Annotated in this window: 223 protein-coding genes, 1 tRNA gene, 1 pseudogene and 1 riboswitch (2 of these 226 cut by a window edge); of the genes and pseudogenes, 110 read left to right on the plus strand and 115 right to left on the minus strand. The window is 73.1% G+C overall.

Annotation, left to right across the window (positions count from 1 at the left end; genetic code table 11):
* Positions 1-332: the final stretch of an ABC transporter ATP-binding protein gene (locus tag IE326_RS09880; RefSeq protein ID WP_190041316.1), read on the plus strand. 508 nt of this gene lie to the left of the window's left edge; only the last 332 of its 840 coding nucleotides appear in the window; its start codon lies off the left edge, out of view; the stop codon is at positions 330-332.
* 124 nt (positions 333-456) lie between these two features.
* Here IE326_RS09880 and IE326_RS09885 read toward each other — a convergent pair whose 3' ends face one another.
* A complete protein-coding gene (locus IE326_RS09885) occupies positions 457-1,644 on the minus strand; it encodes a hypothetical protein (protein WP_190041317.1) in 1,188 nt (395 codons plus the stop codon).
* A gap of 76 nt (positions 1,645-1,720) precedes the next feature.
* Between IE326_RS09885 and IE326_RS09890 the strand changes: the two genes are divergently transcribed.
* Both IE326_RS09890 and IE326_RS09895 read left to right on the plus strand, forming a co-directional pair.
* A complete protein-coding gene (locus tag IE326_RS09890) occupies positions 1,721-4,360 on the plus strand; it encodes a helicase C-terminal domain-containing protein (protein ID WP_190041318.1) in 2,640 nt (879 codons plus the stop codon).
* Positions 4,361-4,505: 145 nt separating this feature from the next.
* Positions 4,506-6,146, plus strand: a complete 1,641-nt coding sequence (locus IE326_RS09895) for a DNA repair helicase XPB (protein ID WP_150230362.1) — start codon at positions 4,506-4,508, stop codon at positions 6,144-6,146.
* A gap of 29 nt (positions 6,147-6,175) precedes the next feature.
* Here the strand turns inward: IE326_RS09895 and IE326_RS09900 are convergent, their stop codons facing one another.
* Together IE326_RS09900 and IE326_RS09905 are read right to left on the minus strand one after the other, a co-directional pair.
* A complete protein-coding gene (locus IE326_RS09900) occupies positions 6,176-6,472 on the minus strand; it encodes a hypothetical protein (RefSeq protein ID WP_190041319.1) in 297 nt (98 codons plus the stop codon).
* Between the two features lie 70 nt (positions 6,473-6,542).
* A complete protein-coding gene (locus tag IE326_RS09905) occupies positions 6,543-6,734 on the minus strand; it encodes a hypothetical protein (protein ID WP_190041320.1) in 192 nt (63 codons plus the stop codon).
* A 211-nt stretch (positions 6,735-6,945) separates the two neighbouring features.
* Here IE326_RS09905 and IE326_RS09910 point away from each other — a divergent pair, with 211 nt between their 5' ends.
* Both IE326_RS09910 and IE326_RS09915 read left to right on the plus strand, forming a co-directional pair.
* The gene (locus IE326_RS09910) at positions 6,946-9,024 is read left to right on the plus strand and encodes a HelD family protein (protein ID WP_373310174.1); all 2,079 of its coding nucleotides are present in this window, start codon (positions 6,946-6,948) and stop codon (positions 9,022-9,024) included.
* Complete coding sequence (locus IE326_RS09915) at positions 9,021-9,437, plus strand: VOC family protein (protein ID WP_150230357.1); 417 nt, start codon at positions 9,021-9,023, stop codon at positions 9,435-9,437. The genes IE326_RS09910 and IE326_RS09915 overlap by 4 nt, the downstream gene beginning before the upstream one ends.
* 36 nt (positions 9,438-9,473) lie before the next feature.
* Here IE326_RS09915 and IE326_RS09920 read toward each other — a convergent pair whose 3' ends face one another.
* The 3 genes from IE326_RS09920 to IE326_RS09930 form a co-directional block, all read right to left on the minus strand.
* A complete protein-coding gene (locus IE326_RS09920) occupies positions 9,474-9,911 on the minus strand; it encodes a DUF6892 domain-containing protein (RefSeq protein ID WP_150230354.1) in 438 nt (145 codons plus the stop codon).
* A 72-nt stretch (positions 9,912-9,983) separates the two neighbouring features.
* On the minus strand, positions 9,984-11,426 hold the full coding sequence (locus tag IE326_RS09925; RefSeq protein WP_190041321.1) for a hypothetical protein: 1,443 nt from the start codon (positions 11,424-11,426) through the stop codon (positions 9,984-9,986).
* Between the two features lie 152 nt (positions 11,427-11,578).
* Positions 11,579-12,484 (minus strand): aminoglycoside phosphotransferase family protein, encoded by a 906-nt coding sequence (locus IE326_RS09930; protein ID WP_190041322.1) that lies wholly within the window; start codon positions 12,482-12,484, stop codon positions 11,579-11,581.
* A gap of 149 nt (positions 12,485-12,633) precedes the next feature.
* On the opposite strand from IE326_RS09930, the gene IE326_RS09935 reads away from it, so the two are divergent.
* The gene (locus IE326_RS09935) at positions 12,634-14,481 is read left to right on the plus strand and encodes a serine/threonine-protein kinase (RefSeq protein ID WP_190041323.1); all 1,848 of its coding nucleotides are present in this window, start codon (positions 12,634-12,636) and stop codon (positions 14,479-14,481) included.
* Between the two features lie 4 nt (positions 14,482-14,485).
* Here IE326_RS09935 and IE326_RS09940 read toward each other — a convergent pair whose 3' ends face one another.
* Entirely contained in the window at positions 14,486-15,175 is a 690-nt protein-coding gene (locus IE326_RS09940; protein ID WP_150230347.1) for a copper homeostasis protein CutC, read from the minus strand.
* 51 nt (positions 15,176-15,226) lie between these two features.
* Complete coding sequence (locus IE326_RS09945) at positions 15,227-16,225, minus strand: DUF8832 domain-containing protein (protein WP_190041324.1); 999 nt, start codon at positions 16,223-16,225, stop codon at positions 15,227-15,229.
* A 279-nt stretch (positions 16,226-16,504) separates the two neighbouring features.
* Between IE326_RS09945 and IE326_RS09950 the strand changes: the two genes are divergently transcribed.
* The 10 genes from IE326_RS09950 (at position 16,505) to IE326_RS09995 (ending at position 25,755) form a co-directional block, all read left to right on the plus strand.
* The gene (locus IE326_RS09950) at positions 16,505-16,786 is read left to right on the plus strand and encodes a cation transporter (RefSeq protein ID WP_150230342.1); all 282 of its coding nucleotides are present in this window, start codon (positions 16,505-16,507) and stop codon (positions 16,784-16,786) included.
* Positions 16,787-16,878: 92 nt separating this feature from the next.
* Entirely contained in the window at positions 16,879-19,149 is a 2,271-nt protein-coding gene (locus IE326_RS09955) for a heavy metal translocating P-type ATPase (RefSeq protein ID WP_190041325.1), read from the plus strand.
* Positions 19,150-19,187: 38 nt separating this feature from the next.
* Positions 19,188-19,469 (plus strand): metal-sensitive transcriptional regulator, encoded by a 282-nt coding sequence (locus IE326_RS09960; RefSeq protein ID WP_030749685.1) that lies wholly within the window; start codon positions 19,188-19,190, stop codon positions 19,467-19,469.
* A gap of 235 nt (positions 19,470-19,704) precedes the next feature.
* Positions 19,705-20,106: a BlaI/MecI/CopY family transcriptional regulator gene (locus IE326_RS09965; RefSeq protein WP_190042198.1), complete on the plus strand. Its 402-nt coding sequence runs from the start codon at positions 19,705-19,707 to the stop codon at positions 20,104-20,106.
* Positions 20,103-21,014 (plus strand): M56 family metallopeptidase, encoded by a 912-nt coding sequence (locus tag IE326_RS09970; protein ID WP_150230337.1) that lies wholly within the window; start codon positions 20,103-20,105, stop codon positions 21,012-21,014. Before IE326_RS09965 ends, IE326_RS09970 begins: the two co-directional genes overlap by 4 nt.
* 128 nt (positions 21,015-21,142) lie before the next feature.
* A complete protein-coding gene (locus IE326_RS09975) occupies positions 21,143-21,622 on the plus strand; it encodes a GNAT family N-acetyltransferase (RefSeq protein ID WP_150230334.1) in 480 nt (159 codons plus the stop codon).
* Positions 21,623-21,889: 267 nt separating this feature from the next.
* Positions 21,890-22,783 carry an SAM-dependent methyltransferase gene (locus IE326_RS09980; RefSeq protein ID WP_190041326.1) on the plus strand — a complete coding sequence of 298 codons (894 nt, stop codon included), beginning with the start codon at positions 21,890-21,892 and terminating at the stop codon, positions 22,781-22,783.
* A gap of 115 nt (positions 22,784-22,898) precedes the next feature.
* On the plus strand, positions 22,899-23,339 hold the full coding sequence (locus IE326_RS09985; RefSeq protein WP_229915274.1) for a Fur family transcriptional regulator: 441 nt from the start codon (positions 22,899-22,901) through the stop codon (positions 23,337-23,339).
* 127 nt (positions 23,340-23,466) lie between these two features.
* Positions 23,467-24,507, plus strand: a complete 1,041-nt coding sequence (locus tag IE326_RS09990) for a helix-turn-helix domain-containing protein (RefSeq protein ID WP_150230326.1) — start codon at positions 23,467-23,469, stop codon at positions 24,505-24,507.
* A gap of 162 nt (positions 24,508-24,669) precedes the next feature.
* A complete protein-coding gene (locus tag IE326_RS09995; RefSeq protein ID WP_150230324.1) occupies positions 24,670-25,755 on the plus strand; it encodes a helix-turn-helix domain-containing protein in 1,086 nt (361 codons plus the stop codon).
* Positions 25,756-25,919: 164 nt separating this feature from the next.
* Here the strand turns inward: IE326_RS09995 and IE326_RS10000 are convergent, their stop codons facing one another.
* The 6 genes from IE326_RS10000 to asnB form a co-directional block, all read right to left on the minus strand.
* The gene (locus tag IE326_RS10000; protein WP_150230321.1) at positions 25,920-26,153 is read right to left on the minus strand and encodes a hypothetical protein; all 234 of its coding nucleotides are present in this window, start codon (positions 26,151-26,153) and stop codon (positions 25,920-25,922) included.
* Between the two features lie 215 nt (positions 26,154-26,368).
* Positions 26,369-27,658 carry a D-inositol-3-phosphate glycosyltransferase gene (gene mshA, locus IE326_RS10005; RefSeq protein ID WP_190042199.1) on the minus strand — a complete coding sequence of 430 codons (1,290 nt, stop codon included), beginning with the start codon at positions 27,656-27,658 and terminating at the stop codon, positions 26,369-26,371.
* Positions 27,659-27,894: 236 nt separating this feature from the next.
* Positions 27,895-29,460, minus strand: a complete 1,566-nt coding sequence (locus IE326_RS10010; RefSeq protein WP_150230318.1) for a class I tRNA ligase family protein — start codon at positions 29,458-29,460, stop codon at positions 27,895-27,897.
* A 115-nt stretch (positions 29,461-29,575) separates the two neighbouring features.
* Complete coding sequence (locus tag IE326_RS10015; RefSeq protein ID WP_150230316.1) at positions 29,576-30,322, minus strand: SDR family oxidoreductase; 747 nt, start codon at positions 30,320-30,322, stop codon at positions 29,576-29,578.
* A 107-nt stretch (positions 30,323-30,429) separates the two neighbouring features.
* Positions 30,430-31,245, minus strand: coding sequence for a 2-methylaconitate cis-trans isomerase PrpF family protein (locus IE326_RS10020; protein WP_150230314.1), 816 nt, complete (start codon positions 31,243-31,245; stop codon positions 30,430-30,432).
* A gap of 52 nt (positions 31,246-31,297) precedes the next feature.
* On the minus strand, positions 31,298-33,106 hold the full coding sequence (gene asnB, locus IE326_RS10025; RefSeq protein WP_150230312.1) for an asparagine synthase (glutamine-hydrolyzing): 1,809 nt from the start codon (positions 33,104-33,106) through the stop codon (positions 31,298-31,300).
* A 244-nt stretch (positions 33,107-33,350) separates the two neighbouring features.
* Here asnB and IE326_RS10030 point away from each other — a divergent pair, with 244 nt between their 5' ends.
* The gene (locus IE326_RS10030) at positions 33,351-34,091 is read left to right on the plus strand and encodes a PIG-L deacetylase family protein (RefSeq protein ID WP_150230309.1); all 741 of its coding nucleotides are present in this window, start codon (positions 33,351-33,353) and stop codon (positions 34,089-34,091) included.
* 79 nt (positions 34,092-34,170) lie between these two features.
* On the opposite strand, the gene IE326_RS10035 is transcribed toward IE326_RS10030, so the two are convergent.
* Complete coding sequence (locus IE326_RS10035; protein ID WP_190041327.1) at positions 34,171-35,880, minus strand: phytoene desaturase family protein; 1,710 nt, start codon at positions 35,878-35,880, stop codon at positions 34,171-34,173.
* Positions 35,881-36,236: 356 nt separating this feature from the next.
* Here IE326_RS10035 and IE326_RS10040 point away from each other — a divergent pair, with 356 nt between their 5' ends.
* Genes IE326_RS10040 through IE326_RS10050 form a run of 3 tightly spaced genes read left to right on the plus strand, consistent with a single transcriptional unit; the run spans position 36,237 to position 38,023 of the window.
* Entirely contained in the window at positions 36,237-37,496 is a 1,260-nt protein-coding gene (locus tag IE326_RS10040) for a serine hydrolase domain-containing protein (RefSeq protein ID WP_190041328.1), read from the plus strand.
* A 42-nt stretch (positions 37,497-37,538) separates the two neighbouring features.
* Positions 37,539-37,703 carry a hypothetical protein gene (locus tag IE326_RS10045; RefSeq protein ID WP_190041329.1) on the plus strand — a complete coding sequence of 55 codons (165 nt, stop codon included), beginning with the start codon at positions 37,539-37,541 and terminating at the stop codon, positions 37,701-37,703.
* Positions 37,704-37,726: 23 nt separating this feature from the next.
* Positions 37,727-38,023, plus strand: coding sequence for a hypothetical protein (locus tag IE326_RS10050; RefSeq protein ID WP_170313850.1), 297 nt, complete (start codon positions 37,727-37,729; stop codon positions 38,021-38,023).
* A 20-nt stretch (positions 38,024-38,043) separates the two neighbouring features.
* Here IE326_RS10050 and IE326_RS10055 read toward each other — a convergent pair whose 3' ends face one another.
* Positions 38,044-38,847, minus strand: a complete 804-nt coding sequence (locus IE326_RS10055) for an MBL fold metallo-hydrolase (protein WP_229915275.1) — start codon at positions 38,845-38,847, stop codon at positions 38,044-38,046.
* Positions 38,848-39,056: 209 nt separating this feature from the next.
* Between IE326_RS10055 and IE326_RS10060 the strand changes: the two genes are divergently transcribed.
* The 6 genes from IE326_RS10060 (at position 39,057) to IE326_RS10085 (ending at position 45,532) form a co-directional block, all read left to right on the plus strand.
* Positions 39,057-39,743 carry a TetR/AcrR family transcriptional regulator gene (locus IE326_RS10060; RefSeq protein ID WP_190041330.1) on the plus strand — a complete coding sequence of 229 codons (687 nt, stop codon included), beginning with the start codon at positions 39,057-39,059 and terminating at the stop codon, positions 39,741-39,743.
* Positions 39,744-40,021: 278 nt separating this feature from the next.
* The gene (locus IE326_RS10065; RefSeq protein ID WP_190041331.1) at positions 40,022-42,907 is read left to right on the plus strand and encodes a sensor histidine kinase; all 2,886 of its coding nucleotides are present in this window, start codon (positions 40,022-40,024) and stop codon (positions 42,905-42,907) included.
* A complete protein-coding gene (locus IE326_RS10070; RefSeq protein WP_150232971.1) occupies positions 42,904-43,341 on the plus strand; it encodes a roadblock/LC7 domain-containing protein in 438 nt (145 codons plus the stop codon). Before IE326_RS10065 ends, IE326_RS10070 begins: the two co-directional genes overlap by 4 nt.
* Complete coding sequence (locus IE326_RS10075; protein WP_150232969.1) at positions 43,341-43,775, plus strand: DUF742 domain-containing protein; 435 nt, start codon at positions 43,341-43,343, stop codon at positions 43,773-43,775. Before IE326_RS10070 ends, IE326_RS10075 begins: the two co-directional genes overlap by 1 nt.
* Before the next feature lie 5 nt (positions 43,776-43,780).
* The gene (locus tag IE326_RS10080) at positions 43,781-44,347 is read left to right on the plus strand and encodes a GTP-binding protein (RefSeq protein ID WP_030749749.1); all 567 of its coding nucleotides are present in this window, start codon (positions 43,781-43,783) and stop codon (positions 44,345-44,347) included.
* Positions 44,348-44,398: 51 nt separating this feature from the next.
* Positions 44,399-45,532: an FAD-dependent monooxygenase gene (locus IE326_RS10085; protein WP_190041332.1), complete on the plus strand. Its 1,134-nt coding sequence runs from the start codon at positions 44,399-44,401 to the stop codon at positions 45,530-45,532.
* An 18-nt stretch (positions 45,533-45,550) separates the two neighbouring features.
* Here IE326_RS10085 and IE326_RS10090 read toward each other — a convergent pair whose 3' ends face one another.
* From IE326_RS10090 to IE326_RS10175, 18 genes are all read right to left on the minus strand, one after another.
* The gene (locus tag IE326_RS10090; RefSeq protein WP_150230295.1) at positions 45,551-46,162 is read right to left on the minus strand and encodes a LysE family transporter; all 612 of its coding nucleotides are present in this window, start codon (positions 46,160-46,162) and stop codon (positions 45,551-45,553) included.
* Positions 46,159-46,473 carry a DUF2087 domain-containing protein gene (locus tag IE326_RS10095; protein ID WP_150230293.1) on the minus strand — a complete coding sequence of 105 codons (315 nt, stop codon included), beginning with the start codon at positions 46,471-46,473 and terminating at the stop codon, positions 46,159-46,161. Before IE326_RS10095 ends, IE326_RS10090 begins: the two co-directional genes overlap by 4 nt.
* Before the next feature lie 57 nt (positions 46,474-46,530).
* Positions 46,531-46,809, minus strand: coding sequence for a hypothetical protein (locus tag IE326_RS10100; RefSeq protein WP_150230290.1), 279 nt, complete (start codon positions 46,807-46,809; stop codon positions 46,531-46,533).
* Positions 46,810-46,904: 95 nt separating this feature from the next.
* Positions 46,905-47,570, minus strand: a complete 666-nt coding sequence (locus tag IE326_RS10105; protein WP_150230287.1) for a maleylpyruvate isomerase family mycothiol-dependent enzyme — start codon at positions 47,568-47,570, stop codon at positions 46,905-46,907.
* Positions 47,570-48,979 (minus strand): adenosylhomocysteinase, encoded by a 1,410-nt coding sequence (gene ahcY / locus IE326_RS10110; RefSeq protein ID WP_150230285.1) that lies wholly within the window; start codon positions 48,977-48,979, stop codon positions 47,570-47,572. Before ahcY ends, IE326_RS10105 begins: the two co-directional genes overlap by 1 nt.
* Positions 48,972-49,835: a methylenetetrahydrofolate reductase [NAD(P)H] gene (gene metF / locus IE326_RS10115; protein WP_150230283.1), complete on the minus strand. Its 864-nt coding sequence runs from the start codon at positions 49,833-49,835 to the stop codon at positions 48,972-48,974. Before metF ends, ahcY begins: the two co-directional genes overlap by 8 nt.
* Entirely contained in the window at positions 49,832-53,284 is a 3,453-nt protein-coding gene (metH, locus tag IE326_RS10120) for a methionine synthase (protein ID WP_190041333.1), read from the minus strand. Before metH ends, metF begins: the two co-directional genes overlap by 4 nt.
* Positions 53,281-54,264, minus strand: a complete 984-nt coding sequence (locus IE326_RS10125; RefSeq protein WP_150230277.1) for a carbohydrate kinase family protein — start codon at positions 54,262-54,264, stop codon at positions 53,281-53,283. Before IE326_RS10125 ends, metH begins: the two co-directional genes overlap by 4 nt.
* A gap of 5 nt (positions 54,265-54,269) precedes the next feature.
* Complete coding sequence (gene metK / locus IE326_RS10130; RefSeq protein WP_150230274.1) at positions 54,270-55,520, minus strand: methionine adenosyltransferase; 1,251 nt, start codon at positions 55,518-55,520, stop codon at positions 54,270-54,272.
* The gene (locus IE326_RS10135) at positions 55,517-55,786 is read right to left on the minus strand and encodes an acyl carrier protein (RefSeq protein ID WP_150230272.1); all 270 of its coding nucleotides are present in this window, start codon (positions 55,784-55,786) and stop codon (positions 55,517-55,519) included. Before IE326_RS10135 ends, metK begins: the two co-directional genes overlap by 4 nt.
* A gap of 11 nt (positions 55,787-55,797) precedes the next feature.
* Positions 55,798-56,253, minus strand: a complete 456-nt coding sequence (gene acpS / locus IE326_RS10140) for a holo-ACP synthase (protein WP_150230269.1) — start codon at positions 56,251-56,253, stop codon at positions 55,798-55,800.
* Between the two features lies 1 nt (position 56,254).
* Complete coding sequence (locus IE326_RS10145) at positions 56,255-57,109, minus strand: class-II aminoacyl-tRNA synthetase family protein (protein ID WP_150230266.1); 855 nt, start codon at positions 57,107-57,109, stop codon at positions 56,255-56,257.
* Positions 57,110-57,152: 43 nt separating this feature from the next.
* Entirely contained in the window at positions 57,153-58,046 is an 894-nt protein-coding gene (locus IE326_RS10150; protein WP_150230264.1) for a diiron oxygenase, read from the minus strand.
* A 23-nt stretch (positions 58,047-58,069) separates the two neighbouring features.
* The gene (locus IE326_RS10155; RefSeq protein ID WP_190041334.1) at positions 58,070-59,113 is read right to left on the minus strand and encodes a class I SAM-dependent methyltransferase; all 1,044 of its coding nucleotides are present in this window, start codon (positions 59,111-59,113) and stop codon (positions 58,070-58,072) included.
* Complete coding sequence (locus IE326_RS10160) at positions 59,110-59,952, minus strand: class I SAM-dependent methyltransferase (RefSeq protein ID WP_190041335.1); 843 nt, start codon at positions 59,950-59,952, stop codon at positions 59,110-59,112. The genes IE326_RS10155 and IE326_RS10160 overlap by 4 nt, the downstream gene beginning before the upstream one ends.
* A gap of 119 nt (positions 59,953-60,071) precedes the next feature.
* A complete protein-coding gene (locus tag IE326_RS10165) occupies positions 60,072-60,614 on the minus strand; it encodes a MaoC family dehydratase (protein ID WP_150230256.1) in 543 nt (180 codons plus the stop codon).
* 99 nt (positions 60,615-60,713) lie between these two features.
* Positions 60,714-61,946, minus strand: a complete 1,233-nt coding sequence (locus tag IE326_RS10170; protein ID WP_190041336.1) for a trans-sulfuration enzyme family protein — start codon at positions 61,944-61,946, stop codon at positions 60,714-60,716.
* A 133-nt stretch (positions 61,947-62,079) separates the two neighbouring features.
* Complete coding sequence (locus IE326_RS10175) at positions 62,080-63,513, minus strand: MFS transporter (RefSeq protein WP_150230252.1); 1,434 nt, start codon at positions 63,511-63,513, stop codon at positions 62,080-62,082.
* A 164-nt stretch (positions 63,514-63,677) separates the two neighbouring features.
* Between IE326_RS10175 and IE326_RS10180 the strand changes: the two genes are divergently transcribed.
* On the plus strand, positions 63,678-64,430 hold the full coding sequence (locus IE326_RS10180; protein ID WP_229915276.1) for an HD domain-containing protein: 753 nt from the start codon (positions 63,678-63,680) through the stop codon (positions 64,428-64,430).
* Positions 64,431-64,512: 82 nt separating this feature from the next.
* A complete protein-coding gene (locus IE326_RS10185) occupies positions 64,513-65,241 on the plus strand; it encodes a hypothetical protein (protein ID WP_190041337.1) in 729 nt (242 codons plus the stop codon).
* 101 nt (positions 65,242-65,342) lie between these two features.
* On the opposite strand, the gene IE326_RS10190 is transcribed toward IE326_RS10185, so the two are convergent.
* Complete coding sequence (locus IE326_RS10190; RefSeq protein ID WP_229915277.1) at positions 65,343-65,873, minus strand: hypothetical protein; 531 nt, start codon at positions 65,871-65,873, stop codon at positions 65,343-65,345.
* On the minus strand, positions 65,873-72,991 hold the full coding sequence (locus tag IE326_RS10195) for a hypothetical protein (protein ID WP_190041339.1): 7,119 nt from the start codon (positions 72,989-72,991) through the stop codon (positions 65,873-65,875). The genes IE326_RS10190 and IE326_RS10195 overlap by 1 nt, the downstream gene beginning before the upstream one ends.
* Positions 72,992-73,441: 450 nt before the next feature.
* Between IE326_RS10195 and IE326_RS10200 the strand changes: the two genes are divergently transcribed.
* Entirely contained in the window at positions 73,442-74,161 is a 720-nt protein-coding gene (locus IE326_RS10200) for a hypothetical protein (RefSeq protein WP_190041340.1), read from the plus strand.
* Between the two features lie 200 nt (positions 74,162-74,361).
* Positions 74,362-75,576, plus strand: a complete 1,215-nt coding sequence (locus IE326_RS10205; protein ID WP_190042201.1) for a Cmx/CmrA family chloramphenicol efflux MFS transporter — start codon at positions 74,362-74,364, stop codon at positions 75,574-75,576.
* Between the two features lie 8 nt (positions 75,577-75,584).
* On the opposite strand, the gene IE326_RS10210 is transcribed toward IE326_RS10205, so the two are convergent.
* Both IE326_RS10210 and IE326_RS10215 read right to left on the minus strand, forming a co-directional pair.
* Positions 75,585-75,857, minus strand: coding sequence for a DUF4031 domain-containing protein (locus IE326_RS10210; RefSeq protein WP_150230247.1), 273 nt, complete (start codon positions 75,855-75,857; stop codon positions 75,585-75,587).
* A 43-nt stretch (positions 75,858-75,900) separates the two neighbouring features.
* On the minus strand, positions 75,901-76,257 hold the full coding sequence (locus IE326_RS10215; protein WP_150230243.1) for a DUF8819 family protein: 357 nt from the start codon (positions 76,255-76,257) through the stop codon (positions 75,901-75,903).
* A 237-nt stretch (positions 76,258-76,494) separates the two neighbouring features.
* Between IE326_RS10215 and IE326_RS10220 the strand changes: the two genes are divergently transcribed.
* From IE326_RS10220 to IE326_RS10230, 3 genes are all read left to right on the plus strand, one after another.
* Positions 76,495-77,418: a MurR/RpiR family transcriptional regulator gene (locus IE326_RS10220; RefSeq protein WP_150230241.1), complete on the plus strand. Its 924-nt coding sequence runs from the start codon at positions 76,495-76,497 to the stop codon at positions 77,416-77,418.
* 76 nt (positions 77,419-77,494) lie between these two features.
* On the plus strand, positions 77,495-78,421 hold the full coding sequence (gene murQ / locus IE326_RS10225) for an N-acetylmuramic acid 6-phosphate etherase (RefSeq protein ID WP_150230239.1): 927 nt from the start codon (positions 77,495-77,497) through the stop codon (positions 78,419-78,421).
* Positions 78,422-78,621: 200 nt separating this feature from the next.
* The gene (locus tag IE326_RS10230) at positions 78,622-80,133 is read left to right on the plus strand and encodes a PTS transporter subunit EIIC (protein WP_150230236.1); all 1,512 of its coding nucleotides are present in this window, start codon (positions 78,622-78,624) and stop codon (positions 80,131-80,133) included.
* Between the two features lie 87 nt (positions 80,134-80,220).
* Here the strand turns inward: IE326_RS10230 and IE326_RS10235 are convergent, their stop codons facing one another.
* From IE326_RS10235 to IE326_RS10255, 5 genes are all read right to left on the minus strand, one after another.
* On the minus strand, positions 80,221-80,697 hold the full coding sequence (locus IE326_RS10235; RefSeq protein ID WP_190041341.1) for a S26 family signal peptidase: 477 nt from the start codon (positions 80,695-80,697) through the stop codon (positions 80,221-80,223).
* A gap of 1 nt (position 80,698) precedes the next feature.
* A complete protein-coding gene (locus IE326_RS10240; protein WP_190041342.1) occupies positions 80,699-82,672 on the minus strand; it encodes an ABC transporter ATP-binding protein in 1,974 nt (657 codons plus the stop codon).
* Positions 82,672-83,211 (minus strand): TlpA family protein disulfide reductase, encoded by a 540-nt coding sequence (locus IE326_RS40610; RefSeq protein ID WP_229915278.1) that lies wholly within the window; start codon positions 83,209-83,211, stop codon positions 82,672-82,674. The genes IE326_RS10240 and IE326_RS40610 overlap by 1 nt, the downstream gene beginning before the upstream one ends.
* Positions 83,212-83,242: 31 nt before the next feature.
* Entirely contained in the window at positions 83,243-83,869 is a 627-nt protein-coding gene (locus tag IE326_RS10250) for a MauE/DoxX family redox-associated membrane protein (RefSeq protein WP_150230226.1), read from the minus strand.
* Positions 83,870-83,951: 82 nt separating this feature from the next.
* Positions 83,952-84,131 carry a hypothetical protein gene (locus IE326_RS10255; RefSeq protein WP_030750301.1) on the minus strand — a complete coding sequence of 60 codons (180 nt, stop codon included), beginning with the start codon at positions 84,129-84,131 and terminating at the stop codon, positions 83,952-83,954.
* 342 nt (positions 84,132-84,473) lie between these two features.
* Here IE326_RS10255 and IE326_RS10260 point away from each other — a divergent pair, with 342 nt between their 5' ends.
* A complete protein-coding gene (locus IE326_RS10260) occupies positions 84,474-84,851 on the plus strand; it encodes a hypothetical protein (protein WP_229915279.1) in 378 nt (125 codons plus the stop codon).
* Positions 84,852-84,913: 62 nt separating this feature from the next.
* Positions 84,914-85,657 carry a transporter substrate-binding domain-containing protein gene (locus tag IE326_RS10265; protein ID WP_190041343.1) on the plus strand — a complete coding sequence of 248 codons (744 nt, stop codon included), beginning with the start codon at positions 84,914-84,916 and terminating at the stop codon, positions 85,655-85,657.
* A 7-nt stretch (positions 85,658-85,664) separates the two neighbouring features.
* On the opposite strand, the gene IE326_RS10270 is transcribed toward IE326_RS10265, so the two are convergent.
* Both IE326_RS10270 and IE326_RS10275 read right to left on the minus strand, forming a co-directional pair.
* Positions 85,665-86,657, minus strand: a complete 993-nt coding sequence (locus tag IE326_RS10270) for a Rossmann-fold NAD(P)-binding domain-containing protein (protein WP_190041344.1) — start codon at positions 86,655-86,657, stop codon at positions 85,665-85,667.
* A 120-nt stretch (positions 86,658-86,777) separates the two neighbouring features.
* On the minus strand, positions 86,778-87,521 hold the full coding sequence (locus IE326_RS10275; protein ID WP_190041345.1) for an SDR family oxidoreductase: 744 nt from the start codon (positions 87,519-87,521) through the stop codon (positions 86,778-86,780).
* Positions 87,522-87,625: 104 nt separating this feature from the next.
* Between IE326_RS10275 and IE326_RS10280 the strand changes: the two are divergent.
* Positions 87,626-88,475, plus strand: a pseudogene (locus IE326_RS10280) (LysR family transcriptional regulator).
* 103 nt (positions 88,476-88,578) lie between these two features.
* Here the strand turns inward: IE326_RS10280 and IE326_RS10285 are convergent.
* On the minus strand, positions 88,579-89,496 hold the full coding sequence (locus IE326_RS10285) for a hypothetical protein (RefSeq protein WP_190041346.1): 918 nt from the start codon (positions 89,494-89,496) through the stop codon (positions 88,579-88,581).
* A 147-nt stretch (positions 89,497-89,643) separates the two neighbouring features.
* Here IE326_RS10285 and IE326_RS10290 point away from each other — a divergent pair, with 147 nt between their 5' ends.
* Entirely contained in the window at positions 89,644-89,937 is a 294-nt protein-coding gene (locus IE326_RS10290) for a hypothetical protein (protein ID WP_229915280.1), read from the plus strand.
* Between the two features lie 15 nt (positions 89,938-89,952).
* Here IE326_RS10290 and IE326_RS10295 read toward each other — a convergent pair whose 3' ends face one another.
* Positions 89,953-90,939, minus strand: a complete 987-nt coding sequence (locus tag IE326_RS10295; protein WP_190041347.1) for a helix-turn-helix domain-containing protein — start codon at positions 90,937-90,939, stop codon at positions 89,953-89,955.
* Between the two features lie 702 nt (positions 90,940-91,641).
* Here IE326_RS10295 and IE326_RS10300 point away from each other — a divergent pair.
* From IE326_RS10300 to IE326_RS10310, 3 genes are all read left to right on the plus strand, one after another.
* Positions 91,642-92,181 carry an EF-hand domain-containing protein gene (locus tag IE326_RS10300; RefSeq protein ID WP_150230206.1) on the plus strand — a complete coding sequence of 180 codons (540 nt, stop codon included), beginning with the start codon at positions 91,642-91,644 and terminating at the stop codon, positions 92,179-92,181.
* Positions 92,182-92,544: 363 nt separating this feature from the next.
* Complete coding sequence (locus IE326_RS10305; RefSeq protein WP_190041348.1) at positions 92,545-93,420, plus strand: helix-turn-helix domain-containing protein; 876 nt, start codon at positions 92,545-92,547, stop codon at positions 93,418-93,420.
* Entirely contained in the window at positions 93,417-93,689 is a 273-nt protein-coding gene (locus IE326_RS10310; protein ID WP_190041349.1) for a DUF397 domain-containing protein, read from the plus strand. Before IE326_RS10305 ends, IE326_RS10310 begins: the two co-directional genes overlap by 4 nt.
* Positions 93,690-93,756: 67 nt before the next feature.
* Here the strand turns inward: IE326_RS10310 and IE326_RS10315 are convergent, their stop codons facing one another.
* Positions 93,757-94,497: a class I SAM-dependent methyltransferase gene (locus IE326_RS10315; protein WP_190041350.1), complete on the minus strand. Its 741-nt coding sequence runs from the start codon at positions 94,495-94,497 to the stop codon at positions 93,757-93,759.
* A gap of 101 nt (positions 94,498-94,598) precedes the next feature.
* Between IE326_RS10315 and IE326_RS10320 the strand changes: the two genes are divergently transcribed.
* The 3 genes from IE326_RS10320 to IE326_RS10330 all read left to right on the plus strand — a co-directional run bounded on the left by IE326_RS10320 (position 94,599) and on the right by IE326_RS10330 (position 96,655).
* Positions 94,599-94,763, plus strand: a complete 165-nt coding sequence (locus IE326_RS10320) for a hypothetical protein (RefSeq protein WP_190041351.1) — start codon at positions 94,599-94,601, stop codon at positions 94,761-94,763.
* A 374-nt stretch (positions 94,764-95,137) separates the two neighbouring features.
* Positions 95,138-95,881 carry a class I SAM-dependent methyltransferase gene (locus tag IE326_RS10325; protein WP_190041352.1) on the plus strand — a complete coding sequence of 248 codons (744 nt, stop codon included), beginning with the start codon at positions 95,138-95,140 and terminating at the stop codon, positions 95,879-95,881.
* Positions 95,882-96,325: 444 nt separating this feature from the next.
* The gene (locus IE326_RS10330; protein ID WP_190041353.1) at positions 96,326-96,655 is read left to right on the plus strand and encodes a deoxyxylulose-5-phosphate synthase; all 330 of its coding nucleotides are present in this window, start codon (positions 96,326-96,328) and stop codon (positions 96,653-96,655) included.
* A 113-nt stretch (positions 96,656-96,768) separates the two neighbouring features.
* Here the strand turns inward: IE326_RS10330 and groL are convergent, their stop codons facing one another.
* From groL to thrC, 4 genes are all read right to left on the minus strand, one after another.
* Positions 96,769-98,397 carry a chaperonin GroEL gene (gene groL, locus IE326_RS10335; protein WP_150230188.1) on the minus strand — a complete coding sequence of 543 codons (1,629 nt, stop codon included), beginning with the start codon at positions 98,395-98,397 and terminating at the stop codon, positions 96,769-96,771.
* A gap of 393 nt (positions 98,398-98,790) precedes the next feature.
* Positions 98,791-98,994, minus strand: coding sequence for a cold-shock protein (locus tag IE326_RS10340; protein WP_030750332.1), 204 nt, complete (start codon positions 98,992-98,994; stop codon positions 98,791-98,793).
* Positions 98,995-99,417: 423 nt separating this feature from the next.
* Entirely contained in the window at positions 99,418-99,696 is a 279-nt protein-coding gene (locus IE326_RS10345) for a MoaD/ThiS family protein (RefSeq protein ID WP_150230185.1), read from the minus strand.
* Between the two features lie 32 nt (positions 99,697-99,728).
* Positions 99,729-101,063: a threonine synthase gene (thrC, locus tag IE326_RS10350; protein ID WP_150232959.1), complete on the minus strand. Its 1,335-nt coding sequence runs from the start codon at positions 101,061-101,063 to the stop codon at positions 99,729-99,731.
* A riboswitch (SAM riboswitch) is annotated at positions 101,057-101,200 on the minus strand. (Overlaps the previous gene by 7 nt.)
* 121 nt (positions 101,201-101,321) lie before the next feature.
* Between thrC and IE326_RS10355 the strand changes: the two genes are divergently transcribed.
* Positions 101,322-102,263, plus strand: coding sequence for a glucosyl-3-phosphoglycerate synthase (locus tag IE326_RS10355; RefSeq protein ID WP_190042204.1), 942 nt, complete (start codon positions 101,322-101,324; stop codon positions 102,261-102,263).
* Between the two features lie 106 nt (positions 102,264-102,369).
* Complete coding sequence (locus tag IE326_RS10360) at positions 102,370-103,824, plus strand: alpha,alpha-trehalose-phosphate synthase (UDP-forming) (RefSeq protein ID WP_150230182.1); 1,455 nt, start codon at positions 102,370-102,372, stop codon at positions 103,822-103,824.
* Here the strand turns inward: IE326_RS10360 and IE326_RS10365 are convergent.
* Entirely contained in the window at positions 103,821-104,180 is a 360-nt protein-coding gene (locus IE326_RS10365; protein ID WP_190041354.1) for a winged helix-turn-helix transcriptional regulator, read from the minus strand. The two genes, IE326_RS10360 and IE326_RS10365, sit on opposite strands and share 4 nt — an antisense overlap.
* A gap of 97 nt (positions 104,181-104,277) precedes the next feature.
* Here IE326_RS10365 and IE326_RS10370 point away from each other — a divergent pair, with 97 nt between their 5' ends.
* Entirely contained in the window at positions 104,278-105,162 is an 885-nt protein-coding gene (locus IE326_RS10370; RefSeq protein ID WP_190041355.1) for an NAD(P)-dependent oxidoreductase, read from the plus strand.
* A gap of 135 nt (positions 105,163-105,297) precedes the next feature.
* Positions 105,298-107,607 carry an immune inhibitor A domain-containing protein gene (locus IE326_RS10375; protein ID WP_150230172.1) on the plus strand — a complete coding sequence of 770 codons (2,310 nt, stop codon included), beginning with the start codon at positions 105,298-105,300 and terminating at the stop codon, positions 107,605-107,607.
* 34 nt (positions 107,608-107,641) lie between these two features.
* On the opposite strand, the gene otsB is transcribed toward IE326_RS10375, so the two are convergent.
* From otsB to IE326_RS10390, 3 genes are all read right to left on the minus strand, one after another.
* A complete protein-coding gene (otsB, locus tag IE326_RS10380) occupies positions 107,642-108,484 on the minus strand; it encodes a trehalose-phosphatase (protein WP_190041356.1) in 843 nt (280 codons plus the stop codon).
* A 146-nt stretch (positions 108,485-108,630) separates the two neighbouring features.
* Entirely contained in the window at positions 108,631-108,882 is a 252-nt protein-coding gene (locus IE326_RS10385; RefSeq protein ID WP_190041357.1) for a DUF3263 domain-containing protein, read from the minus strand.
* A gap of 122 nt (positions 108,883-109,004) precedes the next feature.
* Complete coding sequence (locus tag IE326_RS10390; RefSeq protein ID WP_190041358.1) at positions 109,005-110,288, minus strand: ABC transporter substrate-binding protein; 1,284 nt, start codon at positions 110,286-110,288, stop codon at positions 109,005-109,007.
* 242 nt (positions 110,289-110,530) lie between these two features.
* On the opposite strand from IE326_RS10390, the gene IE326_RS10395 reads away from it, so the two are divergent.
* From IE326_RS10395 to IE326_RS10410, 4 genes are all read left to right on the plus strand, one after another.
* A complete protein-coding gene (locus tag IE326_RS10395; RefSeq protein ID WP_190041359.1) occupies positions 110,531-111,481 on the plus strand; it encodes an ROK family protein in 951 nt (316 codons plus the stop codon).
* On the plus strand, positions 111,481-112,650 hold the full coding sequence (gene nagA, locus IE326_RS10400; RefSeq protein ID WP_190041360.1) for an N-acetylglucosamine-6-phosphate deacetylase: 1,170 nt from the start codon (positions 111,481-111,483) through the stop codon (positions 112,648-112,650). Before IE326_RS10395 ends, nagA begins: the two co-directional genes overlap by 1 nt.
* 122 nt (positions 112,651-112,772) lie before the next feature.
* Complete coding sequence (locus IE326_RS10405) at positions 112,773-113,702, plus strand: 1-phosphofructokinase family hexose kinase (RefSeq protein ID WP_150230154.1); 930 nt, start codon at positions 112,773-112,775, stop codon at positions 113,700-113,702.
* Between the two features lie 85 nt (positions 113,703-113,787).
* Positions 113,788-114,201 carry a hypothetical protein gene (locus tag IE326_RS10410; protein ID WP_150230151.1) on the plus strand — a complete coding sequence of 138 codons (414 nt, stop codon included), beginning with the start codon at positions 113,788-113,790 and terminating at the stop codon, positions 114,199-114,201.
* A gap of 58 nt (positions 114,202-114,259) precedes the next feature.
* On the opposite strand, the gene IE326_RS10415 is transcribed toward IE326_RS10410, so the two are convergent.
* Together IE326_RS10415 and cdgB are read right to left on the minus strand one after the other, a co-directional pair.
* Entirely contained in the window at positions 114,260-115,228 is a 969-nt protein-coding gene (locus IE326_RS10415; protein WP_190041361.1) for a carbohydrate-binding protein, read from the minus strand.
* Positions 115,229-115,312: 84 nt separating this feature from the next.
* On the minus strand, positions 115,313-117,013 hold the full coding sequence (cdgB, locus tag IE326_RS10420) for a diguanylate cyclase CdgB (RefSeq protein ID WP_150230145.1): 1,701 nt from the start codon (positions 117,011-117,013) through the stop codon (positions 115,313-115,315).
* A gap of 294 nt (positions 117,014-117,307) precedes the next feature.
* On the opposite strand from cdgB, the gene IE326_RS10425 reads away from it, so the two are divergent.
* A complete protein-coding gene (locus IE326_RS10425; RefSeq protein ID WP_229915281.1) occupies positions 117,308-117,886 on the plus strand; it encodes a flavin reductase family protein in 579 nt (192 codons plus the stop codon).
* A gap of 85 nt (positions 117,887-117,971) precedes the next feature.
* Here the strand turns inward: IE326_RS10425 and arfB are convergent, their stop codons facing one another.
* On the minus strand, positions 117,972-118,409 hold the full coding sequence (arfB, locus tag IE326_RS10430; protein WP_150230142.1) for an alternative ribosome rescue aminoacyl-tRNA hydrolase ArfB: 438 nt from the start codon (positions 118,407-118,409) through the stop codon (positions 117,972-117,974).
* 136 nt (positions 118,410-118,545) lie between these two features.
* Here arfB and IE326_RS10435 point away from each other — a divergent pair, with 136 nt between their 5' ends.
* Both IE326_RS10435 and IE326_RS10440 read left to right on the plus strand, forming a co-directional pair.
* The gene (locus IE326_RS10435) at positions 118,546-119,121 is read left to right on the plus strand and encodes a TerD family protein (protein ID WP_150230140.1); all 576 of its coding nucleotides are present in this window, start codon (positions 118,546-118,548) and stop codon (positions 119,119-119,121) included.
* 64 nt (positions 119,122-119,185) lie between these two features.
* Positions 119,186-119,707, plus strand: a complete 522-nt coding sequence (locus IE326_RS10440; RefSeq protein ID WP_150230137.1) for a GNAT family N-acetyltransferase — start codon at positions 119,186-119,188, stop codon at positions 119,705-119,707.
* Here IE326_RS10440 and IE326_RS10445 read toward each other — a convergent pair.
* Positions 119,704-121,119, minus strand: coding sequence for a M1 family metallopeptidase (locus IE326_RS10445; protein ID WP_373310177.1), 1,416 nt, complete (start codon positions 121,117-121,119; stop codon positions 119,704-119,706). The two genes, IE326_RS10440 and IE326_RS10445, sit on opposite strands and share 4 nt — an antisense overlap.
* A 195-nt stretch (positions 121,120-121,314) precedes the next feature.
* The gene (locus tag IE326_RS10450) at positions 121,315-121,857 is read right to left on the minus strand and encodes a GlcG/HbpS family heme-binding protein (RefSeq protein WP_150230134.1); all 543 of its coding nucleotides are present in this window, start codon (positions 121,855-121,857) and stop codon (positions 121,315-121,317) included.
* A 414-nt stretch (positions 121,858-122,271) separates the two neighbouring features.
* Here IE326_RS10450 and IE326_RS10455 point away from each other — a divergent pair, with 414 nt between their 5' ends.
* The 4 genes from IE326_RS10455 to IE326_RS10470 are packed head-to-tail and all read left to right on the plus strand — an operon-like array spanning position 122,272 to position 125,822.
* The gene (locus IE326_RS10455; RefSeq protein WP_150232950.1) at positions 122,272-123,384 is read left to right on the plus strand and encodes a sensor histidine kinase; all 1,113 of its coding nucleotides are present in this window, start codon (positions 122,272-122,274) and stop codon (positions 123,382-123,384) included.
* A gap of 15 nt (positions 123,385-123,399) precedes the next feature.
* Positions 123,400-124,020, plus strand: a complete 621-nt coding sequence (locus IE326_RS10460) for a response regulator (protein WP_150230132.1) — start codon at positions 123,400-123,402, stop codon at positions 124,018-124,020.
* A 58-nt stretch (positions 124,021-124,078) separates the two neighbouring features.
* Positions 124,079-125,293 carry an FAD-dependent monooxygenase gene (locus tag IE326_RS10465; RefSeq protein WP_150232949.1) on the plus strand — a complete coding sequence of 405 codons (1,215 nt, stop codon included), beginning with the start codon at positions 124,079-124,081 and terminating at the stop codon, positions 125,291-125,293.
* A 28-nt stretch (positions 125,294-125,321) separates the two neighbouring features.
* Positions 125,322-125,822, plus strand: a complete 501-nt coding sequence (locus tag IE326_RS10470) for a hypothetical protein (RefSeq protein WP_150230130.1) — start codon at positions 125,322-125,324, stop codon at positions 125,820-125,822.
* 31 nt (positions 125,823-125,853) lie between these two features.
* Here the strand turns inward: IE326_RS10470 and IE326_RS10475 are convergent, their stop codons facing one another.
* Entirely contained in the window at positions 125,854-126,510 is a 657-nt protein-coding gene (locus tag IE326_RS10475; RefSeq protein WP_150230127.1) for a pentapeptide repeat-containing protein, read from the minus strand.
* 188 nt (positions 126,511-126,698) lie between these two features.
* Between IE326_RS10475 and IE326_RS10480 the strand changes: the two genes are divergently transcribed.
* Positions 126,699-127,682, plus strand: a complete 984-nt coding sequence (locus IE326_RS10480) for a zinc-binding dehydrogenase (protein ID WP_190041362.1) — start codon at positions 126,699-126,701, stop codon at positions 127,680-127,682.
* Positions 127,683-127,738: 56 nt separating this feature from the next.
* Here IE326_RS10480 and IE326_RS10485 read toward each other — a convergent pair whose 3' ends face one another.
* The 4 genes from IE326_RS10485 to IE326_RS10500 all read right to left on the minus strand — a co-directional run bounded on the left by IE326_RS10485 (position 127,739) and on the right by IE326_RS10500 (position 130,285).
* Positions 127,739-128,098 carry a hypothetical protein gene (locus IE326_RS10485; protein ID WP_229915282.1) on the minus strand — a complete coding sequence of 120 codons (360 nt, stop codon included), beginning with the start codon at positions 128,096-128,098 and terminating at the stop codon, positions 127,739-127,741.
* 9 nt (positions 128,099-128,107) lie between these two features.
* Positions 128,108-128,590 carry a GNAT family N-acetyltransferase gene (locus IE326_RS10490; RefSeq protein ID WP_150230122.1) on the minus strand — a complete coding sequence of 161 codons (483 nt, stop codon included), beginning with the start codon at positions 128,588-128,590 and terminating at the stop codon, positions 128,108-128,110.
* Positions 128,591-128,594: 4 nt separating this feature from the next.
* Positions 128,595-129,482, minus strand: a complete 888-nt coding sequence (locus IE326_RS10495; RefSeq protein WP_190041363.1) for an aminoglycoside phosphotransferase family protein — start codon at positions 129,480-129,482, stop codon at positions 128,595-128,597.
* Between the two features lie 77 nt (positions 129,483-129,559).
* A complete protein-coding gene (locus tag IE326_RS10500; protein ID WP_150230116.1) occupies positions 129,560-130,285 on the minus strand; it encodes a DsbA family protein in 726 nt (241 codons plus the stop codon).
* Between the two features lie 141 nt (positions 130,286-130,426).
* Here IE326_RS10500 and IE326_RS10505 point away from each other — a divergent pair, with 141 nt between their 5' ends.
* Positions 130,427-131,845, plus strand: coding sequence for an NAD(P)/FAD-dependent oxidoreductase (locus tag IE326_RS10505; protein ID WP_190041364.1), 1,419 nt, complete (start codon positions 130,427-130,429; stop codon positions 131,843-131,845).
* Between the two features lie 89 nt (positions 131,846-131,934).
* Here the strand turns inward: IE326_RS10505 and IE326_RS10510 are convergent.
* Positions 131,935-132,008, minus strand: a tRNA-Thr gene (locus IE326_RS10510).
* 182 nt (positions 132,009-132,190) lie between these two features.
* Here IE326_RS10510 and IE326_RS10515 point away from each other — a divergent pair.
* The 3 genes from IE326_RS10515 (at position 132,191) to IE326_RS10525 (ending at position 134,677) form a co-directional block, all read left to right on the plus strand.
* Complete coding sequence (locus IE326_RS10515; protein ID WP_150230109.1) at positions 132,191-133,288, plus strand: ABC transporter ATP-binding protein; 1,098 nt, start codon at positions 132,191-132,193, stop codon at positions 133,286-133,288.
* Positions 133,289-133,495: 207 nt separating this feature from the next.
* Positions 133,496-133,912: a hypothetical protein gene (locus IE326_RS10520; protein WP_150230106.1), complete on the plus strand. Its 417-nt coding sequence runs from the start codon at positions 133,496-133,498 to the stop codon at positions 133,910-133,912.
* Between the two features lie 45 nt (positions 133,913-133,957).
* Positions 133,958-134,677, plus strand: a complete 720-nt coding sequence (locus IE326_RS10525) for a nucleotidyltransferase family protein (protein ID WP_150230103.1) — start codon at positions 133,958-133,960, stop codon at positions 134,675-134,677.
* Between the two features lie 78 nt (positions 134,678-134,755).
* Here the strand turns inward: IE326_RS10525 and IE326_RS10530 are convergent, their stop codons facing one another.
* From IE326_RS10530 to IE326_RS10555, 6 genes are all read right to left on the minus strand, one after another.
* The gene (locus IE326_RS10530) at positions 134,756-136,342 is read right to left on the minus strand and encodes a DoxX family membrane protein (RefSeq protein ID WP_190041365.1); all 1,587 of its coding nucleotides are present in this window, start codon (positions 136,340-136,342) and stop codon (positions 134,756-134,758) included.
* A 118-nt stretch (positions 136,343-136,460) separates the two neighbouring features.
* Positions 136,461-137,417 carry a 23S rRNA (guanosine(2251)-2'-O)-methyltransferase RlmB gene (rlmB, locus tag IE326_RS10535; RefSeq protein WP_150230097.1) on the minus strand — a complete coding sequence of 319 codons (957 nt, stop codon included), beginning with the start codon at positions 137,415-137,417 and terminating at the stop codon, positions 136,461-136,463.
* A 122-nt stretch (positions 137,418-137,539) separates the two neighbouring features.
* Entirely contained in the window at positions 137,540-138,937 is a 1,398-nt protein-coding gene (gene cysS / locus IE326_RS10540; protein ID WP_150230094.1) for a cysteine--tRNA ligase, read from the minus strand.
* Between the two features lie 95 nt (positions 138,938-139,032).
* Positions 139,033-139,557 (minus strand): 2-C-methyl-D-erythritol 2,4-cyclodiphosphate synthase, encoded by a 525-nt coding sequence (ispF, locus tag IE326_RS10545; RefSeq protein WP_190041366.1) that lies wholly within the window; start codon positions 139,555-139,557, stop codon positions 139,033-139,035.
* Positions 139,547-140,296, minus strand: coding sequence for a 2-C-methyl-D-erythritol 4-phosphate cytidylyltransferase (ispD, locus tag IE326_RS10550; protein ID WP_190041367.1), 750 nt, complete (start codon positions 140,294-140,296; stop codon positions 139,547-139,549). Before ispD ends, ispF begins: the two co-directional genes overlap by 11 nt.
* Before the next feature lie 282 nt (positions 140,297-140,578).
* On the minus strand, positions 140,579-141,061 hold the full coding sequence (locus IE326_RS10555; RefSeq protein WP_003953493.1) for a CarD family transcriptional regulator: 483 nt from the start codon (positions 141,059-141,061) through the stop codon (positions 140,579-140,581).
* 647 nt (positions 141,062-141,708) lie between these two features.
* Here IE326_RS10555 and IE326_RS10560 point away from each other — a divergent pair.
* Entirely contained in the window at positions 141,709-142,338 is a 630-nt protein-coding gene (locus IE326_RS10560) for a copper chaperone PCu(A)C domain-containing protein (protein WP_150230086.1), read from the plus strand.
* Between the two features lie 424 nt (positions 142,339-142,762).
* Here IE326_RS10560 and phoP read toward each other — a convergent pair whose 3' ends face one another.
* Together phoP and phoR are read right to left on the minus strand one after the other, a co-directional pair.
* Entirely contained in the window at positions 142,763-143,443 is a 681-nt protein-coding gene (phoP, locus tag IE326_RS10565; protein ID WP_030750460.1) for a two-component system response regulator PhoP, read from the minus strand.
* On the minus strand, positions 143,440-144,666 hold the full coding sequence (phoR, locus tag IE326_RS10570; RefSeq protein WP_150232945.1) for a two-component system sensor histidine kinase PhoR: 1,227 nt from the start codon (positions 144,664-144,666) through the stop codon (positions 143,440-143,442). Before phoR ends, phoP begins: the two co-directional genes overlap by 4 nt.
* 287 nt (positions 144,667-144,953) lie before the next feature.
* Here phoR and phoU point away from each other — a divergent pair, with 287 nt between their 5' ends.
* Positions 144,954-145,634, plus strand: coding sequence for a phosphate signaling complex protein PhoU (phoU, locus tag IE326_RS10575; protein ID WP_030750464.1), 681 nt, complete (start codon positions 144,954-144,956; stop codon positions 145,632-145,634).
* A 242-nt stretch (positions 145,635-145,876) separates the two neighbouring features.
* A complete protein-coding gene (locus tag IE326_RS10580; protein WP_170313848.1) occupies positions 145,877-146,032 on the plus strand; it encodes a hypothetical protein in 156 nt (51 codons plus the stop codon).
* A 97-nt stretch (positions 146,033-146,129) separates the two neighbouring features.
* Here the strand turns inward: IE326_RS10580 and IE326_RS10585 are convergent, their stop codons facing one another.
* Positions 146,130-146,597, minus strand: a complete 468-nt coding sequence (locus IE326_RS10585; protein WP_190041368.1) for a GNAT family N-acetyltransferase — start codon at positions 146,595-146,597, stop codon at positions 146,130-146,132.
* A 147-nt stretch (positions 146,598-146,744) separates the two neighbouring features.
* Here IE326_RS10585 and IE326_RS10590 point away from each other — a divergent pair, with 147 nt between their 5' ends.
* Both IE326_RS10590 and IE326_RS10595 read left to right on the plus strand, forming a co-directional pair.
* Positions 146,745-147,278, plus strand: coding sequence for a hypothetical protein (locus IE326_RS10590; RefSeq protein WP_190041369.1), 534 nt, complete (start codon positions 146,745-146,747; stop codon positions 147,276-147,278).
* Positions 147,279-148,479: 1,201 nt separating this feature from the next.
* Positions 148,480-148,701, plus strand: coding sequence for a YozE family protein (locus tag IE326_RS10595; protein WP_190041370.1), 222 nt, complete (start codon positions 148,480-148,482; stop codon positions 148,699-148,701).
* Positions 148,702-148,917: 216 nt separating this feature from the next.
* On the opposite strand, the gene IE326_RS10600 is transcribed toward IE326_RS10595, so the two are convergent.
* Both IE326_RS10600 and IE326_RS10605 read right to left on the minus strand, forming a co-directional pair.
* Positions 148,918-149,478, minus strand: a complete 561-nt coding sequence (locus IE326_RS10600; protein ID WP_268982958.1) for a P-loop nucleotide/nucleoside kinase family protein — start codon at positions 149,476-149,478, stop codon at positions 148,918-148,920.
* Positions 149,475-150,233, minus strand: coding sequence for a GntR family transcriptional regulator (locus IE326_RS10605; RefSeq protein ID WP_190042206.1), 759 nt, complete (start codon positions 150,231-150,233; stop codon positions 149,475-149,477). Before IE326_RS10605 ends, IE326_RS10600 begins: the two co-directional genes overlap by 4 nt.
* A 235-nt stretch (positions 150,234-150,468) precedes the next feature.
* On the opposite strand from IE326_RS10605, the gene IE326_RS10610 reads away from it, so the two are divergent.
* The 6 genes from IE326_RS10610 (at position 150,469) to IE326_RS10635 (ending at position 155,676) form a co-directional block, all read left to right on the plus strand.
* Positions 150,469-150,885 (plus strand): XRE family transcriptional regulator, encoded by a 417-nt coding sequence (locus IE326_RS10610; protein ID WP_190041371.1) that lies wholly within the window; start codon positions 150,469-150,471, stop codon positions 150,883-150,885.
* The gene (locus IE326_RS10615; RefSeq protein ID WP_229915283.1) at positions 150,882-151,331 is read left to right on the plus strand and encodes a helix-turn-helix transcriptional regulator; all 450 of its coding nucleotides are present in this window, start codon (positions 150,882-150,884) and stop codon (positions 151,329-151,331) included. Before IE326_RS10610 ends, IE326_RS10615 begins: the two co-directional genes overlap by 4 nt.
* Positions 151,328-151,885, plus strand: coding sequence for an HNH endonuclease (locus tag IE326_RS10620; RefSeq protein WP_190041372.1), 558 nt, complete (start codon positions 151,328-151,330; stop codon positions 151,883-151,885). The genes IE326_RS10615 and IE326_RS10620 overlap by 4 nt, the downstream gene beginning before the upstream one ends.
* Positions 151,882-153,543 carry an AICE element replication initiation protein gene (locus IE326_RS10625; protein ID WP_190041373.1) on the plus strand — a complete coding sequence of 554 codons (1,662 nt, stop codon included), beginning with the start codon at positions 151,882-151,884 and terminating at the stop codon, positions 153,541-153,543. The genes IE326_RS10620 and IE326_RS10625 overlap by 4 nt, the downstream gene beginning before the upstream one ends.
* A gap of 237 nt (positions 153,544-153,780) precedes the next feature.
* The gene (locus IE326_RS10630; RefSeq protein ID WP_190041374.1) at positions 153,781-154,005 is read left to right on the plus strand and encodes a helix-turn-helix transcriptional regulator; all 225 of its coding nucleotides are present in this window, start codon (positions 153,781-153,783) and stop codon (positions 154,003-154,005) included.
* Between the two features lie 432 nt (positions 154,006-154,437).
* Complete coding sequence (locus IE326_RS10635; protein WP_190041375.1) at positions 154,438-155,676, plus strand: tyrosine-type recombinase/integrase; 1,239 nt, start codon at positions 154,438-154,440, stop codon at positions 155,674-155,676.
* Positions 155,677-155,885: 209 nt separating this feature from the next.
* On the opposite strand, the gene IE326_RS10640 is transcribed toward IE326_RS10635, so the two are convergent.
* Together IE326_RS10640 and IE326_RS10645 are read right to left on the minus strand one after the other, a co-directional pair.
* Positions 155,886-156,575, minus strand: coding sequence for a PIN domain-containing protein (locus IE326_RS10640; protein ID WP_190041376.1), 690 nt, complete (start codon positions 156,573-156,575; stop codon positions 155,886-155,888).
* Between the two features lie 345 nt (positions 156,576-156,920).
* Positions 156,921-157,682 carry a phosphoglyceromutase gene (locus IE326_RS10645; RefSeq protein ID WP_190041377.1) on the minus strand — a complete coding sequence of 254 codons (762 nt, stop codon included), beginning with the start codon at positions 157,680-157,682 and terminating at the stop codon, positions 156,921-156,923.
* Positions 157,683-157,808: 126 nt separating this feature from the next.
* On the opposite strand from IE326_RS10645, the gene IE326_RS10650 reads away from it, so the two are divergent.
* The gene (locus IE326_RS10650) at positions 157,809-159,224 is read left to right on the plus strand and encodes an MDR family MFS transporter (protein ID WP_190041378.1); all 1,416 of its coding nucleotides are present in this window, start codon (positions 157,809-157,811) and stop codon (positions 159,222-159,224) included.
* Here the strand turns inward: IE326_RS10650 and IE326_RS10655 are convergent.
* Positions 159,184-159,702 (minus strand): type III secretion system chaperone family protein, encoded by a 519-nt coding sequence (locus IE326_RS10655; protein ID WP_150230032.1) that lies wholly within the window; start codon positions 159,700-159,702, stop codon positions 159,184-159,186. The genes IE326_RS10650 and IE326_RS10655 overlap by 41 nt on opposite strands.
* The gene (mshA, locus tag IE326_RS10660; RefSeq protein WP_150230030.1) at positions 159,695-161,065 is read right to left on the minus strand and encodes a D-inositol-3-phosphate glycosyltransferase; all 1,371 of its coding nucleotides are present in this window, start codon (positions 161,063-161,065) and stop codon (positions 159,695-159,697) included. Before mshA (IE326_RS10660) ends, IE326_RS10655 begins: the two co-directional genes overlap by 8 nt.
* Before the next feature lie 409 nt (positions 161,066-161,474).
* Between mshA (IE326_RS10660) and IE326_RS10665 the strand changes: the two genes are divergently transcribed.
* From IE326_RS10665 to IE326_RS10675, 3 genes are all read left to right on the plus strand, one after another.
* Positions 161,475-162,278 (plus strand): class I SAM-dependent methyltransferase, encoded by an 804-nt coding sequence (locus IE326_RS10665; RefSeq protein WP_190041379.1) that lies wholly within the window; start codon positions 161,475-161,477, stop codon positions 162,276-162,278.
* Positions 162,279-162,618: 340 nt separating this feature from the next.
* Positions 162,619-163,677, plus strand: a complete 1,059-nt coding sequence (locus IE326_RS10670; protein ID WP_190041380.1) for a C40 family peptidase — start codon at positions 162,619-162,621, stop codon at positions 163,675-163,677.
* Positions 163,678-164,286: 609 nt separating this feature from the next.
* Positions 164,287-165,660 carry a PP2C family protein-serine/threonine phosphatase gene (locus IE326_RS10675; RefSeq protein ID WP_190041381.1) on the plus strand — a complete coding sequence of 458 codons (1,374 nt, stop codon included), beginning with the start codon at positions 164,287-164,289 and terminating at the stop codon, positions 165,658-165,660.
* Positions 165,661-165,692: 32 nt separating this feature from the next.
* Here IE326_RS10675 and IE326_RS10680 read toward each other — a convergent pair whose 3' ends face one another.
* From IE326_RS10680 to IE326_RS10695, 4 genes are all read right to left on the minus strand, one after another.
* Positions 165,693-166,043, minus strand: a complete 351-nt coding sequence (locus tag IE326_RS10680; protein ID WP_150230018.1) for a DUF2516 family protein — start codon at positions 166,041-166,043, stop codon at positions 165,693-165,695.
* Positions 166,044-166,137: 94 nt separating this feature from the next.
* Positions 166,138-166,845 (minus strand): hypothetical protein, encoded by a 708-nt coding sequence (locus tag IE326_RS10685; protein WP_190041382.1) that lies wholly within the window; start codon positions 166,843-166,845, stop codon positions 166,138-166,140.
* Between the two features lie 24 nt (positions 166,846-166,869).
* Positions 166,870-167,283 carry a helix-turn-helix domain-containing protein gene (locus IE326_RS10690; RefSeq protein WP_150230012.1) on the minus strand — a complete coding sequence of 138 codons (414 nt, stop codon included), beginning with the start codon at positions 167,281-167,283 and terminating at the stop codon, positions 166,870-166,872.
* Positions 167,284-167,403: 120 nt separating this feature from the next.
* Complete coding sequence (locus IE326_RS10695; protein WP_190041383.1) at positions 167,404-168,681, minus strand: TniQ family protein; 1,278 nt, start codon at positions 168,679-168,681, stop codon at positions 167,404-167,406.
* Positions 168,682-168,844: 163 nt separating this feature from the next.
* Here IE326_RS10695 and IE326_RS10700 point away from each other — a divergent pair, with 163 nt between their 5' ends.
* From IE326_RS10700 to IE326_RS10710, 3 genes are all read left to right on the plus strand, one after another.
* Positions 168,845-169,492: an RNA polymerase sigma factor gene (locus IE326_RS10700; protein ID WP_150232941.1), complete on the plus strand. Its 648-nt coding sequence runs from the start codon at positions 168,845-168,847 to the stop codon at positions 169,490-169,492.
* Complete coding sequence (locus IE326_RS10705) at positions 169,489-170,508, plus strand: CU044_5270 family protein (RefSeq protein ID WP_229915284.1); 1,020 nt, start codon at positions 169,489-169,491, stop codon at positions 170,506-170,508. The genes IE326_RS10700 and IE326_RS10705 overlap by 4 nt, the downstream gene beginning before the upstream one ends.
* Before the next feature lie 143 nt (positions 170,509-170,651).
* Positions 170,652-171,320 carry a peptidase inhibitor family I36 protein gene (locus IE326_RS10710; RefSeq protein ID WP_170313846.1) on the plus strand — a complete coding sequence of 223 codons (669 nt, stop codon included), beginning with the start codon at positions 170,652-170,654 and terminating at the stop codon, positions 171,318-171,320.
* 200 nt (positions 171,321-171,520) lie between these two features.
* Here the strand turns inward: IE326_RS10710 and IE326_RS10715 are convergent, their stop codons facing one another.
* The 4 genes from IE326_RS10715 to IE326_RS10730 form a co-directional block, all read right to left on the minus strand.
* Entirely contained in the window at positions 171,521-172,780 is a 1,260-nt protein-coding gene (locus IE326_RS10715) for a TniQ family protein (RefSeq protein ID WP_150230002.1), read from the minus strand.
* Positions 172,780-173,808 (minus strand): TniB family NTP-binding protein, encoded by a 1,029-nt coding sequence (locus tag IE326_RS10720; RefSeq protein ID WP_229915285.1) that lies wholly within the window; start codon positions 173,806-173,808, stop codon positions 172,780-172,782. The genes IE326_RS10715 and IE326_RS10720 overlap by 1 nt, the downstream gene beginning before the upstream one ends.
* A 238-nt stretch (positions 173,809-174,046) precedes the next feature.
* Positions 174,047-176,320: a transposase gene (locus tag IE326_RS10725; protein WP_190041385.1), complete on the minus strand. Its 2,274-nt coding sequence runs from the start codon at positions 176,318-176,320 to the stop codon at positions 174,047-174,049.
* A complete protein-coding gene (locus IE326_RS10730; RefSeq protein WP_229915286.1) occupies positions 176,317-176,970 on the minus strand; it encodes a TnsA-like heteromeric transposase endonuclease subunit in 654 nt (217 codons plus the stop codon). Before IE326_RS10730 ends, IE326_RS10725 begins: the two co-directional genes overlap by 4 nt.
* A 429-nt stretch (positions 176,971-177,399) precedes the next feature.
* Here IE326_RS10730 and IE326_RS10735 point away from each other — a divergent pair, with 429 nt between their 5' ends.
* The 4 genes from IE326_RS10735 (at position 177,400) to IE326_RS10750 (ending at position 180,369) form a co-directional block, all read left to right on the plus strand.
* A complete protein-coding gene (locus tag IE326_RS10735; RefSeq protein ID WP_150232936.1) occupies positions 177,400-177,819 on the plus strand; it encodes a helix-turn-helix transcriptional regulator in 420 nt (139 codons plus the stop codon).
* Positions 177,820-177,828: 9 nt separating this feature from the next.
* Positions 177,829-178,236: a VOC family protein gene (locus IE326_RS10740; protein WP_190041387.1), complete on the plus strand. Its 408-nt coding sequence runs from the start codon at positions 177,829-177,831 to the stop codon at positions 178,234-178,236.
* Between the two features lie 77 nt (positions 178,237-178,313).
* Entirely contained in the window at positions 178,314-178,799 is a 486-nt protein-coding gene (locus tag IE326_RS10745; RefSeq protein ID WP_150229993.1) for a MarR family winged helix-turn-helix transcriptional regulator, read from the plus strand.
* A gap of 121 nt (positions 178,800-178,920) precedes the next feature.
* Complete coding sequence (locus IE326_RS10750; protein ID WP_190041388.1) at positions 178,921-180,369, plus strand: MFS transporter; 1,449 nt, start codon at positions 178,921-178,923, stop codon at positions 180,367-180,369.
* 7 nt (positions 180,370-180,376) lie between these two features.
* Here IE326_RS10750 and IE326_RS10755 read toward each other — a convergent pair whose 3' ends face one another.
* Entirely contained in the window at positions 180,377-181,165 is a 789-nt protein-coding gene (locus IE326_RS10755) for a TetR/AcrR family transcriptional regulator (protein ID WP_229915287.1), read from the minus strand.
* Between the two features lie 116 nt (positions 181,166-181,281).
* On the opposite strand from IE326_RS10755, the gene IE326_RS10760 reads away from it, so the two are divergent.
* The gene (locus IE326_RS10760) at positions 181,282-182,226 is read left to right on the plus strand and encodes an ATP-binding cassette domain-containing protein (protein ID WP_190041389.1); all 945 of its coding nucleotides are present in this window, start codon (positions 181,282-181,284) and stop codon (positions 182,224-182,226) included.
* A complete protein-coding gene (locus IE326_RS10765) occupies positions 182,219-182,989 on the plus strand; it encodes an ABC transporter permease (protein WP_190041390.1) in 771 nt (256 codons plus the stop codon). Before IE326_RS10760 ends, IE326_RS10765 begins: the two co-directional genes overlap by 8 nt.
* Before the next feature lie 76 nt (positions 182,990-183,065).
* On the opposite strand, the gene IE326_RS10770 is transcribed toward IE326_RS10765, so the two are convergent.
* Complete coding sequence (locus IE326_RS10770; RefSeq protein WP_190041391.1) at positions 183,066-184,310, minus strand: GNAT family N-acetyltransferase; 1,245 nt, start codon at positions 184,308-184,310, stop codon at positions 183,066-183,068.
* 118 nt (positions 184,311-184,428) lie between these two features.
* Complete coding sequence (locus tag IE326_RS10775) at positions 184,429-185,022, minus strand: RsiG family protein (RefSeq protein ID WP_150229980.1); 594 nt, start codon at positions 185,020-185,022, stop codon at positions 184,429-184,431.
* A 128-nt stretch (positions 185,023-185,150) separates the two neighbouring features.
* On the opposite strand from IE326_RS10775, the gene dtd reads away from it, so the two are divergent.
* Positions 185,151-185,576: a D-aminoacyl-tRNA deacylase gene (gene dtd, locus IE326_RS10780; protein ID WP_150229977.1), complete on the plus strand. Its 426-nt coding sequence runs from the start codon at positions 185,151-185,153 to the stop codon at positions 185,574-185,576.
* A gap of 75 nt (positions 185,577-185,651) precedes the next feature.
* Here the strand turns inward: dtd and ygfZ are convergent, their stop codons facing one another.
* From ygfZ to IE326_RS10810, 6 genes are all read right to left on the minus strand, one after another.
* The gene (gene ygfZ, locus IE326_RS10785) at positions 185,652-186,617 is read right to left on the minus strand and encodes a CAF17-like 4Fe-4S cluster assembly/insertion protein YgfZ (protein WP_150232932.1); all 966 of its coding nucleotides are present in this window, start codon (positions 186,615-186,617) and stop codon (positions 185,652-185,654) included.
* Between the two features lie 21 nt (positions 186,618-186,638).
* Positions 186,639-187,076, minus strand: coding sequence for a Fur family transcriptional regulator (locus IE326_RS10790; protein ID WP_150229975.1), 438 nt, complete (start codon positions 187,074-187,076; stop codon positions 186,639-186,641).
* A 49-nt stretch (positions 187,077-187,125) separates the two neighbouring features.
* Positions 187,126-187,698 carry a heme-binding beta-barrel domain-containing protein gene (locus IE326_RS10795; protein ID WP_150229973.1) on the minus strand — a complete coding sequence of 191 codons (573 nt, stop codon included), beginning with the start codon at positions 187,696-187,698 and terminating at the stop codon, positions 187,126-187,128.
* Positions 187,699-188,041: 343 nt separating this feature from the next.
* A complete protein-coding gene (locus tag IE326_RS10800; RefSeq protein ID WP_190041392.1) occupies positions 188,042-188,953 on the minus strand; it encodes a hypothetical protein in 912 nt (303 codons plus the stop codon).
* The gene (locus IE326_RS10805) at positions 188,950-189,828 is read right to left on the minus strand and encodes a hypothetical protein (protein WP_229915288.1); all 879 of its coding nucleotides are present in this window, start codon (positions 189,826-189,828) and stop codon (positions 188,950-188,952) included. Before IE326_RS10805 ends, IE326_RS10800 begins: the two co-directional genes overlap by 4 nt.
* Positions 189,825-190,502 (minus strand): hypothetical protein, encoded by a 678-nt coding sequence (locus tag IE326_RS10810; protein WP_229915289.1) that lies wholly within the window; start codon positions 190,500-190,502, stop codon positions 189,825-189,827. Before IE326_RS10810 ends, IE326_RS10805 begins: the two co-directional genes overlap by 4 nt.
* A 239-nt stretch (positions 190,503-190,741) precedes the next feature.
* Between IE326_RS10810 and IE326_RS10815 the strand changes: the two genes are divergently transcribed.
* Positions 190,742-191,104 carry a DsrE family protein gene (locus IE326_RS10815; protein ID WP_150229967.1) on the plus strand — a complete coding sequence of 121 codons (363 nt, stop codon included), beginning with the start codon at positions 190,742-190,744 and terminating at the stop codon, positions 191,102-191,104.
* Positions 191,105-191,107: 3 nt separating this feature from the next.
* Here IE326_RS10815 and IE326_RS10820 read toward each other — a convergent pair whose 3' ends face one another.
* The 7 genes from IE326_RS10820 to IE326_RS10850 form a co-directional block, all read right to left on the minus strand.
* Positions 191,108-191,374 (minus strand): DUF3099 domain-containing protein, encoded by a 267-nt coding sequence (locus IE326_RS10820; protein ID WP_150229965.1) that lies wholly within the window; start codon positions 191,372-191,374, stop codon positions 191,108-191,110.
* A gap of 135 nt (positions 191,375-191,509) precedes the next feature.
* Positions 191,510-191,800: a DUF1416 domain-containing protein gene (locus tag IE326_RS10825; RefSeq protein ID WP_030750551.1), complete on the minus strand. Its 291-nt coding sequence runs from the start codon at positions 191,798-191,800 to the stop codon at positions 191,510-191,512.
* 32 nt (positions 191,801-191,832) lie between these two features.
* Entirely contained in the window at positions 191,833-192,678 is an 846-nt protein-coding gene (locus IE326_RS10830) for a sulfurtransferase (protein ID WP_030750554.1), read from the minus strand.
* Between the two features lie 463 nt (positions 192,679-193,141).
* Positions 193,142-193,831 (minus strand): LmeA family phospholipid-binding protein, encoded by a 690-nt coding sequence (locus IE326_RS10835; RefSeq protein WP_150229959.1) that lies wholly within the window; start codon positions 193,829-193,831, stop codon positions 193,142-193,144.
* Positions 193,832-193,944: 113 nt separating this feature from the next.
* A complete protein-coding gene (locus tag IE326_RS10840; protein WP_190041394.1) occupies positions 193,945-195,237 on the minus strand; it encodes a hypothetical protein in 1,293 nt (430 codons plus the stop codon).
* A 10-nt stretch (positions 195,238-195,247) separates the two neighbouring features.
* Positions 195,248-195,502, minus strand: a complete 255-nt coding sequence (locus IE326_RS10845) for a MoaD/ThiS family protein (RefSeq protein WP_150229954.1) — start codon at positions 195,500-195,502, stop codon at positions 195,248-195,250.
* Between the two features lie 45 nt (positions 195,503-195,547).
* Positions 195,548-196,354 carry an alpha/beta hydrolase gene (locus IE326_RS10850; RefSeq protein ID WP_150229952.1) on the minus strand — a complete coding sequence of 269 codons (807 nt, stop codon included), beginning with the start codon at positions 196,352-196,354 and terminating at the stop codon, positions 195,548-195,550.
* Between the two features lie 239 nt (positions 196,355-196,593).
* Here IE326_RS10850 and IE326_RS10855 point away from each other — a divergent pair, with 239 nt between their 5' ends.
* From IE326_RS10855 to IE326_RS10875, 5 genes are all read left to right on the plus strand, one after another.
* Positions 196,594-197,409: a response regulator transcription factor gene (locus IE326_RS10855; protein WP_150229949.1), complete on the plus strand. Its 816-nt coding sequence runs from the start codon at positions 196,594-196,596 to the stop codon at positions 197,407-197,409.
* A gap of 72 nt (positions 197,410-197,481) precedes the next feature.
* Entirely contained in the window at positions 197,482-198,504 is a 1,023-nt protein-coding gene (locus IE326_RS10860) for a LacI family DNA-binding transcriptional regulator (protein ID WP_150229948.1), read from the plus strand.
* 109 nt (positions 198,505-198,613) lie between these two features.
* The gene (locus IE326_RS10865; protein WP_150229945.1) at positions 198,614-199,684 is read left to right on the plus strand and encodes a S1C family serine protease; all 1,071 of its coding nucleotides are present in this window, start codon (positions 198,614-198,616) and stop codon (positions 199,682-199,684) included.
* A gap of 20 nt (positions 199,685-199,704) precedes the next feature.
* On the plus strand, positions 199,705-200,436 hold the full coding sequence (locus IE326_RS10870) for a response regulator transcription factor (RefSeq protein WP_150229941.1): 732 nt from the start codon (positions 199,705-199,707) through the stop codon (positions 200,434-200,436).
* Positions 200,433-201,854, plus strand: coding sequence for a sensor histidine kinase (locus IE326_RS10875; protein ID WP_190041395.1), 1,422 nt, complete (start codon positions 200,433-200,435; stop codon positions 201,852-201,854). The genes IE326_RS10870 and IE326_RS10875 overlap by 4 nt, the downstream gene beginning before the upstream one ends.
* A gap of 24 nt (positions 201,855-201,878) precedes the next feature.
* Here IE326_RS10875 and IE326_RS10880 read toward each other — a convergent pair whose 3' ends face one another.
* The 3 genes from IE326_RS10880 to IE326_RS10890 all read right to left on the minus strand — a co-directional run bounded on the left by IE326_RS10880 (position 201,879) and on the right by IE326_RS10890 (position 205,329).
* Complete coding sequence (locus IE326_RS10880; protein WP_229915290.1) at positions 201,879-202,448, minus strand: DinB family protein; 570 nt, start codon at positions 202,446-202,448, stop codon at positions 201,879-201,881.
* Positions 202,449-202,506: 58 nt separating this feature from the next.
* Positions 202,507-203,367, minus strand: a complete 861-nt coding sequence (locus IE326_RS10885) for a phosphatidylinositol-specific phospholipase C (RefSeq protein ID WP_190041396.1) — start codon at positions 203,365-203,367, stop codon at positions 202,507-202,509.
* Between the two features lie 144 nt (positions 203,368-203,511).
* On the minus strand, positions 203,512-205,329 hold the full coding sequence (locus tag IE326_RS10890) for a bifunctional metallophosphatase/5'-nucleotidase (RefSeq protein ID WP_150229933.1): 1,818 nt from the start codon (positions 205,327-205,329) through the stop codon (positions 203,512-203,514).
* 161 nt (positions 205,330-205,490) lie between these two features.
* On the opposite strand from IE326_RS10890, the gene mshD reads away from it, so the two are divergent.
* The 11 genes from mshD to pstB all read left to right on the plus strand — a co-directional run bounded on the left by mshD (position 205,491) and on the right by pstB (position 216,989).
* Positions 205,491-206,417 (plus strand): mycothiol synthase, encoded by a 927-nt coding sequence (gene mshD / locus IE326_RS10895; RefSeq protein ID WP_190041397.1) that lies wholly within the window; start codon positions 205,491-205,493, stop codon positions 206,415-206,417.
* An 88-nt stretch (positions 206,418-206,505) separates the two neighbouring features.
* Positions 206,506-206,898 carry a GntR family transcriptional regulator gene (locus IE326_RS10900; RefSeq protein WP_150229929.1) on the plus strand — a complete coding sequence of 131 codons (393 nt, stop codon included), beginning with the start codon at positions 206,506-206,508 and terminating at the stop codon, positions 206,896-206,898.
* On the plus strand, positions 206,895-207,737 hold the full coding sequence (locus IE326_RS10905; RefSeq protein WP_229915291.1) for an ATP-binding cassette domain-containing protein: 843 nt from the start codon (positions 206,895-206,897) through the stop codon (positions 207,735-207,737). The genes IE326_RS10900 and IE326_RS10905 overlap by 4 nt, the downstream gene beginning before the upstream one ends.
* Positions 207,734-208,681: an ABC transporter permease gene (locus IE326_RS10910; RefSeq protein ID WP_150229926.1), complete on the plus strand. Its 948-nt coding sequence runs from the start codon at positions 207,734-207,736 to the stop codon at positions 208,679-208,681. Before IE326_RS10905 ends, IE326_RS10910 begins: the two co-directional genes overlap by 4 nt.
* Before the next feature lie 245 nt (positions 208,682-208,926).
* The gene (locus tag IE326_RS10915; protein WP_150229924.1) at positions 208,927-211,170 is read left to right on the plus strand and encodes an RNA degradosome polyphosphate kinase; all 2,244 of its coding nucleotides are present in this window, start codon (positions 208,927-208,929) and stop codon (positions 211,168-211,170) included.
* Positions 211,157-212,158: a CHAD domain-containing protein gene (locus IE326_RS10920; RefSeq protein ID WP_150229922.1), complete on the plus strand. Its 1,002-nt coding sequence runs from the start codon at positions 211,157-211,159 to the stop codon at positions 212,156-212,158. The genes IE326_RS10915 and IE326_RS10920 overlap by 14 nt, the downstream gene beginning before the upstream one ends.
* On the plus strand, positions 212,155-212,601 hold the full coding sequence (locus tag IE326_RS10925; protein WP_190041398.1) for an NUDIX hydrolase: 447 nt from the start codon (positions 212,155-212,157) through the stop codon (positions 212,599-212,601). The genes IE326_RS10920 and IE326_RS10925 overlap by 4 nt, the downstream gene beginning before the upstream one ends.
* Before the next feature lie 289 nt (positions 212,602-212,890).
* Positions 212,891-214,033 carry a phosphate ABC transporter substrate-binding protein PstS gene (gene pstS, locus IE326_RS10930; protein WP_150229918.1) on the plus strand — a complete coding sequence of 381 codons (1,143 nt, stop codon included), beginning with the start codon at positions 212,891-212,893 and terminating at the stop codon, positions 214,031-214,033.
* A gap of 103 nt (positions 214,034-214,136) precedes the next feature.
* On the plus strand, positions 214,137-215,120 hold the full coding sequence (pstC, locus tag IE326_RS10935) for a phosphate ABC transporter permease subunit PstC (RefSeq protein WP_190041399.1): 984 nt from the start codon (positions 214,137-214,139) through the stop codon (positions 215,118-215,120).
* The gene (gene pstA, locus IE326_RS10940; protein ID WP_150229914.1) at positions 215,117-216,190 is read left to right on the plus strand and encodes a phosphate ABC transporter permease PstA; all 1,074 of its coding nucleotides are present in this window, start codon (positions 215,117-215,119) and stop codon (positions 216,188-216,190) included. Before pstC ends, pstA begins: the two co-directional genes overlap by 4 nt.
* A gap of 22 nt (positions 216,191-216,212) precedes the next feature.
* On the plus strand, positions 216,213-216,989 hold the full coding sequence (gene pstB / locus IE326_RS10945) for a phosphate ABC transporter ATP-binding protein PstB (RefSeq protein ID WP_150229912.1): 777 nt from the start codon (positions 216,213-216,215) through the stop codon (positions 216,987-216,989).
* 175 nt (positions 216,990-217,164) lie between these two features.
* Here pstB and IE326_RS10950 read toward each other — a convergent pair whose 3' ends face one another.
* Positions 217,165-218,163 carry an inorganic phosphate transporter gene (locus IE326_RS10950; protein ID WP_150229910.1) on the minus strand — a complete coding sequence of 333 codons (999 nt, stop codon included), beginning with the start codon at positions 218,161-218,163 and terminating at the stop codon, positions 217,165-217,167.
* A 5-nt stretch (positions 218,164-218,168) separates the two neighbouring features.
* Positions 218,169-218,789: a DUF47 domain-containing protein gene (locus tag IE326_RS10955; protein ID WP_030495503.1), complete on the minus strand. Its 621-nt coding sequence runs from the start codon at positions 218,787-218,789 to the stop codon at positions 218,169-218,171.
* 196 nt (positions 218,790-218,985) lie between these two features.
* On the opposite strand from IE326_RS10955, the gene IE326_RS10960 reads away from it, so the two are divergent.
* A complete protein-coding gene (locus tag IE326_RS10960) occupies positions 218,986-219,342 on the plus strand; it encodes a metal-sensitive transcriptional regulator (protein WP_030750623.1) in 357 nt (118 codons plus the stop codon).
* A gap of 25 nt (positions 219,343-219,367) precedes the next feature.
* Here IE326_RS10960 and IE326_RS10965 read toward each other — a convergent pair whose 3' ends face one another.
* The gene (locus tag IE326_RS10965) at positions 219,368-219,529 is read right to left on the minus strand and encodes a hypothetical protein (protein ID WP_170313845.1); all 162 of its coding nucleotides are present in this window, start codon (positions 219,527-219,529) and stop codon (positions 219,368-219,370) included.
* 170 nt (positions 219,530-219,699) lie between these two features.
* Positions 219,700-220,527 (minus strand): SCO4651 family lipoprotein, encoded by an 828-nt coding sequence (locus IE326_RS10970; protein WP_150229908.1) that lies wholly within the window; start codon positions 220,525-220,527, stop codon positions 219,700-219,702.
* A gap of 83 nt (positions 220,528-220,610) precedes the next feature.
* Here IE326_RS10970 and IE326_RS10975 point away from each other — a divergent pair, with 83 nt between their 5' ends.
* Positions 220,611-220,799: a hypothetical protein gene (locus tag IE326_RS10975; protein WP_190041400.1), complete on the plus strand. Its 189-nt coding sequence runs from the start codon at positions 220,611-220,613 to the stop codon at positions 220,797-220,799.
* A 46-nt stretch (positions 220,800-220,845) separates the two neighbouring features.
* On the opposite strand, the gene IE326_RS10980 is transcribed toward IE326_RS10975, so the two are convergent.
* Together IE326_RS10980 and IE326_RS10985 are read right to left on the minus strand one after the other, a co-directional pair.
* Entirely contained in the window at positions 220,846-221,577 is a 732-nt protein-coding gene (locus IE326_RS10980) for a phosphatase PAP2 family protein (protein WP_190041401.1), read from the minus strand.
* Positions 221,578-221,790: 213 nt separating this feature from the next.
* Entirely contained in the window at positions 221,791-222,831 is a 1,041-nt protein-coding gene (locus IE326_RS10985; RefSeq protein ID WP_308440306.1) for a C40 family peptidase, read from the minus strand.
* Between the two features lie 339 nt (positions 222,832-223,170).
* On the opposite strand from IE326_RS10985, the gene IE326_RS10990 reads away from it, so the two are divergent.
* The 3 genes in view from IE326_RS10990 to IE326_RS11000 are tightly spaced (at most 53 nt apart) and all read left to right on the plus strand, a layout consistent with a single transcriptional unit that may run on beyond the window.
* Entirely contained in the window at positions 223,171-223,479 is a 309-nt protein-coding gene (locus IE326_RS10990; protein WP_030495498.1) for a DUF8827 family protein, read from the plus strand.
* Between the two features lie 53 nt (positions 223,480-223,532).
* Positions 223,533-224,351, plus strand: a complete 819-nt coding sequence (locus tag IE326_RS10995) for a hypothetical protein (protein WP_190041402.1) — start codon at positions 223,533-223,535, stop codon at positions 224,349-224,351.
* Positions 224,341-225,097, plus strand: partial view of a hypothetical protein gene (locus IE326_RS11000; protein WP_190041403.1) — the 5' portion only. It continues 629 nt past the right edge of the window; only the first 757 of its 1,386 coding nucleotides appear in the window; it begins with the start codon at positions 224,341-224,343; its stop codon lies off the right edge, out of view. The genes IE326_RS10995 and IE326_RS11000 overlap by 11 nt, the downstream gene beginning before the upstream one ends.

Consider the following 225,097-nt stretch of genomic DNA (forward strand, 5'->3'; position numbering starts at 1 on the left):
ACCTGCTGCTCCTCGACGAGCCGACGACCTACCTGGACATCGCGCACCAGGTGGAGGTCCTGGACCTGGTCCGGCGGCTCAACCGCTCCCGGGGCCGCACGGTCGTCCTCGTCCTGCACGACCTCAACCAGGCCGCGCGCTACGCCGACCACCTCGTCGCCATGAAGGCGGGCCGGGTCGTCGCCGAGGGCCCGCCCGCCGAGGTCGTCACCGAGACCCTCGTCCAGGAGGTCTTCGGCCTGCCGTCCGTCGTGATCCCCGACCCGGTGACCGGCTCGCCGCTGGTGGTGCCGGGCGCGCCCTGGGAGGAGCGGCCGGGCGGGGAGGCGTAGCCGACCGGGAGGAGCAGCCGCTCCGGGAGCAGCGGCCGGTCCGGAGGAGTACGCCGGCCGGGGCGGAGCAGTCGCCCTGGAGGGGCGTGCTCGGCCGGGGAGGGTCAGGCCCGGCCTGGGCGGGTCAGGCGCGGCGGGAGCGGCGCAGGAGGTAGAGGGCGGAGAGCAGGGCGGCGGCCCGCAGGGTCCAGGGCCAGGTGTCGGCGAGGGCCGCGCTCATGCCCTCGCCGCCGGCGGCCACCGCCTCGCCCCAGCGGCCCTCCACCCGGCCCCAGAGCCAGACGGCGCTCCCGGCGGCGGCGACGCCGGGGAGGACGAAGACGGCCGTCCGGACCCCGTCGGGGCCGAGCCTGCGCGAGCCGTACGCGATGACCCAGCCGGCGGCCAGCGCGAGCAGCCAGCCGAACGCGGCGCCCACGACCAGCAGCAGTGCGGCGAGCAGCAGGAAGGGGTGCGCGAAGCCCCGGGCCGGTGCCGCCGCCTCCGGCTCCGGCTCCTGGACGGCCTCCTCCGCCGGGCGGCGCCGGCGCAGCAGCCGGACCGCGCGGCGCATCCGGCCGGGCGGCGCCGGCGCCTCGCCGGGCTCCTCCTCCGCCTCCTCCTCGGGCTCCGGCGGCCGGAACAGCTCCGGTGCCTCCACCCCGCCGAAGAAGCCGGGCACGTGCAGTTCCTCCGCCGCGCCGGAGAACCCCGGCACGCGCACCTCCGCCGCCGCGCCCTCCGAACCCTCCGCCCACCAGCCGGCGGGGCCGTCGCCCGCGCGGGGGCGGGGGACGTCGGGGTCCGGGGCGGAAGCCGGGGAGGGGGTCTTCCGGGGTGCCGGGGGTTCCTGCGCCGCGCCCTCGCGGGCCCCGGAGGACCACCAGGCGGTACGGCCCCGGCGCTCCGGAGCCGTACGGGACGGGGAGCCGGACGGCGGGGCGGGAGCCGTACGGGACGGGGAGCCGGACGGCGGGGCGGGAGCCGTACGGGACGACGGGACCGGGGCCGTACCGGAGCCGGGAGCGGACCCCGTACCGGACCCGGACCCGGACCCCGCACCGGAAGCCGGGCCCGTGCCGGAGGCTCCCTCTCGGGGCTCCGCGCGGGACTCCGCGCGGGTGACGACCTCGTCCGGGGTGCCGAGGTCGCCGAGGATGCCGCGGACGGCGGCGGGGGACTCCTCGCCGCGGGTGGCGCGGCGGCGGTCGATCTCGTCGCGGAGGCCCGAGACGAGGGCCGATCTGTCGCCGGGGGGAAGGTGCCGCTGCTGCGCCAGGTCGCCGACCCGGCTCAGGTAGTCGAAGACCATCCGGTCGCTCTCGATGCCCACGCCGCCCCTCCACCGTCCGGCCGAACGCCGTCCCGGTCCTGACGGTAGCGCCTGTGCAGCGGATAACGTGGGGCGGATGGGGATCGGCGAGCTGGACCGGGAGGCGCACGTGCCCGAGGGACGTCCGAGGGGGACCGCGGGGAGCCCCCGCACGCTCGCGGAGGCGCTGCGGGCGCGCGGCGACGACGGGCTCGCCGCGCTGCTGCGCGCCCGCCCCGACCTGCTCGGCCCGGTGCCGAACGACCTGACCCAGCTGGCCACCCGGGCCGGGACCCGGGCGTCGGTGGTGCGGGCCCTGGAGCGGCTCGACCGCTTCTCGCTCCAGGTGGCGCAGGCGCTGGCGGTGGCGCCGGACCCCGCGCCGTACCCGGTGCTGCTCGGCCTCTTCACCGGCGGCCGGCCCGGCTCCGCCGTCGAGGAGGCGCTGCCCCGCGCGGTGGCGCTGCTGCGCGAACAGGCGCTGGTGTGGGGCGGGGACGACCGGCTGCGGCTCGTGCGGACCGCCCGCGAGCTGCTCTCCCCGTCGCCGCAGCACCCCTCCCCCACCGGGCTCGGGCCGACCGTCGCGGAGGCGACGGCGGGCATGTCGCCGGGGCGGCTCCAGGAGATCGTGGCGGCGGCCGGGCTGCCGTCCACGCACGACCCGGTGTCGGCGGTCGCCGCGCTGACCTCGCTCTTCACCGACCGGGAGCGGATGGCGGCGCTGCTCGACACGGCGCCGCCGGAGGCCCTCGCGGTCCTCGACCGGCTGGTGTGGGGGCCGCCGTACGGCGAGGTGACGGCGAAGCCGGCGCCGCCGGTGGGCTGGCTGCGCGACCGGGGGCTGCTGCTGCCGGTGTCGCCGCGCACGATGGTGCTGCCGCGCGAGGTGGCGCTGCACCTGCGGGGCGGGCGGGCGCACCGGGCGCCGGAGCCGCGCGCGCCGGAACTGTCGGTGGCCCGCGAGTACCGTCCGGCGGTGGCCGACGGGGCGGCGGCCGGGCAGGCGTACGCGGCGCTGGCGACGGTCGAGGAGCTGCTGAAGTCCTGGGAGCACGGCGGGCCGCCGGTGCTGCGGGCGGGCGGCCTCTCGGTGCGGGACCTGAAGCGGACGGCCGCCGCGCTCGACGTGCCGGAGCCGGTGGCGGCGTTCTGGCTGGAGCTGGCGTACGGGGCGGGGCTGCTGGCCTCGGACGGCGAGGCGGACGAGCGGTACGCGCCGACGCCCGCCTACGACGACTGGCTCGACCTGCCGCCGGCCGAACGCTGGGTCCGGCTGGCCGCCGCCTGGCTGGCGGCGACCCGCACGCCGGGGCTGGCCGGCGGGCAGGACGCGAAGGGCCGGACGCTGTCGGTGCTCGGCCCCGACCTGGACCGGGCGGCGGCCCCCGAGGTGCGCCGCCGGGTCCTCGGCCTCCTGGCGGCCCTCCCGCCGGGCGCGGCGCCCGACCCGGAGACCCTCCTGGCCCGGTTGCGCTGGGAGCGCCCGACGCGGGGCGGGTCCGCCGCGGACCGCGCGCCCGCGGCCCCGGGCGCTCCGGCCGCCGCGCCCCCGGAGACGGCGGCGGGCGCCTGGGCGTCGGACTCCCGCCCCGCGCCCGCCTCCTCCCCCGCCCCCTCCTCTCCCGTCGACCTGCGGGAACGCCTCGCCCGCTGGGCGCTCCAGGACGCCGAACTGCTGGGGATCACCGGGCGCGGGGCGCTGTCGACGGCGGCCCGCGCCCTGCTCAACCTGCCGCTCGACGCTCCGGCGGAGCCGTCGGCCGAGGGCGGCGGGGTGGAGCCGGAGGTGGCGGAGGAGCGGGCGGCGGAGCTGCTGGAACCGCTGCTGCCGGAGGCCGTCGACCACGTCCTCCTCCAGGCCGACCTGACGGCGGTCGCGCCGGGCCCGCTGCTGCGGCCGCTGGCCGACGCGCTGGCGGTCCTCGCGGACGTGGAGTCGAAGGGTGGCGCGACGGTCTACCGGTTCACGCCCGGTTCGGTGCGGCGGGCCCTCGACACCGGGCAGGCCGCCTCCGACCTGCACGCCTTCCTCGCCGCGCACTCCCGCACGCCGGTGCCTCAGCCGCTCGCGTACCTGATCGACGACGTGGCGCGCAGACACGGCCACCTGCGGATCGGCGCGGCCTCCGCGTACGTCCGCTGCGACGACGACGCGCTGCTCGGCGAGATCCTGGCCGACCGCCGCTCCGCGCCCCTGCGGCTGCGCCGCCTCGCGCCGACGGTGCTGGCGGCCCAGACCGACCCGTCCTCGCTCCTCGACGGCCTGCGGGCGATGGGCTACGCCCCGGCGGCCGAGTCGGCGGAGGGCGACGTCCTCGTGGCCCGCGCCGCCGCGCACCGCACCCCGGTCCGCACGCCCCCGGCCCCCGTCCCCGACGGCCCGCCGCCGCCCGACGCGACGCTGCTCGCGGCGGCGGTCCGCGCCATCCGCGCGGGCGACCGCGCCGCCACGGCCGTCCGCAAGGAACCCGCCCCCGCCGCCGCCACTCCCGGCGGCCTCCCCCGCACCTCCCCCGCCGAGACCCTGGCCACCGTCCAGGCCGCCGCCATGACCGGCTCCGCCGTCTGGATCGGCTACGTCAACGCCGAGGGCGCCGCCAGCCAGCGCGTCATCGCCCCCGTCCGCGTCGAGGGCGGCTTCGTCACCGGCTACGACCACACCGCCGACGAGGTCCGCACCTACCCGCTGCACCGCATCACGGGAGTGGCGGAACTGGCGGACGACGAGGTCTGAGGGGAGCGCCGGGAAGCGGACGCGGGACGGACGCGGGGCGGCCCGCCGGGAACGCGCGGGCCCGCCCCGCACCCCGCGGCCATGCGGCACACTGGACGTTTGGCCGTCGCGGGGGCGGCCCGCTGCCGGAAGGACCTGATCGCGCGTGAACGGGCCACTCATCGTCCAGAGTGACAAAACGCTCCTGCTGGAGGTCGACCACGAGCTCGCCGAGGCCTGCCGGCGGGCGATCGCGCCCTTCGCGGAGCTGGAGCGGGCGCCCGAGCACATCCACACGTACCGGGTGACGCCGCTCGGGCTGTGGAACGCGCGGGCCGCCGGGCACGACGCCGAGCAGGTCGTGGACGCGCTCGTGGAGTACTCCCGCTATCCGGTGCCGCACGCGCTGCTGGTGGACATCGCCGAGACGATGGGGCGGTACGGGCGGCTGACGCTGTCCAAGCACCCGGCGCACGGGCTGGTGCTGACGACGACGGACCGGCCCGTCCTGGAGGAGATCCTGCGGTCGAAGCGGGTACAGCCGCTGGTGGGGGCGCGGATCGACGCCGACACCGTGGCCGTGCACCCCTCCGAGCGGGGGCAGATCAAGCAGACGCTGCTGAAGCTGGGCTGGCCCGCCGAGGACCTCGCCGGATACGTGGACGGCGAGGCGCACCCGATCGAGCTCGCGGAGGACGGCTGGAGCCTGCGGCCGTACCAGCAGCACGCCGTCGAGGGCTTCTGGCACGGCGGGAGCGGCGTCGTCGTGCTGCCGTGCGGCGCGGGCAAGACGCTGGTGGGCGCCGGGGCGATGGCCCGGGCGAAGGCGACGACGCTGATCCTCGTCACCAACACCGTCTCCGCCCGGCAGTGGAAGAACGAGCTGGTCAGGCGGACCTCGCTGACCGAGGACGAGATCGGCGAGTACAGCGGCACGAAGAAGGAGATCCGGCCGGTCACCATCGCCACCTACCAGGTCCTCACGACCCGGCGGAAGGGCGTCTACCCGCACCTGGAGCTCTTCGACTCCCGCGACTGGGGCCTGATCGTCTACGACGAGGTGCACCTGCTGCCCGCGCCCGTCTTCAAGTTCACCGCCGACCTCCAGGCGCGCCGCCGCCTCGGGCTGACCGCGACCCTCGTCCGCGAGGACGGCAAGGAGGCGGACGTCTTCTCGCTCATCGGGCCGAAGCGGTTCGACGCGCCGTGGAAGGAGATCGAGGCGCAGGGGTACATCGCGCCCGCCGACTGCGTCGAGGTGCGGGTGAACCTCACCGACTCGGAGCGGCTCGCGTACGCGACGGCCGAGGCCGAGGAGAAGTACCGCTTCTGCGCGACGACGGCGACGAAGCGGCGGGTGACGGAGGCGCTGGTGGAGAAGTTCGCCGGGCAGCAGATCCTCGTCATCGGCCAGTACATCGACCAGCTCGACGAGCTCGGCGCCCACCTCGACGCGCCCGTCATCAAGGGCGAGACCTCCAACAAGGAGCGGGAGCGGCTCTTCGACGCCTTCCGCAACGGCGAGATCAACGTCCTCGTCGTGTCGAAGGTCGCCAACTTCTCCATCGACCTGCCCGAGGCCACCGTCGCCATCCAGGTCTCCGGCACCTTCGGCTCCCGCCAGGAGGAGGCCCAGCGCCTCGGCCGCGTCCTGCGGCCCAAGGCCGACGGGCACCAGGCGCACTTCTACTCGGTGGTCGCCCGCGACACCATCGACCAGGACTTCGCCGCCCACCGGCAGCGCTTCCTGGCCGAGCAGGGGTACGCCTACCGGATCGTCGACGCGGACGAGCTGCTGGCGCCGTAGCGGGCGGACGGGCCGGGTCCTCCGGTCCGTCAGTCCATGAGGGCCAGGAGCGGGCCCGCGAGGGCCAGGGCGTACTGGGCGGTGACGAGGGCGCGGCGGGGCACGACGAGGGCCGCCACGCCCGTCACGGCGGCGAGGCCCACGGCCCAGAAGCCGGCCGTGACGAAGCCGCCGCCGGAGCCGTCGCCGGAGATCGCGTCGTCGAGGGTGACCGCCATGGCCGCCACCGTGCAGGCCGCGACGAGCAGCAGGCCGAAGGCCGCGAAGGCGCGGAGCGCGAGCGGGCTCGGGGCGTACGGGTCGGGGGCGGGGCTCGGTGTCGTCATGCCGCCATCCCAGCACCGCGCCGGCACCGCCGGCAGGCGTGCGGGTACTCAGACGGGTCCGGGCCCGTACTCAGCTCCGGTCCCGGTCCCGCAGGTGCGCGGGGCGGGGGTTTCCGACTCCCGCGCCGTCCGGGCCGGGGTCGCCGAGGAGGGCCACGCCCACGGCCGCGCCGCCGAAGGCGCGGACGGCGCGGAGGGCCGTCGCCGCGAAGCGGCGGGGGCGGGGGATGCTGGTCACGAGGGTGAAGGTCGTCGCGCTCATGCCTCCATGATGGAATCCGGACATTAGGAACACATCGGCCTGGGGACGGAACCCGTGTCCCCCTTCCGGCGGATCCCGTCCCCTACGGGAAAACGATTGGCCCGTCCGCCCGGCCCGGCGTTAGAATCACCGGCTTCCCCGCCTCCCGCCGGCCCGAGCCGCCGCGTGGAGCGCGCCGCCGTCCGGTCGGAAACCGGCGGCCACAGCTGTTGTGTCCGTACGTCCCACCGGAGGCTTCACCGTGTCCGCAGCCGTGCCCACCGACGATCCGCTCGTGCGCGAGCGGGCCCACCTGTCCTCCTCCCGCGCCGCCCTGCGCGCGATGCGCGAGGAGGTGGAGGCGCTGGACATCAAGGACGTCACCGCGAACTGGGTCAACTCGATCGTCCTGGAGCGGCAGATCGAGGACCGCATCAAGGCCCTCGCCGACCTCTCCCACACCCCGCTCTTCTTCGGCCGGCTCGACTACCTGCCGCCCACCCAGCACGGGCAGCGCTTCTACATCGGGCGGCGGCACGTCCACGACGCGCAGGGCGACCCGATGGTGATCGACTGGCGCGCGCCGGTCTCGCAGCCGTACTACCAGGCGTCGAAGAAGGACCCGCAGGACGTGGGGCTGCGGCGCCGCTTCGGCTACACGGGCGGCGAGCTCACCGCGTACGAGGACGAGCGCCTCTCCGACCCCGGTGAGCTCGAACGGACCAGCCGGCTGCTCCAGGCGGAGATCGAGCGGCCGCGCGTCGGCCCCATGCGGGACATCGTGGCGACGATCCAGCCCGAGCAGGACGAGATCGTCCGCTCGGACCTGTCGGGCACGCTGTGCGTGCAGGGGGGCCCGGGGACCGGCAAGACCGCCGTCGGCCTGCACCGCGTCGCGTACCTCCTCTACGCGCACCGGGAGCGGCTCGCCCGCACCGGGACCCTCGTCATCGGGCCGAACCGGTCCTTCCTCCAGTACATCGAGCAGGTGCTGCCCGCCCTCGGCGAGCTGGAGGTGAAGCAGGCGACCGTGGACGACCTGGTCGCGCACGTCGAGGTGCGGGGCGCGGACGCGGCGGCGACGGCGGTCGTGAAGGGCGACGCCCGGATGGCGGAGGTCCTGCGGCGGGCGGTGTGGTCGCACGTGTCGCTGCCCACGGAGCCGCTGATGGTGGTGCGCGGTTCGCGCCGCTGGCGGGTTCCCGCGTACGAACTGGAGGAGATCGTAAGGGAGCTGACGGAGCGTGACATCCGTTACGGGGCCGCCCGCGAGGCGCTGCCGCAGCGGATCGCGCACGCGGTGCTCGTGCGGATGGAGCAGGCGGGCGAGGCGCCCGACGACCGGGTGCAGAACGCGGTCGCCCGGAACGCGGCGGTGAAGGCCCTGGTGAAGGAGTGCTGGCCGCCGGTCGACCCGGCCAAGCTGGTGCTGCGGCTGCTGGGCGACGCGGAGTTCCTGGCGGAGCACTCGGCGGGCGTGCTGACCGACGAGGAGCGCAAGCTGCTGCTGTGGGAGAAGCCGGCCCGCAGCGTGCGGACGGCGAGGTGGTCGGCGGCGGACACCGTGCTGATCGACGAGGCCACGGACCTGGTCGAGCGGACCCATTCGCTCGGGCACGTCGTCCTCGACGAGGCGCAGGACCTGTCCCCCATGCAGTACCGGGCGGTCGGGCGGCGCTGCACGACCGGTTCGGCGACGGTCCTCGGCGACCTCGCGCAGGGCACCACCCCCTGGGCGACGCGGAGTTGGGAGGACGCCCTCGGGCACCTCGGCAAGCCGGAGGCCCGGGTGGAGGAGCTGACGGCCGGTTTCCGCGTGCCGAGCGAGGTCATCGCGTACGCCTCCCGGCTGCTGCCGCACATGGCGCCGGGGCTCGCGCCGGTGGAGTCGGTGCGGGAGAACCCGGGGGCGTTCGAGGTGCGGGAGGCGGCGGGCGCGGCGGGGGACTCCGCCGGGGCCGTGGTCGCGGCGTGCGTCGACGCGCTCGCCCACGAGGGCTCCATCGGCCTCATCGCCGCCGACGCGCGGATCGCCCCGCTGGCGGCGGCGCTGGAGGCCGCCGGGATGCCGTACCTCTCCCCCGGCGAGGAGACGACCGCCGAGTCCCGGCTCACCCTCGTCCCGGCGTCGCTCGCGAAGGGCCTGGAGTACGACCACGTCGTCCTGGACGAGCCGGCGGCCGTCGTCGACGGCGAACCGGACGAGCGCACCGGCCTGCGCCGCCTGTACGTGGCGCTGACCCGTGCCGTGTCCGGTCTGACGATCGTCCACGCGGCGCCGCTGCCGGAGCAGTTGGAGCCCCGGGCGTGACGGGCGGGGGTCCGGTCCCGGCTCCCGGGCTGCCGCACCACCTCGAACTGTGGGTGGGCGACCTGGCACGCGCCGAGGAGAGCTTCGGCTGGCTCCTCGGCGCGCTGGGCTACGCGCCGTTCCAGCGCTGGGACGGCGGCCGGAGCTGGGTCCTGGGCTCCTTCTACCTGGTGGTGGAGGAGTCCCCGGCCCGGCGCGGAGACGCCCACGACCGGCACCGGCCGGGCCTCAACCACCTGGCCCTGCACGTCGCCGGCCGGGCCGCCGTGGACGCCCTGGCCGCCGGGGCCCCCGACCACGGCTGGCGCCTCCTCTTCCCGGACCGGCACCCGCACGCGGGCGGCCCGGACCACTACGCGGCCTACCTGGAGAACGCGGACGGCTTCGAGGTGGAACTGGTCGCGGCGGACTGATCCCCGGGGGTCACTCGTCCGTCGCGTCCCCCGGTGTCACTCGTCCGTCGTGATGCCCCGCGCGGCGAAGACCTCCGCCGCGTCGGGCACCGCGAGCACGCCGTCCTCCACGAACGTGACCTCGCGGAGGCCCGGCAGCAGGTCGAGGTCGTCGAGGGAGCGGACGTCGAAGAGGTCGTCCTCGCCGTCCCAGGCGGGGGCGCAGTGGCGGAAGACGTCCGCCCCCGCGTCGAAGCACAGCTCCTCCACCGTGGCCAGCAGCTCCGCCGGGATCTCCAGGGCCTCGAAGTACTCCCGGGACTCCGGCAGCACCTCTCCCACGAGGTCGTTCTCCAGGGCGTAGGACGCGGGGTCGCCGATGCCCCGGGCGGCCAGCGCCTCGCCGAGGTCGTAGACCGGGAGGAGCGTCCCCGCCGAGTACATGAGCTCCTCGATGACGAGCAGCTTGAGGTTGAAGTCGTGGAACCGAGTCATGGGGACAGGAGTACCACGGGGGTACGACGGTCCCCCTCGAGGCGCCGGCGGCGGGGCTTCGGCCGGCGGGCGTCAGCCGGCGGCGGGGCGGAGGAAGTCGGCGCCCACGGAGCGGGCCGTGGCCTCGACCTCCGCGCGGTCCATGTCCCCGGCCGTGAACGCCGCCAGGCCGAAGCTGCCCTTGTCGGCCCACAGGCACACGCTCCTGAGCGTGCCGGAGGACGCCTCGGTGTAGCGGGCGCACTGCATCCAGCCGCCGTACGGACCCGCTCCGGCCTCCCAGACCTCGTTGGTGGCGGTGAGCGGCCCCACCAGCGCCGCCATCGTCTCGGCGTCGCGCACGTGCGCCTCCCGCGTCTCGTGGAAGTCGCCGGCGGCGACGGCCACCAGGTACTCGGCGGGGGCGTCCCGGGCGGCGTCCTCCTCCACGTACACCCGGGCCGCCGACCGCTCCGGCGTGAAGCCCGGCACGCTCCGGAAAGGGTCGTACTCCTCGCGGAGGTCGTACCCGGTCAGGCCCCGGTACTCGTCGTGGGCGACCACGTCGTAGCGCGGGTACGCGACGGAGGAGGCGTACGCCGCGCCGCCGACGAGCAGCAGGAGCACGGCTCCCGCGCCGGCGAAGGCGTACTCGCGGCGGGTGACGCGCGGCACGGGCGGCAGCTCGGGCGCCCCGAAGCCGCCGGCTCCCGCCGGGCTCCCGCCCTCGTCCTCCGGCTCCGGCTCCGGCTCCGCCACGGCCTCCGTCATGCGCAGGGCGGCCCGGTCACGGGCGGCGCGCAGCAGCTTGCGGAGGCTCAGGAAGGGGAGTTGCAGCAGCAGGCCCGCGCCCGCCGCCACGCCGAACGGGATGCCGGGGAGGACGGTGAGGCGCAGGATCACGAGCAGGGCGAGGAGCAGGCCCGCGGTGAAGCGGTATTCGAGGCGCCGCAGCAGCAGGAAGCGGGCCCGGGCATGGCCGGGGGCGGCGAGGGCGGCGGTCGTCTCGGCGAGGACGGCGAGCCGCCGGTCGTGCGGGGCGGCGGCGGCCCACCGGGCGGCCCGGGCGGCGGCGGCCTCGGGCGAGGGCGCGTCGGCGAGGGCGCGGGCCGCGTCGAAGGACTGCATCCGGCGGACCGACGCGCCGTCCTTCTCGTCGGCCGCGACGGAGCTCCCGGCGGACTCGGCGCGAAGCAACTCCGGTGAGTTCGGGGCGATCTCGCGCAGCCGGGCGAGGACCTCCTCGCCGCGCGCGCGGCGGCCGGGGCGCTCGAAGCCGTCGGTGCGGGCGCAGAGTCCGGCGTAGCCGCCGAGCAGTCCGACGTCGTCGGGGAAGGCGTCGAGGCCCTCGCGGAAGACCCGTTCGGCGGCGTCGTCGTGGTCGTCGTCGTCCTCGGCCATGTGGGCTCGGGCGAGCGCGAGGAAGAGCCCGGCGTCGGGCCCGTTCTCGTCGAGCGCTTCCCGCGCGGCGGTCCGCGCCTCGGCCGGGCGGCCGGCGGCGATGAGCGCGTCGGCGCGCGTACGGATGTCGTTCAAAGGTCCCCACCCCTGTGCAGCAGGCCGGACGAGCCCCGGCCGCAGCGCCACCCTCACCCGTACCGGAACCCGTGTCAAGCGTTCAAGAATCCGCCTGACCTGCTCTTTCATCCCACACGGGGACACAAGCGGACGCCCCTTGAGCTCACCTGTCAGGCGAACTCGGGCAGGGCCTCGGTCCAGGACCGCCGGGCGACGGCGGCGAGCACCGGGTTGGGCACGGGGGCGGTGCCGGGGCCGCCCGTCCCCCCGTAGTGGTGGTCGGTGACGAGGCCCCAGCACAGGGCCCAGCCGCGGCCGCGCGCCCAGGTGGCGTCGTCGAGGCCGGAGGCGGCGCGGAAGAGGGGGCGGGTGGCGGGGGTGAGGAGCGCCCAGGCGGGCAGGAGGTCGACGGCGGGGTCGCCGGTGCCGAGGGCGCCGAAGTCGATGACGGCGCCGAGCCGTCCGCCGCGGGTGAGCAGGTTCCCCGGCAGCAGGTCGCCGTGGAGCCACACCGGGTCCCGGTCCCAGCCGGGCAGGGCCAGGACCCGCTCCCAGGCGTCGAGCGCGGCCCGCGCGTCGAGCGTCCCGGCGGCGGCGAGCCCGGCGACGGCGCCCGGCAGGGCGCCCTCCTCCCAGTCGGTGACCGGCCCGCCCCGGGAGGCCCGGGGCCCGCCGGCGGCGTCGGCGGCCCGCAGCGCCACGCCGAAGCGCCCCAGCTCCACGGCCGCGTGCGCGAGGTCGGTGACGGGCGAGGCCCAGGCGTCGTCGCCGTCCAGCCACTCGTACACGCCCCACGCCCGCCCGTACCCCTCGCCGGGCACCCCGGCGCCCACGGGCACCGGCACGGGCAGCGGCAGCGCGTCCGCGAGCCGGGGCAGCCACCGCTGCTCCTTCTCCACCTGCCCGGCCGCCCACTCCGCCTTCGGCATCCGCACCACGAGCCGCCCGCCGAGCCGGAACATCGCGTTGTCCGTCCCGGCCGACACCACCCGCCGCACCTCCAGCCCCGCCCACCGGGGGAACTGCGCGGCCACCAGCCGCCGTACGAGGTCTTCGCCGATGCCGTCGTCCGTCATGCGGGGGACGCTAGCGAGGGGCCGGGGTACGCGCACCGAATTTTTCCGTCCCCATCCCCCCTTTCCTCCCAACCTTCTTGCCGAACAGTGGAGTTCACTTATCGTCAGGAACACCTGACTTCCGATCACCCGTGTTCTACCGTCGTCCCGTGGATGCCTTGGAGCCTGGCGACCCCGAGCGGATCGGGCCGTACAGGATCATCGGCCGCCTCGGGGCCGGAGGAATGGGAAGGGTCTATCTGGCCCGCTCGGAGGGCGGCCGGACAGTGGCCGTGAAGGCCGTCCACGACGGCTTCGCGCAGAACAAGGAATTCCGCCTGCGGTTCGCCCAGGAGGTCGCCGCCGCCCGCAAGATCGGCGGGGCGTGGACCGCCCCGGTCCTGGAGGCGGACACCGACTGCGCCACCCCGTGGGTCGCCACCGGGTACGTCCCCGGGCCCGACCTGCACCACGTGGTGGCCCACCGCCACGGGCCGCTGCCCCACGATTCGGTTCTCGCCCTGGCCAACGGGCTGGCGCACGCGCTGTCCCACATCCACGGTGCGGGTCTGGTCCACCGTGATCTGAAGCCGTCCAATGTCCTGGTCACCGCCGACGGGCCGCGCGTGATCGACTTCGGTATCGCCCGGGCCCTGGAGACCCCGGTCGACGGCTTCCTCACCCGGACCGGCGCGGTGATCGGCTCGCCCGGCTTCATGTCCCCCGAGCAGGTCCGGGGCGAGCGGCTGACCGCCGCGGCGGACGTGTTCAGCCTGGGCACGGTCCTCGCCTTCGCGGCCACCGGTCGCACTCCCTTCGGCGACCTGGGGAGCGGCGCCCACGCGCTGATGTTCCGCATCGCCGAGGAGGAACCGGACCTGTCCGGCCTGCGGGCGCCGCTGGAGGACCTCGTACGGAACTGTCTCCGCAAGGACCCGTCGCGGCGACCCGCCCCCTCTGACGTCCTCGCCCAGACGGGGGCATGGGCAGTGGACGCCGTCCCGGCCTGGCTCCCCGGTCCGCTCCTGGTCTCCCTCGGCTCCCAGGCGGGCCGCCTCCTCGACGCGGACGGTCCGGCCCCGGTCAGGGTTTCGATCCCGGCCCCGGTCTCGCCCCCGATCAGCACCACGCCTCCGGACTCGCCTCCCGACCCGTCACCGAACCCGTCACCGGACCCGCCTTCGCCCAGGAGTCCCCGCTTCGGACTCCGTCCGGACCGCCGCCGCACGACGATCGCCGCGGCCCTCGCGGCGGTCGTCCTCGCGACGGCGGCGGTGGTCGTCCCCTGGCTGGGCGACAAGGAGGCCGGCGGGCCGAGCGGAGAGAGGACGACCCCGCCTCCCTCCGGTCCGCCGCTCGACAACGCCGCTTTCGCGGGGACCTGGGTGGGCGAGGTGAAGGACGACGGAACGGGCGAGGCGCCCCTCCGGGTCACCTTCGTCATCAGTACGGGGACGCCGGAGTTCGGCCACAGTTCTGGCTACGCCCTCCAGTACGCGGACCGGACCTGCCGTGGCAGCGACAGCGCCCTGACCGTGCGCGACGGCCTGGCCTCCGTGGACCACTCGCCCCGCGAACCGCCGGAAGCCGCCACGGACTGCACGCCCCCGCAGCAGACGCTCTCCGCACAGGAGGGCGCCCTGGTATGGCGTTCCGGCGGCGCCTCGGCCCGCCTCCACCGCGAGACGGAAATGGACGCGCGGACGCGGAAGGCCTTCGAGGGCACCTGGATCACGACGGACACCAAACCGTCGATGGAGCTCGCCCTCCCGCGCGCGTACGTAGACGCGGAGGTCGAGATCATCGGTGGCGCCGGCCCCGACTCCTGCGCCGTGGCCGCTGTCGTGGTCACGGCCACCCCGGACCGCGTGGTCCTCGGCGACGTGATCCCCGGCGGCCCCGACATGGGCATCTGCCACGGTCACGGCACCTTCGACGTCCGCCCCGCCGGCAAGGACCGTCTCCGCGTCACCACCGGCCGGGGCGTGCCCTACACCTTCCGCCGCACCGCGCCCTGACGCGTCACGCGTCGACCGCCTCGCGCCAGGTGCGGACCGCTTCGGCGGAGACCGGGGAGGTCCAGCCCTGGGGGCGGGCGGCGCCGCCGATGTGGAAGGCGGTGAGGCCGGCGGCGCGGAGGCGGGGGAGGTGGTCGAGGCGGAGGCCGCCGCCGACGAGGATCTGGGGTTCGTAGCCGGGCTCGCCGGTGCGGGCGGCTTCGGCTTCGAGGACCGGGAGGCCCGTGTCGACGCCGGTGGCGGAGCCCGCGGTGAGGTAGGTGTCGAGGCCGGGGAGGTCGGCGAGGCGCTTGCGGAGGCCGTCGCGGTCGGCGGCGCGGTCGATGGCGCGGTGGAAGGTCCAGCGGGCGCCGTCGAGGACGGCGATGAGCCGTTCGACGGCGACCAGGTCGGGCTCGCCGTCGGCGGTGAGGAAGCCGAGGACGAACTCGTCGGCGCCGGCCGCGCGGAGTTCCGTGGCGCGGCCGGCGAGCGCGTCGACGTCGCCCGCCGCGAAGCCGTCCGTGAGGCGGAGCATCACGCGGAGCGGGATGTCGACGGCGCGGCGGATGGCGGTGAAGCCGGCCGTCGACGGGGTGAGGCCGTCCGCCGCCATGTCGGTGACGAGTTCGAGGCGGTCGGCGCCCCCGGTCTGGGCGGCGACCGCGTCCTGCTCGTCGAGGGCGATCACCTCCAGGACAGCACGGTTGCTCATTGCGCCCATTCCTCCATGAATGACGGCTACAGGTCTAGTCCAATGACCAGCCTAGCCGTGCGCGTGGTCTCCCGCATCGTGCTCGGTCGTCTGCGCCGGGGCCGGGGCGGTGCCCGGAGCGGTGCCGGGGGCGGTGCCCGGGGTGCCCGCCTTCACCGTGAAGGCGGCGGTGCGGACCTTGCCCTCGTGCTGGAAGTCGAGGAAGAGGCGGTACGTGCCGCCGCTCGGCGCGGTGGCGGTGAAGGAGACGTCGGGGCCGGGGCCGCCCTCGTTCGGGTGGACGTGGAGGTAGGCGAGGTCGCCCTGGCGGAGGGCGACCAGGTGCCCGTACGCGCCGAGGTACGGCTCCAGGTCGGTGACGGGCCTGCCGCCCTTGGTGACGGTGAGGCGCAGCTCGCCGGCCCTGCCGGGGTCGAGGGTGCCGCCGAGGCGGACCTGGTAGCCGTCGACGGTGGCGGTGGGGGCGACGGCGGGCAGCGGCTTCGGGGCGTAGGCGCCCGGGACGCCGAGGTCGACGCCGAGGGTGAGGCCCTTCGCGCCCTTCGCGGCGGGCTTGAAGTCGGCGAACGCCTTGTAGCCGCCGGCGGCCGGGAGGTCGGCGGCGACGGTCCAGGTGCCGTCCGGCGCCTTCTCGGGGTGCAGGTGGCGGAAGACCGTCAGGTCGCGCGAGGCGACGATGAAGTGCAGTTCCTTGCCGTGCTCGGTGGTGAAGGCGGTGACCTTCTTCCCGGCGGAGTCCTTGATCGAGAACTTCAGGGTGCTGCGGCCGGCGGGCGGGGCGGGGGTCTCCAGGTCGAGGGTGTAGCCGCCCTCGGAGACCTGGAGGCCGCCGGGCAGTTCCGCGGCGGCCTGCGCGGGGGCCTCCTCGTGGCCCGCGTGGCCGCCGGCGGAGGCGGAGGCGCTGGGCGCGGGTGTGGCGGCGGCGTGCTCGCCGTGCTCCGCCTTCTTCGGCTCGTCGACGGGGCCGACGCCCTTCCCGACGCCGTACGCGGTGCCGAAGGTCGCGGCGAGCGCGGCGGCGAAGGCGGTGATCTTCACTCCGGTGTTCATGGCTGCTCTCCCTGATGCCTGGTGCCCGATGCCGGGCCTCTGATGCCGGGCCTTCGGTGCCCGATGCCCGGTGCCGGGCCCGTGATGCCGGACCTGTGGTGCCCGACGGCTGGTGCGCGGGCGGTGTTTCGTCGTTCCCTGCACTTCACCATACCCCTGGGGGGTATCAAGTCAAGTCGGTTCAGCACTTGCGTCGAATACCACCGGGGGGTATACATGGACTCACGACGCCGATACCCCCCGAGGGTATCCGGTCCACACACCCTCCCGGAGGACGACATGGGTTCCTGCTGCACCCCCGACAACAGCTGCTCGACCGGCACCACCACCGCGGTCGCCGTCGCCGACGCCACCAGCACCGTCTACGCGGTCTCCGGCATGACCTGCGGCCACTGCAAGACCGCGATCACCAACTCCGTCGGCGCGCTGGAGGGCGTCCTCTCCGTGGACGTCGACGTCGCCGGCGGCCTGGTCACCGTCACCACGGACGGCGCCCCGGACGACGCCGCCGTCACCGCGGCGGTCGACGACGCGGGCTACGAGCTGACCGGCCGCGCCTGACCGGCGGCACCTGACCGATCCGGCCGCCGGGGCCCGTCCCGTACCCCCGCCCGGGCCCCGGCCCCCGAGCCCAGCACACGAGAGGCAGTTTCATGACCACGACGACCCCCGGCACAGCCCAGGTCGAGCTCGCCATCGGCGGCATGACCTGCGCCTCGTGCGCGGCCCGGATCGAGAAGAAGCTCAACCGCATGGACGGGGTCGAGGCCACCGTCAACTACGCCACCGAGAAGGCGAAGGTCACCTTCGGCGCGGACGCCGGCGTCTCCGTCGCCGACCTGATCGCCACCGTCGAGGCCACCGGCTACACCGCCGAGGAGCCCGCGCCGCCGAAGGGCGAGACCCCCGGCGGGGACGGCCCCTCCGACGAGGAGAAGGCCGACGAGGAGCTGCGGCCGCTCAAGCAGCGGCTGATCACCGCCGTCGCCCTCGCCGTGCCCGTCATCGCCATGGCGATGGTCCCCGCGCTCCAGATCGAGTACTGGCAGTGGCTGAGCCTCACGCTCGCCGCGCCGGTCGTCGTCTACGCCGCCTGGCCCTTCCACAAGGCCGCCTGGACCAACGCGAAGCACGGCGCGGCCACCATGGACACCCTGATCTCGGTCGGCACGATCGCCGCGTTCCTGTGGTCCCTGTGGGCGCTGTTCTTCGGCACCGCCGGCACGCCGGGCATGACCCACCCCTTCGAGTTCACCATCGCCCGCACCGACGGCGCCGGGAACATCTACCTGGAGGCCGCCGCCGGCGTCACCGCCTTCATCCTGGCGGGCCGCTACTTCGAGGCCCGCTCGAAGCGGAAGGCCGGCGCCGCGCTCAAGGCGCTGATGCAGCTGGGCGCCAAGGAAGTCACCGTCATCAGGAACGGGCGCGAGACCACCGTGCCCACCTCCGAGCTCCAGGTCGGCGACCGCTTCCTGGTCCGCCCCGGCGAGAAGATCGCCACCGACGGCACCGTCGTCGAGGGCTCCTCCGCCGTGGACGCCTCCATGCTCACCGGCGAGTCCGTGCCCGTCGAGGTCTCCGCCGGCGACTCCGTCACCGGCGCCACCCTGAACGCCGGCGGCCGCCTGGTCGTCGAGGCCACCCGCGTCGGCGCCGACACCCAGCTCGCCCGGATGGCCAAGCTCGTCGAGGACGCGCAGAACGGCAAGGCCGCCGCCCAGCGCCTCGCCGACAGGATCTCGGCCGTCTTCGTGCCGATCGTCATCGCGCTCTCGCTCGGCACCCTCGGCTTCTGGCTCGGCACCGGCCAGGGCCTGACCGCCGCCTTCACCGCCGCCGTCGCCGTCCTGATCATCGCCTGCCCCTGCGCCCTGGGCCTGGCCACCCCGACCGCCCTCATGGTCGGCACCGGCCGCGGCGCGCAGCTCGGCATCCTGATCAAGGGACCGGAGGTCCTGGAGACCACCCGCAAGGTCGACACCATCGTCCTGGACAAGACCGGCACCGTCACCACCGGCCGGATGACCCTCATCAAGGTCCACACCGCCGCCGGTACGGACGAGACCGACGTCCTGCGCCTCGCCGGCGCCCTGGAGCACTCCTCCGAGCACCCGATCGCCCAGGCCGTCGCCACCGGCGCCGCCGCGAAGGCCGGCACCCTGCCCACCCCCGAGGACTTCGCCAACATCCCCGGCCTCGGCGTCCAGGGCGTCGTCGAGGGACACGCCGTCCTCGTCGGCCGCGAGAAGCTGCTGGAGGAGTGGGCGATGGAACTGCCCGCGAGCCTCAGGGCCGCGAAGGAAGCGGCGGAGAAGGCCGGCAAGACGGCCATCGCGGTCGCCTGGGACGGGGAGGCCCGCGCGGTCCTGGAGGTCGCCGACGCGGTCAAGGAGACCAGCGCGGAGGCGATCCGCCGGCTCAAGGGCCTCGGGCTCACCCCGATCCTCCTGACCGGCGACAACAAGGCGGTCGCCGAGGCCGTCGCCGCCGAGGTCGGCATCGGCGAGGTCATCGCCGAGGTCATGCCGCAGGACAAGGTCGACGTCGTCAAGCGCCTCCAGGCCGAGGGCCGTTCGGTCGCCATGGTCGGCGACGGCGTCAACGACGCCGCCGCGCTCGCCCAGGCCGACCTCGGCCTGGCCATGGGCACCGGCACCGATGCCGCCATCGAGGCCGGCGACCTCACCCTCGTACGGGGCGACCTGCGGGCCGCGGCGGACGCCATCCGGCTCTCCCGCAGGACGCTCGGCACCATCCGCTCGAACCTCTTCTGGGCCTTCGCCTACAACGTGGCCGCCCTGCCGCTCGCAGCGGCCGGACTGCTCAACCCGATGATCGCGGGCGCCGCGATGGCCTTCTCCTCGGTCTTCGTCGTCGGCAACAGCCTGCGGCTGCGCGGCTTCCAGGCCGCGGATAAGTGACCCCCTCCCCTTCTCCACTGATGTGACGGGAGCCCGCCGTGGCCGGTTACGTACAGCACAAGGAAGACATCATCAGAAGGCTCCGGCGGATCGAGGGACAGGTCCGGGGGGTGCAGCGGATGGTCGACGAGGACGTCTACTGCATCGACGTCCTGACCCAGGTCTCGGCCATCAACGCCGCCCTCCAGTCCACCGCGGTGGCCCTCCTGGACGAGCACCTCAGCTGCTGCGTCACGGAGGCGATCGCCGCCGGCGGGGACCAGGCGAAGGTGAAGGTCGGCGAGGCGTCGAAGGCGATCGCCCGGCTGATCAGGACCTGAGCCGGATCCGTACCGGGCCCGGGCCGGACCCGTTCCGGACCCGTACAGGTTCCGGCACGGACCTGACGGAGTACGCCACCGCCCCCGTGCGGGGGCCCGCGGAAGCGGGTCGCCGCACGGGGGCGGCGGGCTTTTCCGGGAGGGGCGCGAACCCGGCATTTTACCCCTGGGGGGTATACCTCGGGCTGGTGTGCGACCCCTACGATGACAGCGCCCGCAAGGGGAGGGGATGCACGTGCGCCGGCTGGGAGAGCTGGAGGCCGAGATCATGGACCGGCTGTGGGCCTGGCAGCGGCCCGCCACCGTCCGCGAGCTCGTCGACGACATCAACCGCGACCGCCGGGTCGCCTACACCACCGTCATGACGGTGGCCGACATCCTGCACCGCAAGGGCTGGCTCCGCCGCGAGAAGGCGGGCCGGGCCTGGCTGTACGAGCCTGTCCGCAGCCGCGAGGAGTACACCGCCGGCCTGATGCGCGACGCCCTCGGCGACAGCCGCGACCGCCCCGCCGCCCTCCTCCGCTTCGTCGAGGCCATCTCCGACGAGGACGTGGCCGCCCTCGACGCGGCCCTCCGCACCGCCCGCGGCGAACCCGGGGGACCGCGGGAGACGGCCTCCCGGGGAGGCGCGGCATGAACCACCACGCCCTCGTGCCGCTCGGCCTCGGACTGGTCTCCGGGTGCGTGGTGCCGTGGCTGCTGGTCCGGGCCCGGTGGACGCAGCAGGTGCCCCGGCTCGCGCTCGCCGTCTGGGCCGCCTGCGGGGCGGTCTTCGCCGTGGCGAGCGCCCTGCTGCCCGCCCAGCTCGTGCTGCCGAACGAGGCGAGCCACCGGCTCGCCGACATGGTGCTGGCCCTCCGCCTCCCCTCCCCCGGGCAGCTCCTCGCCCTGCGCGGGCGGGAGCTGGCCGCGCTCGCCGTGGCCGCCGCCGTCCTCGCCGTACCGGCCGCCGCCTTCGCCCGCGGACTGCTGCGGGCCCGCCGGGCGCGGCGCGCGCACGGGGCCGTGCTGCGCCTGATCGGGCGGTACGACCCCGAGCTGCGGGCCGTCGTCCTCGACCACGAGCGGCCCGCCGTCTACTGCCTGCCGGGCCGCAGCCGCCGGGTCGTCGTCTCCTCCGGGGCCGTCGACGCCCTCACCCCCGCCCAGCTGGCCGCCGCCCTCGCCCACGAGCGGGCGCACATCGCGGGCCGGCACCATCTGCTCGTCGCCGCCGCCGAGGCGTTCGGCGCGGTCTTCCGGCGGCTGCCGCTCGCCCGGCACGGCTCGGCGGCGGTCCCGCTGCTCCTGGAGATGGCCGCCGACGACCGGGCGCTGCGCCGCTGCACCCGGGACGCGCTCGCCACCGCGCTCTACGCCCTCGCGGCGGGCCGCGCGCCCCGCTCCGCCTTCGCCGCCGGCGGGCCCTCCGCCGCGCTCCGGATGCGCCGGATCCTCACCCCGCACAGCGCCGGACATCCCGTGCTCCGGGGCCTGCTGACGATCGGCGCGGGGGCCGGCGCGATGGCTCCGCTCGTCATCGCCTGTTGTTCCTTCCCGGCCTAATGGGCCGGACCAACACGCCTATTTACTAAGTGAATTCGTAGATTTCGCAACGGTCACGCGGTGCGGGACCGGTCGCTATTGTGGGTACGTTGGGGCTCCGGCTCGACACGGCGAAGGGTACAGATCCGATGCAGCTCGCTGGCGTCCGTACGGCAGCGGCCGGCGACGCGACGACGATATCCCGGCTGCTCGCCGACGTGATCCGCGGCAGCTATGCGGGAATGCTGGAGGAAATCCCGCTGCGCCGGCTGGTGTCCGCACAATGCGCACTGCCCCGGATACGCGCGGAAATTGAAATTCCGGGAGGCGCGCCCGGCTGGCTCGGCTGGCTGGTCGCGGAGGACGGTGCGGGACGGCTCGTCGGCGCCGCCGCCTGCGGGGTCCCGGTGCCGGGCGAGGGCGAGCTGTACGCGCTGGCGGTCGAGGAGGGCGCGCGCCGGCGGGGGGTCGGCACGGCCCTGCTGGCGGCGGCGACGGACCGGAGCCGGGGGTACGAGGCCCGCGAGCAGCGGGTGCAGCTGCCGGTGGAGGCGGACCCGGCGCTGCCGTTCTACCGGGAGCGGGGCTTCACCGCCCTGGGCCCGAAGCGCTGGAGCCGCACGGTCTGACCCGGCCGGCCCCGTGCCCGTACCCGCACGGGCCCCCGCCGCGGGCCCGCACCCGCCCGGTGGCCGTGCCCGCCGTACGGGCTCCCGCACCGCCCCCGTCCTCGTACGCGCGTCCGTGGCAGATCCACGCCATCGCGTGTTCACGCAGCCCGATCCGGTGGATCGGGGCTCGCTCCCCAGGTCAGGATGGTCGCAGCGGCGCGGTCCCGGCGGCACGGGAACCCCGCCCCCGGACGGCATGGACCGCGCGAGCCCCTGGAGGAGCGGATGCACACCCCGAGCGGCACTTCCCTGCCCGCCGTGCCCGCAGCGCTCGCGCCGGTCCTGCCGTCCCGGTACGACCGGGAGCCGCTGCCGGCCCCCGGGGCCGGGGTGCGGATCACCCCCGACGCCCTGCCCGGCCTGGAGTTCGTCTCCGCCGTGGACGAGGGCTCCGTCTGGCTGCACGACGCCCTGCTCGGCCCGCACAGCGCGGACATCGTCCGCTACCTGGGCCTCGCCCGCTCCACCGGCGGACCCGTCCTGGACCTCGGCTCCGGCGCGGGGCGGCTCGCCGTCCCCTTCGCCCGGCACGGCTTCGCCGTGAAGGCCGTCGACCGGGACGCCTCGGCACTGGAGCGCCTCGACGCCTGGGCCCGCCGGATCGGCCCCCACGTGGCCGGTCTGGTCGGCACCCAGCGAGCGGAGCTGGACGACCTGCGGCTGGACGGGAGTTACCGGCTCGCGCTGCTGGCGGGCGCGATGGTCTCGGCCGTCCCGCCCGCCCGGCGCCCCGGGCTGCTGCGGGAGGTCGCGGGCCGCCTGGAGTCGGGCGGCGCGCTGGCCCTGGACTACACCGCGCACCTGCTGCCGGGGCTGATCGCAGAGCCGCGCCGGACCTGGGCCTTCCAGGTGCCGAGGTTCGACGGGATCGACGAGTGGGTGGTGGCCCGGCAGGTCTTCGACCTGGCGTCGATGAGCGAGCGGATCACCTACTGCACGGCGCGGACCGGGAAGGTCTCCTCGGAGCGGGCCGTGCTGACCACCGACAAGTGGATCGTCGACCAGGACCGGCTCGCGGCCGAACTGCACGCGGCGGGGCTGCGCGTGGAGGGCCGGCGGCGGCAGCGGATCGACGACCGCACGGAGTCGGTGCTGCTGGTCTGCCGCCCGGACGACTGAGGGCCGGGGCGCGGGCGGAGGAGGGGCGGACGGCCGACGGACGCCTGACGGCGTGGACGGGCAAGAGGTACGATGGCCACAAACGTTTGAGCCGACCAGGTGGCGGGCGGAGAAGATGGCAGCCGTGGAAGAACTGACCGGCCGCGAGGCGGTGATCCAGCGCCTGCGGGACGTGGGCCTGCGGGTCACCGGGCCGCGCCTGGAGGTCCTTTCGGTGCTCGCCGCCGGCGGCCACCTCGACGTGGAGGCGATCACCGCCGCCGCCCGCGAGCGCCTGGGCACCCTCACCAGCCAGGCCGTCTACGAGATGCTGCGGCACTTCCAGGAGACCGGCCTCGTCGGCAAGTTCGACCGGCCGGGGCTGCCCGCCGTCTTCGAGATCTCCGGCCCCCGCCACCAGCACGCCCTGTGCGTGCGGTGCGGCCGGGTGGAGAACGTGGACGCGCCCGTCCCCGTCCCGCCGCGCGGCAGCCTGCCCGGCTGGCGGACCGGCGACGCCGAACTGGTCTTCAAGGGGCTCTGCCCCGACTGCCGGGAGGCGGACCCCGCCTCCTGAAAGCGGCCCCGCCTCCCGCGAGGGCGCCCGGAAGCACGGGAACCCGTGCGGCGCGTTCGAATCTGTGGCAGGGTCTGGCTGGGCGTTTCAACGGGATCCGCGCGATCCGAGGGGAGTCTGCTGCGTCGTGTCCAAGAACGCCGCCGGAGCGCGTACGGGAAGCGAACAGGCCCTGGCGCTCTACCAGGAGCTGCGCGGCACGCCCGGCGGTTCCTTCGACGACGCGGCCCGCCGCCTGCACCTCACCCCCGCCGAACGGGACGAGTGCCGCGCCGAGTTGACCGCCCTCGGCCTGCTCGAACCCGCCGGGGACCGGACCTCCGCACCGGCCGCGGTCGCCCCCGACGTCGCCCTGCTGCGGCTGCTCCGGCACGAGCGCGAGCGCCTGGAGAACCGGCTCGCCGAGACCAGCCGCGCGCACACCACCCTGGAGACCCTGGCCGGCCCCTTCCTGCGGGCGGGCATGGAACCCGGCTCCGAGGTCGAGGTGGAGATCGTCGAGGACCGGGCCCGGATCCGCCGGGAGCTCGCCGACCTGACGGACACGGTCCGCTCCTCGGTCCACTCGATGCTCACCGGATCGGTGCGCCGCGAGGAGATGCCCCGGGAGCTGGAGCGCGACCGCGAGCGGACCGCCCGCGGCGTCCGCGTCCAGGCCATGTACAGCCACCGGGTGGGCCAGGTGCCGGAGATGGCCCAGCACCTCGCCGAACGGGCCGCGCTCGGCGTGGAGGTGCGGCTGTCCGCCGTCGTCCCCATGAACATGGTCCTCGCCGACGAGAACTTCGCCCTCCTGCCGACCGATCCGCACGACCCCGGCTCGGCCGCGATCCTCGCCCGCGGCCCCGGCCTCGTCCGCTCCTACCGGGCCCTCTACGACTACTGCTGGTACGCCGCCACCCCGTACGGCCACTTTGACCCCGGCGGCCACGGCGGCGACGGCCTGACCGAGCAGCAGCGCGCCGCCCTGCGGATGCTCGCCTCCGGCATCAAGGACGAGCAGGTCGCCCGCAACCTGGGCGTCTCGCTGCGCACCGTCAGCCGGCTCATCTCCGAGCTCATGCAGGAACTCGACGCCGCCAGCCGCTTCGAGGCCGGGGTGAAGGCCGCCCGGCTCGGCCTGCTCGACGGCGAACCCCACGAGCCGCACGAGCCCGCCTCCCCCTAGGCCCCCGGTCTCCCGTTCCCGCCCGGCCCCTCCCCAAGAAGCCCTTCCCGTACGGTCGTTCGCGGAGACCGTACGGCTCTCCGGCAGGGGCGGCATCCGGACGCGCCGCGTAGCCTGACGGTCCCGCACGGTGGTTCCACGACGACGAAGGGGAAACGAGCCATGGCCGCGACCGACGACGCCACGGGCGGAGCGCCCGGCACCGGGCCGAAGGCATTCCCGGCCCCGCCTCCGGACGCCCGGCTCCTCTCCGTCTACCAGGAGTTACGCCGCCGGGGGGTGGCCGGATTCGCCGAGGTGTCGGCCGAACTCGGGCTCGCCGCCGAGGAGTACGAGCGATGTCGCGACGAACTGGTCTCCCTGGGGCTGATCGCCCCCACCACCGCGACCCACGCCGAGCGCGAGGCACTGCGCACCGGCGCCTGGCGGCCCGACCTCGACACGGTCGCCGCCATCGACCCGGAGATCGCGCTGCTGCGGCTCCTGGAGCGCGAGCGGGAACGGCTGCGCGAACACCTGGCGGAGGCGGACCAGGCGTACAGCACGCTGGAGACGCTCGCCGGCACGGTCTTCCGCGCCTCGCCCCTGCGGGCCGGGGCCGACGTGGAGCAGCTGACGGACTACCGCCGCATCCAGCAGGTCCTGGAGGACATCACCGACGTCATCCAGTCCGACCTGGTCTCCATGCACCCGACCTCGCTGGTGCAGGAGGTCGCCGAGCGCGTGCTGAGCCGCGACCGGCGGCAGATCGAGAACGGGGTGCGGGTCCGCGCCGTCTACAGCCGGCACGCGGCGAGCCATCCCGAGGTCGCCGAGATGCTGACGCGCCGCGTGGAAGTGGGCGTGGAGGTGCGCCTGTCGCCGCACGTGCCCATGACGATGATCATCGCCGACCGGCAGTTCGCCATGGTGCCGATCCGCCCGGAGAACGCCGCCGAGGGCGCGATCCTGGTGCGCGGCCCGGCACTGGTCGGCTCCTATCTGGGCCTGTACGAGCACTGCTGGCACATGGCCGCCCCGTTCGGGCACGACGTGGGCGCCGACCGGGGCGGGGACGGGCTCTCGGAGCAGCAGCGGGCGGCGCTGCGGATGCTCGCCGACGGCATGAAGGACGAGAAGATCGCCCGTACCCTCGGCGTCTCGCTGCGGACGGTCAGCCGGATGCTGTCCGAGCTGATGCAGGAGCTGGGCGCGCAGAGCCGGTTCGAGGCGGGGGTGCGGGCGGTCCGGCTGGGCTGGCTGGACTGAGCCGCCCCGCGCGCGGGTGGCACGTGCCACGGGAACGGGCCGGCGGGAATTCCCGGCATGAATTCGCCGGGGGAAAGCGAAGAAGCCCCGTGATTCCGGAGGGAATCGCGGGGCTTCTCGCGGCAGGTTCGGCGCGGGCGGCCGGGGCCCGGGGTGCCGGAGGGCTAGTTGCCGGTGGGGGCGGGCGTCGGGCGGTTCCAGCCGTTGTCCTCGGTCGTGGTCATGGTGGGGGTGGGGAGGGGGTCTCCGGCGACGCCCGCCACCGTGTGGCTGGGGGCCGACGCGGCCTGCGGGGCCACGACCAGGGCCGCGCCGCCGCCCACCGCCAGACAGGCCGTCAGGGCGAGGGCGAACTGGCGGGCGGTGGTGCGCAGGCCGGCGTTGGGGCGGGCGTTCATGATTCCTCCAGGAGTTGACCTTCGAATTCCGTCTCCGGGGCCCGTGCCGCCGGGTTCCCCCTGAAGACATCTCCATTCTGTCGGCGGCTCCTGGGCGAATCCAGGGATTCCCGATGCGTGGACCCGCCATGGCGTGAGTGCGTCAATGCGCCCCGCACGGAACGGAATTCACAGATCCTGGACCCGTCTAACCTTTGGTCGAACCAAAAGAGATGCTAGACTGGTGCGACGGCCCTCTCGTTCCTCCAGGAGGGAGGGGCCGCCGGGGCAGGGGCGTGCCGCCGCCCTTGCCCCACCCGCGCCAGCGCGTCCTCGTAGACCTCGATCGTCCGCGCCGCCGCGACCCGCCAGCTCATCCCCCGGGCGTGGCCGGCCGCCGCCACCCCCATCGACGCCAGCGCCCTCGGGTTCACCACCAGCCACAGCAGCCTGCGGGCGTACTCCGCCGGGTCGTGGCCCCGGACGAGCAGCCCCGTCACCCCCGCCCGCACCGCCGTCGGCAGACCGCCCACCGCCGAGGCCAGCACCGGCGTCCCGCACGCCTGCGCCTCCGCCGCCACCAGGCCGAAGGACTCGCTCCGCGAGGGCACCACCACCACGTCCGCCGCCCGGAACCACTCCGCGAGGCGCTCCTGCGGCACCGGCGGACAGGGCCGCAGCACGTCCGCCACCCCCAGCTCCGCCGCGAGCCGCTCCACCCCTCCCCGCTCCCCCGCCCCCGAGTGCCCGCCGATCACCGGCACCAGGAGCCGGGCGCGCAGCCACGGCGCCGCCCGCAGCAGCTCCGCCACCGCCCGTACGAGCACGTCCGGGCCCTTCAGCGGCTGGATCCGGCCCGCGTACAGCGGCACGAAGGCGTCCGCCGGCAGGCCGAGCCGGGCCCGCGCCGCCGCGCGCCCCGCGTCCGGACCGGGGCCGGGGGCGAAGGTCCGCAGGTCCACCCCCGGCCGCACCACCTCGGTGCGGGCCGGGTCCGCCCCGTACAGGGTGCGCAGGGCGTCCGCCTCGTCCGCCGTGTTGGCGATCAGCCGGTCCGCCTCCGCCGCCAGCTGCCGCTCGCCGTGCACCCGCGCCCACGGCTCGGGGGCGTCGCCCTCGCCCAGGTGGGCGTTCTTCACCAGGGCGAGGGTGTGCGCGGTGTGCACCAGGGGCGTGCCCCAGCCGAAGGCGGCGATCCGGCCGGCCTGCCCGGACAGCCAGTAGTGCGAGTGGACGAGGTCGTACGCCCGCCCCTGCCGGAAGAGGCCGAGGGCGAAGGGCAGCACCAGGTCCGCCGCCGCCTCCTTGGCCACCGGCCGGCGCGGGCCCGCGGCCACCTGCCGGACCCGCACCCCGGGCGCCAGATCGGCGGTCCGGGGCTCGGCGGGGTCCTGGCGGCGGGTGAACAGGTCGACCTCCGCGCCCTGTTCGGCGAGGGCCCGGGAGAGTTCGGCCATGTAGACGTTCATGCCTCCGGCGTCCCCGGTGCCGGGCTGGTGGAGCGGGGAGGTGTGGACGCTGAGCATGGCGACGCGCAGGGACACGAGGGGCTCCTGTGAGGGGTGGGGAGCCGCGTGTCCCCGCGCGGGGCGCGCCGGGCCACGCGGCGGGCGGACGTACCGGAGGAAGCACCGGCGCCTCCCCCGGCGGAAGCACCGGGGAAGTACCGGGGGAAGTGCCGGGGAAGTGCTGGGAAGCGTCGGCGGAAGTAGGCGTCTTCTTAGTGGCTTAGAAGCCCTGGCCGGAAAAGGGCGGGGGCGGGTCAGAAGCCGAAGACCGGGCCCGAGGGCGGGGCGAGGCGGGTGCCCGGCAGCGGGGGGATCAGCGCGTGCCAGTCCACCGGGCGCCCCGGCTCGACCCGCAGCGCCGCCGCCAGCCGGTCCGCGCCCTCCGGCATCACCGGCCGCGCCCACGCCGTCAGCGCCGACGCCACCGCCAACTGAGCCGCCAGCGCGGGCAGATGGCGGCAGGCCGTGGTGGGGCGGCACCGCTCGTGGGCGTTGACGTACCCGAAGTCGGCGGCCGAGCGGACCATCTCGTCCAGGACGGCCACCGCCCGGCGCGGGTCGAACGCCCCGGGGCCGTACGCCTCCCGCAGGTCGTCCACCGCCCGGTGCAGCCGCCGCTCCAGGACCTCCCAGCCGGTGCCGCCGGGCAGCGCCTGCGGGGCGAGCCCGCCGCACTCCTCGCGGACGGCGGCGAAGAGCCGGGACAGCCAGCCGTTCCAGTTCTCGTCCAGCTCGCGGCGGGCCGCCGCGAGCCGGTCCCGCCGGAAGACCGTGCGGCGGCCCAGCGGACGGGCCTGGAGGACGTGCCGGCGCAGGGTGTCGGAGCCGTACTCGGTGAGCAGGTCCAGCGCCCACGCGTTGCCCTCCCGCACCCCCTCCTCGACCACGAAGGACTCGTTGACGTTGAACTCCTGCGGCAGCTTCACGTCCTGCGCGAGCAGCAGCACCGGCAGCAGCACCGCGTGGCAGAAGGAGTGCCCGAACCCGCAGAAGTGGATCGCGCGGGGCGGCAGCGGCCCCTCCGTGTCGTAGCCGAAGAGGTGCATCGCCGCCGCCTCGAAGCAGCCGTCGATGCGGTGCTCGGGGAAGCCCTCCACCGGCACCTCCAGGCCCCAGTCGGCCGGCTGCCCCACCGCGATGTCCGGCAGCCCGTCCTCCACCAGCGACTCGCACAGCGCCGCCAGCCGCGGCGGAAGGCCCGCCGCCGCCCAGTAGTCGGCGAGCACGTCGCGGAACGGCTCCAGGGGGATGTAGAGCCGGCGGCAGCGGCGCGCCACCGCCGGGGTCTCGCAGACCGCGCAGCGCGCCCCGATCAGGTCCCCGCCGTCGTTGGGCCGCGCGCACTCGTGGCACATCCCGCCGCCGCTCGCCGCCCCGCAGTGCGGGCAGGAGCCCGTGGCGTGCGAGCCGTGCAGCCAGCGGCCGCACGGCTCGCAGTACGGCAGGAGGCGGGTGCGCGGGGCGATGACCCCCTGCGCGTACAGCTTCGCGAACAGCTCCCGCACCCAGCGGCCGTACCCCTTGTCGCGGCGGGGCCGGACGATGTGGTCGAACTCCACGCCGGACCGCAGCCAGTCGGCGGCGATCGCGGCCCGGTACCCCTCCGCGACCTCCTCCGGCTTGCGGCCCAGCCGCAGCGCCCGCACCTCGACGGAACTCGCGTGGTCGGCGGTGCCGGTGGTGAAGCGGACCGGCTCGCCCTCGGCCCGCAGGTATCTGGTCAGGACGTCGGCTGCCACGTACGGCCCCGCGAGGTGGCCGATGTGGAGTTCGCCGTGGGTGGCGGGCGGGGTCGCGGTGATCCAGACGGGGGTGCTCACGGAAGCCTCCTGAGCGTCGGCAGGAAAGGGCGGTTCGGCGGGGTGGGTGCGGGGGCGGGTACGAGGAGGGAGCGGGGCGGGTGCCGGGTGGGCACGGGCCGGGTACGGGCCGGGGTCAGCGGGGTTCGAAGTGGAAGGAGCGGATGAAGCAGTCGCGGGGCTGCTCGACCGCGTAGACGATGCACTCGAAGAGGGCCTGCGTCGTCAGCTTCTCGTCCGCCGCGATGCCGCTCGGGTGCGAGCCGTCCCACTCCGCGAAGCGCGGGTCCGAGGTCGAGAAGTCCGGCGGGAAGAGGGAGAAGACCCGCACGCCCGAGGGCCGCAGCCGGCGGGCCAGGATGTCCGCGAAACCGGCCTGCGCGCTCTTCGCCGCCCAGAACGCCTCGTGGGCCGCGCCCGCGGCCGCCGCCGACGCGCCCTCCGCGTCCCGCACCGCCACCATGTTCACGATGTCGGGCCGCAGCGAGCCGCGCAGCAGCGGCAGGAAGTGCTTCACCATGAGGACCGTGCCGCCGGCCGTGGACTCGATCGTCTCCACGATCTCGGCGTCGCTCGCGGACTCCAGGTCCATGCCGTCCAGCCAGCGCGCGCCGTTGTTCACCAACAGGTCCACGCGGTCCGTGCGTTCGCCCACGCGGGCGGCGAACTCCCGGATCTCGGCGGGCCTGCTGAGATCGCAGCCGAAGGCGTGGATGCGGTCGCGTGCCGAACCCATCACCTCGGCCCGGGTCCGCTCCGCCGCCTCCACCGTCCGCGCCGACACATAGACCTCCGCCCCGAGATGGGCGAATCCGACGGCGAGCGCGCGGCCGAAATAGCGGGACGCGCCGGTCACGACGACACGCAGGTTCTCGAATTTCATGTGCGTCTGCTCTCCCCACGAATACGGCCGGACAAGGCATTTGACGACCTGTCCTTTTCAGCGTGGCAGAGGCGGGGAGTCCGGGCCCCGGCGAAAGGGGTGCGCGTTCACGCCTTTGCGTGGATACGCCAGGGCAGTTCCCACGTGCCCGTCACCGTGGCCCGTTTGTGGTGCACGGAGACCCGGTCGGGGCCCGCCGAGACCGTGACGGTGCCGCCGGGGGTGCGCACCGGGCCCCGGACCGGCGGGACGACCGTCCCCTCCAGCGCGCCCGCCGCCGCGAGCGCCGCCGCGCCCGTCAGCGCGAGGCGCGGGTGCCAGCCGCCGACGGTGAGCGCGCGCACCGAGAGCCCGCCGTCCGGCGCCTCCCCCACCGCCGCGATCTTCGGCAGCGCCGAGCCCGGCGGATGGCCCAGCAGCCGGGCCGCCTCCGCGCGGAGCGCCAGCAGGTGCGGACGGGTGCGGGCGTGCCGGGCGTCGACGAAGACGTACGGGTTCCCGTACGAGACGAGGCTCGCCGGCACGCCCAGGAGCCGGTCCCTGGGGCGGCCCGTCGGAAGCGTGCCGGGGGCGTCGGGGGCGCGCAGGAAGTGCAGGGTGTGGGCGCCCCGGCCCGGCTCCGGCTCGCACAGCACCGTGTCCCCCGTGGTGAGCGAGCGGACCGTCACGGGACCGGGGGCGCCGTACGCGACGACGCACGCGAGCAGGGAGTGGCCGCAGCCGGCGCGGAAGTCGAACCCGCCGCCCGGCATCGCCTGCACGAACCGGTACCGCAGCCCGCCGTCCGGCGCCTCCCCGTAGAACGCGATCTTCTCCGGCCCTCCCGCCAGCCGCGCCAGCTCCCCCGCGACCCCCAGCACCCCGTCCCCCAGCCCCTCCGCCCGCACCACGAGCGTGACCCCCGGCGCGTCATGGGCCCGCACGAGCAGCCCGCGCCACGGGGGCGGGGGCGCGGGGCGCGGGGACGGCGGGGGGTCAGGCCGCGGCACAGTCGGTGGGGGTCTTCAGGGTGTGGATCATGTCGGTCCACAGCTCGTGGACGGCGAGGGCCCAGAGCGTCTGGGCGTCCCGGCGGTCGGGGCGGGCGAGCTGCCGGGCCAGGAGGCGGGCGACGCGGTCCGCGCGGAGCTTGCCGCCGAGGACGAGCCGCGCCGGGGAGAGGAGTTCGCGGACGGTGTCGAGGAGCGGCCCGCCGGGGGCGATCATCGCTTCGACGGGGAGGGTGAAGGGCTGTTTGGGGCGGCGCAGGACCGTCCGGGGGAGGAGCTCGGCGCCCGCCTCGTACAGGGCCCGCTTGCCGGTGCGCGCGGCGGCCGGCAGTGCGCGGGCGTGGGTGACGACGGCGGGCTGGCAGAAGGGCGGGCGGGCTTCGACGCCCCACGCCATGGAGAGGTGGTCGACGCGCCGCAGGTGGTACGCGGGCAGCCGCCACCGCGTCTCCAGGGCGGTCGTCGCGGTGACCCGGTCCGCGCCGACGGCCTCGGCGGAGCGCAGTTCCTGCTCGATGCGGTCGGCGGCGGAGCCGGTGTCGGCGATGTGGGCGCGATAGTCGGCGGTGTAGAGGTGTTCGCGCAGGACGCGGGGCGCGGCGGCGAGGGCGTCGGTGTAGGCGGCGGCCCAGTCGGCGCCGGGCGGGGCGGCGAGCGCGGCGGCCATCCGGTCGTACCCGCCGAAGAGTTCGTCGGCGCCGTCGCCGGTGAGGGCGACGGTGAAGCCGCTGTGCCGGACGGCGCGGAAGAGGGCGTAGGTGGAGAGGGTGATGGGGTCGGCGTTGGGCTGGCCGAGGTGGCGGACGGTGCGGGTGAGGAGGGAGGGGAGTTCGGCGGGGTCGAGGGCGATCTCGTGGTGGACGGTGCGGGCCCGGCGGGCGACGGCGCGGGCGTGGGCGGCTTCGGAGCCGGGCCAGTTGCCGCGGTAGGTGAGGTGGAAGGTGTGGAGCGGGGGCGCGTCGGTCTCGCGGGCGTGTTCGGCGGCGAGGGCGGTGACGAGTCCGGAGTCGAGGCCGCCGCTGGTGACGGCGCAGACGGGGACGTCGGCGGCGGCGAGCCGGCGGACCTCGTGGCGGAGCACGTCCTGGGTGTCGCCGACGGGGGCGGCCCGGTGGGGTCCGCGGCGGCGGACGAGGGGCGCGGCGCCGGGCCGGACGACGGCGGTGGCGCCGGGCGGGAGGACGCTGACGCCCTTGAGGGCGGTGGCGGTGGAGAAGGAGGTGCGGGTGGCGAGGACGGTGTCGAGGGAGTCGTCGCGGGGGGTGGCGCGGACGCCGTCGAAGGCGAGGAGGGCGGGGATCTCGGAGGCGAAGCGGGTGGAGCCGTCCTCGGGGTCGTGGTGGAGGTGGAGCGGTTTCATGCCCAGGTCGTCCACGGCGAGGACGAGTCGAGCCCGGCCGGGCCTGAGGTCGAGGACGGCGACGGCGAACATGCCGTCGAGGTGTTCGGCGAAGGCCGGTCCGTGCTCGGCGTAGAGGGCGGGCAGGAGGGTGCCGTCGCAGCGGTCGGGGAAGCGGTGGCCGCGGGCGGCGAGGGCGCGGCGGAGTTCGGCGTGGTTGTAGATCTCGCCGTTGAGGACGGCGAGGACGCCGGGGAGGTGGGGCAGCCGGTAGGGCTGCCGGCCGCCGCGGGGGTCGGTGATGGCGAGCCGGTCGCAGCCGAGGGACCAGCCGGGGCCGCTGAGCACCCGGTGCTCGTCGGGGCCGCCGTGGCGCTGGCGGGCCGACGCCGAGGCGAGGGCGGCCGGGTCGGGGCGGTCCGCCCGGGAGGAGATGGAGCCGAGGATCCTGCACATGCCGGTCGCCTCCGTGTCGTCGTCGTCCGAAGTCCGTGAGCCCGTAAGGCCGTGGGTCCGTAAGGCCGTGGGTCCGTGGGCCTGTGAGTCCGTAGGCCCGCGAGCCCGTCGGCGCGCGTGCCTCTACGGGATCAGCTCAATGATTTGAATCTACCAATTTTTTGAATGGCGCGTAAGTGCCATGTCCTGTTCACGCCACGGCTTGGCCTTGCGACGCCCCTCCGGCCCCCAACAGGCTGGACGCATGGAGGACTTGGCGACCGACCCGACCGTCCGCAGCGCACCGGAATCACTGCTGGTGGTGGCCGCGCACCCGGACGACATCGAGTTCTGCGTGAGCGGCACCGTCATGCAGTGGATCGAGCGCGGCACCCGCGTCACGTACTGCATCGTCACCGACGGCGGCGCCGGAGGTTACGACCCGCTGCTCCCCCGGCAGGCGATGGCGGACCTGCGCCGCGCCGAGCAGGTGCACTCGGCGAAGCTCAGCGGCGTGGCCGACGTCCGTTTCCTCGGCTACCCGGACGGCTTCGTCGAGCCGGGCGTGGAGCTCCGCCGCGACCTGTGCCGGGTCGTCCGCGAGGTCCGCCCGCAGCGGATGGTCGTCCCCTCCCCCGAGATCAACTGGGCGCGGGCGGCCGACCTCCACCCCGACCACCGGGCCGTCGGCGACGCCTGTCTGCGCGCCGTCTACCCCGAGGCCCGCAACCCCTTCGCCCATCCGTCGCTCCTCAAGGAGGAGGGCCTGGAGCCGTGGACCGTCCACGAGCTGTGGCTGATGACGGGCCCCACCCCGAACCAGTACGTCGACGTCACCCGCGTCTTCGACCGCAAGGTCGAGGCCCTGCGCATCCACACCTCGCAGACCGCCCACTTCGACGACCTGGCGGGCCTCCTGCGCACCTGGCTCGCCGAGCACGCCGCGGCCGCCGGGCTGCCGCCGGGCCGCATGGCCGAGGCGTTCCAGATCGTCCGCATCGACTGACCGACCCCCCGGCTCTGCCGCCCGCCCCTGCCGCCCGACCCCCCGGCCCTGCCGCCCGCCCCTGCCGCCCGGCCGCCCCTCAGCCCGCCGCCGGGGCGGGGGGACGGACCCCGTGCCTCAGCAGGTCCGCCCACAACCGGGCCCGGCCGGTGCGGTCGAGGGCTTCGTGGGCGGCGAGCAGTCCGCCGGTGACCGCGCCGAGGAAACCGCCGGCCAGGACGTCCTGGCCGGAGAGGTACAGGCCCTCGAAGCCGGTGCGCGGACGGAGCCAGTCCGCGAGGCCGGGACCGCCGCCGCCGAAGGCGGCGACGTCCTTGGCCAGCCCGTAGAGGCTGCCGCCGGGCCAGCCGGCGAAGTGCTCGGCCGTCAGCGGAGTGCCCAGTTCGTGGTACGCCACCCGCCCCCGGGTGCGCGGCAGTTGGCGGTACAGCTCGTCGAGCAGCCGGTGCGTGAGCTCGGCCTTCAGCGCGAGGTAGGCCGGGTCCCGGTGGCGCCACCGCGAGCCCCGGAAGGGCGCGAACAGGTCCGGGTGGACGTAGGCGAGGACCTCGCCGGTCGACCGGCCGGGGTACCGCGTGCTCCAGGTCGGGTCCTTGGCGCAGGAGAAGGAGAGGAAGAGGCCGCTGGTGCTCCCGCCGCGGCCTTCGAAGAAGGCGTCGCAGTCGCCGTCAGTGACCATCAGGTTGTGCCGGGGCAGCTCCAGTTCCTCCGGATCGCCGTCGAGGCCGAGGAAGAGCAGCACGAAGGGGAACCCGTCGCGCATGCCCGCCAGACGGCCCCCGTCGGCCGGTGACGGGCGGTCGCCGTGGGCCGGTGAGGGAAGGTCCCCTTCTGCCGGTGAGGGAAGGTTCCCTTCTGCCGGTGACGGGCGGCGGAGCAGGGTGCGGTACGTGTGGCGGGCGCCCGCCGCGCTGACCACCACGGGGGCGCGCACCCGGGTGCCGTCCTCCAGCAGCACGCCCGTCGCCCGCGCGCCGTCCAGTTCGATCCGGGCGACCGGCGTCCGGACGAAGACCTCGCCGCCGGCGCCGCGGACCGGTCCGGCCATCGCGCGGGCGATGGCGGCGCTGCCGCCCACCGGATACCAGGCACCGGTCCTGAAGTGCTCGAAGAGCACCGCCAGGAGGAAGAACGGCAGGCGGGCGGTGGAGTCGGCCAGCAGCAGCGCGCTCTGCGTGAGGACCGCCTGCCGCAGCCGCTCGTCGCGCACCAGCCCCTCCACCACCTCCCGGGCCGGCCGCAGGGCCTCGGGCGGAACGGCCGCCGTCTTCAGGAGGCGGGCCAGCCGCCGCGCCACCGGGCCCGTCAGACGGCCGAGCGCGAGCGCGGGCAGCACCGCCCGGCACCGCTCGAACAGCCGGAACAGCGCCTCGATGCCCGCCCGTTCGGCGGGGAAGCGGGCGATCAGACCGGCGCGGTGGGCGTCGAAGCCGAGGGGCGCCCGGTACGTCTCGCCCGCCAGCCGGTACTCGTCGTACGGGTCCCCCAGCGGCGCCCAGCGCAGCGCGCCGCCGGTCAGGTAGTCCGACAGCACCCGGACCGGCTCGCCCCGCCCGAGCTGGCCGACGTAGTGGATGCCGACGTCCCACTCCCAGCCGCGCCGCCGGTAGGCGTGGGTGTAACCGCCCGCGGTGTAGTGCCTCTCGAAGACCGCCACCCTCCGCCCCTGCCGGGCCAGGCAGACCGCCGTCGTCAGCCCGCCGGCCCCGGACCCGACCACCACCGCGTCGTACGCGTCCGCCACCTCGCCCGGCGCGGGCGCCCGTCCCACCAGCACCCCGCGGCTCACCTCCGCCCCCTTCCGCGGGGGGCTCCGGCGGCGGGGGCGGGAACGAGGCGCTCGGGCATGGAGGGCTCCCTGCGGCGGCGGAGGGGTGAGGGGTGCACGTGGTGCAACGTCCCGGCGGGAGCAAGGTTGCGGGCGCGCCACCGACGTCACCTGGACGGAGAGGAGACCGGCCCGGCACCCGCGCGGGACCGTCCCCCGGCCCCCGGTGCCGGCCGGAGGGTCCGGCGGCACGGCCACGACGGCGGCGCCGAACGAGTGGACTCACGTCCCGCCCGCCGGCGGGCGGGGCGTCGGCACGGCCGGAGGTGCTGATCTGGCGGCGTCCGCACCTCCCCCGTCCCCGAGAAGGCCCCTCCATGCTCCCGCGCCGCACCCCCCACCCCGTTCCTTGCCACACCCCCCGCCCCGCCCCTCGCCGCGGACTCCTCGCGACCGCCCTGCTCGCCGCGGCCGCCGTCCTCTCCCCGGCGGCCCTCCCGGCGACCGCCGCACCCGTCCCCGCGCCCGTCCCCGCCCCCGTACGGCACTCCGGCGACTGCCCGGAGGACGGCGGCGGCCTCGGGCCCGCCCTCACCCGGCGCCTCGACGCCACGGTCGAGAAGGTGCGGCGGGCGGCCGGGATCCCGGGCATCGTCGTCGGCGTGTGGCTGCCGGGGAAGGGCTGTTACGTGCGCGCCACCGGCGTCGCGGACGAGCGGACGGGCGCGCCGATGTCCGCCGACACCTACGTCCGGATCGGCAGCGAGACGAAGACCTTCACCGTCACCGCCCTCCTCCAGCTCGTCGACGAGGGCAGGGTCGGACTGGACGACCCGATCGACGACTACGTGCGGGGCGTGCCGAACGGGCACGCCGTCACCCTGCGGCAGCTCGCCGGGATGCGCAGCGGCCTCTTCCCGTACACCTCCGACCCCGCCTTCGTCAGCGACCTGCTGAACGCGCCGGAGCGGCCCTTCGAGCCGTGGGAGGCGCTGTCGTACGGCTACCGGCACGCGAACACCTCCGCACCGGGCACGGCGTTCCAGTACTCCAACTCCAACCTGGTGCTGCTGGGCATGGTGGTGGAGAAGGTCACCGGCCGGCCGCTCGCCGAAGTCCTCCACGACCGCGTGATCCGCCCCGCGGGCCTGCGGCACTCCTTCCTCGCGGAGGACGCCCGCTTCCCCGAGCCGCACGCCCGCGGCTACACCGACCAGACCCCGACCGGCGCCGTCGCCGACGCCACCGACTGGAACCCGAGCTGGGCGTGGGCGGCCGGCGCGATGGTCTCGAACCTGCACGACCTGCGCCGCTGGGCGCCCGTCGTCGCCACCGGGAAGCTGCTCGGTCCGGCGACGCAGGCCCAGCGCATGAAGACCCTCCCCACGGGCTTCCCCGGCACCACGTACGGGCTCGGCATCCTGAAGACCGGCGGCTGGATCGGCCACAACGGCTCGATCCCCGGGTACGAGACGGTCACCGTGTACCTCCCGTCGAAGCGGGCCACCCTGGTCCTGATGCTCAACACCGACTCCCTGAGCGGCGGCCAGGAGCCCTCCACCCTCGTCGCCCGCGCGGTCACCGAGGTCATCACCCCGCAGAACGTGTACGCGGGCTCCGTCACCCCTCGCGGCTGAGGGAACCGGTTCCTCCGCCGCCCCGGCGGGTACGGGCCCCGCATGTCGAAGAGTTGGGGCTGGTGGCTGCTCGCGGGCTTCGCCGTGTGGACGTTCTTCGCGCTGCAATGGGCCGACGTCGGGTGCGACTATCCGGAGGCGTACATGGCGGTCGTCCGCTTCGGCACGCCGGAGGGACTGGAATTCATTCCGGCCTGCGCCGGATAGCCGTCCGTGCCTACGATCGGTCCATGGATCGCCCCATGAGCACCCACGGCTCCCGCTGGTCCCTCTGCTCCCGCGACTCTTTCCTGTCGATCGGGTCGGTCGGCTCGACGCTGTCGATCGGCTCGGTCGGCTCCTTCCTGTCGGTCGGTTCGGTCGGCTCCGCCGCCTCCGTCCTCTCCGTGGGCTCCTGGGCCAGCCTCGGCTCCCTGCTCTCCGCGGAGTCCCGCTGGTCCGTCCTCTCCTGGCGCTCCCGCTGCGGCGCGCTGGCGGCCGGGGCGCTCCTCGCCACGGCGGCGGTCGCCCTGGCCCGCCGGGACTGAGCCCCCGGCCCGGGGGTCCCTCAGACCGTCTCGGCGACGCCCGGGGCGAGGAAGCGCAGACGGGGGGCCGGGGCCTTCGCGAACGCCGCCTCGATGCGGGCGCGGGGTTCGGTGAAGTGGTCCCAGCCCTCGTAGTGGAGGGGGATCACGGTGCGGGCGCCGAGGGTGCGGGCCAGCGCGGCGCCGTCCTCCGCGTTCATCGAGAAGGCGCGGTCCCCGGTGGAGGGGAAGTGGGCGTCGCCGAGGTGCAGGAAGGCGGTGTCGACGGCGAAGCGGCCGGCGACGGCGTCCAGGGCGTCGTGGAGGACGGTGTCGCCGGAGATGTAGAGGGTGCGGTCCCCGTGGGCGAGGACGAAGCCGGTGACCGGGCCCGTGACCGCCTCCGTGCCCTCGGGGCCGTGACGGGCGGGGACGGCCGTGACGGTGAGCGGGCCGCCGGCGGGGGCGGGGAGGGTGCGGGTCTCCCAGGGGGCGAGGCCCTCGGCCCGGCCGCCGAGCCGGGCGGCAGCCTCGGGGGTGGTGAGGACGAGGGGCGCCCCGGCCAGGACCTCGCGGCCGGAGACGTCGAGGTTGTCGGCGTGCTGGTCGTGGGAGAGGAGCACCAGGTCGAGGGGCGGCAGGTCGGCCGGGGCGAGGGCCGGGTCCTGCGTACGGCGGAGGGGGCGGTCGCCCGGGTACTCGGCGGGGGCCGGGTCGAAGGCCGGGTCCGTGAGGACGGCGAGGCCGCCGACGCGGAGGAGGAGGGTGGCCGTGCCGATGTGGGTGGCGGTCACGGCACCGCCGTGAGCCGGGACGGTGGTGGCGGTGGCGTCGGTGGCGGTCACGGAGTTCCCCCCTCGGGATGGCCCGCTCGGAGGAGCGGGCCGGCCGGTGCGGGCCGGTGCGGCCCGGCGAGAATGAAACTAGACCGAACGGTTCAGTTTTGCAACCGATCGGTTCAGTTCACAGACCGTACGGTTCAGTCTTGACAGCGGAAGCCGCCCCCTCCCTAAACTGGAAGCGCCCCCTCCCCCACCTCCGAGGACGTACCGCCATGGCCGCCGAACCCGCCGGGAGCAGCAAGGACGTCCTCGACGCGGACGGGATCCCGGTGCTCCCGGACCCGGCCGACGCGGCCTCGCGCAAGCGGCGGGCGATCATCGACGCGGCGCTGGCGGAGTTCCTCGCGGAGGGGTACTCGGCGGCCTCGATGGAGGCGATCACGTCCCGCTCCGGGGTGTCGAAGGCGACGGTCTACAAGCACTTCGGCAGCAAGGAGCGGCTGTTCCTGGCGGTCGTCGGGGGCGTGCTGCCGACGACGTACGCGGAACTGGAGCCGGTGAACTCCGGGCTCGCCGGCGCCCCCGACCTGCGGACCGCGCTGGTGCGGCTGACGACGGCGTGGGCGCGGATCCTACTGCGGCCGGACATCATGTCGCTGCGGCGGCTGGTGATCGGCGAGATCGACCGCTTCCCGCAGCTCGGCCGGCTCTGGTACCGGCTCGGCCGCGACATGAACGACGGGCCGCTCGTCGCGGCCTTCACCGAGCTGCACGCGCGCGGCGTGCTCGACGTGCCGGACCCTGACCTGGCGGTCCGCCAGCTCGTGGGGGCGACGGTCGGGGTGCCGCAGCTCGCGTGCACCTTCTCCCCGGAGGCGGCCTTCGACGACGCCGAACTGGAGCGCGTGATGGCCTCCGGCGTGGACCTGTTCCTCGCGAGGTACGCCACCGGCGCCTGAGCCTCCGAGCCCGAGCCGGAGCCCCCAGCCGGAGCCGGAGCCCCCCAAGCCGGACCCCCCGAGCCCGAGCCGGAGCTCCCCGAGCGCGGGCCGGCACCTCCGCGCTCACGCCTCCGGCGCTCCCCCGAGCCCCCATCCGGAACCCCCGGCGGACCCCCTTCCGCCGGGGGTTCCGTCTGATCGCACATCAATTGACGTGCAGGAATGGGGCATTCCGCCTACCTCGCGATCGGTTGTGATCGGAAGGTGACTAATATGCACGCGTCGATGCACATGCGGTGTCTGAACGGTCACATCCGTTCCCTGTCGAGGAGCATGCTCTGCGCAAGCGCACATCCGAGCGGGTCCGCAGGACGTCCTCCCTGTCCCTGGGCAGGACCCTGCTGATCATCGCCTTCGTCCCCGCCGTCGCCCTGATCGCGCTCTGGGGCGTCGCCAGCGGCCAGGTCTTCCTCGACTTCCAGCGCCAGGCCGGCCAGGGCCTGCTCGCCGAGAAGGCGGGACAGCCGTCCAACCTCGTCTACTACGCGCTCCAGGAGGAACGGCGCCTGAGCGCCGAGGTCCTGGCCGGGCGGGGCGGCTCCGAAGCCGCGCTCAAGGAGCAGCGGGCGAAGACCGACGAGGCCGTCCGGCAGTTCCAGACCCTCTCGGACGTCTCCGAGGACGGCGCCCCGCAGGAGGTCCTGGACGCCGTGTCCGGCGCCCGCGCCGCCATCGCCCGGCTCGACGCCCAGCGCTCCCTCGTGGACAGCGGCGACCAGGACCAGCAGCAGGCCGTGTACGAGTACTACAGCGACCTGATCGCCGTCGACCTCGACCTCTTCGCCGCCCTCAGCCACGTCGACAACGGGCACATCACCACGCTGTCGCAGCCGCTCGTGGACCTCTTCCGCGTCAAGGAGATGATCTCCCGCTCGGACGCCCTGCTGGCCCGCTCCTGGTCCGGACGCAGCCTCGGCGCCCGCGACTTCGCCGCCTTCCGGCAGTCCGTCTCCGCCCAGGAGTTCACCTACGTCTCCTCCGTCGTGCCCTACCTGTCCGCCGAGGAGCGGACCATGTGGGCGGCGATCGTCGACAGCCCGGAGTGGAAGTCCAAGACGGCCGCCGAGAACACGGTCCTCGCCCCCGGCCGCGCCACCTCCACCGGCGCCGTCCCCCTCACCGTGGACGAGAAGTCCTGGCGCACCTCCCTCGACTCCGTCGACGGCCGCATCGAGGCCCTGCTCCAGCACCGCACCGCCCTCGTCGTCGAGGAGGGCAAGGGCAGCATCATGTCCCTGCTCCTGCGGCTGGCGCTCACCACCCTCATCGGCCTGCTCGCCATCGTCGCCGTCATCACCGTGACCTGGCGCCTGACCCGCACCCTGCGCCACCGCATCGGCCGCCTCCACGAGCAGGCCGAGGCGCTGGAGCGCAGCCTCCCCGAGATCGTGGAGCGGCTCTCCCAGGGCGAGCGCATCGACGTCGAGACCGAGGTGCTGAGCATCCGGCAGGACGAGAACGACCACGCGGACGACGAGCTCACCCGCCTCGCCGAGACCCTGAACCTGGCCCGCGCGAGCGCCCTGGAAGCCGCCGTCCGCCAGTCCGACCAGCACCGCGGCTTCGAGCGGCTGCTCCAGCGCATCGCCCGCCGCACCCAGCAGCTCATCGGCCAGCAGATGAAGAAGCTGGGCGACCTGGAGCACCGGCACGAGGACCCCGCGATCCTGGAGGACCTCTTCGACCTCGACCACCTCACCGCGCGCCTGCGCCGGTACGAGGAGAACCTGGTCATCCTCGCGGGCGGCTCCCCGCACCGGCGCTGGCGCCGGCCCGTCGCGCTGCTCGACGTCATGCGCTCCGCGCAGGGCGAGGTGCAGGACTACCGCCGGGTCGTGCTCGACCTCGACGGCACCCCCTGGATCGCGCCGCGCGCGGTCGGGCCCGTCACCCACGTCCTCGCCGAGCTGATCGAGAACGCCCTCAGCTTCTCCCGGCCGCCGAGCCCCGTCGAGGTCCGCGCCGCCCACGTCAGCCGCGGTCTCGCCATCGAGGTCGAGGACCGGGGCCTGGGCATGGAGGACGACCAGCTCGCCCAGCTCAACGAACTGATGGCCCGGCCGCCCCGGATGGACCTCCTGGCCCGCACCGAGGACGTCCGGCTCGGCCTGCACGTGGTCTCCCGCCTCGCCGCCCAGTACGGCCTCCGGGTCGAGTTCCGCTCCTCCGCCTACGGCGGCACCCGCGCCGTCGTCCTCGTCCCGCACGAGCTCGTCGCCGGCGCCGAGGAGATCGCCGGAACCGCCCCCCAGGGCCAGGGCATCGCTCCCGTCGCCCCGCTGCCGCGCCCTGCGGAGCAGCAGCGGTTCCAGGCCGAACAGCAGCAGTTCCAGGCGGACCAGCAGCAGTTCCCGGCCGAGCAGCAGCAGTTCGAGCCGGAGCCGCAGTTCCAGGCGGACCAGCAGCAGTTCCCGGCCGAGCACCCGGTTCCGGCGGAGCACGCCTTCCCCGCCGAGCAGCCGTTCCCGGCGGAGCCGCGGTTCGAGGCCGGGCAGCCGTTCCCGGCGGACCCCTTCGCGCAGCCCGGTCCGGTCGGCCCGGTCGTCCCCGTGGAGTCCGCCGAGACCGCCGGCGCGGTCGTCCCCGTGGGCACCGTGGGTCCGCTCCCCGTGCCCGCCCCCGCCGCCGGGGAGGACGCGCTGCCGCACCGCGGCCGGGGGCAGGCCCTCGCCGAGGTGACCGGCGGGCACTCCGCCGCGTGGGACGCCGCGCCCGCGCCGTACGGCTCCGCGCCGTACGCCCCGGAGCCGTACGCCCCCGTGCCCGCCGCCCCCTCCGCGCCCGCCGCCCCTCCCGTGCCCCCCGCACGGGACGACCTCCCGGCACTGCCGTACCACGTGCCCCTCACGCCCCTCGCGCCCACCGCGCACCCCGGCGTGCCCCAGCAGCCGCTGCCGCGCCGGGTGCGGCAGGCCAGCCTCGTCGACGAGCTGCGGATCGCGCCGGACGCGCCGCAGACCACGACCGCTCCCCCGCCGGACTGGCGGACCGACCCCCTGCTGCGGCCCGCACCCCGCCGCGCGGGAGCGACGATCGGCGCCTTCCAGCGCCGGTCCCGCGCGGCCCGCACGCAGCCCGACGCCCCCTCCCCCGCCCCCTCCCCGAGAGAAGAATGGTCATGACCCCCCGCACCATCGCCACCCACCAGGAGCTGGACTGGCTGCTCGACGGCCTGGTCGAGTCCGTGGCCGAGACGCGCAGCGCCGTGCTGCTCTCCGACGACGGCCTCGTCGTCAGCCACTCCCGGTCCGTCGACCGCGCCTCCGCCGAGCGGCTCGCCGCGATCTGCACCGGCCAGCAGAGCCTGGCCCGGGGGGTCGGCCAGCTCTTCGACGGCGGCGCCGTGCACCAGGTGATCGTCGAGCTCTCCGAGCTGTGGCTCTTCATCGTCTCCGCGGGCCAGGGCACCCACCTCGCCGTCGTCGCCTCCCAGGAGGTCGACGCGGAGGTCATGTCGCTGGCCATGCACAACCTGGTCCAGCAGGTCGGCCAGAAGCTGGGCGCGCCCGCGCGGTCCGACTTCGACGCCTTCGGCTCCGCGCCCGGCCCCCGCTGATGGCCGGCGGCCGGCCCCCCGGCGACCCGTACGGGGACGGGTACGAGGACGAGGACGGGTACGAGGACGCCGCGGGCACCATGGTCCGCCCCTACACCGTGACCCGGGGCCGGACCGCGCCCGAGCGCGACGACCTCACCCTCATCACGGTGGTCACCACCGTCGAGGAGCCCCTCGACGAGTTCGGCCGGCCGCTCCGCCCCCAGCGGCTCCAGCCCGAGCACCGGCTCATCCTCGACCGGTGCCGGCGCCCCCTGGCCGTCGCGGAGGTCGCCGCCTCCCTCGGCCTGCCCGTATCGGTGACCAAGATCCTGCTGGGCGACCTCGTGGGCCTCGGCCTGCTCGGCGCCCGGGCCCCGCTGTCGATGGCCCGGGCCGCCGGCGACCGCCACGACCTGCTGGCCGCCGTCCGTGACGGAATCCGGAGACTCTGAGACCCATGACCACCCCCGAGGCGGCCCCCGCCGCCGTCAAGATCCTCGTCGCCGGCGGCTTCGGCGTCGGGAAGACCACCCTCGTCGGAGCCGTCAGCGAGGTCACCCCGCTGCGGACCGAGGAGTACCTGACCACCGCCAGCGTCGGCGTCGACGACCTGGCCGGCGTCGGCGCCAAGGACACCACCACCGTCGCCCTGGACTTCGGCCGCATCACCGTCAGCGACGAACTGGTGGTGTACCTCTTCGGCACCCCCGGCCAGGAACGCTTCTGGTTCATGTGGAACGACCTCGTGCAGGGCGCCCTCGGCGGGGTCGTCATCGCCGACACCCGGCGCCTGGAGACGAGCTTCGCCTCCATCGACTTCTTCGAGAGCCGGCGCATCCCCTTCGTCGTCGCCATCAACTGCTTCCACGGCCACAACACCCGCACGGCGGAGGAGATCCGGGCCGCGCTCGACCTCGACCCGCACGTCCCCCTGCTCATCGGGGACGTCCGGCGGCGGGAGTTCGGCAAGGACGCCCTGCTGGCCCTGGTCGACCACCTGATGACCCTCCCGGCCCCGGCCTGACCCTCCCCCGCTTCTCTCTCCCCGTACGAACCTGCCCTGGAGGCACCCGAGATGGCATCACCCCTGCGCGTCCTCATCCACGGCGGCGGCATAGGCGGACTCACCCTCGCCACCCTGCTGGCCCGCCGCGGCCACACCGTGGAGGTCGCCGAGGTCCGCGACGAGCTGGACGCGCTCGGCGTCGGCATCATCCAGCCCTCCAACGCCCTGCACGTCATGCGCGAGGCCGGTCTCCTCGACGCCTGCCTCGCAGCGGGCTTCGAGTGGGAGATCCTCACGATCGCCGACCCCGCGGGCACCCCGCGCGCCGAGATCCCGCAGCCCCGCATGGGCGACGCCCCGCCCGCCAACGGCATCCCCCGGCCCGCGCTCGCCGCGCTCCTCGCCGACGGCGCCCGCGCGGCCGGCGCCGTCATCCGCTTCGGCGCCACCATCGACGCGCTCACCGACGACGGCGACGGCGTCGACGTCACCCTCACCGACGGCTCCGCCGGCCGCTGGGACCTCGTCGTCGGCTTCGACGGCATCGGCTCCCCGCTCCGCACCCGCCTCTACGGCGACCGCCACACCCCCGAGTACACCGGCTTCGCCAACTGGCGGGTCACCGTGCCGCGCCTCCCGCAGGTCGAGGGCGTCGTGATGTGCATGGCCGGGCAGGAGGCGAAGGCCCTCCTCACCCCCATCACCGACGACCTCATGTACCTGGGCGTCGTGTTCGCCGAGGACGAGGACTTCCGCCCCGGCGCCGACACCGCCCACGAGGAACTGGCGAAGCGCCTCTCGATGTTCTCCGGCCCGGTCGCGGAGGCCCTCGCCTCCGTCACCGACCCGGCCTCCGTCGTCTACACCCGCATCTCCCAGGTGACCGTCGAGGACCCCTGGCACGTCGGCCGGGTCGTCCTCGCCGGCGACGCCGCCCACGCCTCCACCCCGCACCTCGCCCAGGGCGCGGCGATGGCCGTCGAGGACGCCCTCGTCCTCGCCGACTCCCTCCGCGACGAGGACACCGTCCCCGCCGCCCTCACCGCCTGGGAGGCCCGCCGCCGCCCCCGCGCCCTGTGGGTCCAGTCCCTCTCCCGCGCCGTCCTCAAGCAGGAGACCGGCCTCCCCACCACCCCCGAGGAGGACGCCCTCCTGAAGATCGGCATCCCGGGCGCGGCCCACGTCCTGGTCCAGCCCTACTAGGCCGGACCGGGCCGGGGTTCACACCAGCACGCCCACCGCGAGGGACGCGATCAGGGTGCTCGACGCGAGGGCCGTGAGGAGGCGGGCGCGCGGGGTGGTGAGGGCGTGGCCGAGGAGGGTGCCGGTGGTGGACAGGAGGAGCTGCCAACTGGCCGATGCGGTGAAGGCGGCGGCCACGAAGACGGCGCCGTCGGCGGGGCCGGCCGCGGCGTGGCCGCCGAGGACCAGGGCCGTGAAGTAGAGGACCGTCATCGGGTTCAGGACCGTGATCCCGAGGAAGGTCCAGAAGGCGCGGTGCGGGGGCGTCGCCGGACGGTCGTCCGGCGGGGCGCCGGCCCGGTGGGCGCGCACGGCGGCGCGGGCCGAGGTCGCCGCGAGGGCCAGGAGGACGAGCGCGGACGCCCAGCGCAGGGGGGTCGCGACCGGGGCCAGGAGCGGGACGAGGGCGGTGCCGCCGGCGACCGCGAGCAGGGCGTACGCCCCGTCCGCCGCCGCGATGCCGAGCGCCGCGCCCGCTCCCGTACGCCACGGGCTGCGGGCCGCGACCGCCACCAGGTGCGCGCCGACCGCGCCGACCGGGATCGCGATGCCGTAGCCGGCCAGCAGGCCGGCCACCGCCGTGCCGGTCACGCGACGGAGGGCGTCGCGCCTCCCGGGAGCGGGGCCGTCCGCTGTCGGTGGTAGGCCGCGCCGTCCTTCGTGCGGGCGAGGAAGCCGCCGACGACCAGGTACCGGCGGAGGGCGGGGTAGTCCTCGTGGACGGTCTTCAGCGCCTCGTTGACCTCGGCCTCGCGGTAGACGCGGCCGGACGCGAAGAGGGTCTCCGCCAGATGGGCGAGGAGCGCCTCGCGGCGGGCCGGGCGGCGCGGGATCGCGACGAGGCGCCCGTCCGCGGCGAAGAGGTCCGCCACGGGGCGGGGCGAGGTGGGATGACTGCTCATGGGGGAAGGGTGGTCGCGCCGGCCGGCCGGCCGCAAAGGGTTTTCGCCGGGGGCCGGTCAGGGGAGGACGACGTTCACCGCGTCCTGGAAGCGCGGGAGGATCGGCGGGAGGCCCGCCTCCTGGAAGACCGGGCGGGCCCGGGCGGCGAAGGCGAGGAAGTCCTCCTCCGTGTCCCAGAAGTCCACCGCCCGCCAGCCGCCGCTTCCGTCGGGGCCCGCCGCGTGGGCGAGGAAGCCCTGCGGGGGCCACCACTCGGCCGCGTCGAGGCGGCGCATCGCGGACTCGTACTGCTCCTGCGTGCCGCCGGGGATCTCGACGGTGACGATGACGGCCATGCTGCTGCTCCCGTGCGTGCGGGGGTGGGGTCCCGACCAGCACACCCCCGCGCCGGGGGCCCCGCACCGCGGCGGGGCCCGAACGGGCGAGGCGTTCAGCGGTAGATCAGCAGTTCCTGTTCGGTCGCGCCGGTGAGGGCGTAGCGGGTGCGGACCAGGGGGCGGCCGGCGTAGATGCGGACGAGGGTGGCCGCGTCGCCGTGGAAGGCGGCCGGCGGGCGGCCCTCGACCTCGTTGCCGAGGGTGACCTCCCCCGGGTGGCCGGCGAGCCGGCCGACCAGGCGGGGGGTCTCCCGGCGGCGGCTGGTGACGGAGAGCAGCGGGAGGGCGAGGGCGAGGGCGGCGCCGCAGTAGGCGCCGGGTTCGCCGAACGCCTCCCGGACGTCCCCCGCGTGCACCCACTCGCCGAGGGCGACCGCGTCGAGCCGCCCGTCCTCGTGCCCGGCGATCACCGGGCCCGCCTCGGTGAGTCCGCGTTCCAGTTCGTCGAGGACCCGGCCGAGCGGCCAGTCCTCGCGTTCGGCCACGTCACGGGCGTTGGCCTCGGGCAGGAAGACCCCCTCTTCGAGGCGGCCCTCCACGATCCGGACCAGCGCCGCCCCGCAGTGCGCGAGGACCTGCCGCGCCGTCCACCCGGGGCAGGCGGTGCGCAGCTCGTACGCCTCCTCGGGGGTGCGGCGCAGCAGCGGCATCAGCAGGTCCCGCTCGGTGCGCAGGAGCCGGTCGGGCAGCCAGGGGTCGCGGGTGTCGTCGGTACACATCAGTAGCGGTAGTGGTCGGGCTTGTACGGGCCCTCGACCGGGACGCCGATGTAGGCGGCCTGCTCCGGACGCAGCGTCGTGAGCTTCACGCCCAGCGCGTCGAGGTGGAGACGGGCGACCTTCTCGTCCAGGTGCTTCGGGAGGGTGTACACGTCGGTCGGGTACTGCTCCGGCTTCGTGAACAGCTCGATCTGGGCCAGGGTCTGGTCCGCGAAGGAGTTCGACATCACGAACGACGGATGACCCGTCGCGTTGCCCAGGTTCAGCAGCCGGCCCTCGGACAGGACGATGACGACCTTGCCGTCCTCGAACGTCCACGTGTGGACCTGCGGCTTCACCTCGTCCTTCACGATCCCCGGGATCCTCGCCAGACCCGCCATGTCGATCTCGTTGTCGAAGTGACCGATGTTGCCCACGATCGCCTGGTGCTTCATCCGGGCGATGTCGGACGCCATGATGATGTCCTTGTTGCCCGTCGTCGTGATGAAGATGTCCGCCGTCTCCACCACGTCGTCCAGCGTCGCGACCTGATAGCCGTCCATCGCCGCCTGCAGCGCGCAGATCGGGTCGATCTCGGTGACGATCACCCGCGCGCCCTGGCCCCGCAGGGACTCCGCGCAGCCCTTGCCGACGTCGCCGTAGCCGAACACGACGGCCGTCTTGCCGCCGATGAGGACGTCGGTGGCACGGTTGATGCCGTCGATCAGGGAGTGGCGGCAGCCGTACTTGTTGTCGAACTTCGACTTCGTCACCGCGTCGTTCACGTTGATCGCCGGGAAGAGGAGGGCACCCTCGCGGTGCATCTCGTACAGTCGGTGGACGCCGGTGGTGGTCTCCTCGGTGACGCCGCGGATGCCGGCCGCGAGCGTCGGCCAGTCGAGCGGGCTGTTCTCCAACAGGGCGCGGACCACGGCCAGTTCCTCGTTCTCGGCCTCGGGGAGCGCGCCGGTCTTCCGGTACTCGACGCCCTTGTGGACGAGGAGGGTGGCGTCGCCGCCGTCGTCGAGGATCATGTTGGGACCTTCGGCGCCGGGCCAGGTGAGGGCCTGCTCGGTGCACCACCAGTACTCCTCCAGGGTCTCGCCCTTCCAGGCGAAGACGGGGATCCCGGCGGCGGCGATCGCGGCGGCGGCGTGGTCCTGGGTGGAGTAGATGTTGCAGGACACCCAGCGGACCTCGGCGCCGAGGGCGACCAGGGTCTCGATGAGGACGGCGGTCTGGACCGTCATGTGGAGGGAGCCGGTGATGCGGGCGCCGGCGAGCGGCCGCGACTCGGCGTACTCGCGGCGGATCGCCATCAGGCCGGGCATCTCGTGCTCGGCGAGGGTGATCTCCTTGCGGCCGAAGGCGGCGAGGGAGAGGTCGGCGACCTTGAAGTCGGTGAACGGGGTGCCGGTGGCGTCAGACATGGGCGGCGATTCTCCTGCTGCTGAGGACGGCCCGGTGGATCTCCAGGGCCGCCGTCGACTTGTTGAGGGTGATGTAGTGCAGGCCGGGCGCCCCCTCGTCGAGGAGGCGCAGGCCCATGTGCGTGGCGTGTTCGACGCCGATGCGGTGGGCGCGCGCCGGATCGTCCTTCGCGGCCTCCAGGCGGTGCGCCAGGTCCTCGGGGAAGGCGGCGTCGGAGAGTTCGGCGAAGCGGCGGATCTGGCGGACGTCGGTGGCGGGCATGATCTCGGGGATGATCGGGGTGTCGCAGCCGGCGGCGGCGACCCGGTCCCGCAGCCGCAGGTAGTCCTCGGGGTCGAAGAACATCTGCGTGACGGCGTAGTCGGCGCCGGCCCGGCACTTGGCGACGAAGTGCGCGAGGTCGCTCTCCGGGCTCTCGGAGCGCGGGTGGCCCTCGGGGAAGGCGGCGACGCCGATCCTGAAGTCGCCGAGCGAGCGCACGAGTTCGACCAGTTCGTAGGCGTGGCGGAAGCCGTCGGGGTGCGGGGTCCAGGGGCCGCGCGGGTCGCCCGGCGGGTCGCCGCGCAGGACGAGGACGTCCTTGACGCCCGCGTCCGCGTAGGCGCCGATGACGGTGCGCAGTTCGGCGACCGAGTGGCCCACGGCGGTGAGGTGGGCGACGGGCCGCAGGGTGGTCTCGGCGGCGATGCGCTGGGTGACCTCGATGGTGCGGTCCCGGGAGGAGCCGCCGGCGCCGTACGTGACGGAGACGAAGTCCGGGGCCAGGGCCTCCACCCGCCGGATCGCGTCCCACAGGGTCCGCTCGCCCTTCTCCGTCTTCGGCGGGAAGAACTCGAAGGAGTAGGTGGGCGTCACCTGCGGCCTCCCGCGTTGAAGTAGGTCGCCTCCGGGTGGTGGACGACGAGGGCGTCGGTGGACTGCTCGGGGTGGAGCTGGTACTCCTCCGAGAGCACGACCCCGATCCGTTCCGGGCGCAGCAGCTCGGCGATCTTGGCGCGGTCCTCCAGGTCGGGGCAGGCCGGGTAGCCGAGGGAGTAGCGGCAGCCCTGGTAGTCGGTGCGGAGCATGCCCGCCAGGCCGTCGGGGTCGCCGCCGGCGATCCCCCACTCGCGGCGCACCCGCGCGTGCCAGTACTCGGCGAGCGCTTCCGCCAGCTGCACGGACAGGCCGTGGAGTTCGAGGTAGTCGCGGTAGGCGTCGGCGGCGAAGAGGCGGGCGGTCTCCTCGCCGATCCGGGAGCCGACGGTGACGACCTGGAGGCCGATGACGTCGACCTCTCCGGCGTCCTCGGCGCGGTGGTAGTCGGCGAGGCAGAGGCGGCGGCCCCGCTGCTGGCGGGGGAAGGTGAAGCGGGTCCGCTCGCCTCCGTCCTCGTCCAGGACGATCAGGTCGTCGCCCTTGGACACGCAGGGGAACCAGCCGTACACGACGGCCGCCTCCACCAGGTCCTCGCGCGCGATCCGGTCCAGGAGGGCGCGCAGCCGGGGCCGGCCCTCCGTCTCGATCGTCCCGGCGTCCTTGAGCCCCCACTGGCCCTTGAAGAGAGCGGTCTCGTCGAGCCAGGGGGCGTACTCGGCGAGCGGGATCCCGGTGACGACCCGGGTGCCGAGGAAGGGGGGCTCGGGCACGGGGTTGTCGGCGGCGACGTCGGAGCGGCCGCCGGGCTCGGGCTCGGGCACCCGGAGCGGCGTCTCCCGCCGCGGCACCCGCCGCTGCTTGAGCGGGGGCAGTACGGCTCCGGGGACGCCCCGCTTCACCGCCATCAGCGCGTCCATGAGGCGCAGGCCCTCGAAGGCGTCGCGGGCGTAGCGGACCTCGCCCTGGTAGATCTCGTGGAGGTCCTGCTCGACGTAGGCCCTGGTCAGGGCGGCGCCGCCGAGGATCACCGGGTACTTCTCCGCCAGTCCCCGGCCGTTCAGCTCCTCCAGGTTCTCCTTCATGATCACGGTGGACTTGACCAGGAGGCCGGACATGCCGATGACGTCGGCGTCGTGTTCCTCGGCGGCTTCGAGGATGGCGGAGACGGGCTGCTTGATGCCGATGTTGACGACGTCGTAGCCGTTGTTGGAGAGGATGATGTCGACGAGGTTCTTGCCGATGTCGTGGACGTCGCCGCGGACGGTGGCGAGCACGATGGTGCCCTTGCCGTCGGCGTCGGACTTCTCCATGTGGGGCTCCAGGTGGGCCACCGCGGTCTTCATGACCTCGGCGGACTGGAGCACGAACGGCAGCTGCATCCGCCCCGAGCCGAAGAGCTCGCCGACCGTCTTCATGCCGTCGAGCAGCACGTCGTTGACGATCTCCAGGGCCGGCCGGCCGGCGAGCGCCTCGGCGAGGTCGGCCTCCAGGCCGTTCTTCTCGCCGTCGACGATCCGGCGCTTGAGGCGCTCCTCCAGGGGCAGCGCGGCCAGCTCCTCGGCCTTGCCCGCCCTGAGGGACTGGGCGGTGGCGCCCTCGAAGAGTTCCAGGAGCCGCTGGAGGGGGTCGTAGCCCTCGCGGCGGCGGTCGTGGATCAGGTCGAGCGCCACTTCGACCTGCTCGGGTTCGAGCCGGGCGATGGGGAGGATCTTCGAGGCGTGGACGATGGCGGAGTCCAGGCCCGCCTTCACGCACTCGTCCAGGAAGACCGAGTTCAGGACGATCCGGGCGGCCGGGTTGAGGCCGAAGGAGATGTTGGAGAGGCCGAGGGTGGTCTGCACCTCGGGGTGGCGGCGCTTCAGCTCGCGGATCGCCTCGATCGTCGCGATGCCGTCCTTCCGCGACTCCTCCTGGCCGGTGCAGATGGTGAAGGTCAGGGTGTCGATGAGGATGTCCGACTCGCGGATCCCCCAGTTCCCCGTCAGGTCCGCGATCAGCCGCTCCGCGATCTCGACCTTCTTCTCCGCCGTCCGGGCCTGGCCCTCCTCGTCGATGGTCAGCGCCATCAGGGCGGCGCCGTGCTCCCGCGCCAGGGCCGCGACCTTGGCGAAGCGGGACTCGGGGCCGTCGCCGTCCTCGTAGTTCACCGAGTTGACGACCGCGCGGCCGCCGAGCTTCTCCAGTCCGGCGCGCAGGACGGGCACCTCGGTGGAGTCGAGGACGATCGGGAGGGTGGAGGCGGTGGCGAAGCGGCCGGCCAGCTCCCGCATGTCGGCGACGCCGTCGCGGCCCACGTAGTCCACGCACAGGTCGAGCATGTGCGCGCCCTCGCGGATCTGGTCCCGCGCCATCTCCACGCAGTCGTCCCAGCGGCCCTCCAGCATGGCCTCGCGGAACTTCTTCGACCCGTTCGCGTTCGTCCGCTCCCCGATCGCCAGGTACGAGGTGTCCTGCCGGAACGGCACGTGGGAGTAGAGGGAGGAGGCGCCCGGTTCGGGGGACGGACGGCGGTCGGGGACGGCCGCGCCCCGTACCCGGTCCACGACCGCCCGCAGGTGCTCCGGGGTCGTGCCGCAGCAGCCGCCGACCAGCGAGGGGCCGTAGGCGCGGACGAACCCCTCCTGGGCGTCGGCCAGTTCCTCCGGGGACAGCGGGTAGTGGGCGCCCTCGGCGGTGAGGACCGGCAGGCCCGCGTTGGGCATCACGGAGAGCGGGATGCGGGCGTGCCGGGCGAGGTGGCGCAGGTGCTCGGTCATCTCCGCCGGCCCGGTGGCGCAGTTGAGGCCGATCATGTCGATGCCGAGGGGTTCGAGGGCGGTGAGCGCGGCGCCGATCTCGGAGCCGAGCAGCATCGTCCCCGTGGTCTCCACCGTGACCTGCACGATGACGGGGAGGTCGAGGCCCACCCGGTCCAGGGCGCGACGGGCGCCGACGACGGCCGCCTTCGTCTGGAGCAGGTCCTGCGAGGTCTCGATCAGGAGGGCGTCCGCGCCGCCCCTGACCAGGCCCTCCGCGTTCTGCTGGAAGGCGTCGCGGAGGGGCCCGTACGCGACGTGTCCGAGGGTCGGCAGTTTGGTGCCGGGGCCCATGGAGCCGAGGACCCAGCGGGGGCGGCCGTCGGCGGCGGTGCGGGCGTCGGCGGCGGTGCGGGCGATCCGCGCGCCGGCCTCGGACAGTTCGTACACCCGGTCCTCGATGCCGTACTCGGCGAGCGCGGCCAGGTTCGCCCCGAAGGTGTTGGTCTCGACGCAGTCCACGCCCACCGCGAAGTAGGCGTCGTGGACGGCGGCGACGACGTCGGGGCGGGTGAGGTTCAGGATCTCGTTGCAGCCTTCGAGGCCGGTGAAGTCGTCGAGCGTCGGGTCGGCGGCCTGGAGCATGGTGCCCATGGCGCCGTCGGCGACGACGACCCGGCGGGCGAACTCCTCGCGCAGCGAAGGCTTCACGCCGGCCCCCTCAGGTGCGGGGCGAGGGCGTCCGCGCCGGCCGGGCCGTAGACGTCCCGGACGCGGTCGAGCAGCGCGTCCCGGCCGATCCGGTACTCCTGGGTGCCGACGTGGCCGAGGACGGTCGCGGCGACGGCGCAGCCGAGCTGGGCGGCGTGGCGCTCGGGGACGCCCCACAGGGTCGCGGCGAGGAAACCGGCCCGGAAGGCGTCGCCGACGCCGGTCGGGTCGGTCACGCGGCCGACGGGCACGGCGGGCACGGCGAGCGGGGCGCGGCCCTCGCCCCGGATCCGTACGCCCGCCTCGCCGTGGGTGGTGATCCAGGCGCCGACCCGGCGCAGCGCCTCCGCCTCCGTCCAGCCGGTCCTCTCCAGGAGGAGGGCGGTCTCGTACTCGTTGGTGAAGAGGTACCGCGCCCCGTCCACGAGCCGGCGCACCTGGTCGCCGTCGAGCCGGGCGAGCTGCTGCGAGGGGTCGGCGGCGAAGGGGACGCCGAGGTCGCGGCAGGCGCGGGTGTGCCGGAGCATGGCCTCGGGGTCGTCCGGGGAGACCAGGACCAGGTCCGGGCGGCCGGTGCGGGCGACGACCTCGCCGAGGTCGATCGCGCGCGCCTCGGCCATCGCCCCGGCGTAGAAGGTGGCGATCTGGTTCTGGTCCCGGTCGGTGGTGCAGACGAACCGGGCGGTGTGCAGGGAGGCGCTGACGCGCACCGCGTCGGTGTCGACGCCGTGCTCCTTGAGCCAGACCCGGTACGGCTCGAAGTCGGCGCCGACCGCGCCCACGAGGACGGGGCGCAGGCCGAGGACGCCGAGCCCGAAGGCGATGTTCGCCGCCACTCCGCCGCGCCTGACCTCCAGGTCGTCGGCGAGGAACGACAGGGAGACCCGGTCCAGCCGGCCGGCGAGCAGCTGCTCGCCGAACCGCCCGGGGAAGGTCATCAGATGGTCGGTCGCGATGGACCCCGTGACAGCGATGCGCATGACCGTCAGCCCTCCGCCGCCGTCTTCGGGCCGTCCACCGCCGCCGTCAGGGCGTCCACCGCCGTCTTCAGGGCGTCCACGCGGTCGGTGCGCTCCCAGGTGAAGTCGGGGAGCTCGCGGCCGAAGTGGCCGTACGCCGCCGTCCGGGCGTACACCGGCCGCTTGAGGTCGAGGTCGCGGATGATCGCGGCGGGGCGGAGGTCGAAGACCGTGGAGACGGCCTCCTGGATGCGGTCGACGGGCACGGCCTCGGTGCCGAAGGTCTCGACGAAGAGGCCGACGGGCTCGGCCTTGCCGATGGCGTAGGCGACCTGGACCTCGCAGCGGCGCGCCAGGCCCGCCGCGACGACGTTCTTCGCGACCCAGCGCATGGCGTACGCGGCGCTGCGGTCGACCTTGGAGGGGTCCTTGCCGGAGAAGGCACCGCCGCCGTGGCGGGCCATGCCGCCGTACGTGTCGATGATGATCTTGCGGCCGGTGAGGCCCGCGTCGCCCATGGGGCCGCCGACCTCGAAGCGGCCGGTCGGGTTCACCAGGAGGCGGTAGCCGTCCGACTCCAGGGCGATGCCCTCCTCGACGAGCTCCTTGAGGACGTGCTCGACGACGTACTCGCGGACGTCGGGGGTGAGCAGGCCCTCGACGGAGATGTCGGCGGCGTGCTGCGAGGAGACGACGACGGTGTCGAGGCGGACCGGGCGGTCGCCGTCGTACTCGATGGTGACCTGCGTCTTGCCGTCCGGGCGCAGGTACGGGACGGTGCCGTCCTTGCGGACCTCGGTGAGGCGGCGGGAGAGCCGGTGCGCGAGCGCGATGGGCAGCGGCATGAGTTCGGCGGTGTCGTCGCAGGCGTAGCCGAACATCAGGCCCTGGTCGCCGGCGCCCTGTGCGGCCGTCTCCCCGTCCGCGCCGTCGACGCGGGACTCGTAGGCGGTGTCGACGCCCTGCGCGATGTCCGGGGACTGGGCGCCGATGGAGACGGACACGCCGCAGGAGGCGCCGTCGAAGCCCTTCGCGGAGGAGTCGTAGCCGATGTCGAGGATGGCGTCGCGGACCAGCTGCGCGATCGGGGCGTAGGCGGTGGTGGTGACCTCGCCGGCGATGTGGACCTGGCCGGTGGTGATCAGCGTCTCGACGGCGACGCGGGCCTGCGGGTCCTGGGCGAGGAGCGCGTCGAGGATCGTGTCGCTGATCCGGTCGGCGATCTTGTCGGGGTGCCCCTCGGTCACGGACTCGGAGGTGAAGAGGCGGCCGCTCATGCCTGCACCGCCTCCGCTCCGGCCGTCGCTCCGGCCGCCGCGAAGAAGTGCGTCTCGATGGCGGCGAGGGTGCGGATGGCGTCGACCTCCAGGGTCTCCATCTGGATGGAGACGCCGGACTCCTGCTCCAGGAGGAAGACGAACTCGACGAAGGAGAGGGAGTCGATGAGCCGGTTCTCGATGAGGTCGAGGTCGGGGGCGATGTCCTGGCGCTCGGGGTGGCGCTCCAGGATCCAGTTCTTCACCTGCTGAAGGCCGTCGGCCATGATGGATCTCCTCAAGTCGTTCGCGTGGTCGGTGTGTTGGCGGGCAGCGGGGCGAGCACGGGGGCGGCGACCGCCACCGCGTAGTCCACGTCGTGGCTGATGGACACGGTGATCTCGGCGATGCCGGAGCCGGACGCCATCTCGGCGGCGGCGCCGCGGAGTTCGACGAGCGGCCAGCCGCCGTCGGAGCGCCGCACCACGATGTCCGGCCAGGGCAGGAACCTGCCCCGGACCCGTAAGGTCTTGAAGGCGGCTTCCTTGGCCGCGATCCGTCCGCACAGGCTGAGCACGTCGAGCCCGGTGGAGGTGCGGCAGTCGGCGAGTTCGCCGGGGGTGAGCATCCGCTCGAAGAAGCGCTCCCCGTACTGGTCGAGGAGCCGGCGGACACGGTTGACGGACACGATGTCCATGCCGAGGTTCGCCCAGCCCAGGCCGCCCGCCGGCGGGGCGACGGGACGGGCCGGCACGTCAGATCACCGGCCCGGCCGCGTCCAGGACCGCCCGGGTCGCCGCCTCCCAGCCGCCGTGGCGGCGGGTCAGCGCGGACAGCCATCGTTCGAGGCCGAAGGCGACGCAGCTGGTGAAGGCCGGTCCTCCGGTCGAGGCGAGCGTGATGTCGCAGCGTTCGCCGAAGAAGTTGCGGTGGGTGTTGACGGAGGCGATCGCCAGGTCCTCGTACAGGAACTCGTACTTCACCGGGGTGAGGCGCTGGAGGAGCGCCTTGGAGCCGCCCTTGTCGAAGAAGGGGTCGCAGGCGGCCTCCTTCCGCAGGGACAGGCCGACGGCCTCGGCGAAGGCGTCGACGCGGGCGGTGAAGGCGGTGAGGTGGTCCTCGGCGTGCCCGCGGGCGCCGATGGCGACGACCTCCCGCATGCGGAAGCCGAGCTGGCGGCGCATGCCCTCGTAGTGGGTCTCCTTGCGGAAGCACCAGGAGCAGACGGTGACGAGGGTGTCGTCGGCGACCTGCCGGCCCTGGTGGTCCAGGTAGACGGCGTAGCAGGAGGCGGAGGGCAGGCCGAGGCCGGCCGGTTCGAGGGCGGCGGGCGCCCAGTGGCCGTGCTCGGCGTCGAAGGGGCTGGTGAGCCGCTTCTCCAGGTCGAGGGGGGCGGCGAGGACGGCCTGGTGGGGGAAGTTGTCGTAGTAGTCGAGCCGGGCCAGGTCGGCGGCGGGCAGGAGCGGCGGCATGGTCATCGGGCGGGCGCCCGCGGCCAGGCCCCAGCCCTCGAAGGTGTCGTCGAGGAGCCGCAGCAGGCGGGTCCCCTCCGGCCCCAGGGAGGGCAGGCCCCTGGTCGCCCCGACGGTCTCGGGGGTGGTGACGGTCATGGTCGGTGCACCTCTCGGGTGTGTTCGCGCGCAGGACCGGTTCTCAGAGGACGGGCAGGGTGTCGTCGGAGAAGATCCCGGTCTTCAGGAAGAAGGCGAGCGGCTTGCGGATCGCCTTGCGCTCGTGGGCGCGGCGGGCCGGGTCGGCGATGAGGGCGTTGCGCAGGGCCAGCGGATCGGCGATGCCGGCGTCCTTGTACACGTGGGGGTTGTAGAGGGAGTTGACGCTGTAGACGACGTACCGCTTGAGGTACGCCTCCACCTCCCGGACGCGCGCGGCGGGCACGGCGTCGCACATCCGCTGGTACAGCAGGGAGACGAGCTCGCGGCCGAAGGCGATGTGGCGGGACTCGTCCTGGTGGTGGATGCGGTTGACCTCGCGGATGGTGTGGCAGAGGGAGGTGTCCTTCGCCATCCGGGAGTTGTAGTGGTCGACCAGCTCCTCGAAGAAGAGGATCCGGGTGAAGACGAGGAAGTTCTCGACCTCGGGCTCCCAGGCGGCGTCGGCGCGCATGGCGGTGGAGCCGTAGATCTTGTTGCCGTAGCGGCGGCAGAACTCGGAGAAGAACCACATGTGTTCGTTCTCCTCACCGATGAAGTGGTGGAAGAAGTCCGAGGGGACCTCGAAGCCCGGCATGTGGATGCGGCCGACGACCTCGATGAGGAGTTCGCGGATGCCGTGCACGTTGAGGCTGTAGAAGTTGACCGACTCCCACTTGGAGAGGCGCTTCAGGGCGTCCTCGCCGAGGCGGTCGTAGTGCTCGGTGCCGAAGACGGTGAGCAGCTCCGGCGTCATCCAGAAACGATTCTCCTCCAGGGTCTCGGGCCACTGGAAGGTCTGGTACGGGTTGTAGTAGTCCTCGACGGAGCGCTCGCTGAGCCGCTCCAGGACCTCCATGAACCGGTCGGTGACGGGCAGGGGGGCGGCGACGCCCATGGTGCGACTCCTTCGCTGGGGGGTTACGGGCGGACTTCGTAGACCGCGTTGACCGGGGTCTCGGCGGCGCGCCGCCAGCGGGTGAAGCCGGCCTCCTCGGCGATGGCGCGGAAGGCCCGCTCGCCGGAGTGGTTGCCGAGCGCGTGCGGGCCGCGCTGGGCGACGGCGACCGGCAGGCACATCACGGCGGACAGGGCCATGAACATGCGGGCGGCGGGCGTCTGCGCGTCGACGTCCTGCGGGGAGACGTTGGACTCGACGAGCATCCAGGTGCCGTCCGCGTCCAGGGACTTGTGGACGTGCTGGGCGGCGGCGACCGGATCGCCCATGTCGTGCAGGGCGTTGAAGAAGCAGACGAGGTCGTAGCCGCTGCCCGGGTAGTCGTCGGCGGAGGCGACCTCGAAGACGACGCGGTCCGAGAGCCCGGCCTCCTCGGCCAGTTCGCGGGCGATCGCGACGGCCTCCTCGGAGTAGTCGAAGCCGTGCACGGTGGCGTTCGGGAACGCCTCCGCGATGAGGAGGGTGGTGTGGCCGACGCCGCAGCCGACGTCGGCGACGGTGCCGCCGGCGGCCAGCTTGTCCGTGACCCCGCGCAGGGCGGGCAGCCAGTCGGGGACGAGCTTGTGCTCGTACGTCGGCTGGAAGAAGGAGCCCATGCCGGTGTCGAGGGCCGCGTCGTGCTCGGCCCAGCCGACGCCGTCGCCCGTGCGGTACGCCTCGACCAGCAGGTCCTCGGTGGCGTACAGCGCCTTCAGGGCGGTGAAGAACCCGGCGGCGTAGGTGACGGCCTTCGGGTCGGCCAGCACCTCGGCGTGGTCGGCGGGCAGCGTGTACGTGAGGGAGCTCGGGTGCCGCTCGACGTACCCGGCGGAGAGCTGCGCGTGCAGCCACTCCTCCACGTACCGCCCGTCCGTGCCGGTCCGCTCCGCGAGCGCGGCGGCGGTGAGCGGGCCGTGGGCGGCGAGCGCCTTGTAGAGGCCGAGGCGTTCGCCGAGGGCGACGGTCAGGCCGCGGACGGCCGCGCCGGCGTCGGTGATGACCCTCTGGTGGAAGTCGTGGGCGCTCACGCGGCCACCTCCTGGCTGGTGGTCGGCAGGTCGCAGGTGAAGAGGAAGGAGCGAGGGACGCCGGGGACGGTGCGGGCCGGGACCGGGTAGGGCCAGCGCTCGAAGTCGGCGCCGTCCTCGCCGGGCTGCCGCACCTCGCGGACGGCCCAGCCGCAGTCGGCGAGCAGGCCCTCGGGGTCCTCGGTGCCGAAGAGCCACGGGTTGCCGTCCTCCTCCAGGGCCTTCATGAAGCCGCGGGCGAGCGGGTTCACGAGGGCGGCCCGGGAGATGACGTCGCCGAGGAGCACGGAGCCGGGGGCGGCGTGCGCGGAGAGCGTCGAGATCAGGGTGCGCACGGCCTGCTCGGGCAGGAAGAACAGCAGTCCCTCGACGACCCAGAGGACGGGCTCGTCGCTCTTCCAGCCGGCCTCCTTCAGGGCGCCGGTCCAGTCCTGGGTGAGGTCGACGGGGACGGCGACGCGGGTGCGCCCGGCGGGCCGCGGCTCGCCCTTCAGCAGTTCGGCCTTGGCCTCCAGGAGGGCCGGGCGGTCCAGCTCGTAGACGGTGACGCCGTCGGGCCAGGGCAGCCGGTGGAAGCGGGTGTCCATGCCGGCGGCGAGGAAGACCACCTGGCGGATGCCCCGCTCCTCGACGGCGGCGGTGATCGCCCGGTCGAGGTAGGTGGTGCGGATGGCGAGGAACGGCACGATGCCGCCGCCGTCGTAGCGCTTCAGCAGCTCGAAGCCGATCTCGTCGGCGACGGTGCGCGCGTAGGGATCGGCGAACAGCCGGTCCTCGCGCTCGGTCTCCAGGGCCCGCGCGGCGGCGGTCCACTGGGCGGTGCGGGATACGGCCTCCACGGGAGGTCCCCCTTCGGGTCGGTGGTCAGGAGAGGTGCGGACGGCCGTGTTCAGGGCCGGGCGGGCACGCGGCACCCGCCGACGGGCATACGGACCCGTCGGGCGGGCGGGCGGACCCGTCAGGCGGTCATGGCCGGGACACAGCTCTCGGCCCGGGCGCCCGTACAGCCGACGGGGTCCTCGGCCGCGGGCATCGACGACGGATGCGCGGCCTCGGCGGCGTCGGGGCGCCGGCGGAAGATGCTGTGCAGGATCATGCTGAACACGGCCGTCCCGTCGGCGGCCACGAGCGTGCACCGCGGCTTGACGGTGCCGGTGGCGGGATTGAACGGCGACGGCGTCGCGCCGAGGACCTCGACGCGCGCGGTCAGGACGTCGCCGGGACGCACGGGGCGCAGGTAGCGGACCTCGTCGATGCCGGGCGAGCCGAGGCAGTCGCTGTAGGCGAGCAGACCGTCGACGTACCGCCGCATGAAGAGCGACTGGGTGTGGAAGCCGCTGGCGATCAGGCCGCCGAACGGCGAGTCCTTCGCCCGCTCGGGGTCCGTGTGGAAGGGCTGCGGGTCGAAGCGCCGGCCGAAGTCCAGCACCTCCTCCGCGGTGACGGTGACGGTGCCCAGTTCGTGGACGTCGCCGGGCCGGAAGTCCTCGAAGTAGCGCATCGCGCGCCCCCTTGACCTAGGAGTTCTACGTTTCCTGGCACCACCCAATCTACGAATCAGCCATTTATTTTGTCAACCCAAAAGAAGGTCCGACTCCCTTCAGGAGAGGGCCCGTTCGGGGCGGGGGAGTGCCGGCTCGGGGCGGGAGAGACCCTGCTCGGGGCGGGAGAGGGCCTGTTCGACGTCGCTCCACAGGTCCTCGACGTCCTCGATGCCGGCCGACATCCGCACGAGCCCGGGAGCGATCCCCGCGGCCCGCAGGGCACCTGCGTCCAGCTCGCGGTGGGAGGTGGACGCCGGGTGCGCGACGAGCGTCTCCACGCCGCCGAGCGAGAGCGCGAGCTTCGCGAGCCGCACCCGCTCGATGAAGGCCCGCCCCGCCTCCCGGCCCCCGGCCAGCTCGAAGGAGAGCAGCCCGCCGCCGCCGGCGAGCACCTTCCGGGCGGTGGCGTACGTGGGGTGGTCCGGGCGCCACGGATGGTGGACGGCCGTCACCTCGGGCCGGGCGGCGAGCCGTTCGGCGAGGGCGGCGGCGTTGGCGCAGTGCTCGCGCATCCGCAGGGGCAGCGTGGGGAGCCCCCGCAGGGTGAGCCAGGCCGCGAACGGATCGGCACAGGACCCGAGTTCGACCGTGCGGGGCCAGACCCGGCGGCGCAGGGCGCCGTCCGCGAAGACGGCCGCACCGCCCAGCACGTCGGAGTGCCCGGAGAGGTACTTGGTGGTGGAGTGCACGACGACGTCGGCGCCGAGCTCCAGCGGGCGGCACAGCACGGGCGAGGCCAGCGAGTTGTCGACCAGGCTCGTCACCCCGAGGGCGCGGGCGGCGGCGAGCAGCCCGGGGAGGTCCGGGACCCGGCCGGTGGGGTTGGCGATCGTCTCCAGGACGAGGAGCCGGGTCGCGGGGTGCACGGCGGCGGCCTCCAGTTCGGCCGGGTCGTCGCCGGAGATCCGGACGACCTCGATGCCGTACCGCTCCGCCAGGTCGGTCAGGACGGCGTGCGTCCCCCCGTACAGGCAGCTCTGGGCGACCACCCGGTCGCCGGGCCGCAGCAGCGCGAGCAGCACGCCGCTGATCGCCCCCATGCCGGAGGCGAAGGCGATCGCCCCCTCGCCGCCCTCCAGGGCCGCGAGGGTCTGCTCCAGGGCGCGGACGGTCGGGTTGCCGCGGCGGCCGTAGACGTACCGGCCGTCGGGCCCCGCCATCGCGTCGGCGAGCTCGGCGGCCGAGTCGAAGGCGAAGGCGGAGGACTGCACGAGCGGCACGGACAGCGGCCAGCTTCCTTCCCCGAAAGGCTCGTTGAAGACGTGCACGGCACGGGTGCCCAGTTCCATGGTCACTCCTTCTGCTGAATGCGGACGGACTGCGGACCGACTGCGGTCCGGATCCGGACCGGCTGCGGAGAAGGGGCCGCCCGGCGTCCGGGACGGACGTCGGGCGGCCCCTCGCGAAGCGGATCCGGGCGGCTCAGGCGGCGACCTTCTCGCCCTGCGGGGCGGCGGCGGCCTCGGTGGCCACGGCCTTGTCGCCCTTCATGACGAGGAGGGTGATCACGCCGCCGACTGCGGCGACGATCGCGGCGCCGACGAAGGCGGCCGAGAAGCCCTCGGTGAGCTTGGGCAGGTTGCCGAGCTGGTCGGCGCCCTGCGACATGGCGACCGCGGTGAGGGCGGCGAGGCCGAGCGCGGAGCCGACGTTGTAGGTGGTGTTGACGATGCCGGAGGCGAGACCGGCCTGCTCCTGCGGGGCGCCGGACATGGCGGCGATCATCGCCGGGATGTAGGCGAGGGACATGCCGAGCGCGGCGACCAGCGAGGCCGGGAGGACGTCGACGAGGAAGGAGCCGGTGGGCTCGACGGCCGCGAGCCAGACCAGGCCGGCGGCGAGGACCAGCAGGCCGCCGCCGATGAGCGGCTTGGCGCCGACCTTCATCATCAGGCGGGAGGTGATGGCCGTCATGAAGATCATGAGGAGCACGGTCATCGGGAGCAGCGCGGCGCCGGAGGCGAAGGCCCCGTAGCCGAGGACCTGCTGGAGGTACAGGTTGAGGAAGTACCACATCGGGATCCACGCGGCGCCGAGCAGCGTCATCGCCAGGTTGGCCGAGCCGAGGCGCGGGACGCGCCAGACGCTGAGCGGCATGAGCGGCTCGCGGACCGACTTCTGGATCACGAAGAACAGGACCAGGAGGGCGGCGGCGCCGGCGAGCTGCAGGATCGTGCCGGTGGAGCCCCAGCCGACCTCGGGGGCGCGGACCACGGCGAAGACGGCGAGCGCGAGGCCGGCGGTGACGGCGGCGGCGCCGAGGACGTCGACGGAGCCGCGGCGGGAACCGACCTCGGGGAGCAGCTTGGTGGCGGCGAGGGTGGCCAGGCCGATCGGGATGTAGATGATGAACACCCACTGCCAGGCGGCCCATTCGGTGAAGACGCCGCCGAGGAACACGCCCGCGGTGCCGCCGGCCGGGGCCGCGGCGCCGTACAGCGCCATCGCCTTGCCGAGCTCCTTCGGGTCGTGCATGAAGAGCATCATCAGGAGGGTCATCGCGGAGGGCGCGATGAGCGCGCCGCCGACGCCCTGCACGGCACGTCCCGCGATCTCGACCCAGGCGGTCTGCGCGGCGGCGGCGAGCACCGAGCCCGCGATCATCACGGCCCAGCCGGTGACGAAGATCTTGCGCGCCCCGACGAGGTCGGAGAGGCGCCCGCCGAGGAGCAGCAGACCGCCGAAGACGATCACGTAGGCGTTGAAGACCCACTGGAGCTCGCCCTGCGTGAAGCCGAGGTCCTTCTGCATCTCGGGGAGCGCCACCCCGATGATCGAGGTGTCCATGATGACCATGAACTGGGCGGTGGCGAGCACGAGAAGTGCCCACCAGCGCCGGGGATTGACGTTTGACATCGCACTGCCCTTCACTCGCGGCCGACCGGTGGCCTGGGCCGTTCGCATACCCCAGGGGGGTACCTACGCGGAGCACCGTAGCATACCCATGGGGGGTATGTAAGGGAGAGATGGGGGCCCCGTCCCGACCGGCTCCGGGGCGCCCCGGCGGGCAGAATGCGCCCATGACCGCAACCGAGGACAGCGCGACCGGGGCCGGCGACCTCCTCCGGCGCTGGAACGCCACCCTGCTCGCCGCCCGCGCCGGCCGCGAGGGCCCCGACCCCGCCCCGTACGGCCACGACCTGCTGGGACGCTGGGCCGAACCCCAGCGCCGCTACCACACCACCGCCCACCTGCGGGCGGTCCTCGACCGGATCGACGAGCTCACCGACCAGGGCGGCGGGGGCGGGGAGCTCGAACTCGTGCGCCTCGCCGCCTGGTTCCACGACGCGGTCTACCGACCCGACCGCTCGGAGAACGAGGAACGCTCCGCCGCGCTCGCCGAACGCGCCCTGCGCGAAGCCGGTCTGACCGAGCACGAGGTGGCGGAGGTGGCCCGCCTGGTCCGCCTCACCGTCACCCACGACCCCGCCGAGGGCGACCTCAACGGCGAGACCCTGTGCGACGCGGACCTGGCGATCCTCGCCACCGCCTCCGATACCTACAGGGGGTATGCCGCAGCCGTCCGCGAAGAGTACGCCTTCGTCCCCGACGACGCCTTCCGCGAAGGCCGCGCCGCCGTCCTCCGCCACCTCCTCGCCCTCCCCCGCCTCTTCCGCACCCCCTACGGCGCGGCGGCCTGGGAGGAACAGGCCCGCGAGAACATGGAGAAGGAACTCGCGGAACTCGAAGGAAATCCGGAGAACGCGAAACCCACGGAGCTGACGGACATGTCCGGAACGGACGGAGCGGACCGTTCCGAAGCCAGCCCGTGACGGGGACCGCCGCCTGCCGCCGATAGGATCCCTTCGATTTGATCTTCATCCGCAGCGGGCGCCAGAAAAGAAGAAGAGAAACATGAGACTGCGCAGGACCCTTCCGATCGCCGTCCTGGTGCCGGCGCTGCTCGCCCTTTCCGCGTGCAGTGGCGAATCGAAGGAATCCGGAGAGGACGGGAAGAATTCGAAGGCGAGCGCGCAGAGCGGGACCGCCGCCGAGGAGAAGGCCGAGGCCGAGGCGGAACGCATCGGCGCGGTCGGTCCCGGGGCCCTGCGGAAGGCCGTCCTCAGCGGGAAGCGGAACGGCTTCGAGGCCAAGACGGTCGGCACTGCCGAAACCCGGGCCGGCAAGGACGTGAAAGCGGACAAGGCCGCCTGCCAGCCGCTCGCCAGCCTCGCCGGCGGCTACACCCACCTCCCCGCCGTGAGCGTCGAACACCGCTCCCTCGACCCCCTGGAGGCCAAGAACGCCACCGTCGGGTCGATGTTGCTCGCCTCCCACTCGGAGGAGGACGCCCGGCGCGTCATGAACGAGCTGCGGACCGCCGTCGAGAAGTGCCCCCAGGGCTTCAGAACCCTCGGCCTGGCCTACACCGGCATCCGGCCCGTCCCGGTGTCCGCGCTCGGCGACGAGGCGATCGGCTACCGCATCACCAGCGTCGTCGGAAAGCAGGACGTACCCATGACCTGCACCGTGGTCCGCAAGGGCGGCGTCATCGCCGCTTTCCACGGCGTCAACATGCTGGCCCCCGACGACAGCGCGATCCCGGAGCCCCTGGTGAAGGCCCAGCTGGACCGGATCGGCTGACGCACGCCGCGGGCACCACGCACGAAGGGCCACCCTGGACGGGGTGGCCCTTCGCCGTTCACGCGGTCCCCCGGAGGGTCATCCCCCCGGGGAACCCGCCGTCACGGCGTCCAGACGAACGGCGTGCCGGGCTCCAGCGCCGTCGGCCGCCCGGCGTTCAGCTCCAGCAGACGGTCGTACGCGCCCTCGCCGCCGATCCGGATCCCCAGGGGGTATCCGGGATCGGCGAAGAGGTACCAGCCGTCCTCGAAGCGGAACTCCAGGCACTCGTACGCCGTGTCCGGCTCACCGGCCCCGGTGGACGAGTCCGCCGGGACCACGCCCCGGATCCGGGTGACGCGCAGCGAGGAATGCGCGTCCGTGAAGACGTCCAGACCTCGCGAGTCCAGTGCGAACTCCTCCTCCTCGTCGAGCAGGGCTTCGGGAATGCACGGCTCGGCGACGAATCGCACCGTCATCCGGCCCTCGTCGGGAACGGTGACGAGTTCCACGAACCCGTCCGCCAGTTCCAGGAAGACCGATGCCGGGAAAGGCCGGAAAACCGGCCGTTTCCCGTCCCTGTCCACATATCCGGGGACGAGAACGTCCTGCACCCTCGCCCGGCCCAGCCGGTCGAACACCGAATCTCTCATCACAGCATCACGATAGACTTGTCCATCGCCAATCCGGACTCCAGCAGGGTCCACCACTCACCGTTGGTCTTCACGACGAGCGTCAGTCCACTGCCCCGGAAGATGTGACCGGCGGGCTGTTCCACCTTGAGCGTGCCCAGTCCCACGTACTTGACCTTGCCGCTGGTGATCAGCTCGAAGAGGTCGGCCAGCATTTCGGCGCCCTCGTCGTCCTTCCACTTCGGATAGGTCTTGCCGAGGAACTTCCCGAGCAGCGCCTTCTTGCTCTGCCAGTGCGCCTTGAAGTTCTTGCCCCCGGTGAGCCCCTTGAAGCACGGGACCTCCGGCTCGTCGGACGCGGCGGCGGCGCTGAACGACGCCCGGGTGAACGAGGTGGACGACATCGTCGCCACGCCCGACTTCACCAGACAGTGCGGCGGCTTGGGACCCTCCTTGCGCACCTTCTCGATGATCTTGCGGAGCTGGTTCAGCGTCCGCTTGCCCCACTCGGCCTTCTCGAAGAACTTCCCGATGCCGGTGACGACGGTGGTGATCGCCTTGCCGACCGCGGGCAGCTTGCCCACGATGGCCACCAGGCTCGCCACGTTCACCAGCGTCCACAGGCAGCTCTCCACGTCGCCCTGACCGAGGCAGCGCTTGAGGTCGTTGACACCGATGAACTCCAGGAGGATCTCGGCGCCATTGGCGATGACCCAGTCGATCACGCCCGCGCCGACGGCCTGGAGGGCGGCCCGGTAGTCATCCACGCACTGCTGCCCGCACTCGGCCAGCAGGATCTGCTCCTCCTCCGCCGTCATCTGCTGCCAGTTCGAGTCGCCGCCCACGACCGGTGTGTCACCGGACTCCATGGCGGCCTTGCGCTCGGCCTCGATCTCCTTGCGCTCCTCCTCCTCGGCATGGGACGCGGCGGTCTCCGCCTCGTCGGCGTACTGCTGGGAGTTGGCGGCGGCCTGCTCGGCGGAGGAGGCGTCCTGCTCGGCCTGGGTGGCCGCGCCGTCCGCCTCCGCGGCGTCCGCGCTCGCGTCGGTCGCCGCCTGCCGGGCGCTCGCCGCGTCCTTCTCCGCCTCCGTGGCCGCATTGCCGGCCGCGGCCGCGTCGGACTCCGCCTCGTTCGCGGCGAACGATGCCTGCATCGCGTCGGTACCGGCCTGCATGGCCCAGCCGTCGGCGCGCTCGGCCGCGGCCTGGGCGGCCTTCGCCGCCTTGGCGGCCTCGGCCGCCGCGATCTGGGCGCGCTTCATGGCCTTCGCCGCGCGTTCCGCGTCCTTGGCCGCCGCCGCTGCCGCCTCGGCGGCCAGCTTGTCGTCGGCCGCCGCCTGCTCGGCGAGGCGCTGGGCCTCGGCGGCCATCTCGGCCGCCTGGGCCTCCTTCGCCGTGGCCGCCGCCGCCTGCTGCTGCGACAGCGTCAGCGCGCTCTGCCCGGTCAGCACGGCGAACGCCGCGGAGGCGTCGGTCTCCTGGTAGGGAGTGCCGAGCGCGATGGCCTCCTTGGCGGGCTTGACGACCTGGAGGGCCGTGTCCCGGGCCGCGCTCGCCGCCTGGGAGGTGGCGTACGCGTACCCCGCGGTCTTCGCCGCCCACTGGGCGGTCTGGACCGCCTCGCTGTGCGCGGCCGCGGCCTCCTTCTTCGCGACGGCCGCCGCGGCGGACGCCTTCTTCGAATCCTCCTCCGCCTTCTTCGCGTTCAGGGCCGCCGCCTCGGAGGCGTCGATCGCCTCGGCCGCCGCCGCGTGCGCCGCCGCCGCGGAGCCGGAGGACTTCAGATACGCGGCCCAGGCCCCGTCGGATGCGGAACGGGCCCGCTCCGCCGCGCCGTTGGCCACGGTGGCCGCGGCACGGGCGTTCTTCGCCGCCGTGGTCGCGGTGTTCGCCGCGGACCACGCGGCCGCGGCCGCGGACACGGCCTGGTCCGCCGCGGCACGCGCCTCGGTCGCCGCCTGGCGGGCCTCGGTCGCCGACGCGGTGCCCTCGGCCGCGGCTGCCGCCGCTTCGAGCGCCGCCGCGCGGGAGAGCGCGGCGTCCTTGTCCCGGTCGGCCTTCACCGCGGTGTTCCGGGCCGTCTCGGCACGGGACTCCGCCTCCAGCGAGTCCTCCAGGTGCCCGAAGGCGCTCTGCCCGGCGGCCACGGCGCTGCTGCGGGCCGTCGCCGCGACGCCCCGCTGCTCCTGGGCGGCCTGTTCGGCCACACCCGCCTTGTCCCGCTCCGTCTCCGCGGTCGCCCGCGCGGCGGCCGCGTTGGCGCGCTCCAGCTCGGCGACGGCACGCTGCTGCTGTGCCGTGCCCGCTGCGGCCTTGGCCTCCTGCTCCTCCCGTTCCGCGGTGGCCTGGGCCGCCTTGGCGATCTTGAGGTTGGCCTCGGCCTCGGTGGCCTGGCGGTCCGCGCTGTCGGCGGCGGCCTTCGCCTGGGCGGCGGCCTCCTGCGCGGCGATGCGGTGGAACTCGGTCTTCAGCGCGTGGGACTCGGTCTGGGCCAGCGCGAGGAGCGTCTGGGAGGTCGAGACCGTGGCCTTCGCCGCGTTGAACGCCGTCTCCGTCGCCTTCGCGGCGGCGGTGGCGGCGGCGCCCGACGCGCGGGCGACCTGCACCGACTGCTGGGCGTACATCAGGCCGCGGCCGCGCGGGACCTCGGCCGCGTCGGCGATCGCCCACGCGTCCTTCTGCGCGGTCACGGCACGGCCCGCGGCGGCGTTCGCCGCCTCGGCCTGCGTCTTCGACGCGGCCACCAGGGCCTGGATCTTCCCCCGCGCGTCGGCGAGGTCCGCGTTGGCCCGGTCGAACATCGCCTTCTTGGGCTTGAAGATGTTGTCCGGGTCGCGTTCCAGCAGGTCGTGCCAGTACTTCTGCCAGCGCAGGACCTGGTCGGCGCGCCACGCCTGCCCGATGGCCTCCACCATGTTGTCGGCGGCGGCGCGGGTCGCGGCGGCGGCGTCGGCCTCCGCGCGCATGATCAGGGCGCGGGGCGCGGCCTGGCCGGCGTACTCGGCCTCCCACTCCGCGGACGCCTGGGAGGCGACCTCGGACAGGGAGTTGCGCGGGTCGATCGGCTCGGCGTGGTCACAGGCGGACCACGCCTGCTTGAGGTTCTCGACCTCGATGCGGAACTCGGGGGTGCCCTCGGCGACCTTCTTGCCGAGGAAGCCGCCGTGCTTGAGGTAGGAGGCGATGTCGGTGGCGGTGGTGCCGCCCGGGAAACGGGTGTTGGTGGGGTCGGCGTCGCGCAGCATGAGGTCGGCCGACCAGTCGTGCCAGGCGTCCTTGCCGCGGTTCTGCTCGGTGATCTCCCGCGCCTTCGCCAGCGATTCGGTGCTGGGGTTGGTGTGGTCGTCCCAGCCGAGCCTGTTGGCCAGCTGCGCCTGGAACGCGGCGGTGAAGCCGAGGATGTCGGCGCCGAACTTCGGTGCGTGCAGGGTGATGCCGTCGTCGAAGGAGCTCATGGCGTACGGCCGGTTGGCGTCCTCCAGGACCGCTTCGCGGGCCGCGATGGAGTCCCAGTAGGCGTTGCCGGCGGCGCCGTCCTTCTCGCTGGCCTGCCCCAGGGGCATGAACCCGATCCAGCCGACGTCGCCGATCACGGCGGCCAGCTGGTCGTTCGTGCCGGTGAGGCCCTCGATGGCCTTGGCCTTCATCTGTGCGCCGCCCGCGTGCAGGGCGACACCGGCGAGGCAGCGGTTGAGGCGCGGGGTGGAGCGGACGTCCTTGATGACGGCCGTCAGCTCGTGCAGCCGGCGCAGGGCGTTGTCGGCGTCGACGAAGATGCGCCGCACGCCGTCGGAGACCTTCTCGATCGCCTGGGAGAGCGCGGGCATGCGGCCCACGATCACGGCGTTCGACGCGATGTCGACGAGGTCCCAGAGGCAGTCCTCGACGTCGGAGGTGGCCAGGCACTGCTTGACCTTCGCGGCGTCGAGCTGTTCGAAGAGGATCGAGCCGCCGTTGTCGGTGGCCCACTTGACGATGTCGACGGAGACGGCGGCGAGGCCGTCGCGGTAGTCGTCGACGCAGGTCTGGCCGCAGGCGTCGAGGAGGATCTTCTCCTCGCGCTCGCCGAGCACCGGCCAGTTGTTCGCGCCGCCCTCGATCGGGGTGACGCCCTCGGCCAGCGCGTCCTTGTGCGCGGCCTCGTTCTTCTCGCGCTGTTCCTGCTCGGCCTTCTTCGCCGCCTCCTCGGCGGCGGTGGAGTCGCCGTTCGCGTCGGACGCCTTCTCCTCGGCGTCCTTGGCGGCCTTCTCGGCCTCGGCGGCCTTGCGCGCGGCCTCGGCGGACGCCTCGGCCGAACGTCCGGCCTTCTGGTTCGCCTCGGCGGCGTGCCGCTCGGCGTCCGTGGCCTCCCGGTCGGCCCCGGCGGCCTCGCCGGCCACCTCGGTCGCGGTGTTACGGGCGCTCAGGGCGTCGTTGCCGGCCTGCTGGGCGTGTTCGCCTGCGGTCTCGGCCGCGGTCTTCGCGGCCTTCTGCGCCTCCGTCGCCTCGGCGGCGGACGCCTGGGCGCGGGTGACGGCCTCGACGGCGCGGACCGAGTCGGCGGCGGCGCGGGCGGCGGCCTCGGCCGCGAGCTTCGCGTCTCCCTGTGCCTGGCCGGCGGCGGCCTGGGCGTCGGTGGCGGCCTGGTTGGCCTCCGCGGCCTTCGCCTCGGCGGCGGCTGCCTGCTGCTCGGCGATCGTCTTCGACGACTGTCCCACCAGCACCGCGAACGCGGCCGAGGAGTCCTTCTCCTGGTACGGCGTGCCGGCCGAGATCGCCTCGGCGGAGGCGGTGACGGCGGCCTTGGCGCTGTCACGGGCGGCGAGCGCGGCCTGCCCGGCGGCGTAGGCGCGGCCGACGACGGTCGCGGCGGACTTCACCGCCTCGTCGGCGCCGGTCTGCGCGGCGGCGGCCTCCTCCTTCGCCTTGGCGGCGAGTTCGGTGGCGTTCTCCGACGCGGTGGCGGCCAGGTCGGCGCGGAGCGCGGCGTCCTGCGACGCGTCCAGCGCGGTCGCGGCGGCGGCGTGCGCGGACGAGGCCGCGCCCAGGGAGGTGTAGTACGCCTCCCACGCCTTGCTCGCGTTCGCCTCGGCCCGCTCGGCGGCGCCCTCGGCGGTGGTCGCGGCGGACCGTGCGCCGACGGCGGCCGCGGTGGCCTCGTCGGCGGCGGCCTGCGCGGCGGTCGCCGCCGCGGCGGCCTGCGTGGCGGCCGTACGGGCGGCCGTGGCGGCGGCCCGCGTCTCGGCGGCGGCCTCCGAACCCTCGGCGGCCGCCGCGGCGGCCTCCAGGGCGGCGGCGCGGGCGGCGGTGGCCAGCTTGCCCTGAAGCGCCGCGAAGGCCTTCTCCCGGGCGGCCCTGGCCGCCGCGGCCTTCTCGTCGGCGGTCTTCCGCTTGGCCTTCGCCTCGGCGGTCGACGTACCGGCGGCCGTCTCCGCGGACTGGGCCGCGGTCTTCTGCGTACCGGCCCTGCCCTCGGCCTCGGCGGCCTTGGCACGCTCGGCGGCGGCCGTGGCACGGGCGGCGACGGCGGTGGCCTTCTCCGTCTGCGCCTTCGCCCGCTCGCTCGCCGCGGTCTCCGCGGCCGACTTCGCCTTGTCCCGCTTCTGCTCGGCCGTCGTACGGGCCGATCCGGCGGTCTCGGCGGCCTGGGCGGCGGCCGTGGCGTTGGCCACGGCGCTGTCGGCGGCGGCCTTCGCCTGCGCGGCGGCCTCCTCCGCGGCGACCCGGCGGAACTCGGTGTTGATCGCGTGCGAGTCGGTCTGCGCCTTCGCCAGCAGGGCGTCCGCGTCGGCGACCGTCGCGTCGGCGGCCGACTTGGCGGTCCGGGTGGCCTTCGCGGCGGCCGAGGCGGCGGCCGCGGAGGCCCGCGTCACCTGCATCGACTGCTGCGCGTACATCAGGCCACGGCCGCGCGGCACCTTCGCGGTGTCGGCGACGGCCCAGGCCTCCTGCTGCGCCGTCGCGGCGCGCTCCACCGCCGCGGCGGCCGCGGCGGCGTGGGCGTCGGCCGAGGTCGCGCGGGCCGCCGCCTCGGTGCGGGCGGCGGCGAGATCGGCCGTCGCCTTGTCGTAGAAGGCCTGGTCGGGCTTCTCGAAGATGGTGTCGGGGTCGTTGGCGAGCACGTCCTGCCAGTGCTTGCGCCAGATGAGGATCTGCTCGGCGATCCACGCCTGCCGGATCGCCTCGATCATGTCCTCGGTGGCGAGCCGGGTCGCCTCCGAGGCGTCGGCCTCCGCCTGGATGATCGTGGCCCGCTGCGCCGCCTGGCCCGCGTACTCCTGCTCCCACTCGACCATCGCGGTGATCACGGGGCCGTTCAGCCGGCGGCGGGGGTCGATCGGGTTCTGGTGGTCGCAGGCGGCCCACGCCTGCTTCAGGTCCTCGACCTCGACCCGGTACTCGGGCGAGTCCTTGACCGGCTCCGCCGCGGCATAGCCGCCGCGCCGCAGGTAGGAGGCGATGTCGCTGGAGGTCGTGCCGCGTGACCATTCCCAGCCGACGTCCTGGAGCATGGAGTCGGCGGCGAAGTCGTCCCAGTCGTCCTTGCCGCGGTTCTCCTCGGTGAGGGCGCGGGCCTTCTCGACGGCCTCCGCGCTGGCCCGGCTCCCGCCGTCCTTGCCGAGCGGCACCGCGAGCTGGACCTTCGACAGGGCGGTGAAGTAGCTGACGTCCGCGCCAAATTCGGGCGCGTGCCAGTCCATGCCCTCGTTGTTCCAGGCGGACTGGACATAGGGCTTGTTCGCCGCGTTGAGTTCCTCGGTGCGCTTGGCGAAGGCGTCGATGTACGCCTGTGCGGTCTCGCCGTCGGCGTCCTTGGCCTGTCCGAGGGGGCCGAAGCCGATCCAGCCGATGCTGCCGACGGCCGTGCGGAGCTCTTCGTCGGTGCCGGTGAGCGCCCCGATCGCCGTGTTCTTCAGCTGCGGACCGCCGACGTGGAGGGCCACGCCGGTGACGCAGCGGTCCAGTCGGCGCTGCTCGCCGATGCTGTTGCGGTAGAGCCCCTGGTCCTCTTCCGGCGGCGTGTCCGCCAGGGCGGGGGCGCCCTGGATGACGCCCGCGAGGACGGCGGTCGCCGTGGCGAGCGCCGTGAAGCCGGTGGCCCTGGTGAGGGCCGCCCTTATGCGACGCCGGCGTCTGCCGACGTCCCTGAGCAAAGACATTCGCGTGCCTGACAATCTTCTCGATCGCTCGGCAGACGAAATTCGCGGGCATGCCAAAGGGGCGGCCCTGTTCGGCCGCACGTAACACGAAAACCGCACCGAAGCGGCCGCCCCACCCCTGGAACTCCGCTGCCGCTTACCCCGCGACGATGTCACGTCGACCCTCCCGCAGGAAGATCAAATAATCTTCGCCTAGCAACACCGAGGGCCCCATAGGGGAGCAAAACCAACCCCCGCTTGATCATTTTGTTACCACCCGTAAGGGGCCTCCGAGCAGGCAGTTCACCTCGGACGGAGGACCTTGCGCCTCACAATCGAGCAAAATATCCCTTGCCGCACATATCACCCCCGCCGACATCCAAACGTGATCCGGCCGCTCCCCCTCCGCCGCTAGGATCATTTCGTTTACGGTCCGCCCGCAAATGAGCATCCCCGGAAAGAACCAAGAAAATGAGACTGCGCAGGGCCCTCCTGATCGCCTCCGCAATACCCGCCCTTTTCCTGACGACCGCGTGCAGCGGCGGGCCGGCGGATTCCGAGGGAAAGAAGCCGGAGCCCTCCCGGAAGAGCACGCAGAGCGCCCAGGAGAAGGAGTCCGCCGAGGCGAAGCGGCTCGGCACGCTCGACACTCCCGCCCTGGAGGAGGTCGTCCTCACCGGCACGGTCGCCGGCATGGAGGCGAAGAAGATCGCCAAGGCGGAGGTCGAGGCCGGCCGGGACATGGACGCCGACCGGAAGGAGTGCCGGCCGCTGGCCAGCATGATCGGCGGCTTCACCCACATCACGCCGGTCGCCACCGCCCACCGCTCCCTGCAGAGCGCGAAGGCCACCGAGGCCACCGTCGGCTCCATGTGGCTCGCCTCCCACTCCGAGCAGAACGCCACCCGCGTCATGGACGAGCTCGGTGCCGCGGTCACCGCCTGCCCCAAGGGCTTCAAGACCCTCGGCCTCACCTACGGCAAGGTCGAGAAGCTGCCCGCGCCCGAGCTCGGCGCCCAGGCCGTCGCGTACCGGATCACCGGCGACATCGGCAAGCAGAAGGTCCCCATGACGTACACCGTCGTCCGCGAAGGCGGCGTCATCGCCGCCTTCTACGGCGTCAACATGCTCGACCCCGAGAACGCGGCGATCCCCGAAGCGGTCGTGAAGGCCCAGCTCGACCGCCTCTGAACCCACCCCGGGACGAAAGGGTTCCCCCGGTGCGCGGAGCACCGGGGCCGCCCGCCGGACAGCGAGGGGCGTCTCGCATCGCGAGAAGGGCCGCCCCCGGCGGAATGACAGGGACGAATCACCCGTTGGGACATGTCATGCCGTCTCCCTCTCCCGAGCCCGTCCCCACGCCCGCCCCCACCCCCGCGTCCTCCCCCCGGATGCCCCTGGCCGTCTACATCCTCGGCCTCTCCGTCTTCGCGCTCGGCACGAGCGAGTTCATGCTCTCCGGCCTCGTGCAGCCCATCGCGGAGGACATGGACGTCACCATCCCGCAGGCGGGACTGCTCATCTCCGCCTTCGCCATCGGGATGGTCGTCGGTGCGCCGCTGCTCGCCGTGGCGACCCTCCGGCTGCCCCGCAAGACGACGCTGATCGCCCTGATCACCGTCTTCGGCCTCGGCCAGGTGGCGGGCGCGCTCGCCCCGAACTACGCGGTCCTCTTCGCGTCCCGCGTGGTCAGCGCGCTCGCCTGCGCGGGCTTCTGGGCGGTCGGCGCGGCCGTCGCCATCGCGATGGTGCCGCAGACCTCCCGGGCCCGCGCCATGGCGGTCATGATCGGCGGGCTCTCCATAGCCAACGTCCTCGGCGTGCCCGCGGGCGCCTTCCTCGGCGAGCACCTCGGCTGGCGCTCGGCGTTCTGGGCGGTCGGCGCGGCCTCCGCGATCGCCCTCGTCGGCGTGGTGACCCGCATCCCGCACATCCCCCGGCCCGAGACGAAGCCCCGGCTCCGCGAGGAGCTGGCGATCTACCGCGACCGCCAGGTGCTCCTGTCGATCGTGGTCACCGCGCTCGCCGCGGGCGGCGTCTTCTGCGCCTTCTCCTACCTGGCGCCGCTCCTCACCGACGTCTCCGGCCTGGACAAGACCTGGGTCTCGGCGGTCCTGGCCCTCTTCGGCATCGGCGCCCTGGTCGGCACGGCGATCGGCGGCCGGGTCGCCGACGCCCACCTCTTCGGCGTCCTCCTCACCGGCATCACGGCCTCGACGGTCTTCCTGGCGGCCCTCGCCCTCCTGGCCTCCTCGCCCGTGGCGACGACCGTCCTGGCCTTCCTCCTCGGCGTCTCCGCCTTCTACACGGCCCCCGCGCTCAACGCCCGCATGTTCAACGTCGCGGGCGCAGCCCCCACCCTCGCGGGCGCCACCACCACCGCCGCCTTCAACCTCGGCAACACCGGCGGCCCCTGGCTCGGCGGCACCGTCATCGACGCCGGCCTCGGCTACGCCTCCCCCGCCTGGGCGGGCGCCGCCATGACCCTCCTGGCCCTCGCCACCGCCGCCGTGGCCCTCCGCCTCACCCGCACCGCCAGGTCCCGCGTCGTGATCGGCGCCCAGGCCGCCCCGGCGGACCGGAAGGCGTACGACCACCAGGGCTGACCCGGGCCCTATCCCTGTGCCGCCCGGCCCTTCGGGCGGCGCAGGCCCGCCTCGGTGAGGCGGCGGAGGAGCTCCTTGGAACCGACCTCGACCGCGCCCGCGTCGACGGCCTTCCCGTACCAGTCGGAGGGGATGTCGTAGTGGTCGCGGTCGAAGCCGCGGGCGGGGGCGCCGAGGGCGGCGGCGAAGGCGTGGAGCTCCTCGAAGGAGACGTCGCTGACCAGGTGGGACCACATGCGGCCGTGCCCCGGCCAGGTCGGGGGGTCGATGTAGAGGGTCACCGGCGGAGCCCCGTACCGCCGGGCGCCCGGCGCCTCCGGGAGCTCACGTCAGGCCGCCGACCGGGGCCACCACCACGCCCTGCTCGCCGCAGACCCAGTGGGGGTCGGGGCCGAGCTCGGGCTCGACGTCGAGGGCGTGCGGGTCGCCGGAGGAGCAGACGGGGCAGAGGGGCCAGCGGCCGTACTGCTCCAGGAGGGCGTCCTGGACGTCCTGGGCGACGAGTCCGGAGACGTACGCCACACCCTCGGGCCACTGCTCCACCCACCAGCGGCGGTGGGCCACCGACTCCTCGACCATCGACACGACCTGGGCGGCGGCCACGTCACGCGCCGCGAGGTCGGCCAGCACCAGTGCGCGAGCGGCGTGGAGCGCCTGCTCCACGGGGTCGATGTCGTCCATGGGGTTCATTGTCCCCCGGCCGGAGGGGAAAGGACGAAGACGTCCTCCCCGGCCGGAGGGGAAAGACGAAGGCGTCCTCCCGGGCCGGGGAGGAACCGCAGACGCCCTGCCCCGGCGAAGGGGAAAGGGGACGGGACGCAGACGCCCTCCGGAGCGGGCGTCGAGGACCAAGGTCCCCTCCCGATCCGGGACGTACGGGCTCTTGTCCGCGCGTCCCTCTGAAAGTATCTTTCAAGCGTGACCAATGACGTGAAGGAAACTTTCAGCGGCGAGGCGCCCCCCGCACCGGCCGCCCTCGCCGCCAAGGTGCGCACCCTCGCCCCCTCCATGACCCGCTCCATGCAGCGGGTCGCCGAGGCCGTCGCCGGGGACCCCGCCGGCTGCGCCGCCCTCACGGTCACCGGCCTCGCCGAACTGACCGGCACCAGCGAGGCCACCGTCGTCCGCACGGCCCGCCTCCTCGGCTACCCCGGCTACCGCGACCTCAGGCTCGCGCTCGCCGGGCTCGCCGCCCAGCAGCAGTCCGGCCGGGCGCCCGCCGTCACCGCCGACATCGCCGTCGACGACCCGGTCGCCGACGTCGTCGCCAAGCTCGCCCACGACGAGCGGCAGACCCTCGCCGACACCGCCGCCGGGCTCGACACCGTGCAGCTCGGCGCCGTCGCCGCGGCCTGCGCGACCGCCCGCCGGATCGACGTGTACGGGGTCGGCGCCTCCGGCCTCGTCGCCCAGGACCTCGTGCAGAAGCTGCTGCGGATCGGGCTCGTCGCCCACGCCCACAGCGACCCGCACCTCGCCGTCACCAACGCCGTCCAGCTCCGCTCCGGCGACGTCGCCCTCGCGATCACCCACTCGGGCTCGACCGGCGACGTCATAGAACCCCTCCGGGTCGCCTTCGAGCACGGCGCGACGACGGTCGCGGTCACCGGCCGCCCGGACGGCCCGGTCAGCCAGTACGCCGACCACGTGCTGACCACCTCCACCGCCCGCGAGAGCGAGCTCAGACCGGCCGCCATGTCGTCCCGCACCAGTCAACTCCTGGTCGTGGACTGCCTGTTCACCTGCGTCACGCAGCGCACGTACGAGACCGCGGCCCCTGCCCTCGCGGCCTCGTACGAAGCCCTGGCGCACCGCCACTCCCCCCGGACCACCAACCGCTGAACCCGGCCCCACCGACCACCGCACCCGACCCCACTGACTCCACCGACCCCGTCGACCAGGAAGAAAGCAGCCCGCCGTGTCCACCACGTACTCCGAACTCCGCGCCCAGCTGGCCACCCTCACCACCGAGGCGTTCCGCCCCGAACTGGCCGAGATCGACCGGCTGTCCACCCTGGAGATCGCCCGCATCATGAACGGCGAGGACCAGTCCGTCCCCGCCGCCGTGGCCCGCGCGCTCCCCGCCATCGCCGCCGCCATCGACGCCACCGCCGAGCGGATGGCCCGCGGCGGGCGCCTGGTCTACCTGGGCGCCGGCACCGCCGGGCGGCTCGGCGTCCTCGACGCCAGCGAGTGCCCGCCCACCTTCAACACCGACCCCTCGCAGGTCGTCGGCCTGATCGCGGGCGGCCCCTCCGCCATGATCCAGGCCGTCGAGGGCGCCGAGGACTCCAAGGAGCTGGCCGCCGCCGACCTGGACGCGCTGGGCGTCGGCCCCGACGACACGGTCGTCGGCGTCTCCGCCTCCGGCCGCACCCCGTACGCCATCGGCGCGGTCGAGCACGCCCGGACCCTCGGCGCGCTCACCATCGGCCTCTCCTGCAACGCGGACAGCGCGCTGGCGGCAGCCGCCGAGCACGGCATCGAGGTCGTCCCCGGGCCCGAACTCCTCACCGGGTCGACCCGGTTGAAGGCGGGCACGGCGCAGAAGCTCGTCCTCAACATGCTCTCGACGATCACCATGATCCGGCTCGGCAAGACCTACGGGAACCTCATGGTCGACGTCCGCGCCTCGAACGAGAAGCTCCGGGCCCGCTCGCGGCGCATCGTCGCGCTCGCGACCGGCGCCCCCGACGAGCAGATCGAGGCCGCCCTCACCGCCGCCGAGGGGGAGGTGAAGAACGCCATCCTGATCATCCTGGCCGACGTCGACGCCGCAACCGCGGCGCAGCGCCTGAAGGACTCCGGCGGCCACCTGCGCGCAGCGCTGCACGCGACCGCCTGAGCCCCCACAGACGCGTCCGCCCGAGCCCCACGCACGCGTCCGCCCGAGCCGCCCCGCGCGCGACCTCCCGAGCCGCCCGCGCGCAACCGTCCGAGCCACCCCGCACGCGACCACCAGGCCCGGCCCGCCCCCGACCCCCGACCCTCCGGCCCGGCCCGCACGCTCCTCCCCCACCCCCGCACCGAAGGCACCACCGCACCATGAGCACAGACGACAAGAACCGCGCCACAGCCGCCGCGATCCTCCCCCTCGTCGGCGGCGCCGGGAACATCACCTCCGTGGCCCACTGCATGACCCGCCTCCGGCTGGGTCTGCGCGACCGCTCACTCGTCCAGGACGAGGCCCTGAAGGCCCTGCCGTCCGTGATGGGCGTGGTGGAGGACGACACGTACCAGATCGTCCTGGGCCCCGGCACGGTCGCCCGCGTCACCCCCGAGTTCGAGGCCCTGGTGGCCGAGGGGGCGGCCGAGCGGCCGCAGCACACGCCGACCGCGGAGGAGCTCGCCGACAAGGGCGCCGCCATCAAGGCCGCGCAGAAGCAGAAGAACGCGACGCCGTTCAAGCTCTTCCTGCGGAAGATCGCGAACATCTTCGTGCCGCTGATCCCCGCCCTCATCGGCTGCGGCATCATCGCCGGCCTCAACGGCCTGCTGATCAACCTCGGCTGGCTGCCCGGCGTCACCCCCGCCCTCGCCGCCATCGCGAGCGGCTTCATGGCCCTCATCGCGGTCTTCGTCGGCTACAACACGGCCAAGGAGTTCGGCGGCACCCCGATCCTCGGCGGCGCGGTCGCCTCCATCATCGTCTTCGCGGGCGTCGCCAAGATCGAGGTCTTCGGCCAGACGCTCTCGCCCGGCCAGGGCGGCGTCCTCGGCGCGCTCGGCGCGGCCGTCCTCGCGGTGTACGTGGAGAAGTGGTGCCGCCGCTGGGTCCCGGAGTCCCTGGACGTGCTGGTCACCCCCACCCTCACCGTCCTCGTCTCCGGCCTCGTCACCGTCTACGGCCTGATGTTCGTCGCGGGCGAGGTCTCGCAGGGCATCGGCGACTTCGCCAACTGGCTCCTGGAGCACGCGGGCGCCGGCGCCGGCTTCCTCCTCGGCGGCCTGTTCCTGCCGCTGGTGATGCTGGGCCTGCACCAGGCGCTCATCCCGATCCACACCACCCTCATCGAGCAGCAGGGCTACACCGTCCTCCTCCCCATCCTGGCGATGGCGGGCGCGGGCCAGGTCGGCGCGGCGATGGCCGTCTACCTGAAGCTGCCCCGCAACGGCTCCATCCGCCGCACGATCAAGTCCGCCCTCCCGGCCGGTTTCCTCGGCGTCGGCGAGCCGCTGATCTACGGCGTCTCCCTCCCGCTGGGCCGCCCCTTCGTCACGGCCTGCGTCGGCGGCGCGTTCGGCGGCGGCTTCGTCGGCCTCTTCTCGATGCTGGGCGACAAGGTCGGCTCCACCGCCATCGGCCCGTCCGGCTGGGCGCTCTTCCCGCTCCTCGACGGCAACAAGGGCCTCGGCACCACGATCGCGATCTACGCGGGCGGCCTGCTCGTCGGCTACCTCGTCGGCTTCGTCGCCACCTACTTCTGGGGCTTCAGCCGCTCGATGATCGAGGAGTTCGACACCGACCCGGAGGCGGCCGCCGCCCCGCCCGCCGCCACCGGCCCCACCCCGCCGACCGGCACCACCACCCCCGACCCGGAACCCGTGAAGGTCTGACCCCCGCCCCGGACGAGAACCTTCCCGTACGGCTCCGAAGGACGAGGCCCCGGCCCCGCGCACCGAGCGCGGACCCGGGGCCCTTCGTCACTCCGGCCGCCCGTCCGGGGAGGGCTTCCCCGGCGGGTGGGCCGTCCCGTCGAGGACGACGCCGACGACGCTCGACACCGGCAGCAGCCCCCAGAAGCGGGAGTCCGTGCTGAAGGCCGGGTTGTCGCCGAGCAGCGCCACGCGCCCCGGGGGGACGAGCGTCCCCGCCGGCACCCCGGCCGCCCCGCACACCTCCGGCGGCACCGGCTCGCCCGCCAGCGCGGCGATCCGCTTCACCACCAGCGGCGGCCGGACGGTCCCGTCCCGGCGGGGCCGCACGAGCCCCTCCGGCGGAGCTACGACGACGATCCGGCCGGTGCGGAGCCGAGCCGCGCCGCGGACGACGAGGACCCGCTGACCGTCCCGCAGCGCGGGCATCATGCTCGGGCCGTCGATCCGCAGCCGGGACAGGAAGTACCGCAGCAGGAGGAGGGCCAGGACGGGCCCGGCGACCGCGCCGAGGAACACGTACACGTCACCACCCCCCTCGCGGGCCGGGGCCCGGGACGGCGGACGCGGGGACGGAGCCGGGCACCGGCACGGCCCCCGCAGCGGGTTCCTCCGGGCGGTAGCCGTCCGCCTGGAGTTCGAACAGTTCGGCGTACCGGCCGCCCCGCTCCATCAGCTCCCGGTGCGTGCCCTCCTCGACGATCCGGCCGTCGCCGAGGACGACGATGCGGCCGGCGTCCCGGACGGCGCCGAGGCGGTGCGAGATCACCACGCCCGTCGCGCCGCGCCGCAGCGTGCGGAGGCTGTCGTGGATCTCCTTCTCGGCCTCCGCGTCGAGCCCGGCGCTGGGCTCGTCGAGGATCATCAGGTCGGCGTCGGAGCGCATGAACGCCCGTGCCACCGCGACCCGTTGCCACTCCCCGCCGGAGAGCGACTGGCCGGCGAACGAGGGGCCTCCGGCGCCGGGGAAGCCGCCCTGCTCGCCCTCCGGGACGAAGATCCGGCTGAGCAGGGTGGAGTAGCCGGCGGGCAGGCGGGAGAGCCGGTCGTGGATGCCGGCCGCCCGGGCCGCCGCGGTGACCGCCTCGGGGTCGGCGGCGCGGTCGAGCCGCCCGAGGCCGACGTTCTCGCTCGCGGTGAGGTCGTAGCGGCCGTAGTCCTGGAAGACGACGCCGATCCGCCGCCGCAGTTCGTCCGGGGCGAAGGCCCGCAGGTCGGTGCCGTCCCACAGGATGCGGCCGACGGTCGGGTCGTACAGCCGGCACAGCAGCTTCACGAGGGTGGTCTTGCCCGCGCCGTTCAGCCCGACGAGCGCGGTCGTCGTGCCGGCGGACAGCGTCAGGTCGACGCCGCGCAGCACCCACGGCGAGGTGTCGTCGTAGCGGAACCAGACGTTCTCGAAGGTGATCGAGGACCGCAGCGGCCGGGGTTCCTCCGCGGGTCCGTCGAGCTGCTTCAGGTCGGGGGCCATGTCGCGCAGCGCCCGGTAGGAGACGAAGGTGAGCAGTGCCTGGTAGGCGTTGCTGCCGGTGCTCGCGAGCTGGCCGACGCCGGTCTGGATGGCGGCGGTCGCGGCGAGGAAGACGGAGACGTCGCCGACGGACAGCGTCCCCTCGCCGACCGCCCGGACGACCCAGACGAGCCCCGCGCCGTACACCGCGACGCCGAGGACGGACGGCGGAACCCCCCTGAGGAGGTTGCGGAGTTCGGTGCGCCGCTCGGTCTCGGACGCGGCGGCCAGCTCGGCCCGCGCCCGGTCCTTGAAGTGGTCCTGGAGGCCGAAGAGCCGGATCTCCTTCACCGCGTCGGTGTCGGTGAGCAGGCTCGCGTAGAAGAGCCGGCGGCGGCTGCTCGCCACGATGTCGCGGATGACGGCGGCCCGTCGGCGGCCGGCGGTGAGCTGGGTGCGGAAGGTCGGCAGCGCCATGACGACGGTGAGCGCGCCGAGCCACGGGTTGAGCACGCACACCGTGATCAGGAAGCCGAGGAAGGTCACCAGCGCCTGCACGCCGCCGACGAAGGAGCCGATCAGCATGCCGGGGGCGGAGGACCCGGCCTCCTGGGCGAGCCGCAGCTCGTCCTGGAAGGCCGGGTCCTCGAAGTGCCGCAGTCCGGGAAGCCGGTTGACCCCCTCGAACAGCTCGTCCTGGACCCGGAGCTGGACCCGGCGGGCGTGCTGCTCGCGGAGGAAGTCGGTGACGGCGGGGACGAGCGCGATGCCGAGGCTCACCGCGACCAGGAGGACGGCGACGCGGACGAGGTCGTCGGTGGGCCGGTGCCGGGTGATCGCGTCGAAGAGCTCGCGGACGAGGAGCGCGGCGGCGGCGGGCAGCAGCCCGGCGACGACGCTCCCCGCCAGGTAGAGCAGGAGCGCGCCCCGCCCGGACCGCCAGGCGAGCCCGGCGGCGGTCCGCCCGGCCCGCACCACGTCGGCGGACGGCCTCAGCGACCTCGGCGGCTTGGCCGGCTTCGGCGGCTTGGCCGGCTTCGGCGGCTTCATCAGGAGGCGGCGGCCGTCGTCGGGACGGGGCCCGCGACCTGGCCGCGGTCGTGCACGCGCCCCTCCGCGTCGACGTCGAGGTAGCTCGGCCAGCGGACGATCCCGAAGGAGGCCGAGGCCCCCTCGGAACCGGCGGCCTCGGTGACGACGCGGGCGACCGGGTCGAGCAGGTCGATCATCCGCTGCCGCTCGGGGCCGCCGCCCTTGAGGAAGACGAGGACATGATCCCGGCCACCGGGGTGATCCTTGGCCATCGCGGCGAATTCCGGCGCCTGCTCGATGCAGGGGCCGCAGGTCGTGGAGAGGAATCCGACGACGGATCCGTTGGCGACGGAATCGCGGTCGATCTCCTCTCCGGAATGCGTGCGCGTCCGGAATTCGGGGACGGGAGAACCGTCCGGGAGTTTGTTCTCCGGCGCGTCCGAGACGTATTCGCCGGAATTACCGGAGGAAGCGGAGGTGCGGCGCGCGAGCGCGAGCAGGAGGAAGAGGTTGAAGACGGAGAGACAGCCGATCAGCACGACGGCGGCGACAAGCATGGAAAGGGCCTCGCTTGGATTCTCGGCGGATTCAGGGGACCCGCCGGCTGGTTCCGCGGGTGGCGTCGCTCCCGCCGGCTCCGGAGAAGACGTCGGCGAGCAGGTCCGTGGAGACGACGAGCGCGCTCACGCAGACCGCGCCGAGGAGACCGACGAGGGCTCCGGCGGGGTCGAGCGGGCCGGGCACCGGCACGGACACCGGCCCGTCCGGCCCGAGGGCGGCGGCGCAGCCCGCGGCGGTCGCCGCCAGGAGGACGGCGTTGCGGACGAGGTGGGCGGGGCCGACCCGGGTGCGGGTGGCGCCGAAGCAGGAGCAGGAGGTGTCGATCTTCCGGCGGAGGACCGACACGAGGGCCGCGGTGAAGACCGCGACCAGACCGAAGGAGAGGACGAAGGCCCAGGCCGTGAGCGCCGGCACCCAGACGGCGGCGGCCAGGGCCGCCTCCAGGAGCGGCACCGCCGCGGTGACCGTGCCCACCGCCCGCCCCGGCACCACCCGCATCTCCACGACGGAGGCGCGGAACTCGCCGGGCGCGCGCAGCTTCCCCAGCGCGGAGGCGGCGAAGACGACGGTCACGACGCACCGCAGGGCCAGCACGAGGGAAGCACCGGCCGCGGGGTCCCAGGACAGCGGTCCCCCCAACAAGGAATCGTTCATTCTCCTACCTCCGCTCCCGGGGAGGGTGCCCCCTCCGGGGCCGCGACGCGGCCCCGGAGGAAGCACCGGCCTGCACTGCGCGTCAGCAGTCGCCCGGGTAGGACTTGGTGACGCAGGACGGCGCCACCGCGCAGTTCCAGGAACAGCAGACGCGGACGTAGAGCGTGGAGCCGGAGCACCAGCTGCTGCCGCCCGCGGGGCAGGCGCAGTACGCCTCGGCGCTCTCCTCGCGGAGAACACGACCGAGAACTCGGTCCGCCATGCCGACAATTGCCTTGACCATTTGATCCCCCACATAAGTGAAGACGGATTTTCGGGTCGTGCAACGTTCACGAGACTCGCGTGCCGCAACCTACCCGGCCCCCGGAATAAATGTCTAGACCAACCGCGATCTTCCTTGCGAACCCCTCCCCGCCCCCAGGAACACCGCATTCCGCATGCACGTGCAGATGGCTGAAAACAAACCCCTGTCGCGTCCGCTCCGGCCCTCTTAAACTCCCCCCGTGGACCACGAGAGGGCGCGCGAGCGCGTGACGACGGGACCCCGCGGCTTCCGTTAGCCCGCCGGGACCTCCCCGGCGGTGACCGACGGACGGAGCCCTCCGTGACCCGCACCGCCCACCACCTCCGCCTCCCCCGCCACGACACGTGGGGCACACCGGGCGGGGGACCTCTGCGCACCGTCGTCCTGTACGACCTCCGGTACAGCGCCCGCGTCCTCGCCGAGGCCGCCGAAGCCGGCCGCCGCCCCCGCCCGCGGCGCGTCCGCCGCCGCGTGGCCGTCCACTGGCTGCCCCGCCACGGCAAGGACACCAACCTGGCCGTGGCGGCCAACCTGGAGGAACGCCGGGCCCGCCAGGCCCTCCGCGCCCGCCTCACCGCCCTGCGCCACGCGCTCGACGCGGCCGGAATCACCGACGCGGCCGACTCCGTCGACATCCCGCCCGCCCGGCACCGCCGGGGCGTGCTCTGGATCTCCTGACACTCCTGGCCCCGCCCCGGCCCGGCCCTCCGCCTCCGCCCCTGTCCCTAGACTCCGCAGACATGACGACCAAGCACAGCACCGGCTCCGACCGTCACGACCTCGCCGCCGTCGCCGCGGACCTCGCCCCCACCGGGGTCCTGCGGGCCTCCGTCAACCTGGGGAACCCGGTCCTGGCGCAGGGCACGCCGGAGGAGCCCGGCGGGGTCACGGTGGACCTGGCGCGGGAGATCGGGCGGCGGCTCGCGCTGCCCGTCGAGACGCTCTGCTTCGACGCGGCCCGCAAGTCGTTCGAGGCGATGGCGGAAGGCCGCGCCGACCTGTGCTTCCTCGCCGTCGACCCGGCGCGCGAGAAGGAGGTCGCCTTCACCGCGCCGTACGTCGTCATCGAGGGCGTGTACGCGGTCCCCCGCGACTCGGCGCTCGTCACCGTCGAGGACGTCGACGCGCCCGGCGTGCGCATCGGGGTCAAGCAGGGCTCGGCGTACGACCTCCACCTCACCCGCACCCTCGCGCACGCCACCGTCGTCCGGGGCGCGGAAGGCGTCGACGTCTTCCGCACCCTGGACCTGGAGGCCGGCGCGGGCATCCGGCAGCCCATGGCCGCCTACGTCGCCGCGCATCCCGAAGTCCGGCTGATCGACGGCCGGTTCATGGAGATCCGCCAGGCGGTGGGCACGACGACGAGCCGGACGCCGGCGACGCTGGCCTACCTGGACGCCCTCCTGACGGAGCTGAAGCGCGAGGGCTTCGTGTCGGAGGCCCTCCGCGCCTCGCACCAGGATCCGGCCCTGGTCGCCCCGTAGGACTCCGCTACCTCTTCCCCCACAGCTCCAGCAGTTCGGCCTCCTTGGCGGCGCCGAGCCCGGCCCGCCGCTCCCGCCCGAGCCCCTGCTCGCGCTCCCACGCGAGCGTGTCGGTGATCAGCTCCTCGCGGGAGCGGTGGCGCAGGCCCGCCGCGAGGGCGGCCTCGCCGGAGCGTGCCTGGAAGCCGCCCCAGCCCTCGGCGACGATCCACAGCGGCAGCGAGTCCTCCCCCATGAACTCCTCCACCCCCTGCTCCAGCAGCCAGGCCGACTCCACCGGCACCACCGCGCCGGTGTGCCCGCCGATCTCCCGCGACAGCCCGATCCACTCCCCGAGCGTCACCTGCGGCCCGACCGCGTCGTAGACGCCCGTCGCCCCCTTCTCCGCGGAGTCGAGGATCCAGTCGACGAGGTCCCGCACGTCGACCACCCGCGTCGGCATCAGCGCCTCGTCCGGCACGAGCAGCGCCCCCCGCGGCTCCCGCGCCGACCGGGCCACCCAGTACCCGCTCCGCCCGCTGGCGTCCCCGGGCCCCCCGATGAGCCCCGCGCGGGCGACCAACAGCCGCTCCCCCACGGCCCGCTGGGAGGCGATCTCGCAGGCGACCTTGGCCTCCCCGTACAACTCCCTTCCCACCTCGCCGAGTTCGGTGGGCTCCAGCAGCGCGGCGGACTCGTCGCCGCCCGTCTCGGCGTGCGAGGCGTACACGTTCCCCGAGGACACGTACGTCCAGTGCCGGGCCTTCCCGCCCAGCGCCTCCAGCGCCCCCTTCACGAAGGCGGGCTGCCACGACACCTCGACGACGGCGTCCCACTCCCGCCCCGCCACACCGTCATAGGCCCCCGGCTCCCGCCGGTCGGCCACCACCAGCTCGGCCCCCTCGGCGCCCCCGCCGCTCTCCCCCCGCGCCAGACACGTCACCGCGTGCCCCCGCGCCAGAGCCCGCCGGGAAACCTCGCGCCCGACCCACGCCGTCCCACCCAGCACCAGAATGTCCATGCGGCCCAGTGGACCACCGCGAACCCCGGAAACGGGCCGGGGTTCGCCGTGGGCGGAGCCCGCGTGAGCGGGCCGGGTCCGGTCAGCCCGGCAGGCCGCACGGCGTGCGCAGGCCGTCGGTCACCAGGGCACCTCTCCCTCGTCGTCGAAGAAGCGACCGGTCGGCCCGTCGCCGTCCACGGTGGCCAGCCGGATCGCGGCGGCCGCGCCCTGCCGGGGAGTGCGCACCCCCCGGAAGCCGTTCAGGTCGGTCGCCGTGTAGCCGGGGCAGACGGCGTTGACCAGGATGTGCGTGCCGGCCAGTTCCTTGGCGTACTGCACGGTGACGGCGTTGAGGAACGTCTTCGACGGGGCGTACCCGACGGCGATGGGGCCCGTCTCGGCGCCGGGCGTGGTCTGGAGGCCGAGGGAGCCCACGCGGCTGGAGACGTTCACGATCCGCGGCGCGGGCGAGCGGCGCAGCAGCGGCAGCAGGGCGTTGGTGACGCGGATGACGCCGATCAAGTTGGTCTCCACGGCCGCCCGTACCCGGTCGACGTCGACCGTGGTGGGCTCCTGCGGTGCGCCGCCGGTGATGCCGGCGTTGTTGACGAGCGCGTCCAGCCGCCCGGTCCGCTCCTCGATCAGCCGGGCCGCCGCCGTCACGCTCGCGTCGTCGGTCACGTCCAGCGGCACGCCGAACACGTCGGCGCCGGCCGCGCGGAGCCCGTCCACGGCGGCCTCGCGCCGTTCCTCGTTCCGCGCGCCTACCCCGACCGTCCAGCCGAGGGCGCCGAGCCCGGCGGCGATCTCGTACCCGATGCCCTTGTTGGCCCCGGTCACCAGCGCGACCTTGGGGTGGTTCACGATGTTCGTCTCAGTCATGGCACCGATGCTTCTCCCCCGCCGGGCGGGGCGTCCAAGACCGGCTGGGTGGGCGGCGATACCGCCCGGGTATCGCTCCTGGTCAGGCCGATTAGGCTGGCGGGGTGGAGACACGTGAGCTGCGGTACTTCGTCGCGGTCGCCGAGGAGCTGCACTTCGGCCGGGCCGCGCAACGGCTCGGCATCGCCCAGCCCCCGCTGTCACGGGCGATCGCCGGGCTCGAACGGCGCCTGGGCGCCCCCCTGCTGGAGCGCGGCAGCCGGGGCGTCGCCCTGACCGGTTCCGGAGCGGTGCTGCTGCGGGAGGCGCGGGCGGTGCTGGACGCCGTCGAGGCCGCGGAACGGCGCACCCGCCGGGCCGCGCTCGCCGCGACGGGCAGCCCCGCCGTGGTCCTGGCCGCGAAGGCCGGCGCCTCCGGCGAACTGCTGGCCGAACTCCTCGACGCCTACGCCGCCGAACCCGGCGCCGTCGCCGTCGACGTCGTGCTGTGCGGGCCGGGCGAACAAGGTTGCGGTGCTGCGCACCGGCCGGGCCGACGTGGCCCTGCTGCACCGGCCCTTCGACGACACGGCCGGCTTCGACACCGAGGACCTGCACTCCGAGGGGCAGATCGCGATCCTTCCTGCGCGCCACCCCCTCGGCACCCGACCCCACCTGCGGCTCGCCGAGGTCACCGCCGTTCCCGACCTGCCCCTGCCCCGCTGGCCCCGTCCCGACGGCACCTTCCCGGACGGACCCGGACCGCAGGTGCGCGACCACACACAGCTCACCCAGCTCATCGCCCTCGGCCGCGCCTGCGCGATCGTCCCCGAGTCGGGCCGCACCGGCCTGCGCGAGGGCCTCACCGCCGTCCCGGTCATTGACGCCCCCCGCGTCACCACGGTCATCGCCTGGCCCCCGCACAGCCGCTCGACGGCGGTCGCGGGACTGGTCCGCGCGGCCACCGCTCTGTGACCGACGGGGTGAACCCCGCTCCACCGCACCGGATTTCGGGACCCGCGCCCGGCCACATGAGCACGGCCGGGCAGGCACCCGATGCCGGGTCGCGGAAGCCCGGCTACTCCTCCGCGTCCGCTTCCCCGGGCTCCACCGTTCCGGTCTCGAAGATCTCCTCGGCGGTGGCGACGGTGACCGCGCGGGCGAGCCAGAGGCGCAGCAGCTCGGGGTCGTCGCAGGAGGTCACGCGGGCACGGACGGCGGCGGGGACGTCGAGGCCGCGCTGTTCGAGGACCAGCAGTATGGCGTCGGCGCGCCCCTCGGCACGGCCCTCGACCCGGCCCTCGTCGCGGAGCTCTTCGGAGAGGTAGGACTTGTAGAAGGAGAGGTCCACGGCCACCAGAGTCCTCCAGATTTCCTGGGCCGGGCGCTTGCTCAGCCCTTGTGCGGTGAATTCGATGATCGGGTCGGCGACGCTCTCGGGAACGTCCCGCAGCGCGGTGGACAGGGCTTTCAGTATCCCACCGATGTCCGGATCACTCGCGTGCGTGATGGCCGAGAGGGCGGTCAGGGCCAGGTCCTCGGCGGCCGTGGCCGGATCGGTGATGAACGGCATGTTGTGGGGGCCCACGACGACCGGCCGGACGCTGAGCGTGGGCATGTAGGCGGGGCCGCTGACCACCGGCCGGGCGGCCCATTCGGCCGTCGCGCGGTCCTGGCAGACGACGAGGAGGGCGGTCGGCAGTCCGTACTTCGTCCACAGGTAGGAGACGTAGTACGCCCAGCTCGCCGGCTTGGCCGGGTCTTTCTTGCCCTGCGCCTCGATGGCGAGGAGGAGGCTGCCCTCCTGGGCGCTGTCGAGGCGCAGGAGCGTGTCCACGCGGCGTTCGACGGGCTTCGTCTCGGTGAGGTCGTTGGGCAGGACGACCGCGTCGACGACGGTCGGGAGGGGCAGTCCCAGGACTCCTTTCAGGCGGCTGAAGAGGTGGAGGTCGTGGCGGAAAATGTGGTGCATCGCCTCGTGGGGCGGATTGACCATGGAGGTTCCTCGGAGGTCGTGGAATCGGATGCGCGTGCCAGTGGAGTGGGTGGAGTGAGGTCCTTCCTTCAGGGGGCCGACTCGCCGTCGTGGGTCGTTCGGGCGGCTGCGGGGCGAGGGCTCGCGGGGTTCGCGGGGGTTCCCGAGGTGGACGGGGTGCTGCGGCGGCTGCTGGTGGACGGGCGCGACACCTTCGTCACGCAGGAGACGGCGGAGGCGCTGCTCGAACGGGGGGACGCGTGCGGGCTGCGGTTGGTGCTGGGGGCGTTCGACGGGGCGGACGACGACACCGCCGATCACCTCGATGACGCGCTGTTCGGGGTCTGCTGCCGGAGCCGGGAGGACGCGGAGCGGTTCGCGGCGCTGTGTGCGGTGCTGGTGGAGGACCCGGACGGAGCGGTACGCGGGGAAGCCCGCCGGCTGCTCGGGCGGTCGGGGTGAGGGCGCTCCCGGTCCTCAGGGGGTGCAGGCGGGGCAGGTGCCCGGTTCCGGGGCGCGGTGCGCGCGGTCGCAGGTGTCGCAGTTCTGGAGGGGGTGGCGGGCGGCCGGGGGGCCGCCGAGGGCCGGCAGGGGCGGGAGGCCGTCCGTCAGGCGGTGGGCGAGGAGGGCGGCGGGGCGGTGGAGGGGCGTGTCGGGGAGCCTGCGGGTGAGGGCGTGGAGGACGTCCTCCGGGGTGCAGTCGCGTTCGAGCCAGGCCGCGACCCCGGGCACGAGGTGTTCCGCCTCCGCCGTCGAGACCAGCAGCCGGCTGTCGTGGCGGCGGAGGCCCGCGACCACCGTGAACGCGATCTCCAGGAGGCCGGGCGCCGGGTACAGCGGCTGCGGCACGGCGGGCAGTGCGGGGCGACGCGGGCCCGTCCTCCCGAGCGGGCTCGCGGGGGCGGCGGGAGGCGCCGGGTCCGTGGCGGCCGCAGGGGCGGCGGGGGCGGTGGTGTCGGCGTCCGGCGTCATGTCCGGGGCCTTCTCCGCGAGCGGGGCCGGGGCGGGGGCCGCCGCGCGTGAGGGCTCGGGGTGGTTGCAGGAGACCGTGATGGTGATGATGTGGCCGCTCGGGTTGCGGGAGGTCGTGCGGCGGAGGTAGCCGTGGGCCTCCAGTTCGTTGAGGGCCCGCGCGATGCACTTGCGGCCTTCGGGGAAGCGCTCGGCGAGGGTGACGATGTCGACCTTGGCGCCGCTGGGGAGGGACTGGATGTGGGTGGCCAGGCCGATGGCGACGAGGGAGAGGTCGGGGTGCTGCGCCAGGTCGTTGCCGATGACCGTGAAGCGGGTGGTGTGGCGGATGTTGTCGTGGATCACGCCGCCACCGCCCCCGCGGCCCGCTCGCCGGGCCGTGCGGGGCTTGCGGGCGGTGCGGGGCTTGCGCGAAGGGCCTCCCGCCGGGCGCGTCTTGGCCGCGCCTCCGGACGGGGCGTGGGGGCGGGCAGTAGTGTCTGTCGTACCCATGACAGGAAGCCTCTTTCTTCCTCGAAGTGGTCAGACCCCCGCCCGGGGTTCCAGCCCGGCGGGGGTCGTCTCATGTTTGGGGGCGGCCATCCCGCGTCTTTCCCCAACGCGGTCTCGCCTCATGGCGAGCCTAGGGCAGGCAACCCACCTGAAAGCCAGCCGAGTTGGCATATTCACCCACCCGAGTGATCACGTCCTGCCACGGGAGGGAAGGTGGGGTTTGGTCCGGTTCTTTCTTCCGCAGGTCGTTCTTTGGGAGATCGGCCGCCGCACCGGCGTCCACTGGAGTGGATGCCGGTGGAGGGCGTTTTCCACAGGTCATCCACAGGGTTATCCACAGGGGGGAGTCTCAAGTTCCCTCCCATTGAGGCTGTTTCGAGGTGATTCGGGGTGTGGACTCGCGCCACGGCCCGTCCGTTTACCCACAGGGGTGGGGACTCCCTTTCGCACACTCCCGCGAGGAATCGATCCTCCCTGCCCGCGTCAACTCGCCGCCTCCCGAAGGGGGTGACACCCCGGAACGGGCCCGCCCCCCGCGCCGCCCCGGATCCGGGCACTCCGGCGCCTGATGAACAACCGCCACACTGACACTGCGCGACCAAGTCGTTACCGTGTGTGGCGATCGGGCCGGGTCGTGCCGCCACGCGGACACCTCCGGCCGTCGACCCCCCTGTGCACCACTCTCACCGGAGGACCTCCACCATGACCACTTCCGTGCAGCTCGACCGGACCCAGAAGCGCTTCGACCTGTGGGACATCAACGGCGACGGCCAGATCGACCGTTCCGACTGGAACGCCGAGGCCGAGCGCATCCTCCAGGCCTTCGGCGAGGCCCCCGGCACCCCCGCCGCCAAGCAGCTCCTCGACGCGTACCTCGGCATGTGGGCCTTCTTCGCCGACAAGGCCGGCATCGACGAGCACACCGGCGCGCTGACCCCCGAGCAGTTCAACCACATCGCCGAGGAGCACATCCTGGAGAACGGCGGCGCCGGCTTCGCCCGCGTCGTGACGCCGACCATCCAGGCCATCGTCGAGCTGGTGGACGTGGACGGCGACGGGCAGGTCAACCCGGCCGAGTTCAAGTCCTGGCTCGACGCCATCGGCGTGCGGGACGTCAACCCGCTGGAGGCGTTCGCCCAGATCGACGCCAACGGTGACGGCCAGCTCTCCGTCGAGGAGCTCGTGCAGGCCGTCCGCGCCTTCCACCTCGGCGAGATCGACGTGCCCCTGCTCGGGCGCTGATCCGTCACGGACGGACCACCGGGGACCCCGTACGGCCCCGGGGCGGGAGCGACACCCCGCCCCGGGGCCGTGGCGCGTCCGGACCTCCCCGCGCCGGCGCCGCGACGACGGGGGATCGGTGACGCCGGGCAGGAAACCGACGCGACCCCTCCCCCTTGCCGCGCCTAAGTGGCGAGAACTAGACAGGAGTTGAGGGTTTCATCCGTTCGTCCCGTCCGCACCGCCGCCCCCTCCTACCGTGAGCCGTGACGGCGTCGGCGCGCACGGCCGCTGTCCGGAGCTTGTCCACTGCTGTCCGGACTGACCCGGCCCCGGGCAGGGGTAGATGCGTCGCGCCACGAAGGGGCGAGGGAAAGGTGCGGCATGTCGGTGGACGACGCGGTGCGGAAGCTCATGACCGAGGCGGACGATCCCGGATGGGATGTCGATCCGGACGACGAGTGGGGCGTCGCCGTCATCGCGACGGTCGGAAGGCAGTTGCGGCTGAGGAGGGAAGCGGCGGGCATGAGGGCCGCCGATTTCGGGGCGATCCTCGGTTACAGCGAGGGCCTCGTCTACAAGATCGAGGGCGGCAAGCGGATCCCCCGGCCGGAGTTCCTCGACAAGTCCGACGAGGTGCTGGGAGCTGACGGGCTGCTGTCCGCGATGAAGGAGGACGTCGCCAAGGTCAGGTACCCGAAGAAGGTACGAACCTTGGCGAAGATGGAGTCCAAGGCGGTCGAGATCAGCGTCTACGAATGCAACCTCATCCCCGGCTTGCTCCAGACGCCGGAGCACGCTCGGGCCGCGATCGAGGCGGCGCAGCCCCCGTACTCGCAGAGCGACGTGGAGCGGATGGTGGCTGGTCGTATGTCCCGGCAGTCCGTCTTCGAGCGGGACCCGGCACCCGCCCTCAGCTTCGTACTGGAGGAAGCGCTTCTACGCCGCCCCCTCGGGGGCACAATGGTGTGGCGAAGGCAGCTCGAACGCCTGCTGGAGATGGGCCGCTTGCGTCACGTCACGTTCCAGGTGATGCCACTACACAGTGAGGTCCACTCCGGACTGGACGGTCGGATCGAGCTGCTGAAGTTCGTCGACGGCACGGCAGTGGGACGATCCGACGGCGCGTTCGCTGGGCGCGCTGTCTCCGATGCGAAGCAACTCCGCATCCTTGAGCTGCGCTATGGCACCATCCGAGCGCAGGCACTTCCGCCGGGGGAGTCGCTTGCCCTCATCGAGCAACTGCTGGGAGAGACATGATCCGCAACACCCCTGCCGGGGCAGCCTCGGAACTGGCCTGGTTCAAGAGCAGCTACAGCGGCGGCAACGACGGCGAGTCCTGCATCGAGGTCGCCTGGCACAAGAGCAGCCACAGCAGCAGCAGCGAAGGCGACTCCTGCGTCGAGGTCGGCTCCTGCGCGACCACCGTCCATGTCCGTGACTCCAAGTGCCTCGACGGCCCCCAGCTCGACCTCGCCCCGGGCGCCTGGACCTCCTTCGTCTCGTACGCCTCGGACGCGCGCGTCTGAACCCAGCCGTTCCCCGTACGACGACGGAGGCCCGGGATCTCGTCCCGGGCCTCCGTCGTCGTCCCGTCTACGGCTTGTGGGTCACCCAGAGCATCTCCGCCGGCCAGTGGTGGGCCCAGTCGGACGGTTCGGTCTCGTTGTAGCCGTTGAGGGCGTCCGGAGCGGGGCGGGGCTCGATGAGGTCGTCGACGACGAGGCCCGCGCGGATCAGGGTCCTGATCCAGTCGCCGTAGGTGAGCTGGTAGGTGGTCGCGCCGTCGCCCTCGGCGATGGTGTCCAGGCCGAAGTAGTCCTTCTGGAGCGTCGTGGTCACGCGGGCGGCGGTCTCGTCGTAACAGACCTCGAACCAGGGGCTGGCGACGTTGAACACCAGGCGCCCGCCCGGGCGCAGGACGCGCGCGGCCTCCGGGACGGCGAGGTGCGGGGGCGCCCAGCTGAGGCCGCCGAAGTCGCAGAAGACCAGGTCGAAGGCGCCCGTGGCGAAGGGGAGGCGTTCGGCCGCGCCCTGCACCAGGGGGTAGCGGTCCGCACCCCTCGCGCGGGCCGCCGCCGCGAGCTGGGCCTCGGACAGGTCGAGGCCGACCACGGCGGCGCCCTCGGCGGCGAGCGCCCGGGACCACTGGCCGGCGCCGCAGCCGAGTTCGAGGACGCGCTTGCCCGTGACGTCGCCCAGGGCGCCCAGGTGGGCGTCGGGGACGGAGTACATGCCCCACAGCCGGGGCTCGGCGCCGATCCTGGGGTCGTGCCGGTGCTGGTAGTCGCTGCTGATCCGGTTCCAGAGGCGCCTGTTGGCGGGGACGCTGTTCACGTACCGACCCCAGCACCGGCCGCCGGGGCCGGTCAACCGGAAAAGGGCGCGGGGCGGGCGGACCCTTGACGGGGCCACGTCCCGGCGCGTCCGATGTCCCCATGAGGCACTGGGGGCTGGGCGTCTTCACCGTCGGCATGATCGCGGTCCTGGCGGGGAGCAAGGGGCGGCGGGGGTGGGACGTCTGGTCCCGGCGGCAGCGCGTCGTCTGCTCGGCCGGCTTCGTGCTGGTGCTCGCCGGGCTCGCCCTCATGGGGCCCGCTTAGGGCCCGTCCCGGGCCCCGCCGGGGGTGCGGCGGCGAGGCGGCCGCCCGTGCGCCGGGAGGCGGGCCGTGCCCCTCCGGCCCGGTGACGGAGCCGCGCGCGGCCGGGGCCGCGAAGCCCCCTCCCAGGGCCGGGGGAAGGCCGTCCGAACGGCCTCGGAAACCCACCCCGGCGGACCGCCGGAAGGCCCCTTCCCGGCCCTGGGAGGGGGCTTCGCCGCTTTCTCGGGTCCGGCGCGGGGAGGCGGGTGGCGGGGCCGTCACGGGGCCGCCCCAGGGGACCCCAGGGGCTTTCACTCGACCCTCAACACCCGCTCTGACCTGGGTATTTGAGGGAATCGGGCCTAGTCTGGAGGTCACGTCGAGGGGAGAACCGCATGGTGGGGACGGATCGCGGCATCCGTACGGTCGAGGACGTCATGGCCCTGTTGGACGGGCTGTTCGCGCCCGGCGCCGACCGGTGGACGGAGGGCGGCGCCGAGTGGTGGGACGGGTTCTACGCGGACCGCGGGCGGCCGGTGCCGTTCTTCGTCCCGAAGCCGGACGAGAACCTGGTCTCGTACGCGGAGAGGGGACTGCTCCCGGACGGCGGGCGCGCCCTCGACCTGGGCTGCGGGCCCGGCCGGAACACGCTGCACCTCGCCTCGCTCGGGTACCGCGCGGACGGCGTCGACCTGTCCGCGAACGCGATCCGCTGGGCCGGGGAGCGCGCGGAGGAGAGCGGCACGGAAGGCGTCCGCTTCACGTGCGGCGACGCCTTCGCCGCCGGGACCGTCGAGGGGCCGTACGACCTCGTCTACGACTCCGGTTGCCTGCACCACCTGCCCCCGCACCGCCGCGTCGGCTACCTGGCCCTGCTCGACCGGGTCCTCGCGCCCGGCGGCGTCTTCGCCCTGACCGCCTTCGCGGCGGGCGAGGGCGGCATGGGCTCGGAACGGCCCGACGCCGACTTCTACCGCGCGGGCGCCCTGGACGGCGGCCTCGCCTACACCGACGACGACCTCCGGACCCTCTTCGCGGACCTGGAGCCGCTGGAGGTCCGCCGGATGCGCGACGAGCCGGAGGACTCGCCGCACTTCGGCAGGGGCTTCCTGTGGACGGCGCTCTTCCGCCGCCCGTAGGGGGCCGGAGCGAAAAGGGAGGGGCCCGGGGGTGCACCCCCGGGCCCCTCCCCCGTCCGCCGGGAGGCCCGCCCGGAACAGGGCCCTTGGAGCCGTTCCAGCCGCCGGCGCCGACCAGCACACGGGCGCCGTACGGACCCGCCCCGGTGGACGCGTACCGCCACAGCTTCCGGCCGTGTCCCGGGCCGGCAGGTCCGCCCTGCCGTCGCCGGACAGGTCACCCACGCCGGCGAGGGCCGAGCAGCCGCCCCGGCCGCCGCCGAGCCGCGCGTACGCGTCGGCGCAGCGGTCGCCGTTCAGGCCGCCCACCGGGACGAGGAGGGCCGTCGCGGGGAACCTCGTCCAGGCGGCACGGGCCTCGCCGTGCGCCGGGGCGGCACCCCGCACGGCCCGCACCGCGTAAACGCCTGGGCCCGTCCCCCTCCCCGCCCCTACCCTGCCCCCATGGGCATCCACCGCAGTTCCTACGTCTGCCTGCCGTGCCGGGGCTCGTACAAGCGGGACCACCGTCCGGGCACGCACCGGTGTCCGCGCTGCGGCGCGGCGATGACCGGCGTCGGGGCCGCTTTCCAGCCACCGAGGCGGAACGACACCGAGGGGTGGCGGGTGCTGTCCGTGCTGCTCCACGCGGGCCTCCGCTTCCACAAGCAGGGCTGCTCCGGCGGCGGCTCCGGCTACCGGCCCCGCACCCTCGCCGAGGTGAAGGCCCGCATGGCCCTCGCCCGCCGCACCGGCGAGCCCTTCGCCGAGGCCCTCGTCCGGCCGGTGGTCTGAGACGTACGGAAAAAGCCCGAGGGCGGCACCCCCTTCGCAGGGAGTGCCGCCCTCGGTTCGCGTTCAGCTCGCGATCGGCTCGCGGGGAGCCGTGAACCGCTGATCCCGGGGGATCAGAAGTCCATGTCACCGCCCGGCATGCCGCCGCCGGCCGGGGCAGCGGCCTTCTCCGGCTTGTCGGCGATGACGGCCTCGGTGGTGAGGAAGAGCGCGGCGATCGACGCGGCGTTCTGGAGCGCGGAGCGCGTCACCTTGGCCGGGTCGATGATGCCCTCGGCGATGAGGTCGACGTACTCGTTGGTCGCGGCGTTGAGGCCGTGGCCGACGGGCAGGTTGCGGACCTTCTCCGCCACGACGCCGCCCTCGAGGCCGGCGTTGACGGCGATCTGCTTCAGCGGGGCCTCCAGGGCCAGCTTCACGATCGCGGCACCCGTGGCCTCGTCGCCCGCGAGGTCGCCCTCGAGCTTCTCGAAGACCGAGGAGGCCTGGAGCAGGGCCACGCCGCCGCCGGCGACGATGCCCTCCTCGACGGCCGCCTTGGCGTTGCGCACGGCGTCCTCGATGCGGTGCTTGCGCTCCTTGAGCTCGACCTCGGTCGCGGCACCGGCCTTGATGACCGCCACGCCGCCGGCGAGCTTCGCGAGGCGCTCCTGGAGCTTCTCGCGGTCGTAGTCGGAGTCGCTGTTCTCGATCTCGGCGCGGATCTGGTTCACGCGGCCCGCGACCTGCTCGCTGTCACCGGCACCGTCGACGATGGTGGTCTCGTCCTTGGTGATGACGACCTTGCGGGCGCGGCCCAGCAGGTCGAGACCGGCCGACTCCAGCTTGAGGCCGACCTCCTCGGAGATGACCGTGCCGCCGGTGAGGATGGCGATGTCCTGGAGCATGGCCTTGCGGCGGTCGCCGAAGCCCGGGGCCTTGACCGCGACGGAGCGGAAGGTGCCGCGGATCTTGTTGACGACCAGCGTCGACAGGGCCTCGCCCTCGACGTCCTCGGCGATGATCAGCAGCGGCTTGCCCGACTGCATGACCTTCTCCAGGAGCGGGAGGAGGTCCTTCACGGAGGAGATCTTGGAGTTGACGATGAGGATGTACGGGTCCTCGAGCGCGGCCTCCATGCGCTCCATGTCGGTCGCGAAGTACGCCGAGATGTAGCCCTTGTCGAAGCGCATGCCCTCGGTGAGCTCCAGCTCCAGACCGAAGGTCTGGGACTCCTCGACCGTGATGACGCCTTCCTTGCCGACCTTGTCCATGGCCTCGGCGATGAGCTCGCCGATCTGGGTGTCGGCGGCGGAGATGGAGGCGGTGGAGGCGATCTGCTCCTTCGTCTCGACCTCCTTCGCCTGCTCCAGCAGGGCGCCGGAGACGGCCTCGACGGCCTTCTCGATGCCGCGCTTGAGGGCCATCGGGTTGGCACCGGCGGCGACGTTGCGGAGGCCCTCGCGGACGAGCGCCTGGGCGAGGACGGTGGCGGTGGTCGTGCCGTCGCCGGCGACGTCGTCCGTCTTCTTGGCGACTTCCTTGACCAGCTCGGCGCCGATCTTCTCGTACGGGTCCTCGAGCTCGATCTCCTTGGCGATGGAGACACCATCGTTGGTGATCGTGGGGGCGCCCCACTTCTTCTCGAGGACGACGTTGCGACCCTTGGGGCCGAGGGTGACCTTGACGGCGTCAGCGAGCTGGTTCATGCCGCGCTCGAGACCGCGCCGGGCCTCCTCGTCGAACGCGATGATCTTGGCCATGTGAAGTGGTCCTCCCGGACATGGGGTGGATAACGCTCCAGGACCGCGCCGACGCCCGCGACGGACGGCCTCCGCGTTCCGTGTGGTTCCTTGCCCCACCCGGGTCGGCGGCCTCGTCTGCTCGGTCCTCGTAGCACTCTCACCTTCCGAGTGCTAACGCCAATGATTAGCACTCGACCCATGCGAGTGCAAGCGACTCTCAAGGATCAGACCCGTCCGCGACGGGCGCCGGGACCGGTCCGCGGCGGACGCCCGGTGCGGACGCCCGGGGTCGCCGGCGGCGGACGCCCGGGCCCTGCGGCGACGGGCGCCCGGGAACGCGTCGAGGGGCCCACATCCCTGGGGATGTGGGCCCCTCGACGGTGTTGGCGTCGGTGGCCGATCGCGTCGCACTCAGGCGGACAGCTTGACCATGTCAGCCTGGGGGCCCTTCTGGCCCTGCGAGATCTCGAACTCGACTCGCTGACCCTCTTCGAGGCTGCGGTACCCATCCATCTGGATCGCGCTGTAGTGGACGAAAACATCCGCACCACCGTCGACCGCGATGAAGCCGTAGCCCTTCTCCGCGTTGAACCACTTGACGGTGCCCTGAGCCATGCCTAACTCCCCTATTGCTTACTGGCCCTTGAGCGGATCCGCACTTCACGGACCCGGGTCAGAACCTGCGCCGGAACGCGTCGACCGCCGCTGAATGTATCTGTCCAACTGCCCTCTGCAACAGGGCAATCGATCGAGAATTCTCGGCGGAACGGAAAGGGGAATCGGGAAGAAATCCTTGAATTGCGGGGCAAGTCGGGCCGGGCGAAAGCCGCATAAGGTGCACAGCGCGTATGCTTTTCGGCCGCTTGTTGGCGCGTTCTTGCCAGGTCCTTGGCCGCTCTCATATGCGTCCGGCATGAGCGGCGGAGGGGGCTTCCCCAACTCTATCGCGCTCAACCATGCAGAATTGCCCCCTCCGCTTCTTCTCGCGGAGGGGGCAATTCAGTACCGACCGGTAAGGCGCCGGGGCGCCCCGGGGCCTCAGCAGCCGCCGGCGACCGCCGGGATGATGGAGACGCCCGCGCCGTCCGGCGTCGCGGTCTCCAGGCCCTGCTCGAAGCGGACGTCGTCGTCGTTCACGTAGACGTTCACGAAGCGGCGCAGCTTGCCCTCGTCGTCCAGGACGCGGGCGGCGATGCCGGTGTGGTTCTTCTCCAGGTCGGCGATGACCTCGGAGAGGGTCGCGCCCTCGGCCGGGACCTCGGCCTGGCCGCCGGTGTAGGTGCGGAGGATGGTGGGGATGCGGACGTTCACGGCCATGTCGGTGCTCTCCGTACGGGTGTCGGCGGGTGTCAGTGGGCCAGGCCCGCGTCGCGGAACGCGTCCAGGCTCGGGCGGATGGTGGCGGTCGCCTGCGAGCTGTCGGCCACGGCGTCCAGCGTCTTGAGGCCGTCACCGGTGTTGAGGACGACGGTCGTCAGCTCCGGGTCGATGAGACCGGCCTCGACGAGCTTGCGCGCCACGCCGACGGTCACGCCGCCCGCCGTCTCGGCGAAGATGCCCTCGGTCCGGGCCAGCAGCTTGATCGCGTCCACGACCTGCTCGTCGTTCACGTCCTCCACGGCGCCGCCGGTGCGGCGGGCGATGTCGAGGACGTACGGGCCGTCCGCCGGGTTGCCGATCGCCAGGGACTTGGCGATGGTGTTCGGCTTCTGCGGGCGGACCACGTCGTGGCCGGCCTTGAAGGCCGTGGAGACCGGGGAGCAGCCCTCGGCCTGCGCGCCGAAGATCTTGTACGGCTTGTCCTCGACGAGACCGAGCTTGACGAGCTCCTGGAAGCCCTTGTCGATCTTGGTGAGCTGGGAGCCGGAGGCGATCGGGATGACGATCTGGTCCGGGAGGACCCAGCCCAGCTGCTCGCAGATCTCGTACGCGAGCGTCTTGGAGCCCTCGCCGTAGTACGGGCGGAGGTTGACGTTCACGAAGCCCCAGCCCTCGCCGAGCGGGTCGCCGATGAGCTCCGAGCAGAAGCGGTTGACGTCGTCGTAGTTGCCCTCGATGGCGACGAGGTCACCGCCGTAGACACCGGCCATGACGACCTTGCCCTGCTCCAGGTCGTGCGGGATGAAGACGCAGGAGCGGAAGCCGGCGCGGGCGGCGGCGGCGCCCACGGCACCGGCCAGGTTGCCCGTGGAGGAGCAGGAGAGGGTGGTGAAGCCGAAGGCGCGGGCGGCCTCGATGGCCTGGGCGACGACCCGGTCCTTGAAGGAGTGGGTCGGGTTGCCCGAGTCGTCCTTGACGAAGAGCTTGCCGGCGGCCACGCCGATCTCGCGGGCCAGGTTGTCGGCCTTGACGAGCGGGGTCCAGCCGGGGTTCAGGTTCGGCTTCTCGGCGACGTCGGCCGGGACGGGCAGCAGGGGCGCGTACCGCCAGATGTTCGCGGGGCCGGCCTCGATCTGCTTGCGGAGCGCCTCGGGGTCGCCGAACGGCAGCTCGTAGGCGACTTCGAGGGGGCCGAAACAGAGCTCGCAGGCGAAGATCGGGCCGAGGGCGAAGACCTGGCCGCATTCGCGACAGGAAAGACCGCTCGCGGGACCGAGATCGACGGTGGGGGCGGTGGTGTCGGCAGCGGCGGTTGCGGGTGCGACGGTGTTTACAGCCATGGAGGCGAGGCCCTTTCTCCTCATCTTTCCCATGACGAATTTTTCGCCATGAGACGGATTTGGCACCTTCCCTAGCCGGTGGCCTCGCTGGAGTACGAGAACCGACTGGAGGGTTGCCGGGGCTTCAACGGGCCGTATCCCTCTGCCCCTCTGGATGAGCGGTATTCGATTGTGAGACGCGGTCGGCACCCCGACATGCACCGGGGATCCGCGTTGTTCAAGACTGTAACCGAAGGCTTCGAAGGTGGAGACGGTCGTCCGATCCGCGAGATGGAGATCACGTTGCTGGAAGAAGTGGAGCGCTGGCTGACCCGGCGGTCCTGGTCCGTGTCCGACCGGCCCCTGGAACGGGTGCTCGCCGCCAAGCGGGGGACGACGGTCAGCGTGGTGCTGCCCGCGCTGAACGAGGAGGCCACCGTCGGCGACATCGTCGGCGTGATCCGGCGCGAGCTGATGACCGGGACCGTGCCGCTGGTGGACGAGCTGGTGGTCGTCGACTCGGGCTCGACCGACCGCACCGCCGAGGTCGCCGCGGCGGCCGGCGCGCGCGTGGTCGCGCGCGACGACATCCTCCCCCGCATCCCGGCCGTCCCCGGCAAGGGCGAGGTCCTGTGGCGGTCACTCATGGTGACGAGCGGGGACGTGGTCTGCTTCGTCGACGCGGACCTGCGCGACTTCTCCGCGGACTTCGTGACGGGGATCGTGGGCCCGCTGCTCACCGACCCGGACGTCGAGTTCGTCAAGGCGATGTACGACCGCCCCTTCGGAGACACCCCAGGTCAGGGCGGTCGCGTGACCGAACTGGTGGCGCGTCCGCTGCTCAACCTGCACTGGCCGCGGCTCGCCGGATTCGTCCAGCCGCTGGGCGGCGAGTACGCGGCCCGCCGCTCCCTGCTCGAACGGCTCCCCTTCCCGGTCGGTTACGGAGTGGAGCTGGGCCTCCTCGTCGACGCGCTGCACACGGTCGGCCTGGACGCCCTGGCACAGGTCGACGTGGGCGTCCGCAAGCACCGTCACCAGGACGGGCAGGCGCTGGGCCGGATGGCGGCGGCGATCTACCGCACGGCACAGCTGCGGCTCTCCCGGGGCCACCTCGTGCGCCCGTGGCTGACCCAGTTCGAGCGCGGCCCGGCGGGCTTCGAGCCGCGGACGTACCCGGTGGACACGGAGGAGCGCCCGCCGATCGCGGAGATCACGGAGTACGCGCGCAGGCACGTGGCGTGAAGTCGCCAGGGCGTGTGACCAGCGCCGGAGCCGCCCGTCCGTGTCCGTCCGACCGCCGACCGTATACGTACGTTTGAGCGTTTACGGGACGGGCTAGGTTCGCCACATGGCTTCCGTACTCGTGGCATCGAACCGGGGACCCGTCTCGTACACGCTCGGTGACGACGGCACCCTCTCCTCCCGCAGGGGCGGCGGCGGGCTCGTCTCCGGGCTGAGCGCCGTGGACTCGCAGGACAGCCTGTGGGTGTGCGCCGCGCTCGGCGACGGCGACCGGGAGGCCGTCCGGCGCGGGGTCGCCGAACCCGGCGTGCGGATGCTCGACATCGATCCGGAGGTGTACTCCGACGCGTACAACGGCATCGCGAACTCGGTGCTGTGGTTCCTCCACCACCACCTCTACGACGTCCCCCGCGAGCCCGTCTTCGACGCGGACTTCCGCCGCCGCTGGGCCTCCTACCGCGCCTACAACCGGGCCTTCGCCGAGACCCTGGCCGCCGAGGCCGCCGAGGGCGCGGCCGTGCTCGTGCAGGACTACCACCTGGCCCTCGTCCCCGGCATGCTGCGCGAGCTGCGCCCCGACCTCAGGATCGGGCACTTCACGCACACCCCGTGGGCCTCCCCGGAGTACCTGCGGATGCTGCCGGACGACATCGCCGAGGAGCTGCTGTGGGGCATGCTCGGGGCGGACGAGCTCGGTTTCCACACCTGGGGATGGGCGTCGTCCTTCATCGGCTGCTTCCAGCAGCGCGAGGACGGCACCGGGTACGCCCAGGGGCTGTGGCCCAGCGGCGACCCCTGGTACGGCGTGGAGTGGCGCCGCCACGACACCGGGAAGGGCCGCACCCGCGTCCAGGTGTACGCGCTCGGCGTCGACGGCGACGACCTGCGGGCCCTCGCCCACCGGCCCGAGGTGGACGCGCGCCTGGCCCGGCTCCGGGAGGAGACCGGCGGGCGGAGGACCGTCGTCCGCGTCGACCGCACCGAGCTGTCCAAGAACATCCTCCGCGGCCTCCTGGCCTACCGGGAGCTGCTCGCCACCCACCCCGAGTGGCACGACCGGGTCGTCCACCTGGCCTCCGCCTACCCGTCCCGGCAGGACCTGGAGTCGTACCGGGCGTACACGGCCTCCGTGGTCGCCCTCGCCGAGGAGATCAACGCCGAGTTCGGCACGGCGGACTGGCAGCCCGTCCTGGTCTCCGTGGAGGACGACTTCACCCGCTCCCTCGCCGCCTACCGCCTCGCCGACGTGGCCCTGGTGAACCCGGTGCGGGACGGCATGAACCTGGTGGCGAAGGAGATACCCGTGGTCTCCGACGAGGGCTGCGCCCTGGTCCTGTCGACCGGCGCGGGCGCCCACGCGGAGCTGGGGGCCGACGCGCTCACCGTGAGCCCCTACGACGTCTCGGCCACCGCCGAGGCCCTCCACCGGGCCCTGACCATGCCCCCCGAGGAGCGGGCCGCCCGCACCGCGCGCCTCGCCGCGGCGGCCACCGCCCTCCCGCCCCAGCGCTGGTTCCTCGACCAGCTCGAAGCCCTCAGGAGCCCGTCGGACCGGCCTTAGGGCGCGCCTTCCGGACCACGCCGCTCCTGGACCTCGCGGCCCCACGCCGCCAGCGGCTCCAGGGCGTCGTTGAGGCGGACGCCGGCCTTGGTGAGGCCGTACTCGACGCGCGGCGGGACCTCGTCGTACGAGACGCGGCGGACGATCCCGTCCGCCTCCATCTCGCGCAGGTGCGAGGCGAGGACCTTCTCCGTGATGCCCGGCACCATCCGGCGCAGCTCCCCGAAGCGGCGCTCCGGTCCCTCGTGGAGCGCCCACAGGATGAGCACCTTCCACTTGCCGCCGATCACCTCCATCGCGGTGTCGATGCCGCAGAGGTGCCCGTCGCCGTCCCCCGGCCGATTCAGCGTCGCCATCCCCACACCCTCCTGGCCTGCTCGCTCACCTCAGGGTAACCACCCACTCGGAAGTGGGTACTTGAGCAGGTCAGAGCCCTGCCACAGCCTTGGGGACATGACAGCGCACACGAACGCGAAGACCCCCGTCACCCTCCTCGGCCTCGGCGCGATGGGCACCGCCCTGGCGCGGGCCTGGCTGGCCGCCGGCCACCCCCTCACCGTCTGGAACCGCACCGCCGCCCGCGCGGAGGCACTGGCCGCCGAGGGCGCGACGGTGGCCCCCGACGCCGCCGCAGCCGTCGCCGCGAACGACCTCGTGATCGTCTGCCTCCTCGACGACGCGTCGGTCGGCGCGGCCCTCGACGGCGTCGACCTCACCGGCAAGGACGTCGTCGACCTGACGACCACGACCCCCGCGCAGGCCCGCGCACGCGCCGCCTCGGTGACCTCCCGGGGCGCCCGCCACCTGGACGGCGGCATCATGGCCGTCCCGCCGATGATCGGCGTCCCCGAGGCCGGCGGCTACGTCTTCTACAGCGGCTCCCCCGAGCTGTTCGAGACGTACCGGCACGTCCTCGCCGTCCCGGCCGGCACCCGCTTCGTCGGCTCCGACCCCGGCCACGCGGCCCTGCACGACGTGGCCCTGCTGAGCGCCATGTACGGCATGTTCGCCGGCGTCGCGCACGCCTTCGCCCTGATCCGGAAGGAGGACGTCGACCCCGTCGCCTTCGCCCCGCTGCTCTCCGAGTGGATCTCCGCCATGGCGGGCCCGCACGTCACCCGGACCGCCGACCAGCTGAAGAGCGGCGACTACACGACGAACGTGGTGAGCAACCTCGGCATGCAGACCGCCGGCACGCCCACCTTCCTCTCCACCGCCCGGGGCCAGGGCGTGAGCCCCGAACTCCTCGCCCCCTACTTCGACCTCATGCGCCGCCGCCTCGCCGAGGGCTCCCCGGAGGAGGACCTGACGGGCGTGGTGGACCTGCTGCTCCGGTGAACGAGTTCCGTTAATCGGAGAAGACCCCTCCTCCTGAGGGGTCTTCTCGTGGCACACTCGCGGCGATCGTTCCCCCAGGCGATCCGTTTTCCCCTCAGTTTCCCCTCAGAGGCAAGCGGAAGGATCGCGAAACACGTGAAGAAGATTGTCGTGGGCATGACCCTCGGGTCGGCGCTCACCGCACTCCTCGCCGCGGGGCTCACCCCCGCCGCCGCGCAGGAGGCCGGGGACCCCGCCCCGTCCGGCACCACCTCCGCCCAGCGGCCGGACAACCGGCCCGGGCCCCTCACCAAGCAGCGCACCGAACTGCGCGAGAAGGCCATCGACCTCGTCGCCAAGGGCAAGGCCAGGGCGAACGCCCGGGGCGTCGTCGAGGTCGCGCCCGGGAAGTTCGCCGAGACCGAGACGACCACCGCCGTACGGCAGGAGAAGATCCTCACGATCCTCTCCGAGTTCGGCGACCAGGGCTCGGGCAAGCTCGGCACCACCCCCGGGCCGCTGCACAACCAGATCGCCCGGCCGGACCGGGCCACGGACAACTCCAACGCCTGGACCGCCGACTTCGACAAGACCTACTACGAGAACCTCTTCAACGGCCCCGGCGAGTCGATGAAGACGTACTACGAGAAGCTGTCGAACGGCGCCTACTCCGTCTCCAACGTCGTCGAGGACTGGGTCAAGGTCCCCGGCAACGCCTCCACCTACGGCGACAACGCCGTCGAGGACAACGGCGGTTCGTGGGCGTTCATCCAGGACACCGGCGACGCCTGGTGGAACGCGCAGATCGCGGCCGGCAAGACCCCGGCCGAGATCGACGCGTACCTCGCCCAGTTCGACGTGTGGGACCGCAACGACTGGGACCACGACGGGAACTTCGACGAGGCCGACGGCTACATCGACCACTTCCAGGCCGTCCACGCCGGCATGGGCGAGGACGCCGGCGGCGGCGCCCAGGGCGAGGACGCCATCTGGTCCCACCGCTGGTACGTCAACGGCGACGACTACGGCCTGACCGGGCCCGACGTCGCCGGCACGCAGAACAAGGCCGGCGGCGCCCGCATCGGCCAGTCCAAGTACTGGCTCGGCGACTACACCACCGAGGGCGAGAACGGCGGACTCGGCGTCTTCTGCCACGAGTTCGGCCACGACCTCGGCCTGCCGGACTACTACGACACCGACGGCGGCGAGAACTCCACCGCCTTCTGGACCCTGATGAGCTCCGGCTCCTGGCTCAGCCACGGCGCCGCCGCGAACGCGGGCATCGGCACCCACCCGGGCCTGATGGGCGCCGAGGAGAAGCTCTTCCTCGGCTGGCTCGACTACGTCGACGCCCCGCTCGGCACCACCGGCAGCCACACCCTGAGCCCCGCCGCCCTCCAGCAGGCCGGCAAGGCGCAGGCCGTCCGCGTCGCGCTCCCGGACAAGTCCGCCGCCACCGCCTACGCCACCCCGACCTCCGGCGCGCACGCCTGGTGGACCGGCTCGGCCGACGGCCTCAACCAGTCGCTCACCCGCTCCGTCCCGGCCGCCCCGCGCGTCACCGTGAAGGCGAGCGCCTGGTACGAGATCGAGGCGGACTACGACTACCTCTTCGCCGAGTACTCCCTCGACGGCGGCACCACCTGGGCCCGCGCCGGCGACGGCGTCAGCGGCTCCTCGGCCGGCAAGTGGACGACGCTGCGGTTCTCGTACGACGCCGCGGGCAAGCCGTCCCTCTTCCGCTTCCGCTACCAGACCGACGGCGGGGTGCACCTGCCCGGAGCCTTCCTCGACGACGTCGCGCTGACCTCCGGCGGCACGACGCTCGTGGCGGACGACGCCGAGCAGGGCGCCAACGGCTGGACCGCGCAGGGCCGCTGGAAGCTCTCCACCGGCACCGAGTCGGCCTCCTACCCGCGCTACTACCTCCTGGAGAACCGCGAGTACGTCGGCGCCGACGCGCTCCTCGCCGAGGGCCCGTACCAGTTCAGCAAGCCGCTGTCCGCCCCCGACTGGGTCGAGTGGTTCCGCTACCAGAACGGCATGCTCGTCTGGTACGTCGACCGGTCCTTCGACGACAACAACGTCAGCAACCACCCCGGCGGCGGCTCGGCCATGGCCGTCGACGCCCGCCCGACGCCGTTCACCTACCCGAACGGCGCCGCGCCCAGCAACCGCCGCCAGCCCTTCGACGCCACCTTCGGCCTGGAGGCCACCGACGCCACCTGCCTCCACACCGAGGTCCTGGCCGGCAAGGGCAAGCAGCAGACCGTCCAGACCCTGGCCGCCTGCGCCCCGTCGGCGCCGGGCATCCCGGTCTTCGACGACACCGACCCGAACGCCTACTACGACACCTCGGCGCCGCAGGCCAGCGTCAAGGTCGCCGGGCACGGCGTGAAGGTCACCGTCACCGGCGACGCCGGCGACGACCTGACGATCACGGTGGCCAACCCGGCCGCGCACTGACCGTCGCACCGCGAGGGGCGGTGCGGGAGGACCCTCAGTCCTTCCGCACCGCCCCCGCCAGTCCCGCGAGGAGGGCGACCACGCCGGAGGGGCCGTCGACCGAGAGGTCGGCGCGGTCGGCGAGCTCCGGGACCTCGGTGGAGCCGGAGCAGACGAGGAGGCCGGGGAGGCCGTCGCCGCGGAGCTTCTCCACGGCGGCGAAGGCGGGCAGGTCGCCCAGGTCGTCCCCGGCGTAGAGGACGGACCCGGCGCCCTTCTCGCGTACGAACTCCGCCAGCGCCACCCCCTTGTCCATGCCGGGGGGCCGCAGCTCCAGGACCAGCCGGCCGGGCTCCAGGACCAGGCCGTGCGCGGCGGCCAGGTCGGCGAGCGGGCCCTTGAGGGAGGCGAAGGCGCCCTCGGGGTCCCGGGCGCGGCGGGTGTGCACGGCGACCGCGCGGCCCTTCTCCTCGATCCAGACGCCGTGCCAGGCGCCGTGGCGGTCGAGGAAGCCGGGGAGCTCGGCGCGGACGGAGGCGACCCCGGGGTGCGGGGCGGCGGCCGTGACCGTGCCGGTGGCGGCGTCCCAGCGCTCGGCGCCGTAGTGGCCGAGGACGGTGAGGTGGCCGAGGCCCGGGACGCCGGCCAGGCCGCCGTGCCGGACCGCGACCCCGGCCGGGCGGCCGGTCACGATCACGACGGCGGCCACGTGCGGCGCGAGGGCCGCGAGCGCGGGAACGGCCTCCGGATGGGCCCTGGCCCGCTCCGGGTCCGGGACGATCTCGGCGAGCGTCCCGTCGAAGTCGAGGGCGACGACGGCCTCGGAGGGCCGCGCGAGCAGCGCGGCCAGGCCGTCGCGGCCGGCGGACGTGGTCGGGTGCGGAAGGCTGCTGACCATGACCCCGACCCTACCGACCCGGGCCCGCCGCGTCAGCGTGGCCGGACTCACCCGGCGGGAATCGCCCGGCGGGGTTTACCCGGCGGGGTTCACCCGAGGGGAATCGTCCGGCGGGGTTCACCCGACGGGGATCGTCCGGCGGGGGTTCAGCGGCGCCGCTCCCGCTCCTCGCGGATCCGCCTCAGGCGGTTGACGGTGACCGGGTCGTGGGCGAGGGCGCGGGGGTCGTCCAGGAGGGCGTTGAGGAGCTGGTAGTAGCGGGTCGGGGAGAGGCCGAGGCGTTCGCGGACGGCGCGCTCCTTGGCGCCGGGGCCGGGCCAGGAGCGGCGTTCGAGGGCGAGGACGGCCCGCTCCCGCTCCCCCAGTCCGCTGCCGTCGCCCGGCGTCTCTTCGGTCATACGACCAACCTATTACCCGGCGGTCCGCTCCGCCGCCCCGCCTCCCGGCCGCCGCCCCGCGTCCCGCCCGGCGGCCCGGCGACCCGCGCTCCGGCCCGGCGGTCCGCCTCCCGCCCCGCGGTCTACTCCGCCGCCTCCGCCGCCGACGCCGTGCGCGCGACGGAGCCGAGGACGGCCTCCGGGCTGCCGGCGGGGGTGACGGCCTTGCCCATCTCCTGCTTCAGGGTCTCGCTGACCTTGGCCCAGGAGGTCTTGCCGACCGGCGGGAGCTGGGCGGTGGGCAGCGCCTTCAGGAACTGGCGCAGCTTGGCGTGCTCGGGGGCGGTCTCCATGCGGGTGGAGGCGGTGACGGTGACCGGCAGCAGGTCGTTGTCGCCGGCGAACTTCAGCACGTTCTCGTCGGTGAAGACGAAGTCGAGGAAGGCCCCGGCCTCCTTGTTGTGGCCGTTCTGCTTGAAGGCCATGATCCAGTCGGCGACGCCCATGGACTTCTTGGCCGGGCCGTCGACGCCGGGCAGCGGGGCCTGGCCGACCTCGATGCCCTGCTTGGCGGCCTCCTGGAGGAGCGAGGGGTGGCCGTTGAGCATGCCGACCTCGCCGCGCGCGAAGGCGGCGAAGGCGGCCTTGCGGTTGAGCTTGCCGGGGGCGATGGGGCCGGTGAGGCCGGGCGCGACGAGCTCGTCCTTGAGCCAGGTGAAGGTGTCGACGTTGGCCTCGGAGTCGATGGCGTACCGGTCGGAGTCGTCGGTCCAGCCGCCGCCGCCCGCGAACAGCCACGTCAGCGACTCGGCCTGGGCCTCCTCGGGCCCGAGGGGCAGCGCGATGGGGGTGCGGACGCCCTCCGCCTTGAGCTTCTTCGCGACGGCGGCCAGCTCGTCCCAGGTGGTGGGGGGCTTCACGCCGGCCTTCTCGAAGAGGTCGGCGTTGTAGAAGAGGGGCCGGGTGGAGGCGACGAAGGGCAGGCCGTACTGGACGTGCTTGTTCTCGCCGGCGTCGGCGAGCGCGGGCAGGAAGTTGGCCTGGACGGGTATGGAGAGGAGTTCGTCGGCGGAGTAGAGCTGGCCGGCGGCGGCGTAGTCGGCGTAGGCGCCGATCTGCGCGAGGTCGGGGGCCTGCCCGGCCTCGACCATCTCGGCGACCTTGCGGTCGACGTCGTCCCAGGACTCGACCTGGACCTGGACCTTGACCCCGGGGTGGGACGCCTGGAAGGCGGCGACGAGGCCGTCCCAGTACTTCTTGGTGGTGTTGCCGCCGGTGAGGTCGTAGTCGGCGGCGACCAGGCGCAGGGTCACCTCGCCGTCGTCCCCGCCGAGGGCGCCGCAGCCGGCGACCGTGGCGGTCATGCCCAGGGCGGCGGCGGCCGCGGTCAGTCCAAGGAATCGTCGCCGCTCCACGGCTTCATCCACCTTTTGCTCGTCGTTGAGCAGCAGTGAGCTGCACGTACACGCCCGCAGGGGCGCGGTCAGGGGCCGAAAGTCTCTCCCATTCCCGGGCAAGAGGTCTACACCACTCGGGTATCACTTCGGCAACCCCGGTGGGACCTTCGCCACAAACCCCCCACACCCTGGGGCCCGAATTTGTATCCGAGCGCAACAATCCTCGGCAGTGGACTAGACCTTTAGGGCGATCTCGCGCGAGACTGTCCCCCGTGAGACACGTCATCGCCCTGGATGTGGGCGGCACCGGCATGAAGGCCGCCCTCGTCGGGGCGGACGGCACCCTCCTCCACGAAGCCCGCCGCGCCACCGAGCGCGACCGCGGCCCGGAGGCCGTCGTCGAGACGATCCTCGCCTTCGCCGAGGACCTCCGCGCCCTCGGCGAGGAGCGGTACGGCGAGCCCGCCGCGGCCGCCGGCGTCGCCGTCCCCGGCATCGTCGACGCCGACCGCGGCATCGCCGTCTACGCCGCCAACCTCGGCTGGCGCGACGTGCCCCTCCGCGCCCTCCTCAGCGAACGCCTCGGCGGCCTCCCCGTCGCCCTCGGCCACGACGTCCGCACCGGCGGCCTCGCCGAAGGCCGCATCGGCGCCGGGAACGGCGCCGACCGCTTCCTCTTCGTGCCCCTCGGCACCGGCATCGCCGGAGCCATCGGCATCGGCGACCACATCGAGGCCGGCGCCCACGGCTACGCCGGCGAGATCGGCCACATCGTCGTCCGCCCCGGCGGCACCGACTGCGGCTGCGGCCAGCGCGGCTGCCTGGAGCGCTACGCCTCCGCCTCCGCCGTCTCCCTCGCCTGGGCCAAGGCGTCCGGCGACCCCGACGCGGACGCCGCCGACTGCGCCAAGGCGGTCGAGTCCGGCGACCCCACCGCCGTACGCGTCTGGCAGGACGCGGTGGACGCCCTCGCCGACGGCCTCGTCACCGCCCTCACCCTGCTGGACCCCCGCACGCTCATCATCGGTGGCGGACTGGCCGAGGCCGGGGAAACCTTGTTCACACCCCTTCGGGCCGCGGTGGAGGAACGAGTGACCTTCCAGAAGCTGCCCGTCATCGTGCCGGCGGCCCTCGGGGACACCGCCGGATGCCTGGGCGCGGGCCTCCTCGCCTGGGACCTGCTCGCCGACCAGCGTTCCACCGACCCGGAGGTTTCCGCCTGATGTCCGATCACAAGGTTCTCGCCGGCGCCCGCGTCGTGCTGCCCACCGGGATCGTCGAGAACGGACGCGTGATCGTCGACGGCGGCCGCATCGCCGGCAGCGCGCCCGAGGACGCCCCCGCCCTGGACCTCAGCGGTCACTGGCTCGTCCCCGGCTTCGTCGACATGCACAACCACGGCGGCGGCGGCGCCTCCTTCACCTCCGGCACCGTCGAGGACGTCCTCAAGGGCGTCCACACCCACCGGCTGCACGGCACCACCACCGTCGTCGCCTCCTTCGTCACCGGCGACATGGACTTCCTCACCGCCCGCGCCGGCCTGCTCTCCGAGCTCGCCGAACAGGGCGAGATCGCCGGCCTCCACTTCGAGGGCCCCTTCATCTCCCCCTGCCGCAAGGGCGCCCACGACGAGACCCTGCTGCGCGACCCGCACCCGGCCGACGTCCTCAAGCTGATCGACGCCGCCCGCGGGCGGGCCAAGATGGTCACCCTCGCCACCGAGCTGCCCGGCGGCCTCGACTCCGTCCGCCTCCTCGCCGAGCACGGCGTCATCGCCGCCATCGGCCACACCGACGCCAGTTACGAGCAGACCGTCGAGGCCATCGACGCCGGCGCCACCGTTGCCACCCACCTCTACAACGCGATGCCCGGCCTCGGCCACCGCGCGCCCGGCCCGATCGCCGCCCTCCTGGAGGACGAGCGGATCACCGTCGAGCTCATCAACGACGGCACCCACCTGCACCCCGCCGCCCTGGAGCTCGCCTTCCACCACGCGGGCCCCGAGCGCGTCGCCTTCATCACCGACGCCATGGACGCCGCAGGCTTCGGCGACGGCCGCTACATGCTCGGCCCGCTGGAGGTCGAGGTGAAGGACAGCGTGGCCCGCCTCGTCGAGGGCGGCTCCATCGCCGGCTCCACCCTCACCCTGGACCGCGCCTTCAAGCGCGCCGTCACCGTCGACGGCCTCCCCGTCGAGTCCGTCGTCCAGGCCATCTCCGCCAACCCGGCCCGCCTCCTCGGCGTCTACGACCGGGTCGGCTCCCTGGAGCCCGGCAAGGACGCCGACCTCGTCGTCCTCGACGACGCCTTCGACGTGAAGGGCGTCATGCGCAGGGGCGAGTGGATCGTCGCCCCCCAGGGCGTCCCCGTCCGGGTGCCGCAGACCGCCTGATCAGCACCGGAGGGAACGGCGAACGGTCCGGGGACTGGGCCGATCGCCGTTCCTTTGGCATGATCGTGGCCCATCACGCAGCTGACGCCACAGGGGCGTACCGGGAGTACGGGGGTGGACAGGTGATCCTCACGGTCACCCTCAACACGGCACTGGACCTCACCTACCGGGTGCCCGCCCTCGTCCCGCACACCAGCCACCGGGTCGACCACAGCGCCGAACGCCCCGGCGGCAAGGGCGTCAACGTCGCCCGGGTGCTCGCCGCGCTCGGCCACGAGACGGTCGTCACCGGCTTCGCCGGCGGCCCCACCGGCGAACGGCTCCGGGAGCTCCTCGCCCCCGTCCCCCGGCTGACCGACGCCCTCGTCACCACCGAGGCGCCCACCCGCCGCACCGTCGCCGTCGTGGACGCCGCCGCCGGCGACACCACCCAGTTCAACGAGGCCGGCGCCCCCGTCACCCCCGCCGAATGGGCCGCCTTCCGCGCCCGCTACACCGACCTCCTGTCCGGCGCCCGGGCCGTCGCCCTCTGCGGCAGCCTCCCGCCGGGCGTCCACGTCGGCGCGTACGCCGAACTGATCCGCACGGCCCGGGGCGCCGGCGTCCCCGTCCTCCTCGACACCAGCGGCGAACCGCTCCGCCGGGGCATCGCCGCCCGCCCCGACGTCGTCAAGCCCAACGCCGACGAACTCGCCGGGCTCACCGGCTCCCGCGACCCGCGCCGCGCCGCCCTCGACGCCCGCCGCCGCGGCGCCCACGCCGTCGTCGCCTCCCTGGGCCCGGACGGCCTGCTGGCCGCCACCCCGGACGGCCTCTGGCGGGCCGCGCCCCCCGCCCCCGTCCACGGCAACCCCACCGGCGCCGGCGACTCCGCCGTCGCCGCCCTCCTCGCCGGCCTCGCCGCCGCCACCCCCTGGCCCGCCCGCCTCACCGAGGCCGCCGCCCTCTCCGCCGCCACCGTCGCCTCCCCCGTCGCCGGCGAATACGACCCGGCCGTCCTCGCCGACCTCCTCCCGAAGGTGACGGTCACCCGCGAGGACGACACCGCCTGACCCGGTGGCGGGTCTCCCGGGGCCCCGGCGGCCGTGCCTGTACACAGGAGGGCGACAGCACCCCGGACCCCGGAGGGACCCTCCCGTGCGCAGCCCCCTCGTCCACGCCGGCGCCCTCGCCGCGGCCCTCGCCCTGACCCTGGCCCCGGCCGGACCCGCACACGCCGAGGTCACCTCGGGCAGCGCCGGGTGCACCACGGAAGGCGCCCGCGGAAGGATGGCCTGGACGAACTACCACGGCCCGGGCGCCACCATCGGCCTCACGTTCACCCTCACCGACACCCTGGACGACCGGAAGCCCGTGCGCGTCCGGCTGCTCTCCAAGGACACCTTCGGACGGATCCACCAGTGGGGGTGGCGGACGAACGCGCGGGGCGAGGGGACGACGGAGACCTGGCGCACCTCGGCCTCGCATCCCAACGGACTCTTCGACATCGCCGTCGAGGTCGCCCGCTTCGACAGCAACGGCGTCCACCGGAACGGCTGCACCACCTGGTGACGCGAACGGCCCCGGACGGCGTCTCGCACCGTCCGGGGCCGTTCGCTTCGCGCCGGGGTCAGCTGCCGACCTTGCCCTCCACCAGGTAGACCTGGTCGATGACGGCCTCGCAGTCGAGGCCCTGCTCGCAGGAGATCTTGAGGGAGTTGCTGCCCTTGTCGAGGGTGGCGTAGCCGTAGGTGGTGGTCCACCCCTTCTCCCAGTCGCCGGCCGCCGCCTGTCCCCAGTTGCTCAGGTTGATCTGGTACGGCGGGCGGTCGTTCACCGTGAGCATGGCCTTGGCGTCCTTGCCGGGCACGCTGTAGGTGATCTTCAGCGTGTAGTCGCCCGCCGACGGCACGTCCACGGTCCAGCTCGCGGAACCGCCGGCGCCGTTGAGCGAGACGTAGGCGCCGCCGGGGCCCTTGCCGCCCTTGATGTCCTTGCCGACCGTCGCCGGGCCGCCGAGCTGGAGGGTCGCCGCGTCCTGCCGGGGCAGCGGGGCCTTCGTGGGTTCCGTGCTGGGCTGATCGGAGGCGGTGGGCTCCTGGCTCGCGGTGGAGGGGGCGGCGGACGACGGGGTGGTGCCGGCCGTCTGCTTGTCCTTGTCGGTGCCCTGGTTGGAGATCACGGCCGCGGCGATGCCCGCGACGACGACCGCGACGACCGCGACCGCGCCGATCAGCAGGCCCTTGGTGTTGGGGCCGCGGCCGCCGCGGGGGGCCTGCGGCGGCGGGGTGTGCCGGGGCGGCTGGCCGTTGCCGTACGTCTCGGGCGCCGCGTACTGCGGGTGCGGCTGGCCGTACGGCGCCTGCTGCTGCGGCGGCACGTACGGCTGGGCCGGCTGCTGCCCGTACTGGCGCTCGCCGACCGTCCTGACCTGGTTGTACGAGGTGCGCGGCACACCCGGCTGGGCGGGCGCCGGGCCTGGGTAGCCGTACCCCCCGCCCTGCGAAGAGCGGCCCGCCGCCGCCTGTCCGTCGGCGTACAGATAGCCGAACGGATCGTCGTCCTCGGGCTTGTTCGCGCCGTCGTTACCGGCAGCCATCCGGGTCATCCTCTCCATGCTCGCCAGCCGTCGCCGACCCGGCGAGCCTACCCCGAACAGTTGTGGCCCCCGCGCGGGCGGCGATCAACCCGCCCTGCGCTGGACCTTCGCGCGGGAGCGCTTCTCCACGTACATGCGCTGGTCGGCGGAGTTCAGGACCTCTTCGACGGTCATGCCGCACTCGGCCCAGCCGATGCCGAAACTGGCGCCGACGCGGACCGCGCGGCCGTCGACGCGGATGGGCGGGATGATCGCGTTGCGCAGGCGGACGGCGAGGTCGGCGGCGTCGGCGGCGCCCAGGCCGTCGGCGAGGACGACGAACTCGTCACCGCCCAGACGGGCGACGGTGTCGCCGTCGCGGACGCCCGTGGTGAGCCGGCGGGCCACCTCGATGAGGACCGCGTCGCCGGTGTGGTGACCGAAGCGGTCGTTGATCGACTTGAAGCCGTCGAGGTCGCAGAAGAGGACGGCGAGCCCCTTGGTGCCGTCGTCGGTGACGCCGCCGGCCGGCGCGACCATGTGCACGTGGTGGTCGTACGCGCCGCCGCCCGCGGGCTCGAAGCCGAAGCCGTGCTCGTGCTCGTGGCCGTACTCGTAGCCCCCCTCGTACCCGCCTTCGTACCCGCTCTCGTAGCCGCCTTCGTACGCGACGGGCAGCGGGTCCGGGCCGTGGCCGAAGTCCGGGTGGGTGCCCTCGTGGGCGGGGCGCTCGCAGAGCCGGGCGGAGAGCCGGGAGCGCAGCTCGGCACTGTTGGGCAGGCCGGTGAGCGCGTCGTGGGAGGCCCGGTGGGCGAGCTGGAGCTCGTGCCGCTTGCGCTCCTCGATGTCCTCGACGTGGGTGAGGAGGAAGCGGGGGCCGTCGGCGGTGTCGGCGACGACCGAGTTGCGGAGGGACACCCACACGTAGGTGCCGTCGCGGCGGCCGAGCCGCAGCTCGGCGCGGCCCCCCTCGGCGGAGGTCCGCAGGAGGGTGCCGATGTCCTCGGGGTGGACGAGGTCCGCGAAGGAGTAGCGGCGCATCACGGAGGAGGGGCGGCCGAGGAGCCGGCAGAGGGCGTCGTTGGTGCGGAGCAGCCGGCCGTGCTGGTCGCCGCCGAGCTCGGCGATCGCCATGCCGGAGGGGGCGTACTCGAAGGCCTGCCGGAAGGATTCCTCGCTGGCCCGCAGCGCCTGCTGCTCGCGCTCCAGGCGTATCAGGGCGCGCTGCATGTTGGAGCGGAGCCGGGCGTTGCTGATCGCGATGGCGGACTGGGAGGCGTACATCTGGAGGGCTTCCTGCCCCCAGGGTCCCGGGTGCCGGCCGTTGCGCGGGCGGTCGACGGATATGACGCCGAGGAGTTCGCGGCCGTTGCCGGAGGCGTACATGGGCGCGTAGAGGCGGTCGTGGGGGTGCCACTCGTCCTCGAAGCGGGGGGCGGGGCCGTCGGTGTGCCACTGGGGGACGTCGTCCTCCATGAGGACCCAGCCCTCGGTGTGCGGGATGAACCGCAGGTCGCCCCAGGGGAGGGCCATGGAGAGGCGGCGCTCCCAGGCGTCGCGGGAGCCGACGCGGCCGGTGATGAGGGCTTCGGCGGCGGGGTCCCCGGCGAAGGCGGCGACGACGAGGTCACCGTCGGGCCGGACGAGGTTGACGGCGGCCAGCTGGTAGTTGAGGCCCGCGACGACGCCGTCGGCGACGGTCTGCAGGGTGTCCGCGAGACTGCGGGCGGTGTTGAGGTCCGCCACGACCTGATGCAGCTGCCGCAGGGTCGAGAGACGGACGTAGGGCTCCGACTCGGTCTCCATCGCTCGCTCTCCCCGAGACCTCGACAGCAACTCCAGGATTCTCATCGGCTTCGTACCGCACTGTCCCTGCCACTGAATCACAGCGAGCTGCGCACCCGGTACACAGGGTCAGCAAATAGTGGCCTCTGTGACTCAAGTCACAGCAGCGTGTGGCCGGATCCGGCGGGTCGCCGGTGACCGGCGGGAGCACCGCGCCCCCGCCGCACGGCCCCCGGGTCCTAGGACCCGGGCCGGGCGCCGGTCTGGTCCCCCGGCCCGATGCGGCCCGCGCGGGGCCGCGGTTAGCGTGCCGGTGTGCTCCAGAAGACCCCGCCCCCGCCGTCCGTCCCCCCGCCGCCCGTCACCGACCTCGCCATCCCTCATGCTGAGGGGGTGAGCGACGACGACTTCCGGGCGGCCATGTCCCGCCTCGCGGCCGGCGTGGTCCTGGTGACCGCGCACGACCCCGACGACGGCCCGCGCGGCGAGGACGTCGGGATGACCGCCACCGCGTTCCTGTCCGTCTCGCTGGATCCGCCGCTGGTCCTGGTGAGCCTGCGCAACGGCTCCCGCATGGACGACCTCCTGGAGGAGGTGCCCGTCTGGGCGGTGTCGGTGCTGGCCGAGAACCAGCGGCACGTCGCCGGCCGCTTCTCCATGAAGGGCCGGGTCTCCGACCGCCTGCTCTTCGCCGACCTGCCGTACGTCCGCGGCACGGTCAGCGGCGCGCCGCTGCTCGACGGGGCGCTCACCACCCTGGAGTGCCGCACGGAGAACCGGGTGGTGGCGGGCGACCACACCCTCGTCATCGGCCGCGTCCTGTCGGTCGGCCCGCCGTCCCCGGACGGCGCCCCCCTCACCTACTTCCGGGGCAGGTACCGGCACCTGGGCTGACGCCGGGCGGGCACGGCCTCCGGGCGGCGAGGGACCTCGGGACGAGGGGCCTCGGGGAGGCTCAAGGGGCCCCGGGGGGCCGGGGTCACCCCCAGTCGCGCCCCTGCCGGCCGCGCTTGGTCTCGGCGCGCTGCTTCTTCTCCCGCAGCCTGCGTTCGTTGATGCCCCGGGGGATCTTCGTGGCCCGGCGGGGCTTCGGCGGCGGGGCGGTCGCCTCGGCGAGGAGCGCGGCGAGGCGGACGGCGGCCGTCTCGCGGTTGCGCCACTGGGAGCGGTGCTCCGAGGCCCGTACGGTCAGCACGCCGTCCACCAGGCGGGAGGCGAGCCGTTCCAGGGCGCGGGCCTTCCACACCTCGGGCAGGGCGTCGGTCGCGGCGAGGTCGAAGAGCAGCTCGACGCGCGAGTCCGAGGTGTTGACGTGCTGGCCGCCGGGACCCGAGGAGCGCGAGAAACGCCACTGGAGCTCGGCCTCGGGCAGCGAGACGGAGCCGCGGATCTGATACGGACCTGACATGCCCTCCATGTTCCCCGCGCGGGGCGCCGGGCGTCACCCCGTTTTCTCCGCCGTCCGAGCGGACGGGAACCATCCGGTGACGTTCCGCGTTTCTCCGGGGGAAGACAGCGTGTGAACCACGACGACCCCGATGAAAGGGACTTCCATGGCTGTGAGCCTCACCAAGGGCGGCAACGTCTCCCTGACCAAGGAGGCGCCGGGACTGACCGCCGTCACCGTGGGCCTCGGCTGGGACGTCCGCACGACGACCGGCACCGACTTCGACCTCGACGCCTCCGCGATCGGCGTCGACGCCGCCGGCAAGGTGGCCTCGGACGCCCACTTCGTCTTCTTCAACAACAAGTCCACCCCGGACCAGACCATCGTCCACACGGGTGACAACCGCACCGGCGAGGGCGGCGGTGACGACGAGCAGATCAACGTCAACCTCGCGGGCCTCCCGGCGACCGTCGACAAGATCGTCTTCCCGGTCTCCATCTACGACGCGGTCTCCCGCTCGCAGAACTTCGGCCAGGTGCGCAACGCCTACATCCGCATCGTGAACCAGGCCGGCGGCGCCGAGATCGCCCGCTACGACCTCTCCGAGGACGCCGCCACCGAGACCGCCATGGTCTTCGGCGAGCTGTACCGCAACGGCGCCGAGTGGAAGTTCCGCGCGGTCGGCCAGGGCTACGCCTCCGGCCTGGAGGGCATCGCCCGCGACTTCGGCGTGAACCTCTGACGGTTCCCCGCACCCCCTGGAGCCCCGGCCGGTCCCCGGACCGCCGGGGCTCTACCCTTGCCCCGTGATCGTCGAGACCCTCGCGCCCAAGGCCCTGGAGGACGGCGCCGCGCTGCCCGGGCCGCTGCTCACCGAACTCACCGCGCTGTACGCGTCGAACCGCGCATTCCAGCAGCTCAGCGGCGACTTCCCGGACCCGGACGACATCCGCCCCGAGCAGGTCGCGGCCGCCCTCGCCGACGAGCTCGCCGAGCCCTCCGCCGAGGTCCTGCTCGCCCGCTCCGAGGGCCGGCTGGTCGCCGTCGCCGTGACGCTCGGCCGCCACCCCGACCCGGCCGACCCGGACCCCTGGCTGGGCCTGCTCATGGTCCACGCGGACGAGCGGCGCGCCGGCTTCGGCCGCCGCCTCGCCCGGCACGTCGAGGACGGCTTCCGCGCCGGAGGGCGTACGGGCCTCAGGCTCGCGGTCCTGGAGAACAACCCGGAGGCCCTCGCCTTCTGGACCGCCCTCGGGTACGAGGAGACCGCCCGCCGCCCGGACCTGGCGCACGGCCGCCCGTGCGTGGTCCTCCGCAAGGCGCTCTAGGGCCGCTCCGGCCGGTCCTTCCCGTACAGCCAGACGTCCCACACCCCGGCCAGGTCCCGGCCCGCCACGGCCTCCGCGTAGGCCGTGAAGTCCTCCGTGGAGGCGTTGCCGTGCCGGTGCCCGGCCGCCCAGCCGCGCAGCAGCCCGTCGAAGACCTCGTCGCCGACGGTCTCGCGGAGCTTGTGCAGGACCATCGCGCCGCGCTGGTAGACGGGCGGGTCGAAGAGGTTCTCCGCGGCGGGCGGGTCGGCGGGCGGGAAGGCCCAGTTGTCCTCGTCGGCGAAGGCCGCCTCGAAGCTCCGCCGCGCCGGGACGGAGCCGTACTCCTCCGCGTACAGCCACTCGGCGTAGGTGGCGAAGCCCTCGTTGAGCCAGATGTCCCGCCAGCTCTCGGGGGTGACCGAGTTCCCGAACCACTGGTGGGCCAGCTCGTGCACGAGCGTCGTGCGGTCGAAGGAGCCCGCGGGGAAGACCGGCCGCGTCTGGGTCTCCAGGGCATAGCCGAGGAGGCCGTCGGTGGTGACCACGGCGCCGGCGGCACCGAAGGGGTACGGGCCGAAACGGTCCTGCTGGCGGGCGAGGACCGTGGGGAGCTCGGCGCGGAGCGGGGCCGTGGAGGCGGCGAGCGCGGGATCGGCGGCGGTGAGCACGGGGACCGTGCCGAGCGCGGTGCCGGTGGTGGTCTCGTACCGGCCGATCATCACCGTGGCCAGGTAGCTCGCCATCGGTTCGGAGGACCTCCAGACCGTGCGGGTGCGGCCGCCGGGGGCGGCGGCGGAGGAGACCCGGACGCCGTTGGAGAGGGCCTGGAGCCCGCTCGGGACGGTCAGCGCGATCTCGTACGTCGCCTTGTCGGAGGGGTGGTGGTTGCCGGGGAACCAGGTCGTGGAGCCGGCCGGTTCGCCGACCGCGACCGCCCCGCCGGAGGTGTTCATCCAGCCCTCGGTCGAGCCGTCGGCGTCGGTGAGCGGTTCGGGCACGCCGGAGTAGTCGACGGTGACGGTGAAGCCGGCGCCCCGGGGCACCTCGTCGCGCGGGCGGAGCGTCAGCTCGTCCCCGGCCCGGTTGACGGCGGCCTCCTCGCCGTCGACGGCCGCCCCCTCCACCGTGAGGCCCGACAGGTCGAGGTTGAGGGCGGAGAGGTCCTGGGTGGCGCGGGCGGTGATCCGCGCGGTGCCGTCGAGGCGGCCGGTGGCCGGGTCGAAGGCCAGGTCGAGGGCGTAGTGGCCGACGTCGTAGCCGCCGTTGCCGAGCTTCGGGAAGTACGGGTCGCGCAGCCCGGACGCGCCGGGCGTGCCCCGCACCCCGCCGTCCTCCGGGGCGCAGGAGGCGAGGAGCCCGCACACGGCGAGGGCCGCCGCCAGGAAGGCGGCGGCCCTGGGGGACCGTCCGGTCCGGCTGCTGAGGATCACGTGAGGATCCTAGACAAGTCGGACAGAAGGTGAAGACGGGGGCGCCCGTCGGGGGGAGTCGGGCGCCCCCGCCCGCTCATGGGGGGGGGGACGGAGCCCGCGGCGCGGGGGCGTGACGCGGAGTCCTCGGCGCGAGGGCGTGACGCGGAGCCGGCGCCGTGAGGGCGTGACGCGGGGTCCGCGCCGCGAGGGGTGTTACTTCGCCAGCTCGGCGACACCGGCCTGGGCGAACTTCTCGTCCAGGTCGCCCGAGGGGGCGCCGGCCACGCCGATGCCCGCGATCGGGGCGCCCTTGGCGGTGACCGGGGCGCCGCCGGCGAGGAAGAGGGTGCCGGGGATGTCCTTCAGGTTCGGGGCCTGGGCCAGACGGCCGGCGAGGACGGAGGTCGGGGCGTTCCAGGAGACGGCCGTGTACGCCTTGCGGATCGCCGACTCGTAGGACTGCGGGCCCGCGCCGTCGCCGCGCAGGGTGACGACGGTGTTGCCGTTGCGGTCCACGACGGCGACCGTGACGCGCTGGTTCTCCTTCTCCGCGGCCTCCAGGGCGGCCTCGGCGGCGTCGGTGGCGGCCTCGATCGTCAGGTGGTTCGACCGGAACAGGTTGCCGTCCGTGGCGTCGGCCTTGGCGACGGCGGCGGGAGCGGCGGCCGGGGCGGACGCGGAGGCCGACACGGCGCCGAAGGTGCCGGCGGTCAGGACGGCGGCGGCGGTGGCACCGAGGACGAGCTTCTTCTTCATGGTGGCTCCCGAGGAGGTCGTGGCGGACCTGATCGGTCCGGGTGGAGGAGGGCGGTTCGTTCGTTCGCTCTGCACTCCATCCTGGGTCCGGCACCGCCGCCCTACGGTCCACGGTCCGGCTGGCCTCCGGGCGCGCACCGGAGGATGCGGGGGTCAGCCGATCGGCTGATGCCCGCGTGGTCCGCGCGGGTCAGCATGGATACGTACACCCAGGTCAGCACGGGCCCGGAGGCGCGGCACCGGCCGGCGCCGCCCGCGAAGGAGGCGAGACGGTTGGAGCCGTACCCCCACTCCTCCCAGGACCCGGCGGGCCCCCGCGGGCGGACCGGCGCACCCGCCCCGGCCGGGCCCCGCCGGCCCGGCGCCCTCCACGGCACCGCGCCCGACCCGGACGCGCACTGGCTCGCGCGCGTCATGCACGTGGCGTTCTTCCTGCTGCTCGGCGCCTCCCTCGCCCGGTTCCTGCTGCGGCACGACTGGGAGGACCGCAGCCCCTGGATCATCGCCCTGTCCGGCGCGCTCGCCGCCCTGTACCTGCTCGGGCCGGTCCTCGGCACCCGCGCCACCCCGCGCCGCACCGCCTGGCTGTGCACGGTCGTCGCCGTGTGGGTGGTGCTCGTCGTCCTCGCGCCCAGCTTCGCCTGGTGCGCCGTCCCGCTCTTCTACACCGGCCTGCGGACCCTGCCGCACAGGGCGTCCCTCGTCCTCGTCGCCCTCCTCACCGCCTTCGTCGTCTTCGCGCAGGTGCAGCTCTCGCACGGCGGCTGGGACCCCAACCTGATCGTCGCCCCGCCCGCCGTCGCCGCCATCGCCACCGGCGTCTTCGTCCACGCCGACCGGCAGGCGGCCCGCCAGCGCGCCCTCATCGACGACCTCATCCGCACCCGCCGCGAACTCGCCGCCATCGAGCGCCGCGAGGGCACCCTCGCCGAGCGGCAGCGGCTCTCCATGGAGATCCACGACACCCTCGCCCAGGGCCTGTCCAGCCAGCAGATGCTCCTCCAGGCCGCCGACCGCACCTGGGACACCGACCCCGGCACCGCCCGCCGGCACGTCCGCACCGCCGAGTCGATCGCCGAGCGGAACCTCGCCGAGGCCCGCCGCTTCGTCCACGACCTCGCCCCCGCCGACCTCGCCGAGGGCGGCGGCCTGGAGCAGGCCCTGCGCGGGCTCGCCGCGCGCGAGTCGGCCGCCTTCCGGGTCGACGGCACGCCCGTCCCGCTGCCCGACCGGGCCCAGTCGGCGCTGCTGCGGATCGCGCAGGGCGCCCTCGCCAACATCCGCGAGCACGCCGCCGCCACCTCCGCCGCGCTCACCCTCACCTACCTCGACGACCAGGTCGTCCTCGACGTCGCCGACGACGGCAGCGGCTTCGACCCCGCGGCCGCCCGCGACGGCGGCGGCGTCCGCGGCCACGGCCTGCCCGCCATGCGGGTCCGCGCCCAGCAGCTCGGCGGCACGCTTACCGTGGAATCCACCCCCGGCGAGGGCACCGTGCTCTCCGCCGCCATCCCGCTCACCCTCTGACGGAAGGCAGGCCCCGTGACCGTGCGCATCCTCCTCTGCGACGACCACGTCGTCGTCCGCGCCGGGCTGCTCGCCCTCCTCGGCTCCACCCCCGACATCGAGGTCGTCGGGGAGGCCGGCAGCGGCGAGGAGGCCGTCGCGATGGCCGCGAAGCTGAAGCCGGACGTCGTCCTGATGGACCTCCAGCTCGGGCCCGGCATCGACGGCGTGGAGGCCACCCGCCGCATCGCGCCCACCGGCGTCCACGTCCTCGTCCTCACCACCTACGACACCGACGCCGACATCACCCGGGCCATCGAGGCGGGCGCCACCGGCTACCTCCTGAAGGCCGAGCGGCCCGAGGAGCTGTTCGCCGCGATCCACTCCGCCGCCCAGGGCCGCACCGCACTCTCCCCGCCGGTCGCCAGCCGCGTCATGGACCGGATGCGCGGCGCCGCCGGGCCCTCCCTCACCGACCGGGAGCGGGACATCCTCGGGCAGCTCGCCCACGGCCTCGGCAACAAGGAGATCGCCCGCGCCCTCTTCATCAGCGAGGCCACCGTCAAGACCCACCTGGGCCGCATCTACGCCAAGCTCGGCGTCGACACGCGCGCCGGCGCCGTGGCGGTCGCGAAGGAACAGCGCCTGCTCCCCTGAGACTGCTACCGTGCGCTGTCGTTCCAGTGCACAGCGTCATGTCTCCGTGGGAGCACGTGTGAAGATCGCCGTCGTCGGTGGCGGGCCCGCCGGCCTGTACCTCTCGATCCTGCTCAAGCGGCAGGACCCCGCCCACGAGATCTCCGTGTACGAACGGAACGCGGCCGGCTCCACCTACGGCTGGGGCGTCACCTACTGGGCCGGACTCCTCGACAAGCTGCGGGCCGGCGACCCCGAGTCCGCCGCCGCCGTCGCCGACGCCTCGGTGACCTGGACCGACGGCCTCGCCATCGTCCGCGACCAGCGGACCGTGCACCGCGGCGACGCCGGCCACGGCATCGGCCGCCGCCGGATGCTCGGCCTGCTCGCCGACCGGGCCGCCGCCCTCGGCGTCGAGCTCGCGTACGAACACCCGGTCGCCGGCCCGGACGCCCCCGAACTCGCCGGCGCCGACCTGGTCGTCGCCGCCGACGGCGTCCACAGCGCCCTGCGCGAGGCGCACGCCGACCACCACGGCGCCTCCTTCGCCACCGGCCGCAACCCCTACATCTGGCTCGGCACCACCAAGGTCTTCGACTCCTTCAGCTTCGCCTTCAAGGAGACCGGCCACGGCTGGATCTGGTGCTACGCCTACGGCTTCAGCGGCGAGCGCTCCACCTGCGTCGTCGAGTGCGCCCCCGGCACCTGGACCGGCCTCGGCCTGGACACCATGCCCGAGGGCGACTGCCTGGCCCTCCTGGAGAAGCTCTTCCACGACCTCCTCGACGGCCACGAGCTGATCGGCCGCGACCGGGGCGCCGAGCCCGCCCGGTGGCTCCGCTTCCGCACCCTCACCACCCGCACCTGGCACCACGGCAGGACCGTCCTCCTCGGCGACGCCGCCCACACCACCCACTACTCGATCGGCGCCGGCACCACCCTCGCCCTGGAGGACGCCCTCGCCCTCGCCGACGCCCTCCGCGGCCGCCGCGGCGACCCCGCCGCCCTGGACGCTGCCCTCACCGCGTACGGGAGGCGGCGCCGCGCCGAACTCGTCCCCGCCCAGAGCGCGGCCCGCCTCAGCGCCCAGTGGTACGAGAACCTGCCCCGCTACATGGACCTGCCGCCGGAGCAGATGTTCGCCCTCCTCGGCCAGCGCCACTCGCCGCTCCTGCCCTACGTGCCGCCGCAGCTCTACTACCGCGTCGACCGCGCCGCCGGACGCCTCGAAGCGCTGCGCCGCCTCAAGCGCTGGCTGGGCCCGCGGGTCGCGAAGGCGGTCCACCGCGCCTGACGCGCCGGGGCCGTGACACCATCGGGGCGTGCTCGACATCGGCTACTCCCTCTCCCGGCGCTTCCCCGACCCCCCGCAGACCGACTACCGGCGGGCGGACGTGCACGCGCTGCGGCACGACCTCTTCTGCGGGGACGTCTACCTCGCGGACACCGAGGAGGACCGGGAGGTGTCCACGGCCTGGGGCTGGGTGCCCGTCCTCGACTTCGCCTGGGCGCTCTGCGACATCGTCGAACGGCTCGACCGGGACCCGGCCGGCAGCCGCGCCTCCCGCCCGCAGCACGCGGAGCTCGACTTCACCGAGTCCTCGGACCTGATGCTCTTCGAGCGCCGCTTCGGCTGGGTCGACGTCGAGGCCGACTGGATGCCCGGCGACGAGCCGCCGCTCACCTTCGGCCACGCCGAACTGCGCCGCGAGGCCCGCGACTTCCTCCACGACCTGATCGCCGACCTCACCGACATGCACGAGGGCCTCGCCGACAACCCGGTCGTCTGGGACCTCCAGGCCCGCTTCCCCCGCGTGAAGTAGCCCCGGGGCGGCCCCCGGAGGCCCGGGGGCGTCAGTCCTCCACGCGCACCCCCAGCCGCGCCGCGAGGACCGGCGCCAGGTCGAGCAGCTGCGCCGAGGAGATCACCGCGCCCGCCAGGGACTCCACCCCGCGGGCGATCTCCAGGCGCCGCACCCCCCGCAGGTCCGCGTCCACCAGCTTCGCCCCGGAGAAGTCCGCCCCGGTCAGCTCGCAGTCCACGAACGCGACCCGCTCCAGGGCCGCCCCGCCGAAGTCCGGCTCCACCAGCACGCAGCCCTCGAAGACCACGTCCCGCAGCCGGGCCGCCCGCAGGTTCGGATAGTCCCACTTGCCGCCCCTGACCAGCACCCGCTCCCACACGGAGCCGTGCAGCTGCGTCCCCCCGAAGCGCGCCTCCACCACCTCCGCGTCCCGCAGCTGCACCTGCGACAGATCGGCGCCCACGCCCCGTACCGCTTCGAGACGCGAGTCCAGGAAGCGGGCGCCCGTCAGCCGCGCCCCGTCCAGCGCGCACTCCCGCAGCAGGCAGTCCAGGAAGCGGGCACCCTCCCCCGAGGCGCCCGCCAGGTCGAGCCCGGCCAGCTCCAGTCCGTCGTAGTCCCCGTCGGGCGCGAGCCCGCCCTCGTACGGCTCCAGGGGCGGCAGCCGCAGCTCCACCCGACGAGGCGCCCTGGTCTTTCGCGTCATCCCCCCATCGTGGCCCACGCCACCGACAATCCCCCCTTGACCTCGAGCAAGGTCGAGGTACGAGTCTGGGGTCACGCCACCGGCGAGCGGGCCGACGACCCACGCGTCACCCCCGCACCCGTCACCGGAGAGCGGGCCGACGAGGCGCGCGTCACCTCCGCACACGCCACCGACGAAGGGGAACCGTCATGCACGCCATCCGCCTCCACGCCTTCGGCCCCGCCGAGAACCTCGTCCACGAGGAGGTCCCCGACCCCGTCCCCGGCCCCGGGCAGGTCCGGATCGCCGTCACCGCCGCCGGCGTCCACCTCCTCGACACCACCCTCCGCGAGGGCCTGCCCGGCCCCTTCCCCGCCCCCGCCGAACTCCCCACCGTCCCCGGCCGCGAGGTCGCCGGCACCGTCGACGCCCTCGGCGAGGGCACCGACCCCTCCTGGCTCGGCAGGCGCGTCGTCGCCCACCTCGGCATGAACCCCGGCGGCTACGCCGAACGCGCCGTCACCGACGCCGCCCGGCTCCACGCCCTCCCCGACCACCTCGGCGACGCCGAGGCCGTCGCCATGATCGGCACCGGCCGCACCACCCTCGGCATCCTCCAGTTCACCGCGCTCGGCCCGGACTCCGTCGCGATCGTGCCCGCCGCCGCCGGCGGCATCGGCACCCTCCTCGTCCAGTACGCCAAGAACGCCGGCGCCACCGTCGTCGGCCTCGCCGGCGGCCCCGCCAAGACCGCCCGCGTCCGCGCGAACGGCGCCGACCTCGCCGTCGACTACACCCGCCCCGACTGGCCCGCCGAGGTCCGCGCCTTCCTCCGCGACCGCACCGCCACCGTCGTCTACGACTCCGTCGGCGGCGACACCGGACGCGCCGCCGTCGACCTCCTCGGCAAGGGCGGACAGCACGTCGTCTTCGGCTGGTCCGGCGGCGAACCCCTCGCCTTCACCGAGGAGGAACTGGCCGCCCGGGGCATCACCTCCGGCTCCGTCCTCGGCCCCGTCATGATCCGGAAGGCCGGCGGCGACGTCCGCACCCTCGAACTCGCCGCCCTCGCCGCCGCCTCCGCCGGCACCCTCCGCCCCGCCGTCCACCGCTTCCCCCTCGCCGAAGCGGCGAAAGCCCACCGCGCCCTGGAGAACCGGGGCACGATGGGCAAGGTGGTCCTGATCCCGTAGCGGACGCGGAGGGCCCCCGACGGACGCGGGGGCCCTCCGGGGGCCCGGCGGGCGCCTCAGACGCCGAGCACGTCCCAGGAGTGCGCCTTGAACTCCTTCAGGAAGTCCTCGTGGTCCTCCCACATCCGGGCGGCGGAGCGGAGCACGTCCCAGTTGTGCTCCAGCGCCTGGTCCACCACCTGGCGCAGCTCCGGCGCCGTCTCCCGCTTCTCCACCAGGCCGGTGACCTGCGAGGCGGCCTGCACGGTGTAGCGCAGCGCCCGCAGGGCCCGGGAGGTGTCGTCCATCCCGAAGCCGTGGTCGCTGCCGTTCGCGGGGTCGAAGAGCGGGGTCAGGCGGGCCTCGATGAAGTCGGTGATCCGCCGGAAGCGGGCCTCGACGCCCATGTCGTCGTGATTGCCGTGGTCGTTGCACATGGGGACTTCCTACACCCCCGCCGGAGCGCCCAGCGCCGCCAGGGCCCCGTCCGTCAGCCGGTAGACCGTCCACTCGTCCTGCGGGCGGGCGCCCAGCGACTCGTAGAAGGCGATCGACGGCGCGTTCCAGTCCAGGACCGACCACTCCAGGCGCTCGTAGCCGCGCTCCACGCAGATCCGGGCCAGCTCGGTCAGCAGGGCCTTGCCGTGGCCGCCGCCGCGCGCCTCCGGACGGACGTACAGGTCTTCCAGGTAGATGCCGTGGACGCCGCGCCAGGTCGAGAAGTTGAGGAACCACAGCGCGAAGCCGACCGGCTCGCCGGCCGCGTCCTCCGCGATGTGGGCGTAGGCGGCGGGCCGCTCGCCGAAGAGCGCCTCGTGGAGCTGCTCCGGAGTCGCGCGGACCTCGTCGAGGGCCTTCTCGTACTCCGCGAGGTCGCGGATCAGGGCGTGGATGACGGGCACGTCGGCCGGGGTGGCGGTACGGATCATGCCCTCAGCCTGCCAGCAGGCTCCGCGCGATGACCACCTGGTCCGCGTCGAGCGCGGGCTCGCCGTCCTCGACGTCCCACAGCCCGTTCTGGAGCACCCGCCCCAGCGTCCACGCCAGCGCCCGCTCCCGGTCGAGCCCGAGCCGCTCGGTGAGCAGGTCGAAGCGCCACCGGATCTCGGCCGGGTCGGGGTTCCACAGGTCGGTGAGGGCCGGCAGCAGCTCGAAGCCGGGGTCCCCGGCGAGCGGCTTCGGGTCGATGACCAGCCACGGCTCGCGCTCCGCGCCCAGCACGTTGTCGTAGTGCAGGTCCCAGTGCAGCAGCCGGTCCCCCGGCTCCCCCGCCACCTCCCGCACGGCAGCCGCGCAGTCCGCCAGCAGCGCCGCGTCCTCCGCGCCGAGCCGGGCCGTCGCGGCCGGCACCCGCGCGAGCATCCGGGCGGCGGCGTCACCGAGCCCCCGCAGTCCGGGCGGCGCCGGGAGCGCCGACAGCCGGGCGAGCAGCCCGGCGAGGATCCGCACGGCCTCCCGCTCGTCCCCGAGCCGCGACAGGTGCCGCGTGTGGTCGGCCCGTTCGAGCAGCATCGTGCCCGTCACGGGATCGTGCTCCAGGAGCCGTACGACCCCGTCCCCGTCCCACGCGCGCAGCGCGACCGGCTCCCCCTCGCTCTCCTCGTCGAGCAGCTGGAGCTTGAGCGCGGCGGGCGTGCCGTCCTCCCGCACCACGGGCAGCACCAGGGACGCCACGCCGTGCATCGAGGCCCCGTCGAGCCGCAGCCCCCACCGGCCGAGGAACTCCTCCGCCCTCCCCGGCAGTTCGGCGATGAACGCCCGCCCCGCCTCACCGTTGTACTTCGCCTGGCTGGCCGCGAGTTCCCCGGGTACGTCGATCACACCCCGACCCTACGACCCACCGCCCCGGGCCCGCACGGCCCCACTCCCCCGCACGCCCCCCCCCGGCCCAATTCACCTCACCCCACCGCCGCGTCCAGCAGCCTCCCGAACTCCGTCGCGTCGTACAGACCGGTCCCGCCGTCCAGCGGCTCGCCGTTCACCAGGACCGACGGGGTGCCGCCGACGCCCGAGTCCTCGAAGGCCCGCTCCGCGTCCGCCACCCACGCCCGGTGGGACCCGTCGCGCACCGCGCGGTCGAAGGCGTCGCCCCGCAGGCCCGGCACCCGGTCGGCGATCCGCAGCAGTTCGGCGGCGGAGTAGGCGTCCGCCGGCTCGCCCTCCGGCTGCGCCGCGAACAGCTCCGCCTGGAACGCGGCGAACTTCCCGGGACCCGCGTCCGCCGCCGCCCGCAGCGCGTTCGCCGCCCGCGCCGACGCCGCGCCGCCGGTCCGCCCGTCGAGGAAGGACGCGACGACGTACTCGACCCTCAACTCGCCCTTCGCCGCCCGCTCCGCCAGCACCGTGCCGCCGCTCGCCTCGAACTTCGCGCAGTACGGGCAGCGGGGGTCCGCGTACACCGTCACCGTGTGCGGGGCGTCCGCGCCGCCGACGACGATCTTCGTGCCCTCCACCGCCGACGGGAGCACGCTCAGCGTCCCCGCGTGCGCCGACGGCACCCCGTCCGCCGTCGCGGCGGCCGCCGGCTCCCCGCCGCCGCCCGGCGAACACCCCACCGCCGCAAGGCCGATGAGACCCGCGGCGACCGAGGCCGCGAGGGCGTGCCGCGTCCTGCGCACCACCATGGAGTTCCCCTTCCGGAGCGACGGAATCCGCACCTTCGAACCTAGGCGCGGCCCCGCCCGCCGCCGAGCGCCGAAGGACCCGTATCCAGGGGACCAACGCCCCGGGTACCCTCCCGCCACGCACCGGGAAGAGGGACAGGGATGAACAGCAGTACGGGCAGCACCCGCGGCACGGACACGGTCAACGGCGGCATCTCCTTCTGGTTCGCGCAGGAGGGCCTGCCCGAACCCCGCGAACCGCTGCCCGGCGACCGCACCGCCGACGTGTGCGTCGTCGGCGGCGGCTACACCGGCCTGTGGACCGCCTACTACCTGAAGAAGGCCGCCCCCTTCCTCGACATCGTCGTCCTCGAATCCCGCTTCTGCGGCTACGGCGCCTCCGGCCGCAACGGCGGCTGGCTCTACAACGGCATCGCCGGCCGCGCCCGCTACGCCGCCCTGCACGGCCACGACGCCGCCGTCCGCCTCCAGCAGGCCATGAACGCCACCGTCACCGAGGTCCTCGACGTCCTCGACGCCGAGAAGATCGACGCCGACCAGCACCGCGGCGGCGTCCTGGAGGTCGCCCTCACCCCCGCCCAGCTGGCCCGCCTCAAGGAGTTCCACGCCGCCGAGCACGCCTTCGGCGAGGCCGACCGGGAGATCTACGGCGCCCGCGAGACCGCCGCCCGCGTCCGCGTGGCCGGCGCCGTCGGCTCCTCCTGGACCCCGCACGGCGCCCGCGTCCACCCGGTGAAGCTGGTCAACGGCCTGCGCGCGGCCGTGGAGGCCCTGGGCGTGACGATCCACGAGTCGACCCCCGTCACGGAGATCAGGCCCCAGCACGCCGTCACCCCGTACGGCACGGTCCGCGCCCCCTACGTGCTCCGCTGCACCGAGGGCTTCACCGCCTCCCTCGCCGGCCAGCGCCGCACCTGGCTCCCCATGAACTCCTCGATGATCGCCACCGAGCCGCTCACCGACGCCCAGTGGGAGTCCGTCGGCTGGGAGGGCCGGGAGACCCTCGGCGACATGGCCCACGCCTACATGTACGCCCAGCGCACCGCCGACGGCCGCATCGCGCTCGGCGGCCGGGGCGTCCCGTACCGCTACGGCTCGAAGACCGACAACGACGGCCGCACCCAGCCGCGGACCGTCGAGGCCCTCCGCGCCGTCCTGACCCGCTTCTTCCCCCAGCTCGCCGGCGTCCGCGTCGACCACGCCTGGTCCGGCGTCCTCGGCGTCCCCCGCGACTGGTGCGCCACCGTCACCCTCGACCGCTCCACCGGCATCGGCTGGGCCGGCGGCTACGTCGGCTCCGGCGTCGCCACCACCAACCTCGCCGCCCGCACCCTCACCGACCTCATCCGGCAGGACTCCGGCCAGTCCGGCCCCACCGACCTCACCACCCTCCCCTGGGTGAACCACAAGGTCCGCAAGTGGGAACCCGAACCCCTCCGCTGGCTCGGCGTCCAGACCATGTACGCCGCCTTCCGCGGCGCCGACCACCGCGAAGCCGCCACCCACACCGCCACCACCGACCGCGTCGCCCACTGGGCCAACAGGATCGCCGGCCGCTGACCGGCCGCACCACCCGGACCACCCGCACCGCCCGCGCACGACGAAGGCCCCGGCACCCCTTCACGGGGGGCCGGGGCCTTCGTCACAAGAGCCGCCTGTCGGAATCGAACCGACGACCTCAAGATTACAAGTCAAGCGCTCTAGCCAACTGAGCTAAGGCGGCAGCGAGTGCAGTCTAACCAACCCGGCCCCGCCCCCGGTCGGAAATCTCACGTCCTTCGAACTGCTGACAGATCGGGCGGCGGCAGGTACCGTCGGCCGGAGTTCACCCAGGTGGACCAGACATCAATCCTTCCTTTACTCGGATCGTCCGGCACGTTCCTGCCGGTGAAGGGACACACCACCATGGCTTCCGTCACTTTCGACAAGGCGACCCGCATCTACCCGGGTGCCACCAAGCCCTCCGTCAACCAGCTCGACATCGAGATCGCGGACGGCGAGTTCCTCGTCCTCGTCGGTCCCTCGGGCTGTGGCAAGTCGACCTCGCTCCGCATGCTCGCGGGCCTGGAGGACGTGAACGCGGGTGCCATCCGCATCGGCGACCGCGACGTCACGCACCTGCCGCCGAAGGACCGGGACATCGCCATGGTGTTCCAGAACTACGCGCTGTACCCGCACATGACCGTCGCCGACAACATGGGCTTCGCGCTCAAGATCGCCGGCGTCAACAAGAGCGAGATCCGCGCCAAGGTCGAAGAGGCCGCGAAGATCCTCGACCTCACCGAGTACCTCGACCGCAAGCCGAAGGCGCTCTCCGGCGGTCAGCGCCAGCGCGTCGCCATGGGCCGCGCGATCGTCCGCGAGCCGCAGGTCTTCCTCATGGACGAGCCGCTGTCGAACCTCGACGCGAAGCTCCGCGTCTCGACCCGTACGCAGATCGCGGGCCTCCAGCGCCGGCTCGGGATCACGACGGTGTACGTGACGCACGACCAGACCGAGGCCCTCACCATGGGCGACCGCGTCGCCGTGCTGAAGGACGGTCTGCTCCAGCAGGTCGACACCCCGCGCAACATGTACGACCGGCCCGCGAACCTCTTCGTCGCCGGCTTCATCGGCTCCCCCGCCATGAACCTGATCGAGGTCCCGATCACCGAGGGCGGCGTCAAGTTCGGCAACAGCATCGTCCCGGTCTCCCGTGACGCGCTCGCCACCGCCGCCGCCAACGGCGACACCACCGTCGTCGTCGGCGTCCGCCCGGAGCACTTCGACGTCTCCGGCGCCACCAGCAAGGACGGCGTCGCCGTGACCGTCAACGTGGTCGAGGAGCTGGGCTCCGACGGCTTCGTCTACGGCTCCACCCGCGTCGGCGGCGAGGACAAGGACATCGTCATCCGCGTCGGCGGCCGCGAGATCCCCGCCAAGGGCTCCACGCTGCACGTCGTCCCGCGCGCCGGCGAGCTGCACGTCTTCTCCAAGTCCACGGAGCAGCGCATCAGCGAGTGACCCGTTCCTGAAGCGGTGGCGAACGGCCCCGTGTCCCTTGCGGATGCGGGGTCGTTCGTTTAAACGGGCTTACCCCGGAAAACCCCGGCATTCGGGGCCCTCCCCACTGCCCCGCGTCAACACGGGATTCGAAAAGGCGCGTCGAACCATCCCTCGCGAGAGTGACTAAATGTCGCCATATCACTACCGGCCGCTACGCTCGCCTGCGTGACGCACTCTGCCCGCCGTATCGGCCGCTCCCTCGCCCTCGTCCTGCCCGTCGTCCTGGTCCTGTCGGGAACGCTCGCGGTGTCCGCCGTGCCGTGGGCCGGCCAGGACTCCGACGGCCGGATGCTGACCGCGTCCTCCGCGGACGTGTCCACCCGTGCCAAGTCCCGCGCCCCGCAGGACGTCCTGCGCGACCGGCTCCTCGCCGAGCTCCAGGAGAAGGACCCGGGCGTCGCCCTCACCCACCTCCAGCGCGAGGTGGAGAACCGCCCCTCGCTCGCCGAGCACTGCGTGTCGATCGCCCGCGCGCTGGGCCGCGCCGCCGTCGAGCACTACGGCCCGGCCCGCGCCCAGTCCTTCTCCCGCCCGGTCTGCGACACCGCGTACGCGACCGGCGTGATGCGCGCGACGGCCTGAGCGCGCCCCCGCGTCCGCGCCCGCGGGGCACCTATCGTTCCCCGTATGCACACCACTCCGACGCAGGCCGTGGTCCTGGCGGGCGGCCAGGGCTCGCGGCTGCGCCCCTACACCGACGACCGCCCCAAGCCGATGGTCGAGATCCCGGGCACCGGGACCCCGATCATCGGCCATCAGCTTTCCTGGCTGGCCGCCGAGGGCGTCACCGACGCCGTCGTGTCCTGCGGGCACCTCGCCGAAGTCCTCCAGGAGTGGCTGGAGTCGGCGGACCTGCCGCTCAAGGTGACCACGGTCGTGGAGACCGAGCCGCTGGGCCGCGGCGGCGGCCTGAAGTACGCCGCCGCGCACCTGCCCGAGCCCGGCCGGCCCTGGTACGCCACCAACGGCGACATCTGGACCCGCTTCTCGCTGCGCGAGATGGCCGCCTTCCACGACGAGCGGGACGCCACCGCCACCCTCGCCCTGGCCCGTCCCCGGATCCCGTGGGGGGCCGTCGAGACGGACACCTTCGGGCACATCACCGACTTCGTGGAGGCACCGCCGTCGCCGTTCCTCATCAACGCCGGCGTGTACGTCTTCTCCCCCGCCTTCACCGAGGCCCTGCCGGACGTCGGCGACCACGAGCGGACCACCTTCCCCCGGCTCGCCCGGGAGCGCCGGCTGGCCGGCTTCCCGCTGCCCCAGGGGGCGTACTGGCGGGCCATCGACACCGCCAAGGACCTCACGGAGGCCTCGAAGGAGCTCGCCGCCCAGGGCCACCACTGACAGGTCCCGGCGCACGGGAAGGGCGGCACCGCCCCTGAGGGGAGGTGCCGCCCTTCTCCTGCGCGTACGGCTCCGGGGTCAGCCCAGGAGGCCGCCGATCGGGTTCTGCGGGGCGCCGCCGCCGTCCCCGCCGCCGGTCGTGGAGCTCTCCGTCGGGGGCTGCTCGGAGGTCGAGCCGGTGGAGCCGTCGGACGAACCGCCCGTGGTGGCCGGGGCGTCGCTGGTGGACGGCGGGGGCGCGGGCTGCGACTGGGACGGCGTACGGCTGCTGCCGCCGCTGGTGGCGCCGCCGGTGGTGCGCGGGGCGGTCGGCCGCTGCTCCTGCGTCGGGGAGGACTCGGCACCGCTGCCGGTCGTCTCGGCCGGCCGGGTCGCCTCCCGCGTCTCCTCCGCGGGCTCCTCGCGCTCCTCGGTGGCCGCCGGGGCGGCCGGCCGCTCGGAGCTCTCGCCGCTGGGCTGCTGCGAGGGGGTGCGGCGGCGCTCGGGCTCGGTCGGGAGGGGCTGGCCGGGGAGGTGGTTGATCGGGTCGTCGTTCGGCCCGGGGACGGTGACCATCTCGGTGGAGCGGACCGCGCCGCCGAGGACGGAGCCGACGAGCAGGGTGAGGCCGACGGCGACGGAGGCGAAGAGGGTCGAGCGGCGCAGCACCCGGCGGCGCAGCTCCCACAGTTCGGCGCGCGGGCCGAGGGTCCGCCATGCCTCGCCGGCGAGGCGGCCGTCGATGGAGTAGACGGGGGCGCCGGCGATGATCAGCGGGGACCAGGCGGCCAGGTAGATGATGTCGGGCGCGTCGTAGACGGGGACGGTCCGCCAGCTGACGGTGAGGATGAGGGCGGCGGAGAGGAGCGCGCCGACGACGGCGGCGACCCGCTGCCAGAGGCCGAGGACGGTGAGGACGCCGACGACGACCTGGAGGAAGGCGACGGTCAGTCCGGCGCCGACCGGGTGCTGGAGGGCGAAGTCCCGCAGGGGTTCGGCGAGCGGCCAGGGGTGGAGCTGGGTGAGCCACTTGACCATGGAGCCGCGCTCGCCGCCGTCGAAGTAGACGGGGTCGCAGAGCTTGCCCATGCCGGCGTAGACGGAGATGAGGCCGAGGAAGACGCGGAGCGGGAGGAGCACCACGCCGAGGTTCATCCGGCGGCCGGGGTAGTAGGCGTGCCGGACCGGGTCGGGGCCCTGGCGGTGCGGGGCGCGGGCCTCGTCGTACGGCTCCTCGGGCCGCAGTTCGTACACCTCGTCGTAGGCGCCCTCGGCCCGCCGCATGGGCGGCAGGATGGGGGCGGCCGCGCCGGCGGGCACGACGGGGGTGGGCATCGTGTCGTCGATGCGCGGGATGGTCTGGGTGGCCGGGTCCAGGGTGGAGACCGCGGCGCCGGGGGCGGCCGAGGAGTCGCGCACGGCCTGGAGGAGTCCGGTCGCGCCCGGCGTGGCCTTCCCGGACCAGACGACGGGGCGGCGGCGCGGCGCCCCCGCACCGCCGGCCGCTCCGGAGAGGGCGCCGGCGCGCGGGTTCGCAGCGAACTTCGGCGAGGGGGCCGGCGCGAGCCGCACACGGAAGCTGGCGTGGTTCACGATCACCTGGGCGGGATCGGAATCCACTTTGACCATGCTCAGGGAGGGCTGATCGTCGAACCCCGGCCGGGGCGTTCTGGTGTCCACACTCATCTAACCGAGTGATGCGCGGTTAGGACACTGCCTTGACGGGCTTCGGATGTCCGAGACCCGTCAAGATCACGGCCGGAGCGCGTCCCCCGTACGGGTCAGCCCGTACGGGGGAGGCGGGTCAGGCCATGCGGCGGCGGGCCGCCTCGTAGAGGACGACGCCGGCGGCGACACCGGCGTTGAGCGACTCGGCGCCGCCGGGCATCGGGATGCGGACGAGGAAGTCGCAGGTCTCGCCGACGAGGCGGGACAGGCCCTTGCCCTCGGAGCCGACGACGATGACGACCGGGCCCTCCAGGGCCTCCAGCTCGTGGACCTCGGCGTCGCCGTCGGCGGCCAGGCCGACGACCGTGATCCCGGCCTTCTGGTACTCCTGGAGGCAGCGGGTGAGGTTGGTGGCGCGGGCCACCGGGGTGCGGGCGGCGGTGCCGGCCGAGGTCTTCCAGGCGCCCGCGGTCATGCCGGCGGCGCGGCGCTCGGGGACGACGACGCCGTGGCCGCCGAAGGCGGAGACGGAGCGGACGACGGCGCCGAGGTTGCGCGGGTCGGTGACGCCGTCGAGGGCGACGATCAGCGGGTCCTCCTGCTCGTCGTAGGCCGACGCGGCGAGGTCCTCGGGGTGCGCGTACTCGTACGGCGGGACCTGAAGGACGAGGCCCTGGTGGTTCAGGCCGTTCGTCATCCGGTCGAGCTCGGGGCGCGGCGCCTCCATGATGTTGATGTTGCCGCGGCCGGTGGCGAGGTTGAGGGCCTCGCGCACGCGCTCGTCGTTGTCGATGAACTGCTGGACGTAGAGGGTGGTGGCGGGCACGCCGTCGCGGAGCGCCTCGAAGACCGGGTTGCGGCCGACGACCATCTCGGACTGGCCCTTGCCGCCGCGGCGGGCGACGGGCTTGCGCTTGGCCGCGTTGCGGGCCATCGCGTTGGAGACGCGGAAGGCCTTGTGGCCCTTGCGGTTCTCGGCCTTGGGCGTGGGGCCCTTGCCCTCCAGGCCCTTGCGCCGCTGGCCACCGCTGCCGACCGTCGCGCCCTTCTTGTTGGACGTACGACGTCCCCTGCGCTGGCTGTTCCCGGCCATGACTGCTACCTGCTTCTTTCGATCTCCGATCTACGCGTGGATGTAGATCGCCTGCGTGCGTGAAGTCTGTCTGCTAACTGAAGTGTGCCGCCCGGGGGTCCGGACGGCACATCATCAGCGATCTATCGGTTGGCGATGGTCCAGCGGGGGCCGTCGGGGCTGTCCTCGATGACCAGGCCGGACTGGGTGAGCTGGTCGCGGATCGCGTCCGCGGTGCCCCAGTCCTTGCGCTCGCGGGCGGCCTCGCGCTGCTGGAGCACGAGGCGGACGAGCGTGTCGACGACGCCGTGGAGCTCGTCGCCGCCGCCGGACCCGTCGGCCCAGTGCGGGTCGAGCGGGTCGAGGCCGAGGACTCCGAGCATGGCGCGGACCTCGGCGAGGCGGGCGATGGCCTCGTCCTTGTCGTCGGCGCCCAGCGCGCTGTTGCCCTGCCGGACGGTGGTGTGGATGATCGCCAGGGCGTGCGGGACGCCCAGGTCGTCGTCCATGGCCTCGGCGAAGGCCGGCGGCACCTCGGCGGCGGGCGGCACGGTCCGGCCGGCCTTCTCGGTGGCGCGCTGGACGAAGCCCTCGATGCGGCCGAAGGCGGCCTCGGCCTCGCGCAGGGACTCCTCGCTGTACTCGATCATCGAGCGGTAGTGCGGGGTGCCCAGGTAGTAGCGCAGGACGATGGGGCGCCAGTTCTTGACCATCTCGGAGACGAGGACGCTGTTGCCCAGCGACTTCGACATCTTCTCGCCGCTCATGGTGACCCAGGCGTTGTGCACCCAGTACCGGGCGAACTCGTCGCCGAAGGCCTTGGCCTGGGCGATCTCGTTCTCGTGGTGGGGGAAGATCAGGTCGAGGCCGCCGCCGTGGATGTCGAAGGCGGAGCCCAGGTACTTGTGGGCCATGGCCGAGCACTCCAGGTGCCAGCCGGGACGGCCGCGGCCCCAGGGGGTCTCCCAGTCGGGCTCACCGGGCTTGGTGGCCTTCCACATGGCGAAGTCGCGGGGGTCCCGCTTGCCGGAGACGCCCTCGTCGGGCTGGCGCAGGTCGTCCAGGTCCTGGTTGGAGAGCTCCAGGTAGCCGGGGAAGGAGCGCACGTCGAAGTAGACGCTGCCGTCCGCCTCGTAGGCGTGGCCGCGCTCGATGAGGCCGCGCATCATCTCGATCATCTCGGGCACGTGGCCGGTGGCGCGGGGCTCGTAGGTGGGCGGGAGGCAGCCGAGGGCCTCGTAGCCCGCGTTGAACGCGCGCTCGTTCTCGTAGCCGATGGACCACCAGGGGCGGTCCTGCTCGGCGCCCTTCCTGATGATCTTGTCGTCGATGTCGGTGACGTTGCGGACGAACGTGACGTCGTAGCCGCGGTGGGCGAACCAGCGGCGCATGATGTCGAAGTTCAGCCCCGACCGGATGTGGCCGATGTGCGGGGCCGCCTGGACGGTGGCACCACACAGGTAGATCGAGACGCAGCCCGGCGTGAGCGGGGTGAAGTCACGGATCTGCCGGGCGCTGGTGTCGTACAGGCGAATGGTCACCCCACCAGGGTAGTGGGCGCACGGTGGTGCCCCGCGACCGATTCCGGGCGACGGGGCACGTTTTTCCGCGGCTCCCGGCCGCGGGGGGCGTTTTTCTACGGCTCCCGGCGCGGCACGGCGTAGACGAGGGCGGTCGCGAGGGCGGCGAGGCCCTCGGCGCGGCCGGTCAGGCCGAGCCCGTCGGTCGTGGTGCCGGAGACGGAGACGGGCGCTCCGGCCGCTTCGCCCAGCGCCTTCTGGGCCTCGTCGCGGCGCTTGCCGACCTTCGGCCGGACGCCGACGACCTGGACGGCGATGTTGCCGATCTCGTACCCCTCGGCGCGGACGATCCGGGCGGCCTCGGCGAGGAGGGTGACGCCGGAGGCGCCGGACCACTCGGGGCGGGAGGTGCCGAAGTGGGCGCCGAGGTCGCCGATTCCGGCGGCGGAGAAGAGCGCGTCGCAGGCGGCGTGGGCGGCGACGTCCCCGTCGGAGTGCCCGGCGAGTCCGTACCCGTCGCTGTCGGCGTCCTCCCAGAGGAGGCCCGCGCACCACAGCTCGCGGCCCTTCTCGAAGGCGTGGACGTCCGTGCCGATGCCGGTGCGGGGGATCACGGGGACGGGGAGCTGCTCAGAAGCCATCGTTGGCCCTCCTGCGGGCGAGTACGGCCTCGGCGAGGACGAGGTCGAGGGGACGGGTCACCTTGAAGGCCTCTTCGTGGCCGGGGACGACGGTGACGGGGGCGCCGAGCCGTTCCACCATGCCGGCGTCGTCGGTGGCGCCCTCGCCGGCGAGGGCGACGGTGGCGTGGGCGTCGACGAGGGTGGCGCGGTCGAAGCCCTGCGGGGTCTGCACGGCGCGGAGGCGGGCGCGGACCGGGGTGGCGACGACCTGCTCGGGGGCGCCGGGCTTCTCGGCCGGCTCGACCTCCTTGACCGTGTCCGTGACGGGCATCGCGGGGACGACGGCGACGGCCCCGTCCCGGACGGCCTCGATGACGGCGTCGACGGTGTCGACGGGCACGAGGGGGCGGGCGGCGTCGTGGACGAGGACGGTGGTGACGTCCTCGGGAACGGCGGCGAGGCCGAGGCGGACGGACTCCTGGCGGGTGTCGCCGCCGGCGACGACCCGGTAGTCGGTGCGCTCGGGGAGGGCGTGGTCGTCGAGGAGGTGCTTGACCTCGGCGACGCCGTCGGCGGGGGCGACCACGACGACGAGCGAGACCGCGCGGGAGGCGGCCATCGCGCGGACGGCGTGGACGAGCATGGGGGTGCCGTTCAGCGCGCGCAGCGCTTTGGGGGCGCCCGGGCCGAGGCGTACGCCCCGTCCGGCCGCCGGGATCACCACGGCGGTACGAGGAGGACGCGCTTCGTCAGACATCGGTTGCACTCCGGCAGGTTTGTTTCCGCGGGCGACGTGGGTATGGCGTCAGCAGGCTGTGGGACGACGCCTCGACCGGGCCCTTTCCGTGACGACGGTCGAGGCGTCGTCGTGCGACGCCCTGACGTTCGTGTGAAGCTCGGGGGACCGGGGAGGGAAAGGGAGACGAACATGCCGCAGTGCCCGGCGACGGCACTGTGGAATCGTGGGATTCACAGTGCGTCAGCGGGCACCGCGGCATTGCTGCTGGGGATCGCTTCCCCGCATGGCGTGAGCCAGGCGTCAGGACGCGAGCACCTCGTCGAGGAGGGCCTCGGCCTTGTCCTCGTTGGTGTTCTCCGCGAGCGCCAGCTCGCTCACCAGGATCTGCCGAGCCTTGGCGAGCATGCGCTTCTCACCTGCGGAGAGACCGCGCTCGCGCTCGCGGCGCCAGAGGTCGCGGACCACTTCGGCGACCTTGATGACATCGCCGGAGGCGAGCTTCTCCAGGTTCGCCTTGTAGCGGCGCGACCAGTTGGTCGGCTCCTCTGCGTACGGCGCGCGCAGCACCTCGAAGACCCGGTCCAGCCCGTCCTGCCCGACCACGTCGCGCACTCCGACGAACTCCGCGTTGTCCGCCGGTACGCGAACCGTCAGGTCGCCCTGCGCGACCTTGAGCACCAAGTAGGTCTTGTCCACGCCTTTGATCTGGCGAGTTTCGATGGCCTCGATCAGCGCGGCCCCGTGATGGGGATAGACCACGGTGTCGCCAACCTTGAACGTCATGTGACAGGTACCCCTTCCGTGGCTATCCAGGGTAACACGGAAACTGCTTCTTCTGAATGGCGTTTCCGCAGGTCAGGGCATATCTCGGGGCTTGACAAGTGCGTCGCCCGCGTGCTGCGGAGGGCTTCCGGAAGGCGGTATTCGCAGGTCGGAGCGGCTGCGTCGACGGAGAGAAACACGCACGTCACACACATCCGGGACCTGCCGGAGAGTGCGGTATGTCCGTGTTCGTCCCGCTCGGAGTGGCCCTCTTCACGTACTCCGTTCGAGGATCGACCACCCGTACGGAGGGATCACGCCGAGAATCCGGAATTGATCAGCGGAGGGCCCGTCCGTGCTTTTCCGTAAGGGAAGGCATGCGGAATGCGACGCGGCCGCCGGAATTGATCACGGCGGTTATGTGAACGTCCGGCCAATGGGATGTGATCCGGCCACCCCGCGCCTCCGCGCACGGGCGTCCGCCGGAGCCGCGCGGACCGCGCCCCGCGCTAAGGGGCGGGTCGGGTGCGGGACGGAGAGTGCGGCTCGGTAACCTAAGCGCGCTGACGCACCTTTAGCTGGGCCTTAGCACCTCTGGTACCCGCTCGTACCCCGCTGGTACCTCTCCTGTCCGTTCCTGTCCGTACGTCCTAGGAGTTGCCGCCGCCGTGAGCCGCAGCCTTCGACGCGGCGCCCTCGCCGCCACCGCCATCGTGTTCTCGATCGCCGCGCTGTCCGCCTGCGGTGCGGGCAACGACGCCCAGACGCTCGGCATCCGGCCGGACAACGCCGCCGTCACGGTGGACGACGTCAAGATCCAGAACGCGCTCGTCATCACCCAGCCGACGCCCGGCGCCAAGGGCCCGGCCGTCGTCTCGGCCACCGTCTTCAACAACGGCCGCGCCCCGCAGACGCTGCAGTCGATCAGCCTGCCCGGCAGCGGTGCCGCGGTCGTCCTCAAGCCCGCGCAGGGCGCCGGCCCGGTCGTCGTCCCCGCCGGCGGCTCCGTCGTCATCGGTGGCGCGGGCAACGCCTCGGCCACCATCGAGAACGGCCACGAGGCCGCGAAGAACGGCGACGCGCAGAAGGTCGTCTTCAAGCTCAGCGAGACCGGCGACGTCGCCATCAACGCGTTCGTCGTCCCCTCGACGAGCTACTTCAAGGACTTCGGCCCCTCCGAGGTCCCCCTCCCGCCCGGCGCCACCCCCACCGCCGAGGCCACGGCCGAGGCCGGCGAGCACGGCACGGAGGGCGGCGAGCACGGCGGCGAGTCCACCGCCACGGGCTCCGGCCACTGAGCCGACAGCGGTACGTACGCGGAAGGGGCGCCCCCTGGTGGGGGCGCCCCTTCCGCGTACCTGCTGCCGGTGCTTTTCACGGCTCGAACTTGTAGCCCAGACCGCGGACCGTCACCAGGCGGCGCGGTGCACCGGGGTCCGGCTCGAACCCACCTCCGCACGCGCCCCTCGCACCGCTCGGCCCCAGGGGCCTCCCGGGCTTCGGGACGCTGCGCCGGACTCCGCCCGGCTCCGGGGACGGACCGGGATCCTACGGCTCGAACTTGTAGCCCAGACCGCGGACCGTCACCAGGTAGCGCGGCGCACCGGGGCCGGGCTCGAACCCACCTCCGCACGCGCCCCTCGCACCGCTCGGCCCCAGGGGCCTCCCGGGCTTCGGGACGCTGCGCCGGACTCCGCCCGGCTCCGGGGACGGACCGGGATCCTACGGCTCGAACTTGTAGCCCAGACCGCGGACCGTCACCAGGTAGCGCGGCGCACCGGGGTCGGGCTCGATCTTGGCGCGGAGGCGCTTGACGTGGACGTCGAGGGTCTTGGTGTCGCCGACGTAGTCGGCGCCCCAGACGCGGTCGATGAGCTGCATGCGGGTGAGGACGCGGCCCGCGTTGCGCAGCAGCATCTCCAGGAGGTCGAACTCCTTCAGGGGGAGGTCGATCTTGGCGCCGCCGACCGTCACCACGTGCCGGTCGACGTCCATGCGGACCGGGCCGGCCTCCAGGGCCGCCGGGGTGACCTCCTCCGGCTCGCCGCGGCGGCGGAGCACCGCGCGGATGCGGGCGACCAGCTCGCGCGAGGAGAAGGGCTTGGTGACGTAGTCGTCGGCTCCTATCTCCAGCCCGACGACCTTGTCGATCTCGCTGTCCTTCGCGGTCACCATGATGACGGGGACGTTGGAGCGCCCCCTCAGCTGCCGGCAGACCTCCGTGCCGGGCAGGCCCGGCAGCATCAGGTCGAGGAGGACGAGGTCCGCCCCGTTGCGCTCGAACTCGTCGAGGCCGTCGGGCCCGGTCGCCGCCACGGCGACCTCGAAGCCCTCCTTGCGGAGCATGTACGACAAGGCGTCGCTGAAGGATTCCTCATCCTCGACGACAAGGACTCGGGTCACGGAAGGACCTCCGGTGCGGGAAGCGGTTCGGTCATGAGATCAGGGGTGAGGGAGGCGGAGGGCCGGCGGTCCCGTACGGAGCCCGCCTCGGGCAGCCGCAGGGTGAAGGTGGAGCCCTGACCCTCGGTGCTCCAGACCGTGACCTCTCCGCCGTGCGAGGCGGCCACGTGCTTGACGATCGCGAGTCCGAGCCCCGTACCGCCGGTGGCGCGCGAGCGTGCCGGGTCGACGCGGTAGAAGCGCTCGAAGATCCGCTCGCGGTCCTTCTCCGGGATGCCGAGGCCCTGGTCGGTCACGGCTATCTCGATGAGGTCCCCGCCGGGGGCCGCGACCCGGCGGGCGGCGATGCCCACGCGGGTCCGGGCCGGCGAGTAGTTGACGGCGTTCTCGACCAGGTTGCCGAGGGCCGCCGCGAGCTGGCCCCGGCTGCCCCAGACGAACAGGTCGGCCGCGCCGCCGGAGGCCATGGTGATCTGCTTGGTGGACGCCGGGTGCCGCGAGCGGTCGATCGCCTCGGCGACCAGCTCGTCCACGGACACCGGCTCGGAGTCCTCCAGCGGGTCGTCGTTCTGCACCCGCGAGAGGTCGATGAGCTCCTGGACCAGGTTGGTCAGCCGGGTCGCCTCGATCTGCATCCGGCCCGCGAAGCGCACGACGGCCTCGGGGTCGTCCGAGGCGTCCATGACGGCCTCGGAGAGCAGGGAGAGCGCCCCGACCGGGGTCTTCAGCTCGTGGCTCACGTTCGCCACGAAGTCCCGGCGCACCGCTTCGATGCGGCGGGCCTCCGTCAGGTCCTCGACCAGCAGCAGCACGAGCCGCGAGCCCAGCGGAGCCACGCGCGCGGAGACCGCGAGGGCCTCGCCGCGTCCGCCGCGCCGGGGCAGGTCCAGCTCGACCTGGCGTATCTCCCCGTCCCTGCGGGTGTCGCGGGCCATGTTGAGCATCGGCTCCACGGCCAGCTTCCCGCCCCGCACCAGCCCGAGGGCGTACGCCGCCGAGCTCGCCTTCACCACGGAGTCGCTCTCGTCGAGCACGACGGCGGAGGAGCGCAGCACGGAGAGCACGGTGTCGACGCCGGGCGGCAGCACGGCGTCGGTGTGCAGGGAGGTACGGGTGGGTCGCGCCTGGTCGCGCTCGCTCCAGCGGAACGCCAGCATGGCGATCACGCCGGTGCACACTCCGGCGATCGCTGCCAATGCGGCGACCGCCGCGTTCACGTCCATGTCGACCAGGTTATGCGTGGTCACGGACACTCTCCCAGCCGTCCGAGTGGCTGCTCGAACACTCGTCGCTCAGAGTTCACCCTGGAGACGGGGCCGGTTCACTTGCTCCGCGAGGGTGCGAGGGGCGTGTCGCCCAGAGTTCACCTGGGGGCAAGAGCCGGTTCACGCGAGGGGATGGAGCCGGACGCACAGGGGGCCGAACGTGGGACCGTGGGGGTCCGGAGCGAGGGCCCCTGCGCAGAACCCTGTGAAGAAGAAGACGAGCACTGCCGGAGAGAGGGACATCCATGCGGGACGCGTACCACGAGGAACTTGATTCGATCGGCGAGGGCCTGGTCGAGATGGCCCGCCTGGTCGGGTCGGCGATCGGGCGCGCCACCACGGCGATGCTCGACGCGGACCTGAAGCTCGCGGAGAGCGTGATCGCCGCGGACCAGAAGGTCGACGACCTCCAGCACGACCTGGAGGCGCGGGCGATAGCGCTGCTCGCGCGCCAGCAGCCGGTGGCGACGGACCTGCGGATCGTGGTCACCTCGCTGCGCATGAGCGCCGACCTGGAGCGCTCCGGCGACCTGGCCCAGCACGTGGCCAAGCTGACCCGGCTGCGCTTCCCCGACCGCGCGGTCCCCAACGACCTGCACGCGACCATCCTCCAGATGGGACAGCTGGCGCAGCGCCTGATGGCGAAGGCCGCCGAGGTCATCATCACCAAGGACGTCGACCTGGCGATGCAGCTGGAGCAGGACGACGACGAGATGGACCTGCTCCACCGGGCGCTCTTCCAGCACCTCATGGACGACCGGTGGAAGCACGGCATCGAGACGGCCGTCGACGTGACCCTCCTCGGCCGCTACTACGAGCGGTTCGCCGACCACGCGGTGTCGGTGGCGAAGCGCGTCGTCTACCTGGTGACGGGCGAGCACGCGGACGAGCTCCAGCCGACGGACACGCCGGTCGAGGGCGCGTAGGCGACTGCGGCACGCCCTCCGGAGACGGAGAACGGAGGCGCGCGTACGGGCGGGGGTGCCGTTTCCGGAACCGGGGGCGTGCCTACGGGCCGGGGCGCCGCTTCCGGAACCGGGCGGCGTGCGCGGCGCATCAACGGCGCACGGAAGCGCGGGGCTTCCGTGCGCCGTTGATGCGCCGGTCCTGGTGGGCATGCAATGGGGGACGCAGGGACGACGCGCGTCCCGCGAGGGAGGGACCCCCCATGGCCGAATCCCCCATCATCACGACCGGCTCCCCGGCGGACGCCCCGCGCGAGCGGACCCGGCTCCCCGTGCTCGGCGCCTGCGGCTGCGGCTCGGGCTGCGGCTGCGGCTGCCAGTCGGGCGCGCCGTGCCAGTGCGGCGGCTGCACGGGCTGACGCGGACCGGTGGGACGGAGGGAGGGGAGGGGTCCGGCCGAACCCCTCCCCCCGCTCCCCTCCCTCTTCCCTTCCCCGCGTCCGCCGCGCGCGGGGGCTACAGAGCGAGGACGCCGACGGTCTGGCCGCCGCTCTCCTCGCCCGTGGCGCGGAAGCCGAGCCGGCGGTAGAAGGCGCCGGGGCCGTCCTCGCCGGGCTCCCAGGTCACGTACATCTCCGTGGCCCCGCGCCCGCGCAGTTCCGCGGCGACGGCGTCGACCGCGAAGCGGCCGTATCCCTCGCCCTGCGCGTCGGCGGAGACGTTCAGGCGCCACAGTCCGCTGCGCCGGTCGCCGGGGTCCTTCTCCTCGTTCCAGAGGATGTCGAGGAAGGCCATGACGAAGCCGACGGTCCGGTCCCCGTCGACTATCAGCCGGGGCCAGGCGGTCTCGCCGTACGCGTACGCCTCGGCCAGCGACTTCGCGACGGGCGCGACGTTCCTCTCCTGATGGGGATGGACGCGCAGGGCCAGGGCGGCGTCCACGGTGGCGGGGGTGACCCGCTCCAGGCGCGGTGATCGTGTCATGCACGGGACGTTAGTGACCGGGGCGGACGCGCGCTCGCGAAAAAGGCTCCCGCTCACCTCCCGCACGCCCCCGATCCCCCGGTCCACCTCGGATTACCCCCGGTCACCCCTGGGCAGCGCCGCCTCCGGGGAGACAGAATTGCCGCCATGCCCTCCGCACGAGCGACCCTCCTGACAGCGGTGGCGGCCGGAGCGGCCGCGCTGCTGCTGACGGGCTGCTCGGCCGCGCCCGCGGGGCTCGCCGGGGTGTCGGTGGCGGAGGACGGCACGCCGCTCGGCGTGCTCCTGATGTGCCACGACCACGTCGACGGGGCGATGCTCTACCCCGACGACGCGCCGGAGGAGTCCCGGGAGGTCACCGGCGACTGGCGGCACGACGGCCCGGTCACCGGCTTCACCTCCTGGCCCCTGATGCAGACCTCGGGCGCGCCGGCCGCGGAGCGGTGGACGCCCCGGACGCAGACGGAGCGACTGGAGAAGGGCCGCGGCTACCGCCTCGCGGGCTGGACCGAGGACGGCTCCTGGCAGGCCGTCCCCGTCCGCTTCACCCCGGAGGACCTGGCCCGCCTGAAGCCGGGTCAGGTGCGCTACACCGTCGACGACGAGATCCGCACGACGTCCCTGGACGACTTCCGCGACCGCGCCTGCGACGAGGCGGCGGGCGGCCGGGACGAGCACTGACCCGCGGCCCCCTGAGGGCCCGGAGTCGCGAAGAGGCCCCCGGCCTGCGGAGAAACCGCGGGTCGGGGGCCCTTTCGTGCGTCAGGGTTACTTCTTGCCCTGGGTCTGCAGGGCCCGTTTTCCGCCCCTGGTCAGAGGGCCGCACACCCCGGTTGACCTGCGTTCGAGCGGTCGTTGTTGGTCACTGCTGGCCGTCGCTGGTCGGCGTCGGAGGGCCCAGAGAGGGCCCAGCTTTGGGCCCGGGAGTCGATTCGCGGCACTCTGGAGTCCGTGTTCAATACCGCGAACTCCACGGTGAACAACATCAGCCCACCGTCACGCTGAGCGAGCAGAGCTGGTTACCGGTTACCGGTTACAGCCCCGGACACCCCCTCGAACCCCCGCTGGAGGGCCCGAACCGGGGTCCTGGGGGTCTGTAACCGGTAACCGGTAACCGACCGCAACCACACAGAGTCACAGAAGGGCAGTGGCTCCGTGAGAGCCAGCCTCCCGGCTGCTGGCCGCGCCGCCAAGTCAAAAACAGAAGTGTCCACCGCCGGCCGCGACGTGGTCTCTTCCAGGACGGCCGGGCCCTGCCATCCCTTCGTATGGCTCTGGGCATCTGGCCGCTGCGTGGTGCGTCGGAAGGGCTTTTCAGAGGGGCGGGGACGGAGGTGTCCACCCTGTCACCCCCTCCTGAAAAGCCTTCTTCTCTTCCTCCTAGAGAGTTGAAGGAGAACAGCGTCCGCAGCGCCCGCGACCGCGCCCACGCTGCCTCTGGCCTGTGGTTTCACTGCGGACGCTAAACAGAATGTGTAGCGTCCATTAGCGTCCGCAGCGTCCGCAGCGCCCCTCTCCTTCCAAGAGCATCGGCCCAGGTCAGAGCGCTCTTAGCGAGGAGAGGCTATTGGGCACTGCGGACCCTGACCTCCCTCACCGCCAAGCTTCACGTACGAACAAGAGGAGCACCCGGCGCGGGGCGTGCTCCTCTTGTTCGTACGTCAGTCACTCACAAGTCCGCCGGCCGTACAGTCTCGACGGCCCGAGCGCTGGAGGCATTCCAAGGGGAGAGGGCGTTAGGGCCACACGTCGCCTCCCTAGTCGAACCCTCAGCGGCGACTTGTCCTCCCCCCTTGGAATGCGCTCTCTGGCCCTCGGGGCCAGTCGCGGATTCTTCCCAACCAGCCACCCGAGGGGCAGTGGGATGCGAGGATCTGTGGCCATGACGCGCTCTCAGAGCTTCACCACGTGGCTGAAGCGCCACGTCAAGGACGACAACGCCATCGGTGATCTGGCCCGGGACGTCGCTGCGGATCCCAACTGGCCGTCGCGGATGCAGCTCAAGGGACAGAGGGAGTACCTGGAGAGCCTGGGCGCGATCCCTGCCGCTGTGGCAACCCTTGAACGCGCGTGGAGTCTCTATCAGGAACGACCGACGGACTGACCCAGCCCGAGCAGGGCGAGCGGCCAGAAATCGGGCGCCCGCAGGCCCCCGTTCTTTCTGCTCCCGTTCGGCGACGATACAGCTCTGACACCGTCCTGACGCCCTGACACCGTCACGGGCCCTGACACCCAATCCCTTAGGCAAACGCGGTGTCACGCGCTTTGACACCCGGCCGTGACGCCACCCTGACACCGGCCGTGACACCAGGCGTAACACCTAGCGCTCGCTGGCCAGTCCTGCTTCTCCCAGGGCCTTCAGCACCGAATCGGGGTCTCCGCCGTAGACGAGATGCGGCTCGTCTGCCTGGGGCGGGACGAACCTGTTCCGGTAGCGGGTCAGGTCGCTCTCGGAGAAGTAGATCGAGTTCGGGTCAGCCGCGTGCTTGGCGTTCCGCTCGCTGACGCGGGCCCAGAGTTCTTCGTGGCTCGCCTCCAAGTAGACGAGCACAACGAGCGCGCCGGCATCTGTGGCGATCTCTCGCCAGCGGGCACGGTCGTCGGGGGTCCAGAATCCGTGGTCGACCACTACGTTGCGGCCCGCCCGAAGGTGGTCGCGCAGTTCTACGGCGATCTCTTCGAGCACCGGGCGTTCCAGGGTCGGGAAGGTGCCCCGGGGGAAGTCCACGCCGTACACGCCATGCCGCCGGAACATCTCCTCGTCCGGGCACAGCCGGACGAACCCCCGCGCCGTGAAAGCACGGGAGAGCGTCGTTTTGCCTGAGCCCGGGAGTCCGGCCATCAGCACGCACAGGGGCCGGCCGGTCGAGTCCTCCGTCACTGTGCGACCTCCGATTCCGTGAGCCACGTCCGGCCGGGGCCGCCGAGGTCTACGCCGTACTCCACGACGTGGTCACCGCTGTCGACGAACTTCGCGGTCATCACGACCACCGGTTCCGAGGGCGGGTTCGCGGGGTCCAGTTCCAGGAGCTCCGCGTCCGCAGGCGTGAGCAGCCGGGCAGACGCCGAGTCGATCCGGCGGGTGATTGGCCGCCCCGTGACCTGCGCGATGAGCTGGAGGGACGTTCCGCCGGCCAGGCGCTCGCTCTCCGCCAACTGGGGGACGAGCCTCCCGTACTGCACCGGGATCCACGACGTGGAGTGCGCGACGATGCCGTGTCGGTCACGGTACACGCGGGACCGTCGGATCACCTCCGCCCCCGGCGCAATGTCCAGCACCTGGGCCACGTCGGCCGGTGCCGGAACGACCGCCGCCGCGTGGGAGTCGGACCGTTCGCCCGCGCCCCAGCTCGAACCACTGCGGCGGCCCCGGTCCTGACGCTGCGCGCCCGAGGACATGGGAGCGGGGCGGTCGATCACCTCGGTGCCGATGCCGTGGATCCCCCGCACGAGTCCGTCGGTGCGGAGCTTCCGGAGCGCCTTCTCAGCGGTCGCGGTGCTGACGCTCCACTCCTGGGAGAGGGTCTTGATGCTGGGCAGAAGCTCGCCCGGCCTGAGCTGGCCGGACGTGATCAGTTCCTCGTAGTGCGCGGCGATCCGTGCGTACGGCGCCCGATGGCCGGCCTGATCCGACACCACGTCAACTCCCTTGCCTCATTGGATGCGTTCCCTAGCGTACCGCTTGACACCCTAGGGTGCCCTAGGGAACCTTAGGGATGTGCCCGCCGATCGAATCTATCGGAACGGGTACCGCTCCCTGCATGGGGGCTGAAGCGCGAAAACGTCCTGGTCAACGGCCTAGGACGAAGCAGGGAGCGGCCACCTACCGCCAAGCAGTCAGCCGCTCCCCGACCCTCGAAGGGGTAACCCCATGATGCCCGAGAACACCGTGGCGCCGGAGGTTATGGCGCCTGAGCAGCCCCACGCCTTACGGTCGGCGGACTCGCCGCTGGGGCGGGCCCGGGTGGCCCGGGGCTGGTCGCAGGAGAAGGCCGTACGAGCCCTGATCCTGATGGCCGACGCCTGGAACTGGCAGATCGCCGCCGAGTCGTCCCTGAAGGTCTACCTGTCCCGCTGGGAGCACGGCCTGACGCGGCCCGGCGAGACGTACCGGACCCTGCTGTGCGCGATCTACCGCACCACGCCGGAGGAGCTGGGCTTCTCCTCGCCCCGCGAGTCCCGGGAGCCCGCGACCGCGAAGAGCCTGCGCGAGCGGATCGCGGAGCTGGAGTCCCTGGTGCAGCGCCTGACCGGTCACGTCGGTATGCCCAAGGGGGTGGCGCTGTGACGATCGCGCCCGAGTCCCCGGTGAACCTGCCCGCCACGGCCCCGGCCGAGCGGAACATGCTCCTCGCGGCCGCCATCGTGGAGGCCGGCCTCTCCTACATCGAACTCGCCGACCAGCTCGGCGTGGACCCCAAGACCGTCGAGCGGTGGGTGAACGAGCCGGGCCGCCGCCCCTACGCCCGCCACGCCCACGCGGTCGCCCGCGTCCTGGGGACGACCGTGTGGGACCTGTGGCCCGCGCTGCGCCCGCAGGAGAAGACGCCGCCCCCCGCCGTGGTGCCGATCCCGCCGGTCCTGCTGGCCGCCGCCCGGGACGCGCTGAGCCGAGTCGAGAACCTCGACCTCGGCAGCGCGAGCCCGACGGCCATGGCCATGCACCTCGGCTCCCTGTCCGCCGCGCTGCGGACAGTGCTCGACGTGGTCGACGTCTCCGGGGTGACCGGGTGAGCCTGCACTCCGTCCCACGGCTCAACTCCGCCCGCCGCCGCGCCCGCAAGGCACAGCTCGCGGCCCGCGACGGCTGGCGGTGCGCCTACTGCCGGATCCGGTTCAAGAACCTGGGCGAGGCGACGATGGACCACATCGTCCCGTACTCGCTCCACCGGACCTGGTCCGCCAACGCGCTCGTCCTCGCCTGCTGGACCTGCAACCACACCAAGGCGGACCGACTGTTCCTGTCGATCGCGCTGCTGCTGGTCTGGTCGACCGACACCGCGTTCACGGGTGTTCAGACGCCTGCCGATCCGGCCGGTCCGGCGGGCGCCGGCGCCGACCGGTCGAGCGGCCCGGAGCTGATCCGGTTCGGGCCGCAGGACGTCGACTGGCTGATGCTCGCTCGACTCGTTCAGGCCCGTTCACGGACCGAGCAGTCGACCCCTGAACAGGCGAAACTCCGGAAGCCGGTCGACCGCCGGGCGCGAGTCGGTCGGATCGAGCACACCCGCCGAAGGCCCCGGATGAACACCTGTGAACAGTCGATCGATCGAGAGGCGCGCGCGTGAACCAGACCACCCACCACGTGAACGGCACCACCCGACCGATCGACCCCGACCGGTCGACCGACCAGGGCGGCGTGAACACCGGACCGGAGCCCGTGAACACCGGCCCCCTGCCCGTGAACACGGCACGTGCGGCCGTGAACAAGCGGCCGTCGGCGGAGGGCGGAGACAAGAAGCCGTCGGCCGCCGTGCGGCTCGTCCAGCTCGCCCGGGAGTGCTACCGGTTCGTCATGTCGGCGGACGGGCGTCCGTACGCGGTCGCCCTCGACGGCCCGAACATCGTGCTCCCGTTCAAGGGGCGCTCCGGGGTGCGCCAGCGCCTCGCCCGCCTGTACGCGGAGACCTACGAGGGGGACGTGGCGTCCCAGTCCGCGCTCGCGGACGCCATGACCGTGCTGGAAGGCATCGCGGAGGACGACGACCCGGTGCCGGTGCACCTGCGGGTCGGCCAGGACGACCTCGGCACGATCGTGGTCGACCTGGGCACCGCCGACGGCCGCGCGGTCACCGTGTCCGCCGGCGGCTGGCACGTCGCAGACCGCTCCCCGCTCCTCTTCCGCCGGTCCGGGGCCATGGCGCCCATGCCCGCCCCGATCCTCGAAGGGGACGGCCTGAGCATGCTCCACAGCATGTTCAACATGGACGAGCCCGCGTTCCGGCAGCTCGTCGCCTGGCTGATCGCCGCGTGGATGCCGAACATCCCCCACCCGATCCTGACCTTCAAGGGCGAGCAGGGGACGGGCAAGTCCAAGAGCGCGCAGATGGTGGTCAACCTGGTCGATCCCTCGCCCGCGGCCAAGCGCTCCGCTCCCCGGGACCTCAAGGCGTGGTCGACGCAGGCGTTCAATTCCTGGGCGCTGTGCCTGGACAACGTCTCCGCCATCCCCGGGTGGCTGTCCGACACCCTGTGCAAGGGCGTCACGGGCGACGGGTTCGTGGACCGGGCCCTGTACAGCGACGACGACGTGGTGGTGGTCTCCTTCCGCCGGGTGCTGGCCATGACCACCATCGACGCCGGCGCGCTCGCCGGGGACCTGGCCGAGCGACTGCTGATGCTCGACCTCCAGCTCATCGACCCCGACCGGCGCCGTACCGAGGAAGAGCTGGACACCGCGTTCGAGGCGGTCCGCCCGGCCGTCCTCGGCTCGCTCTTCGACCTGCTGGCCACCGTGCTCAACGTGCTGCCGAACGTGAAGCTGGAGACCATGCCGCGCATGGCGGACTTCGCCCGCGTCCTGGCCGCCGTCGACCAGGTCATGGGCTGGAACACCCTGGACGACTACCTGGCCGCCTCCGCGAACGTCGCTGGAGACGCCCTGGAGGGCGACCCGTTCGGCTCCGCCGTCGTCGCCCTGGTCGAGGAGTCCGGCACCTGGACAGGCACCGCCGCGATGCTCCTGGAGCACGTCCAGCCGCCCGGCGGCATCCGGCCGCCGTCCTGGCCCAAGGACGCCACCCGCGCCGGCGGAAAGGTCAAACGGATCGCCCCGCTCCTGCGCACGGTCGGGATCACCGTGGACGACACGCAGCGCAGTCAGGACCGGCACCGGAGCAGGCTCCTCATCCTGTCGCGCACCGGCGGCTCCAGCGGGACCACGCCGGCAGCGTCCGACGCCGCCCCGCCCGCCCTGTGGCCCGACACGCCCCCTGAGCAGCGCTGACGATGCCGGACCGGGCCGCACACCAGCGGCCCGGACACGGCAAGAGCTGCGGACGCTGAAGCCGTCCAGCGTCCGCAGCGTCCGCTCAGCGTCCGCCATCCCCACCGCCCCCGACCTGCGGGAACAGCCAGGGTCGGACGCTGGGGCACTGCGGACGCTGAGATACACCAACTCTCCAGGACGGCCACCGGCACCGCTCACCCTCCGCGCACCGGACACGAGGAGCCACGCAACCCCATGGCCAGCAAGCCGATCGAGACCCTTCGCGCCGGACTCCCGGACCGCTACCTCACCCCCGAGGACATCGCCGCGATGTTCTCCGTCCCCATCGAGACCGTCTATCGCTGGCGCAAGCAGCGCACCGGCCCGCCCGGCTTCCGCGTCGGCCGCCACGTCCGCTACGACCCCGCCGCCGTCCGTACCTGGGTCCAGCAGCAGGAAGCCACCGACACCGCCGCCTGACCCGCCGGCCGTGACGGTAGAGCCCACCCCCGCTACCCGTCACAGCGTCACACCCCCGTCACGCTCACCGCCACGCCCTCCGCCTGCACCGCCGAGGTAGAGGGCCCCCTCTACCTCGATAGAGGGGGCGGTAGGGGCCACTGACCTGTGCGGTAAGGCGGGTAAAGGGGGGCCGTCACGGCCGTCGCACTCCGCCGTCACGGCCGTCACGGCGCCTCCCCGGTCCGGGGAGGCAACGGGGAGCCGGAAAGAACTCCCCAACCGGCTCCCCGGCCCGCCTCCCCCCGCGACGACCAGCGAAACACCCTTTCGGGGAGGCGGGGAGGCACCCCGCCAACCGATCCGAAGCCCCGCTCACAACGACTTCCACGGCACCCCCATGCCTCCCTCCCTGAGGGCGGCACAGCACCCACCCGAGAGGACGCAGCCCACATGGCTGGCAGCATCCAGGACCGCTGGTTCAAGACCGCGACCGACGCCGACGGGAAGACCGTCCGCACCAAGACCGCCCGTCACGGCAGCGGCCTGCGCTACCGGGCCCGCTACTTCGCGCCGGACGGCAAGCGCAAGTCCAAGTCCTTCGCCGACGGGCAGAAGCGCCTCGCCGAGCAGTGGCTCAGCAGCATCAGCGCGGACGTGGCCCGGGGCCAGTACATCGACCCGAACGCGGCCCGGACGACCTTCCAGGAGTTCGCGGAGGGGTGGCTGGCAAGCCAGAGCGGAGACCCGAACACCAAGGCGTCGATGACGTCTCAGCTCAAGCTGCACGCCTTCCCGCGGATCGGGACCCGTCCGCTGGGCTCGTTCCAGCCGAGCCACATCCGCGAGTTCGTGACGCAGCTCGAAGCCTCCGGGATGTCCGGCTCGTACGCCCGCGTCATCTTCTCCAACGTTCGCGCCATCCTGAGCGCGGCTGTCGAGGACGGCTGCCTCCCCCGGAATCCCTGCAACTCGCGCACGGTGACGCTCCCGGAGATGGGCGCGCGGCGCGTAGTCCCCTGGTTGCCGGAACGGGTCTTTGCCATGCGCGCCGCCCTGGTCGAGCGGTTCCAGCCCATGGTGGACGTCGGCGCCGGATGCGGTCTCCGGCAGGGGGAGATCCTCGGGCTGTCCGTCGAAGAGCTGGACTTCGACAACGCCACGCTGCACGTCGTACAGCAGCTCAAGCTGAGCCTGAGTCGGCCGGTGTTCGCCCCGCCGAAGGGCGGCAAGCTGCGTGACGTACCCCTGCCCGCCCCCGTGGCGGACGCGCTCAAGGCGCACATGAAGCTCTTCCCGCCGGTAGAGATCACGCTGCCCTGGATGCGCGCCGGCGGTCCGCCCGTGACCAAGCGGCTGCTCTTCACCGGTCCGCTCGGCGGGCACGTCTGGCGCACGTCGCTGAACGAGGACCACTGGAAGCCCGCACTGGCCAAGGCCGGCGTCATCCCCACGGCGAAGAGCCGGGAGCACGCCGCCGCGCGAGAGCACGGCATGCACGCCCTGAGGCACTTCTACGCCTCGGTGCTACTGGACGCCGGCGAGAGCATCAAGGCCGTCTCCGAGTACCTGGGGCACTCGGATCCAGGGCTCACGCTAAAGGTGTACGCACACCTGATGCCAAGCAGTCGAGATCGGGCACGACAGGCTCTCGGTCGAGCGCTCCGACCGCCGCAGAACCCAACGCCCTGAGGCTTTGCAGAGAGTCCCGATCAGCGGACTAACCCCGGCCAGCGCTCACAGCCAAGGCCGGGGACATGATCGTGCTCTCTCCGCCAAGCAGGGGGGGCAACGACACAGTCTCGCCCGGGCGCTGATGCCAGGAACTGCGTCTACAGGGCAATCACCGCTCCTGACGCAGGAGAGTAACCGCTGCCCCTCTGCGGACCCTCATACGGAGATCACTGATAGTCACGCCGGTCAAGCGATGCCTCATAGCAACTGCGGTCGAGGTTCGTGTTCCAGATCCGCCGAGTGCCACTTGGCCTGAGACTGCCGCCCGCGTAGCGGCCCTGCTTGCGGGCCTCCGGGTCGTACCAACTCACCGTCTCGATCCGGGCATACCGCCCAGCGTCACGGCTGCGAAAGTCGTAGAGCTCGTCCAAGACCGGGACCAGATCCGTGTCTCGCGACGCCAGGACGACCAGGTCTACGTCTGGGTCGACCGACTCACGAACGCAGGCAAGCGCGCATAGTACGTCGATCCCCTTCTCCCTAGGACGCCCCTTAGGGATCTTCTTACCGTGCACATCCAGTACTGGACGCCCATCCGCCCCACGCTGGAAGTCGTACTTAAGATCGCGCAGGTCAACAACCGCACCGTCGGCTCGCCACTGGGTTGCCTGGTCACGGCAGCGTCGATTCTGCTCCCAGTCGTAGTCGACATGAGGGAGACCGCGGTATACGAGAACGCGCTCCACCTGCGCCAAGGGATACCCCGGGCGCTGACGACCGTTACGTTCCGTTATAGAACGACGCGCGAAGGCAACCGGGTCGATGAGCGACTCGTGCACATCCCCATCGGGATCAAAGACGTCCCGCGAGGTCATGTGCACGTTTTGGTAGTCGATGATGAAGGTCGTCCGAAGCACGCAGGAGCCCCCAGAGATAGAAAAATCCCCGCCAATCCGGAGACGACGGGGAGCAATACCGAAACTATGCATCGGTTGCATCTCAGCAGTCAAGCTGGCCGGCAGCCAAGTACGTCACGCCGGGTCTCCGCCGTTCAGCCATGCTCGCGAACTTGCCAGCTGTCACCAGCGCAGACACCTCACCGGCCGCACACCTCGGCAGTTCGGCATCAGTCATCGCGGGCGTGACCCCCGGTTGCCCTGGATCACCATCAAGGAAAGCCCTGAGGGCCTAGGGTGGGCCCAGAGCGCGAAAATGCCCCCGATCTGCGCCGTATGCGCAGGTCAGGGGCATGATCATTTTTCTTACTTCTTCTTGCCCTGGTTCTTGACGGCCTCGATGGCGGCCGCGGCGGCGTCCGGGTCGAGGTAGGTGCCGCCGGGGTTGAGGGGCTTGAAGTTCTCGTCCAGCTCGTAGGAGAGCGGGATGCCGGTGGGGATGTTGAGGCCCGCGATGTCGGCGTCGGAGATGCCGTCGAGGTGCTTCACCAGGGCGCGGAGGCTGTTGCCGTGGGCGGCGACCAGGACCGTGCGGCCGGCGAGGAGGTCCGGGACGATGCCGTCGTACCAGTACGGGAGCATGCGCTCGACGACGTCCTTGAGGCACTCGGTCTGCGGGCGCAGCTCCGGCGGGATCGTCGCGTAGCGGGCGTCGCCGGCCTGGGAGTACTCGGCGTCGTCGGCGAGCGGCGGCGGCGGGGTGTCGTACGAGCGGCGCCACAGCATGAACTGCTCCTCGCCGAACTCGGCGAGGGTCTGCGCCTTGTCCTTGCCCTGGAGGGCGCCGTAGTGGCGCTCGTTCAGGCGCCAGGAGCGGTGGACGGGGATCCAGTGGCGGTCCGCGGACTCCAGCGCGAGCTGCGCGGTGCGGATGGCGCGCTTCTGGAGGGAGGTGTGCAGGACGTCGGGGAGCAGACCGGCGTCCTTGAGCAGCTCGCCGCCTCGCGTCGCCTCCTTCTCGCCCTTCGCGGTGAGGTTCACGTCCACCCAGCCGGTGAACAGATTCTTCTCGTTCCACTCGCTCTCGCCGTGGCGGAGGAGGATCAGCTTGTACGGTGCGTCGGCCATGCGTACGAGCCTAATGGACCGCTGACGATTGACGCGCGTCGTCAATTCACTGGCGTCCGCCAGCCGAGATGCGTAAGTTTCGAGAGCCGTTGGAGGGACTTACAGCACGCAGGGGGAGCACCTCACATGTCCATCGATTCGCTCAGACGATCGGCGCGCGCCACCGTCTCGGGCCTTCCGCAGGGCTTCTGGTGGCTCTGGCTGTCGACCTTGGTCAACAGGACCGGGGCCTTCGTCCTCACTTTCCTCTCCCTCTACCTGACGAGCGAGCTCGGGCACTCCGCGTGGTTCGCCGGACTCGTCGTCGCCCTCCACGGTCTCGGTGGCGTGGCCGGTTCCCCGCTGGGCGGTGTCCTCACCGACCGCTGGGGCCGCCGCCCCACGATGATCACGATGCACCTCGGGGCCGCCGCCTGCGCGGGCGCGCTCGCCTTCGTCACCAGCGCCTGGGGCGTCGCCCTCGTCGTGCTGCTGATGGGCGTCGCCATGCAGGCCGTCCGCCCGTCCATCAACGCGACGATCGCCGACATGGTCCCCGCCGACGAGGTCCGCCGGGCCTACGCCCTCAACTACTGGGCGCTGAACCTCGGCTTCGCCGTCGCCTCCATCGCCGGCGGCGCCGCCGCCTTCCTCGGCTACCGCACCCTCTTCCTCGTCGACGCCGTCGCCACCACCCTCTGCGCCGTCATCGTCTTCCTCCGGCTGCCGGAGACCCGGCCCGAGCGGGCGGAGCCGAAGGCGGGCGGGGCCGGCCGGGGCGGGAAGGCCGATCCGGGCGCGGACGCGAAGGTGTCCATGCTCGACGTGCTGCGCGACGCGCCCTTCCGGACGCTCGTCCTGCTCAACCTGCTGGTCTGCCTGGTCTTCACCGCCCCCTGGATCGGCCTGCCGCTGACGATGTCCGCGCAGGGCCTGCCGCCGTCCGCGTACGGCATGGTGATCGCCGTCAACGGCATCGTGATCGTCGCCTTCCAGCTGCTGGTCAACAGGGTGACCGAGCGGCGCTCGCCGGTCGTGCTGCTGACCGTCTCCTCGCTGCTCTTCGCCGTCGGCACGGGCGCCACCGCGCTCGCCGGCTCGTCCTTCGCCTTCGCCGCGACCGTCGTCGTGTGGACGATCGGCGAGATGGTCCACGTGCCGACGAACGCCGCCGCCACCGCCCGGCTCGCCCCCGAGCACGCCCGCGGGCGCTACCAGGGCGTGATGGGCATGTCCTGGGCCGTCGCGGGCTTCGTCGCCCCGGTGCTGGCCGGCGTGATCGTCGACGGGCCCGGCCCGGACGTCCTGTGGGCGGGCACCTTCGCCGTCGGACTCCTCGCCGCCGTCGGGTACACCCTGCGGCTGCGCCGGGCGCTGGCGGAGGAGGAGCCGATGGGGGGCGAACCGGTGGGGACCGAGCCGGTGGGGCCGGAGCTGATCGGGACCGGTCCGGTGGGGACCGGCCCGGTGGGGACCGTCCCCGAGGACGTCGCTCCCGCGGCGGGGAGGACGGCCGGGGGCGTCAGCTCTCCGGCTGCGCCTGAGCCCGCGTCAAGTTCCTGAAGGCGTCGAGGTTGCGCGTCGACTCCCCCCGGGAGACCCGCCAGGCGTACTCCCGGCGGATGGCCGACGCGAAACCGAGTTCGAGCAGCGTGTTGAAGTCGCCGTCCGCCGCTTCCAGGACCGAGCCGAGCAGCCGGTCCAGCTCCTCCGGCGTGACGGCGGCCAGGGGAAGCTTTCCGGCCAGGTAGATGTCGCCGAGCGGGTCGATGGCGTAGCCCACCCCGTACAGCTTCAGGTTCCGTTCGAGGAGCCAGCGGTGGACGCCGGCCTCGTTCTCGTCGGGGTGGCGGACGACGAAGGCGTTGAGCGAGAGGGAGTGCCGGCCCACCCGCAGCGACAGGGTCGTGGACAGCTTGCGGGTGCCGGGGAGCTTGACCACGTACGAGCCCGGTTCGGGGCTCTCCCACTCCAGCCCCGCCTCGTCGAGCGTGTCCTCGACGGTCCGCCGTGCGTCCCGCGCGTCCTGAACGTCAGCCATGGTGCGAGCGTACGCGACGGTGCTGCGCGCGCTGGCGGTGGTCGTGCATGGCGGCCGTGTACACGTCGGCGGTGCCCGAGGCGGCCGTGTCCCAGCCGAAGGACCCGGCGTGCAGCGCCGCCGCGTCGCCCATCCGCGCGACCAGTTCGGGGTCGGCGGCGAAACGGTCCAGCACGCGCGCGTAGTCGGCCGGGTCGTGGCCCTGCACCAGGAAGCCGGTCCGCCCGTCCCGTACGGCGACGGGCAGTCCGCCCACCGCCGCCGCGACGACCGGGGTGCCGGCCGCCTGCGCCTCTATCGCCACGAGCCCGAAGGACTCGCTGTACGAGGGCATGACGAGGACCGACGCGGCCCGGAACCAGTCCGCGAGCCGCTCCTGGCCCACCGGCGGGTGGAAGCGCACCAGATCGGCGATGCCCAGCTTCGCGGCGAGCTTCTGGAGCCCCTCCGGCTTGGCGAGGCCGCTGCCACTGGGGCCGCCGACGACCGGCACCACCATGCGGGAGCGCAGCGAGGGGTCGCGGTCGACCATCAGGGCGGCGGCGCGCAGCAGCACGTCCGGGGCCTTGAGGGGCTGGATGCGGCCGGCGAAGACCGGCACGAAGGCGCCCTGCGGCAGGCCGAGGCGGGCGCGGGCGGCGGCCCGGCCGTCGGCGGGCCGGAAGCGGTCCAGGTTGACCCCGGGGTGGACGACCGCGATCTTGCCGGGGTCCGCGTCGTAGAAGCGGGCCAGCTCGTCGGCCTCCTCGGTGGTGTTGGCGATCAGCCGGTCGGCGGCGGCGACGATCTGCGTCTCGCCGATCACGCGGGCGGCGGGCTCGGGGGCGTCGCCCTCGGCGAGCGCCGCGTTCTTGACCTTGGCCATGGTGTGCATGGCGTGGACGAGCGGGACTCCCCACCGCTCGGCGGCGAGCCAGCCGACGTGCCCGGACAGCCAGTAGTGCGAGTGGACCAGGTCGTAGTGGCCGGGGCGGTGGCCCGCCCACGCCTGCATCACGCCGTGCGTGAAGGCGCAGAGCTGGGCCGGCAGCTCCTCCTTGGCCAGCCCCTCGTACGGGCCCGCGTCGACGTGCCGCACCAGGACGCCGGGGGCCAGCTCGACCACCGGGGGGAGGCCGCCGGTGGTGGCCCGGGTGAAGATCTCGACCTCGATGTCGATGGCGGCGAGCCGCTTGGCGAGCTCGACGATGTAGACGTTCATGCCGCCCGCGTCGCCCGTGCCCGGCTGGTGCAGCGGGGAGGTGTGGACGGAGAGCATGGCGACCCGGCGGGGCGTCCGGGGGCGGCCCGGCAGCCTGAGCCGGGAGGCCGCTGCCGGGTGCCGGTGCCGGGTGCCGGCGAACCGGGACACGTACTGGCTCACGTCGGCGGTCCTTCCGCGAGAGGGCCCGGCGGCTCGCCTGGCGGGGCTTGCCTGCCGGAACTTTTCGGACGGTCTTGTCGGGCGGGCTGTCGGTCGGGCTGATCGGTCTTGTCGAGCTGGTCGGGCGGTCTGGTCGGCCGGGCCGGTGGTTCCCGGCCGGGGACGGCCGCGCCGGCGCGTCCCGGCCCGCCGGACACGCCTGAGGGAGGGCGCAGACGCCCTCCGGCACGGCACAACACCGGAACCGTCCCTTTCATTTCCACGACCGGCTCCTTTTGCCAATTCATTGCACGTTCCCGTCGCGCGGAGCACCCCGCCGCCGGGGCGGGCGGGGGCACGCGCGCGTGGCGGCGGCTTCCCCGTTTCCCTCGCGCCACGCGCGCGCGGGGGCGCCGCGTACCCTCGTCGCATGGCCCCGCGCACCACCCGCCCCGTCGGCACCCCGACCCGCGGGACCACCAACCCGAACCGGCTGCGCCGCATGGACCGCTGGATCGCCGCCGTCCACGGCCCCGCCCTGCGCCGCTCCCCCGAGCCGCCCGTCGCCGTCGACCTCGGGTACGGAGCCGCCCCCTGGACCGCCGTGGAACTGCTCGCCCGGTTGCGCACCGCCGAGCCCCGCACGCTGCTGTACGGGATCGAGATCGAGCCCGCCCGGGTCGAGGCCGCGAAGCCGTACGAGGAGCGGCACGAGGGCCTGCGCTTCGCGCACGGCGGCTTCGAGGTGCCGGTGCCGGGGACGCCCGCGCTGATCCGGGCGGCGAACGTGCTGCGCCAGTACGACGAGGAGCAGGTCGCGGCGGTGTGGCGGCGGCTGTGCGGGCGGCTCGCGCCCGGCGGGCTGCTCGTCGAGGGGACCTGCGACGAGATCGGGCGCCGGCACGTGTGGGTGGCGCTCGACCGGGGCGGGCCGCGCACGGTCACCTTCGCGACCCGGCTCGGCTCCCTCGACCGCCCCTCCGACCTCGCCGAACGCCTCCCGAAGGCGCTCATCCACCGCAACGTGCCGGGCGAACCCGTGCACGCCTTCCTCCGGGACTTCGACCGCGCCTGGGCGGCGGCGGCCCCGTACGCCTCCCTGGGCGCCCGGCAGCGCTGGATCCGCTCCGTCCGCGACCTCGCGGCGGACTGGCCGGTCGTGGACGGCCCGAAGCGCTGGCGCCAGGGCGAGGTGACCCTCCGGTGGGACGCCCTCGCGCCGGGCGGCGGGTGACGGGGCCACGGCAGGGAGGGGGTCCCCCGGGCGTCGGCGGCCGGAGCCGTGAGCGGCCCGGGCCGGCGGGTGGCCGGAGCCGTAAGCGACCCGGGCCGGCGGGTGGCGGGAGCCGCGGGTGGCCGGGAGGTGTCCTGGGGGCCTCCCGGGGACCTCCGGTGCGCCACATCACCCCCCTTCCCCCGTGTCCCGGGAACGTCATCCGGTCGGCGGCCGTCACTCTGGCGGGGTACCTGTCGTTTTCCGGTTCCGCGTGGCACTATCGCCAGGACCACCACAAGTTACTGACGGTAAATCAGAAAGTGGCCGAGGGGGGACCCGGGCCGCGAGGGGGAAACCAGTGAACCGACGACGCCGACGTCCGTACGCCGCCGCCACGGTCACCGTGGCCTGCGCCCTGGCCGTCCTCGCCTCGCCCGCGCTCACCCTCCGGGCCTCGGCGGCCCCGCTGCCGCCGCCCCCGCCGAAGAAGACCCTCAAAGAGGTCCGCACCGAGATCGAGGACCTGTACCGGCAGGCGGCCGCCGCCACCGACGCGTACAACCTCGCCGAGGAGCGCACCGAGCAGCAGTCCGCCGAGATCGTCCGGCTCGCCCGCATGATCGAGGGCGGCCGGAAGCGGATCGACACCCTCAAGGCCCAGGCCGGCGCCACCGCCCGCGCCCAGTACCGCAACGGCGGCATCCCCGACAGCGCCCAGCTCGTCCTCACCGGCGACCCGCAGCTCTTCCTCGACACCGCCGGCCGGCTCCGCGAGGGCGCCAAGGCCACCACCGACCTCATCGCCGAACTCACCCGCGCCCAGGCCGAGCTGGACACCTATGCCAAGGAGGCCGGCGACAACTGGACCAAGCTGGAGGCCGACCGCGTCAAGCAGGCCCAGGCGAAGAAGGACATCAACAGCAAGATCGACGCCGCGAAGAAGCTGGAGGGCGAGCTCGCCGCCGAGGAGCGCGAACGGCTGCGCCGCCTGGAGGAGCTGGCCCGGCAGCGGGCCCAGACGAAGTGGCTCGGCTCCGGCATACTCGGCGAACTCACCGACGCCACCACCCCCGAGGCCCGCAAGGCCATCGAGAACGCCCTCGCGCAGGTCGGCAAGCCGTACGTGTGGGGGGCCGAGGGCCCGGACTCCTTCGACTGCTCCGGCCTGACCCAGTCCGCCTGGGCCGCCGCCGGCACGCCGATCCCGCGCACCTCGCAGGAGCAGTGGCGGCTGCTCCCCCGCGTGCAGCCGAAGGACATGCGCCCCGGCGACCTGATCGTCTACTACAAGGACGCCAGCCACATCGGCATGTACATCGGGAACGGGAAGATGGTCCACGCCCCCCGCCCCGGGCGGAACGTCACGGTCGCGGGCGCCGGCTCGATGGAGATCCTCGGCATCGTCCGCCCGAGCTGACCGGCCGGGCTGACCGGTCGAACCGAACGGCCGGGACGACCGGTCGAGCCGAACGGCCGGGACGGCCCTCCGAGCCGACCCGGCCGGGACGATCGGCCGAGGCGGCCTCGCGGTCGAACCGGATCGGGCCCGCGGTCGAACCGGGTCGGCCCCACTGCCGAATCCGGCCGGCCCCGCGATCGAACCCGGCCGAGCCCCCGCTCCTGCCCCCGCCCCCGCCCCCGCATCCGCCTCCGCGGAACGGTCCGAAGGGGCAGACCCGCCCCGGCCGCGAGGGCAGTGCCGTCCCTCCCGCGAGGGCAGTGCCGCCCCGCCGCGCGGGCGGACCCGCCGGGCCGGAAGGGCACTCCTCCCGACCTGACGGGCTCGTCCCGGCGCGTGCCGGGAGGGGCGGGGCCGGGGAGTGACCTTTCTCATGGGCCGGGGAGCCGGTCCCGGCCGCCGCGGGCGCAACTACCTCCCCTTCCGCGGCATATGCCAAGGCGTTCGGAGCCGCCCGGCCGGTGATCACCATTCCGCTGCGCGCCGCAGTGCCGCTATGGTCCCGGACGGGCGGGACGCCACCCGGCGCCCGGCGCACCCTCGGGGGAGGGAAGGAAACCCGGACCGATGCCCGTATCCGTACCGCACCAGAGAAACGTCTCTGCTGCGGGGCAAGGCGACACCGCCGCCATGGCCGCCACGCCCATGGAGACCCCCGCCGCCACCGACGCAGGAACCGGCACAGGCACAGGAACAGGCACGACGACGCACACCGGAGCAGGCACGGGCGCGGGGACCGACCGCGACCGCACCGACCTCACCCTGCTGGTCGTCGAGGACGACCCGGCGGGTTCCCTCGCCGTGCCCGAGCTGCTCGACGCGGCCGGCAAGGCCGGCACCCGGGTCCGCATCCGCACCGCCCGCAACCTCACCGAGGCCGAGCGGCTCCTCACCGACGACGTGCACTGCGTGCTCGTCGACCTCTCGCTGCCCGTGCCCAGGGGCTCGGGCGACGAGGACCCGCTCGCCCCGCTGCGGCACATCCTGCGCCTCGCGCCCCGGCACGCCGTCCTCGCCCTGGCCCCCTCCTCCGACGCGGAACTCGCCGCAGAGGCGGTACGGGTCGGGGCCCAGGACCACCTCTTCCGCGAGGAGCTGGACGGCCGGCTGCTGAGCCGCGCCATCCGGTACGCCGTCGAGCGCAAGCGCAACGACGCCGCCAAGGTGAAGCTCGCCGAGTCCCGGCTGCGCGCCCAGGAGAACGCCCGCCTGGAGCGCGGCCTGCTGCCCACCCCGCTCCTGGACGGCTCCGACCTGCTCTTCGCCGCCAGCTACCGGCCCGGCCGGTCCCGCGCGCTGCTCGGCGGCGACTTCTACGACGTGGTCCGCACCCCGGACGGCACCGTGCACGCCATGATCGGCGACGTCTGCGGCCACGGCCCGGACGAGGCCGCCCTCGGCGTGGAGCTGCGGATCGCCTGGCGCGCCCTGACCTTCGCCGGGCTGTGCGGGGACGAGCTGCTCTCCACCCTCCAGCGGGTCCTGGAGCACGAGCGGGAGAGCGAGGAGATCTTCGCGACCCTCTGCACCGTCGACATCGCGCCCGACGGCCGCCGCGCCGGGCTGTGCCTCGCCGGGCACCCGGCCCCGCTCGTCGCCCACCGGGGCGGGACGGCGCGCCTCCTGCCGTACGAGGACGGCGGCCCGGCCCTCGGCCTGCTGCCGCGCGCCCGCTGGCCGCGCCGCCAGGTCGAGCTGGGCGGGGCGTGGAGCCTGCTGCTCTACACGGACGGCCTGATCGAGGGCCGCACCGCCGGTCCCGGCTCGCCGCGGCTCGGGCAGGACGGCATGGTCGAGATGATCAACCGGCAGCTGGCCGGGGGCCTGCACGGCGAGGCCCTGCTGGAGGCGGCGATGGCCGAGGCCCGCGCGCTGAACGGCGGCGAGCTGACCGACGACGTGGCGCTGCTGGCCCTGGAACGCGACAGGACCCGGGGGTGAGGCCCCCCCGGGTCCCGCCCGCGTCCCGTCCGTCAACGGCCGCCGTTGTAGGGGCCGTACGGACCGTCGCTGCTGGAGCCGCCGCCGCGCCGGCCGCCGCCCCCGCCGCCCATGACCTGCCGGAGGGCCGGCCGGACGTCCACCATGAAGACGATCGCGGCGATCAGGCCGGCGATCAGGAGGAAGAGGAGGCCGGGGAGGAAGAGGTTCAGGGCGAGGTTGACCCCGAGGAGGATCAGCCAGAACTTCTTCGTCTGCTTGTCCGCGGCCCGGTAGGCGTCCTCGCGGACCATCGCCGCGATGACGAACGAGGCGACGGCGAAGCCGGTGAACACCAGGAACATCAGCAGGTTGAGGGTGTTGTCGAACCGGTCCATCAGCATGCTGAACACCGCCTAGGGGTCATGGGGTACGGGCGCCTCGCGGTCAACGTACCCGTTCCAACGCTCCGCGCCCCAGGAATCGTGCCCGGGTCCGCTATTCGGCCTCGGCGGGGGCCGGGGCGGCCTCGGCCGCGGGGGCCTTCTTCGCGGACGCCTTGCGGGCGGCGGGCTTCCGGGCGGGCGCCTTCCCGGTCACGACCGGCGCCTCCGACTCCTCCGCCACGACCGACTCCCCCGCCACGACGGACGGCTCCGGCTCGACCGGGGCCTCCGCCACGACGGACGGCTCCGATTCGGCCGGGGCCTCCGCCACGGCAGACGCCTCCGGCTCCACCACCGGCTCCGGCCCGGCCGACGGCTCCGGCTCGACCACGACCGTGATCTCGGTGGCCGCCGCCGGGGTCTCGCCGCGCCAGGCCCGGACGGTCTCCTCGCCGTGGGCGGCGACCTCCTCGTACTTCTCGCGCGCCTTCACCGCGTACTCGGCGGCCACGCCGACCCCACGCAGGGCCAGGTCCTGGGCGGTCTCGCCGAGCTTCTTGAGGTCGGGGTCGATCCCGCCGACGGCTCCGACGACCTCGGCGACCTTGGCCTGGACGACGGCCTGGGCCTCCTTGGCCCGGACGGTCACCCGCTCCTGCACGTCCTTGGGGTCGGTGTTCCGCACGGCCTCGATCCGGCCGGGCGCCTCGGCGGCCAGCTGCTCGATCAGGCCGGGGACCCTGCGGGCCTGCCGCACGGCGAGGTCGGCGGTGCCGGCGGCGAAGTAGAGGGGGGTGCGCAGTTCGTCGATGATGGGCATGCGGGTGGTCCTCCCGTGGGGCTCTTACTGGCTGGAAGCTTCCGGCTCCGCCGCGGCCTGCGCCGCCTTCTCCGCCGCGGTCTCCGCCGCGTTCTCCTTGCGGAAGGAGTCGTAGATCTGGAGCAGCACCTGCTTCTGCCGCTCGTTGATCGAGGGGTCGGCCAGGACGACGGCGCGCGTCTCCAGCTCCTCCCGGTCCTTCTCGTCGAGGATCCCGGCCCGCACGTAGAGCGTCTCCGCCGAGATGCGCAGGGCCTTGGCGACCTGCTGGAGCACCTCGGCGCTGGGCTTGCGCAGCCCGCGCTCGATCTGGCTGAGGTACGGGTTCGAGACCCCGGCGGCGTCGGCGAGCTGCCGCAGCGAGAGCTGGGCGGTCCGGCGCTGTTCGCGCAGGTACTCGCCGAGGCTGCCGAGATTGCCGACGTTGAGCGATGCCATGCCCCGTACCCTGCCACCCGTTGCTAACTATTGCAAGCACCCGCTTGCAAAAGTGCTCCTTCACCCGGAGGCGTTCCCGTGTGACTGAGCACGATGGTTGTCACTTGAGCAGGGAAATTGTCACCAGGGCTCGCGTCGGCGATACCCCTCCGAGCGTGCTCCGCTGCCACCGCCCCTGAGGATCGGCCCGCAGGCGATGATGTCGCCCATCGCCATCATGTTCTTGGGACGGTTCATGCTGACGATCCGCAGTGGGAACGAGACCCACGCCTCGCGCCGGAGGTAGATCGACAGGGCTTGATCGACGCGGCTGGCCTGGTGGATGAGCGGCAGCATGAGCTCCCGCGCCTGTTCCTCGTCCGGGGCGCCAAGCAGCCGCTCGGCGATTCCGAGCACCGCGCCCATGAGAAACGGGTCCAGCGGTGGGTCGGTGAAGGGACGCGAGCTGTGCTTCTTCCCGGGCCGGTCGCGAAGGGCCGCTGCTCGGGCAAGGCGCTCCTCGGCTTCCCGATCGAGGGCCTCCGCGAGCGCCGGGGTCGCGGCGAAGGAGCGAGCCGCAGGCCAGGAGAGAAACACGAGGCCGAGCAGCGCTCTCAGATCGGCGAAGTAGTCGGCCGCGGGGATCAGCCAGCCGACGCTCGGGGTCACGACCGGACCGACGGGATCGAGGAGCCTCAGGAGCCGTCGTTGAAGGCCGAGGAGATGCTCCAGCGTCTGCGGGTCGGACACTGTCTCGGGAACAACCCCGACCGACTCCGCGAGTTGTGCACCACAGGCCGGCTGGAGGCGCCCGACAGTGCGCGGTGTGCTCGTGGACCGGCATTGCGTCGGATGAAGGTCCTCGTCCCAGGGGCGGGCGATGATGCTGTTCATCTCGACCGCGTGAACGGGCCGGCGGCAGGCCGGGCAGTCGATCCGCAGGAGGCGACGGTGCCGAGGGCAGGCGAAGACCGGCGGGAGGCGCCAGAAAAGCCGCCAAGCCCCCCCGTGGCGCCGTTGGATCTCGCTCCCGTCCCCGGTAAGACATTGCGGGCAGTACCTCGGCGTTCGAGTCAGCAGCCACGCGTTGTCGTTGATCATCCTCGCTGCACTACTGCGCAGGGTGAACCTGCTGTTCAACGGTCCATACCGCCCGGCGAGCGAGGAAGCCAGCAGTCGGCCGACCTCACCCGGGGAGAGGCGGGTGGTTCGGGCGAAGAGTCTCGCCTGCTCGTACTCCAGGTCGTGCAGCAGCCGCATGGGGATGCGGAACAGCGCGTTCTCCTTACGGCCCCCGGTCAAGCCGGTCCGGATTGCGACCGCCCCTGGCGATGTTCCGAGGAGGTGCGCGAGGCGCAGGACGTAGCCGGTCAGCGCCTCGTCAGGGAGCGGATCGAGACTGCGGGGCAGCGGGCGCATGACCTCATGATGTGGGATGCGTGGCGACCACGATGTCGCGTGCGCCGCCATGAGAACGCTTCCAGCCGGTGTGGATCCGGCGTGGCGAAAGTTCGAAGCCGCAGAGATCCGTCTACCGAAAGCGGGAACCTGTCGCAGACTTTGGACACTTGTCTTTGTGGAGATGCAACTGAACGAACGACTCCGGTCCGGCGACCGGGATGCGTTTGCCGAGATCTTCGATGATCATTCACGGGCCGTCTACGCGTACGCCGTACGCCTCGTGGGCGACTGGGCTACAGCTGAGGACATCGTCTCGCTCACCTTCCTGGAAGCGTGGAAGCAGCGAGGGAAGCTACGGGGTGAGATCGGCAACGTACGCGCATGGCTGTTAGGGGTCGCCACGAACGTGGCGAGGAACACCACCCGAGCAGCCCGACGGCACCGAGCCGCGATGTCGCGTCTCCCCCCCATGGAGCCGTTGCCTGATTTCTCGGATGGGATAGTCCGACAACTCCAGGACACGGAGCGTCTGGCAGCAGTAGCGAGAGCTGTTCGGCGCCTGAAGCAGGCCGATCGCGAGGTGCTGTGCCTCGTCGTCTGGTCAGAGTTGGGCTATGCGGAGACGTCTGCTGCCCTCGGAGTACCTGTGGGGACGGTGCGGTCACGGCTCTCTCGTGCCAGGCGAAAACTGCGTGAGCTAGTCGAGGAGGAACTGAACCTGAACAGGGATGTGCCGTCGCGGGAACCTACGGCTCGTTCCGGACACGTACTAGCGAGGCCGGAGGGCACAAAGCGAACGTTCGACAGCAACAGGAGGAGCGTCTCATGAGGAGTCAGGCCCCATGGGGAAACGACGGTCTTGAAGAGGAACGCGAATCGGTACCCGACTTGCCGGTACCCGAAATGGCAGGAACGCAACACTTCAGGCGTCGGCAACACTTTCTGAGGGAGATCGACCGGATGTCGCACAACAAAGGCTCGTTCGCTTCCAAGATGTTCAGCCCGCGGAGGATCACCGTCGCCCTAGGGGCCGCAGTGGTTGCGGGAGCCGTCATCCTTACCTTGAGCCCTGAACCGACCTTGCCGGCTGCTGTTCCGCCGGCAACGGCGGCGTCTGCAGCTCTGCTGGAGCGAGCCGCACTGGCTGCCGCAGCAGAACCGGTCAGCGCAGTCCGGGGGAACCAGTACTCGTACCTCAAAGTGGCAGGGCACACGACCGTCCTGTCCGAGAATGCCGCAGGAGGCATGGACCGTCGGCAGGAGCGTGAGGATATGGAGCAGTGGACGTCTGTCGATGGCTCCACCCCGACCTTCCAGCGCAAGAACGGCAAAAGCACCTGGGTTCCGGAGACTCCGGGCGAGGGAAGCTTCAACGCACCTACCTATACGTTCGCGACGTCACTGCCGAGCAATCCGGAAGCACTGTTGAAGGCGATCAACGAGGAAGCAACGAAGAACCACGGTCAGGGCACTGACTCCACGACTGGTCCGGATCAGGAGGCGTTCGTCGCCATTGGCGATCTCCTCCGCAGCTCCGTCACGCCTCCGGATATCACGGCGGCGCTCTATCGCGCAGCGGCCCGCATCCCCGGCGTAGTCACCCTTCCCCATGCCGTCGATGCCGCCGGCCGTACGGGCGTGGCCGTTGCCCGCGAGCACAACGGAGAGCGCGCCGAATGGATCTTTGACACGACGACGGCGCACTTTCTCGGCTCGCGCACCGTCCTCACGAAGAGCAACGCCTGGGGAGACGCGGGGACTGCCGTAACCTCCATCGCAGTCATTGGACACGGAATCGCAGATGAGGCCGGACAGGTTCCGCGGACCACAGGGCGATCAAATTGAGCCATAAAATTCGAGCCACACTTACCGCGCCATTCGGACGCGAATAGTCGATAACTCGTCAAGAGTGATCGCGAGCACGGTTTCTCCATCTCGCATGCTGTGAGATCCCTATGACCCACACAAACCTGTCACACAGGAGCAGCATGCGCATCACACGAGTCCTCGCACCCCTCGTCGCGGCGGCCAGCTTGCTGGTAGCGGGGGCACAAACTTCGAGCGCGGCAGACGCCACCCTCGTCCCCGAGACCGGCTTCGCGACACCCGAACAGGAGAAGCGGCTCCAGGAAGAGCTCGCGCAGAGCAAGCCTGTCATCGCCACATACAAGGGAAGGAAGATCAACCTTTCCGACGGTTGGCAGGGGGCCCAGGCGTGCAGCGAACTGCAAGACGGAAGCGTTCAGTGCTACGCCACCACGCAGGAGGCCGACCAGGCTGCCGCGAAGCTCGCCGCGACACAGCAGGGATCGTCCGCGTCTCGGTCTCTGGCGAAGGAAGCCACCATATTCGGCCCCACAGCGGCCACCGACTGCGCCTACGGTTGGGTCTGCTTCTGGGAGCACTCCGACTACACCGGCCGTCGGCTGCAGTGGTCTGCCAAGGGAACGAAGAATTTCGGCGACTGGGGCTTCAGGGACCAGGCCAGCGCAGCCTGCGTGAAGCGCGATATGCAAGGTGTGTTGGCCTATGACGCTCGCACTCTGCAGATGGACCCGTTCATGGCGCTCGGCAACCTGGGCTGCTACAAGTTCCCCAACGCCTCCTATCCTGGTGGTGGAACGTGGAATGACAAGGTCGACTACATAGAGATGTAGCCTGCACCAAGCAGCTTCACGTTCTCGGGCCATCTCACGCCCTCAGGCCTTCGCCAGGCCTGAGGGCTATTCCATGCCTGGGGCATGGAAAGAACCACGCTCTTACGGGGTAAGTTAACAGGGGAATACGGCTTTTGCGGTCGTGGGAGGAATCCTCGTTCCCAGCATGTTCCCACACAGCGGCAAGCTTGAGCCCCGATTCAGCATGCGCGCCGATCGGCTCCGGTGAGACGGCTGAAGCCCTTGCTCTCGATCCGCTGTTCCATCCGTTGGAACGCACCACGGTCCCGGCGCGAGGTCAGGAGGATGGCTTGGAGCGGGTAGGAGGACCCGCTGAAGCTGCGGAACTGGTAACTCATCGAGAAGTTCCGCTCCTTGGCTCTGTCGATGATGGGTGCCATCACCTCGTGGGTCTCGTTCTCGTTAGGGGCCGACAGCAGCTGTGCGGCGATGCCGAGCACCGCGCCGGCGACGGCGGGATCCGCCGCCGGGTCGCTGTAGTGGTGTGATGCTTGGCGCCGCCGTCCAGCCTCAGCCTCGGCCCGGGACTTGGAGAACTCGGCGTGCCGCTTCTCTGCCTCCCTGTCGACCAGCACGGCTAGAGCCTCCGTTTCTGCGAGTTCCCTGGCACAGGGCCAGGCCATGAAGATCAACGCGCTCAGAGCGCGGAGGTCGATGAAGTGCTGGGCCGTAGGAACCTGCCATCCGAAGCTGCCCACCGATTTCGGTCCGTCAGGGTCCAAGAGTCTGTCGAAGTGGTACTGAAGCCTCAGTAACGCAGCGACCGTGGAGGGAGCGTGGGGGCGTCGGTCCGCCTCACCGTCGGCCAGGCTCGCACCGCAGATCGCCCGTGTGCCAGGGATGGTGGCTCTGCACTGAGCAGGGTGGAGGCCCGCCTCGGAGGCTCGGGCGATCAGGCTGCTGGCGCGGGCTGCGTTGATGTCCTGACCGCAGCGGGGGCAGCCATACAGCAGCGGCCGCTGATGGCGTAGACAGGCGAAGACGGGAGGCAGTCTCCAGGACCGGCGCCAACATCCGCCGTGACGCCCTTCGATCTCGGTTCCGTCACCGGAGAGGCATCGCGGGCAGTACCGAGTCGCCCTGGTGAGAATCCAGCGGTTGTTGTGGACCATACTCGTGGACGTACGGAACTCGGCCAGCAGACGAGCGTTCAGCGGACCGTAGCGCTCGCCCAGCGAAGCGGTCAGCAACCCTCGGACCTCGTCATGCGTGAGGCGAGTGACGCGGGCGAACGCATCGAGTCGCTGTTCGTCCAGGTCGTGCAGAAGGCGAACGGGAATGCCGTTTCGACCGCGTCCCTGAACAACGAGCCCTGTCCGGACGGCGATCTCCAAGGGTGCGGCACCGAACAGGTGCGCGAGTCGGAGAAGGTAGCCGTGGATCGACTCGTCCGCCAGCGGATCCAGGCTCCGAGGCAGGGGGCGTAGTCGTCCTGCCATCAGGCATCGGCGGCGGGACGGCCGCCTCGGTCGTCGAAGACGGTGTTCCGGCCGCGCCTGCGCCGCTTGGGAGGGGTGCCTTTCCCTTCGTCCTTGAGCACAGGGACCTCGCCGGATCCTGGGTCCCGCCCGGGGACGTTGCCGAGATTGATGGGGATCTCTTCGAGCAGGTCGATGGTCAGGTTCTCCTGGCCGGTCTCCATGGCCTTGGTGCAGCCGTCCTCGATGAGGCGTTTCAGCAGCCCGACGATCCCCTCAGTGCGGCGGAACAGGTACTCGGGCATCGTGCCGTCGGTGAGCATGCCCGGTGCCGCGTGGAAGAGCCGTAGCTGGTCCTCGATGCAGGCGAGGTGGTTGACCCAGGCGGCGATGCCGTTGGGGGTGTCGTAGTGGAACGGGTCGAGGTTGATCATGTCGAAGCGGCGTTCGGTCTGGGTGGCCGCCTCGTCGTTGTGGCTTCTGCCTCGTCTGACGGGCGACAGCACCGTCTGCCCGGTGCGCGGGTCGTGACGGCCTTCCCGCAGCAGCCCGGAGCCGGGGATGTTGACGCCGATGAGGACGAGCGTGACGTTCAGGCTCATCAGGTCCCGGATGAGGTCGAGGGTGTCCTGGTCGTCTTCCCGGTGCATCTTCAAGCGGGTGATGTCGTCCAGCAGCAGCGCTGTGGTGCAGTGCGCATGCAGGGACTCGCGAACGTTGCGGATCAGCCCGCGCAGGGTCTTGGCGTGCGGAGCTCCGTAGAAGTCCAGGATCGCCTCGCACAGTCCCTTCGGCGTGGCCTTGACCGGCGTCTGGCAGTAGGCCACCGGCAGGAAGAGGTCCCGGGTGTCGGGGATCGCGTTCGGGTTGAGCTGGTGGTGCAGGTCGCGCCAGAAGTCCTCGAACTCGGCGGCGGTCTCACAGGCCGTCTCCGTCTTTCCCTGGTAGCCGCCGCCGTTGATCATCAGTCCGTCGCGGGTGCCGGGTGTCTGCTTCAGCGCGTTGTTCTGGAGTCTGGCCCGCATCAGCGCGGTGACCTGTGCGCTCATCGGGGTTTCCTGCATCCGCAGGTTCACATGGGTCGCCGCCCTGTGCAGGTCGTGAAGCCCGCGCTTGCGGGGGCTCATGGCCCGGTACTGGTCCAGCGTCAGTCTTGGCGCCGGAATGAAGGCTCCTCGTGTTCGCCGCCATTGCTGGTATCCCTCGTGGGTGACCCGGTTCGGCGAGGGACCGATCCGGAGGAACGGGACCACACCGTCCTGCGGTCCACTCTGGCCATCGACCACGTCATTCCCCTCCGGCCGGGAGCGAACTGCCGCCCGGCTCATCCTCGTCGTTCTCGTCCCCGTCGGGCAGGATGAACAAGTTCCTCTTGCGGTAGCTGGCGCCCAGCGGGGGCGGCAGCGCGGGTCGGGCTGGCCCGGCTTCTTCTCTGCGTCGGCGACGCTCGGCGTCCAGGCTCTCCTCGGCCCTGCGTGCCTGCTCCGGCCAGTGCAGGTGGACGACGGTGTCTCCTGCCGCCCGGGCGGCAGGCTCCTGCTCGGCCTGCGGAGCCGGACGATCGGCGGCAGCGGTGTTGGCCTGGATGACGTCGCGGGCGTATTCGGTGCGCTGGGACTTCTTCAGGCGCGTCGGCCAGTGCGCGACAGGTGTGTGCAGGCCGATCATGTCGAGGAGAAGCGGCAGGAGCTCGGCGTCCGTCTTCGGTTTCAGTCCCGCCTTCTGTGCCCGCTGCAAGAGGTCGCGCACCCGCGCGTCGCCGAAGGCCGGCGTCCTGCCCTCCGGCGGGAGTCCTGTCCAGCGCAGCGGGTGCCAAGCGTGGGTGAGCGGGTCCTGGAAGAACACGGTGCGGCGGTCACGGGGCTCGCGGTGGACGATCCACTGCCCTTTACGTCTGCCACCACGGGTGGACCGCTGGTCACGGTAGGGATCCAGAGCCGGGCCGTCGTACCAGAGCCCACGGATCTTCACCCCACGGCGGCCGTGGATCTTCGTCACCGAGTGCTGCGGCAGCAACTGGTAGTAGAGCTCGGGCGAAGGGATCTCCATCGCGAAGCCACCCTGGGCGAACGAGGCCGCGAAGAGCGAGTTCGGGCTGTGGTCACCGCCCGGGTCCCAGCTCGGCGCACACTCGCCCAGGCGACGCTGTTGCCACACCTTCACGATCCACGTCGCGATCACGTGCTCCATCTGCCCGATGGTCCACGTCGCGTCGCCCTCCGGATCGGCCCCACGATCGGCGGAATCGACCCCGGTGTAGCCCAGCAGGTGCTCGAACAGCAGAGACCGGATGCTGCCGAAGGCCCTCTCCACCACCTGCTTGTCCGTGGGACGCAGAACCCTGGAGGGAAGGATGTTGCAGCCGAGCACGCGCTGGACATCGACGAGATGGTGGTTGCGGTAGACCGACCCGTGGTCAGTGGTCACGGTCTCCGGGGCGAAGAACGGCAACCCGGCGACCTCATGCCCGGCGAACTCGGCGACCACGGCGGCAGGCAGCCCCGGATAGGGCCACTCCATCTCCTCGCCCCAGTCCTCCCGCATCGGCAGCGGCAGCATCACGTCCCGCAGCAGCATCGCCACGTCCACCGAGGTGTCGGAGACCAAGGTGAGGCGGAAGGCGCACAGCGAGTGCGTGTAGACGTCCATGGCGAGAGTCAGATGGACCTTCACCGGATCGCCGAACACACCCTCACGGACCATGACGGGCAGCACCGTGCTGTCCAGCGCCACCACCTGCCCGGGGCGGTGGACCACCACATGACCAGCCTTGGTGGGCAGTTGGGCCGAGCGCTCATAGCGCTGACGTGCCCCGCTCGGGCCGAACCACTCCTTCCAGACCCTCAGCAGGGTGTGATAGCCCGGGACCGCGGTGTCCGGACCGAAGGTCTCCCGTACGTACTGGTGGATCATGGCCTCGCGGGTGCGGCCGTCCACCCGGGAGCGGTGCAGCGTCTCCGCCCGCACCGCGAAGATCGCCTCCCGGACCTCCTCGCTGATGCTCGGATGCCCGCCGCTCTCCCGCAGCCATCGGTCGTCCGCGCAGCCGATCAGCCCGAAGCGGCTGCGGTTCTTCTCCCAGCGGATCAGCGTGCGGTAGCCCACCTCCGCGAGGCCCAGTAGCTTCGCCTCCTCACGGTTCAGGGCTTTGAGCTCGGCGACCTTCGCCAGTCGCCGCTCGGTCAGCGTGGTCGTCGCCGGGTCGTATTCGGGCTTCGGTTCCCCCGGACCCGGCCGCAGCGGGTCACCGCTGCGGAACCCCGTCTTCACTTCCAGCAGATGAGCCATGCGCAGCTCGGCCAGCCGGCGCCTGTCCGGCTTCAGGTCCCCCACCGATGCGGGCTGCCGGCCACGGCCCGCCCCCGAGCCCGTCGTGCGGGACGAAGGACGGCAGTGCTGGTGATTGGCCAGGAACCGGAACGTCAAGCGCTGCCGTGAACCGTCGGGTCCCACCAACTGAACCCGCCCGATATGGGGTTCACGTCGTTCGACGATCCATTCGACGTCATCGAGCACCACCCCGGCACCCACGGACAGGTCCAGCGCGCGAGCGGTACTCACGACGACTCCGATCCGAGAACGACCGTGGAACGGTCCCCGAGAGGCCGGCCCAGATCGATGCCGACGCGGCGGTGCCACAGCAGATGCAGCAGATGGGCCCGGGCAACCGGCTCGACCGCGCTTCCCGCCGCGATCTCCCCGAAGGTCATCGCCGCACCGGCTCCGGCGAGCAGGCCCGGCCGGACACCCAGCGGGTCCGTGAGCGGTCGGCGCCTGGCCGACATCGCGTCCACCGCCATCAGGACGTGCGGCTTCCACCGTGCAGCCACCGTGTAGTGCCAGCCGCATGCCAACGCGGCCTCGGCCGCCGCTGCGAAGGACTCCCGGTCCTCGTCACCGATCAGGTCAGCGGGGCGGACGTCGATCAACCAGATGCCCAGGCGGCTTACTACAAGGAAGTCGGGGGTGTGCCTGCGCCATCCGTCGGCTGTACGGAACTTCAGCCGAAGCGGCTGTGAGAGGACCTCGACCACGCCGCCGACAAAATCCAGGACCAGCAGCAGACCGGCTTCCTCCAGGCTCTCGAAGCCATGCAGGCAGCCGGTACTGACCATGTACTCAAGGCCGGGACGATGACGCTGATCGCGCCGCCAGGTGAATCCCCGCATCGGCCCCAGCCTGGTGACCGGAACGGCTGCCAGATCAGCCACCGCGCTTGTGACCTCACCCCCGGCGTACCGCCAGGTAGCCGTCCACCGCCGCGTCCAGCCCTCGTCCAGGTCGAGCGCATGACGCCCCGAGCCGAGGGAGACCGGCACGAGCAGGTCGTCCCACCTGCACGCATGCGACCAAAGGGGCTCGTACGCCGCACCGTCGGCCGTCCGGGCGTGTACCCCGCCAGATCCTTGAACCTCCGCCACGTCTCCAGGGAAGCGAAGCCCGGCGCACGCTGTAGGCGATCTTCGGTACTGGTGACAACAAGACCGCAAACGATCTCAGCGTGACAAGAATCCTGCACTTCCAGTGACAACAATCCCGCTCACGCCGTCGCAGGGGCCGACGTCGGGGCGACTCCCATGTGACAACCACCGTGCTCAGTCACATCCCGGTACGGTGGCGATGTGACCCGTGACACGCCGATACCGCTCGACGACCTCCGGCGCCTGCGCAGGGCCCGGGACCGGATGGACCGGGAGTACGCGCAGCCGCTGGACGTGGCGGCGCTGGCGCAGACCGCCCTGATGTCCGCGGGGCACTTCGCCCGCAGCTTCCGCGCGGCCTTCGGGGAGACGCCGTACGGCTACCTCATGACCCGCCGGATCGAGCGCGCCAAGGCGCTGCTGCGGCGCGGGGACCTGTCGGTGACCGACGTCTGCATGGAGGTGGGGTGTACGTCGCTGGGCTCGTTCAGCTCGCGCTTCACCCAGCTGGTCGGCGAGACGCCGAGCGCCTACCGGGCCCGGGAGCACGGCGCCGACGCGGCCCTCCCCGCCTGCGTCGCCAAGGTCGTCACGCGGCCGGTCAGGAACGGAGAAGCGCGGCCGGGCGGCGCTCCCTAGCGTGGAGCCATGGACATCAACCTGCACCAGTGCTTCCTCGCCGTCGACGACCACGAGGCCGCCCTCGGCTTCTACCGCGACGCGCTCGGCTTCGAGGTCCGCAAGGACGTGGACTTCGGCGGCATGCGCTGGGTGACCCTCGGGTCGCCCGCCCAGCCGGACGTCGAGATCGTCCTCGAACCGCCGCTGGCCGACCCGAACGCCACCGACGAGGACCGCAAGGCCGTCACCGAGCTCCTCGCCAAGGGACTGCTGCGCGGCGTCAACCTCCGCACCGCCGACGTCGACGCCGCCTTCGAGAAGGTCCGCGCGACGGGCGCCGACGTCCTCCAGGAGCCGGTGGACCAGCCGTACGGCGTCCGCGACTGCGCCTTCCGCGACCCGGCCGGCAACATGATCCGGATCGCCCAGGCGTAGGCCCCGACCCGGGCGCCCCCCGCTTCGTCCGCTTCCGGACCGTCCGGAACGGATCGATCCTGGCTACCCTGGGACCCATGACCGCCATGACGCCCCGCCGCAGCGAGCCCGACCTCTCCTATCTCCTCGACCACACCGGTCACGTCCTGCGCACCCGCATGGCGGCGGAACTCGGGGAGATCGGGCTGACCGCCCGGATGCACTGCGTCCTCGTCCACGCCCTGGAGGAGGAGCGCACGCAGGCGCAGCTGGCGGAGATCGGGGACATGGACAAGACGACGATGGTCGTCACCGTCGACGCCCTGGAGAAGGCCGGACTCGCCGAGCGGCGGCCGTCGAGCACGGACCGGCGGGCGCGGATCATCGCCGTCACCGAGGCGGGCGCGCGGGTCGCCGCGGAGAGCCGCCGGATCGTCGACGGCGTCCACGCGGCCGCCCTCGGCTCGCTCCCCGAAGAGGAGCGGGAGGTGCTGGTCAGGGCGCTGGGGCGACTGGCCGACGACCACCTGAAGACCCCCGTCGAGGGCGCGGGGACCGCCCGCCGGGCGCGTCAGAAGAACTGACGCCCCCCTCACCAGGACTGACACCCCTCCCCCACCCCAAACTAAGTTCCGTAAAAAATAGTCTGCAACAAAACCTTCTGCTAGCGTCTCTCCTGTCGCCTCCACCGACAGGAGAGATCCCATGCGTGCCCCCGCCCCCGCCCCCGCCCACTCCCCCTCCCGCTCCCTCGCGCTCGCCGTCCTGGCCGGCGCCATGCTCATGACCGTCCTCGACGGCAGCATCGTCACCGTCGCCATGCCCGCCATGCAGACCTCCCTCGGCTTCACCCCGGCCGGGCTGAGCTGGGTCGTCAACGCCTACCTGATCGCCTTCGGCGCCCTCCTGCTGCTCGCCGGACGGCTCGGGGACCTCATCGGCCGGCGGCGGATGTTCCTCGCCGGGACCGCCGTCTTCACCGGCGCCTCCCTCCTCGCCGCCGTCGCCGCCTCCCCCGGCCTCCTGATCGCCGCCCGCTTCCTCCAGGGCGCCGGCAGCGCGATGTCCTCCGCCGTCGGCCTCGGCATCCTCGTCACGCTCTTCACCGAACCCCGCGAACGGGCCCGCGCCATCGCGGTGTTCAGCTTCACCGGCGCCGCGGGCGCCTCCCTCGGCCAGGTCCTCGGCGGACTGCTCACCGACGCCCTCTCCTGGCACTGGATCTTCTTCATCAATCTGCCGATCGGCGCCGCCACCCTCGCCCTCGCCGTCCGCGCCCTCCCCGCCGACCGGGGCCTCGGACTGCGCGCCGGAGCCGACGCCCTCGGCGCGCTGCTCGTCACCGCGGGCCTGACCACCGGCATCTACGCGGTCGTGCGGATCCAGGAGCACGGTGCGGCCTCCGTCCACACCCTGGGCCTCGGGGCGCTCTCGCTCGCCCTGCTCGCCGGCTTCCTGGTCCGCCAGCGGCGGGCGGCCACGCCCCTGATGCCGCTGCGGATCCTGCGCTCCCGCGCGGTCGCGGGCGCCAACCTCGTCCAACTGCTCATGGTCGCCGCCCTGTTCGCCTTCCAGATCCTGGTCGCCCTCTACCTCCAGCAGGTCCGGGGGTACGACGCCACCGCGACCGGCCTCGCCATGCTGCCCGCCGCCCTGGTCATCGGCGCCGTCTCGCTCGGCGGCGCGGCCCGGCTCATCGCCCGCTTCGGCGAGCGCGCGGTGCTGCTCACCGGGATCACCCTGCTGATCGGGGTGCTCGGCCTGCTGACCCGGCTGCCGGTGCACGCCTCGTACGCCGTCGACCTGCTGCCGGTGATGCTGCTCGCCGCCGGTTTCGGCCTCGCGCTGCCCGCCCTCACCGCGCTCGGCATGTCGGGCGCCGACGAGGCCGACGCGGGGCTGGCCTCCGGGCTCTTCAACACCACGCAGCAGATCGGCATGGCGCTCGGCGTCGCCGTCCTCTCCACCCTGGCCGCCGCCCGCACCGAGGCGCTGGACGCGGCGGGACGGAGCGCCGCCGAGGCGCTGACCGGCGGCTACCGGCTGGCCTTCGCGGCCGGCACGGGGCTCCTCGTCGCCGCCCTCGCGGTCGCGGCGATCGTACTGCGGACCCCGGCGAAGGCCGCGAACACCGAGGTGGCGATCGCGGCCTGACGGAAGATCAGGAAGCGCGGCCCTCCACGAGGGCCGCGACGCCGTCCAGGATCCGGGCCAGGCCGAAGCGGAACTCGTCGGCGGGGTCGTCCGCCCGGTCCAAGACCCCCGAGTCGATCACCCCGGCCACCTGCGGGTAGACGGCGGGGTCGACGAGGCGCCGCAGGGTGCCGCTGTACCGGCGCATGGCCTCCTCGGGGGCGTCGCCGCTCCCGGCCACCGCCTCCCCCAGCTCGACGGCGAGCAGGGCGTCGTTCTTCACGAAGCCGCCCACCAGCATCACGATGCCCAGCCGGGCACCGACGTCCAGGCCGGTGCCGTCGAGGGCGACCAGCGCCTGCTCCCACCAGGCCACCGCGTTCGGCGTGGCGGGCGGGCCCGAGACGGGGATCCGCAGCAGCCACATGTGCCGCAGGTACACCCCGCGCATGGACCAGGCCCAGCGTTCCAGCCCCTCGCGCCAGCCGACCTCGGGGCCGAACGGGTCGGGGGGCGTGCCCGTCGCGGCCTCCTGCATGAGCACGTACAGCTCGTTCTTGGCGGAGACGTAGCGGTAGAGGGACATCGTCGAGACGCCCAGTTCCTTGGCGACCCGCCCCATGGAGACGGCGGCGAGCCCCTCCGCCGAGGCCAGGTCCACGGCCGCGGCGACGATCCGGTCCAGGCTGAGGCCGGGCTTCGGCCCCTTGGAGGGGCGCTCGCGCAGCCCCCAGGCGACCTCGACGGCGGCCGGCAGGAACGAGCCGCCCTCCCCCCGGGCAGCCGTCTCCCGCTTCCGGTCCTTCTCGCCCGCCATCCGCGCCGCCTCCTGAGCTCGCCCGCTTGACGCCCATCCTAGTAATGCGTAACCCTTACGCAATAACGCGTATGGCATACGCAGTACGCCGCCGAGCGCGACCGAAGGGGACACCCATGCCTCCCGCCATCGAGACCACCGGCCTGACCAAGACCTACGGCACCACCCGCGTGCTCGACTCCCTCGACCTCCGCGTCGAGACCGGCACCGTCTTCGCCCTCCTCGGCCCCAACGGCGCCGGGAAGACCACCACCGTCCGCGTCCTCGCCACCCTCGCCGCCCCCGACGCCGGGCACGCCCGCGTGGCCGGGCACGACGTCGTCGCCGAACGCGCCGCCGTCCGCCGCGCCATCAGCCTCACCGGCCAGTACGCCGCCGTCGACGAGACCCTCACCGGCGCCGAGAACCTCCGCCTCACCGCCCGCCTCTCCGGCCTCTCCCGGAAGGCCGCCGCCCGCCGCGCCGACGAACTCCTCGAACGCTTCCGGCTCACCGACGCCCGGAACCGGCAGACGAAGACGTACTCCGGCGGCATGCGCCGCCGCCTCGACCTCGCCGCCGGCCTCGTCCGCGACCCCGGCACCACCCGGGTCGTCTTCCTCGACGAACCCACCACCGGCCTCGACCCGCGCAGCCGGAACGAACTCTGGGACGTCGTCCGCGAGTTGTCCGGACACGGCACCACCGTCTTCCTCACCACCCAGTACCTGGAGGAGGCCGACCGGCTCGCCCACCGCATCGCCGTCCTCGGCAGCGGCCGCACCCTCGCCGAGGGCACCCCGGCCGAACTGAAGACCCGTTACGCCGGGCACCGCCTCGACCTCGTGGCCCGCGACCGGCAGGCGTACCTCCGCCTCGCCCCGCACGCCACCACCCACGACCCCGACGCCCTCGCCCTCGGCGTCCCCACCGACGGCAGCGCCGCCCACGTCCGCGCCCTGCTCGACGAACTCGACCCGCACCGCGCCGACATCGACCGCTTCGCGCTGCACGGCGCGACCCTCGACGACGTCTTCCTCCACCTGACGGGCCCCGCCGCGAAGGAACCGAGCCATGTCTGACCCGACCCCGAGCCCCCTCGCCACCGCCGCCGCCCTCAGCGGGCGCGGCATCCTCCTCGGCCGGCGCAACCCCGACGCCGTCATCAGCGCGCTGGTGATGCCGGTGCTGCTGATGCTGGTCTTCGTCTACCTCTTCGGCGGGGCCATCGACACCGGCGACACCCGCTACGTCACCTACGTCGTCCCCGGCGTCATCGTCCTGTGCGCCGGCTTCGGCGCCGCGGGCACCGCCGTCTCCGTCAGCGAGGACATGCGGCGCGGCACCGTGGACCGCCTCCGCACCCTCGACGTCGGCGCCGTCCCCTTCCTCACCGGACACGTCGTCGCCACCGTCGCCCGGAACCTGCTGGCCACCACACTGGTCTTCGGCGTCGCCTTCCTCATCGGCTTCCGCCCCGCCGCCACCCCCGCCGGCTGGCTCGCCGCGATCGGCCTGCTCCTCGCCTACATCGCCGCCGTCTCCTGGCTGTCCGCGGCGGCCGGACTGCTCGCCCGCACCCCCGAGGCCGCCAACACGGTCACCTTCCTCATGATGTTCCTGCCCTACCCGAGCAGCGCCTTCGTCCCCATCGACACCATGCCGGGCTGGCTGCACGGCTTCGCCGAGCACCAGCCCGTCACCCCGCTCATCGAGTCGATGCGCGGCCTGCTCCTCGACCAGCCGGTCGGCGGCGCGCCCTGGACGGCGCTCGCCTGGTGCGGCGGCCTCCTCGCCCTGGCCGTCGCCGCCTCCGGGGCCTTCTTCCGGCTCCGTACCTGCTGAGGACTCCGCACCCGCTGAGGACTCCGCACCCGCTGAGGGCTCCGTGCCCGCTGAGGGCTCCGTGCCCGCCGAGGGTTCAGAAGATGTCCGGCGAGAACGGGCGCAACGGGGTGCGGAAGAGCAGTTCGGCGCGGGCCGCCGCCCGCGGCACCGCCTCCTCGATCCGCCCCAGCAGCGCCAGCCGGACCGCCGACCCGTCGCCGAGGACCAGCCGGGACAGCTCGGCCACGTCCAGCACGAGATCGGCCGACGCGGTGGTCGGGGTGCAGCGCGCCCCCTTCGGGGAGGCGTCGAGCAGGAACCTTCCGCCCGCCGGGCCGCCGTCGTCCCGCACGTCGAGGACCAGCCCGTCCGTCACCGGATACGTCCGCCCCTCCAGCACCTTCACCACGTCCAGCACCCGCAGCCACATCATGTCCGCGTGGCTCACCGTCCGCGCCGCGCGCGGGTCCGGCAGCAGCATCGGCAGCGCGTCGTCCGGCGGGCGGTGGCCGGAGCGCACGGTCTCCACCCAGTCGATCGAGCAGACGAACCGCCACAGGGCGTGCTCGGCGGCCGGCACCGGCGCGATCAGGTCCGCCACGGTCAGCGTGTTCTCCGGCTGCTTGCCGTCGCTCCACCTGTCGTCGCAGCGGTACGCCACGTACCCCTCGGGCTCGCCCGAGGCGGAGCGGTAGACCGCGTAGTACGGCTCCTTCCAGGGGTCGAGCCGCTCGCCGCCGCCCGTGGCCACGTCCCAGGCGCGCGCGGACCGGTCGGTGACGCCGGCCCGGACGCCGGCCAGCCGGCGGTGCAGCCCCGGCCCGATCCGGCGGATCTCCGCCCCGTCCACCAGCTCGATCCGGCCCCCGTCCTCGGGGGTCCCGGTGCGGCGCGGGTCGAGACCGGCCCGGCGCAGGTCCACGCTCCACTCGGTGACGGAGCTCGCGGGACCGAAGCCGTACCGCCCGTAGATCGGGTACTCGGCGGCGATCAGGGTCGCGACCGCGTCGCCCCGCTCCCCGGCGGCGGCGAGGTCCCGGGCCATCAGCCGGCTCAGCAGCCCGCGCCTGCGGTGCGTCGGCGCCACCGTCACCTGCGTGATCGCGTCGGCCGCGAGACCGCCGCCGCCGACCGCGCTCACCTCCTGCCGGAACGAGCGGAAGGTGGCGACGACGCGGCCGCCGTCCACGGCGGCCAGCGTCCGGTCGAGGTCCACGTGGGCCAGCCGGTCGGCGACCAGCGCGTCCGAGACCACCGGTTCGTGCAGGAAGCCCGTCCGCAGGTTCCGCAGCCAGTCGGGGAACTCGGACCCGGTCACCGCGCGCAGTTCGACAGCCATCCCCCGACCCTACGCACGGCCCCCGGCCCTCGGCGCGGCATTTTCCCCGCGGTCCCGTACGCCCTCCGCGTCCCCGGCGCCGCACGTCCTCCCCGGCGCCGCACGCCCTCCGCGTCCCTCAGGCCAGCAGGTCGTCGACCTGGGCCTCGCCCTCGCGGTAGCGGCGGGCGATCTCCGCGCCGCAGTCGTCGGCGGTCCGCTGGAGGGACTGGCGGCGGCGCGAGACCTCCTGCTCGTACCCGGCGAGCCGCCCCATCGCCGTGTGCAGCTCCTCGTCCGTCCGGGCCGTCAGGTCCGACAGCTCGACCTCCGACAGCATCTCGGCCGCGAGCCGCCGGTACTCCTCCCCGCGCGGCGTGGACAGCGTCACGTGCCGGGCCGAGGTGCGGTGCCGGGACGGCACGTCCGCGAGGATCTCGGAGAGTCGGTCGAGCACCGGCGCCTCCGGATCGCTCCGGCGCGCCAGCTCGGCGCGCAGGATGTCGATCCGCCCCTGGAGCATCCGCCGCACGTAGCTGAGGTCGGCCTCGTCGCTCTGCGCCTCCCGGCGCAGCGTCCGCAGCTCGGAGAGGCGCAGCCGCCCGAGCTCGTGCCCGGCGGGCTCGGCGGTCCGCTGCGCGGGCGGCCGGGCGACCGGCCCGCCGGCCGCACCGGCGGGGCGGATCAGCGGTACGGGACCGGACGGCGTGGGCCCGGTGCTGGATGCACTCATGAGAATCGTCCCCTCGACCGGTGCGGAGCCGCACCGCCTCCTGGCATGGTGCCACCCCGGCACGCGCGCGTGCAGGCGCTCTGCACCCGTTCGGCCCCCAGAAATCCCCGATCGGTAGGTTGGGGCCCATGCGAGCTGTGGTGCAGAGGGTGGACGGCGCGAAGGTCGTCGTCGCAGGGGAGACGGTCGGCGAGATCACCGGCGAGGGGCTGTGCGTCCTCGTCGGGGTCACCCATGACGACACTCCGGAAAAGGCCGCCCAATTGGCCAGAAAACTCTGGTCCGTCCGGGTATTGGAGGAGGAGAGGTCCTGCTCCGACGTGAACGCCCCGCTGCTGGTGATCTCCCAGTTCACGCTCTACGGCGACGCCCGCAAGGGCCGCCGCCCCACCTGGAACGCCGCCGCCCCCGGCCCCGTCGCCGAACCCCTCGTCGACGAGGTCGTCGCACAGCTGCGGAAGCTGGGCGCCCACGTGGAGACGGGCCGCTTCGGGGCCGACATGCGCGTCAGCCTCACGAACCACGGCCCGTTCACGGTCCTGCTGGACGTCTGACGCCCACGGCGGGCGGTCAGGCACCCACGGCGAGAGGTCGGGCACCCACGGCGGGAAGGGCCGGGCGCCTGACGCCTACGGCTCGACGACGGTCTCCTGCGCGGCGGCCGTCGTGCCCGCGATCAGCGGCGCGTCCACCGGCACGTTCCGCTTCACCAGGCCCAGGGCGATCGGCCCCAGCTCGTGGTGGCGGACGGCCGTCGTCACGAAGCCGAGCTGACGCCCCTCCGGCCCGTCGGCCGCGAGCCGCAGCGGGGTGCCGTGACCCGGCAGGCTCACCTCGCTGCCGTCCAGGTGCAGGAAGACCAGCCGGCGCGGCGGCTTGCCCAGGTTCTGCACCCGCGCGACCGTCTCCTGCCCCCGGTAGCAGCCCTTCTGGAGGTGCACGGCGGTGCCGATGAGGCCGACCTCGTGCGGGATCGTCCGGTGGTCCGTCTCGAAGCCGAGCCGCGGCCGGTGGCCCTCCACCCGCAGCGCCTCGTACGCGAGGACGCCGGCGGCCGGCCCGTGCGCGGCGGCGAAGGACTCCAGCTCCGCGCGCGGCAGGAACAGGTCGCGCCCGTACGCCGTCTCCCGTACGACCGTGCCCTCCGGCGCGTCCGCGGTCGACCCGGCCGGCAGGTGCACGACGGCGAACTCCTCCGTCCGGTCGGCGACCTCGACCCGGTAGAAGAACTTCATCGACTCCAGGTAGGCGATCAGCTCGCCCCGCGTCCCCGGCTCGACGTGCGCCCACACCGTCTCGCCGTCGTCGACGAGGGAGAGGGCGTGCTCGATGTGCCCGTTCGCGGACAGGATCAGCGCCTCCGTGGCCTGCCCGGCCGGCAGGTCGCTGACGTGCTGGGTGAGCAGCAGGTGCAGCCAGCTCAGCCGGTCGTCGCCGGTGACGGTGACGACCCCGCGGTGCGAGAGGTCGACGAACCCCGACCCGTCGGCGAGGGAGCGCTGCTCGCGGAACAGATCGCCGTAGTGCGCGGCGACGCCTTCGTCACGGCCCTCGGCGGGAACGGCGCCGGGCAGGGACAGCAAAGGGCTCTTCAGAGGGCTCTTCATGGGAAAAGCCTACGACTCCTCGGCGCGGGCCTTCCGGGAGCAGTCCCCGCACCGGCCGAAGATCGCGAAGTGCTTCATGTCGGTCTCGAAGCCGAAGGTCTCCCGGAGCTTCCCGGTGAACTCGGCCGCCACCTCCACGTCCGCCTCGATCACCCCGGAGCAGTCCCGGCACACCAGGTGCAGGTGGTGGTGCCGGTCGGCCAGGTGGTACGTCGGGGCGCCGTGCCCCAGGTGCGCGTGGCTCACCAGCCCGAGCTCCTCCAGGAGCTCCAGGGTCCGGTACACGGTGGAGATGTTCACCCCGGAGGCGGTCTTCCGCACCTCGACGAGGATGTCGTCCGGCGTGGCGTGCTCCAGCACGTCCACCGCCTCCAGGACAAGCTGGCGCTGGGGCGTCAGCCGGTAGCCGCGCTGCCGCAGGTCGCTCTTCCAGTCGGTGCTCACCACGCCCCCAGTGTAGGAGGGCGCGGCGCGCGACCGGAGGCCCCGCGGGGTCCTACTTGAAGAAGGCGATGCCGTCGTCGGGCATGTCGGGGAGGTTGCGCGCCATCTCGGCGACCTCCTCGGGGGTGACGACCTTCTTCAGGTGCGCCGACATGTAGGGGCGCAGGGGCACCTCGGGGGTGGCCTTCTCGCCGACCCACATGAGGTCGCTCTTCACGTAGCCGTAGAGGCGCTTGCCGCCGGAGTACGGGCCCGAGGCGGCGGTCCGGGCGACGGCGTCGGTCGCCAGGTCGATCTGCGGCTTCTGGTCGGCGAGCTCGCCGTACCAGACCTCGACGACGCCGTCGTCGCGGACCATGACGACCTCGACCTTGCGGTCCGCGTCGATCCGCCAGAAGCCGCTCTCGCTCTCCAGCGGACGGACCTTGTTGCCGTCCTGGTCGAGGACCCAGGAGTGCGAGTGGTACTCCAGGAAGTCCCGGCCGTCGTGGCTGAAGGTCACGGACTGGCCGAAGTTGCACTTCTCGGAGCCGGGGAAGTCGGACACGCCGGCGCCCTCCCAGGTCCCGAGGAGGAACGCGAGCGGGACGAGGGCCGGATTGAGGTCGGACGGGATCTGGATCATGAGCGGCTCAGACGATCTGTGAAGGGGAACCGGTGAGGGGAGATCGGTGAAGGAGCGACCGGGAGGTCAGCGCTGGCCCTGGTACAGCTTCTTCACGGTCAGACCGGCGAAGGCGAGCACGCCGACGGCGACCAGGACCAGCAGAGTCTCGAAGAAAACGATCACGGGGTGCTCCTCGGCTGAGGGTGAAGGCGGAACGGGCCGGACCCCAGCTTAGTGGGCGGGGGCCCGGCCCACTCGGTGAGGTGGGTCTCCTGTGGACAACCTGGTGGACGGCCCGGTGGACGGCCCGGTGGACGGGCCTGTGGACGGGCCCGCGCGCGAACGCCCGGAGAGGGCCGGCTCAGCCGAGCAGCTGGTTCTGGAGGGTCACCGTCTGCTGGAACGGGACGGCGAGCGCCTCGCCCGCGCGGACCTGGCTCACCACCGCCACGATGTCGCCCGTCTGGAGGTACGCCCAGCGGGTCTGCTCGGGGCCGTACGGCTTCTTCTCCCGGAAGGCGTACAGCGTGGTGCCGGGGACGTCGACGACCGAGGCGTAGTCCTCCGGCACCACCGCCTCGACGCCCCGGGGCAGCACCCCGGGCGCGGCGGCCACGCCCGCGTCCAGGGCCTCGTCCTTGAACGCCTCCGCGTACGCCACCGAACCGAACCGGAGCAGGTGGACGGTGGTGCGGGTGCCGTCCGGCATGCTCCAGGCGCGGGCCGCGACGTGCCGGAGCGTGGAGTCGGCGAGCGCCGTCCGCAGCTCGGCCCGGTCCTCCTCCCCGTACAGGGAGAGGAAGGACTCGGTCGTCACCCAGGCACCGTCGGCCTTCGGGTCGACCTTCGCGCCGGCCGGGGCGGGCAGCACGAGCCGGCGCGCGTCCGCGTGGTGGACCTCGCCGTCGTTGCCGTCGGTGAAGGGCCGCGGACGGCCCTCCGGCAGCGCCGGGAGGCCGAGCCGCGGGTACTCCCACCGGCCGTCGCCCTCCGTCGCGAGCCCCGGCACCTCGTGGCGGTCCAGGGAGGTGATCCAGGCGGCGGTGCCCGCGCCCGCCCCGGCGAAGACCACGACGGCCGCGGTCCACCGCGCGACGGCCGCGAGCACCCGGCGCGCCTTGCGGGGCGTGGGAGGCGCGTCGGCGGAGGACGCGTCCGCGGGGGGCACGTCCGCGGAAGGCGCGTCCACGGGGACCGCGTCCGCCGGGGCCGGAGCGGCCGGGGGCGGGGACGGCTGTTCGTCGGCCGCGGGGCTCGACTCGGTCACGCTCATACGTACTCCCCCGGGGACTTGATGTGGTCGAGCTGCTTCTTCACGAGGTCCGCGACCTCGGACTTCTCGAAGGGGACCGCGCCGAACGCCGTGACGGAGACCAGGAGTTCGGAGTCGTACGCGGAGCAGGACATGCCCCGCAGCGCGTTCTCCCGCTCCTCCCGCTCCTCCTCGCTCTCGCCCTCGGTCCGGTCCTGCGGGTCCTCCAGGAGGAAGCAGGAGGAGTTGCGGTGGTCCTTGATCCTCGGGCCCTCGGGGAGCTCCAGGAACTCGGTGATCTCCCGCTTCCCCTGGTACAGGTCGTGGATGCCGCGCTTGTCCTTCATGCGCACGATCTGGACCTCGACGACGAGGCCGCCGTCGTACGAGGTGAAGGAGCGCAGGCCGATGCCCTGGACGCCCAGCTTCTCGATGCGCTTCTCGTAGGCCCGGCGCTTCTTGCCGGAGAGGCCGCGGGCCTCGCCCTTCAGCAGGGCGGTGGCCTCCTGGCCGGTCAGCTCGGCGTCGTTGCCGTACGCCTCGATGTCGGGGCCCAGGCGGTAGCCCTCGGGGACGGGCAGCAGCAGCTTGCTCATGGGGGTGTCGGCGCGGCCCCGGGTGACGGTGGTCTCCGCCGGGTCCTCTCCGGCCGCCTCCGGGCCGACCGGCGCCCAGCCGACGGTCTCGGCGGTGCGGTCGGCGTTCGCCACGGTGACGGCGGTGTACGCGATGCCGCCGCCGGCCGCGCCCAGGACGAGGACGGCGGGCAGGACGACGCCCAGCAGCACCCGCCCGGCCTTCCTCCGGGGACGGGCCCCCTCCACGGGCACCACGGACTCCACCGATCCCACGGACTCCACCGATTCCACGGCCCCGGGGTTCTCGTGCTCGCTCACAGGCGCTCCAGCTGCTTCTCGGCCAGCGTGCGGATGTCCTTCTTGCTGATCTTCTCGGTGTCGAAGATGTCGATCTCGGCCATCACGTCGCCGCGCTGGAAGACCGCCCGGGCCCGGTACAGGTCGAGGTAGCCGGCCTCCCGGCGCGCCGGGTAGAGGTAGTAGCGGCCGTTGCCGCTGCCCTCGATCGCGTCGCCCACGTCGTCCGCGTGCTCCTCCGCGTCCATGTAGGAGAGCTGGTCCCGGGCGTGCTCCAGGGCCCCGACCACGTCGCTGGGGCCGAACTGGACGAGCCGGACGATCGTGGTGCGGTTCTCGCCCGACTCCCAGCTGCGGTGGGCGATCCGCCGCAGGTGGTTCTCGCCGAGGAAGGTGAGCATCCAGCTCTCGTCGCTGAACTCCCCCGCGTAGGAGGCGACGTCGTACCAGCCGTCGCGCGGCCCGGCCGGGTTCTCGCGGGCCCCGGCGGGACGCGGGACGAGCAGCTTGCGCAGGTCGCCCTCGGTCTTCGCCCCCGCGTCCTCGGAGGCCGGCAGCGGGCCGGGCTCCTCGCCCTTCGGGAGCGGCTTCGCGGGATACGCCAGGTCCGGCTGGTTGAGGGCGGGCAGCGGCGTCGGCGGGCGCTCCGCCTGGACGCCGTAGCCGACGGCCGTGCCGCCGATGACGCCGAGCACGGCGGCGACCGCGATCAGCGCGAGCGTACGACCGGTCCTGCGGCGCGAAACCGACCGCGTGACAGGTTCCGGAACGGCTTCCGGCGCCGGAGCCGGTCCGTTCTGAGCGGATTCGACCGCTTCCGAGGCTTCCAAGACAGTCCCCCCACGAGACTAGAAGGGCGGATTCCGTTCATCCGCGCCTCCATGACCCGTGAGGCGTGCGGGGAGTTGCCCGGCCTCGCATTACAGTTCGGTATATGGCGAAGAAGCTCGTGATCAAGGTGACCGCCGGGGCCGACGCCCCCGAGCGCTGCTCCCAGGCCTTCACCGTGGCCGCCGTCGCCGTGGCCAGCGGCGTCGAGGTGTCGCTCTGGCTGACGGGCGAGTCCGCGTGGTTCGCCCTCCCGGGCCGGGCCGCCGAGTTCGACCTCCCGCACGCGGCCCCGCTGCCCGACCTGATCGACTCGATCCTGGCGGCCGGCCGGCTCACCCTGTGCACCCAGTGCGCGGCCCGCCGCGACATCACCGAACAGGACGTCCTGGAAGGCGTCCGCATCGCCGGCGCCCAGGTCTTCGTCCAGGAAGCCCTGGCCGACGACACCCAGGCCCTCGTCTACTGACCCTCACGGCTCCCGGCGGCGCTTCTTCCCGTCGAGCTCGTCCCACCACTCGTCCGACGTCGGGTCCCCCGAAGGATCGTCCCACCAGCGGTCCTCGGGCCCCCGCCGGTTCGCGACCATCGCGGCGACCGGCGGGATCACCATGGCCACGACGCACATCCCCACGGCCACCGGCACGGAGAACAGGCGCACCACCGCCCAGGCGCCCACGAAGAGGACCAGGCAGGCGCCCATCATCCAGAAGTAGACACGTCGCCGCCGTGCGTACACACCTCCAGCGTACGACCCCGCCCCGGCCGCGCGAAGAAGCCGGAGGGCCGTGCCCCGAGTCCTGGTGATGGCGTCCAACCCCCCAGGAGGCACGGCCCTCCGGCCGTTCAGGTGCCGCTCGTGCGGCGGTGCGGGTCAGACCGCGATGGCGACGTCCGTCAGGCTGCCCGTCTCGGTGACGACGACCTTGCGGTCGGCCTGGGCGCCGGGGACGAGGGCGCGGAGGGTCCACTCGCCGGTGGCCGCGTAGAAGCGGAACTGGCCGGTGGCGGAGGTGGGGACCTCGGCCGTGAACTCGCCGGAGGCGTCCAGCAGGCGCACGTAACCGGTGACGGGCTCGCCGTCCTTGGTCACCTGGCCCTGGATGGCCGTCTCACCGGGCTTGAGGGTGCTGACGTCGGGGCCGCCGACCTGTGCTCCACACATGTTGTTACGTCCTGTCCTGTCGCGGGGGAGTCTTACTTGTTGGCGCCGAGCTCGATCGGCACGCCGACGAGGGAGCCGTACTCGGTCCAGGAGCCGTCGTAGTTCTTGACGTTCGGGACCTCGAGGAGCTCGTGCAGGACGAACCAGGTGAGGGCGGAGCGCTCGCCGATGCGGCAGTAGGCGACGGTGTCCTTCGCCAGGTCGACCTGCTCGGCCTCGTAGAGGGCCTTCAGGTCCTCGTCCGACTTGAAGGTGCCGTCGTCGTTGGCGTTCTTCGACCACGGGATGTTGCGGGCGGACGGGACGTGGCCCGGACGCTGCGACTGCTCCTGCGGGAGGTGCGCCGGGGCGAGCAGCTTGCCGGAGAACTCGTCGGGCGAGCGGACGTCGACCAGGTTCTGGGTGCCGATCGCGGCCACGACGTCGTCGCGGAAGGCGCGGATCGAGAGGTCCTGGGCCTGGGCCTTGTACTCGGTGGCCGGGCGGGCCGGGACCTCGGAGCCGTCGACCAGGTCGCGGGAGTCGAGCTCCCACTTCTTGCGGCCGCCGTCGAGGAGCTTGACGTCCTGGTGGCCGTAGAGCTTGAAGTACCAGTAGGCGTACGAGGCGAACCAGTTGTTGTTGCCGCCGTAGAGGACGACCGTGGTGTCGTTGGCGATGCCCTTGGCCGAGAGGAGCTTCTCGAAGCCCTCCTGGTCGATGAAGTCGCGGCGGACCGGGTCCTGGAGGTCCTTCGTCCAGTCGATCCGGATCGCGTTCTTGATGTGGTTCTTGTCGTAGGCGGCGGTGTCCTCGTCGACCTCGACGATCGCGACGGCCGGGTTGTCGAGGTTGGCCTCGACCCAGTCCGCGTCGACCAGTACGTCGCTGCGAGCCATGTCTGTTCTCCTCCGGGGCAGTGTGCGGCGGTGTGGTGCGGGGGTGGTGCTGCATGTGCGGGTGCGCGTCGGGAGGGTGCGCCCGACGGCGTCGTGCTGCGCGGTGCGGCCCGGACCTCGGGGGCCGGCGGGCCGGGGAATACGGGCGCGGAGCGCGTCCCGCTCAGACGGAGCGACAGAGCATGGCGGCGATGCGGCACAGGTCTACTGCCCGCCGCTTCGTGAGTTCCGCCTGTCGCTTCATGCGGTCGATCGTAGGGACGGACAGGCGACCGTGTCACCGGTGTGTCGTATCGTGAGACGAGATGGACCGAGGAGTGAGATGGAAAAGGGGTCCGCGCAGTTCGCGGACCCCTGCCGACCGGCCGTCCGGGCCCCTGCTTCTGCGGATCGGACGAGGTCGTCTCAGTATGTGAAAAGAGTGGGCGGAAAGGGAGGGCGGGCCGGCTGACGGAGGGGCCGGTCAGCCCGCGACGGCGACGTCCTGGCCGGTCACCGTGACGACCAGGCCCTCCGGACGGGGCTCCACCTTCGAGACCCCCATCCCGGCGACGCGGCCGAGGGGCCGCTCGAAGTCGGTGCGCTCGCGGATCATGTCCTCCACGAGCGGGAGGCCCTCGCCGGGGACCTCGTCGGCGCGGACCTTGACGGTGCCGCCGTCGACCAGCGTGACCGAGGAGACGACGGTACGGGTCACGGTCCGGCCCAGGACGGTGACGCTGCCCGTCACCTTCACCTTGCCGGGCCCGCCGTACTCCATGGCGGTGGCCCCCCGGTCGGAGGCCGCGACGAGGTCCGCGTACGAGATGACCGCCGTGCCCGTCGCCCTCCCGGCGCGGACGCCGTCCCAGTCGCCGGTCACCGTCACGTCCCGCAGGTCGACGGTGAGTTCGCCGATCCGGACGGGCTTGCCGCCGGCCTGGGTGCGGACGCCCTTCGCGACGACCTCGACCTCCCCGAAGTGCTTGTCGGCGGCCTGCGTGAGGAAGGGGAAGCCCTTGATGTCGACCTCGACGGAGTCGGGACGACCGCCCGCGAGCGAGGTCCGGCCCGCCACCTCCGACTCGGCCCAGGTGACGGCCAGCCGGTCGAGGCCGACCAGGATCCCGCCCAGCACGACGGCCACGACCAGCAGGATCCGCAGTGCTCGCATGACTGAAATCTCCCCCATCACCTGAAGACGTGTGCCGGCCCCCCGGCACGAAGATCGACGTGCAGGGGGGCCGGACGGTTCCCGGAGCCCCGGGCGGGCGCGGCGGCCGCCGCTCAGACCAGGGCGCGGCCGAGAAGGTACACGGCGGGCGCGGCGGCCGTCAGCGGCAGGGCCACCCCGGCCGTCATGTGGACGAAGCGGGACGGGTAGTCGTAGCTGGCCGTCCGCAGGCCGACGAGGGCGCAGACGCCGACGGCGAGGCCGAGGAGCGCCCCGGAGGCGCCCATGCCGGTCGGGCCGCCCGCCGCGACGCCCGCGCCGGCGCCCGCGAGCAGCGAGGCGACGAGCGAGACGGGGCCGGGCAGCGGGACCGCGCGGGCGAGGACGGTCGCGGCCACGGCGACCGCCCCGACCACCACCGCGTCCGGTTCGGCGCCGAGGTGTCCGGCGGCGAGGACGGCGAGCGCCGCCGACGCGACGGTGGCCATCAGGCCGTACATCCGCTCGTCGGGGTCGGCGTGGCTGCGCAGCTGGAGGACGAGGGTGAGCAGCACCCAGACGCCGAGGGTGCCGAGGATCGCGGCGGCGGCGTGCTCGCGGCCGGCGGCCAGCAGGGCGGCGTCGGCGACGAGCCCGCCGAGGAAGGCGAGCGCGATGCCCTGCCGGGCGGGCCACATGCCGTTGAGCCGGAACCAGCCGGCGGCGGTCAGGCCCTGGAGCGCGACCAGCGGCAGGAGGAGCCCGTACGGGCCGAGCGCGGCGCCGCCGGCGAGCAGCAGTCCGAGGACGGCCGTCACGGCGGCGGGGCGCATCCCGGGCTCGATGATCGGCGACCGGCCCTCGGCCCGCGCGCGCTGGGCGTCGGTCAGCCGGACGGCCCCGGAGGTCGTCGGCGAGGAGTACGCCGGACCGGACGCCCCGGCGGAGGGCTCCGCGGGGGCCCCGGGCCGGGACTCCCCGGACTGCGACACGGGCACGGGCTGCGGCTGCGGCACGGGCTGCCGGTCCACCGGCTGGAACTGCGCCGGCTGCGGCTGCGCGTACGCCTGGGGTCCGCCGTACTCCTGGGGCGTGTCGTACTCCTGCGCCCGCGGGTACTCACGTGCCTGCGGGTACGCCTCGGGGGCGTACCCCTCCTGGGGGTGTCCCGGGGCGTACGCCTGCTGCTGCGGGTACGGACCCTCCGGCGCGTACGCCTGCGGGTGCGGGGTCTCCTGGCCGTACGCGTACGGCTGCGGGGCCGGAGGCTGCTGCTGCTGGGCGGCGCGGTACCCGTGGACGTCCTCGGGCCGGAGCCGTGGCTGGTAGGACGTGTCCCAGGTCTGGCCCTCCCAGGTCTGGGTGACCGAGGGGTCGTACGCCTGCGGGTCGTACGGCTGCCCGCCGTACTGCTGGTCGTTGCTCATGCTCTGGGGTTCACCCTCCTGCGAACGGGGGGAGCACCTCGACCGTGCCGCCCTCGGCAAGCCGTACCGTCTCATGGCTCCGGGTCCCCACCGGGTCGCCGTCGACCAGGAACGAGCAGCGCCGGAGGACCCGGACGAGCTCGCCCGGGTGGTCCGCGCGGGCGGCGTCCAGGGCCTCGGCGAGGGTCTCTGCGGTGTACGGCTCCTCGGCGACCCCGGCGGCGGCCTTGGCCGCGGCCCAGTAGCGGATGGTTCCCGCTGCCATAGCGGCGCTCCCTTCGTTCGTGTGCGCGCCGCCCTCCATCATGGGCTATCGGCGGGCGAGCCAGGCGCCGAGCCGGTCGAGCAGCTCCTCGTCGGCGGCGTTCTCCGCGTGGCCCATGCCGGGCTCCAGCCACAGTTCCGCGTCGCCCGCGGCGGCCAGCGCGCGCGGGTGGTCGAGGGGGAAGTAGGCGTCGCGGTCGCCGTGGACGACGAGCAGCGGGACCGGGGCGATGAGGGGGACGGCCGCGACGGGCGGCAGCGGCTCCGGGTCCCAGGGGCGGGCGTCGATGCGGGTGCGGAGCCCGTACCGGCCGACGAGCCGGCCCACCGGGCGGGTGACGACCCAGTGGAGGCGGCGCATCGGGGCCGTGCCCCGGTAGTACCAGCGGGCGGGGGCGGAGACGGCGGCGACCGCGTCGGGCCCGGCGTCCGTGCCGCGGTCGAGCGCGGCCTGCCGCAGGACCACCGAGCCGCCCATGGAGAAGCCGACCGTCGCCACGCGCGCGTGCCCGAGCCCGCGGGCCCAGCGGACGGCGGCGGCGAGGTCCAGGACCTCGCGGTCGCCGAGGGTGGAGCGGCCTCCGGAGCCGCCGTGGCCTCGGAAGGAGAAGGTGACGACGGCCGGTGCGTGCCGGCCCAGGGCGCCGGCCGCGCGGCGCACGGCGGGGCGGTCGACCGAGCCGGTGAAGCCGTGCGCGACGACGATCGCGGGGGCGTCCGCGGGACCGGGTGAGGGTTCGTACACCGCTTCGACACGCACGCCGTCCGCCGTCCGGAGCATTGCGCGGCGGGGGCGGGAAGTGAGCGAGGAAACATCCATCATGTGAAATCGGGACTCTGCCTCGGAACTCATGTGGGCTATTCTCCTAGGCAGGGATCCGGGCGATGCAGCCATCGGGTCCTTTTGCGTTTTCCGGCCGTTGTTACGGACGGATGAACAAAAGCTCTCGGGGCGCGGGAGCAGCACGTGAGATCGCAGTACAGACGTCCTCGCAGGGACCGAGGAGGAACCGACGTCATGGACGAGCGTACGAAGCACGACCGAACGATGAAGCCGATGAAGCCGACGATCCAGGCAGGTGGAGTGTCGCGATGAGTTCACTGCTGCTTCTGACCAACGCCCTCCAGCCGTCGACCGAGGTGCTCCCCGCCCTCGGTCTGCTGCTGCACAACGTGCGGGTGGCCCCGGCGGAGGGCCCCGCCCTGGTGGACACCCCCGGCGCGGACGTGATCCTCGTCGACGGCCGGCGCGACCTGCCGCAGGTCCGCTCGCTCTGCCAGCTGCTGCGCTCCACCGGCCCCGGCTGTCCGCTGGTCCTGGTGGTCACGGAGGGCGGTCTGGCCGCCGTCACCGCGGACTGGGGCATCGACGACGTGCTCCTGGACACCGCGGGTCCGGCCGAGGTCGAGGCCCGGCTGCGGCTCGCGCTGGGCCGTCAGCAGATCGTCGCGGACGACTCCCCGATGGAGATCCGCAACGGCGACCTGTCGGTGGACGAGGCCACCTACAGCGCCAAGCTGAAGGGCCGGGTCCTGGACCTGACCTTCAAGGAGTTCGAGCTCCTGAAGTACCTCGCCCAGCACCCGGGCCGGGTCTTCACCCGGGCGCAGCTCCTCCAGGAGGTGTGGGGGTACGACTACTTCGGCGGCACCCGCACGGTCGACGTCCACGTGCGGCGGCTGCGCGCGAAGCTCGGGCCCGAGCACGAGTCGCTGATCGGCACCGTCCGCAATGTGGGATACCGCTTCGTCACCCCCGAGAAGGTGGAGCGGGCCGCCGAGGAGGCCCGCGCGAAGGAGACGAAGCAGCCGGCCGAGGCAAAGGGGGGCGAAGCGGGGCAGGACGCCCGGGAAGAGGCCCGCGCGGGCACCGGAGTCAAGGGCGCCACGGCCGACACCACCCGTTAGGGGGAAGGTAACGTGGCGTACGCCACAGTCCGACCTGCCGGTAGGTAGGTCACCCCGCGTAGACTTCCGCGCGTGGCCAAGGTGACGCGGGATGACGTAGCGCGACTGGCGGGTACTTCGACGGCGGTCGTGAGTTACGTCATCAACAACGGACCCCGGCCGGTCGCCCCGGCCACGCGCGAGCGTGTCCTCGCCGCCATCAAGGAGCTGGGCTACCGCCCCGACCGGGTGGCCCAGGCGATGGCGTCCCGCCGCACCGACCTCATAGGCATGATCGTCCCGGACGCGCGCCAGCCCTTCTTCGCGGAGATGGCGCACGCCGTCGAGCAGGCCGCCGCCGAGCGCGGGAAGATGGTCCTCGTCGGCAACTCCGACTACCGCACCGAGCGCGAGATCCACTACCTGCGCGCCTTCCTCGGCATGCGGGTCTCCGGTCTGATCCTGGTCAGCCAGGGCATGAGCGAGCAGGCCGCGAGCGAGATCGAGGCGTGGGACGCCCGCGTGGTGCTGCTGCACGAGCGGCCGGAGGCGATCGACGACGTCGCCGTCGTCACCGACGACATCGGCGGCGCCCAGCTCGCCACCCGGCACCTCCTGGAGCACGGCCACCCCTACGTGGCGTGCCTCGGCGGCGTCCCCAACACCCCGGCCGTCGGCGACCCGGTCGCCGACCACGTCGAGGGCTGGCGGCGCGCCATGCAGGAGGCCGGCCGGCCCACCGAGGGCCGGCTCTTCGAGGCCCCGTACAACCGCTACGACGCCTACCAGGTGGCCCTGAAGCTCCTCGCGGGCCCGGACAGGCCGCCGGCCATCTTCTGCTCCACCGACGACCAGGCCTTCGGCGTGCTGCGGGCCGCCCGCGAGCTGCGCATCGACGTGCCGACCGAGCTGGCGGTGGCGGGCTTCGACGACGTGAAGGAGGCCGCGCTCACCGATCCGCCGCTGACCACGGTCTTCTCCGACCGCCCCGCGATGGCCCGGGCCGCGGTCGACCTCGTCCTCGACGACTCGATCCGCGTCAACGGCTCCCGCCGCGAGCGCGTCAAGCAGTTCCCCTCGGCCCTGGTGGTCCGCCGCTCCTGCGGCTGCCACTGACCCCGTCCGGGGCGGCGGGCCCCGTCTTTATTTCGGGCATACAGGGTTCTGTCGGGCTTCTCAGCCGGTCCTCAGGCCGTTCTCATCTGCCGGGCCGAGAGTCGTGGCCATGACGGACCACACGCAGCCCCAGCAGCCGTACCTCCCGCCGCGCCCGCCCTACGAGCCGACGCGGCCGATCACCACCGAGCCGGGCACCACCGTGTGGCCGTCCGGACCCGGCGGCGGGCACACCCCTCCCCCGGCCGGGCCCGCGCACGCGGTGCCCGCCCCGGGCCCCCGCCGGCGCGCGGGGCGGGGGGTCGGCCTCATGGCGGCCGTGGCCATCGCCGCCGCGGCGGTCGGCGGCGGCACCGCCACCCTCGTCCAGCGGCTCACCGACGAGACCCCCGCCGTCACCGCGTCCTCCTCCGCGGTGACCGGCACCAACGTCTCGGCGAGCAGCACCGGCACGGTCGCCGGGGTCGCCGAGGCCGTCTCCCCCGCCATCGTGGAGATCTCCGCGAGCTCCGCCTCCGGCAAGTCCACCGGCTCGGGCGTGATCATCACCTCCGACGGCGAGATCGTCACCAACAACCACGTGATCTCCGGCGCCTCCGAGATCACCGTGCGGACCAGCGACGGCAGGACGTACGGGGCCGAGGTCGTCGGCAAGGACCCCGACAAGGACCTCGCCCTCGTCAAGCTCAAGGGGGCCTCCGGCCTCAGGACCGCCGTCCTCGGCGACTCCTCGAAGGTGCGGGTCGGCGAGCAGGTCGTCGCCATCGGCTCCCCCGAGGGCCTCACCGGCACCGTCACCAGCGGCATCGTCTCCGCCCTCGACCGGGACGTCACGGTCGCCAAGGACGACGAGGACACCGGGGGCGACCAGGGCCAGGGGCAGCAGTGGGACCCGAGGCAGGGCTGGCCGTTCGAGTTCGGCGGGCAGCAGTTCAACGGCGACACCGGTTCCTCGAAGACCACCTACAAGGCCATCCAGACCGACGCCTCGCTCAACCCGGGGAATTCCGGCGGCGCGCTGATCAATATGGACGGGGAGATCATCGGGATCAATTCGGCCATGTATTCGCCCAGTTCTTCGAGCGCTTCCGCGGCCGGCAGCGTGGGCCTCGGATTCGCCATCCCGGTGAACACCCTCAAGGCCGACCTGGACGCCCTCCGCTCGGGCGGCCCGAGCTGAACGCATGGCACGCTGACCCCATGACCGGGCAGCCGAACGACTCCGAACGCGTCCTCATCGTGGACGACGAACCCGCCGTGCGGGAGGCCCTGCGCCGCTCCCTCGCCTTCGAGGGGTACGCGACGCGGGAGGCCGTCGACGGCATCGACGCGCTCGCCGCCATGGAGTCGTACGACCCCGACCTCGTCGTCCTCGACGTGCAGATGCCCCGCATGGACGGGCTGACGGCGGCCCGCCGGATCCGGGCCGCCGGCTCGACCGTGCCCATCCTCATGCTGACCGCCCGCGACACCGTCGGCGACCGCGTCACCGGCCTCGACGCGGGCGCCGACGACTACCTCGTGAAGCCCTTCGAGCTGGACGAGCTCTTCGCCCGCATCCGCGCCCTGCTGCGCCGCAGCTCCTACGCCGCCCCGTCCGCCGCCCCCGCCGCGCCGGAGGACGTCCTCTCCTTCGAGGACCTGCGCATGGACCTGGCGACCCGCGAGGTCACCCGCGGCGGCCGGCCCGTGGAGCTGACCCGCACCGAGTACACGCTCCTGGAGATGTTCCTCGCCCACCCCCGGCAGGTCCTCACCCGCGAGCAGATCCTCAAGGCCGTGTGGGGCTTCGACTTCGAACCGAGCTCGAACTCCCTGGACGTGTACGTGATGTACCTGCGGCGCAAGACGGAGGCGGGCGGCGAACCGCGCCTGGTGCACACCGTGCGCGGCGTCGGCTACGTGCTCCGCGGCGGGGGCGGCACCGAGTGACCCGCCCCCGCACCCCCCTGGCCTGGTTCCGTTCCCGGCCGCTGCGCTCCCGGCTCGCGCTGCTCACCGCCTTCGCCGTCGCCGTCGCCGTCGCCGCCGTCTCCGCCGCCTGCTGGTTCGTCACCCGGGCGCAGCTGGAGGGCGAGATGGACTCGGCGCTGCGCAGCACCCGGCTCGACCCGAACGCGGTCCGGAGCCTGTACGGGATGTGCCAGCGGGGCGAGGAGCCGCCGCCGGTCGGCGGGTACACCGTCCAGATCGTCGACGCGGCCGGCGGCGTCTGCACCTCCGGCGAGGCGGCGCTCCCCGTCGGGGAGGGCGACCTGGCGGTGGCCCGCGGCACGCTCTCGTCCTTCCTGCACACCGTGAAGGACACCGCGGGGCACGAACTGCGCGTCTCCACCTACCCCCAGCAGCTGATCCTCCCGCAGCAGGGCCCGGCCTTCCTCGCGGTCTCCGTGGCCCGCCCGCTCTCCGAGATCGACAACGCCATGTCCACGCTGCGCTGGGTGCTGCTCCTGGTCTCCGGGATCGGCGTGATCGGCGCGGGCGCGGCCGGCCTGTGGGTGGCGCGGACCGGTCTGGAGCCGGTGCACCGGCTGACCGGGGCGGTGGAGCACGTGGCCGCCACCGAGGACCTGACGGTGCGGATCCCGGACGAGGGCGAGGACGAGATCGCCCGCCTGTCGCGGGCCTTCAACCAGATGACGGCGTCCCTGGAGAGCTCCCGGGAACGGCAGGCGCGGCTGATCGCCGACGCCGGCCACGAACTGCGCACCCCGCTGACCTCGCTGCGCACCAACATCGAGCTGCTCGCCCGCAGCGAGCGGACCGGCCGGGCGATCCCGCCGGAGGACCGGCAGGCGCTGATGGCCTCGGTGAAGGCGCAGATGACGGAGCTGGCCTCGCTGATCGGCGACCTCCAGGAGCTGGCCCGGCCGGACGCGGTGCGCCCGGGGCCGCTGGAGGTCGTCCCGCTGCACACCGCGCTGCGGGCGGCCCTCGACCGGGCGCGGCTGCGCGGCCCGGAGCTGACCTTCACGACGGACCTCGCGCCCTGGTACGTACGGGCGGAACCGGCGGCCCTGGAGCGTGCGCTGGTCAACGTGCTGGACAACGCGGTGAAGTTCTCGCCGCCGCGCGGCACGGTCGAGGTGACCCTGATGCGCGGCGAGCTGACGGTCCGCGACCACGGTCCCGGCATCGCCCCGGACGAGCTCCCGCACGTCTTCGACCGCTTCTGGCGCTCCCCGTCGGCCCGCAGCCTGCCGGGCTCGGGGCTGGGCCTGTCGATCGTGGCGCGGACGGTGAAGCGGACGGGCGGTTCGGTGGCGCTGTCGGCGGCGGAGGGCGGCGGGACGCTCGCGACCCTCCGCTTCCCCGGGGCGCCGACGCCGCCGCCGGAGGTGACGGCCTGAGGGCGGGTCCGCGGGGGCCCGGGGCTACTGGCCGACGCGCCCGTCGACGCGTTCGCGGAGCAGGTCGGCGTGGCCGCAGTGGCGGGCGTACTCGGTGATCTGCATGGTGAGGAGCTCGCGCAGCTGTCCGCCGCCGGGCACCGGGGCGCCGAGGTCGGGGGCGGCGGCGACGAAGCGGTCGGTGGCGTCGGCCTCCTCCCGCCAGCGCCGCCGGGCGTCCTCGACGACGGCGGGGTCGGCGACGGCGCCGGTCCACTCGGCCTCGCGGTCGTCCGGGGTGCGGTAGATCCGGGGCGCGTCCACGCCGGCGAGGCGGCGGAAGTGCCGCTCGTCCTCGGCCATGTGCCGGACCAGGCCGAGCAGGGACATGGTGGAGGGCGGCACGGAGCGGCGGGCCAGCTGTTCGGCGTCCAGGCCCTCGCACTTCAGCTCCAGGGTGAGCCGGAAGTGCCGCAGGGCGTCGAGGAGGGCGCCGCGCTCGTCGGTCACCGCCGCCCCGCCGGCCTCGCGCGGATCGTCGTCGGGGTCGGCCCACATGTCGGGGTGGACGGTGGAGGTCGTCCACCGCCGCGGTTCCGTGTCGCTGCTCTCCATCCGGGCATGGTGGTACGGCTCCGGGCCCGGCGCCATCCTTTTACGGGGGTGCGCGGGGTCAGTTGTGCCGCAGCAGGGCCTCGACCAGCCCGGCGCGGGTGGCGGGGAAGTCCAGGGGGACGATGCCGAGTCCGGTGCGGCCGGCCGCCCAGGAGCCGTCGAGCCAGGCGTGGACGCGCGGGTTGAGGTTGTCGGAGTTCCAGCGGGGCGGCAGCGCGGCGGAGGTGCTGACGAAGTTCACGTACAGCGGTCCGGGGCGTTCGACGGCGGCGCGGAAGTGGGCCTCGATCTTGGGGTACTTGGCGTCGGGGAGCGCGTTCCAGTCGTCCTGGACGGCGAAGTGGCGGGAGTCGGCCCAGCGCAGTCCGGGCAGGCCGCCGTTGTCGGCGAGCAGCACGACCCGGCCGCGGGCCTCGCCGAGGAGCGGGAGCCCGTCCCCGATGCGGAAGAGGGAGCGCCAGCCGCGCCGGTCGAGGTAGTCGTCGAAGACGGCCCGGAAGGTGGCGTCGGACTCCTCGGAGTACTCCTGCTTGACCCGCATGAGGACGGTCTCGGAGGGGTGCGCGGCGAGGAAGTCCCGGCAGGCGATCAGGACGTCCCCGAACATCATGTTCTGGTAGGCGGAGCCGTGGTGGATGGCGAAGGACCCGCCGGTCACCCGGCACCGCACGTCGAGGAACCGCACCCCGCTGTCGAGCTGCTGCGCGACGGTGGTGTTCTGGCACTGCGCCCACGGCCCGCCGAACCGCGCCCCGGAGTCGTGCGTCCCGGGGATCGTCAGCCGCGCCAGCGCGGTCCCGTCCCCGTGCCCCGCCATCCACGCCCGCGTGTCCACGGCGGCGGCCCCGGCCGGGGGCGCCCCGGCGAGCAGCACGGCCCCGGCCCCGAGGGCCCCGGTGAGAAAGCGTCGTCGCTCCATGACACCGGATGATGACAGGTCCGCGTCAATCTGCACCAGGGTGCGGACGGCGCGCGGAAAGGCGGAGGGGGGCTGCCCTCCGCCGGTCGGGCGGAGGGCAGCCCCCTCTTCGGTGTCCTCCCCGGGCCCGGGAAGCCGCGAGGACTAGCGGACGATCTTGATGCGGTCCGTCGCCGGGGCCTTCAGCGGCTGGGCGGCCGAGGAGTTGGCCGTCAGGTAGTCGATGAAGACGTCGAGGTCCGAGGCGCCGACCAGCTTGTTGCTGCCGGAGGCGAGGGCCGGGAAGCCGTCGCCGCCGCCCGTGAGGAACTCGTTCATCGCGACCCGGTAGGTCTTCGACGGGTCGAGCGGCTCGCCGTTCAGCCGCACCGAGTCGGCCACGATCCGGTCGGCACCCGCCTTCGTCAGGTCCAGGGTATAGGTGAAGTTCTTCGACACCTGGAGGATCTTCGGGGAGGCCAGGTTGGCGCCGCTGACCTGCTGCCGCAGCGCGGTGACGAGCTGGGCGCCGGTCAGGTCGACCGAGGTCATCATGTTGGTGAAGGGCTGGACGGTGTACGCGTCGCGGTAGGTCACCACGCCGCCGTCCCGCTTGGTCAGCGGCGCACGGACGCCGCCCGGGTTCATCAGCGCGAGCTGGGCGCCGCCCTTGTCGGCCGGGGACAGGCCCGCCAGCTGCGCGTCGGCGATCAGGTTGCCCAGCGGCTTCTCGTACACGCCCGCGTCGGTGGGGTTCTCGATGGTCTCGCCGATGTGGCCGACGGGACGGTTCGCGATCGGCGCGGCAAGAACGTTCCAGCGCTCGATCAGGTCGTGGATCGCCCCGTGCTCCTCCACGTCACGGGTGACGACGTGGTTGGCGGAGGCGACGGCCGTGCGGACGATGTCCTTGGTGCGGCGGTCGTAGGTGAGCGTCGTGTCGGTGTAGAGCCGGCCGAAGGAGGCCGCCGAGGTCACCGTGCGCGGCTTGCCCGACGGGTCCGGGATCGTGCACGCGTACGCCTGGTGGGTGTGGCCGGTGACCAGGGCGTCGACCTGCGGGGTGACGTTCTTCGCGATGTCCACGATCGGGCCGGAGATGCCGGCGCCGGCACCCGGGGTGTCGCAGTCGTAGTTGTACGCGCCCGAGGCGGGCATGCCGCCCTCGTGGAGCAGGGCGACGATCGACTTCACGCCCTTGCGCTCCAGCACCTTGGCGTACTTGTTGATCGTCTCGACCTCGTCGCCGAACTTCAGGCCCTTGATGCCGTCGGCGGCGACGATGTTCGCCGTGCCTTCGAGCGTGACGCCGATGAAGCCGATCCGGACGCCGTCCTTCTCCCAGATGAAGGTCGGGTCGAGCAGCGGCTTGCCGCTCTTCTCGTCGGTCACGTTGGCCGCGAGGTAGGGGAAGTTCGCCCCCTCGAAGGTCTTGCCCTCCTCGAAACAGCCCTCGACCGGGTGGCAGCCGCCGTTCTGGATGCGGCTCAGCTCGCGCGCGCCCTCGTCGAACTCGTGGTTGCCCACCGAGCTCACGTCGAGCTTCATCTCGTTGAGCGCCTCGATGGTCGGCTCGTCGTGGAAGATCCCGGAGAGCAGCGGCGAGGCGCCGATCATGTCGCCGGCGGCGGCCGTGATGGAGTACCGGTGGCCCGCGCGGGCCTGCTCCAGGTGCGTGGCCAGGTACTCGGCGCCGCCGACGTTGTTGATCGTCTCGGTGGTGCCGTCCTCCTTGATCCGCGTGAGGCGGGCCGAGGAACCGGCCGGCGGCTCCAGGTTGCCGTGCAGGTCGTTGAAGGAGAGCAGCTGGACGTCGACCATCCGGCCCCAGCCCTTGCCGTTCGTCCCGCCCGCCGCGGCGTCGGCCGCGTCCTGCGAGGCGCCCGCCGGCATCGCGGCGACGAGCGCCCCGACCGTCGCCAGCCCCGCGCCGGCGGCCAGAATTCGCCGCCCGGCCTTGCTCTTGCTGCGCTTCACTGCCATCTCTCCCGTGGTCCCCTTTTCCCCATGTCCCGATTCGCGGCTTTGATCGTTCCCCCGTGTTGCGCTCGCAGCCTAGAGTCAACGCGCGTAGCGCAACAGGGGGTAGTGGGTTACAAGACAGTTGCCGACGGCTGACGGACCGTTCGCCGTAGGCTCGTCCCATGACTTCCGACGCGGCGCCCGCCCTCGAACCGGGACGGCAGATCCAGACGTACGACGAGCTCAGCACCGAGCAGGTCCGGGAGGTCATGGACCTGCTCGCGGCCGCGGACCGCGCCGACGGCGTGCACGCGGTGTCCGAGCAGGGCCGCCTCTACCTCCGGCACGGCCGGCGCGAGGGGGTGCGCCACTTCCTCCTCACCCTCGGCCCCCGCCTCGCGGGCTACGCCCAGCTGGAGGAGACCGACCCCGTGGAGGCGCCGGCCGCCGAACTGGTCGTCCACCCCGACCAGCGCGGCCGCGGCCACGGGCGCGCCCTCGGCACCGCCCTCCTCGCCGCCACCGGCAAGCGGCTGCGGGTCTGGGCGCACGGCGGCAAGCCGCCCGCCCGCCACCTCGCCCAGGTCCTCGGCCTGACCCTCTTCCGCGAGCTGCGCCAGCTCCGCCGCCCCCTGGCGCCGCTCGACATCCCCGAGCCGGTGCTCCCCGAGGGCGTCACGATCCGCACCTTCGTCCCCGGCCAGGACGACGCGGCCTGGCTCGCGGTCAACGCCGCCGCCTTCGCCCACCACCCCGAGCAGGGCGCGCTGACCCAGCGGGACCTGGACGACCGGATCGCGGAGCCGTGGTTCGACCCGAAGGGCTTCTTCCTCGCGGAGCGGGACGGGGAGCTCGTCGGCTTCCACTGGACGAAGGTGCACGCCGAGGAGCGGCTCGGCGAGGTGTACGTGGTCGGGATCCTGCCGCGGGCGCAGGGCGGCGGCCTCGGCAAGGCCCTCACCGCGACCGGGCTGCGGCACCTGGCGGCGCAGGGACTGCCGACGGCGATGCTGTACGTGGACGCGGACAACACGGCGGCGGTGCGGGTCTACGAGGGACTGGGCTTCCGGACGCACGAGGTGGACCTGATGTACCGCGCGGAGTCCTGAACCGGCAGTCGGCAGGGGGTGGTTGACACCACCCCCTTCCTTCCACCACCCTTTCACTACTTGATTAGTGAAAGGGTGGTGGAAGGACGTGGTCGAGTACCGCATCGACCGGCGCAGCGGCGTCGCCACCTACCTCCAGATCGTCCAGCAGACGAAACAGGCCCTCCGGATGGGCCTCCTGGAGCCGGGCGACCGACTGCCCACCGCGCGCGAGGTCGTCGAGGCGACGGCCATCAACCCGAACACGGTCCTCAAGGCCTACCGCGAACTCGAACGCGAAGGACTCGTCGAGGCCCGCCGCGGCCTCGGCACCTTCGTCCGCGCCACGCTCGGCACCACCGCCCCCGCCGACTCCCCCCTCCGGGGCGAGCTCGACGCCTGGGCCCGCCGCGCACGCGCCGAGGGACTGGACCGCGAGGACGTCGCGGCGCTCTTCACCGCCGTACTGGCACAGCACTTCGAGGGGGACGACGAAAAGTGAGCACGCCCATCGCCCTGGGAGCCGAGCTCCTGGGGAAGAAGTACGGCGGACGCAGGGGAGGCTGGGCCCTCAGGGAATGCGGCTTCGCCCTCCCCGCCGGCCGGATCTGCGCCCTCGTCGGCCCCAACGGCGCCGGCAAGTCCACCCTCCTCGCCCTCGCCGCCGGCCTCCTGCGCCCCACCGAGGGCACCCTCACCGCCCCCGCCCGCGAGGACCTCGCCCACGTCGCCCAGGCCAAGCCGCTGCACCCCCGGCTCACCGTCGCCGACACCCTCCGCATGGGCCGCGAGCTCAACCCCGGCCGCTGGGACGACGCCGCCGCGCTCCGCGTCGTCGAGGGCGGCGGCTTCTCCTCCGACACCCTCGTCCACCACCTCTCCGGCGGCCAGCGCACCCGCGTCGCCCTCGCGCTCGCCCTCGGCAAGCGCGCCGGACTCCTGCTCCTCGACGAGCCCATGGCCGACCTCGACCCGCTCGCCCGCCACCAGCTGATGGGCCTGCTCATGGCCGACGCCGCCGAACGCGGCACGACCGTCGTCATGTCCTCGCACATCCTCACCGAGCTGGAGGGGGCCTGCGACCACCTGATGCTGCTCGCCGGCGGCCGCGTCCGCCTCGACGGCGCCGTCGACGACCTGCTCGCCGCGCACACCCTGCTGCGCGGCCCCGTCGCCGACCTCGCCCCGCACACCGTGGTCGACACCCGCACGACGGGCCGTCAGCTCACCGCGCTCGTACGCCGCGAGGGCCCCGTCGAAGGCCCCTGGGAGACCTCCGAACCCTCCCTGGAGGAACTCCTCCTCGCCCACCTCCGCAACCCCGAAGGAGCCGCCGCGTGAGCACCCCCGCCCTCAAGGGCCCCGCCTGGGTGACGGTCCGGCAGTACCGGCGGACGCTGTGGCTCGCGCTGGCCGTGGTGGTACTGGCCTTCGCCGTGATCGGGGGGCTGCGGATCTGGGACGCGCAGTACCCGGACGTGCGGACGGAGGACGGCTTCTGGCAGCTGGACCCGTACAACAGCGGGCACCACTGGCTGGAGGGCGCCATGCACTCCTTCTCCGACTGCGCCCTCGCGATCCCCTTCGCCGCCGCCCTCTTCGTCGCCGGACCGATGGTGGCCCGCGAGTTCGAGTCGGGGACGTACCAGCTCTCCTTCACCCAGTCGGTGAGCCCCACGACCTGGCTCCGCACCAAGCTGGCCGTCGCCACCGCCACCGCACTCGGAGCCGTACTGCTCCTCAGCGGCGCATACGCGCTCGGCTGGGTCCGGGTCCGCGACTCGTACAGCCTCCTCCGCGACGACGTCGGCCCCTACTTGGTCCTCGGCACCGTCCTCGCCGCGTACACCCTGCTCGCCGTCGCGGTCGGCGCCCTCGCCGGACTGCTGATCCGCCGCACCTTGGTCGCCATGGCCGCCACCGGCCTCTTCACCGGCGTCGCCCTGGTCGTCATGGACGCCTTCCGGTGGGACTTCCTGGCCCCGGTCACGATCACCGGGAAGGCCGTGGAGGGCGCGTCGACCCTGATGGTGCCCGAGGACGGACGGATGGTGGACCAGGGCCTGATCATGGCCGACGGGCGCCGCGAGCCCGGCTGGTTCTGCTACGACGAAGGCGCCTCCGGCGCCTGCCGCCCCGAGGAACCCGTCGCCGCCCAGTACCTCGACTACCACCCCGCCTCCCACATCCTCCCCACCCAGCTCATCGAGACCGGCATCCTCCTCGCCCTCGCCGCCCTCGCCGCCTTCGCCGCCTTCCGGGTGCTGCGGGCCCGGCACCCCTAGCGAAGGTTCACCCGTGCGGGTCAATCGCGGGGCCGGGACCCGTGACAGGCCCCGCCCCCGATTCCCGCACGACATGTCGTCGTCACCCGCCATTCAGACGCGCTTGCGACGCTCACGCAATGAAGCGATCCGTGATCACGTCCGGCGGGGGGATGACCGCCGGGAGACTTCCCAAGGGGAGACTGCCCTCCCCCACGGCCCGCTCCGACGCGCCCGAGAGCCCCATCGCGCGGAAGAATGGGGCCATGAGCCAGCAGCCCGCCGAGGTCCCGGTCCAGACCTCCGCCACCGCGTCCCCGAAGCCGTCCACGGATTCCATAGCGGCCCGCCGCTCCCCCGCCACGAGCGCCGCCGCGCCCGACGCCGAGTTCGACACGTACGACGGGTACGACGGCTACGACGACAACTCCGCCGACGGCACCGGCGAGCTCCCCCAGGGCCGCTTCCTGGACCGCGAGCGCAGCTGGCTCGCCTTCAACGAGCGCGTCCTCGAACTGGCCGAGGACCCGACGACCCCGCTCCTGGAGCGCGCCAACTTCCTCGCGATCTTCGCCTCGAACCTCGACGAGTTCTTCATGGTCCGGGTCGCCGGCCTCAAGCGCCGCATCGCGACCGGCGTCGCCACCCGCTCCGCCTCCGGCCTCCAGCCGCGCGAGGTCCTCGACCTCATCTGGACCCGCTCGCGCGAGCTGATGGCCCGGCACGCCGCCTGCTACCAGCAGGACGTGGCCCCGGCCCTGGCCGACGAGGGCATCCACCTCATCCGCTGGCCCGAGCTCACGGAGAAGGAGCAGGCGCGGCTCTTCACGCTCTTCCGGCAGCAGATCTTCCCCGTGCTGACGCCGCTCGCCGTGGACCCGGCGCACCCCTTCCCGTACATCTCGGGCCTGAGCCTCAACCTCGCCGTCGTCGTGCGCAACCCGGTCAGCGGCCACCGCCACTTCGCGCGCGTCAAGGTGCCGCCGCTGCTCTCCCGCTTCCTGGAGGCGTCCCCGCAGCGGTACGTGCCGCTGGAGGACGTCATCGCGGCGCACCTGGAGGAGCTGTTCCCCGGCATGGAGGTGCTGGCGCACCACATGTTCCGGGTGACCAGGAACGAGGACCTGGAGGTCGAGGAGGACGACGCCGAGAACCTCCTCCAGGCCCTGGAGAAGGAGCTCATGCGGCGCCGCTTCGGCCCGCCGGTGCGCCTGGAGGTCGAGGAGTCCATCGACCCGTACGTGCTCGACCTGCTGGTCCGCGAGCTGAAGATCTCCGACGCCGAGGTCTACCCGCTGCCCGGCCCGCTCGACCTCACCGGCCTGTTCGGCATCTCCTCCCAGGACCGGCCCGAGCTCAAGTACCCGAAGTTCGTCGCCGGCACCCACCGGGACCTCGCCGAGGTCGAGACCGCGTCCGCGCCCGACGTCTTCGCCGCGATGCGCGAGCGGGACGTGCTGCTGCACCACCCGTACGACTCCTTCTCCACCTCCGTCCAGGCGTTCCTGGAGCAGGCGGCGGCCGACCCGGACGTGCTGGCGATCAAGCAGACGCTGTACCGCACCTCCGGCGACTCCCCGATAGTCGACGCCCTCATCGACGCCGCCGAGTCCGGCAAGCAGGTCCTCGTCCTCGTCGAGATCAAGGCCCGCTTCGACGAACAGGCCAACATCAAGTGGGCGCGGAAGCTGGAGGAGGCCGGCTGCCACGTCGTCTACGGCCTCGTCGGCCTCAAGACGCACTGCAAGCTGTCCCTGGTCGTGCGCCAGGAGGGCGACCTGCTGCGCCGCTACTCGCACGTCGGCACCGGCAACTACCACCCGAAGACGGCCCGGCTCTACGAGGACCTCGGACTGCTCACCGCCGACCCGCAGGTCGGCGCGGACCTCTCCGACCTCTTCAACCGGCTCTCCGGCTACTCCCGCCGCGAGACGTACCGCCGCCTGCTCACCGCCCCGAAGTCGCTGCGCGACGGACTGGTCTCCCGGATCACCAAGGAGATCGCGCACCACCGGGCGGGCCGGCCGGCGTACGTGAAGATCAAGGTCAACTCGATGGTCGACGAGGCCGTCATCGATGCCTGCTACCGGGCCTCCCGGGCCGGCGTCCCGGTCGACATCTGGGTGCGCGGCATCTGCGCCGTCCGCCCCGGCGTCCCCGGCCTCTCCGAGAACATCCGCGTCCGGTCCGTCCTCGGCCGCTTCCTGGAGCACTCCCGGATCTTCGCCTTCGGCAACGGCGGCGAGCCCGAGGTCTGGTTCGGCAGCGCCGACATGATGCACCGCAACCTGGACCGGCGCATCGAGGCCCTCGTCCGGGTCTCCGACCCCGCCCACCGGGCGGCCCTCACCCGGCTCCTGGAGACCGGGATGTCCGACACCACCTCCTCCTGGCACCTCGGCCCGGACGGGAACTGGACGCGCCACGCGACCGATCCCGAGGGCAAGCCGCTGCGGCACGTGCAGGAGATGCTCATCGACGCGCGGAGGCGCCGACGTGCACAACCTTGACCCCACGCAGGCCGCGCCGGCGACGCGCGACGTGACCGCGGGAGAGGTCCTGGCCCCCTACCTGCACGCCCGGGCCGCGGACTTCCTCCGCGGCCTGCGGCAGCACGGCGAGAGCGGCGCGAACACGTCCGGGGCGGAGGACGCCGCCGGCACGCTGCGGGCCGCCGCCCGCCGGATCAGCGGCAGCCTGCACACCTTCCGGCCGCTCCTCGACACCGCCTGGGCCGACCAGCTCCGCACCGAGCTGGCCTGGCTCTCCGGCACCCTCGCCCAGGAACAGGCCTGCACCTCCCGGCTGATCCGGCTGATGGACGCGCTGAACCGGCTGGCCGGCGGCAGCGGCCCGGTGCCCGCCGCCCGCGGCTCGGAGGGCGCCGGCCTCACCGTCGGCGCCGCCCGCGCCGGCGCCCTCCTGGAACGGCAGCTCACCCTGGCCAGGACCCGCGCCCACTCGGCCGCCCTCCAGGCCCTCGGCTCCTCCCGCTTCCACGCGCTGGCCGACGCCGTCGCCCTCCTCGCCTCCGAGGTGCCGCTCGGCCCGGCGGGGACGGCCCCCGCCCCCGAGGTCCTCGACGCCTCCGCCTCCGTCGCCCGCCGCCGCCTCCTCGACGCGGTCGACGCCCTCCCGCTGACCCGCGCCGCCCACCCGTACAACGCGGAGGCACTGGCCCTGGCCGCCGGCGAGAGCCAGGACGCGCCCTGGCACCACACCCGGCTGCTGCTCCGGCTCCACCGGTACGCCGCCGAGGTGACGGCCCTCGGCGGCGAACCGGACGCCCTCCTGTACGAGGCGGCCCGGGCCCTCGACCGGCACCGCGACGCCGCCGAGGCCGCGGCGGCCGCCGCCGCCGCGGCCCGCACCCCCCGGATCGCCCCGGCCACCGCCTACGCCCTGGGCGTCCTCCACGCCGACCAGCGGCACGAGGTCGAGGCCGCCCGCTTCGCCTTCCAGCGCGCCTGGCACACCGCGACCGCGCCCGTCCCATGACCTCCGGCAGCGGCCCCGTCCTCGCCGCCGGCTGCGTCCTGTGGCGCCCGGCGGCCGGGGACGGGCGGGGCATCGAGATCGCGCTCGTGCACCGCCCCAAGTACGACGACTGGTCGCATCCGAAGGGCAAGCGGAAGCGCGGCGAGAGCGCCGCGACGTGCGCGCTGCGGGAGGTCCTGGAGGAGACCGGGCACCACTGCGAGCTGGGCGACCGGCTGCCCACCGTCCGCTACGAGGTCGACGGCCGGCCCAAGGAGGTCGCCTACTGGGCGGCCCGCGCCCTCGGCGGCGCCTTCGTGCCCGGCCGGGAGGTCGACCGGCTGCGCTGGCTGCCGCCGGACACGGCCCGCACCCGCCTGACCCGGCCACGCGACCGCGAGCTGCTCGACGCCCTCCTCGCGACGGCGCCGGCCCCGGCCCGACGGCCCCGCGACGCCTCCTAGACCGCGTCCCGGGGGCCACGCCGGTGGCCGGGACCTTTCGACCAGGTCCGGCCACCCCGTGTCACCGCCCCCGCACCGCCCGGCACCCCGTGCCGGAGCGCACCGTGGCTTACGGCACGGTTCACCTCGCGTTCACTCTCCACGGCTGGCCGCTTCACCTGATCTGCCTAATTTCGGCCTTACGCGGTGCACGGAGCCTGACGATGCACCCACAACCCGACACGCGCCGCCCTCGAAGCGACGGACACCCGGTCCGGACCACGGCGGCCTCTGGAAGGAACCCCCGAAAGTGAAGCTTTCGCGCAACAACGGGCTTCGCGCCTCCGCGATCGGTGCCCTCGTCGTCTCCGGTGCGCTGCTCCTGTCGGCGTGTGGCTCGGACAACAACACCGAGGAGCCCACCAAGGGCGGCGGCACGCAGACCTCGGCCGCGGCGTCGAACATCAAGTGCGACGGCGCCAAGGGCCAGCTCCTCGCCGCGGGCTCCAGCGCGCAGGAGAACGCGGTCGACCTGTGGGTGAAGAACTTCCAGGCGGCCTGCTCGGGCGTCGAGGTCAACTACCAGGGCATCGGCTCCGGCGGCGGCATCACCAAGTTCAACCAGGGCCAGGTCGCCTTCGCGGGCTCCGACTCCGCCCTGAAGGACGAAGAGGTCGCCGAGTCCAAGAAGATCTGCAAGGGCGGCACCGGCGTCAACCTGCCCATGGTCGGCGGCCCCATCGCCATCGGCTACAAGCTGGAGGGCGTGGACAACCTCGTCCTGGACGCCTCCACCATCGCCAAGATCTTCGACATGAAGATCACCAAGTGGAACGACCCGGTGATCGCCAAGCTGAACCCGGGCGCGAAGCTCCCGGACTCCACCATCCAGGCCTTCCACCGCTCGGACGAGTCCGGCACCACCCAGAACCTGGGCAAGTACCTCTCGACCGCCGCCGCGGCCGACTGGAAGTACGACCCGAAGACCAAGTCGTGGCCCGCCCCCGACGGCCAGGCCGCCAACGGCTCCTCCGGCGTCGCCCAGGCCGTCAAGGGCGCCGAGGGCTCCATCGGCTACTTCGAGCTCTCGCACGCCACCGCCAACAAGATCTCCACGGTCAGCATCAACACCGGCGCCTCCGCCCCGGTCGCCGCGACCTCGGAGAACGCCTCCAAGGCCATCGCCGCCGCCAAGGTCAAGGGCACCGGCAACGACGTGGCCCTCTCCCTCGACTACGCCACCAAGGCCGAGGGCGCCTACCCGCTGGTCCTCGTCACCTACGAGATCGCCTGCGACAAGGGCAACAAGGCGGAGACCCTGCCGACCCTGAAGGCGTTCCTCAACTACGCCATCAGCGAGGAGGGCCAGAAGGTCCTCACCGACGCCGACTACGCCCCGATGCCGGCCGAGATCGCGGCCAAGGTCCGCGCCATCGTCCCGACCCTGTCCTGACCCCCGGCCGGGGGCGGCCCCTCACCTCCCGTGGAGGAGGCCGCCCCCGGCATCCGGTGCACCGCCGCCAGGAGCCGCGAGGCTCCGCAGACCGGAGAAACCGATGGTTACCACGACACCACCAGCCATAGAGAAGAACAGGAGCCGGCGCGCCAAGAACGCGTCCCGCCCCGGAGACCGCATCTTCAGCGGCCTCTCCAAGGGCTCCGGCATCACCCTGCTCGTCATCATGGCCGCGATCGCGGCCTTCCTGACCTACCGCACCGTCCTCGCCGTCTCGAAGGACAGCACCAACTTCTTCACCACCTTCGAGTGGAACCCGGCCGGCGACCCGCCGGTCTTCGGCATCGCCGTCCTCGCCTTCGGCACGATCGTCTCCTCGGTCATCGCCATGGTCATCGCCGTGCCGGTCGCCATCGGCATCGCGCTCTTCATCTCGCACTACGCCCCGCGCAAGCTGGCCAAGCCGCTCGCGTACGTGGTCGACCTGCTCGCCGCCGTGCCCAGCATCATCTACGGCCTCTGGGGCGCGATCTTCCTCGTGCCGTACCTGGACGGCCTGAACCAGTGGCTCGACCAGTACCTCGGCTGGACGTACATCTTCGACAAGTCCGCCGACGGCGTCGCCCGCAACCTCTTCACCGTGGGCATCCTGCTGGCGATCATGATCCTCCCGATCATCACCAACGTGACCCGCGAGGTCTTCCTCCAGGCCCCGAAGATGCACGAGGAGGCCGCGCTCGCCCTCGGCGCCACGCGCTGGGAGGTCGTCCGCATGGCCGTCCTGCCCTTCGGCCGCTCCGGCATCATCTCCGCGTCCATGCTCGGCCTCGGCCGCGCGCTCGGCGAGACCATGGCCGTCGCCGTGGTCCTCTCCCCCAGTTTCGTCCTCTCGGGCCACCTCCTCGACCCGGGCGGCGGCACCTTCGCCCAGAACATCGCCGCGAAGTTCAACGAGGCCGACGACTACGGCCGCGACGCGCTGATCGCCTCCGGTCTCGTCCTCTTCGTCATCACCCTGCTGGTCAACGGCGCGGCCCGGTGGATCATCGCCCGCCGCAAGGAGTACTCGGGGGCCAACGCATGAGCCACGCCGTCCAGGACCGCCCGGTCGCGTTCGCCAAGCCCCGCGGCCCGCTCGCCCACGCCCGCCTCCCGCGCTGGGCCCCCGCCGCCGTCGCGGCCGGCTCCGTCGCCGCGGGCACCGGCATCGGCCTCGCCGCCGGCTGGCACAGCAAGGTGCAGTGGGGCATGCTCTCCGCCCTGCTCTTCGTCCTCGCCACCTACGTCGTCACCACCAAGGTGGAGGGCGCCCGCCAGGCCAAGGACCGCATTGCCACCAGCCTCGTCTGGGTCTGCTTCGTCCTCGCCGTCGTCCCGCTGCTCTCGCTGGCCTGGGTGACGGTCAGCAAGGGCCTGGAAGTCCTCGACGGGTACTTCCTCACCCACTCGATGAACGGCGTCCTCGAGGTCGAGGCCGGCGGCGGCGTCTACCACGCCCTCCTCGGCACCATCGAGCAGGTCGCCATCGCGACCCTGATCGCCGCCCCGATCGGCCTCCTCACCGCGGTCTACCTGGTCGAGTACGGCACCGGGAAGCTCGCCAAGGCCGTCACCTTCTTCGTCGACGTCATGACGGGCATCCCGTCGATCGTCGCGGGCCTCTTCGTCCTGTCCACCTGGACCCTGATGCTGGGCTTCGGCCCCTCCGGCTTCGCCGGCGCGATGGCCCTCGCCATCCTGATGATGCCCGTCGTCGTCCGCTCCACCGAGGAGATGCTCAAGCTCGTCCCGAACGAGCTCCGCGAGGCCAGCCTCGCCCTCGGCGTCCCCAAGTGGCGCACGATCCTGAAGGTGGTCCTGCCCACCGCGATCGGCGGCATCACCACGGGCGTCATGCTCGCGATCGCCCGCATCACCGGCGAGACGGCCCCGATCCTGCTCCTCGTGTTCGGTACGAAGCTCATCAACCCGAACCCCTTCGAAGGCGCCCAGTCCTCCCTGCCGCTCTACGTGTACGAGCAGTACGCGGTCGGCACCGACGCCGCCGTGGCCCGCGCCTGGGCCGCCGCGCTCGTCCTGATCGCCTTCGTCATGATCCTCAACCTGGTGGCCCGCGGCATCGCCCGCTGGAAGGCCCCGAAGACCGGCCGCTGAGCCGAACGGAAGTGAACTAATCATGGCCAAGCGAATCGACGTCAGCGGCCTCTCCGCCTACTACGGCGCCCACAAGGCGATCGACGACATCTCCATGACCGTCGAGCCCCGCTCCGTGACGGCCTTCATCGGCCCCTCCGGCTGCGGCAAGTCCACCTTCCTGCGCACCCTGAACCGCATGCACGAGGTCACCCCCGGCGGCCGCGTCGAGGGCAAGGTGATGCTGGACGACGAGAACCTGTACGGCTCCGGGGTCGACCCGGTCGCCGTGCGCCGCACCGTCGGCATGGTCTTCCAGCGCCCCAACCCCTTCCCCACCATGTCGATCTTCGACAACGTGGCGGCGGGCCTGCGGCTCAACGGCACGTACAAGAAGTCCGAGCTGGCCGACATCGTCGAGCGCTCCCTCAAGGGCGCGAACCTGTGGAACGAGGTCAAGGACCGCCTCAACAAGCCGGGCTCCGGCCTCTCCGGCGGCCAGCAGCAGCGCCTGTGCATCGCCCGCGCCATCGCGGTCGAGCCCGACGTCCTGCTCATGGACGAGCCCTGCTCGGCCCTCGACCCGATCTCCACCCTCGCCATCGAGGACCTGATCGGCGAGCTGAAGGAGCGCTTCACGATCGTCATCGTGACGCACAACATGCAGCAGGCCGCCCGCGTCTCGGACCGCACCGCCTTCTTCAACCTGGCGGCGGTCGGCCAGCCCGGCAAGCTCATCGAGCTGGACGACACCGAGCGCATCTTCTCCAACCCGAGCGTCCAGGCGACCGAGGACTACATCTCCGGCCGCTTCGGATAACCAGGACGTCCCGCCCGTGCGCACGAACCACCGGGGGCCACCACACCGCCCCCGGCCCACCTCGCGCACGGTGCCGGGCAACAGCGTCTGCGGTGCTGCATGGCGGTGCCACCGCAAGACGAAAGGGCCCGGCTCCCCCCAGGGGAGCCGGGCCCGACCACTTCCTCCGCGACCGTCAGCCGAAGACCAGCTGCACCACGAAGTAGCTCGCGGCCGCGACGATCGCCGCCGCCGGCATGGTGATGAACCAGCCGAGGATGATGTTCTTGGCGACGCCCCAGCGGACCGCGTTGACCCGCTTCGTCGCGCCCACGCCCATGATCGCGGAGGTGATGACGTGCGTCGTGGAGATCGGCGCGTGGAAGAGGAACGCCGAGCCGAACATGATCGACGCGCCGGTGGTCTCCGCCGCGAAGCCCTGCGGCGGGTCCAGCTCGATGATCTTGCGGCCGAGCGTCCGCATGATGCGCCAGCCGCCCGCGTACGTACCGAGCGAGAGCATCACCGCACAGGCGATCTTCACCCACACCGGGATCTCGTCGCCCGCGTCCTGCACGTCGGCGATGACCAGGGCCATCACCACGATGCCCATCGTCTTCTGCGCGTCCTGGAGGCCGTGGCCGAGCGCCATGCCGGCCGCCGACACGGTCTGCGCGATGCGGAAGCCGCGCTTGGCCTTGTGCGGGTTGGCCCGGCGGAACATCCACATGATCGCGCACATGACCAGGTAACCGGCGACGAGACCGACGACCGGCGAGACGAACATCGGGATGACGATCTTGTCGAGCACGCCGCCCCAGATGACCTCCGTGCCACCGGCGAGCGCCGCGCCCACCATGCCGCCGAACAGGGCGTGCGAGGAGGAGGACGGCAGGCCGAAGTACCAGGTCACCAGGTTCCAGATGATCGCGCCGACCAGCGCGGCGAAGAGGATGCCCATCCCCTTGTCGCCGTGCGGCGTCTCGATCAGGCCCTCGCTGACCGTCTTGGCGACCCCGCTGCCCATGAAGGCGCCCGCGAGGTTCATCACCGCCGCCATCGCGAGGGCCGCCCTGGGGGTCAGCGCCCGGGTCGACACCGAGGTGGCGATCGCGTTGGCGGAGTCGTGGAAGCCGTTCGTATACGTGAAACCGAGCGCGACACCGATGGTCACGATCAGAGCGAAGGTGTCCACGAAGCTCAGGACTCCTTGACCGCGATGGTCTCCACGGTGTTGGCGACGTGCTCGAACGCGTCGGCCGCCTCTTCCAGCACGTCCACGACCTGCTTGAGCTTCAGCACCTCGATGGCGTCGTACTTGCCGTTGAAGAGGTGGGCGAGCAGCTTGCGGTGGATCTGGTCGGCCTGGTTCTCCAGCCGGTTGACCTCGATCCAGTACTCCGTGAGGTTGTCCATCGTGCGGAGGTTCGGCATCGCCTCGGCGGTCAGCTCCGCCGCCCGGGCCAGGACCTCGATCTGCTGCTCGACGCCCTTGGGCAGTTCCTCGATGTTGTAGAGGACGACCAGGTCGACGGCCTCCTCCATGAAGTCCATGATGTCGTCGAGGGACGAGGCGAGGGAGTAGATGTCCTCACGGTCGAACGGCGTGATGAAGGAGGAGTTCAGCTGGTGGAAGATCGCGTGGGTGGCGTCGTCGCCTGCGTGCTCCGCCGCCCGCATCCGCTCCGCGATCTCGGCCCGGGCGGAGGGTTCCGCTCCGAGCAGTTCCATCAGGAGCTTGGAGCCCGTGACGATGTTGTCCGCGGAAGCGGCGAACATGTCGTAGAAGCTCGTCTCCCTGGGGGTCAGGCGAAATCGCACGTGAGGTCCTCGGGGTGCTGGGTTTCGGTCAGGCTGATGCTAGGCGCATCATCCGGCCACGGCTAACCGGCGTCCTCTCAGTGTCGCCCATCAGGCACAGTGATCTGCACGAGACCCCCGCCCCCTTATCGGCGGGGATCGGTACCATATACCCACGTGGGGTATACGCCCCTTATCAGGACAACGGGAGGACGCGATGACGACCACCGAGGCGAACCAGGTCACCCCGCAGGCCGCCGTCGACTCCGCCGAGCCGGCCGACCACGCGCACGGGGTGCACGGCTACCACAAGCAGAAGGACGAGCACCTCAAGCGGCTGCGGCGGATCGAGGGCCAGATCCGCGGTCTCCAGCGGATGGTCGACGAGGACGTCTACTGCATCGACATACTCACCCAGGTCTCGGCCTCCACGAAGGCGCTCCAGTCCTTCGCCCTCCAACTCCTGGAGGAGCACCTGCGGCACTGCGTGGCCGACGCGGCGGCCCACGGCGGCGACCTCGACGCCAAGGTGGAGGAGGCCACGAAGGCGATCGGCCGGATGCTCCGCACCTGAGCGGGCACCGTCCGGCGGACGCGGCCTAGGCCGGTTCGACGCGGAGGACCTCGTCGATCAGGTCGTCGCTGAGCCGTTCCCCGTCCGCGGCCGAGGCGGCGATGATCAGCTCGCCGCACAGCTCTATCTCCGCGAGGGCGACGCGGTCGGGGTCAGCTGTCGCGGTTGCGGTACCGGGCGGAGCCACGCGCCTTCACCTCTTCCTTCCGGAGTCGGTGTACCAGCGTAGGGAGCGGGCCACGGACCGCGCATGACACGGACGGACCATTTGCCGATGGTCCGAACCACGCGCCCGGCGGTCCGGGGGCCGCTCCCGGGCCGGTGCGGGGGCCGCTCCCGGTGGCGCGGGCGCGGGGGTCAGACCTCGACCTTGCCCGCGTAGATGTCCCGCCCGTCCGGCAGCGTCACCTCGACGCGCGTCCCGAAGCCGTACAGCAGGGTCGTCGAGGAGACCGCGACCGCCCGCCCCTGATTGCTGAAGGTGAAGCGGTGGCGGACCTTCCGCAGCCGGCCGGCGCCGTCGAGGTACGCGTCGAAGGGCACGGAGTCGGTGGTGAACCCTTTCGCCGCCGCGGCGAGCGAGCCCCGCACCTGCGGCGCGGCGAGCTTCGCGGCCGCGCCGATGTCGACGGTGCCCCGGTAGTGCCGGACCCGCACCCCCGCGAGCTCGGTCTCCCCCACGTACACCACGTCCCGCGCCCCGCGCAGCAGCTCGGCCGCCGCCCCGGGGTCGGTGGCCCCGCCGGTGACCAGGTTCCCGTCGTCGAGGGCGGTGGTGTCGACCCGGACCCACTTGTCGGCGGGGACGCCCGCGCCGCGGTTCTTCATGTAGAGCGCGCCCGGGGTGAGCAGCTCGGTGATCGGCCGGTGCCCGCTGGCGCCCGCCGGATCCTTGGGGAGCACCACCTGGAGCCGGCCGGTGCGGCGGCGGAAGTCGTAGCCGCCCTCGCCGCGGATGGTGACCCGGGTCCCGCCGGCGGCCATCTCCATCGCGGTCGACGCCTTCGAGGAGCCCGCGCGGGCCAGTACGTCGGCGGCGCCCCGCACGGCGCCCGCCGGGTCCGGCGGCGGCTCCGGGGCCTCGGGCGCGGCGCAGCCGGTGACCGCCGCGGCGACCAGGGTCGCGGTGACGGCGAGCGCCCCGCCGCCGTGCCCGCGCGGACGCCCGTACCGCTGCACCACCATCGCCCGTCAACCCCCAATGGACCGGATTCCCGATGCGGTTAACGACGGCACGGGCGAGCCGTCACGCGCAGTACGGTGGGGGCGTGCACGAGCAGAGCGCCTCCGGCCCGCATCACACGACGACCACGGAGCGCGGCTCCTTCGCCCTGGCCCGCTGCGCCTGCGGCTGGTCCGGCCCGGCCCGCCGCTCCCGCGACCGCGCCCGCACCGACGCCACCGACCACCTGACCTCCGCGGGGGTCACCGCCGAGCAGCGGGAGACCCGGCCCTAGGGAAGCCCGGGCCGGGAGGCCCGGCCCGGGGCCGGCCCCCGCTCCCTCAGGCGGCGAGGCCCTTCTCGCCGTGGCCGTCCTCGGCGGGGCCGCCGAGGCGCGGCTCGGGGATGCCGACCGTCTCGTGGGGGGCGGCCGCGAGGGCCGCCGCCCGGCGCGAGCGGACCAGCCACGCGCCGCGCCGCGAGCGGCCGACGGTGCGGACCAGCGGGGTGAGCAGCGCCAGCGCCGGCGGGGCGAGGAGCAGCGCCACCGCGGTGCCGAGGGCGAAGCCGCCGACGACGTCGGTCGGGTAGTGGACGCCCATGTAGACGCGGGTGAAGCCCTCGGCGAGGGCGAGGCCGATCGCGGCCAGGCCGAAGCGGCGGTGGGCGACGAAGAGGGCGACGGCGAGCGCCATCGTCAGCGTGGCGTGGTCGCTGACGAAGGAGTAGTCGGTCTTGCCCTCGACCAGGACCTCCAGGCCGTCGTGGTCCTCGAAGGGGCGGGGACGCTCGACGAAGCCGCGGATGGGGACGTTCACGAGGAGGGCGACGCCGGCCGCGAGCGGGGCCCAGACGATGCCGGTGACGGCCGTGACCGAGTCCGCGAAGCTGCCGCGCCGGCGGACGCTCCACCAGCACCAGAGCACGACGAGGACCGTCAGGAGCGGGATGCCGTACTCGCCGGTGAACTCCATCACCCGGTCGAACCAGGGGGGCGCCTGCTCGGCCAGCCCGTTGATGTCGTACAGCAGGGCGACGTCGGGACTCGAACCGTCCGATGCGAGTTCAGCCATCTGCCGCGGCCCCTTGCTCTCGTTGTCTGGTTTCCAACCCCCGTGGTTCAGACGTGGTCAGAGTCGTCGGATCGGGGAACGAACCTCATGAGGCACTCGTTCCGCCTCTTCCCGTGGATCATGCCGACGTTATCGAAGAGTGACGCTCCTCCGCAGCTCAGGGCCTGTGCCTGACGGAGAGTTCCGGCCAGCGGGACCGGCGACGCGGCCCCTTCACGCCTCGGTGCCGGGGGACCGCGTGGGCAGCGCCGCGGCGCCGTCCTCGGTCACCCGGGTCGCCCCGAAGTAGTCGGGCGTGTCGATCCGGTCGAAGCGGATCACCGCCCCCGTCCGGGGCGCGTCGATCATGTAGCCGCCGCCGACGTAGATGCCGACGTGACGGATCGCCCGCGAGTTCGTCAGGTCGTCCGAGAAGAACACGAGGTCGCCGGGGAGCAGCTCGTCCCGGCTCGGGTGCGGCCCCGCGTTGTACTGGTCGTTGGCCACGCGCGGCAGCTCGATGCCCACCGCGTCGTACGCGGCCTGGGTCAGGCCCGAGCAGTCGAACCGCCCGCCCTGCGCGGCCGTTCCCGTGCCGCCCCACAGGTACGGGGTGCCCAGCTTGCTCTGCGCGTAGTGGATGGCGCCGGCCGCCTGCCGCGAGGGGGCGAGGCGGCCCTGCGGCCGGGCGAAGCTCTGCTCCAGGGAGCGGATGATCCGCACGTAGTTCCGCGTCTCGCTGTACGGCGGGACGCCCCCGTTGCCGATGACGGCGTAGGGGCCCGCGTTGTACGCCGCCAGCATGTTGCTCGTCGGGTCGCCCGGCACGCCCCTCACGTCCCCCGCCAGCGCGCAGTCGTACGAGGCGGCGGACGGGATGGCGTCCTTCGGGTCCCAGATGTCCTTGTCGCCGTCGCCGTCCCCGTCGACGCCGTAACTGGCCCAGGTGGCCGGAATGAACTGGGCGATGCCCCGGGCGTCCGCAGGCGACACGGCCCGCGGATTCCAGCCGCTCTCCTGGTACAGCTGCGCCGCCAGCAGCGCCGGGTTGATCTCCGGACAGAGGTTGCCCCAGCGCTGCACGAGCCCCTGGTACATGGCCGGCACCGAACCCTTGGCCAAAGCCACCGTGCCGGTCGCCGCCGAACCCGCGCCGCCGAGGAAACCGGCCGCCGCCGCGTACGTACCGACCAGGAGCAGGGCCAGGAAGCCGGCACAGAGCCCGAAGCCCCCGCCGGCCAGCAGCCACGCCTTGCCCGCCCTACGCACCGTCAACCACCCCTCGGTCCCTGGCAGTACGCCCCGGGGCGCCAGTCTAGGCGGGACGGCCGCGCCCGGGGAGGACGCCCGCCCGACGCGGCCCCAAGAGTGCAACAACGACAATCATTGCCCGGAGTCACCCTCCGTGATACACAGAGTGACCATACGCTTCTTCGCATGAAATCCGGTCACACCGCCGCAGGTCAAGACGGTCAGATCGGTCAAGTGTGCGGGGATCGGGTAAAGAGAGCCGTCAAGCCGTCACACGCGGACGGTTTCATCAGCGAAGATAGTGGCGATGACCCATGCCGTCCGGCAGGGGTGACCAACGACCCGACAGGGGCGGTGAGTTCTGTGTACCTGGCGGCCGAAAAGGGCGACATCACCACCATCATCGGTGGAATCGCCCCCAACTGGGGTCCCTTCGGGAGCCTCGGCGCCGAAGCCAAGATCATGATCGAGGTCGTGATGGCCGTCGCCATCCTGCTCTGCCTCGGCATCGCCATCTGGGGCGCGGCCAAGCAGCGCATCGGCGCGACCGCGCTGCGCGACACCTTCAGCGCCGAACAGGGCAAGGGCCTGATCGTCGCCGGCCTCACCGGCGTCTTCATCATCGGATCCCTCGGCACCCTCTTCACCATCGTCTACGGAATGGCGATCTGACCGCACGTCACCAGCGGTCCCTACCCACGAACGAACGAGGGGGCGTACCCGGCATGAGTCCCGGCGACGAGCACGACGGCTACGGCGGCTCGGGCCAGACCCGTACCCGCCTGCCCGAGGGCAACACCGGTGACGTCCACGGCGGCACCCGCCGCCCCGCCCGGAGCTCCCGCTCCCTCCTCGCGGGCCTGGGCGTGGTGGCGCTCCTCGTCGCCGCCATCGCCTTCGCCAACCGCGGCGGCACCCCGGCCGGCACGTCCCCCTCCTCCGACACCCCCGGCAAAGCCGCCACCGCCCCCACCGGCACCCGCCCCGTCACCGACACCGACGGCACCGTCCCCACCGGCTACGCCCACGACGAACAAGGCGCCCAGAGCGCCGCCGCCAACTACGCGGTGGCCCTGGGCTCCACGGACATGTTCCAGAAGGGGCCGCGGGAGGCACTGGTACGGGCGGTGTACGCCCCCGAGGTCGTCGACGGACTCCTGAAGCGGTACGACGCCTCGTACTCGCCCGAACTCATGGCGGCCACCGGCCTCGAACCCAACGGAACGGCCCCCGACGGCCTCACCTTCGTCGCCCGCACCGTACCGATCGGCACCAAGGTCACCTCGTACTCCGCCGACAAGGCCACCGTCGACGTCTGGTACGTCAACCTCACCGGCCTCGCGGGCGAGGGCTCCACCAAGCCCGTCACCTCCGCCTGGTTCACCAGCACGCAGAAACTCAGCTGGACCACGGCGGGATGGCGGATCTCCTCGACCAGCCAGGCCGAGGGACCGACCCCCGTCGGAGGCGACGACCGTGCCTCCGCCGCCGACGAGATCGCCGAAGCCGTCGAACAGTACGGAGGGTTCACCTATGCCCGCTAGCCGAAGCCTCGCGGGCCGCGCGGTCGTGCGGGCCGGTGCGCTCGCCGCGCCCCTCCTCGCCCTGCCCGTACTGCTCGCCGGGACCGCCCACGCGGACCCCACCCCCACGCCGACCGGCCCCGCCCCGAGCGGCAGCCCGTCGGTACCCACCCCCTCGCCGACCCCCACCAACAGCGACTGCGACCTCATCGTCGGCCAGGCCCGGGAACTGTGCGAGAGCAGCCGGCCGGGAGGCGGCTCCAACATCGGCGGAAACGGTGTCAACGACCCCGCCTCCGCCCTGGACCCCCTCTCCTCCCTCGCCCGGGGCTGCGCCGACGCCGCCGTCGCCGTCATCGACTACCTCTCCAAGGCCGTGAAGGAGACCGCCGAGGTCGACTTCACGAACACCGAGTTCCTCAGCCGCTACGCCGTCGTCTTCGCCGCCGCCACCTTCCTCACGGTGCTCCTCTGGCTGCTCGCCGTCGCCAAGCGCGCGATGCGCGGCGTGCCGCTGACCACCGCGCTCTCCGAGGCCGTCGGCTTCCTCTGGCTGACCGTCCTCGCCTCCGCCTTCACGCCGCTGATCCTCTACACCGTCGTCAACGCCACCGACGCCATCACCGAGGTCATCGCCTCCGGCACCGGCCAGCAGACCGACGTGTTCTTCGGCGCGTTCAAGCAGGCCCTCCAGAAGGGCGACAGCATCAGCGGCGGACCGATCATGCTGATCATCGTCAGCCTGGTCACGGTCCTCGCCGCCGGCG

Origin of the sequence: Streptomyces filamentosus (assembly GCF_014654895.1) — a bacterium.
Classification (GTDB): domain Bacteria; phylum Actinomycetota; class Actinomycetes; order Streptomycetales; family Streptomycetaceae; genus Streptomyces; species Streptomyces filamentosus.

Coding starts and splice junctions, on each gene's coding strand:
- IE326_RS09890 (WP_190041318.1), top strand. CDS start 1,721: ATGGGGATCGGCGAGCTGGACCGGGAGGCGCACGTGCCCGAGGGACGT.
- IE326_RS09900 (WP_190041319.1), bottom strand. CDS start 6,472: ATGACGACACCGAGCCCCGCCCCCGACCCGTACGCCCCGAGCCCGCTC.
- IE326_RS09905 (WP_190041320.1), bottom strand. CDS start 6,734: ATGAGCGCGACGACCTTCACCCTCGTGACCAGCATCCCCCGCCCCCGC.
- IE326_RS09920 (WP_150230354.1), bottom strand. CDS start 9,911: ATGACTCGGTTCCACGACTTCAACCTCAAGCTGCTCGTCATCGAGGAG.
- IE326_RS09930 (WP_190041322.1), bottom strand. CDS start 12,484: ATGACGGACGACGGCATCGGCGAAGACCTCGTACGGCGGCTGGTGGCC.
- IE326_RS09940 (WP_150230347.1), bottom strand. CDS start 15,175: ATGAGCAACCGTGCTGTCCTGGAGGTGATCGCCCTCGACGAGCAGGAC.
- IE326_RS09945 (WP_190041324.1), bottom strand. CDS start 16,225: ATGAACACCGGAGTGAAGATCACCGCCTTCGCCGCCGCGCTCGCCGCG.
- IE326_RS09950 (WP_150230342.1), top strand. CDS start 16,505: ATGGGTTCCTGCTGCACCCCCGACAACAGCTGCTCGACCGGCACCACC.
- IE326_RS09955 (WP_190041325.1), top strand. CDS start 16,879: ATGACCACGACGACCCCCGGCACAGCCCAGGTCGAGCTCGCCATCGGC.
- IE326_RS09970 (WP_150230337.1), top strand. CDS start 20,103: ATGAACCACCACGCCCTCGTGCCGCTCGGCCTCGGACTGGTCTCCGGG.
- IE326_RS09975 (WP_150230334.1), top strand. CDS start 21,143: ATGCAGCTCGCTGGCGTCCGTACGGCAGCGGCCGGCGACGCGACGACG.
- IE326_RS09980 (WP_190041326.1), top strand. CDS start 21,890: ATGCACACCCCGAGCGGCACTTCCCTGCCCGCCGTGCCCGCAGCGCTC.
- IE326_RS09985 (WP_229915274.1), top strand. CDS start 22,899: ATGGCAGCCGTGGAAGAACTGACCGGCCGCGAGGCGGTGATCCAGCGC.
- IE326_RS09995 (WP_150230324.1), top strand. CDS start 24,670: ATGGCCGCGACCGACGACGCCACGGGCGGAGCGCCCGGCACCGGGCCG.
- IE326_RS10000 (WP_150230321.1), bottom strand. CDS start 26,153: ATGAACGCCCGCCCCAACGCCGGCCTGCGCACCACCGCCCGCCAGTTC.
- mshA (WP_190042199.1), bottom strand. CDS start 27,658: ATGCTCAGCGTCCACACCTCCCCGCTCCACCAGCCCGGCACCGGGGAC.
- IE326_RS10015 (WP_150230316.1), bottom strand. CDS start 30,322: ATGAAATTCGAGAACCTGCGTGTCGTCGTGACCGGCGCGTCCCGCTAT.
- asnB (WP_150230312.1), bottom strand. CDS start 33,106: ATGTGCAGGATCCTCGGCTCCATCTCCTCCCGGGCGGACCGCCCCGAC.
- IE326_RS10030 (WP_150230309.1), top strand. CDS start 33,351: ATGGAGGACTTGGCGACCGACCCGACCGTCCGCAGCGCACCGGAATCA.
- IE326_RS10040 (WP_190041328.1), top strand. CDS start 36,237: ATGCTCCCGCGCCGCACCCCCCACCCCGTTCCTTGCCACACCCCCCGC.
- IE326_RS10045 (WP_190041329.1), top strand. CDS start 37,539: ATGTCGAAGAGTTGGGGCTGGTGGCTGCTCGCGGGCTTCGCCGTGTGG.
- IE326_RS10050 (WP_170313850.1), top strand. CDS start 37,727: ATGGATCGCCCCATGAGCACCCACGGCTCCCGCTGGTCCCTCTGCTCC.
- IE326_RS10060 (WP_190041330.1), top strand. CDS start 39,057: ATGGCCGCCGAACCCGCCGGGAGCAGCAAGGACGTCCTCGACGCGGAC.
- IE326_RS10070 (WP_150232971.1), top strand. CDS start 42,904: ATGACCCCCCGCACCATCGCCACCCACCAGGAGCTGGACTGGCTGCTC.
- IE326_RS10075 (WP_150232969.1), top strand. CDS start 43,341: ATGGCCGGCGGCCGGCCCCCCGGCGACCCGTACGGGGACGGGTACGAG.
- IE326_RS10080 (WP_030749749.1), top strand. CDS start 43,781: ATGACCACCCCCGAGGCGGCCCCCGCCGCCGTCAAGATCCTCGTCGCC.
- IE326_RS10085 (WP_190041332.1), top strand. CDS start 44,399: ATGGCATCACCCCTGCGCGTCCTCATCCACGGCGGCGGCATAGGCGGA.
- IE326_RS10095 (WP_150230293.1), bottom strand. CDS start 46,473: ATGAGCAGTCATCCCACCTCGCCCCGCCCCGTGGCGGACCTCTTCGCC.
- IE326_RS10100 (WP_150230290.1), bottom strand. CDS start 46,809: ATGGCCGTCATCGTCACCGTCGAGATCCCCGGCGGCACGCAGGAGCAG.
- IE326_RS10105 (WP_150230287.1), bottom strand. CDS start 47,570: ATGTGTACCGACGACACCCGCGACCCCTGGCTGCCCGACCGGCTCCTG.
- ahcY (WP_150230285.1), bottom strand. CDS start 48,979: ATGTCTGACGCCACCGGCACCCCGTTCACCGACTTCAAGGTCGCCGAC.
- IE326_RS10125 (WP_150230277.1), bottom strand. CDS start 54,264: ATGCGCATCGCTGTCACGGGGTCCATCGCGACCGACCATCTGATGACC.
- metK (WP_150230274.1), bottom strand. CDS start 55,520: ATGAGCGGCCGCCTCTTCACCTCCGAGTCCGTGACCGAGGGGCACCCC.
- IE326_RS10135 (WP_150230272.1), bottom strand. CDS start 55,786: ATGGCCGACGGCCTTCAGCAGGTGAAGAACTGGATCCTGGAGCGCCAC.
- IE326_RS10145 (WP_150230266.1), bottom strand. CDS start 57,109: ATGACCGTCACCACCCCCGAGACCGTCGGGGCGACCAGGGGCCTGCCC.
- IE326_RS10150 (WP_150230264.1), bottom strand. CDS start 58,046: ATGGGCGTCGCCGCCCCCCTGCCCGTCACCGACCGGTTCATGGAGGTC.
- IE326_RS10165 (WP_150230256.1), bottom strand. CDS start 60,614: ATGCGCTACTTCGAGGACTTCCGGCCCGGCGACGTCCACGAACTGGGC.
- IE326_RS10170 (WP_190041336.1), bottom strand. CDS start 61,946: ATGGAACTGGGCACCCGTGCCGTGCACGTCTTCAACGAGCCTTTCGGG.
- IE326_RS10175 (WP_150230252.1), bottom strand. CDS start 63,513: ATGTCAAACGTCAATCCCCGGCGCTGGTGGGCACTTCTCGTGCTCGCC.
- IE326_RS10180 (WP_229915276.1), top strand. CDS start 63,678: ATGACCGCAACCGAGGACAGCGCGACCGGGGCCGGCGACCTCCTCCGG.
- IE326_RS10185 (WP_190041337.1), top strand. CDS start 64,513: ATGAGACTGCGCAGGACCCTTCCGATCGCCGTCCTGGTGCCGGCGCTG.
- IE326_RS10190 (WP_229915277.1), bottom strand. CDS start 65,873: ATGAGAGATTCGGTGTTCGACCGGCTGGGCCGGGCGAGGGTGCAGGAC.
- IE326_RS10195 (WP_190041339.1), bottom strand. CDS start 72,991: ATGTCTTTGCTCAGGGACGTCGGCAGACGCCGGCGTCGCATAAGGGCG.
- IE326_RS10200 (WP_190041340.1), top strand. CDS start 73,442: ATGAGACTGCGCAGGGCCCTCCTGATCGCCTCCGCAATACCCGCCCTT.
- IE326_RS10205 (WP_190042201.1), top strand. CDS start 74,362: ATGCCCCTGGCCGTCTACATCCTCGGCCTCTCCGTCTTCGCGCTCGGC.
- IE326_RS10215 (WP_150230243.1), bottom strand. CDS start 76,257: ATGGACGACATCGACCCCGTGGAGCAGGCGCTCCACGCCGCTCGCGCA.
- IE326_RS10230 (WP_150230236.1), top strand. CDS start 78,622: ATGAGCACAGACGACAAGAACCGCGCCACAGCCGCCGCGATCCTCCCC.
- IE326_RS10240 (WP_190041342.1), bottom strand. CDS start 82,672: ATGAAGCCGCCGAAGCCGGCCAAGCCGCCGAAGCCGGCCAAGCCGCCG.
- IE326_RS40610 (WP_229915278.1), bottom strand. CDS start 83,211: ATGCTTGTCGCCGCCGTCGTGCTGATCGGCTGTCTCTCCGTCTTCAAC.
- IE326_RS10250 (WP_150230226.1), bottom strand. CDS start 83,869: ATGAACGATTCCTTGTTGGGGGGACCGCTGTCCTGGGACCCCGCGGCC.
- IE326_RS10255 (WP_030750301.1), bottom strand. CDS start 84,131: ATGGCGGACCGAGTTCTCGGTCGTGTTCTCCGCGAGGAGAGCGCCGAG.
- IE326_RS10265 (WP_190041343.1), top strand. CDS start 84,914: ATGACGACCAAGCACAGCACCGGCTCCGACCGTCACGACCTCGCCGCC.
- IE326_RS10270 (WP_190041344.1), bottom strand. CDS start 86,657: ATGGACATTCTGGTGCTGGGTGGGACGGCGTGGGTCGGGCGCGAGGTT.
- IE326_RS10275 (WP_190041345.1), bottom strand. CDS start 87,521: ATGACTGAGACGAACATCGTGAACCACCCCAAGGTCGCGCTGGTGACC.
- IE326_RS10285 (WP_190041346.1), bottom strand. CDS start 89,496: ATGGTCAATCCGCCCCACGAGGCGATGCACCACATTTTCCGCCACGAC.
- IE326_RS10295 (WP_190041347.1), bottom strand. CDS start 90,939: ATGGGTACGACAGACACTACTGCCCGCCCCCACGCCCCGTCCGGAGGC.
- IE326_RS10300 (WP_150230206.1), top strand. CDS start 91,642: ATGACCACTTCCGTGCAGCTCGACCGGACCCAGAAGCGCTTCGACCTG.
- IE326_RS10305 (WP_190041348.1), top strand. CDS start 92,545: ATGTCGGTGGACGACGCGGTGCGGAAGCTCATGACCGAGGCGGACGAT.
- IE326_RS10310 (WP_190041349.1), top strand. CDS start 93,417: ATGATCCGCAACACCCCTGCCGGGGCAGCCTCGGAACTGGCCTGGTTC.
- IE326_RS10320 (WP_190041351.1), top strand. CDS start 94,599: ATGAGGCACTGGGGGCTGGGCGTCTTCACCGTCGGCATGATCGCGGTC.
- IE326_RS10325 (WP_190041352.1), top strand. CDS start 95,138: ATGGTGGGGACGGATCGCGGCATCCGTACGGTCGAGGACGTCATGGCC.
- IE326_RS10330 (WP_190041353.1), top strand. CDS start 96,326: ATGGGCATCCACCGCAGTTCCTACGTCTGCCTGCCGTGCCGGGGCTCG.
- groL (WP_150230188.1), bottom strand. CDS start 98,397: ATGGCCAAGATCATCGCGTTCGACGAGGAGGCCCGGCGCGGTCTCGAG.
- IE326_RS10340 (WP_030750332.1), bottom strand. CDS start 98,994: ATGGCTCAGGGCACCGTCAAGTGGTTCAACGCGGAGAAGGGCTACGGC.
- IE326_RS10345 (WP_150230185.1), bottom strand. CDS start 99,696: ATGGCCGTGAACGTCCGCATCCCCACCATCCTCCGCACCTACACCGGC.
- thrC (WP_150232959.1), bottom strand. CDS start 101,063: ATGAGGAGAAAGGGCCTCGCCTCCATGGCTGTAAACACCGTCGCACCC.
- IE326_RS10360 (WP_150230182.1), top strand. CDS start 102,370: ATGGCTTCCGTACTCGTGGCATCGAACCGGGGACCCGTCTCGTACACG.
- IE326_RS10365 (WP_190041354.1), bottom strand. CDS start 104,180: ATGGCGACGCTGAATCGGCCGGGGGACGGCGACGGGCACCTCTGCGGC.
- IE326_RS10370 (WP_190041355.1), top strand. CDS start 104,278: ATGACAGCGCACACGAACGCGAAGACCCCCGTCACCCTCCTCGGCCTC.
- otsB (WP_190041356.1), bottom strand. CDS start 108,484: ATGGTCAGCAGCCTTCCGCACCCGACCACGTCCGCCGGCCGCGACGGC.
- IE326_RS10385 (WP_190041357.1), bottom strand. CDS start 108,882: ATGACCGAAGAGACGCCGGGCGACGGCAGCGGACTGGGGGAGCGGGAG.
- nagA (WP_190041360.1), top strand. CDS start 111,481: ATGTCCGATCACAAGGTTCTCGCCGGCGCCCGCGTCGTGCTGCCCACC.
- IE326_RS10415 (WP_190041361.1), bottom strand. CDS start 115,228: ATGGCTGCCGGTAACGACGGCGCGAACAAGCCCGAGGACGACGATCCG.
- cdgB (WP_150230145.1), bottom strand. CDS start 117,013: ATGGAGACCGAGTCGGAGCCCTACGTCCGTCTCTCGACCCTGCGGCAG.
- arfB (WP_150230142.1), bottom strand. CDS start 118,409: ATGGAGGGCATGTCAGGTCCGTATCAGATCCGCGGCTCCGTCTCGCTG.
- IE326_RS10435 (WP_150230140.1), top strand. CDS start 118,546: ATGGCTGTGAGCCTCACCAAGGGCGGCAACGTCTCCCTGACCAAGGAG.
- IE326_RS10450 (WP_150230134.1), bottom strand. CDS start 121,857: ATGAAGAAGAAGCTCGTCCTCGGTGCCACCGCCGCCGCCGTCCTGACC.
- IE326_RS10455 (WP_150232950.1), top strand. CDS start 122,272: ATGCACGTGGCGTTCTTCCTGCTGCTCGGCGCCTCCCTCGCCCGGTTC.
- IE326_RS10475 (WP_150230127.1), bottom strand. CDS start 126,510: ATGACGCGAAAGACCAGGGCGCCTCGTCGGGTGGAGCTGCGGCTGCCG.
- IE326_RS10480 (WP_190041362.1), top strand. CDS start 126,699: ATGCACGCCATCCGCCTCCACGCCTTCGGCCCCGCCGAGAACCTCGTC.
- IE326_RS10485 (WP_229915282.1), bottom strand. CDS start 128,098: ATGTGCAACGACCACGGCAATCACGACGACATGGGCGTCGAGGCCCGC.
- IE326_RS10490 (WP_150230122.1), bottom strand. CDS start 128,590: ATGATCCGTACCGCCACCCCGGCCGACGTGCCCGTCATCCACGCCCTG.
- IE326_RS10500 (WP_150230116.1), bottom strand. CDS start 130,285: ATGGTGGTGCGCAGGACGCGGCACGCCCTCGCGGCCTCGGTCGCCGCG.
- IE326_RS10505 (WP_190041364.1), top strand. CDS start 130,427: ATGAACAGCAGTACGGGCAGCACCCGCGGCACGGACACGGTCAACGGC.
- IE326_RS10515 (WP_150230109.1), top strand. CDS start 132,191: ATGGCTTCCGTCACTTTCGACAAGGCGACCCGCATCTACCCGGGTGCC.
- IE326_RS10525 (WP_150230103.1), top strand. CDS start 133,958: ATGCACACCACTCCGACGCAGGCCGTGGTCCTGGCGGGCGGCCAGGGC.
- IE326_RS10530 (WP_190041365.1), bottom strand. CDS start 136,342: ATGAGTGTGGACACCAGAACGCCCCGGCCGGGGTTCGACGATCAGCCC.
- rlmB (WP_150230097.1), bottom strand. CDS start 137,417: ATGGCCGGGAACAGCCAGCGCAGGGGACGTCGTACGTCCAACAAGAAG.
- ispF (WP_190041366.1), bottom strand. CDS start 139,557: ATGGCTTCTGAGCAGCTCCCCGTCCCCGTGATCCCCCGCACCGGCATC.
- ispD (WP_190041367.1), bottom strand. CDS start 140,296: ATGTCTGACGAAGCGCGTCCTCCTCGTACCGCCGTGGTGATCCCGGCG.
- IE326_RS10555 (WP_003953493.1), bottom strand. CDS start 141,061: ATGACGTTCAAGGTTGGCGACACCGTGGTCTATCCCCATCACGGGGCC.
- phoR (WP_150232945.1), bottom strand. CDS start 144,666: ATGGACGTGAACGCGGCGGTCGCCGCATTGGCAGCGATCGCCGGAGTG.
- phoU (WP_030750464.1), top strand. CDS start 144,954: ATGCGGGACGCGTACCACGAGGAACTTGATTCGATCGGCGAGGGCCTG.
- IE326_RS10580 (WP_170313848.1), top strand. CDS start 145,877: ATGGCCGAATCCCCCATCATCACGACCGGCTCCCCGGCGGACGCCCCG.
- IE326_RS10585 (WP_190041368.1), bottom strand. CDS start 146,597: ATGACACGATCACCGCGCCTGGAGCGGGTCACCCCCGCCACCGTGGAC.
- IE326_RS10590 (WP_190041369.1), top strand. CDS start 146,745: ATGCCCTCCGCACGAGCGACCCTCCTGACAGCGGTGGCGGCCGGAGCG.
- IE326_RS10595 (WP_190041370.1), top strand. CDS start 148,480: ATGACGCGCTCTCAGAGCTTCACCACGTGGCTGAAGCGCCACGTCAAG.
- IE326_RS10610 (WP_190041371.1), top strand. CDS start 150,469: ATGATGCCCGAGAACACCGTGGCGCCGGAGGTTATGGCGCCTGAGCAG.
- IE326_RS10630 (WP_190041374.1), top strand. CDS start 153,781: ATGGCCAGCAAGCCGATCGAGACCCTTCGCGCCGGACTCCCGGACCGC.
- IE326_RS10635 (WP_190041375.1), top strand. CDS start 154,438: ATGGCTGGCAGCATCCAGGACCGCTGGTTCAAGACCGCGACCGACGCC.
- IE326_RS10645 (WP_190041377.1), bottom strand. CDS start 157,682: ATGGCCGACGCACCGTACAAGCTGATCCTCCTCCGCCACGGCGAGAGC.
- IE326_RS10650 (WP_190041378.1), top strand. CDS start 157,809: ATGTCCATCGATTCGCTCAGACGATCGGCGCGCGCCACCGTCTCGGGC.
- IE326_RS10655 (WP_150230032.1), bottom strand. CDS start 159,702: ATGGCTGACGTTCAGGACGCGCGGGACGCACGGCGGACCGTCGAGGAC.
- IE326_RS10665 (WP_190041379.1), top strand. CDS start 161,475: ATGGCCCCGCGCACCACCCGCCCCGTCGGCACCCCGACCCGCGGGACC.
- IE326_RS10675 (WP_190041381.1), top strand. CDS start 164,287: ATGCCCGTATCCGTACCGCACCAGAGAAACGTCTCTGCTGCGGGGCAA.
- IE326_RS10680 (WP_150230018.1), bottom strand. CDS start 166,043: ATGCTGATGGACCGGTTCGACAACACCCTCAACCTGCTGATGTTCCTG.
- IE326_RS10685 (WP_190041382.1), bottom strand. CDS start 166,845: ATGCCCATCATCGACGAACTGCGCACCCCCCTCTACTTCGCCGCCGGC.
- IE326_RS10690 (WP_150230012.1), bottom strand. CDS start 167,283: ATGGCATCGCTCAACGTCGGCAATCTCGGCAGCCTCGGCGAGTACCTG.
- IE326_RS10695 (WP_190041383.1), bottom strand. CDS start 168,681: ATGCGCCCGCTGCCCCGCAGTCTCGATCCGCTCCCTGACGAGGCGCTG.
- IE326_RS10700 (WP_150232941.1), top strand. CDS start 168,845: ATGCAACTGAACGAACGACTCCGGTCCGGCGACCGGGATGCGTTTGCC.
- IE326_RS10705 (WP_229915284.1), top strand. CDS start 169,489: ATGAGGAGTCAGGCCCCATGGGGAAACGACGGTCTTGAAGAGGAACGC.
- IE326_RS10710 (WP_170313846.1), top strand. CDS start 170,652: ATGCGCATCACACGAGTCCTCGCACCCCTCGTCGCGGCGGCCAGCTTG.
- IE326_RS10715 (WP_150230002.1), bottom strand. CDS start 172,780: ATGGCAGGACGACTACGCCCCCTGCCTCGGAGCCTGGATCCGCTGGCG.
- IE326_RS10720 (WP_229915285.1), bottom strand. CDS start 173,808: ATGAGCGCACAGGTCACCGCGCTGATGCGGGCCAGACTCCAGAACAAC.
- IE326_RS10740 (WP_190041387.1), top strand. CDS start 177,829: ATGGACATCAACCTGCACCAGTGCTTCCTCGCCGTCGACGACCACGAG.
- IE326_RS10745 (WP_150229993.1), top strand. CDS start 178,314: ATGACCGCCATGACGCCCCGCCGCAGCGAGCCCGACCTCTCCTATCTC.
- IE326_RS10750 (WP_190041388.1), top strand. CDS start 178,921: ATGCGTGCCCCCGCCCCCGCCCCCGCCCACTCCCCCTCCCGCTCCCTC.
- IE326_RS10755 (WP_229915287.1), bottom strand. CDS start 181,165: ATGGCGGGCGAGAAGGACCGGAAGCGGGAGACGGCTGCCCGGGGGGAG.
- IE326_RS10760 (WP_190041389.1), top strand. CDS start 181,282: ATGCCTCCCGCCATCGAGACCACCGGCCTGACCAAGACCTACGGCACC.
- IE326_RS10765 (WP_190041390.1), top strand. CDS start 182,219: ATGTCTGACCCGACCCCGAGCCCCCTCGCCACCGCCGCCGCCCTCAGC.
- IE326_RS10770 (WP_190041391.1), bottom strand. CDS start 184,310: ATGGCTGTCGAACTGCGCGCGGTGACCGGGTCCGAGTTCCCCGACTGG.
- IE326_RS10775 (WP_150229980.1), bottom strand. CDS start 185,022: ATGAGTGCATCCAGCACCGGGCCCACGCCGTCCGGTCCCGTACCGCTG.
- dtd (WP_150229977.1), top strand. CDS start 185,151: ATGCGAGCTGTGGTGCAGAGGGTGGACGGCGCGAAGGTCGTCGTCGCA.
- IE326_RS10795 (WP_150229973.1), bottom strand. CDS start 187,698: ATGATCCAGATCCCGTCCGACCTCAATCCGGCCCTCGTCCCGCTCGCG.
- IE326_RS10800 (WP_190041392.1), bottom strand. CDS start 188,953: ATGAGCGTGACCGAGTCGAGCCCCGCGGCCGACGAACAGCCGTCCCCG.
- IE326_RS10815 (WP_150229967.1), top strand. CDS start 190,742: ATGGCGAAGAAGCTCGTGATCAAGGTGACCGCCGGGGCCGACGCCCCC.
- IE326_RS10825 (WP_030750551.1), bottom strand. CDS start 191,800: ATGTGTGGAGCACAGGTCGGCGGCCCCGACGTCAGCACCCTCAAGCCC.
- IE326_RS10830 (WP_030750554.1), bottom strand. CDS start 192,678: ATGGCTCGCAGCGACGTACTGGTCGACGCGGACTGGGTCGAGGCCAAC.
- IE326_RS10835 (WP_150229959.1), bottom strand. CDS start 193,831: ATGCGAGCACTGCGGATCCTGCTGGTCGTGGCCGTCGTGCTGGGCGGG.
- IE326_RS10840 (WP_190041394.1), bottom strand. CDS start 195,237: ATGAGCAACGACCAGCAGTACGGCGGGCAGCCGTACGACCCGCAGGCG.
- IE326_RS10845 (WP_150229954.1), bottom strand. CDS start 195,502: ATGGCAGCGGGAACCATCCGCTACTGGGCCGCGGCCAAGGCCGCCGCC.
- IE326_RS10850 (WP_150229952.1), bottom strand. CDS start 196,354: ATGAGTTCCGAGGCAGAGTCCCGATTTCACATGATGGATGTTTCCTCG.
- IE326_RS10855 (WP_150229949.1), top strand. CDS start 196,594: ATGAGTTCACTGCTGCTTCTGACCAACGCCCTCCAGCCGTCGACCGAG.
- IE326_RS10865 (WP_150229945.1), top strand. CDS start 198,614: ATGACGGACCACACGCAGCCCCAGCAGCCGTACCTCCCGCCGCGCCCG.
- IE326_RS10870 (WP_150229941.1), top strand. CDS start 199,705: ATGACCGGGCAGCCGAACGACTCCGAACGCGTCCTCATCGTGGACGAC.
- IE326_RS10880 (WP_229915290.1), bottom strand. CDS start 202,448: ATGGAGAGCAGCGACACGGAACCGCGGCGGTGGACGACCTCCACCGTC.
- IE326_RS10885 (WP_190041396.1), bottom strand. CDS start 203,367: ATGGAGCGACGACGCTTTCTCACCGGGGCCCTCGGGGCCGGGGCCGTG.
- IE326_RS10890 (WP_150229933.1), bottom strand. CDS start 205,329: ATGGCAGTGAAGCGCAGCAAGAGCAAGGCCGGGCGGCGAATTCTGGCC.
- mshD (WP_190041397.1), top strand. CDS start 205,491: ATGACTTCCGACGCGGCGCCCGCCCTCGAACCGGGACGGCAGATCCAG.
- IE326_RS10915 (WP_150229924.1), top strand. CDS start 208,927: ATGAGCCAGCAGCCCGCCGAGGTCCCGGTCCAGACCTCCGCCACCGCG.
- IE326_RS10925 (WP_190041398.1), top strand. CDS start 212,155: ATGACCTCCGGCAGCGGCCCCGTCCTCGCCGCCGGCTGCGTCCTGTGG.
- pstC (WP_190041399.1), top strand. CDS start 214,137: ATGGTTACCACGACACCACCAGCCATAGAGAAGAACAGGAGCCGGCGC.
- pstA (WP_150229914.1), top strand. CDS start 215,117: ATGAGCCACGCCGTCCAGGACCGCCCGGTCGCGTTCGCCAAGCCCCGC.
- pstB (WP_150229912.1), top strand. CDS start 216,213: ATGGCCAAGCGAATCGACGTCAGCGGCCTCTCCGCCTACTACGGCGCC.
- IE326_RS10960 (WP_030750623.1), top strand. CDS start 218,986: ATGACGACCACCGAGGCGAACCAGGTCACCCCGCAGGCCGCCGTCGAC.
- IE326_RS10970 (WP_150229908.1), bottom strand. CDS start 220,527: ATGGTGGTGCAGCGGTACGGGCGTCCGCGCGGGCACGGCGGCGGGGCG.
- IE326_RS10980 (WP_190041401.1), bottom strand. CDS start 221,577: ATGGCTGAACTCGCATCGGACGGTTCGAGTCCCGACGTCGCCCTGCTG.
- IE326_RS10995 (WP_190041402.1), top strand. CDS start 223,533: ATGAGTCCCGGCGACGAGCACGACGGCTACGGCGGCTCGGGCCAGACC.